Annotated in this window: 206 protein-coding genes, 14 pseudogenes and 2 CRISPR repeat arrays (1 of these 222 cut by a window edge); of the genes and pseudogenes, 121 read left to right on the top strand and 99 right to left on the bottom strand. The window is 68.1% G+C overall.

The window, feature by feature from the left end:
* The first annotated feature begins 272 nt into the window (after positions 1 to 272).
* The 3 genes from ACY5J6_RS13610 to cas1 are packed head-to-tail and all read left to right on the top strand — an operon-like array spanning position 273 to position 2,587.
* Entirely contained in the window at positions 273 to 404 is a 132-nt protein-coding gene (locus ACY5J6_RS13610; protein ID WP_462846664.1) for a hypothetical protein, read from the top strand.
* Between the two features lie 26 nt (positions 405 to 430).
* Positions 431 to 1,636: a TIGR02710 family CRISPR-associated CARF protein gene (locus ACY5J6_RS13605; protein WP_462846663.1), complete on the top strand. Its 1,206-nt coding sequence runs from the start codon at positions 431 to 433 to the stop codon at positions 1,634 to 1,636.
* A 3-nt stretch (positions 1,637 to 1,639) separates the two neighbouring features.
* Positions 1,640 to 2,587: a CRISPR-associated endonuclease Cas1 gene (cas1, locus tag ACY5J6_RS13600; protein WP_462846662.1), complete on the top strand. Its 948-nt coding sequence runs from the start codon at positions 1,640 to 1,642 to the stop codon at positions 2,585 to 2,587.
* 412 nt (positions 2,588 to 2,999) lie between these two features.
* Here cas1 and ACY5J6_RS13595 read toward each other — a convergent pair.
* Positions 3,000 to 3,107 (bottom strand): annotated as a pseudogene (locus tag ACY5J6_RS13595) (IS110 family transposase); the annotation flags it as partial.
* A 61-nt stretch (positions 3,108 to 3,168) separates the two neighbouring features.
* Between ACY5J6_RS13595 and ACY5J6_RS13590 the strand changes: the two are divergent.
* Both ACY5J6_RS13590 and ACY5J6_RS13585 read left to right on the top strand, forming a co-directional pair.
* On the top strand, positions 3,169 to 3,573 hold the full coding sequence (locus ACY5J6_RS13590; protein ID WP_462846661.1) for a hypothetical protein: 405 nt from the start codon (positions 3,169 to 3,171) through the stop codon (positions 3,571 to 3,573).
* A 71-nt stretch (positions 3,574 to 3,644) separates the two neighbouring features.
* Entirely contained in the window at positions 3,645 to 5,078 is a 1,434-nt protein-coding gene (locus tag ACY5J6_RS13585; protein ID WP_462846660.1) for a PDDEXK family nuclease, read from the top strand.
* Here the strand turns inward: ACY5J6_RS13585 and ACY5J6_RS13580 are convergent.
* From ACY5J6_RS13580 to ACY5J6_RS13565, 4 genes are read right to left on the bottom strand one after another with little or no spacing between them, the layout of a single operon-like run.
* Positions 5,049 to 5,570: a hypothetical protein gene (locus ACY5J6_RS13580; protein WP_462846659.1), complete on the bottom strand. Its 522-nt coding sequence runs from the start codon at positions 5,568 to 5,570 to the stop codon at positions 5,049 to 5,051. The genes ACY5J6_RS13585 and ACY5J6_RS13580 overlap by 30 nt on opposite strands.
* A 4-nt stretch (positions 5,571 to 5,574) precedes the next feature.
* Positions 5,575 to 6,294, bottom strand: coding sequence for a hypothetical protein (locus ACY5J6_RS13575; RefSeq protein ID WP_462846658.1), 720 nt, complete (start codon positions 6,292 to 6,294; stop codon positions 5,575 to 5,577).
* Positions 6,263 to 7,228 (bottom strand): hypothetical protein, encoded by a 966-nt coding sequence (locus ACY5J6_RS13570; protein WP_462846657.1) that lies wholly within the window; start codon positions 7,226 to 7,228, stop codon positions 6,263 to 6,265. Before ACY5J6_RS13570 ends, ACY5J6_RS13575 begins: the two co-directional genes overlap by 32 nt.
* On the bottom strand, positions 7,221 to 7,628 hold the full coding sequence (locus ACY5J6_RS13565) for a hypothetical protein (RefSeq protein ID WP_462846656.1): 408 nt from the start codon (positions 7,626 to 7,628) through the stop codon (positions 7,221 to 7,223). The genes ACY5J6_RS13570 and ACY5J6_RS13565 overlap by 8 nt, the downstream gene beginning before the upstream one ends.
* A 158-nt stretch (positions 7,629 to 7,786) precedes the next feature.
* On the opposite strand from ACY5J6_RS13565, the gene ACY5J6_RS13560 reads away from it, so the two are divergent.
* The 12 genes from ACY5J6_RS13560 (at position 7,787) to ACY5J6_RS13505 (ending at position 18,496) form a co-directional block, all read left to right on the top strand.
* Positions 7,787 to 8,971, top strand: coding sequence for a YncE family protein (locus ACY5J6_RS13560; RefSeq protein WP_462846655.1), 1,185 nt, complete (start codon positions 7,787 to 7,789; stop codon positions 8,969 to 8,971).
* Entirely contained in the window at positions 8,968 to 9,381 is a 414-nt protein-coding gene (locus ACY5J6_RS13555; RefSeq protein ID WP_462846654.1) for a hypothetical protein, read from the top strand. Before ACY5J6_RS13560 ends, ACY5J6_RS13555 begins: the two co-directional genes overlap by 4 nt.
* Positions 9,378 to 10,250, top strand: a complete 873-nt coding sequence (locus tag ACY5J6_RS13550; protein WP_462846653.1) for a metal ABC transporter substrate-binding protein — start codon at positions 9,378 to 9,380, stop codon at positions 10,248 to 10,250. The genes ACY5J6_RS13555 and ACY5J6_RS13550 overlap by 4 nt, the downstream gene beginning before the upstream one ends.
* Before the next feature lie 6 nt (positions 10,251 to 10,256).
* Positions 10,257 to 11,414, top strand: a complete 1,158-nt coding sequence (locus ACY5J6_RS13545) for a YncE family protein (protein ID WP_462846652.1) — start codon at positions 10,257 to 10,259, stop codon at positions 11,412 to 11,414.
* Between the two features lie 98 nt (positions 11,415 to 11,512).
* Positions 11,513 to 11,914, top strand: coding sequence for a SaoD/DsrE family protein (locus ACY5J6_RS13540; RefSeq protein ID WP_462846651.1), 402 nt, complete (start codon positions 11,513 to 11,515; stop codon positions 11,912 to 11,914).
* Between the two features lie 303 nt (positions 11,915 to 12,217).
* Positions 12,218 to 12,970, top strand: a complete 753-nt coding sequence (locus ACY5J6_RS13535; protein ID WP_462846650.1) for a sugar phosphate isomerase/epimerase family protein — start codon at positions 12,218 to 12,220, stop codon at positions 12,968 to 12,970.
* A 76-nt stretch (positions 12,971 to 13,046) separates the two neighbouring features.
* Positions 13,047 to 13,697, top strand: coding sequence for a hypothetical protein (locus tag ACY5J6_RS13530; protein ID WP_462846649.1), 651 nt, complete (start codon positions 13,047 to 13,049; stop codon positions 13,695 to 13,697).
* A gap of 167 nt (positions 13,698 to 13,864) precedes the next feature.
* Complete coding sequence (locus ACY5J6_RS13525) at positions 13,865 to 14,764, top strand: carbohydrate ABC transporter permease (RefSeq protein ID WP_462846648.1); 900 nt, start codon at positions 13,865 to 13,867, stop codon at positions 14,762 to 14,764.
* Positions 14,757 to 15,572, top strand: coding sequence for a carbohydrate ABC transporter permease (locus ACY5J6_RS13520; RefSeq protein ID WP_462846647.1), 816 nt, complete (start codon positions 14,757 to 14,759; stop codon positions 15,570 to 15,572). Before ACY5J6_RS13525 ends, ACY5J6_RS13520 begins: the two co-directional genes overlap by 8 nt.
* 9 nt (positions 15,573 to 15,581) lie before the next feature.
* On the top strand, positions 15,582 to 16,892 hold the full coding sequence (locus tag ACY5J6_RS13515) for an ABC transporter substrate-binding protein (RefSeq protein WP_462846646.1): 1,311 nt from the start codon (positions 15,582 to 15,584) through the stop codon (positions 16,890 to 16,892).
* A gap of 154 nt (positions 16,893 to 17,046) precedes the next feature.
* Entirely contained in the window at positions 17,047 to 17,781 is a 735-nt protein-coding gene (surE, locus tag ACY5J6_RS13510) for a 5'/3'-nucleotidase SurE (protein ID WP_462846645.1), read from the top strand.
* Positions 17,774 to 18,496 (top strand): glycosyltransferase family 2 protein, encoded by a 723-nt coding sequence (locus ACY5J6_RS13505; RefSeq protein ID WP_462846644.1) that lies wholly within the window; start codon positions 17,774 to 17,776, stop codon positions 18,494 to 18,496. The genes surE and ACY5J6_RS13505 overlap by 8 nt, the downstream gene beginning before the upstream one ends.
* 168 nt (positions 18,497 to 18,664) lie before the next feature.
* On the opposite strand, the gene ACY5J6_RS13500 is transcribed toward ACY5J6_RS13505, so the two are convergent.
* From ACY5J6_RS13500 to ACY5J6_RS13485, 4 genes are read right to left on the bottom strand one after another with little or no spacing between them, the layout of a single operon-like run.
* Positions 18,665 to 19,909 (bottom strand): esterase-like activity of phytase family protein, encoded by a 1,245-nt coding sequence (locus tag ACY5J6_RS13500; RefSeq protein ID WP_462846643.1) that lies wholly within the window; start codon positions 19,907 to 19,909, stop codon positions 18,665 to 18,667.
* A gap of 10 nt (positions 19,910 to 19,919) precedes the next feature.
* Positions 19,920 to 20,621, bottom strand: coding sequence for a CHAD domain-containing protein (locus ACY5J6_RS13495; protein ID WP_462846642.1), 702 nt, complete (start codon positions 20,619 to 20,621; stop codon positions 19,920 to 19,922).
* A complete protein-coding gene (locus ACY5J6_RS13490; RefSeq protein ID WP_462846641.1) occupies positions 20,618 to 21,115 on the bottom strand; it encodes a SixA phosphatase family protein in 498 nt (165 codons plus the stop codon). The genes ACY5J6_RS13495 and ACY5J6_RS13490 overlap by 4 nt, the downstream gene beginning before the upstream one ends.
* A 10-nt stretch (positions 21,116 to 21,125) precedes the next feature.
* A complete protein-coding gene (locus ACY5J6_RS13485) occupies positions 21,126 to 22,655 on the bottom strand; it encodes a Ppx/GppA phosphatase family protein (RefSeq protein WP_462846640.1) in 1,530 nt (509 codons plus the stop codon).
* Between ACY5J6_RS13485 and ACY5J6_RS13480 the strand changes: the two genes are divergently transcribed.
* The 13 genes from ACY5J6_RS13480 (at position 22,656) to ACY5J6_RS13420 (ending at position 35,972) form a co-directional block, all read left to right on the top strand.
* Positions 22,656 to 24,485 carry a polyphosphate kinase gene (locus ACY5J6_RS13480; RefSeq protein ID WP_462846639.1) on the top strand — a complete coding sequence of 610 codons (1,830 nt, stop codon included), beginning with the start codon at positions 22,656 to 22,658 and terminating at the stop codon, positions 24,483 to 24,485.
* A gap of 34 nt (positions 24,486 to 24,519) precedes the next feature.
* The gene (locus tag ACY5J6_RS13475) at positions 24,520 to 25,320 is read left to right on the top strand and encodes a carbohydrate ABC transporter permease (protein ID WP_462846638.1); all 801 of its coding nucleotides are present in this window, start codon (positions 24,520 to 24,522) and stop codon (positions 25,318 to 25,320) included.
* A complete protein-coding gene (locus ACY5J6_RS13470; protein WP_462846637.1) occupies positions 25,310 to 26,173 on the top strand; it encodes a carbohydrate ABC transporter permease in 864 nt (287 codons plus the stop codon). The genes ACY5J6_RS13475 and ACY5J6_RS13470 overlap by 11 nt, the downstream gene beginning before the upstream one ends.
* Positions 26,174 to 26,186: 13 nt before the next feature.
* Positions 26,187 to 27,479 (top strand): ABC transporter substrate-binding protein, encoded by a 1,293-nt coding sequence (locus tag ACY5J6_RS13465; RefSeq protein WP_462846636.1) that lies wholly within the window; start codon positions 26,187 to 26,189, stop codon positions 27,477 to 27,479.
* Positions 27,480 to 27,555: 76 nt separating this feature from the next.
* Positions 27,556 to 28,497, top strand: coding sequence for an ABC transporter substrate-binding protein (locus tag ACY5J6_RS13460; RefSeq protein WP_462846635.1), 942 nt, complete (start codon positions 27,556 to 27,558; stop codon positions 28,495 to 28,497).
* A gap of 988 nt (positions 28,498 to 29,485) precedes the next feature.
* Positions 29,486 to 29,992 (top strand): hypothetical protein, encoded by a 507-nt coding sequence (locus tag ACY5J6_RS13455; RefSeq protein ID WP_462846633.1) that lies wholly within the window; start codon positions 29,486 to 29,488, stop codon positions 29,990 to 29,992.
* Complete coding sequence (locus ACY5J6_RS13450) at positions 29,986 to 30,921, top strand: ABC transporter ATP-binding protein (RefSeq protein ID WP_462846632.1); 936 nt, start codon at positions 29,986 to 29,988, stop codon at positions 30,919 to 30,921. Before ACY5J6_RS13455 ends, ACY5J6_RS13450 begins: the two co-directional genes overlap by 7 nt.
* 107 nt (positions 30,922 to 31,028) lie before the next feature.
* Positions 31,029 to 32,200, top strand: a protein-coding gene (locus ACY5J6_RS13445) for an IS3 family transposase (protein ID WP_462844539.1) whose coding sequence is annotated in 2 segments (ribosomal slippage) — positions 31,029 to 31,284 and positions 31,284 to 32,200 — 1,173 coding nt in all. Because the reading frame shifts where the segments join, the coding sequence is not laid out codon by codon here.
* Between the two features lie 637 nt (positions 32,201 to 32,837).
* Positions 32,838 to 33,323 carry a SixA phosphatase family protein gene (locus ACY5J6_RS13440; protein ID WP_462846631.1) on the top strand — a complete coding sequence of 162 codons (486 nt, stop codon included), beginning with the start codon at positions 32,838 to 32,840 and terminating at the stop codon, positions 33,321 to 33,323.
* 70 nt (positions 33,324 to 33,393) lie between these two features.
* Positions 33,394 to 33,966: a hypothetical protein gene (locus tag ACY5J6_RS13435; protein ID WP_462846630.1), complete on the top strand. Its 573-nt coding sequence runs from the start codon at positions 33,394 to 33,396 to the stop codon at positions 33,964 to 33,966.
* Positions 33,963 to 34,313, top strand: coding sequence for a winged helix-turn-helix domain-containing protein (locus ACY5J6_RS13430; RefSeq protein ID WP_462846629.1), 351 nt, complete (start codon positions 33,963 to 33,965; stop codon positions 34,311 to 34,313). The genes ACY5J6_RS13435 and ACY5J6_RS13430 overlap by 4 nt, the downstream gene beginning before the upstream one ends.
* Positions 34,291 to 35,226 (top strand): ABC transporter ATP-binding protein, encoded by a 936-nt coding sequence (locus ACY5J6_RS13425; protein WP_462846628.1) that lies wholly within the window; start codon positions 34,291 to 34,293, stop codon positions 35,224 to 35,226. Before ACY5J6_RS13430 ends, ACY5J6_RS13425 begins: the two co-directional genes overlap by 23 nt.
* Before the next feature lie 2 nt (positions 35,227 to 35,228).
* Positions 35,229 to 35,972 (top strand): ABC transporter permease, encoded by a 744-nt coding sequence (locus ACY5J6_RS13420; RefSeq protein ID WP_462846627.1) that lies wholly within the window; start codon positions 35,229 to 35,231, stop codon positions 35,970 to 35,972.
* 209 nt (positions 35,973 to 36,181) lie between these two features.
* Here the strand turns inward: ACY5J6_RS13420 and ACY5J6_RS13415 are convergent, their stop codons facing one another.
* From ACY5J6_RS13415 to ACY5J6_RS13380, 8 genes and pseudogenes are all read right to left on the bottom strand, one after another.
* Positions 36,182 to 36,667: a hypothetical protein gene (locus tag ACY5J6_RS13415; RefSeq protein WP_462846626.1), complete on the bottom strand. Its 486-nt coding sequence runs from the start codon at positions 36,665 to 36,667 to the stop codon at positions 36,182 to 36,184.
* A gap of 56 nt (positions 36,668 to 36,723) precedes the next feature.
* Positions 36,724 to 37,308 (bottom strand): annotated as a pseudogene (locus ACY5J6_RS13410) (transposase); the annotation flags it as partial.
* A 307-nt stretch (positions 37,309 to 37,615) separates the two neighbouring features.
* Positions 37,616 to 37,768: a hypothetical protein gene (locus ACY5J6_RS13405; protein WP_462846625.1), complete on the bottom strand. Its 153-nt coding sequence runs from the start codon at positions 37,766 to 37,768 to the stop codon at positions 37,616 to 37,618.
* 378 nt (positions 37,769 to 38,146) lie between these two features.
* Positions 38,147 to 39,394 carry a Gfo/Idh/MocA family protein gene (locus ACY5J6_RS13400; RefSeq protein ID WP_462846624.1) on the bottom strand — a complete coding sequence of 416 codons (1,248 nt, stop codon included), beginning with the start codon at positions 39,392 to 39,394 and terminating at the stop codon, positions 38,147 to 38,149.
* A gap of 12 nt (positions 39,395 to 39,406) precedes the next feature.
* The gene (locus ACY5J6_RS13395; RefSeq protein ID WP_462846623.1) at positions 39,407 to 40,366 is read right to left on the bottom strand and encodes an ABC transporter permease; all 960 of its coding nucleotides are present in this window, start codon (positions 40,364 to 40,366) and stop codon (positions 39,407 to 39,409) included.
* Complete coding sequence (locus ACY5J6_RS13390; RefSeq protein WP_462846622.1) at positions 40,354 to 41,265, bottom strand: ABC transporter permease; 912 nt, start codon at positions 41,263 to 41,265, stop codon at positions 40,354 to 40,356. The genes ACY5J6_RS13395 and ACY5J6_RS13390 overlap by 13 nt, the downstream gene beginning before the upstream one ends.
* Positions 41,258 to 42,736: a sugar ABC transporter ATP-binding protein gene (locus ACY5J6_RS13385; protein WP_462846621.1), complete on the bottom strand. Its 1,479-nt coding sequence runs from the start codon at positions 42,734 to 42,736 to the stop codon at positions 41,258 to 41,260. The genes ACY5J6_RS13390 and ACY5J6_RS13385 overlap by 8 nt, the downstream gene beginning before the upstream one ends.
* A complete protein-coding gene (locus ACY5J6_RS13380; protein ID WP_462846620.1) occupies positions 42,736 to 43,788 on the bottom strand; it encodes a substrate-binding domain-containing protein in 1,053 nt (350 codons plus the stop codon). The genes ACY5J6_RS13385 and ACY5J6_RS13380 overlap by 1 nt, the downstream gene beginning before the upstream one ends.
* A 135-nt stretch (positions 43,789 to 43,923) precedes the next feature.
* Between ACY5J6_RS13380 and ACY5J6_RS13375 the strand changes: the two genes are divergently transcribed.
* Positions 43,924 to 45,144, top strand: a complete 1,221-nt coding sequence (locus ACY5J6_RS13375) for an ROK family transcriptional regulator (RefSeq protein WP_462846619.1) — start codon at positions 43,924 to 43,926, stop codon at positions 45,142 to 45,144.
* 86 nt (positions 45,145 to 45,230) lie between these two features.
* Here ACY5J6_RS13375 and ACY5J6_RS13370 read toward each other — a convergent pair whose 3' ends face one another.
* The 6 genes from ACY5J6_RS13370 to ACY5J6_RS13345 all read right to left on the bottom strand — a co-directional run bounded on the left by ACY5J6_RS13370 (position 45,231) and on the right by ACY5J6_RS13345 (position 52,518).
* A complete protein-coding gene (locus ACY5J6_RS13370; RefSeq protein ID WP_462846618.1) occupies positions 45,231 to 46,388 on the bottom strand; it encodes an MFS transporter in 1,158 nt (385 codons plus the stop codon).
* 49 nt (positions 46,389 to 46,437) lie between these two features.
* A complete protein-coding gene (locus ACY5J6_RS13365; protein WP_462846617.1) occupies positions 46,438 to 47,970 on the bottom strand; it encodes a glycerol-3-phosphate dehydrogenase/oxidase in 1,533 nt (510 codons plus the stop codon).
* Entirely contained in the window at positions 47,970 to 49,460 is a 1,491-nt protein-coding gene (glpK, locus tag ACY5J6_RS13360) for a glycerol kinase GlpK (protein ID WP_462846616.1), read from the bottom strand. Before glpK ends, ACY5J6_RS13365 begins: the two co-directional genes overlap by 1 nt.
* A gap of 8 nt (positions 49,461 to 49,468) precedes the next feature.
* Positions 49,469 to 50,674, bottom strand: coding sequence for an ABC transporter substrate-binding protein (locus ACY5J6_RS13355; RefSeq protein ID WP_462846614.1), 1,206 nt, complete (start codon positions 50,672 to 50,674; stop codon positions 49,469 to 49,471).
* Between the two features lie 117 nt (positions 50,675 to 50,791).
* The gene (locus tag ACY5J6_RS13350; protein ID WP_462846613.1) at positions 50,792 to 51,607 is read right to left on the bottom strand and encodes a carbohydrate ABC transporter permease; all 816 of its coding nucleotides are present in this window, start codon (positions 51,605 to 51,607) and stop codon (positions 50,792 to 50,794) included.
* On the bottom strand, positions 51,604 to 52,518 hold the full coding sequence (locus ACY5J6_RS13345) for a carbohydrate ABC transporter permease (RefSeq protein WP_462846612.1): 915 nt from the start codon (positions 52,516 to 52,518) through the stop codon (positions 51,604 to 51,606). The genes ACY5J6_RS13350 and ACY5J6_RS13345 overlap by 4 nt, the downstream gene beginning before the upstream one ends.
* 112 nt (positions 52,519 to 52,630) lie before the next feature.
* On the opposite strand from ACY5J6_RS13345, the gene ACY5J6_RS13340 reads away from it, so the two are divergent.
* The 4 genes from ACY5J6_RS13340 to ACY5J6_RS13325 are packed head-to-tail and all read left to right on the top strand — an operon-like array spanning position 52,631 to position 56,414.
* The gene (locus ACY5J6_RS13340; RefSeq protein WP_462846611.1) at positions 52,631 to 53,416 is read left to right on the top strand and encodes an HAD-IIA family hydrolase; all 786 of its coding nucleotides are present in this window, start codon (positions 52,631 to 52,633) and stop codon (positions 53,414 to 53,416) included.
* On the top strand, positions 53,407 to 54,261 hold the full coding sequence (locus ACY5J6_RS13335) for a MurR/RpiR family transcriptional regulator (protein WP_462846610.1): 855 nt from the start codon (positions 53,407 to 53,409) through the stop codon (positions 54,259 to 54,261). The genes ACY5J6_RS13340 and ACY5J6_RS13335 overlap by 10 nt, the downstream gene beginning before the upstream one ends.
* A complete protein-coding gene (locus tag ACY5J6_RS13330; protein WP_462846609.1) occupies positions 54,258 to 54,917 on the top strand; it encodes a glycerophosphodiester phosphodiesterase in 660 nt (219 codons plus the stop codon). Before ACY5J6_RS13335 ends, ACY5J6_RS13330 begins: the two co-directional genes overlap by 4 nt.
* Positions 54,918 to 54,920: 3 nt before the next feature.
* Positions 54,921 to 56,414 (top strand): Na/Pi cotransporter family protein, encoded by a 1,494-nt coding sequence (locus tag ACY5J6_RS13325; protein WP_462846608.1) that lies wholly within the window; start codon positions 54,921 to 54,923, stop codon positions 56,412 to 56,414.
* On the opposite strand, the gene ACY5J6_RS13320 is transcribed toward ACY5J6_RS13325, so the two are convergent.
* The 17 genes from ACY5J6_RS13320 to ACY5J6_RS13240 all read right to left on the bottom strand — a co-directional run bounded on the left by ACY5J6_RS13320 (position 56,350) and on the right by ACY5J6_RS13240 (position 73,027).
* Positions 56,350 to 57,279 (bottom strand): glycerophosphodiester phosphodiesterase, encoded by a 930-nt coding sequence (locus ACY5J6_RS13320; RefSeq protein ID WP_462846607.1) that lies wholly within the window; start codon positions 57,277 to 57,279, stop codon positions 56,350 to 56,352. The two genes, ACY5J6_RS13325 and ACY5J6_RS13320, sit on opposite strands and share 65 nt — an antisense overlap.
* The gene (locus ACY5J6_RS13315) at positions 57,251 to 58,345 is read right to left on the bottom strand and encodes an ABC transporter ATP-binding protein (RefSeq protein WP_462846606.1); all 1,095 of its coding nucleotides are present in this window, start codon (positions 58,343 to 58,345) and stop codon (positions 57,251 to 57,253) included. Before ACY5J6_RS13315 ends, ACY5J6_RS13320 begins: the two co-directional genes overlap by 29 nt.
* The gene (locus tag ACY5J6_RS13310) at positions 58,342 to 59,166 is read right to left on the bottom strand and encodes a carbohydrate ABC transporter permease (protein WP_462846605.1); all 825 of its coding nucleotides are present in this window, start codon (positions 59,164 to 59,166) and stop codon (positions 58,342 to 58,344) included. Before ACY5J6_RS13310 ends, ACY5J6_RS13315 begins: the two co-directional genes overlap by 4 nt.
* Positions 59,166 to 60,059 (bottom strand): carbohydrate ABC transporter permease, encoded by an 894-nt coding sequence (locus tag ACY5J6_RS13305; protein WP_462846604.1) that lies wholly within the window; start codon positions 60,057 to 60,059, stop codon positions 59,166 to 59,168. Before ACY5J6_RS13305 ends, ACY5J6_RS13310 begins: the two co-directional genes overlap by 1 nt.
* A gap of 10 nt (positions 60,060 to 60,069) precedes the next feature.
* A complete protein-coding gene (locus ACY5J6_RS13300; RefSeq protein WP_462846603.1) occupies positions 60,070 to 61,413 on the bottom strand; it encodes an ABC transporter substrate-binding protein in 1,344 nt (447 codons plus the stop codon).
* A complete protein-coding gene (locus ACY5J6_RS13295) occupies positions 61,410 to 62,237 on the bottom strand; it encodes a DeoR/GlpR family DNA-binding transcription regulator (protein ID WP_462846602.1) in 828 nt (275 codons plus the stop codon). Before ACY5J6_RS13295 ends, ACY5J6_RS13300 begins: the two co-directional genes overlap by 4 nt.
* Positions 62,234 to 63,052, bottom strand: coding sequence for a 5-deoxy-glucuronate isomerase (locus ACY5J6_RS13290; protein ID WP_462846601.1), 819 nt, complete (start codon positions 63,050 to 63,052; stop codon positions 62,234 to 62,236). Before ACY5J6_RS13290 ends, ACY5J6_RS13295 begins: the two co-directional genes overlap by 4 nt.
* Positions 63,049 to 64,056: an inositol 2-dehydrogenase gene (gene iolG, locus ACY5J6_RS13285; RefSeq protein WP_462846600.1), complete on the bottom strand. Its 1,008-nt coding sequence runs from the start codon at positions 64,054 to 64,056 to the stop codon at positions 63,049 to 63,051. The genes ACY5J6_RS13290 and iolG overlap by 4 nt, the downstream gene beginning before the upstream one ends.
* The gene (locus tag ACY5J6_RS13280) at positions 64,053 to 64,844 is read right to left on the bottom strand and encodes a class II fructose-bisphosphate aldolase (protein WP_462846599.1); all 792 of its coding nucleotides are present in this window, start codon (positions 64,842 to 64,844) and stop codon (positions 64,053 to 64,055) included. The genes iolG and ACY5J6_RS13280 overlap by 4 nt, the downstream gene beginning before the upstream one ends.
* Entirely contained in the window at positions 64,834 to 65,835 is a 1,002-nt protein-coding gene (gene iolC, locus ACY5J6_RS13275; protein ID WP_462846598.1) for a 5-dehydro-2-deoxygluconokinase, read from the bottom strand. The genes ACY5J6_RS13280 and iolC overlap by 11 nt, the downstream gene beginning before the upstream one ends.
* Complete coding sequence (locus tag ACY5J6_RS13270) at positions 65,829 to 66,758, bottom strand: TIM barrel protein (RefSeq protein WP_462846597.1); 930 nt, start codon at positions 66,756 to 66,758, stop codon at positions 65,829 to 65,831. Before ACY5J6_RS13270 ends, iolC begins: the two co-directional genes overlap by 7 nt.
* A gap of 8 nt (positions 66,759 to 66,766) precedes the next feature.
* On the bottom strand, positions 66,767 to 68,593 hold the full coding sequence (gene iolD, locus ACY5J6_RS13265) for a 3D-(3,5/4)-trihydroxycyclohexane-1,2-dione acylhydrolase (decyclizing) (RefSeq protein WP_462846596.1): 1,827 nt from the start codon (positions 68,591 to 68,593) through the stop codon (positions 66,767 to 66,769).
* Positions 68,590 to 69,342 (bottom strand): ATP-binding cassette domain-containing protein, encoded by a 753-nt coding sequence (locus ACY5J6_RS13260; protein ID WP_462846595.1) that lies wholly within the window; start codon positions 69,340 to 69,342, stop codon positions 68,590 to 68,592. Before ACY5J6_RS13260 ends, iolD begins: the two co-directional genes overlap by 4 nt.
* Complete coding sequence (locus ACY5J6_RS13255) at positions 69,339 to 70,247, bottom strand: ABC transporter permease (protein ID WP_462846594.1); 909 nt, start codon at positions 70,245 to 70,247, stop codon at positions 69,339 to 69,341. The genes ACY5J6_RS13260 and ACY5J6_RS13255 overlap by 4 nt, the downstream gene beginning before the upstream one ends.
* An 89-nt stretch (positions 70,248 to 70,336) precedes the next feature.
* Positions 70,337 to 71,761, bottom strand: a complete 1,425-nt coding sequence (locus tag ACY5J6_RS13250) for a CoA-acylating methylmalonate-semialdehyde dehydrogenase (RefSeq protein WP_462846593.1) — start codon at positions 71,759 to 71,761, stop codon at positions 70,337 to 70,339.
* 15 nt (positions 71,762 to 71,776) lie between these two features.
* A complete protein-coding gene (locus ACY5J6_RS13245) occupies positions 71,777 to 72,709 on the bottom strand; it encodes a sugar ABC transporter substrate-binding protein (protein WP_462846592.1) in 933 nt (310 codons plus the stop codon).
* Positions 72,710 to 72,814: 105 nt separating this feature from the next.
* The gene (locus ACY5J6_RS13240; protein WP_462846591.1) at positions 72,815 to 73,027 is read right to left on the bottom strand and encodes an integrase core domain-containing protein; all 213 of its coding nucleotides are present in this window, start codon (positions 73,025 to 73,027) and stop codon (positions 72,815 to 72,817) included.
* A gap of 102 nt (positions 73,028 to 73,129) precedes the next feature.
* On the opposite strand from ACY5J6_RS13240, the pseudogene ACY5J6_RS13235 reads away from it, so the two are divergent.
* From ACY5J6_RS13235 to ACY5J6_RS13155, 17 genes and pseudogenes are all read left to right on the top strand, one after another.
* Positions 73,130 to 73,444 (top strand): annotated as a pseudogene (locus tag ACY5J6_RS13235) (IS4-like element ISTth2 family transposase); the annotation flags it as partial.
* Between the two features lie 66 nt (positions 73,445 to 73,510).
* Complete coding sequence (locus ACY5J6_RS13230; RefSeq protein WP_462846590.1) at positions 73,511 to 74,692, top strand: hypothetical protein; 1,182 nt, start codon at positions 73,511 to 73,513, stop codon at positions 74,690 to 74,692.
* Positions 74,682 to 75,713 (top strand): hypothetical protein, encoded by a 1,032-nt coding sequence (locus tag ACY5J6_RS13225; RefSeq protein ID WP_462846589.1) that lies wholly within the window; start codon positions 74,682 to 74,684, stop codon positions 75,711 to 75,713. The genes ACY5J6_RS13230 and ACY5J6_RS13225 overlap by 11 nt, the downstream gene beginning before the upstream one ends.
* Positions 75,688 to 76,035, top strand: a complete 348-nt coding sequence (locus ACY5J6_RS13220; RefSeq protein ID WP_462846098.1) for a hypothetical protein — start codon at positions 75,688 to 75,690, stop codon at positions 76,033 to 76,035. The genes ACY5J6_RS13225 and ACY5J6_RS13220 overlap by 26 nt, the downstream gene beginning before the upstream one ends.
* A 238-nt stretch (positions 76,036 to 76,273) precedes the next feature.
* Positions 76,274 to 76,438, top strand: a complete 165-nt coding sequence (locus ACY5J6_RS13215) for a hypothetical protein (RefSeq protein ID WP_462846097.1) — start codon at positions 76,274 to 76,276, stop codon at positions 76,436 to 76,438.
* A gap of 4 nt (positions 76,439 to 76,442) precedes the next feature.
* Positions 76,443 to 76,841: a hypothetical protein gene (locus ACY5J6_RS13210; protein ID WP_462846096.1), complete on the top strand. Its 399-nt coding sequence runs from the start codon at positions 76,443 to 76,445 to the stop codon at positions 76,839 to 76,841.
* Entirely contained in the window at positions 76,841 to 77,794 is a 954-nt protein-coding gene (locus tag ACY5J6_RS13205) for a hypothetical protein (protein ID WP_462846095.1), read from the top strand. Before ACY5J6_RS13210 ends, ACY5J6_RS13205 begins: the two co-directional genes overlap by 1 nt.
* A gap of 12 nt (positions 77,795 to 77,806) precedes the next feature.
* Positions 77,807 to 78,517, top strand: a complete 711-nt coding sequence (locus tag ACY5J6_RS13200; protein ID WP_462846094.1) for a P-loop NTPase family protein — start codon at positions 77,807 to 77,809, stop codon at positions 78,515 to 78,517.
* Entirely contained in the window at positions 78,487 to 79,032 is a 546-nt protein-coding gene (locus ACY5J6_RS13195; protein ID WP_462846093.1) for a hypothetical protein, read from the top strand. The genes ACY5J6_RS13200 and ACY5J6_RS13195 overlap by 31 nt, the downstream gene beginning before the upstream one ends.
* A 14-nt stretch (positions 79,033 to 79,046) precedes the next feature.
* Entirely contained in the window at positions 79,047 to 79,817 is a 771-nt protein-coding gene (locus ACY5J6_RS13190) for a hypothetical protein (RefSeq protein WP_462846091.1), read from the top strand.
* Positions 79,818 to 79,826: 9 nt separating this feature from the next.
* Positions 79,827 to 80,375: a hypothetical protein gene (locus ACY5J6_RS13185; protein ID WP_462846090.1), complete on the top strand. Its 549-nt coding sequence runs from the start codon at positions 79,827 to 79,829 to the stop codon at positions 80,373 to 80,375.
* A 9-nt stretch (positions 80,376 to 80,384) separates the two neighbouring features.
* Positions 80,385 to 81,188, top strand: a complete 804-nt coding sequence (locus tag ACY5J6_RS13180; protein ID WP_462846089.1) for a hypothetical protein — start codon at positions 80,385 to 80,387, stop codon at positions 81,186 to 81,188.
* Positions 81,189 to 81,197: 9 nt separating this feature from the next.
* The gene (locus tag ACY5J6_RS13175; protein ID WP_462846088.1) at positions 81,198 to 81,476 is read left to right on the top strand and encodes a hypothetical protein; all 279 of its coding nucleotides are present in this window, start codon (positions 81,198 to 81,200) and stop codon (positions 81,474 to 81,476) included.
* A 398-nt stretch (positions 81,477 to 81,874) separates the two neighbouring features.
* Complete coding sequence (locus tag ACY5J6_RS13170; RefSeq protein WP_462846087.1) at positions 81,875 to 82,054, top strand: hypothetical protein; 180 nt, start codon at positions 81,875 to 81,877, stop codon at positions 82,052 to 82,054.
* Positions 82,051 to 82,362 carry a hypothetical protein gene (locus ACY5J6_RS13165; RefSeq protein WP_462846086.1) on the top strand — a complete coding sequence of 104 codons (312 nt, stop codon included), beginning with the start codon at positions 82,051 to 82,053 and terminating at the stop codon, positions 82,360 to 82,362. Before ACY5J6_RS13170 ends, ACY5J6_RS13165 begins: the two co-directional genes overlap by 4 nt.
* A 13-nt stretch (positions 82,363 to 82,375) precedes the next feature.
* On the top strand, positions 82,376 to 82,804 hold the full coding sequence (locus tag ACY5J6_RS13160) for a hypothetical protein (RefSeq protein ID WP_462846588.1): 429 nt from the start codon (positions 82,376 to 82,378) through the stop codon (positions 82,802 to 82,804).
* A 23-nt stretch (positions 82,805 to 82,827) separates the two neighbouring features.
* Positions 82,828 to 83,544: a glucosaminidase domain-containing protein gene (locus ACY5J6_RS13155; protein ID WP_462846587.1), complete on the top strand. Its 717-nt coding sequence runs from the start codon at positions 82,828 to 82,830 to the stop codon at positions 83,542 to 83,544.
* 735 nt (positions 83,545 to 84,279) lie between these two features.
* Here the strand turns inward: ACY5J6_RS13155 and ACY5J6_RS13150 are convergent.
* The gene (locus ACY5J6_RS13150) at positions 84,280 to 85,197 is read right to left on the bottom strand and encodes an integrase core domain-containing protein (RefSeq protein WP_462846083.1); all 918 of its coding nucleotides are present in this window, start codon (positions 85,195 to 85,197) and stop codon (positions 84,280 to 84,282) included.
* A gap of 478 nt (positions 85,198 to 85,675) precedes the next feature.
* A pseudogene (locus ACY5J6_RS13145) lies at positions 85,676 to 86,449 on the bottom strand (IS200/IS605 family accessory protein TnpB-related protein); the annotation flags it as partial.
* A gap of 62 nt (positions 86,450 to 86,511) precedes the next feature.
* On the opposite strand from ACY5J6_RS13145, the gene ACY5J6_RS13140 reads away from it, so the two are divergent.
* Together ACY5J6_RS13140 and ACY5J6_RS13135 are read left to right on the top strand one after the other, a co-directional pair.
* Positions 86,512 to 87,683 (top strand): IS3 family transposase gene (locus tag ACY5J6_RS13140; protein ID WP_462844539.1). Its coding sequence is split into 2 segments (ribosomal slippage): positions 86,512 to 86,767 and positions 86,767 to 87,683, totalling 1,173 coding nucleotides; the frame shifts between segments, so codons are not numbered across the junction.
* A gap of 317 nt (positions 87,684 to 88,000) precedes the next feature.
* Complete coding sequence (locus ACY5J6_RS13135; RefSeq protein WP_462846586.1) at positions 88,001 to 88,348, top strand: hypothetical protein; 348 nt, start codon at positions 88,001 to 88,003, stop codon at positions 88,346 to 88,348.
* Between the two features lie 10 nt (positions 88,349 to 88,358).
* Here ACY5J6_RS13135 and ACY5J6_RS13130 read toward each other — a convergent pair whose 3' ends face one another.
* The 4 genes from ACY5J6_RS13130 to ACY5J6_RS13115 form a co-directional block, all read right to left on the bottom strand.
* A complete protein-coding gene (locus tag ACY5J6_RS13130; protein WP_462846585.1) occupies positions 88,359 to 88,805 on the bottom strand; it encodes a type II toxin-antitoxin system VapC family toxin in 447 nt (148 codons plus the stop codon).
* Positions 88,806 to 89,309: 504 nt separating this feature from the next.
* Complete coding sequence (locus ACY5J6_RS13125) at positions 89,310 to 90,275, bottom strand: recombinase XerD (RefSeq protein WP_462846778.1); 966 nt, start codon at positions 90,273 to 90,275, stop codon at positions 89,310 to 89,312.
* 200 nt (positions 90,276 to 90,475) lie between these two features.
* On the bottom strand, positions 90,476 to 90,691 hold the full coding sequence (locus ACY5J6_RS13120; RefSeq protein WP_462846584.1) for a hypothetical protein: 216 nt from the start codon (positions 90,689 to 90,691) through the stop codon (positions 90,476 to 90,478).
* 386 nt (positions 90,692 to 91,077) lie between these two features.
* Positions 91,078 to 91,281, bottom strand: coding sequence for a hypothetical protein (locus ACY5J6_RS13115; RefSeq protein WP_462846583.1), 204 nt, complete (start codon positions 91,279 to 91,281; stop codon positions 91,078 to 91,080).
* 305 nt (positions 91,282 to 91,586) lie between these two features.
* On the opposite strand from ACY5J6_RS13115, the gene ACY5J6_RS13110 reads away from it, so the two are divergent.
* Genes ACY5J6_RS13110 through ACY5J6_RS13095 form a run of 4 tightly spaced genes read left to right on the top strand, consistent with a single transcriptional unit; the run spans position 91,587 to position 94,514 of the window.
* A complete protein-coding gene (locus ACY5J6_RS13110; protein WP_462846582.1) occupies positions 91,587 to 91,883 on the top strand; it encodes a hypothetical protein in 297 nt (98 codons plus the stop codon).
* 10 nt (positions 91,884 to 91,893) lie between these two features.
* Positions 91,894 to 92,871 carry a tetratricopeptide repeat protein gene (locus ACY5J6_RS13105; protein ID WP_462846580.1) on the top strand — a complete coding sequence of 326 codons (978 nt, stop codon included), beginning with the start codon at positions 91,894 to 91,896 and terminating at the stop codon, positions 92,869 to 92,871.
* Entirely contained in the window at positions 92,843 to 93,187 is a 345-nt protein-coding gene (locus tag ACY5J6_RS13100; protein WP_462846579.1) for a hypothetical protein, read from the top strand. Before ACY5J6_RS13105 ends, ACY5J6_RS13100 begins: the two co-directional genes overlap by 29 nt.
* Before the next feature lies 1 nt (position 93,188).
* A complete protein-coding gene (locus ACY5J6_RS13095; RefSeq protein WP_462846578.1) occupies positions 93,189 to 94,514 on the top strand; it encodes a nitrilase-related carbon-nitrogen hydrolase in 1,326 nt (441 codons plus the stop codon).
* On the opposite strand, the gene ACY5J6_RS13090 is transcribed toward ACY5J6_RS13095, so the two are convergent.
* On the bottom strand, positions 94,432 to 95,841 hold the full coding sequence (locus ACY5J6_RS13090; RefSeq protein WP_462846577.1) for a CAP domain-containing protein: 1,410 nt from the start codon (positions 95,839 to 95,841) through the stop codon (positions 94,432 to 94,434). The two genes, ACY5J6_RS13095 and ACY5J6_RS13090, sit on opposite strands and share 83 nt — an antisense overlap.
* 269 nt (positions 95,842 to 96,110) lie before the next feature.
* On the opposite strand from ACY5J6_RS13090, the gene ACY5J6_RS13085 reads away from it, so the two are divergent.
* From ACY5J6_RS13085 to ACY5J6_RS13060, 6 genes are all read left to right on the top strand, one after another.
* Positions 96,111 to 96,416: a DUF433 domain-containing protein gene (locus tag ACY5J6_RS13085; RefSeq protein ID WP_462846576.1), complete on the top strand. Its 306-nt coding sequence runs from the start codon at positions 96,111 to 96,113 to the stop codon at positions 96,414 to 96,416.
* Positions 96,413 to 96,760 carry a DUF5615 family PIN-like protein gene (locus tag ACY5J6_RS13080; RefSeq protein ID WP_462846575.1) on the top strand — a complete coding sequence of 116 codons (348 nt, stop codon included), beginning with the start codon at positions 96,413 to 96,415 and terminating at the stop codon, positions 96,758 to 96,760. The genes ACY5J6_RS13085 and ACY5J6_RS13080 overlap by 4 nt, the downstream gene beginning before the upstream one ends.
* A gap of 322 nt (positions 96,761 to 97,082) precedes the next feature.
* Positions 97,083 to 97,523, top strand: a complete 441-nt coding sequence (locus tag ACY5J6_RS13075) for a hypothetical protein (RefSeq protein WP_462846574.1) — start codon at positions 97,083 to 97,085, stop codon at positions 97,521 to 97,523.
* Between the two features lie 36 nt (positions 97,524 to 97,559).
* Positions 97,560 to 98,612: a tetratricopeptide repeat protein gene (locus ACY5J6_RS13070; protein ID WP_462846573.1), complete on the top strand. Its 1,053-nt coding sequence runs from the start codon at positions 97,560 to 97,562 to the stop codon at positions 98,610 to 98,612.
* A gap of 4 nt (positions 98,613 to 98,616) precedes the next feature.
* Positions 98,617 to 100,419, top strand: coding sequence for a DCC1-like thiol-disulfide oxidoreductase family protein (locus tag ACY5J6_RS13065; RefSeq protein ID WP_462846572.1), 1,803 nt, complete (start codon positions 98,617 to 98,619; stop codon positions 100,417 to 100,419).
* Entirely contained in the window at positions 100,416 to 101,138 is a 723-nt protein-coding gene (locus ACY5J6_RS13060; protein ID WP_462846571.1) for a hypothetical protein, read from the top strand. Before ACY5J6_RS13065 ends, ACY5J6_RS13060 begins: the two co-directional genes overlap by 4 nt.
* 49 nt (positions 101,139 to 101,187) lie before the next feature.
* Here ACY5J6_RS13060 and ACY5J6_RS13055 read toward each other — a convergent pair whose 3' ends face one another.
* The 6 genes from ACY5J6_RS13055 to ACY5J6_RS13030 all read right to left on the bottom strand — a co-directional run bounded on the left by ACY5J6_RS13055 (position 101,188) and on the right by ACY5J6_RS13030 (position 105,201).
* Positions 101,188 to 102,627, bottom strand: a complete 1,440-nt coding sequence (locus ACY5J6_RS13055) for a CAP domain-containing protein (protein WP_462846570.1) — start codon at positions 102,625 to 102,627, stop codon at positions 101,188 to 101,190.
* Between the two features lie 12 nt (positions 102,628 to 102,639).
* Complete coding sequence (locus ACY5J6_RS13050; protein ID WP_462846569.1) at positions 102,640 to 103,056, bottom strand: PIN domain-containing protein; 417 nt, start codon at positions 103,054 to 103,056, stop codon at positions 102,640 to 102,642.
* Positions 103,053 to 103,304 (bottom strand): AbrB/MazE/SpoVT family DNA-binding domain-containing protein, encoded by a 252-nt coding sequence (locus ACY5J6_RS13045; protein ID WP_462841911.1) that lies wholly within the window; start codon positions 103,302 to 103,304, stop codon positions 103,053 to 103,055. Before ACY5J6_RS13045 ends, ACY5J6_RS13050 begins: the two co-directional genes overlap by 4 nt.
* Positions 103,305 to 103,428: 124 nt before the next feature.
* A complete protein-coding gene (locus tag ACY5J6_RS13040; RefSeq protein ID WP_462846568.1) occupies positions 103,429 to 104,049 on the bottom strand; it encodes a hypothetical protein in 621 nt (206 codons plus the stop codon).
* Complete coding sequence (locus ACY5J6_RS13035; RefSeq protein ID WP_462846567.1) at positions 104,046 to 104,639, bottom strand: PD-(D/E)XK nuclease family protein; 594 nt, start codon at positions 104,637 to 104,639, stop codon at positions 104,046 to 104,048. Before ACY5J6_RS13035 ends, ACY5J6_RS13040 begins: the two co-directional genes overlap by 4 nt.
* A 7-nt stretch (positions 104,640 to 104,646) precedes the next feature.
* Positions 104,647 to 105,201 (bottom strand): DUF4143 domain-containing protein, encoded by a 555-nt coding sequence (locus ACY5J6_RS13030; protein WP_462846566.1) that lies wholly within the window; start codon positions 105,199 to 105,201, stop codon positions 104,647 to 104,649.
* 127 nt (positions 105,202 to 105,328) lie between these two features.
* Here ACY5J6_RS13030 and ACY5J6_RS13025 point away from each other — a divergent pair, with 127 nt between their 5' ends.
* The 12 genes from ACY5J6_RS13025 to ACY5J6_RS12970 all read left to right on the top strand — a co-directional run bounded on the left by ACY5J6_RS13025 (position 105,329) and on the right by ACY5J6_RS12970 (position 119,015).
* Positions 105,329 to 105,664 carry a hypothetical protein gene (locus ACY5J6_RS13025; RefSeq protein WP_462846565.1) on the top strand — a complete coding sequence of 112 codons (336 nt, stop codon included), beginning with the start codon at positions 105,329 to 105,331 and terminating at the stop codon, positions 105,662 to 105,664.
* 189 nt (positions 105,665 to 105,853) lie between these two features.
* Entirely contained in the window at positions 105,854 to 106,114 is a 261-nt protein-coding gene (locus ACY5J6_RS13020; protein ID WP_462846564.1) for a BrnT family toxin, read from the top strand.
* Between the two features lie 484 nt (positions 106,115 to 106,598).
* The gene (locus ACY5J6_RS13015) at positions 106,599 to 106,841 is read left to right on the top strand and encodes an AbrB/MazE/SpoVT family DNA-binding domain-containing protein (protein WP_462846563.1); all 243 of its coding nucleotides are present in this window, start codon (positions 106,599 to 106,601) and stop codon (positions 106,839 to 106,841) included.
* Positions 106,822 to 107,277 carry a PIN domain-containing protein gene (locus ACY5J6_RS13010; RefSeq protein WP_462846562.1) on the top strand — a complete coding sequence of 152 codons (456 nt, stop codon included), beginning with the start codon at positions 106,822 to 106,824 and terminating at the stop codon, positions 107,275 to 107,277. The genes ACY5J6_RS13015 and ACY5J6_RS13010 overlap by 20 nt, the downstream gene beginning before the upstream one ends.
* A gap of 251 nt (positions 107,278 to 107,528) precedes the next feature.
* Positions 107,529 to 107,756 carry a ribbon-helix-helix protein, CopG family gene (locus ACY5J6_RS13005; RefSeq protein WP_462846561.1) on the top strand — a complete coding sequence of 76 codons (228 nt, stop codon included), beginning with the start codon at positions 107,529 to 107,531 and terminating at the stop codon, positions 107,754 to 107,756.
* Positions 107,743 to 108,132 carry a type II toxin-antitoxin system VapC family toxin gene (locus tag ACY5J6_RS13000; RefSeq protein ID WP_462846560.1) on the top strand — a complete coding sequence of 130 codons (390 nt, stop codon included), beginning with the start codon at positions 107,743 to 107,745 and terminating at the stop codon, positions 108,130 to 108,132. The genes ACY5J6_RS13005 and ACY5J6_RS13000 overlap by 14 nt, the downstream gene beginning before the upstream one ends.
* A gap of 172 nt (positions 108,133 to 108,304) precedes the next feature.
* Positions 108,305 to 111,343 carry a choice-of-anchor U domain-containing protein gene (locus tag ACY5J6_RS12995; RefSeq protein ID WP_462846559.1) on the top strand — a complete coding sequence of 1,013 codons (3,039 nt, stop codon included), beginning with the start codon at positions 108,305 to 108,307 and terminating at the stop codon, positions 111,341 to 111,343.
* A gap of 172 nt (positions 111,344 to 111,515) precedes the next feature.
* Positions 111,516 to 114,314 (top strand): choice-of-anchor U domain-containing protein, encoded by a 2,799-nt coding sequence (locus tag ACY5J6_RS12990; RefSeq protein ID WP_462846558.1) that lies wholly within the window; start codon positions 111,516 to 111,518, stop codon positions 114,312 to 114,314.
* 552 nt (positions 114,315 to 114,866) lie between these two features.
* Complete coding sequence (locus tag ACY5J6_RS12985) at positions 114,867 to 115,082, top strand: ribbon-helix-helix protein, CopG family (protein ID WP_462845484.1); 216 nt, start codon at positions 114,867 to 114,869, stop codon at positions 115,080 to 115,082.
* Positions 115,079 to 115,492 (top strand): type II toxin-antitoxin system VapC family toxin, encoded by a 414-nt coding sequence (locus ACY5J6_RS12980; RefSeq protein WP_462845485.1) that lies wholly within the window; start codon positions 115,079 to 115,081, stop codon positions 115,490 to 115,492. The genes ACY5J6_RS12985 and ACY5J6_RS12980 overlap by 4 nt, the downstream gene beginning before the upstream one ends.
* Positions 115,493 to 115,905: 413 nt before the next feature.
* On the top strand, positions 115,906 to 116,031 hold the full coding sequence (locus ACY5J6_RS12975; protein ID WP_462846557.1) for a hypothetical protein: 126 nt from the start codon (positions 115,906 to 115,908) through the stop codon (positions 116,029 to 116,031).
* Between the two features lie 68 nt (positions 116,032 to 116,099).
* Entirely contained in the window at positions 116,100 to 119,015 is a 2,916-nt protein-coding gene (locus ACY5J6_RS12970) for a hypothetical protein (protein ID WP_462846556.1), read from the top strand.
* Between the two features lie 505 nt (positions 119,016 to 119,520).
* Here ACY5J6_RS12970 and ACY5J6_RS12965 read toward each other — a convergent pair.
* The 24 genes and pseudogenes from ACY5J6_RS12965 to ACY5J6_RS12850 all read right to left on the bottom strand — a co-directional run bounded on the left by ACY5J6_RS12965 (position 119,521) and on the right by ACY5J6_RS12850 (position 141,022).
* Positions 119,521 to 120,637 (bottom strand): annotated as a pseudogene (locus tag ACY5J6_RS12965) (ISAs1 family transposase).
* A 259-nt stretch (positions 120,638 to 120,896) separates the two neighbouring features.
* Positions 120,897 to 121,076 carry a PIN domain-containing protein gene (locus tag ACY5J6_RS12960; protein ID WP_462846555.1) on the bottom strand — a complete coding sequence of 60 codons (180 nt, stop codon included), beginning with the start codon at positions 121,074 to 121,076 and terminating at the stop codon, positions 120,897 to 120,899.
* Positions 121,060 to 121,269: a hypothetical protein gene (locus ACY5J6_RS12955; protein WP_462846554.1), complete on the bottom strand. Its 210-nt coding sequence runs from the start codon at positions 121,267 to 121,269 to the stop codon at positions 121,060 to 121,062. The genes ACY5J6_RS12960 and ACY5J6_RS12955 overlap by 17 nt, the downstream gene beginning before the upstream one ends.
* Before the next feature lie 9 nt (positions 121,270 to 121,278).
* Positions 121,279 to 121,467 carry a hypothetical protein gene (locus tag ACY5J6_RS12950; RefSeq protein ID WP_462846777.1) on the bottom strand — a complete coding sequence of 63 codons (189 nt, stop codon included), beginning with the start codon at positions 121,465 to 121,467 and terminating at the stop codon, positions 121,279 to 121,281.
* Between the two features lie 37 nt (positions 121,468 to 121,504).
* A CRISPR array of direct repeats spans positions 121,505 to 121,839; the repeat unit is 29 nt; unit sequence CGGTCCATCCCCACGTGCGTGGGGACTAC.
* 60 nt (positions 121,840 to 121,899) lie between these two features.
* A complete protein-coding gene (cas2e, locus tag ACY5J6_RS12945; protein ID WP_462846553.1) occupies positions 121,900 to 122,277 on the bottom strand; it encodes a type I-E CRISPR-associated endoribonuclease Cas2e in 378 nt (125 codons plus the stop codon).
* Positions 122,237 to 123,208, bottom strand: a complete 972-nt coding sequence (gene cas1e, locus ACY5J6_RS12940) for a type I-E CRISPR-associated endonuclease Cas1e (protein WP_462846552.1) — start codon at positions 123,206 to 123,208, stop codon at positions 122,237 to 122,239. The genes cas2e and cas1e overlap by 41 nt, the downstream gene beginning before the upstream one ends.
* A gap of 9 nt (positions 123,209 to 123,217) precedes the next feature.
* Positions 123,218 to 123,853 carry a type I-E CRISPR-associated protein Cas6/Cse3/CasE gene (cas6e, locus tag ACY5J6_RS12935; RefSeq protein WP_462846551.1) on the bottom strand — a complete coding sequence of 212 codons (636 nt, stop codon included), beginning with the start codon at positions 123,851 to 123,853 and terminating at the stop codon, positions 123,218 to 123,220.
* Positions 123,843 to 124,586 carry a type I-E CRISPR-associated protein Cas5/CasD gene (cas5e, locus tag ACY5J6_RS12930; protein WP_462846550.1) on the bottom strand — a complete coding sequence of 248 codons (744 nt, stop codon included), beginning with the start codon at positions 124,584 to 124,586 and terminating at the stop codon, positions 123,843 to 123,845. The genes cas6e and cas5e overlap by 11 nt, the downstream gene beginning before the upstream one ends.
* Position 124,587: 1 nt before the next feature.
* Positions 124,588 to 125,727: a type I-E CRISPR-associated protein Cas7/Cse4/CasC gene (gene cas7e, locus ACY5J6_RS12925; protein ID WP_462846549.1), complete on the bottom strand. Its 1,140-nt coding sequence runs from the start codon at positions 125,725 to 125,727 to the stop codon at positions 124,588 to 124,590.
* On the bottom strand, positions 125,724 to 126,221 hold the full coding sequence (gene casB, locus ACY5J6_RS12920) for a type I-E CRISPR-associated protein Cse2/CasB (protein ID WP_462846548.1): 498 nt from the start codon (positions 126,219 to 126,221) through the stop codon (positions 125,724 to 125,726). Before casB ends, cas7e begins: the two co-directional genes overlap by 4 nt.
* Positions 126,218 to 127,705 (bottom strand): type I-E CRISPR-associated protein Cse1/CasA, encoded by a 1,488-nt coding sequence (gene casA, locus ACY5J6_RS12915; RefSeq protein ID WP_462846547.1) that lies wholly within the window; start codon positions 127,703 to 127,705, stop codon positions 126,218 to 126,220. Before casA ends, casB begins: the two co-directional genes overlap by 4 nt.
* Positions 127,706 to 127,751: 46 nt before the next feature.
* Positions 127,752 to 130,538 carry a CRISPR-associated helicase Cas3' gene (cas3, locus tag ACY5J6_RS12910; RefSeq protein ID WP_462846771.1) on the bottom strand — a complete coding sequence of 929 codons (2,787 nt, stop codon included), beginning with the start codon at positions 130,536 to 130,538 and terminating at the stop codon, positions 127,752 to 127,754.
* Complete coding sequence (locus ACY5J6_RS12905; RefSeq protein WP_462846770.1) at positions 130,535 to 131,524, bottom strand: helix-turn-helix transcriptional regulator; 990 nt, start codon at positions 131,522 to 131,524, stop codon at positions 130,535 to 130,537. Before ACY5J6_RS12905 ends, cas3 begins: the two co-directional genes overlap by 4 nt.
* 191 nt (positions 131,525 to 131,715) lie before the next feature.
* Positions 131,716 to 132,357: direct repeats of the CRISPR family, unit length 29 nt; unit sequence GTAGTCCCCACGTGCGTGGGGATGGACCG.
* A gap of 3 nt (positions 132,358 to 132,360) precedes the next feature.
* Positions 132,361 to 133,464: an MFS transporter gene (locus ACY5J6_RS12900; protein WP_462846769.1), complete on the bottom strand. Its 1,104-nt coding sequence runs from the start codon at positions 133,462 to 133,464 to the stop codon at positions 132,361 to 132,363.
* Between the two features lie 9 nt (positions 133,465 to 133,473).
* The gene (locus ACY5J6_RS12895; protein ID WP_462846767.1) at positions 133,474 to 134,730 is read right to left on the bottom strand and encodes a TRAP transporter large permease; all 1,257 of its coding nucleotides are present in this window, start codon (positions 134,728 to 134,730) and stop codon (positions 133,474 to 133,476) included.
* Complete coding sequence (locus ACY5J6_RS12890) at positions 134,727 to 135,194, bottom strand: TRAP transporter small permease (protein WP_462846776.1); 468 nt, start codon at positions 135,192 to 135,194, stop codon at positions 134,727 to 134,729. The genes ACY5J6_RS12895 and ACY5J6_RS12890 overlap by 4 nt, the downstream gene beginning before the upstream one ends.
* Positions 135,194 to 136,240: a DctP family TRAP transporter solute-binding subunit gene (locus ACY5J6_RS12885; RefSeq protein ID WP_462846766.1), complete on the bottom strand. Its 1,047-nt coding sequence runs from the start codon at positions 136,238 to 136,240 to the stop codon at positions 135,194 to 135,196. Before ACY5J6_RS12885 ends, ACY5J6_RS12890 begins: the two co-directional genes overlap by 1 nt.
* Positions 136,237 to 136,485: a lipoyl domain-containing protein gene (locus ACY5J6_RS12880; protein ID WP_462846765.1), complete on the bottom strand. Its 249-nt coding sequence runs from the start codon at positions 136,483 to 136,485 to the stop codon at positions 136,237 to 136,239. Before ACY5J6_RS12880 ends, ACY5J6_RS12885 begins: the two co-directional genes overlap by 4 nt.
* The gene (locus tag ACY5J6_RS12875) at positions 136,476 to 137,456 is read right to left on the bottom strand and encodes an alpha-ketoacid dehydrogenase subunit beta (RefSeq protein WP_462846764.1); all 981 of its coding nucleotides are present in this window, start codon (positions 137,454 to 137,456) and stop codon (positions 136,476 to 136,478) included. Before ACY5J6_RS12875 ends, ACY5J6_RS12880 begins: the two co-directional genes overlap by 10 nt.
* Positions 137,453 to 138,424, bottom strand: a complete 972-nt coding sequence (locus tag ACY5J6_RS12870) for a thiamine pyrophosphate-dependent dehydrogenase E1 component subunit alpha (protein ID WP_462846763.1) — start codon at positions 138,422 to 138,424, stop codon at positions 137,453 to 137,455. The genes ACY5J6_RS12875 and ACY5J6_RS12870 overlap by 4 nt, the downstream gene beginning before the upstream one ends.
* The gene (locus ACY5J6_RS12865; protein WP_462846762.1) at positions 138,375 to 139,247 is read right to left on the bottom strand and encodes a TrmB family transcriptional regulator; all 873 of its coding nucleotides are present in this window, start codon (positions 139,245 to 139,247) and stop codon (positions 138,375 to 138,377) included. Before ACY5J6_RS12865 ends, ACY5J6_RS12870 begins: the two co-directional genes overlap by 50 nt.
* Positions 139,248 to 139,328: 81 nt before the next feature.
* Positions 139,329 to 140,133, bottom strand: a pseudogene (locus ACY5J6_RS12860) (transposase).
* Between the two features lie 252 nt (positions 140,134 to 140,385).
* On the bottom strand, positions 140,386 to 140,760 hold the full coding sequence (locus ACY5J6_RS12855; RefSeq protein ID WP_462846761.1) for a type II toxin-antitoxin system VapC family toxin: 375 nt from the start codon (positions 140,758 to 140,760) through the stop codon (positions 140,386 to 140,388).
* Positions 140,741 to 141,022 (bottom strand): type II toxin-antitoxin system Phd/YefM family antitoxin, encoded by a 282-nt coding sequence (locus ACY5J6_RS12850; RefSeq protein WP_462846760.1) that lies wholly within the window; start codon positions 141,020 to 141,022, stop codon positions 140,741 to 140,743. The genes ACY5J6_RS12855 and ACY5J6_RS12850 overlap by 20 nt, the downstream gene beginning before the upstream one ends.
* Positions 141,023 to 141,585: 563 nt before the next feature.
* Here ACY5J6_RS12850 and ACY5J6_RS12845 point away from each other — a divergent pair.
* The 14 genes and pseudogenes from ACY5J6_RS12845 (at position 141,586) to ACY5J6_RS12780 (ending at position 154,049) form a co-directional block, all read left to right on the top strand.
* Positions 141,586 to 142,578, top strand: coding sequence for a LacI family DNA-binding transcriptional regulator (locus tag ACY5J6_RS12845; protein ID WP_462846759.1), 993 nt, complete (start codon positions 141,586 to 141,588; stop codon positions 142,576 to 142,578).
* A 74-nt stretch (positions 142,579 to 142,652) separates the two neighbouring features.
* The gene (locus tag ACY5J6_RS12840; protein WP_462846758.1) at positions 142,653 to 143,957 is read left to right on the top strand and encodes a sugar ABC transporter substrate-binding protein; all 1,305 of its coding nucleotides are present in this window, start codon (positions 142,653 to 142,655) and stop codon (positions 143,955 to 143,957) included.
* Positions 143,958 to 143,995: 38 nt separating this feature from the next.
* Entirely contained in the window at positions 143,996 to 144,916 is a 921-nt protein-coding gene (locus ACY5J6_RS12835; protein ID WP_462846756.1) for a carbohydrate ABC transporter permease, read from the top strand.
* A gap of 105 nt (positions 144,917 to 145,021) precedes the next feature.
* Positions 145,022 to 145,777, top strand: coding sequence for a carbohydrate ABC transporter permease (locus ACY5J6_RS12830; protein ID WP_462846775.1), 756 nt, complete (start codon positions 145,022 to 145,024; stop codon positions 145,775 to 145,777).
* Between the two features lie 24 nt (positions 145,778 to 145,801).
* Positions 145,802 to 147,094 (top strand): GH1 family beta-glucosidase, encoded by a 1,293-nt coding sequence (locus ACY5J6_RS12825; protein WP_462846754.1) that lies wholly within the window; start codon positions 145,802 to 145,804, stop codon positions 147,092 to 147,094.
* A 131-nt stretch (positions 147,095 to 147,225) separates the two neighbouring features.
* A pseudogene (locus ACY5J6_RS12820) lies at positions 147,226 to 147,729 on the top strand (carbohydrate ABC transporter permease); the annotation flags it as partial.
* A complete protein-coding gene (locus ACY5J6_RS12815) occupies positions 147,726 to 148,547 on the top strand; it encodes a carbohydrate ABC transporter permease (protein ID WP_462846753.1) in 822 nt (273 codons plus the stop codon). The pseudogene ACY5J6_RS12820 and the gene ACY5J6_RS12815, both read left to right, overlap by 4 nt.
* A gap of 135 nt (positions 148,548 to 148,682) precedes the next feature.
* Positions 148,683 to 149,819: a DUF5666 domain-containing protein gene (locus ACY5J6_RS12810; protein WP_462846751.1), complete on the top strand. Its 1,137-nt coding sequence runs from the start codon at positions 148,683 to 148,685 to the stop codon at positions 149,817 to 149,819.
* Between the two features lie 93 nt (positions 149,820 to 149,912).
* Entirely contained in the window at positions 149,913 to 150,425 is a 513-nt protein-coding gene (locus tag ACY5J6_RS12805) for a YceI family protein (protein WP_462846750.1), read from the top strand.
* Positions 150,422 to 151,210 carry a cytochrome c3 family protein gene (locus ACY5J6_RS12800; protein WP_462846749.1) on the top strand — a complete coding sequence of 263 codons (789 nt, stop codon included), beginning with the start codon at positions 150,422 to 150,424 and terminating at the stop codon, positions 151,208 to 151,210. The genes ACY5J6_RS12805 and ACY5J6_RS12800 overlap by 4 nt, the downstream gene beginning before the upstream one ends.
* Entirely contained in the window at positions 151,207 to 151,626 is a 420-nt protein-coding gene (locus ACY5J6_RS12795) for a hypothetical protein (protein WP_462846748.1), read from the top strand. Before ACY5J6_RS12800 ends, ACY5J6_RS12795 begins: the two co-directional genes overlap by 4 nt.
* On the top strand, positions 151,623 to 152,279 hold the full coding sequence (locus ACY5J6_RS12790; protein ID WP_462846747.1) for a response regulator transcription factor: 657 nt from the start codon (positions 151,623 to 151,625) through the stop codon (positions 152,277 to 152,279). Before ACY5J6_RS12795 ends, ACY5J6_RS12790 begins: the two co-directional genes overlap by 4 nt.
* A complete protein-coding gene (locus ACY5J6_RS12785) occupies positions 152,276 to 153,490 on the top strand; it encodes a sensor histidine kinase (protein ID WP_462846746.1) in 1,215 nt (404 codons plus the stop codon). The genes ACY5J6_RS12790 and ACY5J6_RS12785 overlap by 4 nt, the downstream gene beginning before the upstream one ends.
* Positions 153,474 to 154,049, top strand: a complete 576-nt coding sequence (locus ACY5J6_RS12780) for a hypothetical protein (protein ID WP_462846745.1) — start codon at positions 153,474 to 153,476, stop codon at positions 154,047 to 154,049. Before ACY5J6_RS12785 ends, ACY5J6_RS12780 begins: the two co-directional genes overlap by 17 nt.
* Positions 154,050 to 154,072: 23 nt before the next feature.
* Here the strand turns inward: ACY5J6_RS12780 and ACY5J6_RS12775 are convergent, their stop codons facing one another.
* Positions 154,073 to 154,912 carry a metal ABC transporter substrate-binding protein gene (locus ACY5J6_RS12775; RefSeq protein ID WP_462846744.1) on the bottom strand — a complete coding sequence of 280 codons (840 nt, stop codon included), beginning with the start codon at positions 154,910 to 154,912 and terminating at the stop codon, positions 154,073 to 154,075.
* A 342-nt stretch (positions 154,913 to 155,254) separates the two neighbouring features.
* On the opposite strand from ACY5J6_RS12775, the gene ACY5J6_RS12770 reads away from it, so the two are divergent.
* The 13 genes and pseudogenes from ACY5J6_RS12770 to ACY5J6_RS12710 all read left to right on the top strand — a co-directional run bounded on the left by ACY5J6_RS12770 (position 155,255) and on the right by ACY5J6_RS12710 (position 168,111).
* Positions 155,255 to 155,437 (top strand): hypothetical protein, encoded by a 183-nt coding sequence (locus ACY5J6_RS12770; protein ID WP_462846743.1) that lies wholly within the window; start codon positions 155,255 to 155,257, stop codon positions 155,435 to 155,437.
* 26 nt (positions 155,438 to 155,463) lie between these two features.
* Positions 155,464 to 155,682, top strand: coding sequence for a DUF433 domain-containing protein (locus tag ACY5J6_RS12765; protein WP_462846742.1), 219 nt, complete (start codon positions 155,464 to 155,466; stop codon positions 155,680 to 155,682).
* Positions 155,683 to 155,690: 8 nt separating this feature from the next.
* A complete protein-coding gene (locus tag ACY5J6_RS12760) occupies positions 155,691 to 156,044 on the top strand; it encodes a DUF5615 family PIN-like protein (protein ID WP_462846741.1) in 354 nt (117 codons plus the stop codon).
* A 510-nt stretch (positions 156,045 to 156,554) separates the two neighbouring features.
* Positions 156,555 to 156,824: a sensor histidine kinase gene (locus tag ACY5J6_RS12755; protein ID WP_462846740.1), complete on the top strand. Its 270-nt coding sequence runs from the start codon at positions 156,555 to 156,557 to the stop codon at positions 156,822 to 156,824.
* Positions 156,825 to 156,968: 144 nt separating this feature from the next.
* Positions 156,969 to 157,559, top strand: a pseudogene (locus tag ACY5J6_RS12750) (TolC family protein); the annotation flags it as partial.
* 69 nt (positions 157,560 to 157,628) lie between these two features.
* A complete protein-coding gene (locus ACY5J6_RS12745; protein ID WP_462846774.1) occupies positions 157,629 to 158,291 on the top strand; it encodes a TolC family protein in 663 nt (220 codons plus the stop codon).
* Complete coding sequence (locus tag ACY5J6_RS12740) at positions 158,288 to 159,331, top strand: TolC family protein (RefSeq protein ID WP_462846739.1); 1,044 nt, start codon at positions 158,288 to 158,290, stop codon at positions 159,329 to 159,331. Before ACY5J6_RS12745 ends, ACY5J6_RS12740 begins: the two co-directional genes overlap by 4 nt.
* 375 nt (positions 159,332 to 159,706) lie before the next feature.
* On the top strand, positions 159,707 to 160,711 hold the full coding sequence (locus tag ACY5J6_RS12735; RefSeq protein WP_462846773.1) for an efflux RND transporter periplasmic adaptor subunit: 1,005 nt from the start codon (positions 159,707 to 159,709) through the stop codon (positions 160,709 to 160,711).
* A gap of 6 nt (positions 160,712 to 160,717) precedes the next feature.
* Positions 160,718 to 164,020, top strand: a complete 3,303-nt coding sequence (locus tag ACY5J6_RS12730; protein WP_462846738.1) for an efflux RND transporter permease subunit — start codon at positions 160,718 to 160,720, stop codon at positions 164,018 to 164,020.
* A 130-nt stretch (positions 164,021 to 164,150) separates the two neighbouring features.
* Positions 164,151 to 164,537 (top strand): annotated as a pseudogene (locus tag ACY5J6_RS12725) (IS701 family transposase); the annotation flags it as partial.
* Between the two features lie 64 nt (positions 164,538 to 164,601).
* Positions 164,602 to 165,718 (top strand): annotated as a pseudogene (locus ACY5J6_RS12720) (ISAs1 family transposase).
* A 68-nt stretch (positions 165,719 to 165,786) separates the two neighbouring features.
* Positions 165,787 to 166,813: pseudogene (locus ACY5J6_RS12715) on the top strand (IS256 family transposase); the annotation flags it as partial.
* Between the two features lie 126 nt (positions 166,814 to 166,939).
* A protein-coding gene (locus tag ACY5J6_RS12710; RefSeq protein ID WP_462845468.1) for an IS3 family transposase occupies positions 166,940 to 168,111 on the top strand; the annotation gives its coding sequence in 2 pieces (ribosomal slippage) (positions 166,940 to 167,195 and positions 167,195 to 168,111; 1,173 coding nt in all).
* Here the strand turns inward: ACY5J6_RS12710 and ACY5J6_RS12705 are convergent.
* The 7 genes and pseudogenes from ACY5J6_RS12705 to ACY5J6_RS12675 form a co-directional block, all read right to left on the bottom strand.
* The gene (locus ACY5J6_RS12705) at positions 168,103 to 168,603 is read right to left on the bottom strand and encodes a hypothetical protein (protein WP_462846737.1); all 501 of its coding nucleotides are present in this window, start codon (positions 168,601 to 168,603) and stop codon (positions 168,103 to 168,105) included. The genes ACY5J6_RS12710 and ACY5J6_RS12705 overlap by 9 nt on opposite strands.
* Positions 168,600 to 169,853 (bottom strand): hypothetical protein, encoded by a 1,254-nt coding sequence (locus ACY5J6_RS12700; RefSeq protein ID WP_462846736.1) that lies wholly within the window; start codon positions 169,851 to 169,853, stop codon positions 168,600 to 168,602. The genes ACY5J6_RS12705 and ACY5J6_RS12700 overlap by 4 nt, the downstream gene beginning before the upstream one ends.
* Before the next feature lie 3 nt (positions 169,854 to 169,856).
* Positions 169,857 to 172,625: a helicase-related protein gene (locus ACY5J6_RS12695; RefSeq protein ID WP_462846735.1), complete on the bottom strand. Its 2,769-nt coding sequence runs from the start codon at positions 172,623 to 172,625 to the stop codon at positions 169,857 to 169,859.
* 3 nt (positions 172,626 to 172,628) lie between these two features.
* Complete coding sequence (locus ACY5J6_RS12690) at positions 172,629 to 173,504, bottom strand: ParB/RepB/Spo0J family partition protein (protein ID WP_462846734.1); 876 nt, start codon at positions 173,502 to 173,504, stop codon at positions 172,629 to 172,631.
* Positions 173,501 to 174,466 (bottom strand): ParA family protein, encoded by a 966-nt coding sequence (locus tag ACY5J6_RS12685; protein WP_462846733.1) that lies wholly within the window; start codon positions 174,464 to 174,466, stop codon positions 173,501 to 173,503. The genes ACY5J6_RS12690 and ACY5J6_RS12685 overlap by 4 nt, the downstream gene beginning before the upstream one ends.
* 67 nt (positions 174,467 to 174,533) lie before the next feature.
* The gene (locus ACY5J6_RS12680; RefSeq protein WP_462846732.1) at positions 174,534 to 175,133 is read right to left on the bottom strand and encodes a hypothetical protein; all 600 of its coding nucleotides are present in this window, start codon (positions 175,131 to 175,133) and stop codon (positions 174,534 to 174,536) included.
* A gap of 131 nt (positions 175,134 to 175,264) precedes the next feature.
* A pseudogene (locus ACY5J6_RS12675) lies at positions 175,265 to 175,849 on the bottom strand (transposase); the annotation flags it as partial.
* Positions 175,850 to 176,338: 489 nt separating this feature from the next.
* On the opposite strand from ACY5J6_RS12675, the gene ACY5J6_RS12670 reads away from it, so the two are divergent.
* A complete protein-coding gene (locus ACY5J6_RS12670) occupies positions 176,339 to 176,923 on the top strand; it encodes a 3'-5' exonuclease (protein ID WP_462846731.1) in 585 nt (194 codons plus the stop codon).
* Positions 176,924 to 177,321: 398 nt separating this feature from the next.
* On the opposite strand, the gene ACY5J6_RS12665 is transcribed toward ACY5J6_RS12670, so the two are convergent.
* Complete coding sequence (locus ACY5J6_RS12665; RefSeq protein ID WP_462846730.1) at positions 177,322 to 177,939, bottom strand: hypothetical protein; 618 nt, start codon at positions 177,937 to 177,939, stop codon at positions 177,322 to 177,324.
* A 560-nt stretch (positions 177,940 to 178,499) separates the two neighbouring features.
* Here ACY5J6_RS12665 and ACY5J6_RS12660 point away from each other — a divergent pair.
* The 3 genes from ACY5J6_RS12660 to ACY5J6_RS12650 all read left to right on the top strand — a co-directional run bounded on the left by ACY5J6_RS12660 (position 178,500) and on the right by ACY5J6_RS12650 (position 180,021).
* A complete protein-coding gene (locus ACY5J6_RS12660; RefSeq protein ID WP_126247978.1) occupies positions 178,500 to 178,772 on the top strand; it encodes an AbrB/MazE/SpoVT family DNA-binding domain-containing protein in 273 nt (90 codons plus the stop codon).
* Entirely contained in the window at positions 178,769 to 179,170 is a 402-nt protein-coding gene (locus tag ACY5J6_RS12655) for a type II toxin-antitoxin system VapC family toxin (RefSeq protein WP_462846729.1), read from the top strand. Before ACY5J6_RS12660 ends, ACY5J6_RS12655 begins: the two co-directional genes overlap by 4 nt.
* A gap of 113 nt (positions 179,171 to 179,283) precedes the next feature.
* Positions 179,284 to 180,021 (top strand): PD-(D/E)XK nuclease family protein, encoded by a 738-nt coding sequence (locus ACY5J6_RS12650; RefSeq protein ID WP_462846728.1) that lies wholly within the window; start codon positions 179,284 to 179,286, stop codon positions 180,019 to 180,021.
* Here the strand turns inward: ACY5J6_RS12650 and ACY5J6_RS12645 are convergent.
* Positions 180,008 to 180,970 carry a hypothetical protein gene (locus tag ACY5J6_RS12645; RefSeq protein WP_462846727.1) on the bottom strand — a complete coding sequence of 321 codons (963 nt, stop codon included), beginning with the start codon at positions 180,968 to 180,970 and terminating at the stop codon, positions 180,008 to 180,010. The genes ACY5J6_RS12650 and ACY5J6_RS12645 overlap by 14 nt on opposite strands.
* An 8-nt stretch (positions 180,971 to 180,978) precedes the next feature.
* Positions 180,979 to 181,287 (bottom strand): helix-turn-helix transcriptional regulator, encoded by a 309-nt coding sequence (locus ACY5J6_RS12640; protein ID WP_462846726.1) that lies wholly within the window; start codon positions 181,285 to 181,287, stop codon positions 180,979 to 180,981.
* 303 nt (positions 181,288 to 181,590) lie between these two features.
* On the opposite strand from ACY5J6_RS12640, the gene ACY5J6_RS12635 reads away from it, so the two are divergent.
* Genes ACY5J6_RS12635 through ACY5J6_RS12625 form a run of 3 tightly spaced genes read left to right on the top strand, consistent with a single transcriptional unit; the run spans position 181,591 to position 183,159 of the window.
* On the top strand, positions 181,591 to 181,767 hold the full coding sequence (locus ACY5J6_RS12635) for a hypothetical protein (protein WP_022799483.1): 177 nt from the start codon (positions 181,591 to 181,593) through the stop codon (positions 181,765 to 181,767).
* On the top strand, positions 181,739 to 182,221 hold the full coding sequence (locus ACY5J6_RS12630; RefSeq protein WP_462846725.1) for a type II toxin-antitoxin system VapC family toxin: 483 nt from the start codon (positions 181,739 to 181,741) through the stop codon (positions 182,219 to 182,221). Before ACY5J6_RS12635 ends, ACY5J6_RS12630 begins: the two co-directional genes overlap by 29 nt.
* A complete protein-coding gene (locus ACY5J6_RS12625; protein ID WP_462846724.1) occupies positions 182,218 to 183,159 on the top strand; it encodes a tyrosine-type recombinase/integrase in 942 nt (313 codons plus the stop codon). Before ACY5J6_RS12630 ends, ACY5J6_RS12625 begins: the two co-directional genes overlap by 4 nt.
* A 113-nt stretch (positions 183,160 to 183,272) precedes the next feature.
* Here ACY5J6_RS12625 and ACY5J6_RS12620 read toward each other — a convergent pair.
* Positions 183,273 to 184,389, bottom strand: a pseudogene (locus ACY5J6_RS12620) (ISAs1 family transposase).
* A gap of 226 nt (positions 184,390 to 184,615) precedes the next feature.
* On the opposite strand from ACY5J6_RS12620, the gene ACY5J6_RS12615 reads away from it, so the two are divergent.
* From ACY5J6_RS12615 to ACY5J6_RS12600, 4 genes are all read left to right on the top strand, one after another.
* Positions 184,616 to 185,173, top strand: a complete 558-nt coding sequence (locus ACY5J6_RS12615; protein WP_462846723.1) for a LemA family protein — start codon at positions 184,616 to 184,618, stop codon at positions 185,171 to 185,173.
* A 3-nt stretch (positions 185,174 to 185,176) separates the two neighbouring features.
* Positions 185,177 to 186,208, top strand: a complete 1,032-nt coding sequence (locus ACY5J6_RS12610) for a DUF3137 domain-containing protein (RefSeq protein ID WP_462846722.1) — start codon at positions 185,177 to 185,179, stop codon at positions 186,206 to 186,208.
* A gap of 33 nt (positions 186,209 to 186,241) precedes the next feature.
* Positions 186,242 to 186,784 carry a transposase gene (locus tag ACY5J6_RS12605; RefSeq protein WP_462846721.1) on the top strand — a complete coding sequence of 181 codons (543 nt, stop codon included), beginning with the start codon at positions 186,242 to 186,244 and terminating at the stop codon, positions 186,782 to 186,784.
* 272 nt (positions 186,785 to 187,056) lie between these two features.
* A complete protein-coding gene (locus ACY5J6_RS12600; protein WP_462846720.1) occupies positions 187,057 to 187,716 on the top strand; it encodes a hypothetical protein in 660 nt (219 codons plus the stop codon).
* Here ACY5J6_RS12600 and ACY5J6_RS12595 read toward each other — a convergent pair.
* From ACY5J6_RS12595 to ACY5J6_RS12555, 9 genes and pseudogenes are all read right to left on the bottom strand, one after another.
* Positions 187,667 to 188,464: an ABC transporter permease gene (locus ACY5J6_RS12595; RefSeq protein ID WP_462846719.1), complete on the bottom strand. Its 798-nt coding sequence runs from the start codon at positions 188,462 to 188,464 to the stop codon at positions 187,667 to 187,669. The two genes, ACY5J6_RS12600 and ACY5J6_RS12595, sit on opposite strands and share 50 nt — an antisense overlap.
* Positions 188,457 to 189,392, bottom strand: coding sequence for an ABC transporter permease (locus tag ACY5J6_RS12590; protein WP_462846718.1), 936 nt, complete (start codon positions 189,390 to 189,392; stop codon positions 188,457 to 188,459). The genes ACY5J6_RS12595 and ACY5J6_RS12590 overlap by 8 nt, the downstream gene beginning before the upstream one ends.
* Positions 189,393 to 190,871, bottom strand: a complete 1,479-nt coding sequence (locus tag ACY5J6_RS12585) for an ABC transporter substrate-binding protein (protein ID WP_462846717.1) — start codon at positions 190,869 to 190,871, stop codon at positions 189,393 to 189,395.
* 50 nt (positions 190,872 to 190,921) lie between these two features.
* Complete coding sequence (locus tag ACY5J6_RS12580; RefSeq protein ID WP_462846716.1) at positions 190,922 to 192,079, bottom strand: M20 family metallopeptidase; 1,158 nt, start codon at positions 192,077 to 192,079, stop codon at positions 190,922 to 190,924.
* A gap of 9 nt (positions 192,080 to 192,088) precedes the next feature.
* Complete coding sequence (locus ACY5J6_RS12575) at positions 192,089 to 192,883, bottom strand: SDR family NAD(P)-dependent oxidoreductase (RefSeq protein WP_462846715.1); 795 nt, start codon at positions 192,881 to 192,883, stop codon at positions 192,089 to 192,091.
* 364 nt (positions 192,884 to 193,247) lie between these two features.
* A pseudogene (locus ACY5J6_RS12570) lies at positions 193,248 to 193,763 on the bottom strand (AfsR/SARP family transcriptional regulator); the annotation flags it as partial.
* Positions 193,764 to 193,988: 225 nt separating this feature from the next.
* Entirely contained in the window at positions 193,989 to 195,428 is a 1,440-nt protein-coding gene (locus ACY5J6_RS12565; protein ID WP_462846714.1) for an NAD-dependent succinate-semialdehyde dehydrogenase, read from the bottom strand.
* Between the two features lie 84 nt (positions 195,429 to 195,512).
* A complete protein-coding gene (locus ACY5J6_RS12560) occupies positions 195,513 to 196,169 on the bottom strand; it encodes an ABC transporter ATP-binding protein (RefSeq protein WP_462846772.1) in 657 nt (218 codons plus the stop codon).
* Positions 196,067 to 196,870, bottom strand: coding sequence for a phenylacetate--CoA ligase family protein (locus ACY5J6_RS12555; protein ID WP_462846713.1), 804 nt, complete (start codon positions 196,868 to 196,870; stop codon positions 196,067 to 196,069). The genes ACY5J6_RS12560 and ACY5J6_RS12555 overlap by 103 nt, the downstream gene beginning before the upstream one ends.
* A gap of 103 nt (positions 196,871 to 196,973) precedes the next feature.
* Between ACY5J6_RS12555 and ACY5J6_RS12550 the strand changes: the two genes are divergently transcribed.
* Genes ACY5J6_RS12550 through ACY5J6_RS12530 form a run of 5 tightly spaced genes read left to right on the top strand, consistent with a single transcriptional unit; the run spans position 196,974 to position 200,519 of the window.
* Entirely contained in the window at positions 196,974 to 197,438 is a 465-nt protein-coding gene (locus tag ACY5J6_RS12550; RefSeq protein WP_462846712.1) for a MerR family transcriptional regulator, read from the top strand.
* Complete coding sequence (locus ACY5J6_RS12545) at positions 197,401 to 198,561, top strand: acyl-CoA dehydrogenase family protein (protein WP_462846711.1); 1,161 nt, start codon at positions 197,401 to 197,403, stop codon at positions 198,559 to 198,561. Before ACY5J6_RS12550 ends, ACY5J6_RS12545 begins: the two co-directional genes overlap by 38 nt.
* The gene (locus ACY5J6_RS12540) at positions 198,558 to 199,541 is read left to right on the top strand and encodes a phosphotransferase family protein (protein ID WP_462846710.1); all 984 of its coding nucleotides are present in this window, start codon (positions 198,558 to 198,560) and stop codon (positions 199,539 to 199,541) included. Before ACY5J6_RS12545 ends, ACY5J6_RS12540 begins: the two co-directional genes overlap by 4 nt.
* Positions 199,528 to 199,878, top strand: coding sequence for a DUF6285 domain-containing protein (locus ACY5J6_RS12535; protein WP_462846709.1), 351 nt, complete (start codon positions 199,528 to 199,530; stop codon positions 199,876 to 199,878). Before ACY5J6_RS12540 ends, ACY5J6_RS12535 begins: the two co-directional genes overlap by 14 nt.
* Positions 199,875 to 200,519, top strand: a complete 645-nt coding sequence (locus ACY5J6_RS12530) for a histidine phosphatase family protein (protein ID WP_462846708.1) — start codon at positions 199,875 to 199,877, stop codon at positions 200,517 to 200,519. The genes ACY5J6_RS12535 and ACY5J6_RS12530 overlap by 4 nt, the downstream gene beginning before the upstream one ends.
* Before the next feature lie 151 nt (positions 200,520 to 200,670).
* Here the strand turns inward: ACY5J6_RS12530 and ACY5J6_RS12525 are convergent, their stop codons facing one another.
* Positions 200,671 to 201,609, bottom strand: coding sequence for a PQQ-dependent sugar dehydrogenase (locus ACY5J6_RS12525; protein ID WP_462846707.1), 939 nt, complete (start codon positions 201,607 to 201,609; stop codon positions 200,671 to 200,673).
* A 262-nt stretch (positions 201,610 to 201,871) separates the two neighbouring features.
* Here ACY5J6_RS12525 and ACY5J6_RS12520 point away from each other — a divergent pair, with 262 nt between their 5' ends.
* Together ACY5J6_RS12520 and ACY5J6_RS12515 are read left to right on the top strand one after the other, a co-directional pair.
* A complete protein-coding gene (locus ACY5J6_RS12520) occupies positions 201,872 to 202,948 on the top strand; it encodes an ABC transporter substrate-binding protein (protein ID WP_462846706.1) in 1,077 nt (358 codons plus the stop codon).
* A 9-nt stretch (positions 202,949 to 202,957) separates the two neighbouring features.
* Positions 202,958 to 203,401, top strand: the 5' portion of a protein-coding gene (locus tag ACY5J6_RS12515) for an ABC transporter permease (RefSeq protein ID WP_462846705.1). The gene runs 1,254 nt beyond the window's last position; 444 of the gene's 1,698 nt are visible here — the first part of the coding sequence; its start codon is at positions 202,958 to 202,960; its stop codon lies beyond the right edge, outside the window.

Here is a 203,401-nt window from a genome sequence, read left to right as displayed (position 1 = left end):
GTCGGAAGACTTGGGGAAAAGCCGGGAGGGGGTGGTGGGGCTCCTCCACCGGATGCGGGACGAAGCCCGGGGCAAGGTTCCCCATAACGTTATGGGGAGCCCGGAGGCACAGAAGGTGGAAGAAGTTTTCCGGGCCCTCGGCCGCATGACCTGGGAGTCCTTCGTGCAAAACCGCCTCCCCCTCCTCTCCCTCCCCGAGGACCTGAGGGCGGCCCTGGAGGAGGGGGCGATTCCCTACACCGCCGCCCTGGAGTTCAAGAAGGCGAAAGCTCTTGGAGGAGGCCAGGGCGGGGCTTTCCTTGCGGGAGCTCGAGGCCAGGGTGCGGGAGGCGCTACGGAGGGAAAGGGCCCCCAGGCCCCGGCACCGGGAGGTGGGGGAGAGGCTCTTGCGGCTGGACCCCTAGGCCCTCCCCCCGGGGATAATGGGGCCATGAAGGTGCTCATCCTCACCGTGGGCGGCACCCAGGAGCCCCTGGAGGTGGCCCTGGCCGAGCACGCCCCCCAGGGAGTGGTCTTTCTGGCCAGCCAGCAGAGCCACCCGGTGGTGGCGGAGCTTCTAAGGGACTACGGGGAGGGCTTTCGCCACCATACCCTGCTTTTGGAAGACGCGGAGAGCCTCCTCGAGGCCTACCAGAAGGCCCTCCTCGCCCTGAGAAAGGCCCTGGAGTGGGAGGCCAGGGCCATCGTGGCCGACCTCACGGGGGGCACCAAGCCCATGGCGGCGGGGCTCGTTTTGGCCCTCACGGGGCGGGGGGTGGTCTTCAGCTACGTGGGCGGGGAGAAGCGGGACCCAGAAACGGGTCGGGTCCTCTCCGGGCACGAGAGGCTCCGCCTTCTGGAAGACCCCACGGCCCGCTTCGGCCTCCGGGAGTGGGAGGGTTTCACCCGGGCCTGGAACGCCCTGAACCTGGGCATGGCCTTGGCCGAGCTGGAAGGTCTCCTGCGGCGCCCCCTCTCTCCCTCCGAGGCCCGCTTCTACGGGGCGATGAAGGGGGTGGTGCAAGGCCTCATGGAGTGGGACCGCTTCCGGCACCGGGAGGCCTGGGAAAGGCTTTCCGTCCACCTGCCCGTGGCCCTGGCGGTGGCCGAGGCCTGGGGGCACGGGGGCAAGGTCAGGGTCTTGCAGGGCCTGGAAGGCCTCCTGCCCCACCTTCAGGCCATCGTGGAGGCGGGCGAGAAGCCCACCTTCGCCCTCCTCCAGGACCTCCTGGCCAACGCCGAGCGCCGGGCGGAGCTGGGCCGCTTTGACGACGCCCTGGCCAGGCTCTACCGGGCGCTGGAGCTGGCGGTGGAGGCGGACGTGCAGGAGCGGCTGGGCTTCGCCTTGAAGGACCCCAAGACCTGGCCCGAGGGCTTCCCCCCTTCCCTGCGGGAGCGCATCCTGAAGCCCCGGGGCCTCATGGACCTGCTGGACGCGGCCTTTGACCTGGACCTGGCCTTCGGCCAGCAGGGCACCCTGGCCCAGCGCCTCTACGGGGAGAAGAACCGCCTCCAGGCCCTCCTGCAGAAGCGCCACGGGAGCATCCTGGCCCACGGCACCAGGCCCGTGGACCGGGAGGACTACGAGCGCCTGCGGGAGTTTCTCGCGGGCCTGGACGACCGCCTGAGGCCCCTTCCTCCCTGGCCCAAGTTTTAGGCGATGGACCTCCACCTTACCCGTCAAGGGGCCGTGCTCCGCCTGCGGCGGGGGAGGCTCCTTTTGGAGGAGGAGGGGTTAGAGGTGGCGAGTTTTCCGGCGCGGCAGGTCCGCTGCGTGGCCGTGTGGGGCAACGTGCGCCTCTCCACGCCGGCCTTGGTCTTTCTTCTCCGGCAGGGGGTGCCGGTGTTCTTCTTCTCCCTGGAGGGTTTCCTCCACGGGGTGGCGGGGGCCTTCCCCGACCCCCACCCGAACCACCTTCGGGCCCAGTTCGGCGCCGAGGCCCTTCCCCTGGCCCGGGCTTTCGTGGTGGGGAAGCTCCGCTCCGCCGTGGCCCTTTTGGAGCGCCACGGCCTCCCCGAGGCCGAGGGGGTGGCCCAGGCCCTGGCCCGGGCCGAGGAGGTCCAAAGGCTGGAGAGCCTCCGGGGGGCGGAGGGGGAGGGGAGCCGGGCCTACTTCCAGGGGCTCGGCCGCCTCCTCGCCGCCCATGGGTTTTCGGGCCGCGCCCGCAGGCCCCCTAAGGACCCCGTGAACGCCGCCCTTTCTTACGGCTACGCCCTCCTTCTGGGGAGGGTTATGGTGGCGGTGCGGCTTGCCGGGCTCCACCCCGAGGTGGGCTTCCTCCACGCCGAGGGGCGGCGGAGCCCCGCCTTGGCCCTGGACCTCATGGAGGAGTTCCGGGTGCCCGTGGTGGACCAGGTGGTTCTCTCTGCCTTTCGGAGGGGCCAGCTCACCCCGGTCCACGCCGAGGGGCGGGAGGGGGGCGTGTACCTGAACGAGGAGGGCCGGAGGCGGCTCATAGAGCTCGTGGAGGCCCGCTTTCTGGAAGCGGTAGCCCACCCTCTGGGCTTCCGCAAGCCTCTGGGGGAGGTGATAGAGCTCCAGGCCCAGCGGCTGAAGGCCGCCCTTTTGGGACGGGGGCGCTACACCCCCTTTTACCTCTGGCGATAGGGCGGGCCTTTGCTATACTTGTCAGCAAGATTACGATGCAACTGGCTTTCTTTGAACTTTGAAAAGCGAAGTTCAGTCCAGGAGCCCTTTCTTCGCCGAAATTTTGACCTGGCCCAACGTTGCGGTGTGTGCTATACTCCCCCTAACCCGGACCTCCGGGTGAGGACCTTGAAAGCCAGTTCTTCCCTTGGGGATGGGCAATATGCGTTTTCCTCTTCTCATCGCCCCTTTCTCCTGTGGCTTTTCATGGGCGCAAACTCCCGAAAACCCCCGTTATTCGCCTTGCGCATATTCCAAGCTTCATCTTTCTCACAAACCCCCCCCTCTGGCGGCCTCGTCCAGAACGGGATTCTTAGGGGGGTACAGTTGCAAACCACTTAGCCCCGTAAGGGGATTGATACTGTCTTGAGCGTCAAGCCACCCCCTGGGCTAACCGAGTGGCGTAGTACTCCCTGAGCCGCCCCATCATCCGCCCGAGGAGCTTGTGGGCCACGGCCACCAAGGCCTGCTTCTTCGCTCGTGATGGCTTCGCTGGCCTCGCCCCGGAAGAAGGGGCGGTATACTGGGCCTTCAAAGCGGCCATGGCGCGAGACCCGGTTTACCTTTCCCTTCTGGGCAACGACCCGGCCCCTGCCTATTTGGGGCTGAAGATGGCGGCGCGAAGGGCGGGGGGCGTGGTGAAGGCCATCTTCTACGCCCTCCCGGCCTGGAACGAGGGCTACGAGGCTAAGCGCCGCGCCCTCTTCGCCCTCCTGGAGGAAGAGGGCATCCCCTACGAGACCCGGTTCCTCTCCGAGGTGCCCGCCCTGGAGGAGGGCGAGGGCGAGGCCTGGGTCAACCTCACGGGCGGCCCGAAGCTCTGGGCGGTGCGCCTTCTTGGGCGCTGGCGGCGTCCTGGGGCCCGGGTCTTCCCCTGGAGGCCCACCGCCCCCTCGAGGCCCCCCGCGCCCTCTTCCTCTGGCCCGAGAAGGAGGCCCTTCCCCTAGAGGCGGAGGCCCTGACCCTGGAGGAGTACGCCCGGCTCTACCTGGAGCCCCTGGGCGAGGCCTGGGCGGAGGTGGCCCCGCCCCCGACCTTCCCCCCGGGGGCCCGCGCGGCCCGGCTTTCCCGAAGGGAGGGCGGGTTCTTCGTGGTCTACCGGGGCCGGCCCTACTGGGCTAGGCCCTTTCTGGAAGACGAGAAAGGGGACATGCCCCGGGAGGCCTTCGCCCGCTTCGCCCAGGAAGCGAGGGAGCTTGGGGGCCAGCTTTGCCTCCCGGTGGTGCCCCACCACGCCGCCAACCTTCGAAGCTGCCACCCTCACAATCGGAAGAACGTGCTCGCCCGCTGGCGGGTCTGGGCCGAGGAGTACGGGGTCTTCCTGGTGGACCCCGGGGCTCCCTTGGAGGAGGCGGTGGCCTCCTTCCTCAAGGGTAAGTTTCCTAAAAAGGCCCTGCCCCTGCCCCAGGAGGGGCCCGTCCTCCTGGCCCTGGTCTCCGAGCAGGCCGCGCCCCTTTACGGGGCCTACCTCCACGCCCGCCCCAAGGAGGCCTACCTCCTCACCACGCCCGAGATGGAAGACCGCCTGCGCTGGGCGGAGGCCTTCTTCCGGGCCAAGGGGGTCCGGGTGCGCAAGGGCCTCCTCCCCGGCCCTTGGGCCCTTTGGGAGGTGCGGGACCTCCTTTCCCCGGTGGTGGAGGAGGCCCTTCGGCGGGGCCACCCCGTGCACGCCAACCTGAACGGCGGGACCCACGCCATGGCCCTGGGGCTCTACCTGGCCCTAAGGGAAGGGGCCCGGGCCCACTACCTGGAAGGGGACCGCCTCCTCCTCCTGGACGGGGGAGAAGCCCCGGTGCCCTGGGAGGAGGGGAGGCCCGAAGACCTCCTCGCCCTCCGGGGCTACCGCCTGAAGGAGAGGTGTCCTACTCTTCGCCCCGACCCGGAGGTCCTGGCCGCAGCCAAGGGGATTCTGAGGCGCTGGGCCGAGGTCCAGGACTCCTGGCAAACCTCCCCGGTGGTGGACCAGTTTCTCCGCCTCTTCGCCCGGCGCTTCGGATGCGCCTTTCCTCCGAAGGAGCGGGAGAGCCTCAGGGGCCTTGCCTTGGAGTATTTCGTCTACTTCCACCTTCACGAGCACCTGGCCTCGAGGGGCGGGGTGGCCGCCATGGGCGGGCACCTGGTGCCCCTTGGGGAGTACGAGGCCCTGGCCTCCCAGCTCACCGAGGTGGACGGGGTCTTCTTCTACCGGGGCACCCTCTGGTTCGTGGAGTGCAAGCCCACGGACAAGGACCTGAGGGAGCGCGCCCCCCTCATGGCGGAGCTGGTGCGCTCCGTGGGCGGGAGGGAGGCCAGGGGGCTCATGGTGGCCCGCGCCTGGAAGGGGGGCCCTCCGCCCCGGGGACCCAACCTGGTCTACATGGCCCTGGAGGGCGGGGAAGGCCAGGGGGTCCACCGCTTCCCCCAGGCCTTGGAGGAGGCCCTTTCAGGGAACTCGGCGCCGAGGCAGGGGTAGGACCCTCCTCCCTAGGGGCCTTTGGGGGAGGGGAAGGGTTTTCCAGGCCCCCGGGGGGCGCTCCTTGGCCTCCGGGGCCCGGGCCTTTTCCGGGGGGATGACCTCGGGGAAGGCCTGGGGGGTGGGCGGAGCGGGAGCCTCCAGGAAGGCCATCCTGGCCGCCCACTCCTCCCGGCTGTAGAACCTCTGGCGCTCCAGGGCGGCGAGGAGCCGGGCCACAAGGGCCCTTCCTTCCGGGAAGGCCCAGGGGGGCACCTCGGCCCTCTCGTGCAAGACGGCGTTCCTCAGCTCCACGAGCCGCCAAAGCCTCTCCCGGAGGATGGGGCCGTCGGGGTAGCTCTGGAAGAAGGCCTCCACCGCCCCGGAGCGGAGCTTGGCCCCCAGGGTGTCCTCCTTGGGGGCCCCGAGGCGCTCCAAGAGTTCCTCCAAGAGGAGGACGAGCCGGATGAAGTCGCCCAAGGGGTCGCCGGTGCGCTGCCAGAGGGCTTCCATGGCTCTAGAGGAAGGGGCAGACCCGGGGGGTGGTGCCGTACCCCACCAGCCTGCCCCCCGAGGCCTGGATGAGCTCTTCCCAAAAGGCCTTGATGGAGGTGGTCAGCCGGGCGTTGGCGTTGTTGTCGTTTCCGGCGGTGATCCCGGCGATGCAGACCTCCTGGCCCTTGAGCCTGGGAAGGCCCAGGCGGCCCTTTACCCGTTGGAGGAGGTCTCGCCGCACCTCCCCCTTCTCCAGCTTGAGGCGGTAGTCGTAGAGGTTCATGAGCTCCGACTGCTCAAACCCGTGGGCCAGGACCAGGATGCGGCCGGGCCCACGGGCCCGCTCCCCCGCCGCCTTGAGCGCCCCGATGATCTCCGTCCCCCGCCTGCACTCGGCGGCGGCCCGCTTGCGGAGCTCGTCGAAGGTCCTAAGCGCCTCCTTCTGGAAGCTCTTCTTGAACTCTTCCAGCTGGAAGCGGCCCGCGTAAAGGGGGTTGGGGCTCTCCAGGACCCGGGCGGGGGCGGTGTAGCTCCTCCCGGTGATGGGGGCCAGGGTGAGGCGGATCTGGGTGTCGGTCACCCTGGCCAGAAGGCGGGGGAGGACCTCGTGGGCCAGCATCTCCCGGTAGCCGTTTTGCACGTGCCGGGGAGCGCTGCACCCCAGGGCCACCAGGACCTGGTACTCCTGGGGCCCTCCCACGAAGGGGAGGTTAAGGGCGAGGCTCAGGAGCCATGCGGTCATGAGGGCTTTCCTGGGTGAGGGGGTCGGTGGGGGCCTCGAGGTCCAGGGGCGGGAGGGCGGGCCGGTTCAGGGGCGGGATGTGGCCCACGAACTCGGGGGCCGGGTCCCACTGGGGCCAAGAGCGGGCGAAGCCCCGCCAGTAGGCGGCCACGTTCTCCCGGTAGTGGGCGAGGAGGTGGTCTAGGGCGCGCTCGGCGCCCCGCTGTAGGGTCCGGAGGCGCTCCCAAAGCCGCCTTTCCTTCTGGGCCGTGAGGAAGAGCCTGCGGAGGAGCACCTCCCGTTCGTGGGGGCTGCGGTAGCCCAGGTAGAAGGTGAGGCCCACCAGCAACAGACCCACGGCCATCAGGGCCAGCAGGCCGTAGGAGGAGGGGGCGGGGCTCCCGTGGATGGCCGCCATGCGCTGGGTCCAGGAGAAGCGCAGGGCGGCGAAGAGGATCACCACCAACAGGGGCGGCAGGCCTAGGAGGAGGCCGAGGGGCCAGTTGCCCTTGCGGTACTCGTTCCCGGCGGCGTGCCCCATCCAGAACATGGCGATGGTGGCCACGGCGCCGATGAAGAAGGCCTCCAGCTGGCTCATCTCCAGGGTGTCCATGGCCATCTTGTTGTAGTAGGCCTCCCCCAGGAAAACCGCTCCCAGGAGGCCGTGGCGGAAGGCGTACCCCCCGAACACCTCGGGGGTGGGCGCGTCCTGCCCCACCACCTTCTCCAGGGCCTTGCGCTGGTGGCGGAAGAGGGCCAGCTTTTCCTCCAGCCGGGCCCGCCTGGCCAGGTAGCGGCGCGCCAGGCCCTCCATCCAGCGGTGGAACCACTCCTTGAGCTGCTCGGGGTAGGGGTTCGGGGTGAGGTAGGCGAGGCCGGCGTGCTTCCGGGAGAGGGCTTTCCCATCCCGGCGGCCCACCCAGTAGGAACGCAGCACCCTAAGGCCGTTAAGCATGGGCGTCCTCCTTTTGGGGCAGGGGGAAGAAGCGGTCCAAGGCTTCCTCCATCTGGGCCAAGGCGGCGAGCCGGGCGGCCTGGAGGCGGGCCTTGGTGGTGATCTGGGCCACCGCTTGCCGGTGGGCCGCCTCGAGACGGGCGAGCTCCTGTTCCGCGTAGCGGATGCGGAGCTCCTCCCGGGCCAGGGCGGGGCGGAGGACGGCCTCGGGGTAGCGCCCTTCCGCCTCCAGGCGCCGGAGGTGCTCCATCACCCCCCGGTACTCCTCTAGGGCCTTCTCCAGGGGGGCCTTGCGCTTGGCGAGGCGGGCCTCGAGGCCCGCCACCTGGCGCCGCACCTCTTCCCTCAAGGCGAGAAGGTGTGCCCGGGCTTCCTCGGGACCCATGCGCCGCCAAAACATAGCGGAGGACAATTTTCGCTTTGCCGTGGCCCTGGCTTTGTGAGATCCGCACAGGCCCCTGTATACCGTTTTCCCCCTGGACCCGGGCCGCCTCTGCGCCCCGGCCGTCTTGACTTAATGAAAATGAAGTGTCAATATCTTTGCTGGGAGGTGAGGCTGTGCGACCCAACCCCATCGCCTTGGTCCTACTCCTTCTGGCCCTCCTTCCGGCCCGGGCCCACGCCCCCGTGCCCGAGCGGGAGGAAGCCTTTCCGGCGGAGGCCCGGCTCTTTGTCCTGGACAACGGGCCTGCGGGAAGCCGTCTGCTGGCCTTGGACCTGCCCCAGGGGAAGGTGGTGGCCGAGCTCTCCCTGCCCCCCGAGGGGATGAGCCTGGTGGCCACCCCCTCGGGCCGCTACCTTCTGGTCTCCCGCGGCCGGGACACGGACCGGCAGTGGCTTACCGTGGTCTGGACCGGGAAGGAAGAGGGCCGTTGGAGCCGCCCCGTGGTGGCCAAAAGCCTCCTCCTGGGCAGGGGCTGGAACATCGGCCACGGGAGCGAGCCTTATACCCACCGAGACCGTCTCTTGGCCTTTTCCGAGCGCACCGGGGAAGCCCTTCTCTTCGACGAGGAGGCCCTTCGCCCTGAGGCGCCCTTCCTCCACCAGCGGGTCCGCCTTCCGAACCCCGATCACTACCACGTGGTGGAGGCCCCGGAGGGCACCTACCTGACCCTCCTCGCCCGGGGGCAGGTGGTCCTCTACCCCAAGGGGCTGGGCGGGGAGGAAGGGGGCCGGTTCTCCTGCCCCGTGGAGCACGGGGAGGCCTTCCACCAGGAGACGGGGCGTAGCTTCTTCGCCTGCGCCCGCGACGTGCTGGTTCTGCAAGAGGGAAGGGAGCTCACCCGGCTTCCCTACCCGGTGCAGGGGGAGCGCATAGGCGCCTTCTTGGAAGGCGAGGGGGTCTTCTTCGGCTACAGCGATGGGGTGAGGCACCTTTACCGTCTGGACCCCTCGAGCCCAGCCCTTGCCCCCCTTCCCTTGGGCGGCGTCTTCCTCCGGGGGGCCGCCCACGGGGAACGCCTGTATGTTCTCCTCACGGACAGCACCCTTCAGGTGCGGGAGGCGAGGGAGGGCAGGCTTCTACGGCAGGTTCGGGTTTCGGCCAAGCCCTTCCCCGAGCTGGACGAGGACACGGGCGGGGCCATCTACCCCGACATCGCCCTCTGGCCCGACCGAGGCCTGGCCTACGTGAGCCTGCCCCACCTGGGCCTGGTGGCGGAGGTGGATGCCGAGCGCGGGCGGGTGGTGCGCTACCTGCGCACCGGAGGGAGCCCCGCCCGCATGGTCCTGGTGCGGCCATGAACCCCATGCCCGTGGAGATGTACCTCATGGGCCTCGATGCGGCCCACGGCCTCCTGGAAGACCTGGGCTTCGCCAAGAGGCCCCATCCCCAAGGGACGGGCTCCAGCCTCTACCTGCTGGGGGAGGAGGCGGTGCTCCACTCCACGGGGATCTGGTACCGGGGGGTCCTCTACCACCGGCCCAAGGAGCGCTTCTACCGGGCCTCCCTTCCCCCTTACCCGCCGGAGGTCCACCCCGGGGCCGAGCCCCTCCCTTTCCCGCAGGGCCTCGCCCACCTGCTCCCCTTCCTCCGCGAGTACGAGGCCCGGGTGGCGGCCCTGCGCGGGGAGGGGCGGGGACGATTCCTGAGGCGGCTACCCTCTGCGGCCCGCAGGCATCTGAGGGACTGGAAGGAGGTTTTTGAGGCATGAGGGGAGCGGTTTGGCTCGGCGTCCTTCTCGGGGCCTGGGCCCTGGCCCAGGGCCCCGTGGTGGCCACCACCCCCATCCTGGCCAGCCTGGCCCAGGAGGTGGCGGGAAGCCGCCTCCGGGTGGAAAGCGTTGTCCCGCCGGGGGCCGATCCCCACGCCTTTGACCTACGGCCCTCCACCGCCTTGCAGCTCTCCCGGGCCAGGCTCCTCCTGGCCAACGGGCTCGGCCTGGAGCCCTATCTTCCCAAGCTCCGGGCCCTCCTGCCCCCGGGGGCCCGGGTGGTGGAGCTGGCCCCGGGGATGCCCGATCCCGTCTGCGGCCTCCTCGGGCTTAGGGAAAAGGGGGTTCACCTCCACGGGGACTGCGACCCCCACCTGTGGCTGGACCCCACCTACGGGGTGCGCTACGCCGAGCGCATAGCCGAGGAGCTCTCCCGGCTCTTCTCCGGGGAAAGGGAGACCTTCCGAGGGAACCTCCCCCGGTTTCGGGAGCGGGCCCTGGCGGAGGACCAGGCCCTCCAGGCCTGCCTCGCGGGGAGGAGGCTCCGGGTGGTGGTGGCCCACCTCTCCCTCTCCTACCTGGCCCGGCGCTACGGCCTGGAGGTGGTGGGGGTTTTGCGGGACACCCTGGGCCAGGACACGGGGGTGCGCGGCCGGATCGCCCTCGTGCGGGAAGCGGAGCTAAGGGGGGTGGACCTGGTGGTGGCCGAGCCCCAGTACGACCCTAGCCCCCTAAGGCGCATCGCCGAGGAGCTGGGGACGCGGCTGGTGGTCCTTTACACCGATACCCTGGACCGGAGGGTGCCCACCTACCTGGACCTCCTCCGGTGGAACCGGGAAAAGCTTTGCGAAGCAGTGGAAAGGCGGTGAGCGAGGATGAAGAGGAAAGGGTTGGTTCCGGCTCTGGTTGCGGCGGCCCTGGCTCTGGCCAGCGGCCACGGGACCCACGAGGGGGAGAAGGTCTTCACCCGGGTGGCGGTGGCCGACGGGGAGAGGCCCTTGGTCCTGGTCCTGGACCAGGAGGGGCGGGAGCTCGGGCGCTTCACCGTGCCCTCTCCCGCCTCCCTCTACTCCCTTCCCGGGGGGCAGTACGTCCTCATGGTGCATAGGGAGGGAAACGCCTTGGGCTTCCTCTACGGAGGCTTCGCCCTGGAGGACCACGGGGAGCACCAGGACGTGAAGGAGGAGAACCCCTACGTGGCGGCCACCCTGCGCACCGGGCCCAGGCCCACCCACCCCTTCGCGGGGTGGCCCTGGCTTGCGGTCTTCCACGATGGGGACGGGAGCGTGGCCCTCTTTGACCTCCGCCGCCTCGAGGTGGACTTCACCCCTAGGCTCGTTCCCACCGGGGGGGCGGACCACGGGGCCGTGGCTCTCCTGGGAGAGACCCTGCTGGTGGGGGGGCTGGAGCGGGGCCGGGTGGAGGCCTACACCCTGGGCGGGACCCGGGTCCTCGCCCTTCCCCAGGTTTGCCCGAGGCTCCACGGGGAGGCGGTGCTGGGGGACGTGGCCGCCTTCGGCTGCGCCGACGGGGTCCTCCTGGTGGAAAAGCGGGGGCGGGGCCTTTCGGGCCGGAAGCTCCCCTACCCCCAGGGGACCCCGGAGGGGGTGCGGGTAGGGACCCTGGCCTCCCACCCTCAGTGGCCCTTCCTGGTGGGTAGCTTCGGCCAGGGGCTTCTCCTGGTTCACCCCGGGGAGGGCCGCCTCCAGCCCCTTCCCCTCCCGGCAAGGCCCCTCAGGTTCGCCTTCGGTCCCGAGGGGGAAGCCCTCTACGTCCTCACGGAGGACGGGCGCTTCCACCGGCTGGACAAGACGGGAAAGGTGGCGGGGAGCCTCGAGGCCGTGAGCCCCCTGGCCCAAGGGGCCCCCACCCCGGGCCTCGCCGTGGGCCACGGGCTGGCCTTCCTCGCGGACCCCGCTCGGGGAGAGGTGGTGCGGGTGGACCTGGAGGAATTCCAGGTCACCGGGCGGTTCCCCGTGGGGGGTAAGCCCACGAGGGTGGCCCTCTTCCAGGTGGAAGGGGTGAAGCACTAAGTACCCCACTCGCAGGCCACGGGGCGGTGTCCACCGCCCCACTTTATTGACAAAAACATGAGAACCTGTTATCGTTAAGTTTGCAAAGGAGGTGCATCGTGCGCGTGGCCTACATACTGGCAAGCCCGCGGGCCGCAAGCCACAAGCTGGGGCAGATGATCCTGCCCCAACTGGAGGCCGGGGTCCACGGGGTGGAGGTGGCGGGGATCTTCTTCTTTGACGACAACACCATGATCCTGCAGAAGGGCAACCCCCTCGGGGAGAGGCTCGCCAAGGTGGCCAAGGAGAAGGGGATGCTCCTTATGATGTGCGATCTTTGCGCCCTGGAGCGGGGCCTCGCCCAGGGGGAGCCCCGCTGGTGCACCCCAGAAGGGGAGGGGCGCACCACCCCCGGGGACTGCCGGACGGCGGCCCACGTGGTGGAGGGGGTGGAGGTGGGGTGCTTCCCCGACCTGTACCGTGCCCTCGAGGGCAAGGTGGACCAGGTGATCACCCTCTGAGCCCCCCGGAGCGCACCGATGCGCGCTTTACTTGACCGAGCGAAGGTGTGCGCCCTCGAGGCGCACGAGGGCCTGCTCTTGTAGCCGGAGGGAGGGCTTTTGGACTCCAGAGTCCCCGTGACCCTTATAACCGGTTTCCGTGTACTTGGCGACGGCGCAGGTGTGCCCTAGGCCACGAACCCCGGTGCCCTCTGCCGCCCACCGCCGGAGAGGCAGGTCATCGGGTGCGATGAAGCAGAGGCTGCAAAGCCCGTGCGCGCGCCGGCTGACCGGGTTCTGACACTTCCCGGCCAAGCTAGGGGCGTGGACGTGCGGCTTGCCGTGCCCCTGTCGCAGGTGGGGGGGTTACTCTCCCGCCTGGATGCCTTGGGTCTAGGGGCCGAGGTCTATATGGAGCCCGCCCTCCTGGAGGAGGACGCCCTCTTCGCGGACCTGGCGGGGCGGCTTTCCCTTTCCTTATCGGCCCACCTCCCCTTCTGGAATCTGGACCTCCTCTCCCCGGACCCGGAGGTGCGGGGCCTTACCCTGAGGCGCCTCCTTTTCGGCCTGGACCGGGCGGCGGAGCTCGGGGCCGACCGGGCCGTGCTCCACTCCGGCATCCCCCACGGGCGCACCCCGGAAGAAGCCCTCTCCCGCGCCCTACCCCTGGCCGAGGCCCTGGGGCCCGTGGTGCGGCGGGCCCGCGCCCTGGGGATACGCCTTTTCCTGGAGAACACCCACGAACCCCACCCTGAGGCCCTCCGGGCCGTGCTGCAGGCCTACCCCGGGGAGCTCGGCTTCTGCTTTGACGCCGCCCACGCCCGGGTCTTCAGCCAGACTCCCGACCCCGGGCCTTGGCTTGCCCTCGGCCCCGAGCACCTTCACCTGAACGACACGGACGGGGTCTACGACCGCCACTGGGACGTGGGCCAGGGGGTGCTCCGCCACGAGGCTTGGCTCGGCCCCTACCTGGACCGGCCCCTGGTCCTGGAGGTGAGGGGAGGGCCGGAGGCCTCCCTCCGGGCCCTAGAGGAGATAGCGGGGAGGGGGGGCGTTCCTGAGAGGAGGGAAGGGTGATTCGGGGCACATTTACCCTACGGGGGTAGGGTATAACCAAAAAGGGACAAAAGTCCCCACGTTAAAGGAGGAATCCATGAAGCGCATTATAGGACTACCCCTAGGATTGCTCCTCTTGGCCTTAGGCAGTGCCCAGGCCCAGGGCCTCTCCCTGGGCGAGCACCTGGTCCTGCGGGGCTACACCGGGCAAGCCTTTGGCAAGGCCATGGCCGAGGTCTTGGGCCTGAAGAGCGTCCACGTGCTCACCAACAACACCTCCATCTGTTCCGCCCTGGTGGGGGCCATGGGGGCGGGTTACCTGGACCCGGAGAACAAGCGGCGCATGGCGGTGACCGTCCTTTCCGCCCCCGCAGAGGTACCCCCCCTCTCCCCCAAGGAGGAGGCCGTGGCCCTTATCTACGGCGGTCAGGCCACCCCAGAGACCAACTACGGCCTCACCCTGGAGTCCCTGCGGGCCCTGGCCCAGGCGGACTACCCCGGGGCCATCTTCTTCCACCTCCGGGTCTGGGCCCCGGGCTTCGTAGCCAAGGCCGCCCAGGAGGACCCCAAGGTGGCCCAGTACCTGGCGGGCAAGGGCAACCTTTTCGCCGTGACCGTCGACCTCGGCGCCAAGGTGGTGCGCCTGTGGCAGGTGGCGGTGAAGGACGGCAAGCAGAGCGCCGTGAAGGAGCTGGGCGCCATCCCCCTAAACCCCGCCTGGGAAGACCTACTTCGCCGCTCCCTCTGAAGGAGACCCGCTCCACCCCCCGGGGGCCCTCCCCCGGGGTTTGGGTTTTGGTACCGGGCGCTTCGGCCGGGGTCAGGCGCGGAGGCTCTTTCGGGCTTGCGCGGGATCGGGCTGGCGCCGGGCGGTATGACGCTTCCCTGACAGAGGTTCCATAGAGTATGGGCCGTATGGCTTTGGCCCTAAGCAGAAGCCGCCGAGGAGGAGGCACTTCCTTCGAAGTCCTCCCCTTCCTCCTCCCCGCCTACGGCCTCTTCCTCCTCTTCATGGTCTTCCCGGTGCTGGAGGCCCTTTGGCTTTCCCTGCACCGGGAGAACCTCTTCGGGCGGGGCCGGGAGTGGGCGGGGCTGGGGAACTACCTCGAGGCCCTCTCCCGCCCAGAGTTCTGGAAGAGCGCCCTCCTCACCCTGAAGTTCACCCTCATGGTGGCCCCCTTGGAGCTCCTCCTCGGCCTGCTGGCGGCCCTTCTGGTATGGCGCCCCTACCCCGGGGTAGCCCTCTTCCGCACCCTCTTCTTCCTCACCACCGCCGTGCCCACCGCCGTGGCGGCCGTGGCCTGGGGCTGGTTCCTCCACCCCGTGGGCGGCTGGGCCAACCAGGTCCTGAAGGCTCTGGGGCTTCCCCCCCAGCCCTGGCTCACCTCCCCCGAGCTCGCCCTTCCCACCCTGGCGGTGGTCACCGCCTGGGCGGGGGTGGGCTTCACCGCCATCCTCCTCACCGCCGGGCTCCAGGCCATCCCCGAGGAGGTCTTGGAGGCCGCCACCGTGGACGGGGCCGGGCCCCTCACCCGCTTCTTCCGCATCACCCTCCCCCTTCTTTCACCCACCCTCTTTCTGGTGGGCCTCCTCCTGGTCCTGAAAAGCCTCACCGCCTTCGGCCAGATCCACCTCCTCACCCGGGGCGGCCCGGCGGAAAGCTCCATGGTCCTCATCTACCGGGTTTACCAGGATGCCTTCTTCAACTTCCGGGTGCCCCTGGCGGCCGCCGAAGCCCTCCTCCTCTTCCTGGCCCTCCTCCTCCTCGCCGCCCTGCAGTTCTGGCTCCTCGGCCGGAGGGTGCACTATGCGTAGCCTGAAGCGGCTCCTCCCCACCTACCTCCTGGCGGGCGCCTACGCCTTCTTGCTGGTCCTCCCCCTCCTCACCCTCCTCTCCGCCAGCCTGCGGAGCGAGGCCGAGCTGTACGCCCCGGGCCTCCTTCCCTCGAACCCCACCCTTGAACCCTACCGGGAGGCCCTGACCAAGTACCCCCTTTCCCGCTTCCTCCTAAACAGCCTCCTGGTTTCCACGGCGGTGACCTTAGGGGTCCTGGCCACCAGCCTCCTCGCCGCCTACGCCCTCACCCGGATGCGTTTCCCCGGCCGGGAAGCCCTCTTCGGCCTGGCGGTGGCCCTGCTCCTGGTGCCGGGGGAAGCCACCTTTCTTCCCCTCTACCTCCTGGTGGACCGGCTGGGGTGGCTGGACACCTACCTGGCCCTCGCCGTACCCTTCCTGGCGAGCCCCCTCGGGGTCTTCCTCCTGAGGCAGTTTCTCAGGACCATTCCCGAGGACTACTTTGACGCCGCCCGCATCGACGGGGCGGGCCACTGGCAGATGCTCCGCCACCTGGCCCTGCCCCTCACCGCCCCGGCCCTGGGGGCCTTGGCCGCCCTCACCTTCATCGGCACCTGGAACATGTACCTCTGGCCCCTGGTGGTCACCAAAAGCCGGGAGATGCAGACCGCCCAGATCGCGGTGAACTTCATCCTCAACGAGGAGGTGGCCCGCTGGAACGTGGTGGCCGCGGGGGCCATCCTGGTCCTCCTACCCACCCTTTTGGCCTTCCTGCTCGCCCAGAAGGCCTTCGTTCGGGGCATCGCTCTGGGCGGGCTGAAGGGATAGGAGGTCGGTATGGCGAAACCCTGGCTCAAAGTAGGTCTGCTCTCGGCCCTCTTTCTAGGCGCGGCCCAGGCCCAGAAGGTCACCGTGGAGTTCTGGCACTCCATGGGCGGGGTCCTGGGGGAGGCCACGGAAGCCCTGGTGAAGGACTTCAACGCCAGCCAGAACCGGGTGCAGGTCAAGGCCCAATACGTGGGGAGCTACGACGACGGCATCAACAAGCTCTTGGCGGCCCTCCGGGCGGGCCGGGGCTACCCCCACGTGATCCAGGTCTACGACATCGGGGCCCGGATCATGGCGGATTCCGGGGCCGTGGTGCCCCTGGAGGACCTGGCCCGCAAAGACGGGTTCGACCTGGACCGCTTCCTGCCCCAGCCCCGCAACTACTATACCCTGGAGGGCAAGCTCTACGGCCTTCCCTTCAACTCCTCCAACCCCATCCTCTACTTCAACATGTCCGCCTTCCAGGAAGCGGGCATCCCATTCAAGCCCACCTGGACCCTGAAGGACCTGGAGGAGGCCGCCCGCAAGCTCACCAAGAAGGACGCCCAGGGGCGCACGGTGCGCTACGGGCTCTCCATCCCCGTTGACTCTTGGTTCGTGGAACAGATCTCCTACAACTCCGGGGAGTACTTCTGCAACAACGAAAACGGACGCAAGGCCCGGGCCACGGCGGTGGTCTTTGACAACCCCGCCGCCACCGCATTCCTGGACATGTACGCCCGGCTGGTGCGGGAGGGGGTGGCGGCCAACACCGGGCGCAACTGGGCGGACTCCCAGAGCCTCTTCGCCCAGGGGCAGGCGGCCATCGCCGCCTACTCCACGGCGAGCCTCACCGGGGTTCTGCGCCAGATCGGGAACCGGTTCCCGCTGCGCACCGCCTACTACCCTTACCTGAAGCAGCGCAACGGCGTGGCCATCGGCGGTGCGGCCCTCTACGTCCTGAAGGGTTTCCCCGAGGCGGAGATCCAGGCCGCATGGAGCTTCGTCCGCTTCCTCCTGGAGCCCAATACCCAGGCCAAGTGGCACCTGGCCACCGGGTACTTCCCCGTGGTGAAGGGGGTGGCGGAGCTCCCCGAGATACGCCAGGCCCACGTGCGCCAGCCCAACTACACCACGGCCATCCAGCAGCTGGCCACCAGCAAGGTGAACGCCGCCAGTGCGGGCTGCGTCATGGGTTCCTTCCCCGAGATCCGGCAGTACGTACAGGCAGCCTGGGAAGAGGTCCTCAAGGGGAAGCCCGCCGCGGAAGCCCTCAAGGAGGCTAAGGCCAAGGCGGACGCCGCCCTGGAGCGCTACAACCGGAGCGTGGCCGCCCGCTAGGGACCCCTGTGGGCCCCAGGGGCCCCCTTTGGATGCCCCCCATGCCGGCCTAGGTCAGCATGGGGGGTCTCGGTGCAAACGACCCACAAAGCCCCCATGCCTGGGCTTGGGCCGCTATGACCTCCTCCTGACGAAAGTCCCTTAGGGTGGGGGTATGCGGATCCTGGTGACCAACGACGACGGCATCTATAGCCCGGGCCTCTGGGCCCTGGCCGAGGCGGCGAGCCGGTTCGGGGAGGTCTTCGTGGCCGCCCCCGACACGGAGCAGAGCGCCACGGGCCACGCCATCACCATCGCCCACCCGGTGCGGGCCTACCCCCACCCCTCGCCCATCCAGGGCCCCCACTTCCCCGCCTACCGGGTGCGGGGTACCCCCGCCGACTGCGTGGCCCTGGGCCTCCACCTCTTCGGCCCCTTGGACCTGGTCCTTTCCGGGGTGAACCTGGGGAGCAACCTGGGCCACGAGATCTGGCACTCGGGCACCGTGGCCGCCGCCAAGCAGGGGTATCTCTTCGGCCTCCCGGCGGCGGCCTTCAGCGTGCGGCTCAACGGGGAGGTCCCAGACTTCCAGGCCCTGCGCCCTTGGCTCCTCCGCACCCTGGAAACCCTCCTCCGGCTGGAGCGCCCCTTCCTGGTGAACGTCAACTTTCCCCTCAGGCCCAAGGGTTTCCTCTGGACCCGGCAGTCGGTGCGGGCCTACGAGGGGGTGGTGGTGCCGGGGGAGGACCCCATGGGCCGCCCGTTTTACTGGTTCGCCGCCAAGCCGGTGAGGGAGGCGGAGGAGGGCACGGACCGCTGGGCGGTGGACCAGGGCTTCATCGCCGCTACCCCCCTGCGGCTAGACCTCACGGACGAAAGCAGGCTCCAGCCTGCCCTGGCCCATGATTAGCGTCCTCGTCCCCACCCGGGGGAGGCCCGGCCTCCTCCGGGAAGCCCTCCGCTCCCTGAAGCGCCAGACCTTTCCCCTTTTTGAGGCGGTGGTGGTGGACGACGGGGAGGGGGAGGGCCTCGAGGTCGTGGCCTCCTCGGGAGACCCCCGCTTCCGGGCCTTCCCCAACCCCGGGCGGGGCCAGGTGGAGGCGCGGCAAAAGGCCCTGGAAGTGGCCCGGGGGGAAGCGGTCCTTTTCCTGGACGACGACGACCTCCTCCTGGACCCCGCCTACCTTTACCGGGTCTGGCGGGTCCTCTCCCGGGAGGAGGCGGTGGTCTACGGGGAGGGGGTGCTCCTCCTCCCCGAGGGCGAGGTGCCCTTCCGCCCTGGTCCCATGGGGGAGGAACTCCTGCGGGACAACCGCCTCCTCGCCTCGGGCACCGCTCTCCGGAAGAAAACCCTTTTGGACCTGGGAGGCCTGGACCCGGGGATGGGGGACTACTGGGACTGGGACCTCTGGCTCAGGGCCTACCGGGCGGGGCTTCCCTTCCGCTACCTCCGGGGGCGGAACCTGGGGGTGAGGGTCCACGGGGCCAACCAGAGCTACGGGGCCCGGCGGGAGGAGCGGGCCTTTTACCTGGAGAGGCTACGGGCCAAGCACGGCCTCGGCCCCCTGGCCCTCAAGGACCACCTTTCCCTGGCCCTGGCGGACCTCGGCGCCGGGGGTGGTTGAAAAAGGCTCGGGCCCCCGGAGCTACCTCCAGGCGGTACGCCCCGAGAGGGGCCAAGGGCTTAGGGCAGGCTCGGTCATCTCCAACGGGCCAGGGGGGTGCCCCTCCAGCAGTCTTCGGACCCTCATGCGCCCACCCTAGCTCCCTGGAGACCTCGTAGCCTTTAACCTTCAGCGAAGCCTTTCCCCAAGCCGCACCAGCCAAAGCCGGTTGGGGCCTTCCTTGCCGGTGATGGCGAAGTCGTTGTCGTCCATGAGGGCCAGGGTCTGGCCGTCCTCCAGAAGGGTCAGGCCCTCCAGCTTGTCCGTGTCCACCCCGGGAAGCCGCCAGGTCTCCAGGAGGAGCCGCCTCTCGGGAAGGGCGATGCCCTTGGCGGCGTAGTCCACTCCGGCCTTGTCCAGCTCGGGGCTTTCCCCCTCGGGGTGGTCCAGGAGGTTGGTGGCCCGGGAGAAGTCCACCAAGAAGACCCGGGCCCCGCCCTCGGCCCGCTCTAGGAGGAGGACCTCTTCGTCTTTGAGCCAGACGGCGGCGCTGTACTTCAGGTCCCGTGGGCGGTTGGGCTTGGGGTAGGCCCCGGGGTCGGAGAAGGGGACCAGGTACATTCCCGTTACCCGTGCCCGGAAGGGATCGGAGACGTCCAGCCGCACCGCCCGGGCCACCAGGCTCTGGTCAAAACCGGAGTCGGAGGTGGGGCCGATGGGGCTTTGTAGGACGATCCAGGCGGTCCTGCCGTCCCCCGAGAGGGCCAGGTTCTCCAGGCCCCGGTTGTTGCGCCTGAGGGCCAGGATGGCGGGGAGAAGGTCGCGGGTGGGGTAGCTGGTGTTCAGGCGCACCCCCTTCGGGGTGTAGCGCATGAGGATGCGGCCCTGGGAGTCGGCGTAGACCAGGGAGGGGGAGTTCTCCTCCACCAGCCAGAAGTCCCCAGAAGGGGTGACGGCCACGTCCTCCGTGTCCAGACCGTCGGGGTCCAGGGGAAGCCTTTCCCGGCAGGCCTTGTCGGCGAAGGGGATGTCCTCCCCGGGACGGTTGGGGAGGCCGGTGATGGGCTTGCCCCCCAGGTTCCTGAGGGGGAGGGCCTTTTCCAGGCGGAGGGCCTCCCCCTCGAGGCGGAAGAAGGCCAGGGTGGGGGCGAAGCGGGGCAGGGGGAAGAACTTGCCCCCGGGGCAGTCCCCGTTGGGGCCGCGGTCGGTGAGGCCCACGAAGCGGCCGTTTCCCAGGTAAAAGAGCCCCGACCCTAGAGAGGGCCTTTCGGCGGTGGGCCAGCCCGCCTTCAGGGCCCCCTCCACCTCCTGGGGGGAGAGGAAGGGGTTTAGGGCCTGGATGGGGGTGGGGGGCAGGGTGTAGACCCCCACCAGGCGGGGTTCCTGGGCCTGGGCCAACCCAAGAGCTATAAAAGCCAAGGCGATCCTCTTCATACGGGGAAGCTTAGGGGAGCTCCGTCAGCCCAAGGTCAAGGGCGCGCAGGGCCCGGCGCCAGGCCTTCTCCCGCTCCTTTTCCACCTCCCGGAGGAAGGCCTGGGCCTCGAGGTCCCGCCCCCCGGCCAGGTAGGCCAGGAGGAAGTTGCGCAAGACCTCGAGGTCCCCGAAGGCCCCCAAGACCTCTTGCAAGCGCTTCTCCCCCTTAGCGGGAAACCCCAGGAGCTCCTTGGCGTAGCGCACCCGCCTCAGGGCCCGCCGGTAGGCGTGGAGGGCCTCGGGGGTGGGGCTACGGGCGAGCTCCCGGAAGCGCCGCGCGAGCCTCTCCTCCAGGCGCCCCAGGCGCGCCCGGGCCCGGGCCTCCTCCAGGGGGGGCAGGACCCCTAGGGCCCGCACCAGGGCGGGGAGCCAGGCCGACCGGAGAAGGGCCTCGAGCTCCTCCCGGGCCAGGCGGAGCTCCTCCCGAAGGTGGGCCCCAAACCCCTCGGGGAGGGGGCGGGAAAGGGCCACCTCCAGGTCCCTGACCCGGCCCGCCCCCCGCACCAGGAGGCGGAGGTCGTCCCGGAGCACCCGGAAGCCCAGGAGGTAGAGGTAGACCCCCAGGCGCCGCCCTACCACCCGCACCCCGTGCACCCCCTCCGGGTCCTCCCCGGAGAGGGCCAGGGGGAGGTGGCGGAGGAGTTGGTCCAGGAGAGGGGCCGGCCCCTTCACAACCGGAAGACCTTGGGGGGGAGGAGGGCCCTCAGGGCCATGCCCCCCGGCCTCGGGGTCCCCTCCAGCCAGGCCACACCCCCCTTCTTGAGGAGGAAGCGCCCCTCCGCCCCCAGGAGGGCCGACTCCCCCAGGAAGTCCCCGAAGAGGAGCCAAGCCAGGAGGGCGGAGAGGTAGGGCTCGTGCCCCACCAGGGCCACCCGCCCTTCTTTGGGGATCTCCTCCAGGAGGGCCTCGGAAGGAGGGGCGGCCAGGTGGGGGGTTACCCGGCTTTCCCCCTCCAGGAGGTCGGCCAAGAGCTCCGCCGTCTCCAGGGCCCGCCGCTTGGGGCTGGTGAGGAGGAAGGTGAACTCCACCCCCAGGGCCTCCAGGCCCCGCACCACCTTGCGGAAGCGGCGTACCCCCTTGGGGGCGAGGGGCCTGCGGTCGTCCGCCTCCTCCCCTTCTCCTTCCGGGGGCAGGGCCAGGGCGTGGCGCACCAAGAAGAGCTCCATGGGATTCATTCTATCCCGGCCAGACCACCTCCAGGGGAAGGCCGAAGGCTTCCTGGAAGAGCCCCCCCTGCTTTTCCGCCTCGAGGCGTTCCGCCCAGGGCTCCACCTCCGCCTCCAAGAGAAGCCTGGCCCTTTCCCCCACCTCCACCCGTACCCCCTTGACCCGGCCTGAGCGGGTGCGCTCCAGCATTTCCGCCAGGCGCAGGAGGGCGGCCAGGCGCTTGAGGCGCTTCCCGTCCCCCCTTTCCAGCAAGCCCCGGAAGGGGCCGGCCTCGGGGGTTCCCCGGCGGTGGTAGCGCACCAGGAGGGCCAGGAGGGCCTGCTCCCGGTGGGAAAACCCGAAGAGGGCCTCGGAAAGCACCAGGTAAGCCCCGTGCTTGTGGTGGTCGTGGTAGCCGATGTGCATGCCGATGTCGTGCAGGTGGGCGGCCTCCAGGAGGAGCCTCTCTTCCTCCTCCCCGTAACCGTGGAGGGGCTTAAGGCCCCGGAAGAGGACCTGGGCCAGGGCCTTCACCCGGTCCCGGTGGGCCTCGGGAAAGGGGTAGCGCAGGAAGAGGTTCTCCACGGCGAAGGCCCGGGGGTCCGGGAGGAGGTGGGGCTCGGGAAGGAGGCGGGTGAAGAGCGCCCCCTCGCGGATCCCCACCCCGCTCACCCATAGCCCCAGGGCGCGGAGGCGGCGGAGGAGGACCCGGAGGAAGGCCAGGGTGGCGGGCAGGGTGTGGGCCCGGTCCGGCTGGAGGCCGGGAAGCTCCCGGCGCGCCCTCAGGGGCAGGGCGAGGAGGTCCTCGGCCAGAGCCTCCACCGCTTCCTTTGGGAGGTAGTAGCCATGGATCAGGTCCAAGGGGTACCCCCGGCGCTTCTGGTGGAGGCGGGCCACGGCCCTGAGGTTCCCCCCGAGGCCCACCAGGGGCAGGCCCCCCTCCAGGGGGAGGGCCTTCAGCTGCCCCTCCACCGCCCGCTCCAGGGCCCGGACCTCCTCCTTCTTGGGAGGCTCCGAGGGGAGGAAGGCCTCGGTGAGCCGGAGGGCCCCCAGGGGGAGGGCCCGGCCCCAGCGGAAGCGGCGCCCCTCCATGAGGGAGACCTGGGCGCTCCCCCCTCCCTGGTCCACCACCAGGGCCTCCTCCAGGGGAAGGGCATTGGCCACCGCCAGAACCCCGAGCCGGGCCTCCTCCTCCCCGGTGAGGACCCTGGGGGCGAGGCCCAGGCGGAAGGCCTCCTCCACCACGGCCTGCCCGTTTTCGGCGTCCCGCACGGCGCTGGTGGCCAGGACCAAGGTCTCCTCCGGGGCCAGGGCCTGGAGGAAGTCGGCGAAGGCCCTCAGGGCTTTCTTTCCCCTTTCCAGCGCCCCCTCGGCGATCCTTCCCCGGGAAAGCCCCTCCCCCAGGGCCACCGCCTCCCGGAGCTCGTCCAGAAGCTGGAAGGACCGCCCGGGCCCGTAGCCGAAGAGCACCAGGCGGAAGGTGCCCGAGCCCAGGTCCAGCACCGCAAGCCTCCGGGCCCTGACCGCCTCCTGACTTTCTCCTGAGATAACCTGGAGCAAATGCACCTCCTGCCCGAGCAGAGCTGGCTCCAGTTTAACCGCAGGGTGCTCCTCCAGACGGAGCGCCCCGACTTCCCCCTCCTGGAGAGGATGCGCTTTCTCGCCATATGGAACCGCAACCTGGACGAGTTCTTCGCCGCCCGCATCGCCAAACCCTTCCTGCAGGCCCGGGGAAGCCTCGAGCACCTGGCCCTCCTGGAAGAGGCCAAGGCCCAGGCCCGCCTGGCCCAGGAGCGCTACCGGGGCCTTCTGGAGGAAGCCTCCCCCCGTCTTCGGGTGCTGAATCCCGGGGAGCTGGACGAGCTGGACTGGCTCTACTTCCGGGTCTACCTGGCGGAGGTGGTGGCCCCCAAGACGGACCTTATCCCCTGGGAGGCGGCCTACGACCTCAGCCACGGGGCCCTCTACCTCGCCTCGGAGGAACACCTGGTACGCCTCCCCCAGGATCTCCCCCGCCTCCTGCCCGTCCCGGGGCGGGAGGGCACCTACGTGCGCCTGGGGGCCCTCATGCGGGCCAGGAGCGACCTCTTCCTGCCGGAGGCGGCTCCCCTTTACGAGCTCCGGGTCCTGAGGCTTTTGGAAAGCGAGCGGGCCCGGGCGGACTGGGACGAGCTTGCGGAGAGCCTCGAGGCCCGCCAGGAGGGCACCCCCACCTTTTTGCTTTTGGAGGAGGGCTTCCCGGCCGCGTGGCTCTCCCGGCTCCGGGAGGCCCTGGGCCTCCTGGAAGCCGAGGTCCTCACCCTCCCTCCGCCTCTGAACCTGGCCCTGGTGGACCGCCTGGTGGCCGAGGGGCCCCCCGAGTGGCGCTTCTCCCCCTTGCGCCCCGCGAGGCCCAGGGCCTTCTTCAAAAACCCCCTGGGCCGCCTCGGGAAGGGGGACCTCCTCCTCTACCACCCCTGCGAGGACTACGCCGCCGTGGAGCGCTTCGCCGAGGCCGCCCTGGCCCCTGAGGTGGAGGAGGTCTGGGCCACCCTCTACCGCACCGGGGAGGAAAACCCCTTGGCCGAGGCCCTGATCCGGGCGGCCCGGGTGGGCAAGCGGGTCCACGTCCTTCTGGAGGGCCGGGCCCGGTTCGACGAGCTCCTGAACCTTTCCTGGTACCTGCGCTTCCTGCGGGCGGGGGTGCGGGTCCTGCCGCTTCCCGAGCGGAAGGTCCACGCCAAGGCCCTCCTCCTCCTCACCCGCGAGGGGGGGTACGCCCACCTGGGCACGGGCAACTACAACCCGCAAAACGGCCGCCAGTACACGGACTTTTCCCTGTTCACCGCCCGGGATGAGGTGGTGGAGGAGGTGCGGCGCTTCTTCTCGGCCATGGCCCAGGGGGAGGCGCCGGAGCTACGCCTCCTGGCCACGGGAGAAGCCATCCGAAAGCGCCTCCTGGAGGGCATCCAGGGGGAAGCGCACCCCGAGGGGCGGATCCTCTTCAAGTTCAACCACCTCACCGATCCCCAGGTGCTGCGAGCCCTGGCCGAGGCGGCGGAAAAGGGGGCCCGGGTGGACCTCCTGGTGCGGAGCACCCTCACCCTCCTCCATCCCCGCTTCCGTGCCCGAAGCCTGGTGGGTCGCTTCCTGGAGCACGCCCGGGTGGCGGCTTTCCGGAGCGGGGGGAAGTGGCGGGTCTACCTCACCAGCGCCGACGCCATGCCCCGAAACTTCCAGAACCGTTTTGAGCTCCTCTTTCCCGTGCTGGACAAGGAGGCAAAGGGCAAGGTCCTGCGGGCTCTGAGGCGGCAGCTCAAGGACGGGCGGAACGCCTTCCTCCTCACCCCGGAGGGAATGGAGCCCCTGTGGGGTGGGAAAAGGGACGGGCAGGGGTGCCGGCGGGGATGACTTTCTCCTGACAGGCAGGGCGTACACCGTAAGCGTGCGAGCCTGGGCTCTTCTCCTTCCCACGGCCCTTTTCCTCCTGGCCTTCACTTACCTCCCCGCCCTCCGGGTAGCCGTGGAGGGCCTTTCGGCCCTTTCCAGCCTTCTCGCCCCGGAGAACCTGAACGCCCTCCGGGTGGCCCTTCTCTACACCTTCCTCACCGTGCCCCTTTCCATACTCCTGGGCCTCTTGGCCGCCTTGGCCCTAGGGGGGAGAGGCTTCCTGCGGCAAGCCTTGCGGGCCCTGGTCTTCCACCCGGTGCTCTTGCCCACGGTGGCCTTCGCTGCCGTCTTCCTCTACCTCTTAAACCCCCTAGGGCCCTTAAGGGGACTCCTCCAGGCCGTAGGCCTGCAGAATCCCTTGGGGGACCCCCTGGGAGCCTTCCTCGCCGTGGTACTGGTGGGGGTTCTAAAGGATGCGGGGCTTTACATGCTCTACTACCTGGCCGGCCTCCAGAACCTGCCCAAAGAGCTCCTGGACGCTGCCCAGGTGGATGGGGCGGACCGGGTGGCCACCTTCCTAAAGGTCACCTGGCCTCTTCTCAGCCCCACCACCTTCTTCGTGGGGGTGATGGCGGCCCTAGGGGCCTTGCGCAACGTAGACCACATCTTCGTACTCACCAAGGGAGGCCCCGTGGGGGCCACGGACCACCTCCTCTACCGGGTCTACACACTGGGCTTCGAGTACTTTGACTTCCCCGCGGCCTCGGCCTTGAGCCTCGCCCTACTCGCCTTCCTCACCCTCCTCGCCCTCCTGGCCCTGCCCCGCCTGGAAGGGAGGGTGCACTATGACGCTTAGGGGGATGAGCCGCCTGGCGGGGCGCTTGAGAGGAGGGCGCCTTGGAGTAGCGGGGCACGTCCTCCGCGACCTTCCTGCCCTCCTGGTGGCCCTTCCTTTCCTTGCCTTGGCGGGCTTCACCCTCCTTGCAGCCTTCACCCCCACGGAAAGCCTCAACCGGGGGGAGATCGGCCCACCTACCTTGGAAAACCTCATGCTGGCGTGGGCCTCCGCCGACTTTCCGAGGCTTTATCTGAACACTGCCCTCTTCGCCCTTGGGCTCCTTGGGGTACAGTTTTTCACCGTCACCACCGCGGGCTTCGCCCTGGCCCAGCTGGGGGCGCGGGGGAACAACCTGGCCTTTTACCTGGTCCTCCTGCAGCTCTTCTTGCCCCCTTCGGCCCTTATCCTGCCCAACTTCCTCACCCTGAAGGTCCTGGGGCTCACAGACTCCCTGGTGGGTCTGGCCCTTCCCTACGTGGCCTCGGCCACGGGAGCCTTTCTACTGCGGCAAGGGTTCCGGCAGATCCCTAGGGAGCTGGTGGAGGCGGCCGTGGTGGATGGAGCCAGCCCCTGGCAGGTCCTCACCCGGGTCCTCCTCCCCTTGGTCCGGCCCCATCTCGCCGCTTTCGGCCTGGTAAGCCTGGTCTACCACTGGAACGAGTTTCTTTGGCCCCTTGTGGTCCTGCAGAGTCCGGAGAAGCGGGTCCTTTCCTTGGGCTTCGCGAGCTTTGCCCGCTCCGCCGAAAGCGGCATGGAGTGGGGGCTGATCGCGGCGGGAGCCCTTTTGGTGGGCCTTCCCGTCCTTCTCGCTTTTTCCCTCTTCCAGAGGGCCTTCTTGGAGTCCTTCGCCCGGAGCGGGCTGAAGGGATGAAGGAGGTGTAGGTATGCGGAACCTGTGGAGAACGTGGATTTGGGTAGGCCTGCTAAGCCTTGGTTGGGCCCTGGGCCAGAAGACCACCATCACCTTTTACTACCCGGTAGGGGTCGCGGGGCCCCTCGCCCGCTTCATCGAGGGCTACGTGGCGGAGTTTGAGAGGCAGAACCCCGACATAGAGGTGAAGACGGTCTTCGGCGGGAGCTACGAGGAGAACCAGGCCAAAGTGGTGGCGGCCATCAAGGCGGGCACCCCTCCCGACACGGCCATCCTCCTCTCCCAGCAACTCTTCACCCTGCTCTCCATGGGCGCCATTGAGCCCTTTGATCCCTACATCGCCAAGGACCCCGAGCTCAAGCGGGCGGTGGCCGACTTCTTCCCCGCCTTCATGATGAACTCAACCCTGGACGGGAAGGTCTACAGCCTGCCTTTTCAGCGCTCCACCCCCATCCTCTACTACAACAAGGAGGCCTTCAAAGAAGCCGGTCTAGACCCCGAAAAGCCCCCCGCCACCTGGGACGAGCTAGTGGAGTACGCCAGGAAGCTCACCAAGCGCGACCCGCAGGGGAGGGTAGTGCGGTACGGCCTGGCCATCCCCACAGAAGACCGCTCCACCTGGCTCCTGGAGGGGCTGGCGATCCAGGCGGGAGGCCTGCTCTACGACCCCCAAGGGAGGGGATGCAAGGTCTTGGTGAACACGGAGCCCGTGCGGCAGGCCATGCAGTTCAAGCGGGACCTGGCCGCGGTGCATAAGGTGAGCCCTGAGGGGGTCATCGCCTGGGGTACCACCCCCGGGGACTTCGCCGCAGGGAAGGTGGCCATGATCTACCACTCCACGGGCTCCCTGGGATTCATCCGCAACAACGCCCGCTTCCCCTTCGGCACCGCCTTCCAGCCCAAAAAGGTGCGCTTTGGGGTGCCCACGGGCGGGGCCAACTTCTACCTCTTCAAGGGCTCGGATCCGAGCAGACGGGAGGCCACCCTCCGGTTTATAAAGTTCATGGTGAGCCCTGAACTCCAGGCCCGCTGGAGCGTGGACTCGGGCTACGTGGCGGCCAGGAGGAGCAGCTGGAACCTGCCCATCATGAAGGAGTACGTGGCCAAGTGGCCCCAGGCCCTCACCGCTCGGGAGCAGCTGGCCTACGCCAAAGCGGAGCTCCCCGTCTACAACCTCCAGCAGGTGAAAGACATCATTGCCGAGGCAGAACAGGCCGTGGTCTTGGGACGGAAGAACGTGCGCGAGGCCACGAGGGAGGCCCAGGCCCGGGTGGACCAGGCCCTGGCCCCCTTCTGCGGGCGGTAGGGGAGGAAGGGAGCGCCCCGGGGATCTGGGGTGCCTCTGACGGTTTCTTGACAGGAAAAGGGTAGCCTGCCGGTGTATGCGTAGCAAGGCGTTCTCTTTGTTCCTCCTTTCCGGGCTGGGCCTGGCCCAGGGAAGCCTTACCCTCTACACCTCGGAGGTTTTGGCGGACGTCAATGCCCTGGTGCAGGCCTTCCAGCGGCAAAACCCAGGGGTGGAGATCAGGGTCTTTCGCTCGGGAACCGGGGAGGTGGTCGCTAAGATCCGGGCCGAGCTGGAGGCCGGGAATCCCCAGCCGGACCTCCTCTGGTTGGCCAACGAGGACTTTCTTAAGGAGTTGGGGGCCAAGGGTCAGCTTCGGCGGGTACCCCTCACCACCCCGGGCTATCCCGCCCAGTACGCCCCAGGCGGGGGGCTTTACTACGAGGTGCGCCTGCTCTACAACGTCTTTGGAGTCAATCGCCAAGTGGTGCGCCAACCGCCGAAGAGGTGGCAGGACTTGCTCCGCCCCGAGTATCGGGGGATGGTGGCCATGCCCGACCCCAATTTTTCCGGAGCCGCGCTGGCCACTGTGGGTACCCTGGCCTCCCGCCTGGGCTTTGACTATTTTGTCCGGCTGAGGGAAAACGGCCTCAAGATCGAGCAGTCCAATCCGGTGTTACAGCAGAAACTAGCCCGGGGCGAGTATGGAGTGAGCATCACCACCGACTTTGGCCTGCGGCAGGAGGCCGCCAAGGGGGCGCCCTTAGAGGTGGTCTATCCCAAAGACGGGGCTATCCTCGTGCCCACACCCATTGCCGTGGCTTCCTGGAGCAAGAACCCAGAGCTTGCGGGGCGCTTTCTTCGCTTCCTCCTCTCCCCCGAGGCCCAACGCATCTTCGCTGAGCGGGGCTATTACCCGGTGATGCCGGATGCGCCCAAGCCCAAGGGTGCGCCGGAGAAGGTGGTGGGTCTCCGGGCTCGCTTCGCCGACCCGGCTACCCTGGACCGCTTCAACCAGCTCATGGGCCTCCGGAGGTGACCATACGCGCGCTTTGGCCTTTGCCGATGACGGAAGCCCGCCCGCCCCGCTGTTTTGGATACTCGCTCCCCTCAGCCTGCTCCTGTCCCTGCCAATCGTGGTCCTGGCGGTGCACGGGGCTAGGCACTTGGTACAGGCCTTCGCGGCCTGGGATGTAGCCCTGGCAAGTCTTCTGCTAGCACTAGGGGGGACCCTACTGGTGCTAGGCTTGGCCTGGGTCCTGGCCTATCTGGCTCTCCTGGGCGGGGTAGGGCGTGGCCTCGAGGCCCTGCTCATGCTCTCGTTCTACATCCCACCCTTCGTTACCGGGATGGGCCTGCTCTTCACATTCCAGTCGCTGGGAAAACCGATCTACGGGGTACCTGGGATTCTCCTGGCTTGGGCGCTGCACTATACTCCCCTGGCCTACGCCCTACTTCGTCCCTCGCTGGAGTCCGTACTTCCCCTCCTCCGGGCAGCCCGAGCCCACGGGGTGGTGGGGATACGGCGGCTGCGGGTCCTGCTCCCGCCTCTTTTTCCGAGCTTTCTGTCCGTCGGGGGTGTGCTCTATCTAGCCCTACTGGGTAACTTCGGCGTTCCTGCAGTGCTTGGCTTGCCCGCGCGGATCTACACGCTCCCTACCCTAGCCTATGCCCGGTTGAATAGCCCCTTGAGCCAGGACCCGTTGGGAGAGGCTGCGGCCCTGGGCCTGGCGCTGGGGATTCTCGCTCTGCCCGCTCTCCTTCTACGGCCAAGGCCGCTGCTGGAGGCCGTTCCCAGGGAGGCTCTGGTCTCGAAACCCCTTTTCCGGCTAACTTTCGCCCTGTACGCGCTCCTGGCGTTGCTACTCAGCACCTGGGGCCTACTCCGGGAGGCCCTTCTGAATCCCTATAACGGAGGCTTCGAGCCTGCTTTTTGGGCCGCTTTGAACCTACCTCTGGTACAAAAAGGTCTGGGCAATTCCCTCCTGCTAGCGTTAGGGGCAGCCGCAGGGGTCACCCTGCTGGCCATGGCCCTACGCCCTTTTCCCCGCGCGCTACGCCAACTGCGGGCCACTTTGGACCTCCACTACACCCTTCCGGGTACCCTGCTGGGCCTGGGGCTGATCCTTCTCCTGGCCTCCACCCCCCTCTACGCCACCGTCTGGCTACTCCTTCTGGCCTATCTTCTCCACTTCGCAAGCCTCGCTTTGCGCTCTTTAGAGGCCGGGATTCGGGTGGAAGCCAAGGTGGTGGTGGCTCGAGTGCACGGCCTGTCCTTGGGGCGGGCCTGGTTCCGGGTGGGCTATCCGCTCCTCTTGCCCCAAGCTCGAGCCGCCTTCTTCTTAGTCTTTCCCTTGGCTTTTTCAGAGATCACCCTCTCCGCGTTGCTCTACGCCCCTGGAGCCGAGACCGTGGGCGTGGCGGTCCTGGGGGCCCTGAACGGGGGGTTGTACCGGGAGGCCGCGGCGGTGGGCCTTCTCCTCACCCTTCTCTCCACCCTGGCCCTCTTTACCCTAGGGGGCAGGAGATGGTAAGGCTGGAAGACCTCACCAAGGCCTTCGCTCCCGAGATGGGGGTCTTCGGGGTGAACCTGGAGGTGGCGCTGGGAGAGGTCTTGGTCCTCCTCGGGGCTTCGGGAAGCGGCAAGAGCACCCTCCTCAACTTGGTGGCGGGCCTCCTCATCCCCGACCGGGGCCGGGTCCTCATCGGCGGCCGGGAAGTAACCCGGCTTGACCCGGAAAGGAGAGGGGTAGCCTACGTCTTTCAGGATCTAGGCCTCTGGCCCCACCTCACCGCCTTAGAACACCTCCTTCTGGTGATGCCGAGGCCCGACCGTAGGGAGGCCCTGGCCCTTCTGGAGCGGGTAGGCCTCCTAGAACAAGCCGGGAAGAAGCCTGGGGCGCTTTCTGGCGGCCAGAGGCAACGGGTGGCCCTAGCCCGGGCCTTAGCCAGGAGACCCCAGGTGATCCTCATGGACGAGCCGTACAGCGCCCTGGACCCGGTGCTTCGGGAGAGGTTGCGCCTCGAGGTGCGGGCTCTTCTCAAGGCGGAAGGGGTCACCGTCCTCCACGTGACCCACGACCCCGAGGAGGCCATGCTTCTCGGGGACCGGGTGGGGGTGATGGCAGGGGGAAGGCTTCTGGAGGTGGGTTCCCCCAGGGAGCTTTACCAGAACCCCCGTTTCCTTACTACCTTTCTGGCCTTTGGCCGGGCAAACCTTCTTCCCGAGGGAGAAACCTTCCTCGCCTTCCGCTACGAGGAGGTAGACCCGCGAGGCTCCCTCCGCGCCCGGGTGCTGGAAAGGCGTGAGGTGCGGGGGGAGGTCCTCTGCCGCGTCTCCCTCCCCCAAGGGGAGGCCTGGGTGCGCCTCGAGGCCCACCCCGGTCAGGAGTTAGAGTTGGGCCTTCTCAAGCCCCGCCGTTTTCCTAGGGGCCTTGACAGCGGCCTGACAGGGGAGGGGTAGGGTTGGGTCCGGGAGGTGGTGAGCGTGAGAAGGGGCTTGAAGTGCTGCCCCAAATTTGGACCACCCCAAGAGAGAGGCTAAGGGGTGTAGTCTGAAGGGGTAGCGAGATGCGCAGGTGGTCAGCGAAGGAAAAGGTAAAAATTGTGTTGGAGGTCTTGTCGGGTCAAAGGACCGTGGCCGAAGCCTGCCGGGCTTATGGGGTGGCGGAGTCCCTCCTTTACCGCTGGCAACGAGAAGACAAGATAGCTTCGCTGACCATGGAGAACGCCCACGCCGCCTTCACCTCCGGCTGCGCGGAGCAGGAGGCCCGTATCCGCGAGCTGGAGCGCCTGGCGGGCCAGCTGGCCCTGGAGGTGGAGGTCCTAAAAAAAGCCTCGGGGCTCTACCGGCAAAGGAAAGGCGGGAGCTGGTGAAGGCCCTCAAGGTACGGGCTACGCCCGTGACCAAGGGAGCCTACCCCCTCCGCCTGCTTTCCCGGGTCCTCGGGGTGCCCCGGAGCACCCTCTACTACCGGCCCCAGGACCCCCCTCCCGAGGAGAGGGCCCTCCGGGAACGCCTGCGGGCCCTGGCGGAGGCCTGGCCCCGGTACGGCTACCGGCGCCTCACCGCCCTCCTGCGGGGGGAAGGTTTCCAGGTGGGAAAGAAGCGGGTGTGCTCCCTGATGCGGGAGGAGGGTCTGCTTCTTGCTCGGAAGCCTCCCCCTCCCAGGACCACCTCCCCAGGGGGCCTTCTCCCGGAAGGGGTGAAGAACCTCCTGCCGGGACTCGCGGTGACCCGCCCGCACCAGGTGTGGGTGGCGGACCTGAGCTACGTGGTCCTGGGGGAGGGGGTGGCCTACCTGGCGGTGGTGATGGACCTCCACACCCGGAAGGTGCTGGGGGTGGCCCTGGGGCCCAGGCTTTCCCAGGGGCTGACCCTGGGAGCGCTGGAGATGGCCTTGAGGGAGGGGTGTCCGGAGGTGCACCATTCGGACCGGGGGGTGCAGTACACCTCCAGGGCGTATGTGGAGCGGCTTTTGGGGCTAGGGGTGCGGCTCAGTTACGCGGGGACGGGGAGGCCTTGGGAGAACGGGCACGCGGAGCGGTTGATCCGGACGATCAAAGAGGAGTGGGTGGCGTTACGGGAGTATAGGACCTTGCAAGAGGCACGGACCTCGGTGGAGCGGTTTGTCTTCCAGGTGTACAACCGTAAGCGTCCTCACTCGGCCTTGGATTACATGACGCCCGAGGCCTTTTCGGAGAGCCTGTTGAAAGGGGGTGGGAGTCCTGACTTAAACTGACGGGTAAGGTGGTCCAAATTTAGGGCCGCAGTACACTCCAGGGCACTGAGGACGATGGGCAGGGGAGCTAAACCCTGGGCCGTCAGCCGAAGGCTAGGTTCCGGGTCATCCGCTTCACCTCCCCTGCCCGAGGGTCACGCGAAGCGTAGGTTCGGCTTTTTTAAGAGGGCGATCTCCCCTTCCTTACTTGCCGATGAGCTGCCCAAGCTACGCTGGCGCGTGACCCAGGTCGCGGATCTTTTTCTCCAGCTCCTTCCCAAGCTAGCCCTGACGGGCTGACCCTGGGTCTCGTTGGAGAAGAGGGTGGCTCCCTTTGCAAGCTACGCCCTGCGGGCGTGACCCATGAGCTCCGCCTTCCACTTCGTCACGGGCGGAGCCCGTAGCTTGCCGATGGTGTTGGGGTGGCTGCTTTGGCCGGAGGCCAAACACGTTCCCGTTGTAGATGCGGGCGAGCTCCACCAGGCTCTTTTCCCCCTTAACGGCCTCCAGAGCGGCTTGAGTCACGCCGAAGGCGTAGGTTCGCCCTTAACCTGTGGGGGTACCGCTTTGGGCTTCTTCATCCTGACCTCCCAGATGGGGTCATCCTGCATCAAAATCGGCGTCTAGTCTAGGGGGTCCACATCCGGAGCTCTTTCTGGTGCGCCACGCCCTAGCCGCGCCTCTCCCGGAAGGGGCCGGGGAGGAAGCGGATGCCACCAGGCCCCTGACGGCGAAGGGCATCCGGCGCTTCCGCAAGGTGGTGTGGGGCCTAAAGGCCTTGGGGGTGAGCCTGGACCTGGTCCTGACGAGCCCCAAGCGCCGGGCCCTGGAGACGGCGGAGCTTTTGGCCGAGCTCGCCAAGGGGGAGACCCGGGTCACGCCCCTCCTGGCCCAGCCCCCGGGGGAAGCGCTCCTGGCGGAGATCCCGAAGGAGGGCCGCGTGGCCCTGGTAGGGCACGAGCCCTACCTCACGGCCCTTCTGGCCCGGCTCCTCCTGGGCGACCTCCTGGGGGCCTCGGTGCAGGACTTCCTGGAGGGGCGCTTCCCCCTGAAGAAGGGCGGGGTCGCCTGGCTTGAGGGGAGGCCGGGGCCCGGGAGGATGGTCCTCAGGGCGCTCCTTCCGCCCGGGTTCTTCCGCCTCTAGGGGAAGGCCGCTCCGGGCCCGGGGTTGACGCCCTGGGGGGATGGGAGTACTCTATACCATAGAGGACTCTATGAACAGGGAAGCGCCCCCGCAGCTGGAGGATCCCCGCCAGGCCCTGGACCTCGCCCACCGCACCCGGGAGAGGGTACGGCGGGCCCTCCTTCGGGATGCCTTCGCCCCCTTCGCCATGGTCTGGGGGGCGGTCTGGGCTCTGGGCTTTACCGCAAGCGCCCTCTACCCCTCCTTGGCGGGTCCCCTTTGGGGGGTTTTGGACCTCCTCGCCCTGCTCGCCTGCGTCGCCCTGGGCCGGAAGCACTTCCGCCGCGTCTCCCATCCGGACGGCCTCAGGCTCCTCGGGTCCTGGGTGGCCTTCGCCGCCTACCTGGCCCTCCTCCTCTTCCTCGCCCACCCTGCAAACCCCGTCCAGGGTAGCATGTTCCTGGTGGTGGGGCTCATGGGGGGGTACGTGGTCCAAGGGCTCTGGCTCTGGCGGGGCCAGGTCTTCCTGGGCCTCTTCCTCACGGCCCTGGCCCTCCTCGGGGGGTGGCTTGCCCCCGCCTACTACGACTGGCTCATGGCCGCCCTTGGGGGCGGCGCCCTGTTCGGCACGGGGCTCTACCTCTGGATCGCCTTCCGGCCATGAGCGCCCTCAACGAGCTCATCCACCAACCCACCCGGTTGCGCATCATGGCTGCCTTAAGCGCCCTGCGTCCCGGCGCCGAGGTGGAGTTCGCCTACCTGCGGGAGCTTTTGGGCCTCACGGACGGCAACCTGGGCGCCCACCTCCTCAAGCTGGAGGAGGCCGGCTACGTCCGCTCCCGCAAGGCCTTCGTGGGCCGCAAGCCCCGTACCTACCTCGCCCTCACCCCCTTGGGGCAGCACGCCTTCGCCGAGCACCTGGCCGCCCTTCGGGCCATCCTGGCCCCAGGCCTGAACGGGCCTGAGGGGCGGGGAGAGGAGGTGGAGGATGGAGCCGGCCATCCAGGCTGAGGGGCTCCGCAAGGCCTACGGGGCCAAGGTGGCCTTGGACGGCCTCTCCTTCGCGGTGGGGCCCGGGGAGGTGTTCGGGCTTTTGGGCCCCAACGGGGCCGGAAAGACCACCGCCCTGGAGTGCCTGGTCGGCCTGCGCCGCCCCGATGGGGGGCGGGTTTCGGTGCTCGGGCGGGACCCCTGGCGCGAGCGCTTGGCCTTGGCCCGGGAGGTTGGGGTGCAGCTCCAGGAATCCGCCCTGCCCGACGGGCTCAGGGTAGGGGAGGCCGTGGCCCTCTTCGCCTCCTTTTACCCCAGGACCCGGGAGGTGGGGCCCCTCCTGGAGGTCCTGGGCCTCGCCCAGGAGGTCCGTACCCCCTTCGCCCGGCTCTCCGGGGGGCAGAAGCAGCGCCTCTTTCTGGCCTTGGCCCTGCTCCACGACCCCAAGGCCTTGTTCCTGGACGAGCTGACCACCGGCCTGGACCCCCAGGGCCGACGCGCGGTCTTTGCCCTCATCCGGGAGCTCCGCGGGGAGGGCAAGGCCGTCCTCCTCACCACGCACCAGATGGGGGAGGCCGAGGCCCTCTGCGACCGGGTGGCCATCCTCCTCGAGGGCCGGCTGGTGGCCCAAGGAACCCCGGCGGAGCTGGTGCGCCGCTTCGCTGGTCCGGTGCGCCTGCGCCTCGAGGCCCGGCCCGAGGAGGACTGGGCGTGGCTCTGCGGCCTGCCCGGGGTGCTGGAGGTGGTCCCGGCCGAAGGGCAGGTGGCCGTGGTCCTGGCGGACGAGGCGGCCCTGGGCGGGGTGCTCCAGGCCTTGGCCGCCCGGGGGATCCCCCCCGGGGGGCTCACCCTGGAGCGCCCCACCCTGGAGGAGGTGTTCCTGGCCCTGACCAGCCGACCCCTCCGGGGCCAGGGCGAGAGGGAGGAGAGATAGGGATGCGCGGCATCGGCATGCTTTTCTGGGTGGAGTTCAAGCTTTATCTCCGCAACCCCTGGGCGGCCTTCTTCGTCCTGGCCTACCCCCTCATGCTGGTCCTCTTCTTCGGCAACCTCTACGGCAACCGGCCCGACCCCCGCACGGGCCTGGGGGTCCTGGACCTCGCGGTCCCCGGCTATCTGGTCCTGGTCGCGGCCACCGTGGGCATGATCTCCCTGCCCATCCACCTGGCCGTCTACCGGGAGCGCCGCATCCTGCACCGCCTGGCGGTGACCCCGGTTGCCCCCCTCGCCCTCCTCCTGGCCGAGGGCCTCGCCCTCTTCGCCTTCACCGCAAGCGGCGCGGTCCTCATGGTCCTCTCCGCCTCGCACCTCTACGGCCTCCACCTTAGGGGAAGTCCCCTGGCCGTGGCTCTGGCCTTTGCCTTGGTCGCCCTCGCCCTCTTCGCCTTCGGTTTTCTCCTCGCGGGCCTCTCCACCTCCGCCCGCATGGCCCAGGGGGTGAGCTTCCTCCTCTTCTTCCCCACCCTGTTCCTCTCCGGGGCAGGCTTCCCCCAAGAGCTCCTGACGGAAAGCCTGCGGCGGCTTGCCGCCCCCCTTCCCACGACCCAGGCGGTGACCCTCCTGCGCGGCCTCTGGCGGGGGGAGTCCCTGACCGGCCACCTAAAGGAGGTCCTCGTACTCCTGGCCGTCTTCGCCCTCTCAGCCCTTCTTTCCGGCCCCCTCTTCCGCCGGGAAGGCTGAGGCCGCCCTCCAGGGCCGTAGAGAGGGAGGATGCGGCCAGGGGCCGCTTGAGCCCGGCGCTCCGAGGCCGTGCCGTCCGGCCTGGACGGGAGGCTCAGGCCGCTGGCCCGAAGAGCCGGACGCGTGAGCTCCGGGTGGGGGGCCGAGGAAGGCGAGATTAAAGCCCCCGGGGCGGGGGCGCTCCCCCGCCCCGGAAAGGGTGGCCTGACCTACTTGCCCTTGCCCTTAGCCCCGGGCTGGGAGGCTTCCTTGCCCGTCCCGGAAGACCCCTCCGAGGCCTTCTTGCCCTGGTCCGCGCCTTCCTCCGACCCCTTCAGCCGGACCAGCTTCCCCCCTTCCAGGGCGAAGCCCTTGGCGTGCAGAAGCTCCGGCAGGGGTACCGTCTTGCCCCCCACGGTGAGCTGGACCTCGCCCAGGCCCTGCCCCTTGCCCACCACCTTGACCGCCACCAGGTAGCTCGTGCCGGTGGGCAAGGTGATCCTAAGGGCCACGGCCTTGGCCAGGGCGGCCTGGGTGGGCTCCGAGCCGGGCTGCCAAACCACCTGGCCCTTGGCGTCCACCAGGGCGAACTGGGTGCCCTGGGGCCAGCTCTTCATCTCCTCCAAGGGCTTGGGCAGGGCCGGAAGGATGGTGATGGCGGCCAGGACCACTCCAACCGCACCCAGGACTCCGAAAAGCCTCTTCGTGATCGCCATAGCGCACCTCCCAGGAGAAAGCCTAGGGGCCAAGCTGAAGGGCAGACTGGGCTTGCCTAGTAAATTGCCTTGTACCCCGGAGGGGGCGGGAGAAGGGAGAGAAGAACCCTAAGGCCGTAGGCGATGAGCTCCAAAAGCGCCCGCGCCATGGCCGTCCAAGGCTTCCGCTCCATGAGGTATCCCCCACCCAGCCGCGTCTTCATCCCCCCAAACACCCCCTCCACTACCCCGCGAAACCGGTACACCTCGGGGTCCCACCCCTCCCGCGCCCGCACCCGCGCCTCCTCCCTGGCCTCGCCCCCGCCCCGAAGCCGGATCACCGGCCGCACCCCAGCCTCCCCCAAAGCCCCCCAAACCTCCTTCCCGTCAAACCCCGCGTCCGCCAAAAGCCACCCCCCAGTAAGGGCAAACCGCCCCAGGGCCTTCCCCCCAAGCCGGGGGTCCGGGGCGTAGCCCTCCCCGGCCACCCCACCCCAGGGCCACAAGAGCCGCCTCCCCCTATCCCAACGCATCAGGGCCAGAAGCCGCGCGTGCCCCCGCACCCGCCGCACCTCCTTCCCCCGACGAAAGCGGAGAAGCCGGTCCTTGCTGCGGTAGGCCAGCCCCGTGGTGTCCATGAGGTAGAGGGGGGGAAAGCGCCCCGGGAGGGGCTCCCGGGGAAGAGGCCTGGGGGCGCCCTGGCTCCCGACCCTCCTCTTCAGGGGAAGGCAAGGAGGCCAGGTGGGCCTCCAGTTCCCGGGAAAGCCTCTCCAGGAGGGCCTCAAGGAGTTCGGGGTCCAGGTGATGCACGGCGTAGCGGGCCAGGGACTGGTGGGTTGCTTTCCCGTCAGGGAAACACCTTGGAGGGAAGGGCCTTTCCATGAGGTCCTGGAGTGAGGCCTCCGTCTTGCGGTAGGTGAGGCGGAAGAAGGCGCGGTAAAGGAGGAGGGCCAGGTAGCTGCTTCCCCGTCAGGGGAACACCTTGCGGGCGTGGCTGTAGCGCCAGGGGCGGCTCCGCTTGCCTTTGGGGGTGGGTGGGGCTACCTCCTGGGCCAGGCGCAGGGAGTGTTCCAGGACCTCCTTGGGGCTTGCCTCCCTGCGAACAAAGCCGTGCTTGCCCATCAGGAGGATGATATACACCCGACGGGCTTGCCTTTGCAAGGCAAGCCCACCCTGAGAGCGCCCGCCCCGGCTTGGCTCCAACTTCGCACTCCGGACGCAGATCCCCTTCCCTAATGGACAAGCAAGGCTCCGGTCGGCGGGAAGCGAGCCCTGAGTAGCCCTTAAGCTTTGCCCCGACCTAGCGAAAAGCAACAAGGCGGTCTCCAGCTCCCGGTGCTGCGCCCACGTCCTCTACCTGGGCCTTTCCAAGGGCTCCTTTTGCGGGAAGGCAACCCCTTCCCTGCCCCTTCTCCTTTCCCTCTGCCCCCCTCCTTTTCCGGTCATTCAGCCGTACCCTCTTGCGCTGCCCATTAAACCGGCTTTTGTAGTGGATTCTAACTAAGGTCGCCAAGCGCCCCGTTGCACGGCGGGAACAAAATCCGGCAGATTGGCTTCGGGCAAGGGAACCAGCGCCCCGGTTTCCGCAGAAAGATACGCCGCCATCAGGAGTTCCGTCACCCGAAGACCCTCTTCCAGCGTGGTGTAGGGCCGCCTCCCCTCTAGGAAGCTCTGCACCATGTGTTGGTTCTCGGCCACGTATCCGTAGGTAAAGGCCTCCTCCGCCAAGAAAGGCATCAGGCCTTGTTCGGCGTTCTGTTTCTCCACCAGATCTTCGCCCGCTTCGCCCTGTACCCGGCGGCTAAAGAACACCTTCGCCTCCCCCTCGAGGGTGTTCACCAAGAGGCTGTACTCTGGGCCGAGGAGCTCGAACGTCAGCCTAAGGCCCGGCCCGACAAAGCTCCAGGAGGTGCTGGCCTCCACCAGCACCTTCTTCCCTTCCGGGGTCCGGAGGACCACCCGGGCCGCTGCATAGTCCTCGGCCGGAGCGGAGCGGTAATCCACCTCACCCCCTGTTTCCTGGAAGAGGGCCTCGGCGTAAGGGGAGTGCGCCCACTTGAGCCCGGCCACTTGGGCCGTAACCGCTTCGGGCAAAAGCTGGGACATCGGCATCCCGGGCGGGGTAAGGAGGAACCAGCCCGCCGCCACGCTGTGACACATCATGTCCGAAAGGACGCCGCCCCCTTGGAGGTCTCCCCGCCAAAACCAGGGCTGGTGGGGGCCGCTGTGTTCCTCCGCGGCCCGAGCCAGATACGGCCGCCCGGCCAGCGGCGCACCTCGCCGCCAGACTAGCTCCTTTCCCCGGGTCAGGGAGGGAGCGTAGATCTGGTTTTCCAAGTAGCCGTGGGGGATTCCGGCGTCCTCGAGGGCCTGAAGAATGGCCTGAGCCTCCTTCAGGGTGCGGGCCATGGGTTTTTCCCAGGCCAGACCCCGTAGGGCGGAGCGCCCCGAGCGCACCTCGTCGGCGATGGTCTCCGCCACCTCGAGGCGCACGTGGTTCGGCACCCCTACCCAGACCGCCTCCACCTCCGGGTCCTGCAGAAACGCCCTCAGGTCGGTGTACACCCGGGGGCGCCCGACCCCAAGAGACCGCGCAAGCTCCGCCAAGCGCTCCGCAGAGCCGTGCGTCCGGCTGCAGATGGCCGTGATCTCCGCCCCGCGCACATAGCGGAAGGCCTTGAGGTGGAACTCATTGATGAAGCCCGCGCCCAACAGCCCGATCCCCAGCACCTCCATCTCCCTACGCATGTCGTCACCTCCTCACTGCCTCAAAGGCCGCCCTCGTCCATAGAAGGCAAGAAGGGCCAAGAGGATGAGCCCAAAGGCAACCTGCCGTCCGAATTCCTCTACCCTCAGGGTGAGAAGGACGCTTTGGAGGAGCGTAATGAGGAGCGCCCCCGCCACCGTCCCACCGTACCCTCCCACTCCCCCCGACAGGGACGTCCCCCCCGCCACCACGGCGATGACGGAGGGGAGGGTGTAGGCCTCGCCCAGGGTGAGGTGGATGAGCTGGACGTGACCGAGCAGAATCACTCCGCCTAGGGCGTTGAACAGGCCCGCCAGCGCGTAGGTCCAGACCACGTAGCTTTCCACCGGGATTCCCGAGAGCCTGGCTGCGGCTCGGTTGGCACCCAGCGCGTAGAGGGCCTTGCCGTAGAGGGTGCGGCGCAGAAGGAAAGAGACGAGGAAGCCCAGGAAGGCCCAGAGAAAGATCACTCCAGGAATCCCCAAAACCCAAGGCTCGGAAACCAGGCGCACCAGGAGGGGAGGCACCTCCCCCCGTTCCCGGCCCCCGACCCAAAGGATGAGGCCTAGGACCACGCTGGAAAGGCCTAGGGTGGCTACCAGAGGGGGTAGGCGCACGTGAACAATCAGGACGCCGTTGAGGGCCCCCAGCCCTAGGCCCACCAGGAGGGCCAGGGCAAGAGCGGGGAGAAAAAGGGCGTCCTGGCCGCGGGTGAAGTTGTAGACCACAATAGCCCCCAGCGTGGCCACGGCCCCTACGGAGAGGTCCACCCCCTCGCCCCCGGAGAGGACGACCAGCGTCTGCCCTACCGAGAGGAGGCCGAGCACCGCAGCGATCTTCAGGAGGTTCAAGGTCTGACCCCAGGTGAGGGGCGTAGGCTGGACTAAGGCCTGAAGGGCAAGGAGGAGAATGGCCAGGAGAAAGGCCAGGCCCACGGGGCCCAACCTCGAGGCGGGGCTCCTCAGCCGCTCCACAGACGCCTCCCAAGAAGCGCATTGGAAGCCGCCAGGGCCAGAAGGACCACTACCCCCTCGGCGAGGAGCTGGAGGTTGGAGGGAACCCCCAGGAAAAAGACCAGGTTGCGGAAGAGGGCGAGGAGGAGGGCCCCGAGAAGCGAACCCTCCACGCTCCCCGCCCCTCCGGAAAGACGGGTGCCCCCTAAGGCCACGGCAGCGATGGCCGGGAGCGTGAGGGGCTGGCCTACCAGGGGGTCCCCCGTTCCCGTTTCGGCCAAGAGGAGAAGCCCGCCCGTGCCGGAGAGCAGGCCGCCCATCAGGTAGGCCTGGAGGAGGACTCGGGGCACCGGGACCCCGTTGGCGTAGGCAGCCTGAGGACTGCCTCCGGCGGCATAGAGGCAGCGCCCGAAGGGGCTTCCCGCCACGAGGCGGCCGAGGAGGGCGAGAAGGAGGAAGCAGGTCGGAGGGACCCAGGTGGGAGCGAAGAGGTCCTGGAACCCCGGGGGCACCGAGCCGCCGGGCCGAGGCAGAACCCAGAGGGCCAAGCCACCGAAGAGGAACCCCGTGGCGAAGGTGGCCACCAAGGGCTGAAGCCTAAGGTAGGCCACGGCGAGGCCGTTGACGAGGCCTCCCGCAGCCGCAACGAGAAGGGCGACGAGGGGAGCGAGGAGAGGGCGCTCCCCAAAGAGGGCGGCCGCGACCACGAGGCTTAGGGTGAGGAGAGCCCCCGAGGAAAGATCGATTCCCCCGCCCAAGATCACCAGGGTCTGACCCGCGGCGAGGAGGGCCAGGGGCAGGGCGCTGAAGAGGAAGCGGGCCAGGTTAGTGGGGTCAAGGAGGGCCGGCGCCAGGACGGCGTTGCCCAAAAAGAGCAGCAGCGCGAGAAGAAGGGCAGGCAGGTAGGGCACTCTAGCCATGACCCCCTCCGGCCCGCAGACCGGCGGCGATGAGGCCCTCCCGGGTGAGCTCGGGCCCTCGGAGCTCCGCCACCAGCCGACCCCCCGCCAGGACCAAAACGCGATGGGCGTTCTGGAGAAGCTCCTCCTCATCGCTGGCATAGAGCAGGACCCCCAACCCCTCCCGCGCCAGGGCCCGCACCCGGCGGTAGAAGGCGGTCCGGGTCGGCGGGTCCACGCCTACAGCGGGATCGTCCAGGAGGAGGAGGCGCGGCCCAGCTAGAAGGGCGCGGCCCAAGAGGGCTTTCTGCTGGTTACCGCCCGAGAGGCTCGCCATGGGGGCTTCCAAACCGGCGTAGACCAGGTCCAAGCCCTTGGCCACCTCAGCAGCTGACGTATAAGCCCGCCCCAGATCCAGCAAGGGTCCCCGGCGAAAGCGCGCCCAGCTTGCTGCAAGAAGGTTTTCTCCCACGGAGCGCGTGAGGAAGGCCAAGGCCGCGCGGTCTCCCCCCACGTAGGCGATCCCCAGGCGCAGCGCCTCCCCGGGATGGGCGGGGTGGACGGACCGGCCCGCGAGCCGGACCTCCCCTTCCCAGGGCAGGGCCCCGTAGAGGGCGAGGAGAAGTTCCCGTTGCCCCCGGCCCTGGAGGCCCCCCAGGCCGACCACCTCCCCCGGCGCCACCTGCAAGTCCACCCCCCTAAGCCCCGGAGCCACAAGCCCGCGCACCTGGAGGAGGGGCTGGCCCTCAGGGATGGCCCCCTCGGGAGCGCCTTGGCCCTCCTCCTTTTCCTCGGCTCCCGCCATCAGCCGGACCAGCTCCTCCGGGCGGAGGCCCCGGGCCGCAAGGGTGCCCACCACCTCGCCTGCCCTGAGCACCGCCACCCGGTGGGCCAGTTCCAGGACTTCCCCCAGGCGGTGGGTCACGAAGAGGACCGTCCCTCCTGCAGCGACAAAGCGCCTGAGGAGGGCAAAGAGGCGTCCCACACCTTCCCGGTCCAGGGCCGCGGTAGGCTCGTCCAGAATGAGGAGCCTCGGTCCAAGCAGCATGGCCTTGGCCACTTCCAGAAGCTGGCGCTGCCCTTGGGAAAGGCTGCCTGCCCGGGCCTCCAGGGGCAACTCCCCGAGGCTACCCAGAAAGGAGTGGAGCTCGGAGCGGGCCGGCAGGGGCCGACCGAGGGCCAGGAAAGGGAGACGAAGGTTGTCCGCCACGGAAAGGAGGGGGAGGAGGCTCCCCTCCTGGTAGGCCACGGCGATTCCCTGGGCTAGGGCCCCTCGAGGATCCCTGGGCCGGAAGGGGCGCCCCTCCCAGAGCACCTCTCCGGCATCGGGGGTCACCAGGCCGGCGACGATGCGGATCAGGGTGCTCTTCCCGCTGCCGTTGGCCCCTACAAGCCCTAGAACCTCTCCCCTCTCCACCTCGAGGTCCACCCCACGGAGGGCCAGGGTGGGACCGAAACGCTTCCTGAGGCCACGAACCTCCAAGAGGGCCATCACTGGAAGTAGCTATCCACCTGTTGATCCGAGATGATCCCGTCGAGCACGTAGGTGTCCGGCTTGCCCTGAATCTGGCGCAAGGCCTCCTCCAGGGTTGCGTCCGTTACCTGACCGGGGATGGGAACGTAAATGGTGTTGCGGAAGGGGCCCGCGAGGATGCCGGGCTTGAGCTTCTTGCCCTGAAGGAGACGGATCATGACCTTGAGGCCGCTCGCCCCGACCCCGGGAGGGTTGTATACCCCGAAGGACTTGAAGTCGGGGTACTTCTTCTTGGCCTCGGCCCAAAGCCGCAGGTACCCTGCCCTGGCCTCCCCGGCCATAACCGGAAGCTTGGGCAGGTTGGCGGCGAGGAGGGCCCTGAGCGCCCCCTCCGCCATGCCGTCCTGGGACCAGACCCCATCGATCTGGGGATAGGAGGCCAGGAGGCGGGACATCACCTCCTGACCCTTGACCTGATCCCAATCCGCGTTGGCCACGTTGAGCACCTTGATGTTGGGGTACTGAGCCAATACCTCCTTGACCCCTTGGTAACGGGCCTCATTGGCCGGGTGCCCCGCAATGCCGTTGATGATGACGATGTTGCCCTTGCCTCCCAGGGCCTCTGCGAGCCAGCGCATGCTGATCTTCGCCCATTCCTTCTGGTTTATGGTCACGTTCAGGGCCTCCGGGGCCGAGACCTCCTGGTCCACGGCGATGACCCGCACCCCCGAGCGCACGGCATCGCGGATGGCCCCGTTGAGGCCCGACTGGGAGTTCGGGTTAATGAGGATCCCGTTCACCCGCCGGAGAACCAGGTTGCGGATCTGGTTGATCTGGCCCGCCACGTCCACGTTAGCGCTCTGGATGACGAGATCGCGGGTCAGACCCTGCCGCTTATACACCTCGTTGAGGGAGCGCATGTTGTCCAGCATCTGAACCCGCCATTCGCTGCCCACGAAGCCATTGGATACCCCTATGGTGAACGGGGCGCGGGCCCCCTGGGCCAAGACCGCGGCGAGAACAGCCAGGGCCGCAACGACTGCGGCCAAACCAAGAAGCCTCCGAAGCATTCCGCCACCTCCTTTGAGGTTTGAACCTCAGTGTCAAGGCTAGGCAAACAAAGTCGTTCAGTCAAGGTAAAACTTTGTTCATTTTAGGAAGAAGTTATGCCGCACACAGGCAGGCTTTGGGTATAAACTTAGAGGATGGACAAGCCCTCTCCCCTGCCCGCCCTCGGGGACCTCACCCCTGCGGAAGCGCAGATCCTGAACCTCCTCCTCTGGCATCGCACCCTCACGCGCGGGGAATTGTCCCGAGAGATGAACTTTTCCCGCAGCAAGGTCCACGAGCTGGTGGCCGGGCTCCTGGACCGCGGCCTATTGCAGGAGGTGGGCCTTTCCCCGTCCACCGGGGGGAGGCCCCCTGTGGCCCTCGCCTTTCGCGAGGACCTCGGGGTTTTGGGAGCGGTGGACTTAGGGGCTACCAGCCTAGACGTGGCCCTCCTCTCCCCCAGCCTGCGGCTCCTGGCCCACCATGCGGAGGACCTGGATGTCCGACTGGGCCCTGGGCCCGTCATGGCCAGGGTAAGGGGTTTGTTGACCCGGCTTCTCGAAGCCCTTGGCCTCAGCCCGGAGCGCCTCTTGGCCATCGGCATGGGGGTACCCGGGCCGGTAGAGTTCAAGAGCGGCCTCCTGATCAACCCGCCCATCATGCCGGGCTGGGAGGGATTTTCTATCCGGGACTACCTACAAGAAACTTTCCCCTGTCCCGTCTTCGTGGACAACGATGTGAACGTGATGGCCTTGGGCGAACTTTGGTGGGACCGCCGCCGCCACGAAAACTTCGTGGTCATCAAGGTGGGTACCGGGATCGGGGCTGGGATCATCTGCCGGGGGGAGATCTACCGGGGTGCCGACGGTGCGGCGGGCGACGTAGGCCATATCTGCGTGGACCCCCAGGGACCGGTGTGCCACTGCGGCAACATTGGCTGCGTGGAGGCGATGGCGGGCGGGCCAGCCATAGCCCGCATGGCCCTCGAGGCCGCCGAGCGGGGAGAAAGCCCCCTCCTTGCTCGCCTGCTGGAGGAGCGGGGCGCCTTGACGCCGGTGGAGGTGGGCCAGGCAAGCCGAGAGGGGGATCCGGTGGCCAATCGGATTATCCAGCGGGCGGGGCAACTCATCGGCCAAATGCTCGCTTCCTTGGTGAACTTCTTTAACCCCTCGCAGATCCTGGTGGGGGGTGGGGTCACCAGGGTGGGGCCCCTCCTCCTCGCCTCCATCCGTCAAAGCGTCTATCAGCGCTCCCTTCCCCTCTCCACCCGGCACCTCTACATCGGCTACACCCAGCTCGGGGAGCGCTCCGGCGTCGTGGGAGCGGGGGTCTTGGCCCTGGGGGAGGCCATTCGGGGAAGCCGGGCAGGAAGCTAACGCGGCCGAGAAGCCCCCGGGCGCTCGGAAGGTTCGGCTTAGCCGCCGGTGCCCCAAGAAGCCCGGCCTGGACGCCAACCCCGTCTCTAGGGGTCAGGGTATCCCTTCCCCACCCCCCGCCCTAGGAACAGGAGGTTCAGGCCCATGAGGGCGCTCAAGAGAAGGGTAAGGGCGGCGAAGCCTCCCCGCGGGCCCAGGCCGGCCAGGGCCTGAAGCCCTACTCCAGCCAGGAGGCCCCCCAGCCCCTGGCCCAGGACCCGGGCCACGGAAAGGGCCCCCGAGGCCAAGGCCTCCTCGCCCTGGGGCGCCAAGGAGAGGACCTGGGCGTTGTTGGCCGCCTGGAAGAGGGCCCGGCCGACCCCTAGAAGGAGGAGGCCCACAACCGCCCCGGGCACGGGGTAGCGGTAGGCGAGAAAGGCGAGCCCTACCCCGCCCAGCACCAGGAGCCGGGCCCCCAGGAGGGCCACCCGGGCATACCCCTCCCGGTCCGCCCTCCGTCCGGCCCACGCCCCGAGGAGGAGGAGTTCAAGCGGCGCGAGGAGGAGGAGGCCCCCCACCGCCTCGGGGCCGAGGCCCGCCTCGGCCAGGAAGAAGGCCAGCGCCACGGTGATGCCTAGGGTGTGAGCGAAGTAAAGGGCGGTGGCGAGGAGGGCGAGGAGAAGGGGCCGCGTCCGCAAAAGCCGCCCCAGGTCCCCCCCTTGCGGCGGAAGCCCTGGGAGGTGCCCGCTTTGGCCCAGGGCGAGAAGGGCGAAGGGGAGGGGGAGGAGGAAGACAAAGCGCCAGCCCCAGCTTCCCGTGAGGAGGCCTCCTAGGGCGGGCCCGAGGAGGGTGCCCGCGGCCACGGTGCTGGCCACCAGGCCCAGGGCGTAGCCCCTCCGATGGGGGTACCCCGCGGCCGCAAGCCCCGGCACCAGACCCACCACCCCCGCGGCCGCGATGCCCTGGAGGAAGCGTAGGCCGTAGAGGAGGGGCAAGGAGGGGGCCAGGTAGAGGAGGAGGGCGGCCAGGCCGTGGAGGAAGAGGCCCGTCCGGTAGACCCTCCCCGCCCCCACCCGCCCCGCCAGCAGGGTGAGGGGAAGGTAGGCCAGGGCCGAGCCCAGAAGCCCGGCGGTGACCACCCCCTGGGCCAGGGCCGACCCCACCCGGAGGTCCCGGGCCAGGAAGGGCAGGGCGGGGGTCAGAGCGCTCTCGTTGACCGTGGAGACCAGGACGCCGAGGAGGAGGGAGAGGAGGCGCAGGTCCATGGGGAGAGTTTAGGGCCGGTGCACTTGGCATCTGAGGAGGGCCAGATGCTTAGCACAGGGTGTCGAGGTTTCCCTTGGCCTCCTCCAGCTCCGCCCGCTTCCTCTCCCCGCCCCAGCCCAAGAGGGGCGCCATGAGCTCCACCACCCGGGGAAGGGCCTTAAGGGCCTTCTCCCGGTCCAGAAAAGCGAGGCCCATCCTCCGGGCCAGCACGTCCAGGGGCTTCCTGGCAAGCTCCCGCCGCACCGCCCAGACCACCTCCCCCTCCAGGTAGGAAAGCCCGGGGAGGAGGGGCCTCTCCCCCAGGGCCAGGACCTCGGGGACCAGGGTCCCGTAGGTCTCGTAAAGGCGCCGGGCCTGGTCCTCGGGGAGGGGAAGGGGGGGCTGGGGCCCCGCCCCGAGGAGGGGGGTGGCGTGGCTCGCCGAGGGCGGCAAGGCGAGGCCCAGGTCCTTGGCCACGCGCTCCACGAGCTCCAGGGCCATGAGGCGGAAGGTGGTCCACTTCCCCCCCACCAGGGTGTAGAGGCCTTGCCTTTCCTCTATGTGGTGGTCCCGCACCAAAAGCTTCGTCTCCCCCTGGCCCACCAGGGGCCTCAGGCCCGACCAGACCGCCCGCACCCGGCCCGAGAGGTCCCCCAGGTAGGGCCTTATCTCCTCCAGGAGGTAGGCCACCTCCTCCTCCCGGGGGAGGGGGCAGGGCTCGGGCTCGGCGGGGAGGTCGGTGGTGCCCAGGAGGGCCATCCCCCGGTAGGGGAGGAGGAAGAGGACGCGGCCGTCCCGGGTCCTGGGGATGAGGAGGCCCGCCTCCAGGGGGTAGTCCAGCACCAGGTGAACCCCGCTGGAGGCGGTGAGGAGGGGGGGAAGGTCGGGGTCCAGCAAGCGGCGCACCCGGTCGGCCAAAGGCCCCGTGGCGTTCACCACGGCCTTGGCGAAGACCTCCACCTCCTTCCCCGAAAGCCGGTCCCGCACCACCGCCCCCCGCACCCTGCCCCCCTCCAGGATGAGGGCCGTGGCCTCGGCGTGGTTCAGGGCCACCGCCCCCCGCTCCAGGGCCGAGAGCACGAGGGCGAGGTTCAGGCGGAAGTCGGCGAACTGCCCGTCCTGGTAGGCCACGCCCCCTAGGGTCTTGGGAAGATGGGGGAAGAGTTTGTGCACCTCCCAAGGGGAGAGGTAGCGGCTTGGGGCGAGGCGCCTTTTCCCGGCGAGGAGGTCGTAGAGCTGGAGGCCCAGGTAGTAGTAGGGGAGCTCCAGGGGGCGGAAGAGGGGGGTGACCAGGGTGAGGGGCCGGGCCAGGTGGGGGGCGAGGCCCATCACCACCTTGCGCTCGTGGAGGGCGTCCACCACCAGCCTGAACTGGCGGCGGTCCAGCCGCCTCAGGGCGAGTTCCAGGTACCGCACCCCCCCGTGGAGGAGCTTGGTGGAGCGGCTGCTCGTCCCCGAGGCGAAGTCCCTCGCCTCCACCAGAGCGGCCTTGAGGCCCCTAAGCGTGGCCTCCCACAGGACCCCGGCCCCCGTGGCCCCGCCCCCCAGAATGAGGAGGTCAAAGGGTTCCTTTAGCCTTTCAAAGAGGGCCTCCCGGTCCACTACCCCTCCCCCGCAAAGCCCTTGGCCCTTTCCACCGCCTCCCGCCACCCACGGTAGAGGGCCTCCCGCCTTCCTTCGGGCATCGTGGGGAGGAACCGCTCCGCCTCGCGGAAGCGCCCCACCGCCTCCTCCGGGGAAAGAACCCCCGCCCCCACCCCGGCCATGAGGGCCACCCCCAAGGCGGTGGACTCCGTCACCTCCGGCACCGCCACCGGCACCCCCAGGAGGTCCGCCTGGAGCTTCAGGAAGAGGCGGTTTTGCGCCATGCCGCCGTCCGCCTTCAGGACTTTGAGCTTAAGCCCCGCCTCCTCTTCCATGGCCAAAACCACGTCCCGCACCTGGAAGGCCACCCCCTCCAGGGCCGCCCGGGCCAGGTGGGCCCGCGTGGTCCCCCGGCTGAGGCCCAGGATAGCCCCCCGGGCGTAGGGGTCCCAGTGGGGGGCGCCGAGGCCCGCAAAGGCGGGGACGAAAAAGACACCCCCGGCGTCCGCCACGCTCCCCGCCAGGGCCTCCACCTCGCGGCTTTCCCGGATGAAGCCCACCTCCTTGAGCCACCCCACAGCCGCCCCCGCCACGAAGACGCTCCCCTCCAGGGCGTAGGTGGCCCTTCCCCCAAGGCTCCAGGCCACCGTGGTAAGGAGGCCCTTTTGGGAAAGGACGGGCCTTTCCCCCGTGTTCAGGAGGAGGAAGGCCCCGGTCCCGTAGGTGCACTTCCCCTCCCCCTCTCCCAGGGCCCCCTGCCCGAAGAGGGCCGCCTGCTGGTCCCCCAAAACCCCCCGGATGGGGAGGGAAGCCTCGAGGAGCTCAGGGAGGGTTTCCCCGAAATTCCCGTCCGAAGGGCGCACCTCCGGGAGGAGGGAGGCGGGAATCCCGAGGGCCTCCAAAAGCTCCGGGTCCCAGGCCAGGGTGTGGAGGTTGAAGAGGAGGGTCCGGCTCGCGTTGGTGGGGTCGGTGGCGTGGACCCTGCCCCCGGTGAGCCGCCAGATGAGCCAGGCGTCCACGGTGCCGAAGAGGACCTCCCCCCGCTCCGCCTTCTCCCTTAGCCCGGGCACGTTCTCCAGGAGCCAAAGAAGCTTCGTCCCCGAGAAGTAGGGGTCCAGAAGGAGCCCGGTCCGTTCCCGGAAAAGGGGTTCCAGGCCCCGCGCCTTCAGGGCCTCGCAAAGGGGCGCCGTCCTCCGGTCCTGCCACACGATGGCGTTATAGAGGGGCTCCCCGGTTTTCCGGTCCCAGAGAAGGGTGGTCTCCCGCTGGTTGGTGATCCCCAGGGCCAACACCTCCCCCGCCTCCACCCCAGCCCTCCGCAACGCCTCCCGCGCGGCCCACAAGGTGGTCTCCCAGATCTCCAGGGGGTCGTGCTCCACCCAGCCCGGCCTCGGGTAAAGCTGCCGGAACTCCCGTTGCGCCATCGCCACAGGCCTCCCCTCCAGGGTGAAGAGGAGGGCCCGGCTGGAAGTGGTGCCTTGGTCCAGGGCAAGCAGGTAGCCGCCCAAGCCCCCTCCTAGCGGCCCACCGTGCGGTTATAGCGGGCCAGGGCCGCGTCCGCCCTGCCCTTGGCCTCGGCCAGGGCCTCGGGAATGGGCTTCCCCTGGAGGGCCGCCTCCAGAGCCTGCTCGCTCAGCTGCCGGATCTCGGGGAAGCTCCCCATGAGGCAGCCTGCGGTGACGTTCGACACCTTAGAGGTCCTGAGCTGCTGGATGGCCGTGGTGTAATTGGTATTCTCTCGGTGGGCTTTGCGCACCTCGGGCAGCTCGAGGCTCTCCACCCTCAAGGGGAAGTAGCCCGTCCGAAGGTGCCAGGCCGCTTGTTGCTCCGGCTGCACGAGCCACTTGACAAAGCTCCAGGCCGCTTCCGTTTCCGCCTGGGAGAAGCCCTTGAGCAGCCAGAGGCTCGCCCCCCCGATGGAAACTCCCGTGCGGCCGAACTGCTCGAAGTAGGGGAAGTAACCGGTGTAAATGCGGAACTTGCTCCCCACGGTCCGCGTGACACCCTGGAGGACGGCAGTGGAGTCAAAGGTGGCGGCAGCTTTCCCGGTGGCAAAGGCGCTCTGGCTATCGGCGGTGCGCCGGCCCACATAGAGGAGGACGCCCTCCTTATAGAGGTCTAAAAACCACTGGAAGTAGCGCTGGACGGCGGGGTTGTCCAGAAGAACCTCGGTGGCCCGGGCCTTACGCCCGTTCTCGTTGTTGCAGTAGTAAAAGCCGTTGTTGTAGGAGACCTGTTCTAGGAACCAGCCGTAGTCGGCCAGGGCGATGCCGTAACGGACCACTTTGCCATCCTTGTCCCGCTTGGTGAGCTTGCGAGCCACCTGGGCCAGCTCCTCAAAGGTCCACTCCTGCTTGGGCTTGATCCCCGCCTCCTGGAGAGCGTTCAGGTTGAAGTAGACCAGGGGGGTGCTGGAGTTGAAGGGCATGGACTGTAGCTTCCCGTCCACCGTGTAGTAGTTGAGGGGCTGGCGGAGAAAGCGTCCCATGTCCAGCCGATCCCTCTGGATCAGATCCTGCACCGGAAGGGCTGCCTCCGAGTCCACCATAAGCCGCGTACCGATATCGTAAATCTGGACCAAGTGGGGAGGGTTCTTCGACCGAAGCGCGGCGAGAAGCTTGTTGATGCCGTCGTCGTATCCGCCCACGTACTGAGCCTTCACCGTGACCCGATCCTGGGAAGCATTGAACCGATTGACAAGCTCCTGGGTGGCCTCGCCCAAAGACCCTCCCATGGAATGCCAGAACTGGATGGCGATCCGTTGTTCTTGGGCCAGACCAATTGCCAACGAAAAGCTTAGGGCAATCGCCAGCGGTTTCCACATCTTCTTTCACCTCCACTACCCCTTCAGGCCGCCCAGGGCGATGCCGCGGACAAACTGCCGCTGGGCGACCAGGAAGGCTAACAGGGTGGGCAGAAGGGCCAGGACGGCCCCGGCGGCCACCACGTTCCACCGGGCCGCCTCCTCGTTGAGGATCATGTTGACCCCGATTTGCACCGTCTGCATCTGCGTGGAGCGTGTCACCACCAGGGGCCAGAGGTACATGTTCCACGCGGAAAGGAAGGAGAGGGCCCCCAGGGCCCCGAGGGCGGGCCGGGCTAAGGGAAGGGCCACGTGCCAGAGCATCCTCAGGTGGCCAGCTCCGTCGATTCGGGCCGCATCAAAGAGGTCCTGGGGGAGGGTGAGGAAGAATTGGCGGAGGAGGAAGATGCCCAGCGGCGTGGCCAGGAAGGGCACGATGAGGGCGGCGTAGCTGTCCAGCCACCCTAGGCGGCTCACGGTCTCGTATAAGGGGAGGAAAGTCACCTCCCCCGGCACCAGGAGGAGGGCCACCACCCCGCCGAAGAGGAACCGCTTTCCCGGCAGGCGCACCCGGGCCAGGGCGTAGCCTGCCAGGGCCGAGGTGACCACCTGGCCTAGCGCCACGGCCAGGCTTACCAGGAGGCTGTTGAAGAGGAAGCGCCCTAAGGGGAACTTTTCCAGGGCGATGCGGTAGTTTTCCAGCGTGGGGCTTTGAGGGAGGAGTTGCGGCTCAAACACCTCACCTGCGGGCTTGAAGCTGGCGGAGAAAAGAGCAAGAAGCGGGACAAGAACGAGGGCGCTGTAGGCCAGGAGGGCCAGGTAAAGGGGAACCAGGCGAGCTATCCGCCTCATCCGTAAAACACCCGCCTTCCCAAGATGCGGAACTGGACCCCGGTGAGGAGGACGAGGAGGAGGAAGAGGAGGACGGCCTCCGCAGCGGCGTAGGTGAAGCGGAAGTTGAAAAAGGCCTCCTGGTAGACCCGGTAGATCCAAACCATGGTGCTCTCCGAGGGCCCTCCCCGAGTGAGGAGGTGGATCTGGCCGAAGGCGGTAAAGCTACGGACCAGGGCCAGCACCCCTACGAAGAAAAGCACGGGGGACAGAAGGGGAAGGGTGATCCGCCAAAGGATGACAGGACCCGTAGCCCCATCGATGCGGGCGGCCTCGTAGAGCTCCTCGGGAATGTCCTGGAGACCTGCAGTCAGCAGGATGGCGTTGAAGCCGATGGCCTGCCAGGCGGTGGCCACGGCCAGGCTATAGAGGGCCCACTCCGGGGTGGTGAGCCACCCCTGGGGGGGTAGACCCATACCTTCGAGGAGGCGGTTAAGGAGCCCGCCCACTGGGTGGAGGAACCAGCCCCAGGCAATCGCGGCCACGGCGGTGGAGACAGCCGTGGTCATGAAGAAGACGGTGCGGAAAAGGGCGATGCCCGGAACGGGGTACTGGAGGAGGAGGGCTGCCACAAGGCCCAGGGCCACCTCGAGGAAGGCCACCACTAGGGCAAACCTTAGGGTGAGGAGGACGCTCTGCCGGAAGTGGGGATCCTTGAGAAGCTCGGCATAGTTGGCCAGGCCGACGAAGATGCGGCCCCGCCCGAAGGGATCCTCGTCCTGGAAGGAGAGGAGGACGGCCTGGACTGCCGGCCACAGGGTAAAGACCAGGAGGAGAAGGCCTGCGGGAAGGACAAGGCCCAAGCCCTCGAGGCTCTCCCCTAATCTCCAAGACTTAAAACCCCACTGCCTAAGGGCATCTCTATCCGCCACCTCGACCCCCTTCGGACGGCCTTGGAGGGCATCATAACACCCCCCTCGGCTGCTGTCAATAATTTACAGACTTATTGACATGCAAGAGACTAAGATCATAAGATCAGGGCAAATGCCTCCGCCCCGGGCTTGGCTCTTCGATCTGGACGGGACGCTCCTTCGAGGGAGGAGGCCCCTTGCGGGGGCCAGGAGCCTCCTGGAGGCTCTTTCTCGGGAAGGGCGGGCCTGGGGGGTCCTCACCAACAATTCCGCCCTGCCCCGCTCGGACCACGCGCTAAGGCTCAGGCGCCTGGGCCTTCCCGTGGGGGAAGAGGCCGTCTTCACCAGCGGCCGCTTCGCCGCCCTCGAGCTAGCCCGCCTCTACCCCCAGGCCCGATGGTACCTCCTCGGCACCCCGGCCCTGGCGGCAGAGCTCGGGGCACTGGGGCTCAGACTGAGCGAGGAGGAGCCGGACGGGGTGCTGGTGGGCTTCGACACCACCCTGAGCTACGCCCGCCTCGCCCGGGCCTGCCGCCTCCTGGAAGGGGGGGCCCTCTTCTTCGCCACCCACCCCGACCCCGCCTGCCCCGAGGAGGGAGGGCTCCTCCCCGACGCCGGGGCCCTTTTGGCCCTCTTGGAGCGGGCCACGGGGCGCCAGCCCGAGGGGATCTTGGGCAAGCCCAACCCCGCCTTCCTCACCTACGCGCTGGAGGACCTTGGGCTTGAACCAGAGGCCTGCCTCTACGTGGGGGACCGCCTCGAGGTGGACGTGCCCTTCGCCCTGGGGGCGGGGGTGCGGGCGGCCTTGGTCCTGACCGGGGCCACCCGTCCGGAAGACCCAAGAATAAGGGAGGTCCAGGCCCAGGGCGTCCTGGTGGTCCGGGACCTAGGGGAGCTGAAGGAACGCCTATGGCCCTAATCCCGAGGCTCAGAAGCGAGTTTCCCGAGCTGGCCCCCACGGAGCAGGCGGTGGCCCGCCTCCTCCTCTCCGCCCCCGAGGCGGTGGTGAAGGCCAGCATCCGCGAGGTGGCGGACCGGGCCGAGGTGAGCACCGCCGCCGTGACCCGGCTTTCCCGGAGGCTCGGGTTCCGGGACTTCCGGGAGCTCAAGATCGCCCTGGCCATGGAGCTCGGGGGGAGGGCCTCCCTCCCCCCCTCCCTGGACGTGCGCCCCGAGGATCCCCCTGAGGAGGTTCTGCGCAAGGTCCTCCGCTCCGAGGTCCAGGCCTTGGAGGAGGCCCTTTCCGCCTTGGAGGCAGCGCCCTTTGCCCAGGCCGTGGAGCTCCTCCTGAAGGCGCGGCGCGTGGGGGTCTTCGGGGTGGGCTCCAGCGCCCCCGTGGCTCTGGACGCCTACTACCGCTTCCTCAGAATCGGCCTCCCCGTGTTCATGGCCCCCGAGACCCACATGCAGGCGGTGGCGGCGAGCCTCATGGGACCGGAGGAGGTGGGCTTTTTCGTCTCCCACACCGGCCGCAGCCGGGAGCTCCTGGACAGCGTCCGCGAAGCCCACCGGGCGGGAGCGAGGATTCTCGCCCTCACCTCCTTCCGCCAAAGCCCCCTGGCCCGGAAGGCCACCGTGGCCCTCATCGCCCCGGTGCGGGAGGCGGCCTTCCGGGTGGAGGCCATGGCCACCCGGGTGGTCCACCTGGCGGTGGTGGACGCCCTCTACGTGGCCCTGGCCCTGCGGAAACCTGATGCGGGCTGGTATCTGGAACGCTCTCAGGAAGCTATAGACGCCCAGAGGGTTTCCCGGAGGTCCCCGTGAAAAAGCCCCTTCTCCTGGGCCACCGCGGTGCCCCTAGGAAGGCCAGGGAGAACACCCTGGAAAGCGTTCGCTTGGCCCTCGAGGCCGGCCTCTCCGGGGTGGAGCTGGACGTCCAGGCCACCCGGGAGGGGCGCCTGGTGGTCCGCCACGACCTCACCACCCCCCAGGGCCCGGTGCCCGCGCTGAGCCTGGCGGAGCTCAGGGCGATGGAGCCCTGGGTCCCCACGCTGGAGGAGATACTGGAGCTCTTCCAGGACTACCCTGAGGCGGTCTTGAACGCCGAGCTCAAGTCCCTCCCCGGCTTCCCCTCGGCGGCCCGGGCCCTGGGGCGGGCCCTAACACCCCTGGCCTCCCGGGCCCTTGTGTCCAGCTTCGACCCGGTGGCCCTCTACCTCCTCCGGGAGTCCGGCCTCCTGCGGGCCCTCCTCTTCGCGGAGGAGGACCTCGGCCCCGTGGCCCGGGCCCTGGACCTCGAGGGGGTGCACCCCCACAAGGCCCTGGTAAGCGAGGAAAGCCTCGCCCGCTGGAAGGAGGCGGGGTTTTTCGTCATCCCCTGGACGGTGAACGACCCGGGGGAGGCGCGGAGGCTCTTGGGCCTCGGCGTGGACGGCCTCATCGGGGACCTGCCCGAGGTCCTCTTGGCGGCCCGGGGGTAGAGGGTGGAGGCCTTAGGGGTTCTGGCCCTCTTCTATCTCGGCACCCTCCTCCTCACCGAGGGGGCCGGAGGGCTCCTGGGGCCCAGGGGCAGGCGGCTCCTTTCCCGGTTCCGGGGCTTCCCCTTGGGCCTGGTCGGCCTCCTCCTGGGGGCGGCCTCGGGAAGCGGCACGGGGCTGAGCCTCCTCGGGCGGGGCCTCCTCCAGGCCGGGGTCCTCTCCCTCTACGAAGCGGCCCTCCTCGCCCTCGGGGGGACCCTGGGGGCCACAGGGGTGGTGGCGGTGGCCGGCCTGGGCAACCGGGCCCTGGCCTTTGGCGCCCTAAGCCTGGCCCTCCTTTGGGAGGTGGCCACCCGGGGGAGGAGCCCGGGGACGGGTCGTCTCCTCTACGGCATCGGCCTCCTCTTCTTAGGCCTAGAGCTCGCCCACGAGGCGGCCCTGGGCCTGGGGCCCTGGCTCCCGCTCCTTCCCGGCTGGCTCCTCTTCCTCACCGGCTTCCTCCTGGCCTACGGCGTCGGCTCCGCCAACCTGGTGGCGCTGCTGGCCCTCGGCCTTTCCCGGGCAGGGGTGGACCCCGGGCATACCCTGGCCCTGGTGCTGGGCGGCGGGGTAGGGTGCACCGGCCCCCTTCTCTTCCGCCCCACGCCCGAGGGCCTGAGGCTTGGCCTCCTGCTCCTCGTCCACCGCTTGACCTTGGCCCTGCCCCTCCTCTTCCTTCCCAGCCCGGGGCCCTTCTGGGCCCACGTGGGCTACCACGCCCTGGCCTTCCTCACCTTTCCCCTGTCCTTCCCCCTCTTCCGCCGGCTGACCGCGCACCTGCTCCCCCTCCCCAGGGCCCTGGGCCCCAAGTACCTCCGCCTCGAGGCCCTCGGCGACCCCCTCCTGGCCCGGGGCCTCGCCCTGAGGGAGATCGCCCGCATCGGGGACGCCGCCCGGTCGGTGCTCGAGGGGGCCTGGCGGGCCCTGAGCCGGGAGGCGGGCCGGGAGGCGGACCTCGCCCCCCTGGAGGAGAAGGTGGACCGCCTCAGCCGGGAGGTCCTCGTCTACGCGGCCCGGCTCCCGGAGGACGCCCTGGCCCTCCCCCTCCTCAAGGCTGCCAGCGAGCTGGAGCACCTGGCCGACCTCTCCAAAAGGGCGTTGCGTAAGGCGGAGAGGCTTTGGGCCCAGGGCCTGACCTTTAGCCCCGAGGGCAGGCAGGAGCTGGCCCAGCTGGCCCAGGCCACCCTGGAGCGTCTGGAAAGGGCCCTCACCGCCTTGGCCACGGGCGACAGGGCCCTGGCCCAGGAGGTGGAGCGGCAGCACCCGGAGCTCCTGGCCCGGCTGGAAGCCTCCCGCCAGGCCCACCTGCAGCGGCTACGGCACCGGGAGGAGAGCCGGGCCTCGACCCTCACCCACCTGGACCTGCTCCTGCTCGTGGAGGAGCTCAACGAGGGGGTTAACCGGCTGGCCCGCCTGGTGGGGGAACTAAAGCCGCCAGTCGGAGGGGGCGATCGCAGGTGATCTGGTCCACCCCCACCCGGGCCAGGGCCTCGAGGTAGACCTCCAGGCCCCCCTCCTCGGGGTCAAGGGTCCAGACGTCCACCAGGAGGCTGCCCCACAGGCTCCGGGCGAAGGCCACGGGATCAAAGCCGTCCCCAAGGGCCTGGAGCAGGAACTCCTTCCGCAGGTAAAGCTCCTCAAACGGAGGCACTGAGCGCAAGAGCGCCTCGAGGCGGTCCTCCAGGTAGGCCCGCACGGGCATGAGGCGGCGGAAGCCCAGGGGGTGGTCGTCCAGGTAGCCGTAGGCGTTGACCCGGACCGGCAGCCGGAACCAGGTGCCCACCGGCGCGTCCAGGTAATACGCCGGATCCAGCCCTATGGCGAGCGCCGGGTCGAGCCGCTTCAGCAGCCGCAAGTTCCAGTCGGCCAGGGAACCCACCACCACCCGGAGGTTAGGGTTGGCCCGCAGGGGCTCCAGCGCCCGCAGGAAGGCGAGCGCCTCCTCCAGGGCGAGCACCTCCTCCTTGAGGTCCACCTGGACCTTTAGGGCCCGGGGGCTTGCCGCCAGGTAGGCCACCGCCTCCGCCAACGTGGCCGGGGGCTCGCCGCTTCCCCGCAGGCGGAGGGCCTTGTAGGCCGAAAGATCCACCGCCCTGAGGGGCCCAAGGCCCGTCGTCTCCCGGTCCAAGGTGGGGTCGTGATGGAGGACCCAGGTGCCGTCCCCCAGGAGCCGGACGTCGAACTCCAGGGCAAAGGCGCCGCCCTCCACCACCTCCTCCAAGGCCGAAAGGGAGTTCGGCGGAAACTGGCCGGATCCGGAAAGGAGCCGGTGGTACTTGAGCCAGACCTTTCTGCCGCTAAGCTCCACGTGCTGGGGCAACCCCATCCCCCACCCTCCTTCCCTCCGGGTCGAAGAAGTGCAGGGCCTCGAGGGCATACCGCAACCCCACCGCGTCCCCCGGGCGGTAGGGGGCGCCGCCAGGAACCAGCGCCCTCGCCTGCCCACCCCCCTCCAAGGCCAGGGTCAGAAGAACCTCCCTCCCCAGGGCCTCCCGCAGGAGCACGCGGCCCCGAACCCCCTCCGGGGCCTCCCCAGGAACCACCGCCAGGTCCTCGGGGCGGATCCCCAGAAACCCCTCGCCCAAAAGGGGCGGAGGGCTCCCGAAAGGGAGGGGCCACCGCACCTCTCCCACGAACCCTTCCGGGGTGAAGCGGCCCCGGTAGAGGTTCATAGGGGGATCGCCGATGAAGTGGGCCACGAAGGTGTTGGCCGGCCTTCGGTAAAGGGTCTCCGGCGCATCGTACTGCTGCAACCTCCCCTCCGCCAAGACGGCCACGCGGTCGGCCATGGCCAAGGCCTCGGCCTGGTCGTGGGTCACCAGGAGGGTGGTGACGCCGAGCTGGAGCTGGAGCCTCCGGATCTCCGTGCGCGCCTGGAGGCGGATCCGGGCGTCCAGGTTGGAGAGGGGCTCGTCCAAGAGGAGAAGGCCCGGCTCCTTCACCAGGGCCCGGGCCAGGGCCGCCCGCTGCTGCTGGCCTCCCGAGACCTCGGCCGGCCTCCTTTCCAGAAGCTCGGCGATGCCCAGAAGGGTCGCCACCCGCTCCACCCGCTCCCGCACCTCCTTGGCCCCGAGGCGCTTCAGGCGCAGGGGAAAAGCGATGTTCTCCCTGAGGGTCATGTGGGGATAGAGGGCGTAGCTTTGGAAGACCATGCCGATGTCCCGGTCCTTGGGGTGGAGGTGCTCCACCGGCCGGCCGTCGAACAGGATCCTCCCCGCGCTGGGCCGGTAGATCCCGGAGATGAGGAGAAGGGTGGTGGTCTTGCCGCACCCCGAGGGACCCAAAAGGGCCACCAGCTCCCCCGGGCGGATGTCCAGGGAGAGCTCCCGGAGGGCCTCCACCTGGCCGAACCGCTTGGAGAGGTGCTGGAGCTCCACGCCAAAGCCCTTCATCCCTTGATACCCCCACCGTAGATGGCCAGGAGAAAGCGTTGCCCGAGGAGGAAGAGGCCGAGGACCGGAAGGAGGTAGAAGAGGCCCACCGCCGCCACCAGGCCGTAGTCCGCCAAGTCCACCGCCCCGAGGAGGCTCTGCAGGTAAAGGGCCAGGGTCCAGGCCCGGTTGGACACGATGAGGGTGTAGGGCAGGATGAACTCCCCCCAGGCCGCGATCAGGGCGAAGGTGCCCAAGGCGAAAAGCCCGGGCCGTACCAGGGGGAGGGCGATCCTAAGGAAGAAGGTCCAACGGGAAGCCCCGTCCACCAAGGCCGCCCGCTCCAGGTCCCAGGGGATGGCGTCGAAGAAGCCCTTCATCACCCAGACGCCCAGGGGGAGCTGAAGGCTGGCCTGGACGAGGATGACCCCGGTAAGCGTGTCGAAGAGGCCGAGGAGCCGGAGAACGTAGAAGATGGCGATGAGCAGGCTCACCGCGGGGAAGGCGTGGAGCACCAGGACCAGGCCCAGGTAGAAGCCCCGACCGCGGAAGGCCAGGCGCGAGAGGGCATAGGCGGCCATGGAGGAGGCCAAGACCACCAGGAGGGCCACCCCCGAGGCGTAGACCAGGGTGTTGAGCAGGACCCGGCCGATCGGGGGGCGTTGCCCGATGGGCTCAAGGAGGAAGCGCCAGTGCTCCAGGGTGAGCCCGCCCACCGGCTTCAGGCCGTGCACCTGAGGACTAAAGGCGGAGACCAAAAGCCAAAGGTAGCCCACGAGCAGGGGTAGGGAAAGCGCGAGAAGACCGAGGGCCAGAAGGGGCCAGAAGCGGGTCCGGGGCATCAGTCCACCTCGATGCGGGGCACCTCCAGGAGGCGCCTAAAGTCGAAGAGGCGCAGGTAGAGGAGGGAAACCCAGAGGCCGACCAGAACCAGGATGGCGGCCATGGCCGCCCCCAGGCCAAAGCGGGCGTTGCCGTAATAGTTGGAAAAGGCCAGGTGGTAGGCGTGGAGGGCCCAGACCTCCGTGGTGTAAAAGCCGGGACCCCCGTCGGTAAGGAGCAGGATGTACTCGAAGGAGGTCAAGAGGGAAAGCGTCTGGTAGGTGGTGACGAAGAGGATGGGCCAGCGGAGCAGGGGCAGGACCACGTGCCGCACCGTGGCCCCGATCCCCGCCCCATCCACCGCCGCGGCCCTGAAGAGCTCGGGAGGCATCGCCTTGATGGCCGCGCCAAACAGGAGCATCCCGAAGGACGCCCCCACGAAGCCGTTCGCCAGGACGACCGCCGCCCAGGGATGTTGCTGGATCCAGTTCACCGAAACCCCGGTGACCTGGCTGAGGAGGCCGTAAGGAGCGACGGCGGCGATGCCCTGCCAGATGAGGACGTAGACCACGGAGGCGGTGATGCGGGGCAGGAGCCAGAGGGCGCGAAAGGCCTCTCCAAGGCTTTCGGGAAGAAGGCTGGTGGAGAGGGCCAGGAAAAGGCCCATGAGGACGTTGAAGGCCAGGGTTAGGGCCACGTACTTCAGGGTGTTTCTGAGGATAAGGGGAAGGAAGGGGTCCCTGAGGAGCTCCAGGTAGTTGGCGAGGCCCACGAACCGGGGTCGGGAAAAGGTCACCGTGGAGAGGTCGGTGAGGGAGAGGAGGAGGGTGAGGGCCACGGGAAGCAGGAAGAAGAGGAGGACCAGAACCCCGGCCGGTCCCAGGAAGAGGAGGCGCACCCCGAGACCCCTCACCCCTAGCCCCCTAGCGAACCTCCACGCGGTCGCCGAGCTTGGCCCCGAGGTCCTTGGCCACCAGGTCCACGGCCGCCTCCGGGGAGAGCTGCCCGCTTTCCACCGCGGAGATGCCCCGGAAAACCGCGTCCGCGTACACGCCCCAGTCCGGGCTCATGGCCTGATAGGTGGTGTAGTCCAGCATGTAGCGGACCGACTGGAGGAAGCGGTGGCTCCGCACCTCGGGCAGGACGTAGGTGGTCCTGAGGATGGGCAGGTGGGCGCTGCCCAGGGCGTGCTTGGCATCGTACTTGGGCTGGGTGACCAGGTTGAGAAGCCTTACCGCGAGCTCCTTGTTGCGGGACGCGGCGGTGACCAGGTAGGCCTGGGGCTGGGACAGGGTCACCGGCTTGCCCCCAGGCCGGACCGCGGGCTGGAGGGCGAAGCCGAAGGTCTGCCACAGGTAGTCGTACCCCCCGTGGTCCTTGGCGTAGTACTGGGTGGCCCACTGCGCCCAGGTCCAGGTCCCCGCGGAGGCGAAGAGGACCTGGCCGCTGGAGACCGTGCTGTGCCAGTTGTCCCAGGTCATGCCTAGGAGGTTCCGGGTCATGACTCCGGTCTGGACCAGCCGACCCAGGAGCCCGTACATGCAACCCAGGGCGGTGCGGTCGAGGACGAGCTTGCCGGTTTGGGGATTTTGCAAGGTGCCGCCACAGGCGTAGTAGAACTGGTAGAAGTCGGGCCCGTTCACGGGCCGGTGCCAGTAGGCGTATCCCGGCCGCACCACGCCCTTCTGAACGGCCTCCTGGCCCACCCGGATCAGGTCTTCCCAGGTGAACCGGCCCTCGCGGATGGCCTGGGCCAGGCCCGCGATCTGGCCGGAGGACCACCCTAGCTTGGCCAAGAGAGGCTTGTTGAAGTAAAGGGGCCGGGCCTCCGTGTCCTGGGGCACCCCGTAGCGCTTGCCCCGATAGGTCACCGCGCTCCAGAGGGCGGGCGTGACGTCCTGGAAGGTGCGGTACCGCCCCAGGTACTCCTCGAGGGGGACGATGTACCCGCCCTCGGCGTAGGCCCCGATGTCCACGTGGGTGGTCTGGACGATGTCCGGGGCCTGGCCGCTCTGGAAGGCGAGGAGCAGCCGCCGGTGGTAGTTGTCCCAGTTGGTGGTCTCAAAGGTCGTCTCCACCCTCACCCGGTAAGGGGCCTTCTCCGCCTCCAGGATGCGGTTGAGCTCCTCCGCCGCCTCCACCAGGTTGGTGGCCCGGGTCTTGGAGGCGTCCTCGGGTCCGATGGTCCATGCCCGCAAGGTGACGGTCTGCTGGGCCAGGCCCGAGGCCAGCAAGGCACATCCCAACACTCCGATCCATCCTTTCATGCTTCCCCTCCTCTCTTCGCCCTAGAGGCGTTTCCCACCCAAGCATCCCCCGGATCCGTCAACTCCGGGTCAGCCACCCACACCTCGGCCCCCGCCTGCCGCAGGGCGGCAACCGCCTGGGGGTCGGCCTCGGCGTCGGTGATGAGGACGGCCTCCTGCAGGGCGGCGAAGCGGGCCAGGGTGGGCTGGCCCAGCTTGCTGGAGTCGGCGAGGACGTAGGCCTCCCCCGCCGCCTCCAGCATGGCCCGCTTGGTCTCCGCCTCCAGCGGGTTAGGGGTCGAGTACCCCCTCGCGTCCACCCCGGTGGCCCCGAGGAAGGCCTTGTCCGCGCGGTACCAGGAAAGGGTGCGCACGGTGGCCGACCCGATGAGGGCCAGGCTGTGGTGGCGCATGCTGCCCCCCAGGACCAAGACCTCGTGCCCACTCCCCTGGAGCTCCAGGGCCACGGGGACGGAGTTGGTCAGGACGAAGAGCTTGCTGAAGCGGTCCTTGAGCATCCTGGCGAGGGCCAAGGTGGTGCTCCCCGCGTCCAGGAGCACCGCGTCCCCCTCCCGGATCACTTCCAGGGCCTTGCGGGCGATGGCCCGCTTGACCCCCATGCGGTGCCGCTGCTTCTCCTCAAAGGAGGGGTTGAAGAGGACCTTGCGCACCGGCACCGCGCCCCCGTAGACCCGCTGCACCAGGCCGCGGGCCTCGAGGTCGGCCAGGTCCGCCCGGATGGTCACCTGGCTCACCCGGAAGACCCGGGCCAGCTCCTCCACGCTCGCCTCCCCCTTGGCCTCCAGGAGGTCCAGGATCGCCCGGCGCCGCTCGGCAGGGGTCATGCCTCCTCCAAGGGAAGGGGGATGGGGTCGCCCGACCAGTCCCCCTTGACCCAGACCCAAAGGGGGTCGTCCACGGGGGGGCGGCGCCGGGCCTCCCCGATGAGCTCCCCGGCCAGGTAGTTGAGGTAGTAGGCGTTGGCCCCCGGGGGGGCGGCCACGGGGTGGTACCCTCCCCGCACCAGCACCAGGTCCAGGTCCCGGGCCAGGTGAACCTCCTCTGTTCCCCGCTCCGGATCGTAGTTCACGTGGATGGCGAAGGCCCCTTCGGGGCGGACCCGGTAGAGGTAGGTCTCCTCCAGGTAGGGCGAACCCAGCAACCCGTCGTGCCTGTGGGGGGGCCAGCCGGAAAAGTGCCCCGAAGGGGTGTAGACCTCGTACAGGAGGAGCCTCTCCGCCGGGAGGTCGGGGCCCAGGACATGGTTCACCTGCCGCAGGGCAGGCCCTCCCCCACGAAGCTCCCGGCGCATCTCCTCGGGGTGGAAGAGGCGGACGGAGTAGCGGCCTTCCGCCGGGGCCCCCCCCAGGGCCAGAAGGGCCGGGCCCCCCTCCACTTCCAGGCGGAAGGGGACGCCCGGAGGGAGGTAGAGCACCCGGGGAAGGCTCCGGAACACGTCCTTTCGCACCAAGGCGTAGTCCTCGGTCCCCACGCGCACGAGCACCTTTCCTTCTAGGGGCACCAGGGCGAGCTCCACCCCCTCCCCTACCCCCCGGGCCTCCCCCTCCACCCGGGCCAGGGCGAAGTGCAGGAACCGCCAGCCCGCGGTTTCGGGATCCGCGCGCCGCAAAAGGGAAACCCTTCCCCGAAGGCGGATCATGCCACCTCCTCCACCCTCACGGGCCGGCCCTCGCGCAGGCTCCGCGTGGCCGCAAGGGCCAAGCGCAGGGACTCCCGGGCATCCCTCGGGCCCGGGCTCAGGGGCCGCCCCTCCAGCACGTTGCGGGCGAAGGTCTGGAGCTCGAGGCGGTAGGCCTCGCGGAAGCGGTCGGTGAAGTAGCGGTAGTGGTCCAGGCGCACCTCCTCCACCGGACCGTAGCGGTAGAGGGGCGTCTTGGGCAGGGCCTCCACCACCAGCTTGCCCCTCTCGCCGAACACCTCGGTGCGGATGTCGTACCCGTAGACCGCCCGGCGGCTGTTCTCCACCACGCCCAGGGCCCCGCTCTCGAAGCGAAGGAGGAGGCTCACCGTGTCCCAGTCGCCTAAGGCCCCGATCCTGGGGTCCACCCTCGCGGCTCCCCAGGCCTGCACCTCCACCACCTCCCCCACCAGGAAGCGGGCAAGGTCCAGGTCGTGGATGGCCATGTCCACGGCGATACCCCCGGAGGCCTTGAGGTACTCCAAGGAAGGCGGGGCCGGATCGCGGCTCACCGCCCGGAACTGGTCCACCCGACCGATCTCGCCCCCTTCCAGAAGGGCCTTGGCCTGGGCGTAACCGGGGTCGTAGCGGCGCTGGAACCCGATCTGGAAGGGAACCCCATAAGCCTCCACCTCCTTCAGGGCGGCCTCCGTGGAGGCGAGGTCTAAGGCCACGGGCTTCTCGCAGAAGACGGCCTGCCGCCTCCGGGCCGCCTCCCGGATGAGGGCGGCGTGGGTGGGGGTGGGGGTCACGATGACCACCGCCTCCACCCCGGGGTGGTCCAAGGCCTCCAAGGGCTCCAGGTAGGTCTCCTCGGCCCGGGCCAGGAAGGCCGCCCGCTCGGCGTTTTCCCGAAGGGGGTCGGCCACCGCCACCACCCGGACCTCGGGTAGGGCGCCCAAAAGCTCCGCGTGCAGCTGCCCCATGCGTCCCGCGCCCAAAAGGGCCACGCCCAGCCTCCTCATGCCTTTCCCTCCGCTTGGGTCCGGCGGATGTAGACTTCCGCCACCTTCATCAGCTCCTCCTCCACGGCCTTGTAAAAGAGGCGGTGATGCTCCCAGGGCCGGCCCAAGAGGGCCCGCAAGGAGCGGTACAGGGCGGTGCCCACGTTGACCTTGACCACCCCTAGCCGCACCGCCGCCTCCAGGTCCTCCGGGGGGATGCCGCTGCCCCCGTGGAGGGCGAAGGGGCCTCGGGCCTCCTCGCGGATCCGGGCCAGAAGGGGTAGGTCCAGCCGGCTTTCCTCCCCGTGGCGGGATCCCGCGGCCACGGCCACCACGTCCGCCCCCGCCTGAAAAAGGGTGGCCACCTCCTCGGGCCGGCTCCTTTCCTCGCCGGAAAACCCCTCGGCCGCCACCTCAAGGGCCGCCCCCATGCCGCGCACCAGGGGGGCCACCTGCGCCACCCCCTCCGCCACCTTGCCGATCCCCATCCCTTGGGCGTCCCACATGGCTGACCCGTACCCGGCCCGGAGGGCCCGGAAGACCTCCTCAAGGCTTCCCCCGTGGTCCAGGTGGAGGAGGACGGGAACCCGCACCCGCTCCGCCAAAGCCCGCACCATGGCCGCGAAGGCCTCGGGCGCAACCCGCCGCACCTCCTCCCGATAGGTTTGCAGGACCACCGGAGCCCGGAGGGCCTCGGCCGCCCGCAGGCAGGCCTGGATCATCTCCAGGCTGGCCACGTTGAAGGCGGGCAGGGCGTACCCCCGCAGGAACGCGTCCTGGTAGAGCTCCCGCCCGTCCCTAACCCACATGGACCCCTCTCTCCCGCAGAAAGGCCTCGAGCTCTTCCCTCCTCGGGCTGAACTCCCCGCACCCGAGCCGACTCGCCACGATAGCCCCGCAAGCGTTGCCCACCAGGAGGGCCTCTTCCCAGGAGCGGCCCCGGAGCCTGGCCCAAAGGAGCCCCGCGGCAAAGGCGTCCCCGGCCCCAAGCGGGGCCAGCACCTCCACGGGAAAGGCCTCCACCCATAGCCGCTTCCCGTCTGGGAAAAAGGCCCCCGCACCCCGCTCCCCCCCCTTGACCACCAAGGCCTCCAGGCCACGGCCCAGGGCCTCGGCCACCACCCCCTCCAAATCCCCCTCCACCAGGGGCTCCGTGGCCTGGTGGGCCCGGACCCGCACGGAGCGGGGGCGCAGGGCGCGCACCTCCCCCTCGCCCCCGATGGCCACCCGCACCAGGGGAAGGAAGCTCCGCATGACCACCCCGTAAGCTCCGGGGTCGTGCCACTGCCCAGGCCGGAAGTCCAGGTCCAGGTAGACCGGGACTCCTTGGGCCCTAGCCCGCTCTGCAAGAGCAAAGACCGCACTCCGGGAGGGCTCCCGGGCCAGGGCCGTGCCCGAGACGAAGAGGGTCCGGGCTGCCTCCACGGGGACCTGGGCTACGTCCTCTAGGCCCAGGGCCCAGTCCGCTGCGGCCTCCCGGTAAAAGGTCAGGGGGTAGGTGCTCCCCTCGCGGAAGAGGACCACGGCAGGGGTGCGGTGCCCGGCCTTGGGGAAGACGAAGCGGGTGTCCACCCCTTCCCGGGCCAGCCGGGCAAGGACGAACTCGCCTACGGCATCGTCTCCCACGGCGCTGATCAGCGCCGCCGAAAGGCCCAGGCGGACCGCCCCCACGGCCACGTTGAGGGGATTGCCCCCGATGAAAGCACCGAAGGATCGGGTTTCCGCCTTGGGCCCTGCCTCCAGGGCGTAAAGGTCCAGACCCAGCCGGCCCACGGTGAGGACGTCCCAGCGCTTCACCATCCCGTCACCTGCCTCAGGTACGCCCGGTTGCGCAGGGCGCTCTCCTTCGGGGTGCCCATCCCGGGCAGGACATCTTGTTCCACGGTGGCAAAGCCCCGGTAGCCCAGCTCCCTCAGGAGTGCGAACACCCGCTCGAAGTCGATGGCTCCCCGGCCAAGCTCGGTGAAGAGACCGTTGCGAACGGCCTCGAGATAGCTCCACCCTTGCCTGCGCGCTTTCCAGGCCACCTGCGGGTCCACGTCCTTGAGGTGGACGTAGCGCACCCAGGGGGCCAGCCGGCGCAACCCCTCGAGGACCACCTCCCCTTCCACCCTGCCGCTCCCGTAGAGGTAGTGTCCGGTATCGAAGACCAGGGGAATGCCCGTGAGCTCCACCAGGATCTCGATCTCCTCAGGGGTTTCCACAAAGCTCGCCGCATGGAAGTGAAAGACGGTCTCCAAACCCACAGCCTCGCGCACGGAGATGGCGATCCGCTTCACACCCTGGGCCACTACCCGCCACTCCTCGGGGGAAAGCCCCTCTCCCGGGCGGATGCGGCCCGCATGGTGGAAACGGTAGGGATCGCGGCTGTGCTCATCGGAGAGGACGAGGAGTGGCTTCCATTCCGAATCCAGGTCGGCCAGCGCCGCCATGAGCCCGGCCGTCCTCAACGCCCGCGCCTCGCCCGCGGCATGCTCCGATGTATCGCGTAGGTACACCCCCTCGAACGCCCCAAGCAGGACGAGACCTCTCTTCTGAAACTCCTCCCGTAAAAGCACGGGGTCGGTGGGCATGTATCCGTAGTCCCCGAGCTCGCTTCCCTCGTAGCCCGTCTCCTTGAGCTCGTCCAGCATCTGGCGATAGGGTACCCCCTGCCCCACCCCCTCTAGGGTGCCCCAGGAGCAGGGGGCGTTGCCGAACCGGATGGGAGGTGCGCCCTCCATACCCCCTCCTAAAAGCGGAGCCGCCTGGACCGGAGGGCTTCCTCGTAGCGCCGCCTGGCCGCCTCCACCTCGGGAAACTCCGAAACCTCGGCCACGGGGACGTCCCAGAAGCCGTAGGAAGGCACCCGGGCCTCTGGATTCACATGAGCGACGATGACCCGCAGCCCAAACAGGCCTTTGGCCTCCTCCAGCGCACGCCGGAAGGACTCCCGGTCCCAAGCCTCCCAAACCTCGGCCCCTAAGGAGCGGGCGTGGGCGGCAAAATCTACGGCAATGGGGCGGCCTTCCTTGTCCTTGAGCTCGTTGCCGAACTCTGGGGAGCCCAGGCTCCGCTGGAGCCCGTGGATGGACTGGAAGCCCTGGTTTTCCACCAGCACCACCAGGAAGGAGAGGCCGTAGGCCCGGGCGGTGACGAGCTCGGAGTTCATCATGAGGTAGGAGCCGTCACCAATGAACACCACCACCTCCCGGGTGGGGTCTGCCAGCCGAACCCCGATCCCAGCGGGGATCTCGTAGCCCATGGTAGAGTACCCGTACTCCACGTGGTACCCCCGGGGATCCCGGGTCCGCCAGAGCTTGAGAAGGTCCCCGGGCATGCTTCCTGCGGCGTTGATCACCACTGCATCAAATAAAGACTCGTTTACCAAAGCGATGACCTCCGCCTGGCTGAAGGAAGCCCCGGGCCCCCGAAGGCGGTTCACCTCCCCCTCCCACTCCGCCTTTAGCCGCGCGATTTCGTCCCGGTAGGCCCTGGAGGTGCTCCAGTCTCCCAGGGCCCTGTCCAGGGCGGCAAGGCCCTCCCGGGCGTCGGCCACTAAGGCCAGGGCGCCCAACTTGTGGGCGTCCGCAGGGGTGACGTTGAGACCGAGGAAGCGTACTTCCGGATTCCGGAACAGGGTCTTAGAGGCTGTGGCGAAGTCCCCTAACCGGGTGCCCACCGCCAGCACCAGGTCGGCGTCCTGGGCCAGGCGGTTGGCTGCGAGACCGCCGCTTGCGCCGATCGGTCCCACGTTGAGGGGGTGGTCCCAGGGGAGCGCCCCCTTCCCCGCCTGGGTTTCGGCTACCGGCAGGCCGTGGCCTTCGGCCAGCAGGGAGAGGGCTCGGCTAGCCCCGCTGTAGCGCACCCCACCACCCGCCACAATCAGGGGCCTTCGGGCCCCCCTTATCAGCCTCGCAGCCTCCTCGAGGGCCTCGGGTTCTACCGGGGGACGCCGGACCCGCCACACCTTGGGGGCAAAGAACTCCTCAGGCCAGTCGTAGGCCTCGGTCTGCACGTCCTCCGGCAAGGGGAGGGTAACCGCCCCCGTCTCCGCGGGGTCGGTGAGGACCCGCATGGCCTGGGGCAGAGCGGAAAGGAGCTGTTCTGGCCGGGTGATGCGTGCGAAAAAGCGGGAAACGGGGCGGAAGGCGTCATTGACGCTAGCGTCGAAGTCCAAAGGGTGCTCCAGCTGTTGCAGCACGGGATCAGGAAGGCGGTTGGCGAAGTAGTCGGCGGGAAGCAGGAGAACGGGGAGCCGATTGATGGTGGCCGCAGCGGCCCCGGTGACCATATTGGTGGCCCCAGGACCAATGGAGGAGGTGCAGGCGAAGGTGGAAAGCCGATCCGTGTGCTTGGCGTAGGCCATGGCGGCGTGAACCATGGCCTGCTCGTTCTGAAAGCGGTAAAAGGGCAGGCCGAGCTCCCCTCCCCGGAGGAGGGCCTCGCCGAGACCGGGAAGGTTGCCATGCCCGAAGATCCCAAACACCCCCTGGATGAGCCTGCGCCTCTCCCCGTCCCGCTCCGCATACTGGACTGCGAGGTACCGCACCAGGGCCTGGGCTACCGTTAGCCTCATCCCTCCACCTCCAGCTCCAGGGCCTTTCCCCCTGCCATGAGCCGGGTCAGCTCCCGCTCGTCCACCTCTCCCCGGGAAAACGTGCCCAGGCTCTCCCCCTGGAAGAGCACGGTGAACCGGTCCCCTACCGCCAGGGCGTGCAGGGGGTTGTGGGTGATGAAGACCACGCCCACCCCCACCTCCTTCATCCTCCGGATCACCTGGAGGACCTGGGCCGCTTGGCGCACCCCCAGGGCGCTCGTGGGCTCGTCCAGGATCAAAAGCTTGGCCCCGAAGTGGACCGCCCGGGCGATGGCCACCGCCTGCCGCTGGCCCCCGGAGAGCATCCCCACCGGCCGGTGGAGGTCATCCAGGGCAATTCCCAGGCGCTCCAGGCTCGTCCGGACCTGGCGCTCCGCTTCCCGCAGGTCCAAGACCCCCAAGCGGCCCACGGGTTCTCGACCCAGGATGAAGTTCCTCAGGACGCTCATCAGGGGAAGGAGGGCCAAGTCCTGGAACACGGTAGCGATCCCGAGGTCCAAGGCCTCCCGTGGAGAACGCAGGCGAACGGTACGGCCCTCAAAGCGGTATTCGCCCCGGTCCGGGGGAAAGACCCCCGCCAGGATCTTGATCAGGGTGGACTTGCCCGCGCCGTTGTCCCCTAGGAGGCAGTGCACCTCGCCCCGGTGGACGGCGAAGGAGACCCCCCTCAAGGCGGGCGCCCGGCCGTACCGCTTCTCCACCTGGAGTAGTTCCGCTAGGGGGGTCATCGCCACGCCTCCCAAGCCTTTCGCCGCAGGGCCTGGTTGAGGAGAACCGAGCCGAGCACCATAGCCCCTAGGAAGGTCAGGTACCAATCGGTGTTGATGCCAGTGAAGAAGATCCCTTGCTGGACCATACCCAGGGTGAGAGCCCCCAGGCTCGCCCCGAGGACGGACCCGTAGCCTCCGGTGAGGAAGCATCCCCCAATCACGGCGGCGGCGATGGCTTCCAGCTCCTTAGTCTGACCGCGCAGGACGTCGGCCGAACCCGTGTTCAGGACCTGGATGAGGGAGAGGAGGGCCGCTAAGAGGGCGGTGAGCATGAAAAGGTAGGTCTTGACGCGGTACACGGGAACCCCAGAGTTCCGGGCCGCTACTGGGTCCCCTCCCGTCGCGAAGATCCAGTTGCCCCACCGGGTACGGAGGAGAACCAGGGAGAAGACCAGGGTGAGGAAGACCCACCACCACACGGAAACGGGTAGGCCCAAGGGCGCCCCCAACAAGAGCTGGGCCAAGGGATCCTTGAGTGCGGGCTCGGCTAGACCGGAGAAACGGGTCACATTGGTCACCTCGCGGGTGATGGCAATGGTCGCACCCCGGAGGATGTAAAGGGTGGACAGGGTAACGATGAAAGAGGGGAGGCCGGTCTTGAGGACCAGGTAGCCGTTGGCCCACCCCACCCCCGCCGCAAGGGCCAAAGCCAGGAGGATAGAGGCCCAAACGGGCAAGCCGAAGACCTGTACCCCCAGGGCGAAGACCATCCCGGTCGCCCCGATCACCGAGCCCACGCTCAGGTCGAACTCCCCGGCGATCATGAGCAGGGCCACGCCGGTGGCCAGGATGCCGAGCTGGGCGGCCACCTCGAGGTAGTTGACGGTGCCCTGCAGGGTCAGAAAGCCCTGATTCCCCGCCATCAGGGCAAAAAAGGTGAAGGTTGCCGCTAGACCGATGAGCGCCCCTGACTCCGGCGCCAGGAAGAACCGGCGTGCGATAGGGGCAGGCCTCACCACCGCTCCACCACCACCTTCCTTTGGGTGTAGAAGAGGAAGGCGTCGGGCCCGTGGGGGTGGAGGTCGCCGAAGAAGGAGTGCCGCCAGCCGGAGAAGGGGTAGAAGGCGAAGGGCTGGGCCACCCCCACGTTCACCCCCACCATCCCCGCCTGGACCCTTTCCCTAAACTCCCGGGCCGCCCGGCCGCTTTGGGTGAAGATGCAGGCCATGTTCCCGTAGGCCACGGCGTTGGCCTGGCGGATGGCCTCCTCCAGGGTCTGGGCGTAGGACACGGAAAGCACCGGCCCGAAGATCTCCTCCCGGCCCACGGCCATCCTGGGGGAGACGTGGTCTAGGACCGTGGGCCCGAGGAAGAAGCCCGGCCCCTCCGCCCCACGCCCGTCCAGGGCCAGCCCCGCCCCCTCCTCTAGGCCCCGCTCTATGTAGGCCACCACCTTCCGCCGGTGCTCCTCCCGGATCAGGGGCCCCACCTGCACCCCCTCCTCCCACCCCGGGCCCACCTTGAGCCTCCTCGCCGCCTCCACCACCCGCGCGAGAAGCTCCGGGCCCACTCCCCCCACCCCCACGGCCACGCTCCCCGCCAGGCACCTCTCCCCGGCGTTCCCGAAGGCGGAGTTCAGGATGGCGGGGATAGCCTGGTCCAGGTCGGCATCGGGCATCACCACCAGGTGGTTCTTGGCCCCGCCCGCCGCCGAGACCCGCTTGCCGCTTTGCGCCGCCAGGGCGTAGATCCGCCGGGCCACGGGCTCGCTCCCCACGAACTGCACCGCTCGCACCTCGGGGTGGGCCACCAGGGCATCCGCCGCCTCCTTCCCCCCGTGCACCAGGTTCAGCACCCCCTCGGGAAAGCCCGCCTCCAGAAAGAGCTCCGCCAGGCGCACCGCCCCTAAAGGGGTCCTCTCCGAGGGCTTGAGGACGAAGGTGTTCCCCGCCACCACGGCGATGGGAAACATCCAGAGGGGGATCATCACCGGGAAGTTGAAGGGGGGGAGGCCCGCCACGACCCCTAAGGGGAAGTGGAAGAGGTTCTGGTCCACGCCCCCCGTGACCTCGCGGAGGGTGCGTCCCTGGAGGAGGGTGGGGGCGGAGAGGGCGAAGTCCACCACCTCTATCCCCCTCCGCACCTCCCCCCGGGCCTCCTCCAGGGTCTTGCCGTGGTGCAGGGTGACGAGGCGGGCGAGCTCCTCAAAGTGCCGCTCCAGAAGCTCCTTGAAGCGGAACATGAGGCGGACCCGCCCCAGGAGGGGGGTGGCGCTCCAGCTGGGAAAGGCCCGGACGGCCGCCTCCACCGCCTGGTCCACCTCTTCCTTCCCCGAGAGGGGCACCTCCTCCAGAACCTCCCCCGTGGCCGGGTTGTACACCGGCAGGGCCGGACGGGACACCGCCTTCCACTCGCCCCCAATTAGGTTCTTGAGCATATCCCCCTCGAACCCCTAGCGGATACCTTTCTTGGTCAGGTCGATGACTTGGCGGGCATTCTCAGGCGTGACAAAACCAGGTCCGGTGAGGATGATGTCGTTGGCAGGAAGAAGCCCGTAGCGCTTGTACAAGGTCAGGACGACGATGGGCAGGTACCCTTGCAGGTACTGCTGCTGGTCCACGGCAAAGTCCATCTGCTTGTTGGCCAGGGCCTCGAGCACTGCGGTGGAGAGGTCAAAGGTAGCGAAGCGAACCTTACCCAGCCGCCCCGTCTGCTGCAACGCCTGAAGGGCAGGTTCGGCGCCCACGGGCCCCAGGGTCAGCACTCCTTCCACCTGGGGGTTGCGCTGCAAAAAGTTGGCGATGGCATTTCGCGCCTCGGTGAAATCGGCCTTCACCGCCAGGATCTCCACCTTTCCCCCCAAGCCGTCGGCGAACCCCTTGCAGCGCTGGTCCAGCCCTACATTGCCCACCTCGTGGTTCACGCAAACGGCGGTCTTCACCCCCAAGGCCCTCATCCTCTCCCCGGCCCCCTTTCCTGCGATGTACTCCTCCTGACCCACGTGCATGAGGACCCCGAGGCGCTTGAAGACGTCGGCACCCGAGTTGATGGAGATCACGGGAATCCCTGCGCGGACGGCTGCTTGAATGGACCGCCCTAGGGCGTTAGCGTCGGGGATGGACACCACTAGACCATCCGGCTTCGCCGCCACGGCCGCATCGATGAGCTGGGCCATGCGCACCATATCGAAGGTTTGCGGAGCGCGGTACTCCACGCGCACCCCAAGCTCCTTGGCCGACTGGTCCACGCCGTTCTTTACCACGGACCAGAAGGGGTCCGATGCTTGGCCGTGGGTGACCACGATAATGCGAACCTGCTGTCCCAGGCCCAGCCCGGATACCCCCAACGCCAAAAGCCCTAACATCACCTTCAGCCACCGAGCCATAGCTTACCCCCTTTGGTTCTTTCGTATCGTAAGGTTGAAGCTTACGGTTTGTCAATACCTGGGGGGCTTGCCTCTCTGATCCAGCCCCCCTGAACTTAGACACTTTCACCCTGCCTCCCGTGTGACGTCCTGCCTGCTTTTCCCTAGTGCCTCCTCCATCACCTCCTTTGGGGTCCGGTAGCCCAGACCGGAGTGCAACCGGCTCTCGTGGTAGTAGCGTAGGCGCTCCTTCACCACCTCCTTTAGCTCCCCAAGGCTTCTGGCCTCCAAAAACTGGTCCTGACCCTCCCCCTTGAACCGGGCAAAAAAGCTCTCCACCACCGGGGAAAACGTACGCTTCGCGTGACACCTTTAGCCCCCATCAGGCTGTAGGAAAGCCTCTGCCCGTCCCTCAGCAGCAGCGTCCCCACCCAATCGTGTGGGTGGAGGGTCTGGATTGAAGAGGGGTTTAGGGACCTGAAGGGGCAGAGGTTTGGGCTGGACCGCCACCGGCTGCGGACGGGAGCGAGCCTCAGGGGGTGGTTATGGCTTCTGGCCTTGAGGTTGGCGCTCTTGGTGCTTCTGGGGGTGCGCTTGCGGGGCAGGGAATGGCTTCCCCGGCTCCTGGCCCATCCCGAGCGGCAGAGTCTCTTCCGCCTGGGCCGGATCGCCCTGGCCCAGGGGCCCCCGCCTTGGAGGGAAGCCGTGCTGGCAGAGTTGGCCAGGTTGCTTCAGGAGCTGGGGGGAGGAAAGTGATGAGAGCTCAGGGCTCCCACTGTGCTTTCCGCCTAGTCCGCGAACGGCTACCCGAAAGGGGATGCCATGGACGGGTTGGAAGGCCTCACGCCCTTTCAAAGGGCCCTGGTAGAGAAGGCGATCCGGTCAGGCAACCTGGCATGGGCTGAACGCCTCATGGGGCTGTTCAGTGCCCCCCAAGAGGGAGAGGGGGTCTCGGAGGCCCCCTCCTCCCTTTCCGCTCCGGCGGAGCCTCCTTCTGCCACTCCCCCCGAGGCCGCCCTCGAGGTGCCCTCCCCCGAGGCCGCCCCTTCTCCCGGCGCCATCCTCCAAGCCTGGAAAGAGGCCGGCATTAGAAAGGCCATGGAGGGGTCTAAGCCCGAGGGGGCGGCCTGGGACAGCGCCAAGCGGAAGGCGTTGGCTCTTTACCGGCGGGCCGGGGGGGAGGCCCCCTTGTGGAGCGAGACTCCCCGCTACGGGCGGCGGGCCGGCCCTGGGGCGCTGGTGGTTCTCTTGCTGGCTCTGGTCCTGTATCACCGGCGGTCGCCCAAGGAGCGGTCCATGGTGGTCTTTGCGCCCATCTGGGTCCTGGCCCGGATCCTCGGGGTCTCCCGGGACTCGGTGGAGCGGTGGCTTCGCCTACCCGAGGTGCGGCGCTGGGTCCAGTACCGGATGTACCGGGTGAGGGTAGGGGAGACCTGGCGGATCGCGGGCATCCTCCTCCGGGTGTACCTGGCCCCGCAAGGGGAGGCCAAGGGCCCGGACCGGGAGGCGTTCAGCCTACCCCTTCGTGACCTTCCGGCGGACATCCGCCTGGGCCTGACCGAGGCCCAAACCGCAGAGCGGCAATATAGAGAAGAGGCTCCCTTAATGCAAGAGAGGGTGTGGTCCCTGGTGATCCCCCTGGGAAGGTCCACGTTATCCCGCCTCAAAAACCCCCTCGTTACCTATATTGCCGCTCTGACCCTCCCCGCCCGGTCCGAGCGGCCTCTCTGGGTGGAAAAACTGGCCCGGGCCTTGGCCTCGCGGCTTCGGGACGGGCGGAACCTGGACTGGTGGCGGAAGGTGGCCTGGACGGTCCTGAAGGGGCTCCTCCTTGGGACCCGGACCCCCTTGGCCATCCTGGAGCGGGGCCTCCTCGTCCTTGAGGAAGCCTCGGGGGTGCGGAACCCCGCGGCCTGGCTCACGGCCTTCCTCAAGCGGGAGGGCTTCCTGGACCTCATGGCCTTTACCCAGGGCTTCCGCGCGGGGGTGGGGCATGCGGCTTGACCGGGTGAACCTGGCCCCCCTGGAGGGGGTCCTGCGGGCCATGGTGGAAGAGGCCCTGAACCAGCCTGGCAGGGTGGTACGGGAGGCCATCCCCACCTCCCCCAAGGACCGGGTGCAGGTGTTCGTGAAGGGCCAGGGCGGGCGGGTGATCCTGGCCATCCGGCGGCCTAAGGGGGAGGAGGACCCGCGGGAACTGGAGGCCCTGGCCCGGCGCATGGGCCTCTCCATCGTGGCCGGCCCCGAGAGGCGGTACGGGAAGACGCCTAGGCCCCAGGGGCCACGGGCCTACCTGGTGGCGGTGTGCCAGCCGGCTGAACCCTCCCCGGGATTCGCTGCCCAGGGCGCCGGCCCCGAGACCGACGAGAACCCTGGGCAGGAGGGCTTTGCCTGCCCAGCCCCTTCGGATTCCCCCACGGATACCCCCCTTCTGGAGGAGATACGGGCCCGGTTAAAGGCCCTGGGCTATCGGGCTTACGACCGGTCTAGGTCGGAAGGCGTGGATAGCTACGCTTTCGCCCTGGAAACGGACACCATTCACCTCGCCCCGTACCTGCCCGTGGAGCGGATTCACCGGGGCCTGTCGGAGCTGGAACGGACCTACGTGACCGGCCAGTACCTGGCCAGCGTGCGGGTGGAGAACGGGGCGGTGACGTGGATCGGCCACACCTTCTACTACACCATTCGGGCGGAAACGGCTCTGGCCCTGGCGGAAGTGAGGCTGTCCGGTCGCATGGACGCTCCCTTCCCCCAAGGCCGGCCCACCGAGCATACCGTTTCGGCCCGGCTCTTCGTGGGGCCTATCCCTATGGGCAAGGGCCAAAAAGCGCGGGCCAAGCAAGCGGTGGAGCACGCCCTGGCTTCTCTGCCCACCTTCGTGGAGACCTTCCCCGAGGCCAAGGTGATCGCGGTGCTGGAAACGCGGGGAGGCCGGGGTGGCTGGAAGGCGAAACTGGCGTGGCACGACATGGGCCATGCGGCGGAATGGGGGAGGAAGCATGATCAACCCACGGCGGTGGATTGAGCGGGCTACGCGCCGGCGGAACCCGGAGATTGAGGCTTCCGAGGAGGCCCTTCTCGGGGTCCTGCTCACGGCGCCGGGAGAGGCCGGGGACGGACGGGAGGCGGCGCGGGAGGTGCTCACCCTGTGCGGGGGGGACCTGGCCCGCATCCCCGAGCTGGACGTGGAGGAGCTGATGGCCATCCCCGGGATCGGCCCGGGCCGGGCCGCGCGGGTGGTGGCCCTGGGCATCATCCTGGAAAAGCTTGGGGTACGGCGTTTTCCACGTTACGTGGTTGACATTCCAGAAAAGGTGGGGCAGGGTGAGTCTAATGCGGATCGCTGACCTACTGGACCTGGAAAAGGAGGTGACAGATGCCCAGGCACCGGCACCATCGGCGGCGGCGCCGGCTTCCGCCCCGGGACTCCAAGGGCCGGTTTCGGAAGCGGCGGTAGATCCCATCGCGCGGATCGTGGCCGAGCGGCCCAGGGCCCCTGAGCCCCAACCCGAGCGTGAGCCTCCTACCTCCCTTCCATCGCCCCGGACCCCCCTGCTTCCCCTTTTCCTGCTGGGGGCCGGGGCGGTGGCCCTCGTTTTCCTGGCCCTTCGCCCCAAGGCCAAAGCGCCTACCCCCGCTCCCCAGCCCCGTCCCGAGGTGGCGGGCGAAGTGGGGAACGCGGAGGTGATGGAGTATGGAGAACTCCCCGACCTATACGAACGGCTCACCCAGCCCTTCCTCTGGGCCTGACCTGGTGGACCCCATCGGGGCCCCGGTAGGGGGAGAGGAAAAGGCCATCCCCTTCCTCACCGCGGCCCAGATCCAGGGCTTCGTGGCCGACCTCTTCGCGGCCTTCGCCCCCCCGGACCGGGAGGAGCGCGTCCGGGCGGCGGTGAACCACCCCGTGGTGGGGGCCCTGCTTTCCGCCATCGGCTACGAGGAGGCCCTGGCCCACTACGCCGCCCGCCTCGGGGCCGCCAGCCTCTCCCCGGCCCAGAGCCTCCTCCTGGGCACCGGCTTCTTGGTGGGGTCCGGGGTGCTGGGCCTGGCCCTGGCCCGGCTAGGGGAGGGGAAGGAGGCCAAGGAAGAGGAGGCGGGGGTGGACCCGGACTTCCGCATGACCCCGGACCGCCCCCTTTGGGGAGGTGAGTGATGCCCAAGCTCATGAAGCGGTTGACCCAGGGGGCCAGCGAGCTGGTGGAGCCCCTGTACGTGGCCGCCATGATCCCCATCATGCTGGCCGCGGGCTGGGTAGCCCTGGCCGCGGCCCCGGTGGCCAGCGCCTGGATCAAACGCCTACAGCCTCCTAAGAACTCGGGAAGCGGGAACGCCGGCGGGGGTGGGGGAGGGGGGGACGACGCCCCCAAGGACCCCTACTTCACCGTGGTGCTGAACCCCTCCTTGGCCGGGGGCAACACCAAGGCCAACCAGAAGCTGGCCGGGATGGTGGCCTACTACCTGGCCCAGGGCAACCCCATCCCGGTGGTGGACCTTTCCACCGTGGGGGGCTACTATGCCCGCCTGCAGAAGATCAACGACCTGGCCCAGCAGGGGAAGAAGCCCTTCGTGGTGACCCTCTCGTCCGCGGCCCTCCACGCCCGGCTCCGGGGGGCGGTGGTCACCGGCGTGGCCCAGGACGTCCCGAACGCCACCCCCCGGGCCAAGACCGTGGCCCAGGAAAGCCTCTCCATGGCTCAGTTCCTGGGCAAGGAGGTGCAGGGGGCCTTCAAGGACGGCGGGGACGGGCGGGCCTACGCGGGGGTGGTGGACCTCTGGAAAGAGCCCACCCTCTTCGGCAACCCCAACGGCATCCCCCCCGAGGACATCTACTTCCACAAGACCCTCTCGGACGGGATAGACCACGGGGGCATCCGCTTGGACTTCCTCAGGCCCGACAAGCCCGCCATCCTGGGCCCAAACGGGCGGCCCGTGGCCGTCCACGGCGTTTGGCTCAACTACCTGGACGGGGAGGTGGACGCCAAGACCCTGAGCCAGATGGCCCAGAACCCCCACTTCGCCCTCCCCGAGCGCATCGCGGGCCGGCTAGCCCGGGCCATCCGCATGTCGGCGGGGTACATCCCCGCCATCCCCCCTGCCCCGAGGTGAAGCATGATCGGGATGAACCGTAGGTGGCTCATCGTGGGGGATTCGGGCACGGGAAAGAGCACCACCGCCCGGGAGGTGGCGGCCCTCTACGTGCCCCGGAAGAAGCGGATCCTGGTCCTGTCCATGTTCCCGGACTGGGGGGCGTGGATCCGGAAGTGGAAGGGGGTCTGGATCCGGGCCACGCGGGAGAGCGTGGGCCGGCTGGACTGGGAGAGCGTCCTTTCCTTCCGGCGGGCTTTCGTGGAGTTCGTGGGCTGGGCCCAGGAAGACGTCCGGGAGGCCCTGGACGCCCTGGCCCTCAGGGTGTGGAAGGGGGACGTGGACCATGGGCTGATCGTTTTGGACGAGGCTCACCTCTTCCTACCTCTGCACGGGGCCAGCCGGGAGTTTGAGCGGCTGATCCTGGGGATCCGCCACCGCCACGGGGACATGCTCTTTATCTCCCAGGCCCCTCAGCGCCTATCCATGCCCGCCCGGGAGCAGGCCAACGTCATCGTGGCCCATCGCCTCTCCTCCAAGGTGGCCCAGGAGCACCTTTTCCGGGTGGCCCCGGAACTCATGCCCTACCAGGAGCGCCTACAGCGCCTCGGGGTAGGGGAGCGTTTTTTGGTGGACGTGGAGAAGAAGGAGGTTTGGTTTTTACCCAAACGTGGACGCCCAGAGCCTTTGGGCGTTGGCATAGGAGGTGAAGGATGGAGATCAACAAGTACAGCCCATACGTGACGCGGTACAAGAACGTCCCGGTGGACCCCGGCCAGCCCACCTACCAGGATGTGTATACCCCCATCCTGGTGATCCAGCCGCCCCGGGACATGGTCTTCTTGGTGGACCCCCAGGAGAAGCTGGTCCTGAAGCTTTACGACGTGGACGGCAACGAGTTCCCGGACGACACCAAGCTCCGGATCAGCCTGCAGGGGGCGGGGGCGGAAAGCCTCCCGGTGCCCATCGGCAAGGCGGTCTACGGGCCCTGGAAGCGCCTGCCCTACACCGACCAGATTGACAACCGCAAAAACAGCTCCCTGGTGGTCTACTTCCCCTCCCTGGGCCGGCGGCCCTTCGCCATCCGCGAAGGGGAAAAGCTCCTGGTGGAGGTGAACGCCCGGGTGAGGATTGACTGGGACGCCAGCAACCCCGGCCTGAGCATGTTCGCCATAGACCTGGACATCCTGACCCTGGCCGAGGCCCAGCGCCGGGCGGCGGCCCTGGGCCGGGCCTTGGCCAGGCGGATGCGGCGCTGAGGAGGTGGTCAGTCATGCGCCGAACCCTACTCACCGCCAACGACTTCACCCCGAGCACCGAGCCCGTGGGCCAGGGGGAGTACGTGATCGCCGAGCGCAAGGTGCCCCCCCTCACGGTGGAGGAGTACCGGGCAGGGGTCCGGCTCTTCGCCCGGGTGCGGGCCCAGGCCGATTTCACCGTGAGCAGCGATGGGGACATCATCACGCTTCCGGTGCCCGGGGTGCGGGTGCCTGAGCTGCCGACAGGGGGCATCCTTTTGCTGGACAAAAACACCTTGCAGGAGTACCCCGTCTTCGTGGGGCATCCCGCCACCCCGCCCGCGGGCTACTACGGGGTGGTGGGCTTCACCCAGGACGGCCTGACCCGGAGGGTGGAGATCCACGGCCCCACCTTTCCCTACGACCTCCGCCTTCTCTGGTATCCCGCCCAGGGCCTGGCCAAGCTCCGGGTGACCCGCAGGGAAACCGGGGTGCGGAAGGACATCCTCCAGGTGGACCTCTTCCGCCTAAACGGCATTGACCACGATGACCGGGAGAAGGTGATCCGCCTGGAGCGGGGGGCCGCGGCCTTCCAGGACCGCTACCTCCAGGTGGTGGTCCAGGGCCTGGTGGACGAGGGCCGGGCGCAAAACGCCTCGTTTTCCGTCACGGTGGTGACCCTAGAGCTTCCGGTGCTGTCCTGGGACGTCAACACCTACGTGCGTCAGCTTTCCCGCGACCTCCGGCGGCCCCTCACCACGGACCAGGCCATGGCCCTGGCCGATGCCGCCTTGGCCAGGGTGTAGGAGGTGGAAATGAAGGACCGCGAACTCCTTTACCTTTTCCTGGGGCTGGGCGGGGGCGTGGCCGCCTACCTGGCCTACCAGGCCTGGAAGAAGAACCAGGTGGTGACCATCCCCATCCAGCACGGGGGCGGTGGGGCGGCTTCCCTTCAGTCCCCTCCTCAGCCGGCCCAGCCCACCATCCCCTCCCAGCCCGCCTGGCCCGGCCTGCCCCCGGCTTACCCGGTCCAGCCCGGGCCGGTGATGGGCTGGTACCAGCAGAACCAGCCCCAGATCCAGCAGGGCCTTTCTGGGATAGACCAGATTATCAGCGGCATCAACGCCATCGGCAACCTCTTCGGGCAGATCGGGGGGCTCTTCGGCGGGGGCTCCACCGCCCCGGCCCCGGACGCCTCCCTGGGGACCACGGACTACTACTGGGACCCCCTTTCTCAGAGCTACACCACCACGCCGTCCGACTTTTCCGAAGGGGGGTCCTGGTTGGGGACGGATAGCCCCTCCTCCTGGGACTTCGGCTATGACTACACCGCCCCGGTGGGAAGCTACGCCGGGTGGCTTTAGGAGGTGCCCGTGAGGCCTTGGATCTACGCCGCCCTGGGTTTAGCCGGCGGGGCCGTCCTGTACCTGGGGTATGAGCGCTACCGCCAGGAGCGGTACGGCCCCCGGGTGGCCGCGGCCTGGGGTGGGGGCCTCACCTCCCGGAGCGCGGTGGCCCTCGCCGCTTCCACCGGGCCCGCCCCGGCCCCGAGCAACCAGACCACCGCCCCGGCCCCGCAACCCCAGCCCGTGCGGCCCCAGCCCGTCATAGCCCAACCCCCATCCCCTTCCCCTTCGCCCCAACCCCTTCCGGGCATACCGAACATCGCGGTGCCCCGGGAGCCCCGCCCCGACCCCATCTTGGAGCCGGACGTCCCCGCCACCACGGACGAGATCACCTCGGACCTGAACCCCGAGCCCGTCTACGTCTCCCCGGACGACCTCCGGCGGGGGGCCCAGATCGTGGGAGCCCTGGCCCCCATCGTGGGCTTCCTGAACCCCGTGGTGGGGGCACTGACGGGGGCGGTGGCCCGGGGTATCGCCACGGTGGCGGATCTGGTGCCCCCACCCCAGCCCCAGCCCGTCCTGGGACAGGACAACCAAAGCCTGCCCGGCTATACGGACTGGCTGGCCTCGGAGAAGGGCTACAATGACCCGCTCTATGAACCCCAGCCCGTGGTGGACTACGGGCCTTCCATTGAACCCGTTCCCGCCCCGGACTTCTCCATCGGCAACGCCTTGGACCAGACGTGGGGCGGGGACTCGGACCTCTTCGCGTGGGGCGGGGACAGCACGGACTTCTCCATCGGCAACGCCATAGGCGACCTTTGGCTTTAGGAGGTGCGCATGAGCGAGACCACCAAGGAGTACCTGAAGTGGGGGGCCCTCGGGGCGGTGGCCGTCCTGGGAGGGGCCTACCTTCTGCACCGCGTGAACCCGGACCTTTCGGACCGGGTAGGGGCAACCTGGCTTCTCCAGAAGTTCCGGCTGGCCCCCACGGTCTACGCGCCGGACCAGGGGACGCCGATTTACCCCGTGGCCACGCCCCCGGCGCCCCTTCCGCCCGTGACCCAAGTGGGCCAGGACGTCACCGGGGTCTCGGACCTGGTGACCGCGTGGGTGTGATATGGCGAAGAAGCAGGCCAATCCCTGGGTCTACGCCCTCGGGGGGGCGGTGGTGGGGGGGCTCCTCCTCTACTGGTGGCGGCACCGCTACCCCATGGCCCCGGTCAGCTTCCATCCCCAGCTCGCGGTGTACCGGGCGGGTTATGGCGGGAGCGAGACCGCCATCACCCCGTTAGGCCTTTCTGAACCCTTGCCCTTGGAAGGCCCCACCACGCCCACTACGCCGGCTCCCGTCCCCCCGTCCCCGTGCGGGTGTAAGGGAGGTGGCCAAACCCAGCCTAAGGTGGTGGTGGATGCTTGGCCGGTTAGCCCGCCACCCCCACCGCCCTCTGGGGGATCCACATGAGCTGGCAGATCCGGTGTGGCCTGGTGACGGGCGTGATCACGAGGGGGTAGACATGGATCCCGCCATGATCACCGCGGTGAAGGAGCTGGGCTCCTTCGCGGTCATCATCTGGCTCCTGCTGGTGGAGATTCCCCAGTACCGATCGGCCATCAACAAGAACACCGAGACCCTGAACCGCATGTCGGAGATCCTGATGCAGATCAGCACCAAGCTGGAAGGGAGGGACACATGAACACGTTTTTGCTCAAAATGGCGCTGAACCTCCTCTTTGGCGCCTACGCCAAGGAGTTCGTGGACCTGGCCCAACGGCTCATCCTGGCCGCGGAACAAAGCGGCGGCACCGGGGAGGACAAGGCCCGGGCCGTCCTGGAAGCCCTCTCCAAGTGGGCCCAGGAAAAGGGGGTCTTGCTCAGCTTCCCGCCGGCCCTCAGGGAAGCCATCTTTCGCCTGACCATAGAGGTGTTCGTCTTCATCCTCAGCCGTCAGGGCCTCATCAACGCCCACAAGCAGGCCTACTACCAGCAAGAGACTTTCGCTTGAGTAGGGGGTAGGGATGGCAGTAACCACCGCGGACCCCACCATCTACGCCACCGGCCTGGCCTACTCCACGACCTGTAGCGCCAAGCCGGTGGCCATCAACCTGTTCACCAAGGTGCGGCGGGCCCCTCACCCCAACGGCATCACCGACCCTATGGGGATTCTGAGCGGGAGCAACACGGCCATCTACGCCGTCCTATCCGATGGGGACGTCCTGGTCCTGGCCGAGCAGCCCCAGTTCAACGCCCTGTTGTGGAACTCCTTCCCGGATGGTCCTACGGAACTCATTATGATCTTGCGTGATTCCATCAGCAAGGAGGAGCTGCGCTTCATGATCTATTCCGATCAAGATAATCAGCAGAAATCCCTCTCCTTCGTCAACCCCATCGTGGTGGCCCCCTTCTGCTTTAACGAGATAGAGATACGGTGGACCAGGTCCGTGTAATAGCGACCGCCTTGGGCGGCCTGGTGACGGTGGCCGTGGCCGCCCTTCTCCCCTATCCCAGGAGGAAGGACATGGGAACGAACCAAAAACCCTTTGACCCCAACGCGAACCAGGGACCCTTTGACCCCAACGTTCTGCCCGATAACCCTGCCCTGCCCAAGGATCCCAGCCGGAGGGCCTTTATCCTCAAGATCGCTCCTCTGGCCAGGCAGGTGCAGGTGCTGACGGGGATACCCGCAAGCGTGGGGATCGCCCAGGCCATTCATGAAACAGGGTGGGGCACATCGGGCATGTACCGGGATTTGAACAACCTATTTGGGTTTAAAGCGGGATGTGATTCTAGTGGAAAACCCAGGCCTCAGGCTAGTTCGCAAGAGTGGCTTGAAGTGGACTGGGTAGCAGTTTTTAGGCCCGTCAATGAGCCTTGTCCATACTTCCGCAAGTATTCCTCGGCTTACGACAGCATTTTAGATTGGGCTTTGCGGTTTTATCGCCTCGTCTTTAAGTTTAAGGCCGATGATGGGTCTATTGCCAAGGCCCTAACTAACCGAAAGAACTGGGATGCTTTTCTTGCATCCGAAGCCTTGTGGAACTATAACTCGTTGCCCAAGGATCCTAGATCTCGGAAATACACCTCTAAGATTCGCAACCTGATTCTTATGCACCAGCTTTACCGCTACGATGTCCCAGTAAACTTTTGGCGGCTTAGACCAGATATAGCCGCCTTGGTGCCCACCTAAAACCATTCATCTGCCGCCTCGGTAGGCCGGGAAGTAAGCCTCACCCGAAATGCGTAATAACCAGTTCGCCCATCATAGTCGGCAACAACACGGATAGTAAGAATGGTGCCTGGTTCAGAGGTTAGAACATCGTTCTTTAGGCTCTTGCACGCTTGCTCTTGAGGGACGTTTCCGATGGCAACCGCATAGAGGAGCCAAGATCCCGGCCCACCTAACGGAAAGTCATAGACATGTTCAGGCCGAACGTGAGCGCTTGCAAAATCAAAAGGGCCGTTCGGCCATAAGCCCGTGATATAGCCGTTCTCACACCTCACCCCGAGGAACGGCACCGCCCTCGAGGTGCCCTCCCCCGAGGCCGCCCTCGAGGTGCCCTCGGGGGCGCTCGCAGGAGCAGGGGGGGTATCCTGGGAGGCCCAGAGGGGGGCGTTGGAAGAGTTTTCGTCCTGAACGGGATTAGCCACCTCTTGCTGGGCCGCGGGGATCCCCGGGGATCCCGCGGATACCTGAGGCGGGTTCTCCAAGGGCAACGCCTGCACCACCGGCGTCTCCCCCTTCGGCACCGAAGTTTCGTAGGCCTTGCCCAGCGCCTCCACCGCCCTTTGGCTCCGGTCGTGGGCCACCAGCAAAAAGGCCGCGGTCAGCCCAATGCCTATGCCCACCAAGAGGGATAGGCCAGCCTGCCTCATACCTCCATCATACCCACGTAACGTGGGAAAGCTTTTACCCAGGCTTAACCTAGGGGTCGGGCCCGGCCAAGGAGTAGTCCAGCACCACGGGCCGGCCCAACAGCTCTTCCGCCCTAGCCTTCGGAGTCTTCCAGCCCAGGGCCATGTGCTCCCGGCGTTCGTTGTAGACCTTGAGCCAGGATACGAAAAGCCCCGGCGCCTCGTCATGGGCCCAAGAGTAAAACTCCTCCCGCGCCGTGCGGTGGGCCCTTTCCACCCTGCCGTTGTACCGGGGGGTGCCGATGGGGATTAGGACCTGCTGAATCCCCCTTTCCCGCAAGAATCGCTCTACCGGGTGCTCCCGGTAAACGTGACTCAGGGCGGCGTAGGTCCATTCCGGCCCGTGGTCGGTGGCCCACACCTTCACCGGGAGGGGGAAGAAGGCCAGAGCCCGGTCAATGAAGTCTACGGCGGCCTGGGGTGTGACCTCGGGGTAAATCCGCGCGAACAGCAAGCGGGTGGCCGCCTCCACCGCGGTGAACTGGTAGGGGCCCTCGGCGTGGACATACAAGACATCCGCCTGAACCCAACCCATGGGCAGGGTTATATCCTTCCGCTTTCGCGGTCCCTGGGCCCGAGGGGTGTGGAGCCCTAGCCGCTCTAAGGCGTGGTAAATGGCCGTGTGGGAGGCTTTCAGTCCCTCCTTTTCCAGGGCCCGCTTGAGCCTCGCCCCGCGAAGGCCCTTCTCCCACAGCTCCTTCACCTTGGCGTCCAAGTCCGTACGGGCGCGGCCACGTTTTGGAGCGTTGGGGCGGTTGTATAGGGCTTCAAACGAGCGCTCCTCCTCATACCGCTTGATCCACTTCCACGCGGTGCTGACGCTGACCCCATGCTTCGCGGCTACCTCACGAAAACTTCGCCCTTCCTGGCGGGCCAGGACCATCTTCAACCGGTGCCTGGCAAGCTGGACGTGGGCCAAACGATTCATAGGGGCCCTCGGGCGGTGCCCATGCGAGGGGCAACTCCCACGTTTCATATCACGGGGGGCTTGCATACCCGTTAGTCCATGCTAAAGTGAAGTTAGGGTACCGTTCGCGAACTCAACGGAAAACACAAGCTCAGGGCTCCCACCCCATTGACAGGGTCTTCCCTCTCGGCTACCCTACTAATTAGGGACTGGGCCCGGGGTTTCCCCGGGCTTAGTACGTTAGGGAAAGATCCAAAGCTGCTCCCACGAAGCTGGATCCCTCAAAAAGGCGAACACTTCGGAGGTCACGCCCCGGGCAGAAAGGCGACCTTCCACAAGCTCCGTGAACCACGCCCGTATCACCTGGTGAGGGGGCTCCAACCCTTTTTCCGCCTTGAGGTGGCGGCCATAAACATAAGCCGGAAAGTCAGCCACAGCAGCCATCCGATGCTGCTTCCCTATCGGGCCTGGGACGCCGAGAACCCTCAGCTTCCCCTGGTTAGCCAAAGCGCACATTTCTGTACGCCGACCCCCCACCAGGATGGGGGCCTAGGCTTCCCTTCCCTCTCTCCCACGGTCCTGTAAGGACGGGCTTGAGGGGGGAAAGATCCCTCGGCACCTCGCGCCCAAGAAGAGGAAGGAAAAGAGCCTCCCTCAGGACCCGCCAGGGATGGGCGCCAAAGAGGTTCCTTCCTTCGGTTGACCCCTTCTGGCTCCCTGGAGAGCCCTGAAAGGCAGAGAGAAGGGAAAGCGCTCGGCGGGCCTTCCCCATCTCCCGGGAAAGCCTCCGCCTGAGGTAGGGGTTCCCCTCGGCCTCCCTGAGCTTTTGGAGTTCCTGGAGGCGGTCCTGGTGGAACCCCTCGGCGTGGGCGAGGAAGGATGGGTCGCGGAGAAGGGCTTCGTACCCTTTGGGAAGCCTCTCGGCAAAGCCCAAGGCCCGCCTCCCGATGACGAAGGCGGCGGCCACGTCCTTGGAGAGGTGGAGCTGGGGGGCGTACTTGAGCATCCCGATGGTGGAGGTGTCCTGAGGCTCCACCTCCACCACCTCCACGCCCCGCTTGCGGGCCAGGGAGTGAATCTTCTCCAGAAGGGAGCGGTAGGCGAAGCGGTGCTGCTTGCGGCGAAAGTGCCGTCCGGTGCCGTCTCCCTTACGGGACTTCCTGAGGTACTTCAGCCTCTCGGTGGCGAGGGCTACCCCGTGCTCCTCCGCCAGGGCGACCACCTGGTGGGCGATTTTCCAGAGCGCCAGTTCTTTAGCCCCCTTGTGAAGTGCTGCCCCAAATTTGGACCACCCCAAGAGAGAGGCTAAGGGGTGTAGTCTGAAGGGGTAGCGAGATGCGCAGGTGGTCAGCGAAGGAAAAGGTAAAAATTGTGTTGGAGGTCTTGTCGGGTCAAAGGACCGTGGCCGAAGCCTGCCGGGCTTATGGGGTGGCGGAGTCCCTCCTTTACCGCTGGCAACGAGAAGACAAGATAGCTTCGCTGACCATGGAGAACGCCCACGCCGCCTTCACCTCCGGCTGCGCGGAGCAGGAGGCCCGTATCCGCGAGCTGGAGCGCCTGGCGGGCCAGCTGGCCCTGGAGGTGGAGGTCCTAAAAAAAGCCTCGGGGCTCTACCGGCAAAGGAAAGGCGGGAGCTGGTGAAGGCCCTCAAGGTACGGGCTACGCCCGTGACCAAGGGAGCCTACCCCCTCCGCCTGCTTTCCCGGGTCCTCGGGGTGCCCCGGAGCACCCTCTACTACCGGCCCCAGGACCCCCCTCCCGAGGAGAGGGCCCTCCGGGAACGCCTGCGGGCCCTGGCGGAGGCCTGGCCCCGGTACGGCTACCGGCGCCTCACCGCCCTCCTGCGGGGGGAAGGTTTCCAGGTGGGAAAGAAGCGGGTGTGCTCCCTGATGCGGGAGGAGGGTCTGCTTCTTGCTCGGAAGCCTCCCCCTCCCAGGACCACCTCCCCAGGGGGCCTTCTCCCGGAAGGGGTGAAGAACCTCCTGCCGGGACTCGCGGTGACCCGCCCGCACCAGGTGTGGGTGGCGGACCTGAGCTACGTGGTCCTGGGGGAGGGGGTGGCCTACCTGGCGGTGGTGATGGACCTCCACACCCGGAAGGTGCTGGGGGTGGCCCTGGGGCCCAGGCTTTCCCAGGGGCTGACCCTGGGAGCGCTGGAGATGGCCTTGAGGGAGGGGTGTCCGGAGGTGCACCATTCGGACCGGGGGGTGCAGTACACCTCCAGGGCGTATGTGGAGCGGCTTTTGGGGCTAGGGGTGCGGCTCAGTTACGCGGGGACGGGGAGGCCTTGGGAGAACGGGCACGCGGAGCGGTTGATCCGGACGATCAAAGAGGAGTGGGTGGCGTTACGGGAGTATAGGACCTTGCAAGAGGCACGGACCTCGGTGGAGCGGTTTGTCTTCCAGGTGTACAACCGTAAGCGTCCTCACTCGGCCTTGGATTACATGACGCCCGAGGCCTTTTCGGAGAGCCTGTTGAAAGGGGGTGGGAGTCCTGACTTAAACTGACGGGTAAGGTGGTCCAAATTTAGGGCCGCAGTACACCTTGCTCCGCCATACCGAGGAGGCGGAGAGGGAGCGCGCCCGCCTCCTCCTCACCCGGACGCCCTCCCTGCCGCCCCATAAGCCTGGCAGGCTTCGGCCACCGTCCTGTGGCCGGACGGGGCCTTCAGGGTCAGCCCTGACGCTCTTCGCCCTTCCCGTTGCCGATGACTCACACGTCTTGTTACCCCTTTGGACTCCGCTCCTCAGCCCCTCTCTTAGGGTGGTCCAGATTTGGGGTAGCCCTTCAGTCGCCCTTTTGTATGCTGAGGAGAGGGGCTAAGGTGGACGGTCAAAAGGCCTTCGGGGTGGTCCTTCTGGGACTCGTTGCCCTTTACTTCGCCCTTCAGGGACGTGATGGGCCCCCGGCTCCTCCTTCCTCCTCTCCCCAAGGAGAGGCCTCCCCCACCTGCCAGGCCCGGGTGTGGGCCGCCACCTTGGGCTACCAGGAGGTGCGGCTCCAGCTTGAAGGGCAGGCCTCCCTCATCCGCCTGGCGTGGCCCCGAGGGGGCCTCGAGGTGGAAACCCCCAAGGTGTGCTCGGCGGGGGAGTGCCGGGTGCCCATTCCCCCAGGAGTGAGGCCCGTGGAGGTGAGGGTGGACGCGTGCCCCCCTATCCGCCTGGGGGAGTGAGGGCCTGGGGTCAGTCCCTCCCTTCCAGGGAAGGCACCCTTACCACGGTCAGGCCCTCCTTCTTGGCCGCCCGGTAGAGGGTTCGGTCAAAGGTGAGAAGGGCGGTGTCCGGGTAGAGCCCATGGAGGAAGAGGGCCCCTTCCCGATGGACGGCATCCGCCCCCTTGAGGGGGTGCCTTTCGCATAGGCGGGCCGCCCTCATGTGCCCTTCCAGGGTGGGGGTGAGGACTTCCAGGTACTCCCAAAGCTCGTAGAGTTCCCGGAGGGCCTTGCGGTAAAGGGGGCGGGTGAGCCTGCCGTCCCTCTGCATGGCGTGGAGGATCCCTACCCCTTCCGGGAGGGCGAAGGCGCTTGCCGCGTGGGCTTGAGCCTGGGAGAAGGCTTCTCGGGCCAGGTCAGAAAGGTCCTCCCGGAGGAGGACCTTGAGGAGGCCGCTGGTTTCTAGGAAGAGCCTCAACGCCTTTGCTCCTGGAGGCAGGCGAGGCTGGACTTGCCAGGCTTGGGCGCCACGGGCTCAGGGAGGGGAGGCTTCCCCTTCTTACGGGGAGGGGTAATGAGGAAGGGGGCCTCCTCCTGGGTTTTGGGGCGCGCCTTCCTAGGCGTGTCCTTAGTCTACCTGGGCAACAGGCCCGAGCAGAGCGCCGGATCAGGGTGTTTCCTTCTGGTACGCAGGAAGCGCCCGTCCCGGAGCGGCCTCGCCCGGCACATGGGGGGTCAAGCCTCCGGTGGCCACGCTCATCTTTGACCCCCTTTGCTTCGGCTACAGCCTGCAGGGCCTCTGGCTCCTCCGCGCCCCCCACCACACACCCTAGCCCCGGGGGGCCTTACGGGCTGTCGGCGGGGACCTGCGCACCAGTGGGCGCTTGGGTTGACCAGTTTTGCCCCCGGATCATTCCCCTGGAATCTTCGTCCGGCTCCACTTCGGTGGAGGCGCGCGGTCGTCCCCGGAGGGCGGGGCGTCTTACCCTTCCTCCCCCCACCCCGGCACCGCCAGGCTCTTCATCCCCGTCCAGTAGGCCACCTTCTCCCTGGGGTGGCCCTCTTTGAGGAAGCGGCGGATGGCCCGCCACCTGAGGGTGAGGACCAGGTCCGCCCGCTGCTTGCCCTGGGGCTTGAGCCCGGCGAAACGGGCGAACTCCTTGAGGACCCACTTGGCCTCCAGGAGGCCTAGAGGCTTCCCGCGGTACTTTCCTGGGGCGGGCTTGAGGAGGAGGTGGGGGTAGGGGAGGGGCTGGTGGGAGGCGAGGAAGTCCCGCTGGGGAAGCCAGTCCCCGAGGACCTCCCGGGCGAAGGGGGAGAGGGGGACCTCCCGGAGCCTGGTCCCCCGCACCAGGAGGCTCTTCTCCCGCACGTCCTCCTTCCAGAGCTCCACCGCCTCCTTCACCGTGAGGCCCACCTCCCCCAGGAGGACCAGGAGGACCCGAAGGAGGGGCCGCCAGTAGGCCAGGGGATAGGCCTCGGCCTTCTCCAGAAGCTCCCGGTACCGCTCCTCGGGCAGGGCCCGGGAGGGGGCCACCACGGGGAGCTCCTGCCGCGAGGGGAAGACCACGTGGGGGGGCATGGGGTGCCCCGCCCAGTCCAGGAAGGGGAAGAGATGCCTCAGCCCCGCCCGGGCCCGCTCCACGGTGCCCCAGGCGAGGGGCCCCCTTTCCCCCCCGGGGAAGCCCTTCTCCTTGACCTCCAGGAGGAAGGCCTTGAGGTCGGAGGCCTCCAGATGGGGCCAGCGCCTTCCCTTCAAGGCGAGCCAGCGCACCCAGTAGCCCAGGTACAAGGGCCCTCCCCGGTCGGGCTTCTTGCGGTGGCGGACCAGGTAGGCCCAGTAGGCCTCCTTCAGGACCCCCTCGTCCCAGCGCTCCAGGGCCTCGCCCACCGCCCGCTTGCGCTCCTCCGGGTGGTCCCAGACCTCCAGCCCAAGCCCCTCACCCATCCTCCCCACCATCTTAGCCACAAACCCCCTCCACCCGCCACCGCCTTGTAGCTAAGACTTCCTCCCCCGCCCTTCCCGCTAACCTTTTTCCCGTCTCCAGCGCCATTCCCGCCCGGGCCCTTTCTCCTCTAGGGTCTAGGTAGGCGGGGTGGGGAGGGGGGAGGGGAAACCAAGGGGAGCGGGGTTGAAGGAGAGCAAGGTCAGGGCACCACCACCCTGATCCCCGCTTGAGGAGGCCTGGCCTCCGCCTCCCCCCGGGGCTCCTCCGGGTCCAAAAGCCCGTCCCCGTCCCGGTCCAGGAAGGCGAGGAGGCGGTAAGTCCCGGGGAAAAGGCCCTCCAAGCGGAAAGGACCCCCCTCCGCCGGGAGGGTGAGGGTCCGGCAGGCCCCCGAGGCGGGGCAGGCCTCCAGGACCACCGGGCGGCCACCTCCCCCACCCGGACCTGGACCTCCGCCTGGGCCTCCCCTGCCGTGAAAAGGATCCGGTAGGCGCCAGGAGGCGTGCCCGAAGGCGCCCGCGCCCGGAGGTAGGCCAGGCCCCGGGCGGGGTTCGGGGCGAGGTGGGCGGCGAGCCCCCCTCCCGGGCCTCAAGGACAAGGACCCCTCCACCCGGAGGGCCATGCGGTCTCCCCGGAGGGGTCCAGGAGGTAGACCCTCTCCTCATCCCCCAGGTAGGGGACGTCTTCAGCGCCCGCGGCGGGGCACGCCATCCCAGAGAAGGGGCCAGGCGCAGGATCTCCCCCTAGGCCTCCTGCCATCCGTCCGCCAGGGTCAATGTGGAAGGCCAGCCTTACACCCCCATCCTACCCGCCCTCCCTGAGAAGCTTGACCAGGGCGAGAAAGGCCTTCTGCGCCCTGGCCTCCTCCAGGGGCCCGGGCTCCGCCACGAAGAGCCTCTCCAGGAGTAGCCCGGGGGCCCGCAAGGGGGAGGACCGGAGGAGGTTGAAGTGCAGGACCATGGCCAAGGGGACCACCAGGGGAAGGAGGAGGGGAGAGAGGAGGCCCAAGGGGAGGAAGTAGAGCCCTCCAGGCCCTCTCCCCCGCCCAGGCCACGGTCCGCTCCTACGGCAACGCCTCGGTGACCGCGACCTACACCGGGCCTCTCTCCGGGACCCTGTGCTACGACACGGACTGCCGGCAGGCGGCCCCGGGCTACTACACCGCCCCGGGGGAGAGCGTGGAGCGGACCTGGACCGAGACCTACTCCGAGTCCTGCCCCCCGGGCTACACGGGGAGCGTCACGGTGACCGAGCAGTGGCGGACGGTGAAGTACTGGACGCCGAGGGAGGGGGGGTTGTCCTCGAGGGGGACCGTGGTCTTCACCAGCGCCACCCGGGACGAGATGGTGGGGACGCAAATGGGAAATAACTGCGAACCAAACAGGGTCACGGATAAAGATAAAAACGCGACCGCTTGGTACTACGTCGACTCAGACGGCAACCCCGTCATCCAGTTCCGTTCCTTCGAGGAAGCCAAGGAGAAGCTGGGCGAGGCGGCCCAATGGCTTCTGGAAAACGGCTTTCTGAAGACAGGCGAGCCGGGGGCCGCGCCCACCTACGACGAGTTGGCGGCGGCGGCGCAGAGCAACGACAATGACGGTAGCAAGTAGACTCCTCTTCTTGGCCCTCCTCCTCGCGGCTCCGACCTTCGCCGAAACCCTCCAGGACCTGGCGGGGCGAGCCGCGAGGGGGGAAGCCGCAGCCCTGGCCCGGCTCACGGAGGCTGCCCGGACCGACCCCAAGGCCCAGGCAGTCCTGGGCACCCTCTACCTGCTCGGGCGGGGAGTCACTCAGAGCTACGCCACCGCTTACCAGCTCTACCAGCGGGCGGCCAACGCCGGGGAGCGGGAAGGCCTCCTGGGGCTGATCCCCCTCCTTTACTACGGCATCCCCCCCGCCCCCTACGACCCCAAGCGGGCCGCCGTCCTCCTCGCCGACCTGGCCGGGACGGGCCTCCCGGAAGCCCAGGCGGTGGAAGCCTACTACGCCTCCCAGAGGGGAACGGGCACCCGGCTCTCCCCTGAGGAGGCCGTGTCCTTGTGGCAAAGGCTCCTACCCGCCTCGGTCTGCGCCCGCTTCTACCTTGGCCAGGCCTTCCTCCTGGGAAAGGGGGTGGAAGCGGACCCCGCGAGGGGCCAGGCCCTTCTGGCGGAAGCGGCGGAAGGGCTTTCCCCCTGCGCCGCCATGGCGGCGGGGGTCCTCGCCACCGGGTACTGGCGGGGCTGGTGGGGCCTTCCCAAGGACCCTGAGAAGGCCATGGCTTGGGCCCTTAGGGACGCCTGGAGCCCGTACGGGGCCGGGGTGCGGGGAGAGCGCTACCTGGAAGAGGGTCGGCTCAAGGACGCCGAGGCCCAGGTGGCCTTCTGGGCCTACCGCGGCTTCCCCGGCCTGGCCTCCACGGCGATGGGGCGCCTCCTCATGGACCGGGACCCCGTGCAGGCGGCGGCCCACCTCATGGTGGCCTACCTCGGCGACCCCGAAGCCCGGGGCTACCTCGAGGCCCTGCGCCGCTCGGGTCGGCTCCCCCCAGAAGCGGAGCGGCGGGCACAGGCTCTGGCGGAGGCCCTCTATGCGGGCGCGGGCCTACCTGCTCGTTAGCCTTGCGGTCCTCCTCCTCGCCTTCGGCCTCCTCTGGCGGAAGGGGCCCGACCCCGTGTCGGCCTGCGCCGCCCTCCCCGGGACGAAGGAGCGGTGGGCCTGCTACGCCAAGGCCTTGCCCTTTCCCGGCCCCACGGAGGCCGAGGCGAAGCGGGCGGCGCGGCGCTGCCGAGGCGCTCCCTACGAGTGCGCCGAGGTCCTGGGGCGGAAGCTCGCCCTCCTCCGGGATCCCAGAACCGCCCGCGAGGCCTGCGGGGTCCTGCCCCGCCTGGCCCGGGCCTACTGCCTGAGGCCCTTGGGGAGCGGAGAAAACTGAGATGGTCCGGGCGGTCCTCCTGGGTCTGTGCGCCGCCTTCGCCCTGGCTCCTTACCCGCTTTGGCCCCTCCTGCCGGCCTTGCTGGGGGAAGCCTTGAGGTTGGAGAGAAGGCAGGGAGCGGTCTTCTTCCTGGCGCTCTACGGGGCGTGGTCCTGGCCGCTCCTGCGGGTCCTCCTCGGCGAGGCGGGGGGGCTTGGAGGGCTGGACTACCTCCTCGGCCTCCTCCTCTACGCCGCCCCCGCCGCCCTGGCCTTTCTCCTGCCCGAGCCGTGGGCGCGAGCGGGAGCCCTGGGCGTGGCGGAGATCGCCCGGAGCTACCTGGGCGAGCCCCTGGGCCTCCACCTTGCCCTCCTCGGAGAAGGGCTCGTGGAGACCCCCCTCCGGCTCCTCGCCGCCTGGGTGGGCCCCCACGGGCTAAGCCTGGTCGCGCTTCTCCTCTCGGCCTTGTGGGCGGAGGGACGGCGCTGGGCGCTCCTGCCCCTCCCGGCCTCTCTCCTCCTCATCCCCCTTCTTTCCCAGGCCCAAGGAAACCTTCCCGCGGTCTTGGTGGAGGCGGGAACCCCCCTTGAGGTGAAGCTCCAGGGGCTGGACCTGGGTCGGGTGTACCGGGACCTCACGCCCGAGGGCCCGGGGCTCGTGGTCTGGCCGGAGACGGCCACCGCCCTGCCTCCCAGCTACCCCCTCTGGGTGGGGGGCGTGGAGACGGGCGGCAGCAGCCGGGGGGTCCTGGTAGTGGACGGGAAGCCCGCGGCCTGGCGGGACAAGGCTCTGCTCACCCCCTTCGCCGAGGGGCTGCCCTACTTCCGGGAGCTCGGGGGGTTCTACCGGAAGCTCGGCCTGGCCCCGGACCGCCTGCCGGGGGAGGTGCACCCCCTCGGGTCCTACGGGGTCCTCCTCTGCTTCGAGGCCACCTCCCCGCGCCTCGCCCGGAAGGTCGTCCTGGAGGGGGCGCGGGTCCTCCTCGTACTCACCAACGAAGGCTGGTTCGACGGGACCCCCTTCAAGGCCTACCGCCTGGCCCAGGACCGCCTGCGGGCGGTGGAGACCGGGCGCTGGCTCCTCCGGGCGGCGGAAACCGGGCCCACAGGGGCGGTGGACCCCCTGGGGCGGGTCCAAGGCCTTCTGCCGGAGGGGCGGGGCTACGTCCGGGTCTCTTACGAAGAGCGCTCCGGCCTCACCCCCTACACCCGGTGGGGCGAGGCCCCCGCCTTGGCGGGGGCCCTGCTGCTCCTGGGACTCGGGCTCAGAAAAGGGGGTAGAGCAAAGAGTCCGCCACCCGGAAGGACCAGGTCTTCTCCACGGTCTGTCCGCCCACGCGCGCCGTGAAGCTCACCTGGTAGGCCTGCCCCAGGGCCAGGGGGTCGTGGGGCAGGACGAGGACGGCCCCGTAGGCGGAGAGGGTGTTCTTCCCCGCCGGACCGTACTGTCCGTCCGAGGAGTAGTACTGATCGCTGCCGTAGGCGCAGACCGGGACCTCGGTCCCGTCGGAAAGGCGGACCAGGCGGGCCCAGAGGACCCGGGTGGAGGTCCAGGCGTTCCCCGAGGCGTCGCTGGCGTAGGTGATGGGGAAGCCGTAGCGGGGCTGCACCCCGTTCACCCACTCCCAGGTCCAGGAGAGGCCGGACCGGGAGAGGAAGGGGGGGACTGGGGCCTTTTCCGGGGCGCGACAGGTCTCCAGGGGGTCGGGGTTCTCGCCACTAGCGAAGTCCCCCAGGGGGAGGTCCCGGTCGGGCGCGGGCACCAGGACCTCGCGGTTCCAAGGAGAGGAGGAGGGGTTTCCCGCGGCGGTCACGGCTATGTTGGTGATCACGTTGGAGTACTGGCAAAAGGGGAGGACCGCCTGGAAGTTCCCGTAGCCCCCGGTGGAGAGGGAGCCCTCCAAGAGACCGAAGCGGTGGAAGGGGGCGATGAAGAGACTGTACACCGGAGGATTGGGGTCGTAGTCGAAAGAGCTCGCGTCCCCCAGGTCGTTCCCTGCCACCGAGGCGCCCTCGGGGGAGGCGAAGGGGTAGCCGGGGACCTCGCTATGGGCGTAGAGGTTGGGGTTACAAGCCACGTGGCCATTGTAGGCGTAGTAGCGCGCATGCAGCCAGCCCCGGTAGGCGAGCTCGGGGTCTTCCTGCTGCAGGGGCGGGACCCCGGCGTACTGCCGCAGGAAGTTCCAGGTGTCGAAGCCCGAGCGCTGCCCCGGCTTGAGCACCCTGAGGTAGAAGGGCACCACCTCCTCCACCGCCTTCCCCGAGGCGTCCTGCCCCGAGAGGACGAGCTCGTACTTGAAGGGGCCCTGGGAGAGGGCGCCCGGGTCCACCCGGAAGGTCAGGGCGGCGGTGGGGCTCGCGGGGGTCAGGGCGTAGCTCCCCGTGGGGTGGGCCACCCCGGGGTAGCGGCTCGCGTCCCAGCCCGGGCAGTTGGAGGTGCCCTTGGCGCAGGGATCGGCGAGGCGCACGGTGAGGGTCACGGAGGCCACCTCGGGGTCGTTGAAGGTCGCCCGCACCGGGACCTGGACCTCGCCCCCGGGGGCCACGGTCTGGAGGGGGGAGGGGAGGTCCAGGGCCCCCGTGAAGGGCTTGGGCTGAAGGCCGGGAAGGGTCAGGTTGCCGCAGGCCGCGAGGAGGAGGGCGGCCAAGGGGAGGAAAACCTTGGTCTTTCCCATCTCGGGGGGATTTTAACTCGGGCCCGGGGCTTCCGGTGGACCCACTACGATTTCCTCCCCAGGAAAGCGGGCGTCCAGGGTATAGACCCGCTTCACCCCAGAGGCCAAAGCCGCCGCCCAGATCACGGTGCTCTCAGAGGAAATCCCCTTCATCACGAGCGGGGGCCATAGGGTACCAGCTTTCTCGTTTCCTAAAGGGCCGCACATAGCGACGCGACATGAGCGACCAGGCTTATTGGCTAGACTGCCCCGAGTATACTGAGAGGCGCATGGTCCTGACCGAGCGGATCCCCCTGGTGGCGGACGAGGCCGGAGGCCTCCGGGTAGAGGGCACCCGGGTCTACCTAGAAGACCTCCTGGACGCCTACGAGGGGGGCCTCTCCCCCGAGGAGATGGTCCTGGCCTACCCCATCCTGAACCTCGCGGACGTGTACGCCATCCTGGCCTGGGCCCTGCGCCACCCGGAGGAGGTGGCCGCCTACCGGAAGAGGGTAAAGAGGGAGGCCCGAGAGGCGGAGGAGCGGGCCAGGGCCCACCTTCCTAAGGCCCTTCTAGCCCGGCTGGGTAGGGCGTGAGGCTCCTACTGGACGAGAACGTGGAGAAGGCCCTCCTCCTGGGCCTGAGGCGGCGCCACCCTGGGCTAGACGTGGTGCGGGTGGTGGATGTGGGCCTTGGAGGGAGGTCGGACCCCGAAATCCTGGAATGGGCTGCCAGGGAAGGGCGGGTGGTGGTGTCCCGGGACCGGGCTACCCTGAGCGCCGAGGCCGCGCGGCGCATAGAGGGGGGCAAGCCTATGCCGGGACTCATCCTCTTGCGCCGGGGCGTTGGCGTAGGCCGGATCCTAGAGGATCTGGAGCTCCTCTTGGCTACCGCGTGGCCCGGGGAGCTGGAGAACGCCATCCTGTACCTCCCTCTCTGAGTTTGGGGACAACTCTAGGAACGCAAGTGCGGGACCTTATGGGGCTGCCCTCGGAAGTGGCGGCTCTCAGAGCCTCTCCGCCCTGCCCCAGGTCCGCGGGACCTCGGCGAGTGCAGAGGCCTCGGTCTCGAGGTCCCAGGGCTCCGTCTCCTGGACCGAGGTCTACACCCTCCAGTCCGTCTCCCCCGCCCAGGCCACGGTCCGCTCCTACGGCAACGCCTCGGCGACCGCGACCTACGCCGGGCCCCTCCCCGGCACCCTCTGCTACGACGCGGACTGTCAAGGGGCAGACCCAGGCTACTACACCGCCCCGGGGGACAGCGTGGTGCGGACCTGGACCAAGACCTACTCCCAGTCCTGCCCCGCGGGCTACACGGGGAGCGTCACGGTGACCGAGGAGTGGCAGACGGTGAAGTACTGGACGCCGAGGGAGGGGGGGTTGTCCTCGAGGGGGACCGTGGTCTTCACCAGCGCCACCCGGGACGAGATGGTGGACAGGAAAGAGGAGAAGGACTGCGAGCCGAGGGAACCAACGAGAAAGGATACGAAGCCCGATGACCCACCGGACACCCAGACCGACTCAACGGAGACCGACCAAGACCAGTCCGAAGAGGATCCCGTCGATTGGTCGAACGTCAACCTGGACATAGGAGTTCCAAGCGGTCGAAATACGCAGGTATCGGCCCGTGGAAAGTATCCGGACCCTCCTCCCAAAAAGACCGCCCTTTCCCTTTTCCTGCTCCCCAGGCAGGGGCTTTGGTGAGAAGGGGGCGGGTAAAATCTACCTGGGAGGTTAGAGATGAACCAAGTCGCACGCACGCAGGCTTCCCTCCTGATCCGGTTCGTCGTCCTCGGTGCCCTTCTCGGGGCCAAGGCCCTCGCCCTCTCCGTCCAGGAAGGCTGGCAGCTGGTAGTCCGGGCGGAGTCGGGGGACCGGGCCGCCCTGCAGGCCCTGGTCCAGGCCTACCAGGCCCAGGACCCGGAGGCCGCCGCCGCCCTCGGGGTGCTCTACCTAAACGGCGTCGCCTACCCGCGGGACCTGGCCCGGGCGAAGGAGTACTTTGACTGGGCCTTCTCCCGGGGAAGCGCCTGGGCGGGCTACTGGCTTGGCGTCCTCTACGCCAACGGGATCGGGGTGCCCGAGGACCAGGAGGCCGCGCTCAAGTACGTGGACGCCTCGGCGGAGCGGGGCTACGTCGGAGGCAAGCTGGCGGGGCTCCTCTTCCGCCTCTTCGACGGCAAGCTGAAGTACGAAGACTACGTCTCCCAGGCGGAGGCGGAGGCGGCCAAAGCCCCCGAGGACCCCGTGGCCCTCGGCATCAGGGCACGGCTCGCCTCCGACCGGGCCTACCAGGCCAAGAACCCTGAGGAGCAGGGGAGGTTCCTCGCCGAGGCCCGGGAGCTCGCCCGCAAGGCGGCGGAGGGCGGCCACTTCATCTACCGCGGCTGGTACGCCTACATGCTCTACTTCGGCCTGGGGGGCGAGCCCGACCAGAAGCGGGCCCTGGAGCTCGCCCGACCGCTCACGGGCTTCGAACCTAACGCCACGGGCCTCCTTGTCTGGGACCTCTACTTCGGCAACGTCCAGCCCCAGGGCCGCCCCCAGGCCTGCCGGCTCGCCGGGGAGTACTTCGCCCGGCCCGAGCTCCGCGTGAGCGCAATACTCCGCGCCGTCTACGGCCTCTGCCTCATGGACGGGGGCAAGCGCGTGGAGGGCTTCGCCCACCTCCTGAAGGCCGCGGGCCGGGACCCCCTCTTCCTCCCGGCTCGGGCGTTGGCCAAGGAGCGGGCAAAGGGGCTCTCCAAGGAGGAGCTGGAGCGGGCCAAGGCCCTCCTCAAGGACCTGCCCTAGACCCATGTCCCCCGCTCTCCCCCGCGCCTTCCGCCTCCTGCGACGGGCGGGGGAGCTTCTTTCCCGCCCCTTCGTCCTCTCCCTGACGAGCGTCACCGCCTTCCGCCTCCTCCTCGCCCTCGCGGTCCTCTACGACCTCCTCCGCTGGCGGCTCCCCTGGTTCAGGGTCTGGTACACGGACGGGGGGCTCTTCCAGGGGGACGAGGTGTACCGCCTGGTCCCGCCCGTCCTGCCCTTCTTCTTCGGGCATCCCTTGCTCTCCCACCTCCTCTTCGCCCTCCTCGTCCTCGCTGTCCTGCTCTTCGGCCTGGGCTACCGCCCGCGGACCATGGCCCTCTTGGCGGGGGTCCTCCTCCTGGCCCTGGACGCCCGGAACCCCTGGCTCCTGAACACGGGGCACGCCCTCATGCCCGCCTTCTTGCTCCTCTCCGTCCTCCTTCCCCTGGAGGGCTCCTGGGGCGTCGGAGCGGCCCTCTTCCGCGGGCCCGTCCCCGAGGCGGTCCGCACCCCGGTCCTCCTCCCCTTCCTGCTCCTCGCCTTCACCGCCTACTTCCTGAACGCCGTCGCCAAGGACTTCGAGGCCTACTTCGCCCGGGCGGACGCGGTGGCGAACGCCCTCATCAGCTACGGCACCGTCCCCGGGGTCCTGTTCCTGGAGCGGTTTCCCGGGGTCCTGCCCTGGCTTTCCCGCTACACCTGGCTGGTGGAGGCGGGAGCCCCCTTCCTCCTCCTCTTTCCCCCCTGGCCCCTGAGGCTCCTCGGGGTGGGGCTCCTCATGAGCCTCCACCTGGGCTTCCTCCTCTTCCTGGACATAGGCAGCTTTCCCCTGGTCATGCTCGCCTTCCTGGCCCTCTTCGTCCCCCCGGAGGCCTGGCGCCTCCTCGGGAGGCTTTGGGGGAAGCTCAGGGGAGAGGGGCGGGCGGTGGTCCACTACGACGGGGGGTGCGGCTTCTGCGCCCGGATAAGCGAGGTCCTCGTCCGGCTCCTCCTCGCCCGGGTCGAGGTCCGCCCCGCCGAGGGGGAGGCCCTCGCCTTGCTGGAGGCGAGGCGGAGCTGGGTGGTGGAGCTCGGGGGGCGGTACCACGTGGAAGGACGGGGCTTCCAGGCCCTGCTCCTCGCCTCCCCCTTCCGTCCCCTCGCCCTCCTCTGGCGCCTCCCGGGCTTCGCCTGGCTGGCGGACCGGGCCTACCGCCTGGTGGCCGACCGGAGGCCCTCCCCGGCCTGGACCCGGGCCCACCTCCCCGCCCTGGCCTTCCGCCCCCCGGGGAGGCTCCACGTGGCCCTCGCCCTCCTCTTCTCCCTGGCCTACGGGGCCTACTCCCTCTACGGGCCCTGGGACTACCGGAAGGCCCCGGAAACGCTGGCGGGGAGCCTGGAAGCTTTAGGCCTCGACCTGCGCTGGGGGCACTTCGCCCCCGCCCCCCCGAAGGAGGCCATCTGGGTCGGGGCCGTGGGGGTGACCCTCACCGGGCGGGCGGTGGACCCCTGGCGGGCGCTTCTAGGCTTCTCCCCCGAGTACCGCCCCGAGGAGGTCCCCCGCTTCCCCGTCCTCCTCTCGGGGGGCGAGCACTGGCGGAAGGTCTGGTGGGAGGTGAACCCCCAAAGCCCCTCGGGCAGGCTCCGAGCGGAGGGCCTCGCCCGCTACCTCTGCCGCTTCTGGAACGAGGGGCGCGCCCCCACCAGCTGGATCGCCAGCGTGACCCTCTACCGCTACTGGGCGAAGCCGGGGTGGAAGCGGCCCGGGCGGTCCCTCCTCGCCCACGTGTCCTGCGCGGTGGAGGAGGGCTCCTTGGAGGTGAAACCGTGACCGCGAGAAGGATCCTCGGCGCCTTCGGCCTCCTTATCCTGGTCCTCCTCCTCTTCCTCGGGGGGGCGGCCTGGGCCCTCTACCTGCAGACCAAGGGGGGGAAGCCCGCCTGGCGGCTCGGCGCCGCCCTGGGGCGCCTCCACCTGCCCGTCCCCCTGGCGGAGGGGGCCTGCCGCCTCCTCGCCCGGGAGGACCTCCCCCTCTGCGCCCGGGGGTACATGAGGAAGCGGCTCGCGGGGCCCCTGGTGGGCAACCCCACCGCCCCCTGCCGGGGCCTTCCCCCGGCCATGGCCCGGGCCTGCTCCGAGGTCCAGGGCCTGCGGCTGGTGGAGGAAGGGGTCTCCCGGTCCGCGGTGGTGTGCGAGGCCATGCCCTACCCCGAGGCCTGCGCCCTCTACGTGGGCCGGGCGGCCTTCTCCCGGGGGGGATTCCACCTGGGAGGGGAGCGGAGCGCTGAAAGGATCTGCGCCCAGGGGCGGGGGGAGCTCCTCGCCTACTGCCGCGTGGGGGCGAGCATGGAGGCGGTGGAGCGGACAGGAGAAAAGATCCTGAGGGCGGCGGAGGAGTTCTGCTCCCCCTACGGGGAGGAGCTCTGCTGGCGGGGCCTCGCCTCCGCCCTCCTCGCCACCCGGCCCCGGGAGGAGGCCCTGAAGGCCTGCGCCCTCCTCTCCCCCCTCGGGGCCGCCCGGTGCGTGGCCCTGGTGAAGGGGGCGAGGTAGGGGAAAGGCCAAGGGGGAGGGGCCAGGCCCCTCCCCCTCTTCTAGGCCTCTAGCGCCCCTCCTGGAGCTCGAAGGAGGGCTCCACCCGGAGGGGCCTGAGGTCGCCCTGGGCCGCCACGGAGAAGCGCCAGGTGAACTCCCGCACCTCGCTCCCCAGGCGCACCTTCAGGTAGGCCTCGTACTCCGCCCCGGGGGTGAGGGGGTCGTGAGGGAGGGCGACGACGGCGCCCCGGCCCCGAAGGCCGTTCAGGGCCCTCTGGCGCCAGAAGTCCCGCCCCTCCCAGTACTGCAGGCTGCCGTAGGCGCAGAGGAGGTTCAGCGCCCCGTCGGAGAGGCGGGTGAGCCTGGCGTCCAGGACCTGGGTGTCCACGGGGGAGGAGGGGAAGGTCTGGAGGGTGAGGGGGAGGCCGATGGGGGTGCGCACCACGCCCGTCCCGTCGTCCCAGGTAAGGCCCTCCTGGGTCAGGAAGGGGCGGACCTGGGGCATGGAGGGGTGGGAGCAGGGCGCAGTGGGGTTGGGATTCTCCCGGCCCTGGTAAAGGTTCAAGGGCACGGTTTTATCGGGGGCAGGGAAGAGGACTTGCCCAACGTTAGGTGGGTATTCGTAAAACTTGGGCAAGGTAGCCGAAGAGCGCCCAAAGCCGTCCCCATAACCCGGTATCGGCCCCAGGTCCTTGTAAATCCCGAAGCCTCCGTTTACCGCCCGGGGGTCGATTAGTGGCAGCCGATGGTAAGGAGCAGCAATCCACCAGTTTACGGAAGCTTCCTCAGGAGGCCAGTAGGGCTGACCATTCATCTTGTACAAGTAGATCCACTCGTTCCCCTTAACGCCCGCCTGCTGCCCCCAGGAGCTGGCAAAGGGTTGGGAAAGGTCCTCATTATGGGGGAGCTGGTTGGGATAGTTCATCGCCATGTAGCGGCTGTGCAGCCAGGCCCAGAAGCTCCACTCGGGGTCCTCCTTCACCCGGGGGAGGTCCAGGTAGTCCCGCCAGAAGTTCCAGGCGTCCATCCCCGAGCGCTCCCCGGGGGCGAGGACCTTCAGGTAGAAGGGCACCACCTCCTCCGCCGGTTTCCCCGAGGCGTCCTGTCCCGAGAGGACGAGCTCGTACTTGAAGGGGCCCTGGGGAATAGCGCCCGGGTCCACCCGGAAGGTCAGGGCGGCGGTGGGGCTCGCGGGGGTCAGGGCGTAGCTCCCCGTGGGGTGGGCCACCCCGGGGTAGCGGCTCGCGTCCCAGCCCGGGCAGTTGGAGGTGCCCTTGGCGCAGGGATCGGCGAGGCGCACGGTGAGGGTCACGGAGGCCACCTCGGGGTCGTTGAAGGTCGCCCGCACCGGGACCTGGACCTCGCCCCCGGGGGCCACGGTCTGGAGGGGGGAGGGGAGGTCCAGGGCCCCCGTGAAGGGCTTGGGCTGAAGGCCGGGAAGGGTCAGGTTGCCGCAGGCCGCGAGGAGGAGGGCGGCCAAGGGGAGGAAAACCTTGGTCTTTCCCATCTCGGGGGGATTTTAACTCGGGCCCGGGGCTTCCGGTGGACCCACTACGATTTCCTCCCCAGGAAAGCGGGCGTCCAGGGTATAGACCCGCTTCACCCCAGAGGCCAGGGCCGCCGCCCAGATCAGGGCGTCCCCGAAGGAGACCCTCCTCGAGGGGCGGCAGAGGAGGAGGGCCCGCATCCAGAGTTCCTTGTCCCCGCCCACCGCCTTCAGGTTCTCCTTCTGGAGGAGGGCCAAAAGGGCGTCCACCGCCTCCTTCCGGGGCACGCCGTACACCGACTCCAGCACGTAAGCCGTCTCCACCAGGGCCACCTCCGTGATCCCTAGGGCCTCCTCCCCGTCCAGGACCTGGGCGGCCTTCTCCGCCAGGTGGGGCGGGTCCCCGGTGAGGTAGCGTACGAGAAGGCTCGAGTCCACCAAGGCCTTCACGCTTCCTCCCAGGAGGCCCGCCAGGCCCTCTCCCGCGCCCGTGGCCAGGCCTCCTCGGAAACGGTGCCCCGGATCCGGTCCCGGAGGAGCCCTTTGAGGGAGGCCTTGTGGGGCGGGGGGAGGAAGTAGAGCTCCACGTGGTCCCCCACCAGGCGCTGGACCACCCGCCAGCCGGGGCCGATTCCCAGGCGCTCCCGGATCTCCTTGGCGATGACCACTTGCCCCTTGGGACCTACCGAGTAGGTCATGGTACAACCTCCTCGCTTCAGTATAACCCAAGCCCGTCCCCCTTCCCGGCCCTGGGCACCGCCTTTGGGGTTCCTAGGGGAGAGGGCGGGGAGCCGGTTCCACCCCCGCCCCCTCCGGGGCCCTCTAGACGGCCCGGGCGGGACACCCGTGGCGGAGGGGGCAGCCCCCGCACCCCCGGCCGGCCATCGGGGCGCCTTGGCGTAGGGCTTCCACCGCCCGCCGGAGGCCTTCCCCCGTCCGCAGGTAAGCGGGGCTCCCCACGGGGGCGAGGGCGTGGGGAAGGGCGCGGTGAGGCGCGACCAGGAGGAGGCGGGGGCGGAGGCCGTTCCTCTGGGCGAAGCCCTGGAGGCCAAACCCCAGGGCCTCGAGGGCGTCCCTCCTGGGGTTCGCTGTTCTCGCCCACTTGAGCCCCACCGCCTCGCCCCGGCCCAGGAGGAGCCCGTCCAGCTGGGCCCGAACCACGGCCTGGGGGAAGTGGAGCTCCAGCCGGGCCTTAAAGCGCAGGCGGTAGTCCCCGGGGAACCGGGCGAGGACCGCCTTTAGGGCCTGGGACCGGAGGGAGTCCCCCTTGCCCCGGGAGGGGGTCCGGGAGCGGGGCGCCTTCCTGGCCCGGCGGGCCTCCTCCAGGACCCGGGCGGGGCACGCCCCCCGGAAGACCTCGAGGACTTGAGAGAGGGCGAAGAAGTGGACCGCGAGGGAGGGGCCCCGGGGGGCGCCGAGGCCCAAGGGGTCAAGGGGGCTCACGCCCCACCCCCCAGGTGGGCCAGGCCCTCCGGGCAACTCCCCTCCCGGGCCAGGGGGCAGCCCTTGCACCCCAGGCCCACCTTGGGCCTCGCGGCGAGGAGGGCCTCCAGGGCTTCCCGGGCCCGGGCCAACAGGAGCTCGGGGTCGGGGGCCTTCAGGTAAAGGGGGAAGCCCAGGTCCGGGCGCCAGAGGACGGCGAAGGTTTTCCGCTTAAGGCCCACCCGGCCCTCCAACCGGGCCCAGGCCGCCCAGGCCAGGAGGGCCTGGAAGAGGTGCTCCAGCCGAAGCTCCCCGGTCTTCACCTCCACCACCGCCGCCTTTCCCCCGTCCGCCACCACCAGGTCCAGCTCGGCGGTGAGGAAGAGGGGGCGTTCCAGGAAGGCCACGTTCACCCGGGCCCTGGCCCAGTAGCCCCGCTCGCGGTAGAGGGCGAGGAGGCGGTCCACCTCCCGGTGGTGGGCCTCCCCGCGGTCCTCGCCGGGGCCCGGGCCCTTCGCCCTTTCCGCCTTGCGCGACAGGCCCTGAAGAAGCCGCCTCGGGCAGCGGCCCGCCAAGACCTGGGCCACGTGGATGAGGGTGGGGTTCGGCATCACCCTTTCACCTCCGCTTCCCCAGGCCGGAGGCCGGTCTCTTGGGCGTGGCGGAATTTAGACCGCCATGCGGTTGATTTTCAACCGAAGCCCGGATGGGAATGGGCCGTGTTTCCCCGGCACCTGGCCACGCCCATCCGGAGGGCCCTCGAGGACCGCCCCGTGGCCCTCCTCCTGAGGGGAGGTTCTTGGCGAAGGGCACAGTCTCCCGCCCCAGGTAGGGGACCACGCCCCGGTGGAACCGGGGGCCCAGGGCCTGCGCCAGAGACTTTAGGCCCCGCAGGTCCTCCGGGCGGAGGCTCCCCCGGGCCTTGACCTCCACCCCCACGACCCTCCCCCCCGGTCCCTCCAGCACCAGGTCCACCTCCTCCCCGGAGTGGCTGCGGTAGTAAAAGACCTCCACGCCCTCCCCCTCGAGGCCCTCTGGCGGCTCTGAGAGGGGTAGGAAAATGGCAGACCTCTGCCAGAACCGTCCTGCACGGCGCTCAATCCCCCTGCATCTAGCCCCCCTTCCTGTCACGGCTGGCAGACCTCTGCCAAGTACGTCCAGGACGAGGCCCATGTGGCCTAGCGATGGCTTTCACAAGACCAACGAGGCACCGGAAGGCCCATTGAGGTGGAGTTGGGGGCAGCGTTTATATGGCCTAGTCCTTATTGGCAGAACTCTGCCACCCCACTACACTGGAGCTATGCCACGTGGTAGTCACCTGCAGCGGATCCCCCGGGAGGAGCGCGCCCGGCGGCTGGGCCAGGAGCCCCTGGGGCCAGGGGAGGCCAGCGAACCGGTACAGGTGCGGGCTCCCGAGGGGGTTCTCAAGCGGTTTAAGGAACTGACCGCCAGGGAGCGGGGCCAGGTGGTGGCCCTAGGCCTCATCGTTTACGAACACTATGAAGGGGGGATAGAACCGGAAGAGCTTGAGGACTTCCTTAAGAAACTTGAGGGCTTCCTTGAGTACATGGAGCCCATCATAGAACGCACTCCGAACCCCGTTTGGTGGATCATCGAACGGCTTTGGGGCCGCTGAGGGCCTGCCCGGGCTTCTTCCACGCAGGGGCGGTCACGGGGAAGGGGACCGGGGCCTCACCCGGGCGATGACCTCGAGGCGGGGTGGGTTCCCCCCCACACGCCAAAGAGCTCCACCTGGTGGGTCCCGGTGGCCACGCTCCCCTCCCGTGTATGCCATGGTATACACCCGAAGGAGTAAGCCGCCCCCGTGGAGGTTGACTGGGACGAGGCCAACACCGAGCACATCGCCCGGCAGGTGCGTCCCGAGGAAGCCCTCACCGACCCCCTCCGCCTGGTCCTCAAGAACCGCTCCCAGCGGGGGGAGGAGCGCTGGGCGGCCCTGGGAGCCACGGAAAGGGGCCGGGCCCTCTTCCTGGTCTTTACCTGCAGGCGGGGCAGGGTGCGGGTCATCACCGCCCGGGACGCCTCCCCGGGGGAGAAAAGGCGGTACCGGAAAAGGGGGAAGTAGATGAGGGAAAAGCGCAAGGTGCAAAGCCTGGAGGAGATCCCCGAGTTTGGGAGCGAGGCGGAAGAGGCCCACTTCTGGGCGGAGCACGAGCTGGGCGAGCCCCTCCTGGAGGCCATGGCCCCGCCCCCGGAAGGCCTCCTGCCCCCAGGACGTGGGCCATCTTCCTGCGCCTGGACGAGGACCTCCTGCGGCGGCTCCAGGCCATGGCGAGGAGGAAGGGCAAGGGCTACCAGACCCTCCTCAAGGAGTTCGTGCTGGAGAGGCTCTACGAGGAGGAGAAGCGGGAAGGGGTCCTTTAGGGCCAAGGGCCTCCTCCAGGATCCTCAGGGCCTAGGCCCGGATGCCGCGCCTGCCCGGGGCCGCCATCGCCACCACCTAGTGGCTCCCTCATCCCTTCAGGCCGGTGAGGATGCCACACAACCAGGGCCTTTCCTTCTTGATAAGTGGGAAACAAAGAAACCCAACTTTTTGGTATACTGAAACCGTGGAGCTGGCCAAGCTCAGCCGAAAGGGCCAACTCTCCATCCCCAAGCGCCTCCTCAAGGCCTTGGGCGTGGAGGGGGAGGCCTACTTCCTGGTGGAACTCGCTCCCGAAGGGGGCCTTCTCCTGCGCCCCGCCGGGGTCTACCCCTTAGAGGTCTACACCGAAGAGCGCCTCCAGGAACTCCTGGCCGAGGACACCCTCACCGAGGAGGAGCGCGCCCGCCTTGCCGCCCTCCCCCGTTAGGCTCCACCGCCTCTTCCTGGACGCCAACGTCCTCTTCGCCGCTTGCTGGCAAGAGGGGCGGGCGCGAGCCCTTTTGGAGCTGGCGCCCAGGGCCAAGGTCCTCCTCCTCACTTCCCCCCACGCCCTGGAGGAGGCCCGGCGCAACCTGGAGGCCAAGCGGCCCGAGGCCCTGGACTGCCTCCAGCGGATACGGGAGCGGGTGCAGACGGTCCCCGAGGCCCCGATGGCGTTGGTGCGGAAAGCGCTGGCGGAAGGCCTACCCCTTAAGGATGCCCCCATCCTGGCGGCTGCCTGGAGCGCCGGCGCCGAGGCCCTGGTGACCGGGGACCGCCGCCACTTTGGGCCCCTCAAGGGGAGGAGGGTAAGGGGGCTCTGGGTGGTTTCGCTGGCGGAGGCCCTGGCGGGGGTGATGGACCTCTTGGAGGGCAAGGGTTAGGCTCATAGAGGATTGAAACGCCCCGGGAGTGAAGGCCAGCACCTGGCCCGATAGAGGCTCACCTTTACTGGACCAAGAGGCGCACCCCGTGGCCGGGGGCGTGGCCTCCCACCGCTCCATTCCCTTCAAGGTCCTGGGGAGGCTCAAGGGCCCTCCCGAAACAGCGGCTTCGGGGAAGCTCCTGAAGTGGACGGGGATGCGGTGGGGCTCGACCTGGTTCCTCCGCACGCCTCGTGTTATGCTCTTTCTGTATGCGCATAACCGTTCACATCCCCGAGGACCTGGCCCGCCTCCTCCGCCAGGCGGCGGAGAACGAGGGGAAGTCCATGAGCGCCCTCACCGCCGAGGCCCTGGAGGCCTACCTCAAGGAGCGCCGACGCAAGGCCTTGGGCCTGAGGGTCTTGGAGCGGGCCGGGAAGAGCCGCGTGGCCGGCGAGGCCCACCGCTTCCTGGAGGAGGGGCGGCGTGACCGCCCTTGACACCGGCTTCTTCCTCCGCCTCCTGGAGGGGCACGAGGAGGCCGGGGCCCTGTGGCGGGCCCTGGCGGAAGGGGAGAGGGAGGGGGTGGTGTCGGGCCTCTCTCTGGTGGAACTCCTGCGTCTGGGCCTGAAGGGCGTCCTGGACAAGGAGGACGTGGAGCTTCTCCTCCAAACCATCCCCGCCGTCTGCCGGGTGGTCTGGCCGGACTGGACCCTGGGGGAGCGGGCGGCCCGCCTTTCCCATGGCCTCTACCTGCCCCTGGTGGACGCCTTGGTGCTGGCCACGGCCCTGGAGGCGGGGGCGAAGGAGCTTTGGACCACGGACGCCGACCTGGCCCGGTACGAGGGGAAGCTCCGAGTGGTCCTGCTCAAGTAGCGGTCTTACTGGGCCACCACCACCTCCACCACCCGGCCCGCCACGGGGGAGCCCCTCCGCGCACCCTTAACCCGGACCCGGCCCCCTTGGGGGCACCCCGTTAAGATTTTTGTAAGCCCCCCTGAGGAGGATGGGAGTAGGGACCCCAGGGGTCCCGGAAAGGAGGCGGCGCATGAGCGGCAAGCGGCTTTGGCTTTTGGCAGGCCTCGCTCTCCTCCTCGCGGCCTGCGGCGGGGGGGCGCCCCCCCAGGACCTCGCCCTCGCCGGGGTGACCCCGGACAGCCCCGCTGTGGTCCCGGGAGGGAGCCTTTCCCTCACCCTCACCCTCGCCTCGCAGAACGGCTTCCAGGGGCAGGTGTCCTTGAGCGTCACGGAGAACGGCCAGCCCCCCTCCTGGCTCAGCCTCTCCCCCACCAGCGCCACCCTCAACGTGCCCAAGGGAGGGCAGGCCCAGGTGGGCCTCCAGGTCCAGGTGGCGGGGAACGCCCCCACCGGGGCCCACGCCCTGAAGCTCAAGGTCAGCTACGGGGACAAGGCGGCGGAGCGGGACCTCACCCTGACCGTGGCCCCACCCCCCAGCTTCACCCTGGCCCTGGGCGCCACGAGCCTCGCCCTGGAGCAGGGGGGAAGCAGCGCCACCCCCCTCACCGTGACCCCCCAGAACGGCTTCACGGGGACGGTCTCCCTCGCCCTGGCGGCGGGGCAGGACCAAGTGCCTCAAGGGCTCAGCCTCTCGCCGGGTAGCGTCCAGGTCTCCGGGGCGAACCCCGTGACCCAGACCCTCACCCTCTCCGCCCTCTCCTCCACCCCCACGGGCACCTACCGGCTCAAGGTGCGGGGGACCTCGGGGAACCTCACCAAGGACGTGGACCTCACCGTGACCGTGAGCGCCCCCTCGGGCGGCGGAGGTGGGGGCTCCACCTCGGGCACAGTGACCACCCCTGGGGGCCCGGTGGGGGTGGCCCTCCAGGGGGGCACCTTCGCCCAAGGCCCCACCGCCCAGAGCGTGACCCCGCCCCAGGGCTTCCAGGCCCCCTACGGGGGCATCGCCTTCACCGCCCAGGTGGCCCAGGGAGGTACCCTCACCGTGACCCTCACCTTCCCCCAGGCCATCCCCCAGGGAGCGGTGCTAAAGAAGTACCAGGGCAACGCCTGGCAGGACATCCCCGGGGCCCAGCTCTCGGGGAGCACCGCCACCTACCAGGTGCAAGACGGCGGGGCCCTGGACGCCGACGGGCAGGCCAACGGCCAGGTGGTGGACCCGGTGGCCCTGCTCACCCCGGCGCCCACCTTCACCCTCTCCGACCCGAGCCCCAACCCCCTCTCGGTCTCCCAGGGGAGCACGGCCGCCTTCCAGGTGACCCTGGCCTCCCAGAACGGCTTCCAGGGGCAGGTCACCCTGAGCCTGGCCGACGGGGAGGACCCCCTGCCCCAGGGCCTGGCCATCACCGCCACCGACCCCTCTCCCATCAGCCTCCAGGCCGGGGGGAGCGTGACCGTGACCGCCACCGTGAGCGCCGGGCAGGGGGTGGCCCCGGACACCTACCGCCTCAAGGTGCGGGCGGAAGGGGGGAACGTGGTCCAGGAGAAGCCCCTCAGCGTGACGGTCCAACCTCCCGTGGAGGTCAATCCCTCCCTATTACAAGTGCAGGTGAGCAACTCCGGTTACTACGGCACCCTTTCTGGTTCCGTTACGTTCCAGCTCTTCGTCCGCCCCTCCTCAAATCTGAGCAACACCGTGAGCCTGGAGCTTAGGGGGGCGAACGGAGAGTCCGTTGGCGGGCTTGGGCTGAATCCGCGTTCCGTCGACGTAGACCCCCAGCGCGAGAACCGCTACAGCATTACCCTCTCCGTAACCAGCGGTGGCTCCGGCGAAGATGTCGCCAAGTTCTGGGTTCCGGGGGATAACGCCCTGCACCTGCGGCTTAGCGCGGGCCAGATCGTTCAGGAGGTGCCCATCACCCTCAGGGTGGTGGCCTCTCCTCCGGGGCTCGTCTGGTCCGGGCGGTTCTTGTCGGGGACGATCGTGGTTCCTGATCCTATCGCCGGCGATTCCCAGGGCAATGTGTTCGGGATCATCCGGAGAAACGATGGTTGCTTTTACATTCTGGGTCTCGCCCCCGACGGGAGCCTCCTCACCCCTTCGCCTTACCGCTTGCAGGGGATTCAATGCTTCCGCAACACTGCCCAGGACATCGCCGTGGATGACCAGGGAAACATCTACGTTCTCATTGAGACTTACGAGGGTGCTGTAGGAGTGGACGGGCGCTATGTTCTCACCCTCCGAAAGGTTTCTCCGGCGGGCGCAACCCTCTGGGAGGTGCGGTTTGACCCGGCAGATTCTGCGGCAAACCACAGAAGGTCCCGGGTCACGGTTGGGCCAGGGGGAAGGGTTTACCTGTCCTACAACTTGAGCAACAGCCCTCAGGGAATTCCACCCTACGGCGTAGTGGAGGCCCTAGACGCCGCCACGGGTGCTCTTATCTGGCGCCGGGAGTTTGCCGCTACCCGCACCACCCCGCCCGACTCACAAGGAAACACGACTACTTACAGGGTGGAAACCGACGCCCAGAACGGACTGGTGGTTGGGCCTGACGGCTCCATCTATGTGGCGGGGGAGGCCTTCGGCAGTCTCTTTGACTCGCTCTACGGTCCCTCGCATCCCGGAGACCCGGTTTCGGGCTCGGGCTGGGTGGCCAAACTGAGCCCCACGGACGGGAGCGTTGTCTGGGGGAAGCAGTTCATCGGGCAGCTGCCGCCCCCCTACACCGGAGCCGCTTACCCGGTGGACATCGCCCTCACCCCGGACGGCTCCCAGCTCTACTTGGTCGGGGGCACCACCATGAACTTCCCGCCCTACACCAACCAAGGCCAGGGGGACGGTCTTTTGATGGTATACGACGCCCAGAACGGAACCCTGCTGGACTACAAGCTCTACGGAGGACCGTCTGCTGATGGCCTAGGCGGTCTCGGCTTCACCCCCGATGGTAGATACGTCTACCTCGTCTACACCTCCCGCTTCCCCACCGTCATGAAGGTTGCCACGGACACTTTGGACCTTCAGAACCCGGTCTGGACTTACCCAGCCGGGGAGGCCCAATGGGGAGTGTGGAGGGTGCCCTTTGTGGTGCGGGGTGCAACGGGTGAGTTTGTCTACGCGCCTTTCCACCTCAACTCCTCACTAACGGGCCTTCACAGAATCCTCCCCTAAGGGGTAAAGCTTCTACCCCCGGGCTGGGCCTCCTACGGGAGAAACTGGTCCGGGGGTTGAAGTTGGCCTTTCAGAAAGCCTCCCTTAGCTCAAAAAGGGCATCTAGTCTAGGGGTCCACATCCCAGGGCACCGGCCTGCCCGTTAAGGTTTTTGTAAGCCCCCCTGAGGAGGATGGAGGTAGGGACCCCAGGGGTCCCGGAAAGGAGGCGGCGCATGAGCGGCAAGCGGCTTTGGCTTTTGGCAGGCCTCGCTCTCCTCCTCGCGGCCTGCGGCGGGGGGGCACCCCCCCAGGACCTCGCCCTCGCCGGGGTGACCCCGGACAGCCCCGCTGTGGCCCAGGGAGGGAGCCTTTCCCTCACCCTCACCCTCGCCTCGCAGAACGGCTTCCAGGGGCAGGTGTCCTTGAGCGTCACGGAGAACGGCCAGCCCCCCTCCTGGCTCAGCCTCTCCCCCACCAGCGCCACCCTCAACGTGCCCAAGGGAGGGCAGGCCCAGGTGGGCCTCCAGGTCCAGGTGGCGGGGAACGCCCCCACCGGGGCCCACGCCCTGAAGCTCAAGGTCAGCTACGGGGACAAGGCGGCGGAGCGGGACCTCACCCTGACCGTGGCCCCACCCCCCAGCTTCACCCTGGCCCTGGGCGCCACGAGCCTCGCCCTGGAGCAGGGGGGAAGCAGCGCCACCCCCCTCACCGTGACCCCCCAGAACGGCTTCACGGGGACGGTCTCCCTCGCCCTGGCGGCGGGGCAGGACCAAGTGCCTCAAGGGCTCAGCCTCTCGCCGGGTAGCGTCCAGGTCTCCGGGGCGAACCCCGTGACCCAGACCCTCACCCTCTCCGCCCTCTCCTCCACCCCCACGGGCACCTACCGGCTCAAGGTGCGGGGGACCTCGGGGAACCTCACCAAGGACGTGGACCTCACCGTGACCGTGAGCGCCCCCTCGGGCGGCGGAGGTGGGGGCTCCACCTCGGGCACAGTGACCACCCCTGGGGGCCCGGTGGGGGTGGCCCTCCAGGGGGGCACCTTCGCCCAAGGCCCCACCGCCCAGAGCGTGACCCCGCCCCAGGGCTTCCAGGCCCCCTACGGGGGCATCGCCTTCACCGCCCAGGTGGCCCAGGGAGGTACCCTCACCGTGACCCTCACCTTCCCCCAGGCCATCCCCCAGGGAGCGGTGCTAAAGAAGTACCAGGGCAACGCCTGGCAGGACATCCCCGGGGCCCAGCTCTCGGGGAGCACCGCCACCTACCAGGTGCAAGACGGCGGGGCCCTGGACGCCGACGGGCAGGCCAACGGCCAGGTGGTGGACCCGGTGGCCCTGCTCACCCCGGCGCCCACCTTCACCCTCTCCGACCCGAGCCCCAACCCCCTCTCGGTCTCCCAGGGGAGCACGGCCGCCTTCCAGGTGACCCTGGCCTCCCAGAACGGCTTCCAGGGGCAGGTCACCCTGAGCCTGGCCGACGGGGAGGACCCCCTGCCCCAGGGCCTGGCCATCACCGCCACCGACCCCTCTCCCATCAGCCTCCAGGCCGGGGGGAGCGTGACCGTGACCGCCACCGTGAGCGCCGGGCAGGGGGTGGCCCCGGACACCTACCGCCTCAAGGTGCGGGCGGAAGGGGGGAACGTGGTCCAGGAGAAGCCCCTCAGCGTCCAGGTGGTCCAGCCCCCGAGCTTTGACCTCAGCCCCGTGAGCCCGAGCGCCGTCACCACCGCCCGCAACCCCTCGCTGCGGTCCTACAACACCGTGAGCTTCACCCTCACCCCCCAGAACGGCTTCCGGGGGCAGGTGAACCTCTCCCTGGTGGACGAAGGGGGCAACCCGGTGCTGGGGCTGAGCCTATACCCGGCCAGCGTGAACGTGACGGGGACCCAGAACTTCACCGTCTACGTCCTGGCGGACAACAACATCCCCCTCTCCGGCGCGGGCAAGGGGTACGCGGTGCGGCTCAGGGCGAGCTCGGGGAGCATCGTGCGGGAGCAGCCCCTCACCGTGGACGTGTGGACCGGGGTCGGGGTGGCCGACCTCAACTTCCAGCGGGTGGCCTACGGCAACGGGATCTTCGTGGTGGCCGGGGCGAACGGCTACACCAGCTATTCCCGCGTTTATGTCTACAACCCGCAGGACGGCAGCTTCACCCGAACTTTTGAGGACAATACCCTTTGTGGCTGGCCCAGGGACGTAGCTTACGACCCCGTCCACCAAACTTGGGTAGTGGTGGGGTACCTTTCGGGCCTGGTCATGGTCTCCGCCGACAACGCCCAGACCTGGCAAGTCATCTACGGGGCCAGGGATCCCAACTTCCCCTCCTGCTCCGCTCAGTATGGCGACGGCATGCCCCTCGAGAGGGTGCGCTACGTCAACGACCGCCTCTGGGCCTGGGGCAACGCCTGGAACTTTAGGTACCTCTACTTCTCCCAGGACGGAGGCCTCACCTGGAACTCCGTTCCCCTTCCCGTCCCGCAAGGGTACACAGAGTTCCGGATCAAGGGCCTCACCTTCGGCCAGGGCAAGTACGTGGCCGTGGGAGTGCTGTTTGACAGCAGCTCTCGCGCCTACGGGATGGTGGCCATTTCCAGCGATGGCAACACCTGGAACGTGACCCCCGTCAGCACCCCCCAAACCCCCTGGGGCGCGGGCACCCCTGAGGATGTCCTCTACGTCCCCGACTGGGACAAGTTCGTGACGGTGGGCACCCTTGGCCTCTTGGGCACCTCCTCCGACGGGGTGAACTGGAGCTTCCAGAACTTCTACAATCCCTACGACTACAACCAAGACGTGGGCCTCCTCGCGGGCCTGGCCTACGGCAACGGGGCGGTGGTGGCGGGAAGCTGGAGCGGCCCTAAGGTGCTCGTCTCTACCGATGGGCAGAACTGGCGCATCGTGCCGACCAGCTGCGGAGCTAGCGCCATGTCCGTGGCCTTCGGCAGCGGCATCTTCGCCCATACCTCGGCGGGGGCGCTCTGCACGTCCCCTTGAACCCACGGCCATGAAGCGGGGGCGGGGAGTACCGCCCCCGCTTTTTGCCAGGAAGAAAAAGGCCCTAGATGGGGGAAGAGTGCCTCAGAGTCTATATGGGGGCACTCAAGTGCCCATTAAACTATCTACATGCCTGCCCCCCTTCATATCCACCTGACCCCAGAGGGTCAGCGAAGCTAACTTGCGGAGGCCCAGCTCCGGGAGCTGGAGACCAACCCCGTGGTCCCCTTCAAGGTCCACCGCCGGGCCCAGGTCATCCGCCTGGCTGCCCAGGGGTGGGCGGCCCCCCGGCTTCTGGAGGTTTTGGAGGGGCGCTTCTTCGTCACCTTCCACCCGGGGACAGCGCGGCGGAAGCCTCTGGAGATGGGCTACCGGTGGGTCAGCGAAGTTACCTTGAAGCGGCAACACCACCCCGGGCACAGAAAGGCGCGACCCTGTCTATCCCACCGCGCGCGTTCCCCCCGCCGTCCTCCGATTTGGGCCGCAAGGGGGTGGCCTAGCCCTCACCGCCCCCCTCTCCCCCTTGGGCAGGGTAGTATGATGATGTATGACATGCGGGTGACCCTCTACCTTCCCGACCATCTGGCCCAGGAAATAGAGGCCTACCGCAAGGCCCGCCCCGGCCTAAGCCTCTCCGCCCTGGTGCGGGAGCTCTTGGAGCGCGAGCTCCTCAAGCGCCCAGAGGCCCTTCTGGAAGTGGCGGGGCTGGTAGGGAAGGCCGAGCGCTCCGCCCGGGAGCACGACGCCCTCATCCGAAAGGAGCGGTGATCCCCCCAAGGCTGGTCCTGGACGCGGGGCCCCTCATCACCCTCCTCCACCGCTCCGACCCCGACCACGAGGAAGCGGTGAGGGGCTTCCGCCGCCTCGCCAAAGGGGGTACGCGTCTCTTCGTGCCCATGCCCATCCTCTTTGAGGTGTTCAAGTGGCTCCTCTACGAGGCGGGGCCGCAGGTGGCGCGGAAAGGTTTGGCGAAGGTGGTGGAGGGTGCGGTGGTGGTTCCCTTCGCCCTGGAAGACCTGGAGGAGGCCAGGCTCCTCCTCACCCACCTTCCCGGCTGGGAAGGCACCCTGGAGGACGCCAGCGTGGCCCTCCTCGCCCTGCGGCTTGGGGTGCCCGTCTGGACCCTGAACTACCGGGACCTGGGCGCTTTCCCGGCCCTTCGCTTCTGGACCCCTTGATGTGGGCAGACCCCCGGCAGCGGATTCGGGGGAAGGACACGGGTCCAGGGCTTAGCCCAACGAGCCGTTTACGGCCCTCCGGGTTGAGGCGGGAAGCACCCCTACGCCCTAGGGGGAAAGTCTTGCCCCGGGCTCACGGCCCGTCCACGGGCTTCCCAGTGCCGAGGGTTTTCCAGAAAAGAGAGAAGGCACCCCCCTTGGCCGGGAGGGAATTCCTTCGCGAAATATTACTTTCGCGCACTACAGGTGGGGTTCGAGGCCCTTCTTTTTCGGGGGTCGGCCGGAGTTCGTCCCGGGCCTCGCCTTGGACCTCGGGCTGGAGGACCGCGAGGTCCCTTTCGCCGTGAGGTTGGGGGGCGGTACTGGGGGTCCTCCTGGAGGTCCCCCTCCCGGCGGAGGAGGTAGGGCTCCGGGTGGCAGTCTACCGGAGGCTCCTCCTGGAAGGCCTCCTCGCCCTCGTTGCGGAGGCCAGGGCCAGGCAGGAGGGAAGGGAGGTGTGCCTCGAGGTGGGACTCTTGGTCCCAGGACCTGCCCGTTAAGATTTTTGTAAGCCCCCCTGAGGAGGATGGAGGCAAGGACCCCAGGGGTCCCGGAAAGGAGGCAGCGCATGAGCGGCAAGCGGCTTTGGCTTTTGGCGGGCCTCGCCCTCCTCCTCGCGGCCTGCGGCGGGGGGGCGCCCCCCCAGGACCTCACCCTCTCCGGGGTGACCCCGGACAGCCCCGCCGTGGCCCAGGGAGGGAGCCTTTCCCTCACCCTCACCCTCGCCTCGCAGAACGGCTTCCAGGGGCAGGTGTCCTTGAGCGTCACGGAGAACGGCCAGCCCCCCTCCTGGCTCAGCCTCTCCCCCACCAGCGCCACCCTCAACGTGCCCAAGGGAGGGCAGGCCCAGGTGGGCCTCCAGGTCCAGGTGGCGGGGAACGCCCCCACCGGGGCCCACGCCCTGAAGCTCAAGGTCAGCTACGGGGACAAGGCGGCGGAGCGGGACCTCACCCTGACCGTGGCCCCACCCCCCAGCTTCACCCTGGCCCTGGGCGCCACGAGCCTCGCCCTGGAGCAGGGGGGAAGCAGCGCCACCCCCCTCACCGTGACCCCCCAGAACGGCTTCACGGGGACGGTCTCCCTCGCCCTGGCGGCGGGGCAGGACCAAGTGCCTCAAGGGCTCAGCCTCTCGCCGGGTAGCGTCCAGGTCTCCGGGGCGAACCCCGTGACCCAGACCCTCACCCTCTCCGCCCTCTCCTCCACCCCCACGGGCACCTACCGGCTCAAGGTGCGGGGGACCTCGGGGAGCCTCACCAAGGACGTGGACCTCACCGTGACCGTGAGCGCCCCCTCGGGCGGCGGGGGCGGCGGGGGTGGGCCCACCCCGAGCTACGACCTGGCCCTGAACCCCACTACCCTCACGCTTCAGCAGGGGTCTAGCGGCCAGGTGAGCGTGAGCCTCACCCGGCAGAACTTCACGGGGGGCGTGACCCTCTCCCTGGAGGGAAACGCTCCTCTCGCCACGAGCCCCGCTCCGGACAAGATCGCCTGGAGCTTCAACCCCAACCCCGCCACGGGGAACAGCGCCACCCTTACCCTGCAGGTGGGGCAGAACGTGCCCGCCGGGAACTACGCCCTCACCGTGCGCGGGCAGGCTCAGGGGCTGCAGGACCGCACCGCCTCCCTCACCCTCACCGTCCAAGCGGCCCCGGTCCAGGGCTCGGGACCCTCCCTCACCTGGACCCCCGTCTTCCCCGCCTACGAGGTGGCCTACGGGAACGGGGTTTTCGTGGCCGTAGGCGAGGCGGTGCTCGTTTCTTCCGACGGGCAGAGCTGGGAGGCGGTGCGGCTGCCCCAGCAACCCGGTTGCCGGCTGTCGCAGCTAAGCTTTGTCAACGGGCGCTTTGTGGCCGTTGATGAGGGAGGTGGTCCGTTTGGGTGTGTGTTCAACAACCAGGTATGGGAGTCCACGGACGGGCGTACCTGGACCCCGCACCCCTTCAGCGCCACACCTTCTTCACCTAAGCCGTCTTTCCTCACCCGCATCGTCTACAAGGACGGAAGCTACTACGCCATGGGGTGGGTACAAGGCTATATCCTTAACCAAGGCTACACCCGCGCTGGGTGGCTCTACGCCTCCCAGGACCTTACCTACTGGACCAAGGTGGGGGAAACCGGCTCCTTGAGCGACCCCTCCTCCCAGTTCGTCCCCTACGACCTGGCCTTGGGCGGGGACTACTTCGTGGCGGTGGGGCAGAATCTTGGTAACCAGGTCGGAGTCGCCCTAGCTTCCCAAGACGGCCAGACCTGGAGCCAGGTGGCCGCAGAGGGCTCCGAGCTACAAAGGGTCGCTTACGGGAACGGGCAGTTCGTGGCCATAGGGTTCCGGTACGGTGGGGGCGGAGCGGCCACCGCCTCGCCTCCCAACAACCCCACGGGGTCCTGGACTTCCCTGACGCCGCCCGACATACCTTCATACCGATACCTTGGGCTTGGCTTTGACGGCACCCGGTTCCTCGCCGCTACCGAGGGAAAGATCTGGGCCTACGATGGCACCACGGCCAACCCCAACTACGCCTCCCTCCCTCGCTACATCCGCAATGCCAGCGGCATCGCCTTCGCTGGAGGCACGTACGTCTTCATGGGGGGAGATGGGTTCGCCGTCTCCCTCAACCTGACCGACTGGACCACGGGCTTCGACACCAACTACCCTGGCCCCGTGGCCTACGGGAACGGAAAGTTCGTGCTGGCCGTGGTGGATTACCCGAGCACGGTCTTCGCCACCGCGGCCGAGGGGCCCTTCCCGGCCTGGCGGGTGAGTGACCCCACGCCCAGGGCCGGCGTCGACCGCCTCGCCTTCCTGAACGGGGGGTTCATCGGGGTGGGCCAGTACGGTCGGGTCTACCTCTCGTCCGACGGAAGCTCCTGGAGCCAGGTGAGCACCCCCACGAGCCAGAGCCTTGAAGGCGTGGCCTACGGGAACGGGACCTACGTGGCGGTGGGGCTGAACGGGGCCATCGTCTACTCCCAGTCCCCCGACGCCACGAGCTGGAACCTGGCCTCGGGCACCAACGGGGAAGACTTCGAAGGCGTGGCCTACGGGAACGGCAAGTTCGTGGCGGTGGGGGGCAACGCGGTCTACACCTCCCCCGACGGCGCAAACTGGACCCTTCAGAGCGGGCCCCAGGACTACCTCCGGGACGTGGCCTTTGGGAACGGCAAGTTCGTGGCGGTGAGCAGTAGTGAGATCTATTACTCCACGGACGGAGCGTCCTGGCAGTCGCTAACCCCACCTCCCTCGCCCTTGCTGCCGAATGGCACAGTTGAGCTTGACCGCATCGTCTGGACGGGAAGCTTCCTCATGGCGGTGGGGAGGGTGACCAACTTCACCAGCGATTACGCCTACATCATCACCTCCACCGACGGCCAGAGCTGGACGGTCCAGGACACGCCCTTCCAAGCGCACCCCCATGACGTGGCCGTGGGGAACCAGTATGCGCTGGTGGTTTACCGCTACGGAGCCCTAGTCGGGCGGTTGCCTTAAGGAGGCGTTAAGGGAGAAGGGGAGGCGGGATCTGCCTCCCCTTCTCCCTTCGTCCTGGGCTTGGCGTGCCCCCTATCCGGTTTTTTCTTTCTTCCCAAGGGAGCCCCTATCCCTCGCCTGCGCGGCCCTGGGGATAGCCCGTTTGTCCCGGTTTGCGAGCTTCGGGGCAATAAGGCCTCCGGCCCGAAGCCCTTCTCCCCGCCCCTTCGGGGAGCGCCTGGCGCTTTGGCCCCGGGAGGGCGGGTGCCCGCGCCCTCCCCGAGACACCAAATGCCGGCCCGTAGTCCCTCTACCCGGGCCAAAAGCCTTCCCCCCAGCGACGGTAGCGCAGGAGGGACGTCTGGATAGCGGCTCGGTATCTGGACGGCGAGAGGAATCGCATTAGAGGGGCGAGAAGGAAAACCCAGGCGGCCCGAAGGCCGCCTAGGTTCTTCCCCCCTCAAGGGGCGGTGTAGCCTCCCTCTCCAGAGCGCAAGTAGATCCCCGGGGTGGCCAGACTTGACCGCTATACCGCATAGAGCCCCAGGAACCTGAGGGCGGAGAGGGGATGGAAGGAGAAGGCCTCCATGGCCGCCTTCTTCTCCCTGACCCCTCGGCGGTGGAAGAGGGAGACCAGAAAGGCCCGGAGGACCGCCAAGACCCGCGCCCCCACCCCCCGCACCTGGCAGGCGTCTTCACGGAAGAGAACGTCCCGCACCCAAAAGGACCGGTTCTCCACCTCCCACCGGGAAAGGAGAAGCTCCCCAAGCCGCCTCGCCTCCGCCACCTCCGGCCCCAGGCTGGTGAGGGCGTAGCTCACCGCGCGCCGCACCTCCCCCGTCCCCTTGTGCACCACCTCCCGCTCCAGCCGCACCACCTGCCGGCACGCGGGAAAGGCGCGTATCTCTTCCGGCAAGTGGGGGGAGGCCCAGACCCGGTAGGTCCACACCTCCCCGTCCCGCGCCAGATTCCACACCGCCTCGGTCTCCCCGGGAAGCCGCCTCTCCTCCATCCCCTTGAACACCTCCAGAGCCCACTCCAGCAGTTCCCCCTGGTTGGCCTTCAAAAGGAAAAGGTAGGCCCCCCTTTTTGCACCACCTTCCCCGCCACCTCCGGGTACAGGTACCCCGCGTCCCCCACCACCACCTTCCCCTTGAGCCCCTCCGCCCCAAGGCGGTCCAGGAGCTCCAAGAGGGCTTGATCCTCCCTCCCCTCCGCCTGGGCCTGGGCCAGGGTGGTCCGCAGACCCAGGGCCAGGACCTCCACCAGCCTGACCTGGGGGCTTTTCCCCTTGCCGCTTCCCCGAAGGTGCTTCCCGTCCACCACCAGGACCTCCCCCAGCTCCACTTCGGGAAAGACCTTGAGCAGGGCTTCCTGGAGCTTATGGGGGTCCAGGCGGTGCAGGAGAAGGGTGAGGATGGTGTGGCCCGGGGGCTTGCGCAGGCCGAGGTGGGGCAAGAGGTGAGGGTTGGCGCGGGCGAAGCGTTCCACGCCCCTCAGGGAGTCCACGCGGAACTGCTTTCCCGTCAGGGAAACACCTTGTGGAAAGCCACCAGGATGAGGGCCAGGAGGCCCCACAGGGGGTACCGCCGGTTGCGGGCCCGGGGGTCGGGGATCTGGGACAGGGCTTCGCGTAGGGTCATGCCTCTTCTTTACCCCAGGGGCCGTATATAGGTCAAGTCTGCTTTCTCCCCTCGTCCCTTGACCGCCCACGGAAAGCGGTGCATCCCCACGTGCGTGGGGACTACTGCGGCAACCTCGGTAGCCTCCTGGGCCACCACTGGTCCATCCCCACGTGCGTGGGGACTACAACAATCCTCGTCTTCCCTACTTTCTGGAGAGAAAGAAGGTGGTTCTTGTCCCCGGTAACGAGAAAATCTGCCCCGCCAGCCAAGGCGATGCCTAGGATGATGTTGTGCCCGGAAACTTTTCCCTGAGGACCCGCTTCAGCTCGGCAAGTTGCTCCGTGGCGCTCAGGATGTCAAAGCGATCGTGTTTAAGGCCGTACTGAAGGAGGCGGTAGGCTTTCCCCTTCTTAAGAAGGGAAGCCACAAGCACGTTGGTGTCAAGAACGACCTTCAAGCCTTCGGAAGATCTCCTCTTCGCTCATCTTGGCACGGCCACTCACCTTTGCGAGAAAGGCGGCAAGCTTTTTCTTGGCCCTCTTGCGCCTGACCTCTTCCTCCATGAGGCGCATCAACCTCTTTTCCCAACCCGGGCCGTAGGCCTTTTTGAAGCGCTCTAGGGCTCTTTCCATCTCCTCGGGTAGGGCCATGCTTTCATCTTACCCGTAGTAGGCCCGCCACAGCTCCCACCCCGCCCAAGCGGCCAGGGCGAAGGCCACCACGGCCTGGGCCGTCTCGCACTTGGGGCACCCCTGGCCCTCCCGCAGGTTTTTAAGCCGCCCCAGGCCGAGGTACAGCCCGCCGGCGAGGACCGCTATGGGGAAAGCGTTGCTCTTGACGAACTCCATCATTCCTCCTTTCCTAGCTCCCTGAGGCGGAGGGCCAGCGGTCCATCCCCACGTGCGTGGGGACTACTTAGTCCGCTTGGCCCATAGGCGAGCTATAGACGGTCCATCCCCACGTGCGTGGGGACTACGCCCCCCAAGTGGGGGGCCGCATGGCTTAAGGTCGGTCCATCCCCACGTGCGTGGGGACTACGTAGAGCTTGACGTTGCCAGACGGCAGCACGTCGGTCCATCCCCACGTGCGTGGGGACTACGCGCCCTCTCTAAGCCCTAAAAGCCGCGTGATCGGTCCATCCCCACGTGCGTGGGGACTACTCCTGGAGCGGGCCCAGGCCCGGGCCCTCGCCGGTCCATCCCCACGTGCGTGGGGACTACACTTGACCAGGACGGCAAAAACACCCGCTTACCCCCGTTTATGTGTCTATTCGGGAGCAGTTACGGGTTTTGGTTTTCAAGATCCTCTTCGGAACCGTTGGCGAGGCGCTTCTGGTGCCTCTCAACTTGCCTAGCCAGTTTCTCTGCCTTCCGCACCGCCTCGGCGTTCCGAACGCTCACCAGCACTATACCATCAAAGTCCCGCAGGAAGCGATCCGGGTAGCCGTGAAGCCTAAGGGCAAAGCCCTGCTCGTTGTTCGTCCGGTAGGCCAGGGCCACCCTGCCGCCCTCGGCCTTCTCCACGGCCCGCTCCCAAAGGAGCTCCCGCACCGCGGCGCTGATCCGGCCCACGAAGACCCCGGTGTCCACCTCTACCAGGAAACGGGTGAGGTCCCCCCTAAGGCTCCTCGGAACCTTCTCCAGGATCATCACCACCATAGGCCACCCCGCCCTCCACCTCCCCCTCGAGGTCCCAAAGCCCCCCGGGGCGGGTGGGGTCTTCTTCCACCGGGTCCTCGCCTTCGGGGAGGCCAAGGCCCCGGAAGAGGCCCAAGAGGTCCTCGGCCATGCGTTCCAGGAGCCTCCCCTCATGGATAGCCTCCCGCAGGGCCCGGCGCACCCTCCGCTCCACGGCCTCCTCCGACTCGGCCACGGTGCGGAAGGCGGCGGGCACCAGGTAGTCCGCCTTGTAGAGGTCGGCGATGTCGTAGACGAAGGAGAGGAGCTTCCCCGTGTGGATGAATCCCAAGGCGGGGCTAAAGCCCAGGGAGACGATGGCGGCGTGGGCCAGGCCGTAGAGGTAGCTGGCCCCAGCGGAGAGGGCCCGGTTCACGGGGTCCGCCGCCCGCCAGTTTCCCCGGTCGTAGCTCCGGCCGTACCAGGGCACGCCCGTCTCCCGGCTCCAGCGGGCGTAGGTCTCCCGCACCCGCACCCCCTCGAGGCCCCGCACCTGCTCCAGGGTGAGCCCCTCGGGCAGGGGCTCGGGAAAGCGCATGCGGTAAAGCCGCATCACCACCTGTAGGTGCAGGACCGGGTCGGCCCAGGCCCGGGCCTGGCGGTAGAGCCGGGCGGCGCTTCGGGTGTCGCCCAGGCCCTGGGCGTAGAAGCGGGCCATCCCCTCCCCCACCCAGGCCACGGTGCACCCGTTCTCGGCGAGGAGGCGGACGGCGGCGTGGGTGATGCGGGTGCCGGGGCCCAGGAAGAGGACCCCAAGCCCCGCCACCGGGGCCAGGGTGAGGCCTTCCTGGTCGTAGATGCCGATGCCCCCCGCCTCCCGTTCCACCACGGCGTGCTCCACGTAGAGGTAGGAGAGGCCGTCCCGGAGCTTGGGAAGCTCCTTGAGGTTCCTGGCGCTGGGCACGGGGGGCACGCCGCCTCCTCAGGGGGCCACGGAAAGGAGGCCGAGGCCTAAGGCCTTCCCCGGGCCCACGCCCCGCTCCAGGGTGGCGAGGGCCCTCTCGGGGTCCACCACCTCGAGGCGCCCCTCAAAGAGCACCGCTTGCACCTGGACAAGCCTTCCTGCCTCTTCCCCACCCTTCTTCCGCCGGACCTCCAGGAAGGTGTCCTGGAGGATCCGCACCCAGGGGCCGCTCTCTCCCTCTAGGAGGCGGAAGCCCCCTTCCTCCAGCCGCCTTTCCAGCCAGGCGATCTTCTCCGCCCAGGTCTTCAAGGCCACCCGCTTCCCCGTGGCGGCGAGGCGCTTGGCGGGGTTCGCCCGGAGGCGGAAGCGGAGGCGTTGCCCGGGCCTCAGGGCGGGGTGGAAGGGCTTGGGCGGGAAGACCTGGGCGTATCCCTCGTCCAGCACGCTCCAGTCGGGCTCGGTGAGGGTCTGCACCAGGACCACGGGGGGCTCCAGGCCCCGGGTGGGCTCGAGGCGCCAGAGAAGCCGCTCCCGCCCTTCCTTAAGGGCCTGGGACACCGCCTTGGAGAGGGTGCGGTGCATCTCGTAGGGATTCGCCAGGTCCCGGCGGGCGGCCCGGGAAGCGGGGTTTAGCAGGAGCTTGCTAACCCACATGGGCTACCTCCCACTTAGGGGGGCCTTCCGGCACCGCTTCTTTGGGAAGCACCTCCTCCCGCACGTAGCGGGCGGCGAAGCGGCGCTCGCTGAAGGTCCCCGCGGGCTGGTCGTAGACCAGGCGGCCCTCCTCGGCCTCCAGCGCCAGGAGGAGGTCTTCCGGAGGGCGCTTGCCCAAAAGGTAGGGGTAGCCTCTGAGAGCCTCCTCCAAGGTGACCTCCACGAGGCCGTCAGGCAGGTAGGGCGGGGGGCTTGGCACGTAGCTCTTGCGGCCCAGGTAGAGGGGGAAGCGGGGGTTCTTCAGGGCCCGGTGGAGGGCCTCCAGGAGGGTCCTTTCCCCCTCGAGGCCCACCAAGAAGGCCGCGTCGGAGAGGAAATACCGCTTACTAGTCACGGTCGCATTGCGTTCGTCTACCCGTATGGGAGTTTTTGTAAAACGGCTTAGCCATTCCCTCTCTTTCGGGATGCTAACGGCAACGTACCCCTCCGTCCGGTAAACAAACTGAGCCGTCTGGTAGTCCACCTTGAGCACCCCTTTCCGGTCCACCCGCACCCCCATGCGGAGGGCGGCCAGGTCGGAGACGTCCTCCTTGCGGTCCCGGCCCAAGGCGGCGGCCAGGAGGCCCACCACCCCGCTCTTGGTGGGGTAGGGCCAGGTGTCCCGGTGGTCAAAGCGGCTCCGCGTGCCCCAGGACTGGAGGGGGCCTTGGAGCCTGAGGAGAAGAGTGGACACGCTACACCTCCAGGAGCGCCCTCACGGCCTCCGCCACCTTCTCCTTGAGGGCCTTCAGGTCCTCTAGCCTAGGAACCCCGTCCCCTTCCGCTTCCGTGAGGTCCAAGGCGCCCTTCCACTCCGGCTCCAGGGGCCCATATACCCGGTCAAACTTCGCCCATTCCTTGAGGAGGGCCTCGGCGGAGAGGCGGGAAAGGGGCTGGTCCTCCTTAGGCCGCACGGGCCGCTCAAAGGCCGTGGCCAGGTTCCGGGGCATCCCCTCCCCGGCCCGGAAGGCCACGAAGAGGGGCGGGTTGTGGGCGGCGAAGCTGTTCTGCTTGCCCGAGGGCAGGGTGAGGGCGAAGGCCTCGAGGAAGGCCAGGGCCCCCTTGAGGGCGAGCTCCTTGTCCCCCTGGAGGTTTTCCACGAGCTTGTCCAGGTCCACCACGGCGTAGCGGTAGAGGGTGGCGGAGTAGAACTCCACGTCCCCCATCATCCCGGCCCCCGTGTCTTCTTTGGGGTTGAGGTCGTCCACGGCGGTGTAGAAGTCAAACTCCCGGTCCACCTTGTGGGTGCTTAGGGCGTGGGCCACCTGGGCCGCGGCGTCCACCCCGAGCTCGGGCCGGTCGGCGAGCATTCTTCCGAAGAGGGCCAGGTCCACGGCCTTGCCGCCGTCCAGAAGCTTTGTTAGCTCGTCACGCAGCTTTTCCTGAGCATTTTTACTGAGCTTGCCTGACAAGTGAGAGGAGTTTTTGACAATGAAGTCAACAAGAGCCTTTATTTCCTGATGCGCAACAAAAAGGAGGTACGTCGTCTCTTGTGGTTTTTCCTTCTTGAAGAAGGCACCTTCTCCTTTCTTGAGGAGTTGCAACGCATTTAGGCTTATTTGTTCAGCATCTTCCTTCCGGAGCCCCTGCTTCATGAGCTCGGGAACCAACCGCTCGTTCACCAGCTTTTGCGTGCGGACAGCCAGCTCAGCATCCCAGAACTCCCCGAAAAGTTTCTCCCTAAAGGCCACCCGCACCGCCCGCTTCTGGGCCTGGCTGGAGATCCTGGCCCGCCTAAAGCCCCCGAAGAGGGCGTCCTTGGGGCTTCCCGTGTCGTCCCGGTTCAGGTTGCTCGGGGCCACCGTCTGCAGGATGTGCACTTCCAGAAGCTTCACGCCTCCACCTCCTTCTTTTCCTCTTCCGAAACCTCGGCGCCGTAGTACTCCCTCGCCCAGCGGGCCTGGACGTGCTTTTCGGGAGAAAACCAGCGCAATAGGTCGTCCAGAAGCCGGGCGAAGTCCAGCCCCCCTTCCACCAGGGCCACCGCCTGGCGCAGGCGGAAGGCGATCTGGTCGCGGTCCGCCTCCAAAAGGGCCAAGAAGCGCTTCTCCACGCTGGCCGAGCCCTGGGCCTTCTCCCGAAGGGCCAGGGCCAGGGTCCGCCCCTCCTGGTGGTCCCCGTCCTTCAGGGCGTAGAGGGCCGCCACCAGGTAGTGGGCCTCCCGCTTCCAGCCCTCTCCCTCCACGAAGGGCTCCACGTAGGGCATGGCCTTGGGGTAGGCCCCGGGGGGAAAGGCCAGGCTCCGCCTGAGGGCGGCCCGGGCCGCGGTCCAGGCCTTCTGGCCTTGAAGGCGCTTAAGCCAGTCCAGAAACCCCTCTCCTTGGCTCACGTCCGCACCTCCTTACCAAGCTCCCCAAGCAGGCGCCCAACCTGCCTCTCCCCCTCCGCCAGGGCCTTCAGGTGCCTCGCTCCCGTGCCCAGGAAGAGGCGGGTGGACTCCCACGCCCCCCGGGCCGCCCTTTTGAGCTCTTCCCGCCACTGCTCCAGGGAATCCCCCTCCCCTACCCGGGCAAGAAAGCCGGGAAAAGCCCCGTCCAGGGCGTGCCAGTAGAGGCGCTCCAGGGGGAGGGAGCGGGCGAAGTTTCCAAGCTCCTCGCGGTCCCGCTCCCCAAGCACCGCCCGGGCCACCTTAAAGGCGAGGCCCCGCAGGCCCTGCCCCAGCTCCTCGGCAGCCTTCAGGGCCTTCTCCAGGTTTTCCTCTCCCTTCGGGGAAAGGAGTCCGGGAGGCAAGGGGTAGACCTCCCGGCGCAGGTCCAGGACCTTGGCCTGGTCCGAGACCTGGCCCAGCACGCGCAAGGTGATCCGCCCCTCCAAGCCCTCGTCCTCCAGCTCTCCCTGGAGGTTGTCCGCGTGCTCCACGGTGGCGGCCACCTTGCCGCCCTGCCTTGGGAGCATGGCGGAGAAGTCGCGCCAGAAGCTCCGCTCCTCGGAAAGGCGGAGGACGAGGAGGTTGCCTTTGGCGTCCAGGCGCATGGCCACCATGGGGTCGCGGTAGGGCGCCTCCAGGGGCTCCACCCCGGGGCCGTACCCCATGAAGCGCACGCCGTCCCCCTCGTCCAGAAGGCGCACCCCCCGGGCAAGCCAGGTGTAGACCCGGGTCCGGCCCGAGAGGGGCCACGAGGTCTTGCCGCCCTCGAGGTGGGCGAGCTTCAAAGGCGACACCTCCCAGATGGGGGCGTCCTCCTCCGGGGTATAAGGCACGAGGTTGAGGAGAAGGGTTTCCAGAAGGTTCCGCCCCGTAGGCAGAAAGAGGGCGGGCCGGGCCACAGGGGCGTCCTTGGCCGAGCCCACCCCAAAGCGGCGGAGGAGCCCCCCTAGGGCGAAGGTCTGGTGCACGAGGAGGGCCCGGGCGGCCTGGGCGTGGGTGGCCTTGGGGAGGTTCTCTTCGGTGGTGTGGTCAAAGAGGGTGGGGTTGTTGCCGCTCGCGAGCTCGGGGAGGAGCTTGCTCCAGGGGAGAGGGTTCTCCTCCGGAAGGTCGGCCACCTGGAGGAAGGGGGCCTCGGGGTGGAAGAGGAAGAAGCGGTCCCGGTAGCGGTTGAGATAGTCCTCTATGGGCTTTTGGGGAAAGCGCCCGGCCCGCCACCAGTCCAGGACGTCCTCCAGGCGGCGGGGGCCCCTGAGGGCCCGGTGGAGCGCCGCCAGGAGGAGGCGGTGGAGGGCGGCCTCCTCCTGGGGGGAAGGGGTTTCTATGCGGCTGAACGCGTGGGCCCGCAAGAGGGCCTCCCCGATCCCCACCTCCACCACCCGCCCGTCCCATAGGACAGGGATCCAGGGCTCCTCCACTAGGTTGAACTTCGCTTCCAAGCTTCCCACCTCCTTACCCCAGGCTAAGCCCGGTTCCCGACATCCGCTGACGGATTCAAACGGGCCGGTAGACCACCCCGAGCTCCGGGTCCAGCTCCACCCGGAAGGCCCCCGCGCCGGACCCGAAGACCCGCCCCACCTCCAGAAGGCGGAGGCCCCGCAGGAGGCCGCTTTTGCGCCAGGCGGGTGGGGGTTCCTCCTTCAGGAGCTCCTGGGGAAGGGGAAAGCGGGAAAGGCGCACCGCCCGCCGGAAGAGGGCCTCGGCCTCCTCCCAGGAGATCTCCCCCTCCAGGGGCGCCCTCCGCCGCCCCTCCCGGTCCATATACAGCCCCTCCCCCACCCGGAAGAGGGGCACGGCGGCCACGCTGGGGTCCCCCAGGCGGGTGAGGAGGCGCTGGGTCTCCGCCTTCTCCTCGTCGTCCTCGAGGCGCTCCTGGGCCACCAAGGCGCCTTCGTCCCAGTAGGCGAGGAGGCGGTCCAGGCTGCTCAGGGAGAACTTTTGCGCGGTTTCCTCTTCCCTCTTGCGCCGGGCCTGGAGGCGCTCCAGGCTCTTCCTCGCCCGCTCCCGCAGGCCCTCGGGAAACCTCCCGGGGTCCTCCGCCTCGTAGACCTCTTCCAGGAGGGCCTCGAGGTCCCCGGGCACACGAAGGCGATCACGTCCCGAAAGCGCCCGCCAGGTGGCGAGCAAAACGTACTCCTCGTAGACCCTGTCCCAGTAGAGGGGCTTCCCGAAGTCCAGGTCCCCGGGTACGCCCAGGAGGAGCCGGGGGCGCGCGTGCCCTTCGGGCCTCGGCCGCTCGTGGCGGTGGAGCCTCCCGGAGCGCTGGAAGAGGAGGTCCACGGGGGCGAGGTCCGTGTAGAGGAGGTCAAAGTCCAGGTCCAGGCTCTGCTCCGCCACCTGGGTGGCCACCAGGATGGCCCTTTTAGGCCTAGGCCCCCCCTTGCCGAAGAGGGCGAGGGCCACGCCTTCCCTAAGGGCCCGCTCCTCGGCGGGAAAGCGGGCGTGGAGGAGGAAAGCCGGGGTGCCGTCCGGTAGGACCTTCCCCACCACCTCGTCTTTCCGCTCCGCAAGCGCCCGGTGCACCTCTTCCCAAGCCTCCCCAGCCGGAGCGCCCTCCAGGCGGCGCGCCAACTCCCCCAGGGTGAGCCGTTCCCCCTCCCCCAGGGCCCGGTAGAGGGCCTGGGCCCGGTCCACGGTGTTCACGATGGCCCCCACCGCCCCGGGAAGCTCCTCCCGAAGCCTCTGGGCGAGGGGCGCCACCCCTACCTCCCGCAGGACCTCGAGGGCCACCTCCACCTCCCGGGCCGGGGGCAGGGAGCGGGCCTTCACCCCCTCCCCCACCAGGACCACCCGGGGGTAGGGGCCGAGGTCCTGTCCCTCCACCCCCTCCCCCGCCCAGGCCTCGAGGAGGGCCCTCCGGCGGGAAGGGGGGAGGGTCGCGGTCATGACGATGGCGCTGGAGCCCAGGGCCTTGAGCCACTTGAGGAGGGCTTGGAGGAGCCCCGAGGTGTAGACGTCATAGGCGTGGACCTCGTCCAGCACCACCACCCGGTTCATGAGCCCCCAGAGGCGGATGAAGTGGTGCTTGACCCTAAGCACGCCGAGGAGGGCCTGGTCCAGCGTCCCTACCCCATAGGGGGCGAGCATGGCCCGCTTGCGGGCGGAAAACCAGGCCGAGGCCACGGCAGCCCCTTCTTTTTCTTTCCCCTCGTCCCACACCTGGGCGGGGCTAGCCCGCTCCAGGAGCTCGGCGTAATGGGGGTTGAGGAGAGCAGTGCCGTGCTGAAGCTGAAGCTCCAAGCGGCCACCCTCCTCCAGGCGCTCCAGAAAGCCCTTCACCCGGGGGAAGAGACCGTTGGCCGTGGCCTGGGTGGGCAGGGCCACGTAAAGCCCCCGGTGGCCGAGCCCCGCCTGGAGGAGGTGATGGGCGTAGAGGGCGGCCTCCGTCTTGCCCATGCCCATGGGGGCCTCCACCAGAAGGAGGACTGGGCTCTCTGCCCCTTCCAGCAGGGATGGGACGCCCTCCTGCAGGGTGTTGGGCTTTGGGATGTAGGGAAAAAGCTCCCGGAACCCCCTCCTCAAGGTAGCTTCGCTGACCTGGGCCGGGGAGAAGGCGGGCCAGCCCAGGCGGTCTAGGGCCTTTTTCGCCAGCTCTAGGGCCTCTTCGTAGTAGCCCGGGGCAAGCGGATCTCGGCCGTAGGGGAAGAGACTCGGGTCCGAAGCCACCCAGTCGGCGAAGGAGGCCAGGGCCATGACCCGGAGCACGGCCTCGGGCCTCGCCTCCCCGCCTTCCAGCTCGGGAAGCCGGGCCCTGAGCCTTTGGAACAGCTCCTCCAGAAGCCACCCTCGGACCTTCCACCAAAGGGGGCCTTCCTGTTTGAGCTGGCAGCGGGCGGCTTTTTTCTCCTCGGGGCTTGCCAAGAAGCCGTGGTGGGCCCCGAGGGCGGCGGCGAGGTCGTTGGCCGCCCGTTCGGGAAGCCCCTTCTCTTTGAGAAGCTTCTTCAGGAAAAGCTCGGTGAAGACCCCGTGGGCCACCCGGTCTAGGCCCTCCTCCAGGGGGAGGCCCGCCGCCTGCACCCGCCTCGCCCCCTCCTCCCAGGCCGCCTGGAAGACAGGGCTCGCCTTGCCCAGGTCGTGGAGGCCCACGAGGAGGGCTACCCAAGCCACGGCCTCCTCCGGGGAGAGACCCCAGTCCCGGGCGTAAAGATCCCGGGTCCGCGTGGGCTCGCGGAAGAGCACCGCCTGGGCCACCGCCGCCGCGTCCAGCATGTGGGCGAGGAGGGGGTGGAAGGGGTTCCCGCTTTTGGCCCAGAGGGCGAGCGCGGCTTCCTTAACGTTCATGTGCTTACCCTAGAAGCGGCTCCCGACACCTCTTGTCGGGTTCCGTAGAGGGTTAGAACCCGCTCCGCCTCCTCCAGCCAGAGACGCCTTAGCTCCGGGGGGCTCAGCACCTCCACCCGGGGGCCGAAGCTTTGCACCCAGGCCAGGACCTCCCAGGGCACCCCGTCCTTGAAGGGGGCGGCCTCGAGGCGGGCGAGGAGACTCCCATCGGGAAGCTCGCCCTCGAGGTGGAGGCCGGGGTAGTCCCCTTCCAAAACCCGCCAAGCGGCCTCCGGGGCGAAGCGGAGGCGGACCTCCACCCCCCTATCCCGCACCCCTACCACGCCCCAGGCCCGGCGCAGGTAGGCGTTGGGGTCAAAGTCCGGGGGGATCTCGTAGGTTTCCTCCAAAAGGCGGGCATGGCGCATGCGGGAAAGCTTGAAGGTGAGCACGGCCCGGTGGTAGGTGCGCTCGTAGCCGATGGCGTAGAGGCCCAGGTTGGTCCGGTTGGCCTCGAGGAAGTAGACCAAGAGCTCCTTGGGCCGCCAGTTTTTGGAGCCCCCGGAGCGGTATTCAAAGGCCAGCACCCGCCTATCCAGAAGGGCCCGGGCCACCATCTCCAGGGTGCGGCTTTCCCCCCGGCGTTCCTCCAAACCCTGGGCGCTCCGTAGAAGAAGGCCGCGCAAGGGCTCGGGAAGCATGAGGGCCAGTTTGTCCAGGGCCATGCGGTACTGGCGCGTGGGGGCCTGGTGGTAGAGGAGCCTCCCCGCGGCGAAGAGGGCCAGGGCCTCCACCGGGTGGAGGGAAGGGGGGCGGTCGGCGATGCGGTATAGCCCCCGGGCCACCCGCTCCAAGGAAAAGCCAAGCCCAAGAAGGGCTTCCAAGTCCCGCTCCACCGTGCGCTCGCTCACGCCGAAGCGGCGGGCGAGCTCCCCTACCCGCATGGGCCTGAGCTTCAAGGCCTCGGCCATCTCCAGAAGGCGGGCGCTTTTGACCTCTTGTCCCATACGCTCAGTCTAGGCAAGCCCCCCTTGTCAGGGCCTGGCTTTGGACCATGCTATACTGGGACCAGCGCCCACCTTGGTCTTTTCACTCTCCGTAGCCGGGCGCTGGGGAGCTTGACAGGAAAAACCCGCAACCCTTCCTAAGTAGACGCATAAAGGGGGGTCAGGGGTTGTTTTTGCCGTCCTGGTCATGTGTAGTCCCCACGTGCGTGGGGATGGACCGGAGCCCCCGCTCCGGCCCGGCCTGGACTGCCGTAGTCCCCACGTGCGTGGGGATGGACCGTACGCCCTCGCCATCGTTGACGAGGCGGCCATGTAGTCCCCACGTGCGTGGGGATGGACCGGAAGTCTCTGACGGCCACAGCCAGGGCAACGAGTAGTCCCCACGTGCGTGGGGATGGACCGGAGGACCCGAGGGAGGTGGAGGCCCTGGCCCGGCGTAGTCCCCACGTGCGTGGGGATGGACCGTAGAACGGCTGGGGCCCCCGTACGTGCCGGGGAGTAGTCCCCACGTGCGTGGGGATGGACCGAACCCGGCGTCTACCCGGGCCCGGGCGGGGTCGTAGTCCCCACGTGCGTGGGGATGGACCGGCGGAGGTGGACCCCGCCCTCCTCCGGCTCTAGTAGTCCCCACGTGCGTGGGGATGGACCGGTCTCTCCGGAAGCGAAAAGGAAGGACCTTTGGTAGTCCCCACGTGCGTGGGGATGGACCGGACTACGGGCATCCCGAGCAGATAGGGCGAGAGGTAGTCCCCACGTGCGTGGGGATGGACCGTCCACCACGTCCCCATGGACCACCAGGTACTCGTAGTCCCCACGTGCGTGGGGATGGACCGCTTCTACCCTTGCGCCCTGAGGGTCCCCCAGAGGAAGGCCAGCGCCAGCCCCTGGAGGAGGAAGAGGCCGCCGAAGGCCACCTCGTAGCCCAGACTATTAATCACTGGACCTATCCCAGCCTGGACCAGAAAGATGCCCAGGACCCCGGCCAGGTTGACCCAGGCCATGACCCGGCTCGAGGTCCCCGGGAACCGGGAAGCCGTCAGGGCGAGGACCAAGCCGTTGAACCCGCCTCCGAAGCCTAGCAAGGCATAGGACAACCCCAGGCTTCCTCCCAAGGCCAAAAGGACAAGCCCCCCTGCGAAGACCCCTATCCCCAGGCCAAGGGACCTTCCCGTCCCCAGGGCCGCCGCCAAGCCCCCGCTGGCGAAGGCCCCGAGGACGGAAGCGAAGTTGAGCAAGGCCAAGACCCGCCCCACCTCGTCGGCGGCAAGCCCTCGCTCGTAAGCGTAGGCCCCCACCCAGAAGCTTTGCAGGGCGAAGAAACCCCCAATGTACGCCCACGCCACCAGGGCTAGGGGAAGAAGTTTCCCCGGGGCCGGAGCGCCGCCTTCTCTGTGCCTCGGACCGCTCCCCGTGGGCACCGCCCGCACCCAAAGAGCGAGGCCCAGGCCCAAGGCCCCAAGAACCCCATAAACCCCCCGCCAGCCCCAGACCTCGGCAAGCCTGACCACAGGCCAGGTGGAAAGGAGTCCCCCAAGCCCGCCTAGGGCCACGGTCAGGCCGCTTAAAAGCCCAAGCCGCCCTGGGGCCAGGAGCTGATAGGCCCGCAAGGCCCCTACCAGGGCGATGGCCACCCCCACCCCCATGGCCAGCCGCCCCAGGGCCAGCAGGCCGAGTCCCGGAGCTAGGGCTACCAGGGAGCACCCCAAGGCGGCCACCCCAAGCAAGGCCGAGAGGGCGCGGGAAGGCCCGCACCGCTCCAACAGGTACCCCAGGGGCACTTGGGCCAGGGCGAAGGCCAGGAAAAAGAGGGCGTTGAGCGTCCCCAGGGCGGCCGGGGAGAGGCCGAGGTCCTGAATCGTGAGTCCGGACAAGGAGGCCCCCACCGAGCGGAGAAGGTAGGAGTAGAGGTAACCTAAGGCAAAGGGAAGGAGTTTAAGCATTTACCGGCCCTATTTCCCGGTCAGGTAGGGCCAGTAGGCCAGCAGGAGGAGACCTATCACGGAGGCCACCACGAAGGGCCAGATCTCCCGCCAGATCTTTTCTATGGGGAGGCCGCTCACCCGGGCGCTGACGAAAAGGTTGACGGCCACCGGGGGCGTGATCTGACCTATGGCCATGTTCACCGTCATGACGATGCCCATCCAGACAGGGTCCCACCCCAGGTGGGCCATGACGGGTAAAAGGATGGGGAGGGTGAGGTAGTAGATGCTCACGGCATCCAGAAGCATTCCCAAGAGCAGCCAGAGAAGATTGAGGAGGGCCAGGAGAAGAAGAGGGTTGCCCTCCAGGCCCAGGAGCAGCCAGGTGGCCTGCCCCACCAGGCCCACCGTGTCCGCCGCCCAGGCGAAGAGGCCCGCCCAGGCCACGATGGCCATCACCACCGCGCTGGACACCCCCGCATCCACCAGCACCCCAGGGAGGTCCTTGAGGCGCAGGCTCCGGTAAAAGACCATCCCCACGAAAACTCCCCAGAAAACCCCCACGGCGGCGGCTTCCGTGGGGGTGAAAACACCTCCGTAAATGCCGCCCAGGATGATGATCGGGGTGAGAAGGCCAGGGAAGGCTTCGGCGAAAACTCGTCCCAGGGGCAGGAGGACCACCTCTTTTTGGCCCCACCCCCTGGCCCGCACCACCAGCACCGCCGCCAAAGCCAGAAATCCCCCCATCAGGATCCCGGGGAGGATACCCGCCCAGAACTGCCGGGCCACCGAGGTCCCGGCCAAGGTGGCGTAGACGATGAGGGCAATGGAAGGGGGGATGATGATGGAAAGCTCTGCCGAAGCGGCCATGAGGCCGGCGGCGAAGCCGGGAGTGTACCCTTGGCGAACCATCATGGGGATCAGGATCCCGCCCAAAGCGGCCACCGTGGCCGGCCCGGAACCGGAGATGGCTCCCCAGAGCATCCCCGCTAGCACCGTAGCTAAGGCCGCCCCCGGCCGCCAGCCCCCCACCAGGCCGAGAAGGAGCCGCACGATTCTCTCGGCGATTCCCGCCCGGTCCATGACGGCCCCTGCCAGGATGAAGAAGGGGATGGCCAGGAGGGGGAACTTGGCGATCCCCGCCTGGAAGTTAAAGGAGACCACCTGAAGCCCAAGCCCTCCCAGGGCGATAACAGCCACCGCCGAGGCGCCTAAGGCCGCCGCCACCGGTACCCGCAGGAAGAGAAGGGCCAAGAAGAGGCCGAGAAGGAGCGCCCCGAGGCTCACCGTTCCCCTCCCATGAGGCTCCGCATCGCCCTCTCCAGGGCCCGAGCCGCCACCCAGAGGTCCAGAAAAGGGGTGGGCAGGGTGTAGACGGCATTAGGGATTCCAAGGGAGGGGGAGATGGCCCTAAGAGCGAGGTCGTCCGCAGCCTGACGCCACGCTAGGTAGGCCAGGATCAGAAAGAGAAAGGCGAAGACCAGAAACCCTAGGCCCACGAAGGCCCGCCGCCAGGGAGAAGGAAGGGGCTCGGTAAGGGCCACGAAGCGGATATGGGCCCCTTCTGGGCCTTCCCTAAGGCCGATGGCAATGCCCAGGAGGGTAACCCAGACGAAGGCGTTGACCAGGAGCTCCTCGGTGAAGGCTAGGGGATAGCGGAAGAGGTAGCGGGTGAGGACGTTGAGAAAAGCCAGGGCCACCATCCCCCCCAGGAGGACGGCCAGGAGGAACTCCTCCAGGCGCCGTAGCATCACCGGGCCCGCTTCTTGTCCGCCTCTGCCTGGACCACCAGGGTGGAACCGATCTCGCCCATCCAGCGCCGCACTACCCCCGCGACCCGGTCGCGGAAGCGGCCGATCTCCAGGGGTGAGAGGACCGTCACCTGAACGCCCTGGCCTTTAAGGTAGGCGATGGGATCGGTGATCTCCACCTTCACTCCCATGGAGGCCAGGTACTTGAGGGCGCTCCCGTCGTCCATGCCCGCCCGGGCCAAGGCCTTCTGGTAGCGGGCGGCCTCGAGGGCGGCTTCCTGGATGGCCTTCTGTACCTCGGGCGGGAAGGTCCGCCAGGTTTGAGCACTGGCGGCAAAAACGAGGGGATCGATGACGTAGTTCCACACCGTCAAGTAGCGCTGGCCCAGCTCCCAGAGCTTGTAAGGGATGATGACCCCCACGATGGGGTTCTCCTGCCCCTCAATGACCCCCTGCTGCAGGGCGGTCAGGGTCTCCGAGAAGTTCATGGAGGTGGGGTTGGCCCCCAAGGCCCGGAAGGTGTCGATGAAGATAGGGGCCCCCACCACCCGGATCTTGAGACCCGCCAGGTCCTCCGGGGTCCGGACGGGTCGCTTGGAGTTGGTGAGCTGTCGGTAGCCGTTCTCTCCCCAGGCCAAGGGCTCCGCCCCGAGCTGCCTCAGGCGCTGGAAGATGGCTTTGCCGGCCTGGCCTTCCTCCACTGCGTCCAGCTCCCTGTAGCTGGGGAAGAAGAAGGGCAGGTTGAAGAGGTTGAGCTCCTTCACCTGGGGCGACCAGTTAATGGTGGATCCGATGGCAAAGTCCGCCACCCCGGTGCGGAGGAGCTGGAACTCGTTGGTCTGCTGCCCGGCGAAGAGCTGGCCCGAGTAGTAGACCTTGATGTTCACCCGCCCCCCCGTCTTCTCCGCCACCAGCTCGGCGAAGCGCTGGGCCCCCATACCCCAGGCGGTGTTGGGGGCCACCACCACGGAGAGCTTGTACTCGCTCTTGAACTGCGCCGATGCAAGCCCTAAAAGCACCAGAACCCCTACCAGCCACCGCTTCATCCTGCCACCTCCTCGTAGTACCCCAGCACCGTGCCCACGGGGTAGGTCTTCCCCACCTCCGCCAACACCTCCTTCAGGACCCCGTCCGCCTCGGCCTCCACCTCCACCAGAGCCTTGTCGCTCTCTACCCGGAAGAGGGGCTCGCCCTTGTGAAAACCTTCTCCCATGGCCTTCAGGAACCCCTGGAACGTCCCCTCCTCCATGGTGAGGCCGAGCTGGGGCATAAGAATCGGTTTCAGCGCCACGACAACACCTCCTTCACCGCCTCGAGGATGTCCTCCACCTGCGGGATGACCCGCCTTTCCAAGGGCGGGCTGAAGGGGATGGGCACGTGGGCCGCCCCCACCCGGACGACGGGCGCTCTAAGCCGGCCGAAGAGCCTTTCCTGAAGGGTGGCGGCGATCTCCGCACCCACCCCCAGGAAGCGCCAGGCCTCGTGGGCCACCACCACCCGCCCCGTCTTCTCCGCCGAGGCCAGGAGAGTGTCCCAGTCCAAGGGGTAGAGGGTCTTCAGGTCCACCACCTCCGCCCAAACCCCCTCTGCCGCCAGGCGGTCTGCCGCCTCCAGGGCCTTATACAGGGTAAGGCTGTAGCTCACCAGGGTGAGGTCCTTTCCTTCCCGCACCACCTCCGCCCGGCCCAGGGGGGTGAGGACCTCCCCTTCGGGGACAGGGCCCTTTCTGCCGTAGAGGGCCTTGTGCTCCAGGTAGAGCACGGGGTCCTCCGAGCGGATGGCGTTTTTCAGAAGGCCCTTAGCGTCCTTGGGCGTAGCGGGGGCCACCACCTTGAACCCCGGGAGGTGGAGGAAGAGGGCCTCGAGGCTCTTGGAGTGGTGGGCCCCGGCAGAACGGATGGCCCCGTCGGGAGCGCGGATGACTAAGGGAACCTTCAGCCTCCCCCCGGACATGTAACGGAGGCTGGCCGCCTGGTTGGCGAGCTCGTCCATGGCGAGCAGAAGGAAGTCGGCGAAATGGATGTCCAACACGGGCCTCGCCCCCACCAAAGCCGCCCCCAGGGCCGCGCCCACCAGGGTGGGCTCGCTGATGGGGGTGTCCCGCACCCGTTCCAGGCCAAACCGCTCCGGAAGGCCCTTAAACTGGCCGAAGATGCCCCCCTGCTTGGCGATGTCCTCCCCCATGAGAAAGACCTGGGGGTCCCGGGCCATCTCCTCCTCCATGGCCTCGCGGGTGGCCTCCGCGAAGGTGATCTCCCTCATTCTCCCTCCCACGGGTAGTCCCGGACCGGCTCAGCGAAAAGGTCCTGCAACGCCTCCTCGGGATCGGGCCAGGGGCTCCTCTCCGCCTGGGCCACCGCCTCTTGCAAAAGCCGCTCCTCCTCTTCCTCCAAGGCCCGAAGCCTCTCCTCGGGAACCCCGTGGGCGAGGAGGCGCTCCCGGTGGCGGGCCAAGGGGTCTTCCCTTCGGGCCCGCTCCACCTCCTCCCGGCTTCGGTACCGCTCCGGGTCCCCCACGTAGTGGCCCTTGAAGCGGTAGGTGAGGACCTCTAGGAAGGCGGGTCCCTTCCCTTCTCGCACCTCCTTCACGGCCTCCCCCGCCACAGCGTAGACCTCCTCCACCTCACAGCCGTCGGCGAGGCGGTAAGGGATGCCATAGGCCTCCACCAGGGCCTTCACGCGAAAGGCATGGCTCTCCTCAAAAGAGGTGGTGGAGGCGTAGCGGTTGTTCTCCAAGACAAAGAGCACGGGAAGCCGCCACAGGGCAGCCAGGTTCAGGCCTTCGTGTAGCACCCCCCGGCCCAAGGCCCCATCGCCGAAGAAGCAGAAGACCATCCCCTCTGCACCCCGAAGCCTTAGCCCCAGCCCCGCCCCCACGGCGATGGGGATACCCCCGGCCACGATGCCATTGGCCCCTAGCATCCCCCTGTCCGGGTCAAAGAGGTGCATGCTTCCCCCTTTGCCCCGACACACCCCCGTGGCCCGGCCGAAGAGCTCGGCCATCATGGCCCCGGGGTCCACGCCCACCGCCAGGGCATGGCCGTGGCCCCGGTGGGTGCTGGTCAGGTAGTCCCCGTCCCGGTAGTGGTCCAGCACCCCGGCGGCCACCGCCTCCTGGCCGATGTAGAGGTGGACGAAGCCCGGGATCTTCCCGGCCCGGAAGAGGGCCTCCACCCACTCCTCAAAACGCCGGATCCGATACATCGTCCGGTAGAGCCGCAGGGGTTCCATGGGCCTCCTCCCCCGTCACCATGCGCCTGAGGTCCTCCCGGGCGGTCCACAGGGCGGTGAGCTTGTCCACCCCGTAGGCCAGAGTCATCTCCGCAAGCACTACGTCGTGGCGCACGTACTCCTCCGCCACCAGGACCAGGGCCGGATCCCGGGTGCGCACGGCCCAAGCCCTTCCCCGCTCCGCCAAGTTCCCCACCACTACCTCCTCGTGGTCCCGCACCACCACGAATAGCTTGGCCCTTAAACGCCCCTCCACGATCCGAGGGTCCACGAAATGGTGGAAATACACTTTGCCCAAGTCAGGGTGGGCCCGGTCCCCGAAAAGGACCAGGCGCAGGGACACCCCCCTTTCCCGGGCTCCCCGGAGGGCCTCCTGGAGGGTATCCAGCTGGTTCTGCCAAAGGGAGAGGGTGAGGGCCCTTCGGGCCTGGTCCACCAGGGCCCGCGCCTCGGCCAGGGTGCGGGCCGCCCCCCGCACCCGCCAGATGGCCTCCACGGGGCGCTCCGGGGCGAGGCGGGAGAGGCTTTCCCGGGCGCGGGCGAAGCGCTCGCGGGCCTCCACCTCGAGGCGGGATAGGAGCTCTTCCGGGGAAACGGCCCCGTAGTAGACGCCCTCCCCCTCCTCCACCCGGTAGGCCGCGCCCCGGGCCACGAGCTTTTCCAGCGCCTGGTAGACCATGGACCGGGGGACCCCGCTCCGCTTGGCAGCCTCGTAGCCCTTGAGCCTTCCCCCCTGGAGGAGGGCGAGGTAGACCCGGGCCTCATATGGGCTGAATCCCAGCCCTTGAAGATCCCTTAGGGCCACCTCTCCCCCCTCGGCCATGGTGGTTAGCCCCCTGACGCCTTATGGGATAAGCTAATCCTCACCAGGGCAGCCGTCAAGCCCCTTGACTTCTGACTGGACTTACGCGGCCTCCACCTGCACCGGTAACAGAGGGCTCAAATCCAGGCTCAGCTTACCCGCGATGAGTCTCCGCCGGCATCGGTAGAAACTCAACTTCAGCCGCTCTCGCCGACACCCGAAGAGCCCCCCGCGCTTGAGCGCCCCCACGGCAAAGGTCAGGCCCCTAAGCCTCCCCGTCTTCACCCAACGGGTACCCCCATGCCTCCTGAGCTGGACACCGTCCAGCACACGGTTAGACCTGAGCCTCGTGACGAAGTCACGCCGTAGGCGTAGCTTGTGGCCAGCCGTGGGCATGGAGCCACTCCAGGACCTGCTTCGCCGCGTACCAGGCGTCAAACAGTACTCCTTCCGGCTGAAAACCCTGCTCCTCCGCCCACTCCAGCAGGGCCAGGGCCAGGTCCAGCTTGCTCTCCTCTTCCCCGAAGTGGGGCAGGAAGGCCAGGGGAATCCGCCGCTTCCCGTCCGTCCAGGCCAGGACCACCAGGGAAAGCCCAAACACCCAAGCCCCCGTGGAGGTGTCCCGGGCCTTCTTGGTCAGCGAAGCTATCTTGAGGCCCAGCTTGCCTGAGCGGTAGCGCCGGATGAGGACGTCATCAAGGATGAGGTAGCCCCGGTCCAGGCCACCCATGGCCTTGCAGAGCTCCAGGGAGAGCTCAAAAAACAGGGCCAAGGGCTGACCCAGGGCCCGGTAGAGGGTGTCGTGGGCGAAGTCTTGGCCCTCGGCCATGGCCAAGGCGGAGGTATTGATGGGGCTTTGGGCTAAAGCTCCAAGATACGGGCTTCGCCCGTGACCTAGAGCGCGCAAGAGGGGCTGTGCAAGATGTTCCCCTAGCGGGGAAGCGGCTTCATCGGGCCTCCCTAGTTACCGGCTGCTTTCCCGTAGGGAAACATCTTGAGGCCCATTTTATCGGGACTCTTCAGCACCGCGTAAGTCCAGTCAAGTAGAAAAAGTTCTTGGGAAGGCAACGGCCCGATCCTTCCCCCCGGGCGGACTCCCTCTCCGAAAGTCGGCCTCCAGAAGAGAACGCACCGGAAGCCGAGGGATCCCCCAGCCCCCTCACACCACCCACACGTGCTTCCCGTAACGGGCCAGCAGGGGCTCGGCGGTGAGCAAACGCAAGTCCTCCACCGCGGCTTGGGCGACCAGGAGGCGGTCAAAGGGGTCCCGGTGGTGCCAGGGAAGCGCCCGCACGGCCATGGCGTGGACCGGCGTTACGGGAAGGTGCGTGAACCCTTCTTCCTCCACGGTTTCCACGAAGCCTTCCGGCATCTCCAGCTTCCCGAGGGAGGCCTTGAGGGCAAGCTCCCAGGTGGTGGCCGCGCTCACGTAGACCATATCCGCCCGCACGATAAACCTTCGGGCTTTCCGGGAGAGCCTGGGATCGTCTGCCAGCCACCAGAGGAGAATGTGGCTATCCAGAAGAAGGTTCAACCGGCCCCTCCTCCATGAGCTTTGCGACCTCCACGTTTACCCGGTCAAAATCCGGGGCCATCCGGACTTTACCCTTCCAGACCCCGGGGGTCCGCTTCGGGCGGGACGGGGCCTCGGCGGGAACCAGCTTGGCCACGACCCGGCCGTAGCGCTTGATGAGGATGACCTCCCCCTCCTCCACCCTCCGGATCAGCTGGGAGAGCCGGGCCTTGGCCTCGGCCAGGTTGAAGGCCTTTGCGGCGGCTTCGGGTGCCTTGGGCATGGGAGCCTCCCAGTTCAAGGATAATCGTTTGGACCTGAGTTGGTCAACTTTTTATTGGGCTTGCCCCGCAGGCCTCACGTCCCGGGCTAGGGGAAGCGGGTGAGCTGCTCCCTCTTGGGGGGCCTCCCCAAACGGCGCCCCCTTACCCTCGCCAAAAGCCGTCGTGAAAGCTCCCCACGGCCAACTACGCGGCCCTGGCCAGCCGCTTCAGGTCAGGATCTGGCGATGCCCTTGCGGGCTGACCCTCCCCTTGACCTGCAAGGTAGGGGCTTCGCCCGTGGCCACAGACTGGCTGGCAAGGTAGCCCTTACGGGCTGACCCATCACCTGCTCTACGGAGAGCCACCCTCCGGGCATACCACCCTTTACAACAGCCTCTTGTGGTGCGGTCCTTCTGGAGATGTCAGGCCGGGTTGCTCCTACCGGGGAGGAAAGCTGGCGGAGGCCGCCTCTGGGTCTTCCCGTTCCTCCCCAGGGTTGGGTGGGGGTTGGCCCGCGCTGGTTCATGGGTAAAGCACCCCCACTTGCAAGCGCTTTCATCCCGTGCTACACTGCCAGCCAAAGATGTCCGAAGGACGTCCCACCATCAGCGAAGTGGCCCGTCGCGCGGGCGTTTCCCCAGCCACGGTCTCCCGTGTCCTCAACGGAACCGCCCGAGTCTCCCAAGAGAAGGTGCGGGCGGTGCTCCAGGCGGTGGAGGAGCTGGGCTACGCCCCGAGCCCCCTGGCCCAGGGCCTGGCCACGGGGCGTTCCTACGCCGTGGGCATCCTGATCTCCGACTTCGCAAGCCCCTTCTTCGGCCCCATCCTCGAGGCCCTCACCCTGGAGCTAGAGGCCACTCCCTACCGCCCCATCGCTGTGCCCGGCCACTGGAGCCTGGTGAGGGAGCTTGAAGCCCTGGAGTTTCTGAAGGCCCACCGGGTGGAAGCCCTGGTCCTCCTCGGCACCGCTTTGGACGGGGAGGCCTTGGGGAACCTGGGCATCCCCATCCTCGCCTTCGGCCAGCGGATTGAGGGGCCGAAGACCTGGTCGCTATGCTTGGACAACCAGAAGGCGGCCTACCAGGCTACCCGCTACCTCATTGACCGGGGGCACACCCGCATCGTCCACATCTCCAGCCACCGCGGGGGGATGGATGTGCGGGACAGGCTTCTCGGCTACCGCAAGGCCATGCGGGAGGCCGGCCTCGAGGCCCGGGTGGTCTACGGCGACCTGGAGGAGGAGGGCGGCTACCGCGCGGCGGCGGAGGCCGTCCACCGCTACCCCGACACCACCGCCTTCTTCGCCGCCAACGACCAGACGGCCTTCGGCGCCCGGCTTTACCTGTACGAGCAAGGGCTTCGCGTGCCGGAGGACGTCTCCCTCGTGGGGTTTGACGACGTCACCCCGAGCGCCTACCAGATCCCTCCCCTCACCACCGTGCGCCAGCCCATCCAAGCCATCGGCATCGCCCTGGGCCGCGCGCTCCGGGCGGTCCTCGAGGGGGAAGTCCCCACCCTGCCCCACCTGGAGCTGACGTTGGTGGAAAGGGCCTCGGTAAGGGAGGTGGGAGCCTGAAGGAGACGGCGGCCCTTAGGCCTTAGGTCCCTGGCCCACCCCGAAAGGAGGTGGGGGTTGAAAGGAGGTAGCTAATGCTTAAGAAAGCGCTTTCAACACTTTTCGTCCTCGCTTCCCTCGCCTTTGCCCAGAGGACCCTCGAGGTTTGGATCATGCCCAACAGCGCCCAGCCCGCCGAGGACTTCAAGGCCCTGGTGGCCCCCTTTGAGAAGGCCCACGGCGTGGAGGTGAAGGTCACCGTCCTGGACTGGGGCGTGGCCTGGACCAAGATCACCACCGCCGCCACGAGCGGCGTGGGGCCGGACCTCACCCAGCTCGGCACCACCTGGGTGGGGGCGATCAGCGCCATGGGCGTCCTGGAGCCGGTGGACGACGTGCTGGAAGCCCTGGGCGGGGAGAAGGCCTACCTTCCCGCCGTCTGGCGTACCACCCGCCTGGAGGGCGCCCGCCAGGCCACCGCTGTGCCCTGGTTCTCGGAGCTTCGGGCCTTCTACTACCGCACCGACGCCCTCAGGGCCGCAGGGGTCAACCCGGCGGAGATGTTCGCCAGCTGGCAGGGCTTTGAGGGCGGTCTGGCCAAGCTCAAGGCCTCGAGCTTCCGCGACCCCGAGACCAAGGTTCCCCTCGCCCCCCTCTGCACCCCCGGTAAGAACACCTGGGACGTGCTCCACAACGCCGCTCCCTGGGTCTGGGGCGCGGGCGGGGAAATCGTCCGCCAGGCGGGCGGGCGCTGGCAAAGCGCCCTCAACAGCCCGGAGAGCCTGGAAGGGCTTTACTTCTTCCTCTCCCTGGCCCAGAAGGGCTACGTCCCGGCGGAGAGCCTGGAGAAGAACACCGCCCAGATTGAGGCCGACTTCCAGGCCGGGAAGTGCGCCGTCTTCGCCAGCGGCCCCTGGATGATCCAGCGAGCCCAGGTCCCCGAGAGCAAGGGCGGCTTCGCCGAGCGCCCCGCCGCCAAGAACCTGGGGGTGGCGCCGTACCCCGCCGGGCCCAAGGGGCGGTACACCTTCTTCGGGGGCTCCAACCTCGCCCTCTTCAACTTCTCAAAAAACAAGCCCCTGGCCAAGGAGCTCCTCAAGTACCTGGGAAGCCCCGAGGCCCAGGTCCGCTACGCCCAGATGACGGGGATGCTCCCCGGCCTGCGCTCCGCCTGGAGCAATCCCAGCTTCCAGCAGAACCCTCTGCTCCGCACCTTCATCCAGGCCGCCCAGTTCGGCCGCACCTATCCCTCCCTGGCGGGCTGGGGCGGGGTGGAGAACCTGGCGGTGCAGTACATCGGCATGGCCTGGGACCTGGTGGCCCAGGGTAGGCTCAGCCGTGAGGCCCTGAAGGACCTCATGAACAAGGCCTCCGTGGCCATCAACCAGGCCCTGAGGTAAGGCGGAAAGGGGGGCCTCCTCGCCCCCCTCTTTTCCCCATGAGAACCTTTTGGCGCAGATACGGCCTCGCCTACCTCTTCATCGCCCCTGCGCTTTTCGGAATGCTCCTCGTCCACTACGGCCCCATGGTCCAGGGCATCTATATGAGCTTCCTGGACCTCAGGCTCCAGACCCTCAGGCTCTACCTCCAGGCCCCTTTCGTGGGCTTGGAGAACTACCGGGAGATCCTTCTAAACCCCGAGTCCACCTTCCGCGCCGGGTTTCTCTACGCGGTGCGCACCACCCTGCTCTACGCCCTGGCGGTGAACGTCCTAAGCCTTTCGCTGGGCCTCTTGGTAGCTCACCTCCTGAACCGGCCCCTCTTCCTCCGGGGGCTTTGGCGGAGCCTTTTCCTCCTCCCTTGGGTGGTGCCGAGCTACGTGGTGGGGCTCCTTTGGGGGTTCATGTGGCTCAAGGAAGGCGTCGTCAACCACCTGCTCGTAGATGTCCTCGGCCTCCTTTCGGAGAAACCCCACTGGCTCATCGGCCCCCTCACCTTCGTGGCCATCGTGGTGCCCACGGTGTGGCGGAGCTGGCCCTTCGTCATGGTCACCTACCTCGCCGCCTTGCAGACCGTCCCCCAGGAGCTCTACGAGGCGGCCAAGGTGGATGGGGCCACGCCCTGGCAGCGCTTCCGCTTCGTGACCTGGCCCATGCTCCGCCCGGTGACGGCGGTGCTCCTGCTTTACGGGCTTCTGGGCACCCTTTACAGCTTCAACATCGTCTACATGATGTTCGGCCACGGGGCGGGCTACCCCGGGGAGTGGGGGGACCTTCTCATGACCAACCTCTTCCGCAACACCTTCGGCATGTGGAACTTCGGCCTGGGAGCGGCGGCGAGCACCCTTTACATGCTCCTTTCCCTAGGACTCATCCTCTTCTGGTACCGGGTCTTCCGGGAGGACTTGCGCGCGAGGTGAGCCGTGTACGAGGAACGCTGGCTTAGGTGGGGCGCGGGCTTACTCCTGTTTCTCATCCTCGTGTTCCACCTTTTCCCCATCTTCTGGATGGTGAACACCTCCCTCATGACCCAGCTGGAGGCGGCCACGGGAAGCCTCTTCCCCAAGACGCCCCAGTGGGGCAACTACCTGGACATCTGGCGCGTCCTGCCCTTCTTCCACTACTTGAAGAACTCCTTTCTGGTCTGCCTCCTCACCACGGCCCTGGCCTTGATGGTGGCTACCTTCGCCGGATACGCCCTCGCCCGGTTCCGCTTCCCCGGAGCGGAGCTTTTCGGGGGAAGCGTCTTGGTGACCCAGGTGATCCCCGGGATCCTCTTCCTGATCCCCATCTACATCATGTACATCTACGTGCAGAACTGGGTCCGCTCCGCCTTGGGCCTCGAGGTGCGCCTCGTGGGCAGCTACGGGGGGCTCGTCTTCACCTACACCGCCTTCTTCGTCCCCCTGAGCATCTGGATCCTCAGGGGCTTCTTCGCCTCCATTCCCAAGGAGCTGGAGGAGGCGGCCATGGTGGACGGGGCCACGCCCTTCCAGGCGTTTTACCGGGTGATCCTGCCCCTGGCCCTTCCGGGCCTCGCGGCCACGGCCGTCTACATCTTTCTCACCGCCTGGGACGAGCTCCTCTTCGCCCAGGTGCTCACCAACGAGGCCACGGCCACCATTCCCGTGGGCATCCGCAACTTCGTGGGCAACTACCAGAACCGCTACGACCTGGTCATGGCCGCCGCCACGGTGGCCACGCTGCCCGTCCTCGTCCTCTTCTTCTTCGTGCAGCGCCAGCTCATCCAGGGCCTCACCGCCGGGGCGGTGAAGGGCTAGGTGTTGGGAGGAGGAGGAACGCACATGGCCGAAAACGCCGAAAAGTTTCTGTGGGGGGTGGCCACCAGCGCCTACCAGATTGAGGGGGCCACCCAGGAGGACGGCCGGGGGCCCTCCATCTGGGACGCCTTCGCTCGCCGCCCTGGGGCCATCCGGGACGGCAGTTCCGGGGAGCCCGCCTGCGACCACTACCGCCGCTACGAAGAGGACATCGCCCTGATGAAGACGCTCGGGGTGCGGGCCTACCGCTTCTCCGTGGCCTGGCCCCGGATCCTCCCCGAGGGCCGGGGGCGGATCAACCCCAAGGGCCTCGCCTTCTACGACCGCCTGGTGGACCGGCTCCTGGAGGAAGGGATCACGCCCTTTCTCACCCTATACCACTGGGACCTGCCTTTGGCCCTGGAGGACCGGGGAGGCTGGCGGAGCCGGGAGACCGCCTTCGCCCTCGCCGAGTACGCCGAGGCGGTGGCCCGGGCCCTCGCCGACCGGGTGCCCTTCTTCGCCACCCTGAACGAGCCCTGGTGTTCCGCCTTCCTGGGGCACTGGACGGGCGAGCACGCCCCCGGCCTAAGAAACCTGGAAGCGGCCCTCCGCGCCGCCCACCACCTCCTCCTGGGCCACGGCCTCGCCGTGGAGGCCTTGAGGGCCGCGGGGGCGAGGCGGGTGGGGATCGTCCTCAACTTCGCCCCGGCCTACGGCGAGGACCCCGAGGCGGTGGATGTGGCCGACCGCTACCACAACCGCTTCTTCCTGGACCCCATCCTGGGCAAGGGGTATCCCGAAAGCCCCTTCCAGGAAGCCCCTCCCATCCCCGTCCTCTCCCGTGACCTGGAGCTCATCACGAGGCCCCTGGACTTCCTGGGGGTGAACTACTACGCCCCGGTCCGCGTGGCCCGGGGGACGGGGCCCCTGCCCGTGCGGTACCTCCCCCCGGAGGGGCCGGTCACGGCCATGGGGTGGGAGGTGTACCCTGAAGGGCTCTATGAGCTCCTAAAACGCCTTAGCCAGGAGGTGCCCTGGCCCCTTTACGTCACGGAAAACGGAGCGGCTTACCCCGACCTGTGGACGGGAGAGGCCATGGTGGAGGACCCCGAGCGGGTGGCCTACCTCGAGGCCCACGTGGAGGCCGCCCTCCGGGCCCGGGAAGAAGGGGTGGACCTCAGGGGCTACTTCGTCTGGAGCCTCATGGACAACTTTGAGTGGGCCTTCGGCTACACCCGGCGCTTCGGCCTCTACTACGTGGACTTCCCCAGCCAAAGGCGCATCCCGAAGCGGAGCGCTCTCTGGTACCGGGAAAAGGTTCGGGCTTTTCCCTGAGGATGCCTCCGATGGGTGGTGCGGTTCCGCTTGGGCTGTTTTAGACCGGGGGCTTGTCCTGTTGGGTGACCGCATGGTGGGGACCCCCTCTTTAGGCAGGGGTTCTCAGGGCAGGCACCGCTGGCTGTTCTTCCCCCCACTTCGGCCTGGTGAACGAGCTCCTGGGCCTTCTGGGGATCCCGCCCCAGCCCTTTCTCCAAAGCCCGAGGCAAGCCCTCCCCACGGTGACCTGGGTGGTGGTCTGGCAGAACCTGGGCTTCCAGGTGGTCCTCTTCCTGGCGGGGCTGGAGAGCATCCCCCGGCAGTACTACGAGGCGGCCCGAATAGACGGAGCCGAGGGCTGGCGGCTCTTCCGGCACATCACCTGGCCCCTCCTCAACCCCGTCCTGGTGTTTTCCGCGGTCATCGCCACCATCGGCTACCTCCAGCTTTTCACCCAGGTGGTCAACCTCAACTTCACCGACCAGGGGGGGCCCTTGAACAGCACCTTGACCCTGGCCCTCTACATCGACCAGCTGGCCTTTCTCCGCTTCCAGCTGGGGTACGCGGCGGCGGTCACCGTGGTGCTTTTCGCCCTCATTCTCCTCATTACCCTCCTTCAGCTGCGGATCCTCACGCGGAGGGTAGAGGTATGAGAGGAAAGAGGCGCCTCGGCGACCTCCTGGTCCTGGTCCTGCTGGCCCTGGGAAGCGGGGTCATGGTCCTCCCCTTCCTCTGGATGGTCCTCACCTCCCTCAAACCCTTCCCCGAACTCTTCTCCCTCCGCTTCCTTCCCCAGGAACCCACCTTGGAAAACTATCGGCAGGTTCTCTGGGGAACGGGCTTCCCCCGCTGGTTCCTGAACAGCCTTTTGGTGGCCACGGTGACCACGGTCTCCGTGCTCTTCTTCGACAGCCTCGCCGGCTACACCCTGGCCAGGCTCCGCTTCTTTGGCAAAAACCTGGTTTTTGTACTCATCCTCTCCACCCTCATGGTGCCCACGGAGATGCTGGTTATCCCCTGGTACGTGATGAGTGCGGAGCGGGGCTGGACCGACACCTACTGGGGCCTCCTCTTCCCCGGCCTCATGAGCGCCTTCGGGGTCTTCCTCCTGCGCCAGTTCTTCGAGACCCTACCCCAGGACCTCTTCGACGCCGCCCAGATAGACGGGCTCTCCGAGCTCGGCGTCTTCTGGCGGGTGGGCCTCCCCTTGGTGCGCCCCGCCCTGGGCGCCCTGGGCATCTTCACCTTCCTGGGCAACTGGAACGCCTTCCTCTGGCCCCTCATCGTGGTGCAAACCCCGGAGATGCGCACCCTACCCGTGGGGATCGCCCTCTTCTCCGGTGAGGCGGGCACGGCCTGGAACCTGATCATGGCCGCCTCGAGCCTGGCGGTCCTCCCTGTCCTCCTGGTCTTTTTCTTCTTCCAACGCCAGATCGTGGAGGGCGTGGTCCTCACCGGGCTGAAGGGGTGAAGGGAAGTGGCCCTGGCCCGGCCATTCGGCAGGAAGCTGGGATGGAGGGCATTTACCTTTTGTTTACGCCCGAGGCCTATCCTCGGTTCCGGAGGTGAGGCCGTGGTAAGAAGGCTTTGGGTTCTCTGGGGATTGGTGGGCGCTTTGGTGGCCTGCCAGCAAGGGGGTGGGCCTCAGGCGGGTCCGACCCAGGTTTTCGTGGGGGTCCTGGGAGGTAGCCCCGGAAGGCCGACGCTGGCGGGCCTCCCCCTGGACGTGAGCACCGCCTCGGTCACCAAGGAGGGAGAGCCCTACGGGGATGAGCTGCTGCCCGGGCAGGTGGTCCAGGTGGCGGGGAGGGTGGAGGGCTCCCGCCTCAAGGCCGAGTCCGTGGACCTCAAGGCGGAGTTGAAGGGCCCCATAGAAAGCCTTGACCCACAGGCCGGCACCCTGGTGGTCCTGGGCCAGCAGGTGGCCACCGACGCCAACACCTACATCTACCAAAAGGGCCCCGGGGGGCGCCAGACCCTCCTCCTTTCGGACCTGAGGGTGGGCGACTGGGTGGAAGTCCACGGCACGCCCACGCCCACGGGGGTTCTGGCCACCTACATAGAGCGCTACCCCGCCCCCACGGAGCAACCGTCGGTGGAGCTTAAGGGCCGGGCACAAAACCTGGACCCCCGAGGCAATACCTTCCTGCTCAACGGCTACACCGTGGACTACAGCCAGGCCAGGGTCCAGGGCACCCCGGCGGAGGGCGCCTGGGTGGAGGTGAAGGGTTATCTGGAAGGGAGCCTGATCCGTGCCTCCAAGGTGGAGTTTTCCTCCGGAGCCTACGGCGGCTCGGGGAGGATGGAACTCGAGGGGCCGCTGTCCAGCCTGGACCCCACCGCCCGGACCTTCGCCCTCTTGGGCTTCACGGTGGACTACTCCGGCGCGGAGGTCAAGGGGACGCTCACGGAAGGGGCCTTTGTGGAGGTCAAGGGCTGGGCGGACGCCAACGACCCCACCCTCTTCCACGCCGAGAAGGTGAAGGTGAAGTACCCCAAGACCGGCGTTCCCTCGGGAGAGGTGAAGGGTCGGATCGCCGCCCTAGACCCCCAGGGGCGCGCCTTCACCGTGGGCTCTTGGGGCTTCTACGTGGACGGGTCCACGGTGCTCAAGCGGGACGACCCGGACGGCCCCCTAGCCTTTGAGGAGCTCCGGGTGGGCGACCGGGTGGAGGTCAAGTACGAGGCGGTCCAGGACGCAAACGGCAACTACCACGCCCTCAAGGTGGAAGTGAAAGACTAGCCGGGAGGCTTCGTTCCGGAGGGGAGTCTTCCCCTCCGGAGCGTTTACGGCGGGTTTACGCCGGGAAGCTAGCCTCGAGGGCAGGAGGTGCGCATGCGAGCGCTTGCGGCGTGGTTCTTTCTCCTCGGCGCGGCCTGGGCCGCGGGCTACGCGGTGAGCGGGGAGGTGGCCTACCAGGCCCGGGCCCCTTTGGGCGCCTTCGGCGGGGTGAACCGCACCTTGAAGGGGCAGGTGGAGTTTGACCCCGGCTCGAGGCGCCTCCAGGGGCGGGTCTGCGTGGACCTTTCCACCTGGGACTCCAAGGAGCCCCTGCGGGACCGGCACACCCGGGAGATGTTGGAGGTGGAGCGCTTCCCCGAGGCCTGCCTCCTCCTGAAGGGCTACGACGAGACCACGGGGCAGGTCCTGGGGGTCTTGGACCTTCACGGGGTGCGCCGCGAGGTGGCGGTGCCGGTGCGGTACCGCCTCGAGGGGGGGAGGCTGGTCTTTTCCGCGGAGTTCGCCCTTTCCCTCTCGGACTACGGCCTCAGGGCTCCGAGCTTCATGGGCATGCGGGTCCAGGACCGGGTGGTGGTGAAGGTGGAGGGCCAGGGGGTGGTCCGGTGAGGGGGGCGGTCTTCCTCTGCCTCTTGGCCGTGGCCCTGGCCTCCGGGGGGGAGCGCTACCTCTTCGTCCGCTACGACCCGGAAAAGGGCCAGGCCTCCCTCTCCGACGGGACCCCCCTGCCCCCGGGCTTAAACGTGGTCCCGGGGCAGTACGTGGAGGTGAAAGGAGGTCGCCTTAAGCCCAAAAAGCAGTGGCAGCCTCCCCAGGACCTGGTAAAGACCTTCCTGCCCCAGGGGGCCTCTCGGGTGGTCTTCAGCCACGAGCGCCACTTCGCCGCCTTGGGGGCCAAGGGGACCACCTGCCAGACCTGCCACGAGAGCCTGGACCGGGGGCAGACCTGGCGTAGCCTGGCCCCAAGCCCGGCCCTGGAGCCCCACGGCGCCAAGTCCCTTGGCCGCTTCTGCGCCACCTGCCACGACGGGCGGACCCGGGCCTCCGCCATCCCCGGGGCCACCCCCCCCGTGGAGGCCGTGCTCTTCCCCGCCTTCGGCCGGAAGGGGGACCCGGCCTGCGCCCAGTGCCACGCCCCCAAGGACCACGGCCAGGACTTCACCTCCTTCCACGGGGAGGCGGCGGAGCACGGGGGAGGCCAGCGCTGCGCCGCCTGCCACCGGGGGGCGGACCGCATGGCCCCCGCGGAGATCGCCCTGGCGCGCGCCTTCCAGCAGGCCCAGCTGGCCCTTATCCGCAATCCCGAGGACGAAAAGGCCTTCAACCAGGTCCTGCCCAACAACTTCTGCGCCTACTGCCACGGCCTGGACCTGAAGGCCTGGGAGGAAAGATGAGGGCGTGGGTGCGCAAAGGCCTACCCGAGCTGGTGGCCCTCTTTAGCGCCGGGGGGCTTTTCCTCACGGGGGTGGAGCTTCTCCTCATGGGTCACACGGAGGGCGTCCAGCTCCTCGCGCCCCTCACGGCCTTGGTCGGGACCCTCCTGGGGTTTCTCGGCCTGGTCCTGAGGGGGTGGGGCCTAGCCCTCGCCCTGGCCCTTTTGGCCCCGGCGGGGGTTTTCGGGTTGCTCCAGCACGTGGAGGAGGGCCTCGAGGCCCGGCCCCCCGCGGTCTACCGCTGGGCGGACGCGGAAGAGGAGTGGGGGAAGTGGGGGGAAGGGGAAGCGGAAAAAGCCCCGCCTCCCCTGGCCCCCCTCTCCCTCTCCGGTCTCACCCTCCTGGGGGCCCTGGGCCTCTACGCTAGGGAAGGATGAGGGTCTTGGTCGTGGAGGACGAGCCCGGGCTTCTGGAGCCCATCCTGGCCTACCTGCGCCGGGAGCGGTTCGAGGCCCTGGGGGCCAGGAGCCTGGCGGAGGCCTACCGCCTCCTGGAAGAGGCCGAGCCGGCGGTCATGGTGGTGGACGTGCGGCTCCCCGAGGGAGAGGACGCGGGCTTCCGCTTCGCCGAGGAGGTGCGCGGGGCGGGGTACGAGGGCGGGATCCTCTTCCTCACCGCCCGGGACGCCCTGGAGGACCGGATCGCCGGCCTGGATCTCGGTGGGGACGACTACCTGGTGAAGCCCTTTCACCTGGAAGAGCTCCTCGCCCGGGTGCGGGCCCTGGCCCGCCGGGGGGCCTCCTTCAAGGGAAAGGTTCTGGAGCGGGGTCCTTTGCGGGTGGACTTCTCCCGCCGCCGGGTCCATTGGGGGGACCGGGAGGTGGCCCTTTCCCCCAAGGAGTTCGCCCTACTGGAGGTCCTTTCCCTCCACCCCGACAAGGCCTTTGCCAAGGAAGAGCTTCTGGAGCGGGTCTTCCCCGGGGCGGAAACCGAGGCCATCCTCCGGGTCTACGTGCAGCGCCTGCGGCAGAAGGTCGCCCCCTGGGTGGTGGAGCGGGTCCCCGGGGGGTACCGGCTGGGGAGCCCATGAGCCTGCGGCGGCGCCTGGCCCTGGCCTTCCTCCTGCTGGCGGCTTCCTTGGGCAGCCTCGAGGCCGTCTTGGGGTACTGGTCCTTCCGCAACCTGGTGGAGCGGGACATCCAGGGGGACCTGGTGGAGGTGACGGAAAGGGCGAAGCGCTCCTTGGCGCTCACGCCTTCGGGCCCGCGCCTGGCCCAGGGGGAGATCTTCGGGGTCCACTACGTCTTCGGCTTCCGCCTCCTGGAGGGCGGGGAGGCGGTGCTGGAGGGCGGGTTCCAGCCCCGGGAAGGGGAGGCGTGGCGCACGGTCACCACCCCGTGGCAGGGGTACACCCTGGAGGTCAGCCTGCGGGTGGAGGAGTACCGGAGGGCCCTCGCCGCCTACCTGCAGGCCGCCCTCCTCCCCCTCGCGCCCCTGGTGGGGCTCGCGGGCCTTCTGGGGCTTTACCTGGCCGCCCGGCTCACCCGTCCTCTCGCCCTCCTGGGCCAAGCCCTGGACCACCTCTCCCGCCTCCGCTTCCCTAAGCCCCTTCCCGAGCCCCCGGAGCCGGAACTCGCCCGGCCGGTGCGGGCCTTCAACCGGGTGGTGCGCGCGGTGCAGATGGCCCTGGAGCGGGAGCGGGCCTTCACCCGCCACGCCTCCCACGAGCTCCGCACCCCCCTCTCCGTCCTCCAGGCCCAGGTGGAGGCCTTGAAGGGCGGGTACCTCCCGCCGGAAAAGGCCTTGCCCGAGATGGAGCGGGCCCTTTCCCGGGTGCGGGCGACCTTGGCAGGGCTCCTGGACCTGGCCCGGCTGCAGGAGGACCTCAACCCCCTGGAGCTCGGCGACTTCCTGCGGGCCCGGCTTCCCCAGGGGGTGGTGGCGAAGCTGCCCCGGGAACGGGTCTGGGTCCTAGCTCACGAGGGCCTGCTGGAGCGGGCGCTGGAAAACCTTTTGGAAAACGCCCGGGTTCACGGGGGGCCCCCGGTGGAGGTGGGCCTCGAGGCCGGGGAAAAGGAGGTGCGGCTTTGGGTCCGGGACCACGGGCCCGGGGTGCCCGACCCTCTCCTTTCCCGGCTTGGGGAGCCCTTTCTCCCCCAGGCCAAGGGGACGGGCCTCGGGCTGGCCTTGGTCCGCCTGGTGGCCGCTTGGCTTGGGGGGAGAGTGGCTTGGGAGAACGCTGCACCGGGCCTGAGGGCGGTCCTGACCCTGCCGAGGTGGCGCGATGTGGACGCGGCGTAGGCTCCTCGCCCTAATCCTGCTTTCCTCCCTGGCGAAGGGAGGCGAAGACGAGGCAAAGCGCGGGAAGAAAAAGGAGGAGGAAAAGGAAGAGAAAAAGGGCAAGAAAAAAGAAGACGAGGAGAAAGAGGGGCGGTTCCCTCCCCTTTACGGACCCGTGGAGGGCGTGATGGAGGAAGGCCTCTGGGTGGCCGGTCAGTGGGTTCGCCCCGAAGGAGAGCTGTGGGCCTTCATGGCCCCGGGGATGGTGGTGGCGGTGGCAGGGAGGCGCGTCCAGGTGGTGGAGCCCCGCACCTGGGCGTACTTCCAGGGACCCGGCCCCTGGGTGGGGGCGTCTTCGGACTGGGTCCGGGTGTGGTGGGCGGAAGGCCGGCTTTGGAAGAGGCTCAAGGGGGTGCCGGGAGAGGCCCTGCTGGTGGCCCGTTTCTTTGGGGGACGCTGGGAGAGCGTGCCCAGCCTCTTCAGGCTTCCCCCGGCGCCCCGGGAAGGGTGGTGGCGCCTGCGCCATGAGGGAGAGGGGTGGAAGCTTATGGCCCCCCTTTCCCCGACCGGAGAGGCATGAAGAGGTGGCCCACGGCCCCTCCCTCAGCGGAGGCTCTGGGCGAAGGCCTCCGCCACCCCGCGAAGGAGGGTGGGGTAGTCCTTGGCGCCTTCCCCCAGGACATCCACCAGCACGGGCTCCAACCCCAGGTTCCGGGCCACGGCCACGCCCTGCTCCTTGGCGGCCAGGGGGATCAGGAGGTGCCGTACCCCCGCTTCCTTGGCCACCTTCTGGGCCTCGGCCACGGCCTTGGCGCTTATGTCCGGCGAGTCCGGGTTGGGGACGATGTTGTAGAGAACCTTCACCCCGTACCGGGCGGCGAAGTAGCGCAGGGGGTTGCGGAAGGTGATGACCCCTGGCCCCTTCCGGGCCTGAAGCAACCCGGCCACCTCTCGGTCCAGCCGCACGAGCTCCGCCTCGAGGCGGGCGGCCCTAGCGCGGTAGACCGCTCCCCCCGCAGGGTCAACCCGGGACAAGGCCTCCACCAAGGAGGGAAGAGCCTTGGCCATGAGGAGAGGGTCCAGCCATAAATGGGGGTCCGGCCCAGTGGGGGTCTTTATGAGGCCGTCTCCCAGGGCCTCGGCCAGCACCACCACCGGGGTCTTCAGGCTGTTGGGCCGGACCACCTTCTCCAGGATCCAGTCGTCCAGCTTGGCCCCGTTGTCCACCACCAGGCGGGCCCTGGCCACGGCCTGCACCTGGGAGGGGGAGGGGTCAAAGACGTGGGGATTGGTGGAAGGGGGCACCAGAAGGCCCACCTCCATCCTGTCCCCCACCAGGGAGCGCAGGAAGAGGGCGTGGGGCTGGATGGTGGCCACCGCTGTGGGCTTTTGCCCCAAGGCAAGTCCCAAAGCCAATAGAAGCGCGGGAAGTCTTCTCCACATGTTTCACCTCCGCCCTTTACCCCGTGGGGGTATAGGGCGGTCCCATGGTAGGGCATATGAAAATAGAATGTCAATATCACAAGACTTGAGCTCTCATTGGCGGGGTGCACGAAGACCTTCAAAAGACGGCCCCCCGTGTCCGTCAGGATCTGCCGAGGCAAATTAGCCCTTGCGGTCTGACCCATCACTAGAGCGCTGGGTGAACCATACCTCCCTTCTCGCTCCCGGTCCTGCCGGGCCAGGGCTTGGACAGCTCTCTCCCAAAGGCCTTCCTTCTGCCACTTGCGGAAGCAGCGGTAGACGGTGGACCAGGGGGGCAGGTCAGGAACCTAAGCCTGCGGCGTGACGAGGCATGGCCCTCCACTTGACGCCATTCTCCAGGACGTAACGTGCTTCCCCGTCCTGGCCCTGCGGGATGGGGTGAAGGTGGCCGAGGTCCCCCTGGAGGAGATGGGGGAGGCCTTCCTGGGGCTCCTGGCCGTCCACCGCTTCCTGGAAGGTTTGGGGCCAACCTCAGAACCCTGAAGCTTTGTTTCGGCTAGAATGGTCCTGTGGGCTGGCGCGAGCGCATCACCTTTGACCCCCAGGTCATGGGGGGGAGGCCTTGCATCCGGGGGATGCGGATCACGGTGGGGACGATCCTCACCCTGCTCCGCCACCAGACCCCGGAGGAGATCCTCCTCGATTATCCCTACCTGGAACGGGAGGACATTGACGCGGCCCTGGAGTACGCGGCCCGCCTCGCCGACGAGCGGGAGGTGGCCGTCTGAAGCTTCTGGTGGACGTGAACCTCACGCCCAGGTGGGTGGCCTTCCTCCGCGAGGGAAGTTTGGAGGCAGTTCACTGGTCCGCCCTCGGCCCCCTCACAGCCCCGGATGAAGCGCTCCTCAAGGTTGCGGCTGAAGCAGGGTATGTGCTGCTAACCCACGACCAGGACATGGGCACCCTCTTGGCTCTGGGCCGAGAAGACCGTCCCAGCGTGGTCCTCCTGCGCACGGGGGACCTTCGCCCCGAAGCGGTGGGGCCCCGCCTTCTGAGGGTCCTGCAAAGCTTGGCGGAGGACCTCGAGGCCGGGGCCTTGGTGGTGGTGGAGGACCATCGGGTGCGGGTGCGGCGGTTACCCCTGGAGTAGGGCCGTGGGGCCATGGCGCCCTTGTCCCGCATGCCCTACGCCTCAGGACAACGCCCTGTCTTTCCGGCAGTCCCCTTCTGGACGAGATCCTTGTAGACCCACATTCCGCACCCCTCCTCCCCCGGCGTTTGGCGCAGGAAGCCTTTCCCCCCAGGACCAGGGCGGCCAGGAGGCCAAGGAGGATGGAGAGGGACACGGTGAGAAGGGTGTAGAGGAGGGTTACCCGGAGGGCGTTCAGGTTCTCCGGGGCGAGAAGGCTGGAAAGGGCCGAAAGGCCCTCCACGGCTACCCGGAGGGCGGGGAGGTAAGTGAAGGCCAGGAGGAAAAGGGCCGTGGGAAGGAGAAAGGGCCAGGCTCGCACGCTTACGGTGTACTATCCTTTTATGCTAATTCCTTGATCCTTATGCTAATTCCTTGATCCAGCTCCCGGAGCTGGGCTTCCGCAAGATAGCTTCGCTGACGCTCGGGGGTCAGGTGGATGCGAAGGGGGGCGGGCATGTAGATAGCTTAATGCTTGGACACTTAAGGCTTAGGTCTGAGGGAGAGGGGGTGGTGCTGGAGGTGAAGGACGAGGGGCCCGGGATGCCAGAGGCGGTCCTGAGGGAGGCGGGGAGGCCCTTTTTTAGGGCCTCGGCAAAGCCCGGGGAGGGGCTTGGCCTCTCCGTGGCCCAGAGGGTGGCCGAGGCCCACGACGGAAGGCTGGAGCTCTTTTCGGGAAAACCCCAGGGGCTTGTGGCCTGCCTCCGCTTGTCTAACCCCCGCTTAACCGAGGAGGACTAACTTGAGGGCCAGGAGGTGAAAGCTTCTTGCGCGTCCTTAGAGGTCGACTTCAACATGGAAGAGCAAGGGAAGCACCGAACAAAACGGAGATCTGGGTCAACTCCTGGAAGGCTGGGCTGACATGCGGAGGATAAACCGAACCCTATGCGGTTGCTAGCCCTTCTCCCTTCTTTCGTCACCTTAGCTTGGGCTCAGGGCCTGGCTCTGAGGGATGCGCTTAGCCTTCTCCCCCAGAGCCCGGGATGGCATAGCCTCGATGCGCAGTACGCTCAGGCCCAGGCTAGCGCTCAGTCCACCCTTGCTGCTCTGGGAGTGAGGGTCGCCGTGAGCGGGAGCCTAAGCTATCTGGCTTTAGCTCAGCAGGCAACCTCCCAGGAAAGCTTCACGGCCAGCATTAACTTGGGCACCCTTCCCTACGGGCCCCTAAGGGAAGCGGCCCGTCAAGCCACCATGGCTCTGGAGCGGGCTGCGCTCACCCGGATCGCTGGGGAGATAGATCTAGTGTTTAACTTCTTGAACCAATACTGGAATGCCTACTTGGCAGCGCAGAGCCTGGCATTAGCCCAAAAGGGCTTGTTCTTGGCGCAGGAAGAGTATAGGGTGGCCAAAGCCAAGCAGGCTCAGAGGGCCCTTTCTGAAGAAGGGCTACGCCAGGCGGAGGCAAGCTTAAAGCAAGCCGAGGCCGCCCTGGCCCAAGCCCAGGCCCAGGAGGTCGCCGCACGGTCTGCGTTGTACGCTACTTTGGGGCAGCCCCCAGGACCACCTCCCATTACCCCTGCCCCCGATCCGCCGTCTCCTCCCAGCTTGGACGAGACCCTCAAAGCGCTGAACGCCCGTCCCGATGTGCAGCGAGCCCAAAATGCGCTTGAAGACGCTAAGGCAGCTCTTGCCTATGCGGAGGAAGCCCGGCTACTGCCCCAGGGAAGTCTAGGGGTGAGCTACGGGCAGGTCAGCACTAGCCAGCCCGGTTCCAGCGTGGCCCTCAGCCTAAACCTAGGCACAGGCCAGATCGGAGCCTCCCTGGCCTACGTCCCCAACGCCACCGGGCCCGAGGGCTGGAGAGCGAGTCTAAGCGTTACCGTACCCCTTCTTGCCCCCGACCTTGATGCCCAGATAGCCTCGGCCCGGGCTAGTCTTCGTGCTCAGCAGGCTGCTCTCGAGTCGACTCTAGCCTCGGCCCAAGCAGACCTGCGCGCTCGCCACGCGGCGTACCTTGCCGCCCTCGAGCAGCTCGCTGCAGCTCGAAGTGGGTTGGCTGCTGCCGAGCAGGTGTTGGGCGATACCAGGAAGCGACTCGCGGTAGGGCTCGCTACTGCCCTAGACCTGGCCCAAGCGGAGCAAACGAGGCAACAAGCGGCTTATTTCCTGGAAAGTGCACGCACGAATGCCTACTTAGCCTACTTGGCCCTTAAACGCACCATGGGGAGCCTCACCCTAGAGGCTTATGTCAAGGAGGTGGCCCAGTGAAGAACAACTGGACAACCCTTCGGTGGTTTTTCTGGCTCGTCGTCCCCCAGGTTGTCTTTGCCCAACAGGGCCTTACCCTACAGCAAGCTCTGGATACCGCCCTGCAACAGGGCCCGACCCTTCAAGAAGCACGGGTCAGCCTTCAAAATGCGGAACTCCAGCTCAGGGCCAAAGAAGAGGATCCGAACACCCTGATCTTGGACCTAACCCGGGCCCGACAGGGGTACGCCCTGGCCCAGGTCAACCTAACCTACGCTCGGCTCCAGGTTCTCCAAGGAGTGCTGAACGCTTACCTCGCCCTGTTTGAGAATCAACAAAACGTGGAGGTTCTTCAAGCACAGGTGGTCCTGGCAGAACGCAACCTCCAGGTGTCCAAGGCTCGGCAGGCGGTAGGCAACGCCACTTCCTTAGACGTAGCCCGGGCCCAGGCCAGCTTGGACAGTGCCCGCCAGAACCTGGCCACCGCCCGAGGGCAAACGCCGGTGCTGGCCGCCCAGCTCGCCACCCAGCTGGGCCTCTCCGATCTGGGCCCTGCTCCTTTGTCGCCTCCTCCGGAACCGCCCCCCGTTGCGGTCGCCTTGGAAGACTTGGAGAAAGAACTCTATGACCGACTCCCCCAAGTACTCCAGCTGACCCAAGCGGTGACCTACGACGAGCTTCTCGTCAAGCTTTCCGACAACGATTACACGCCCGCTTTAACGCTCAAGACAGCGCAGCTCTCCTTAGAGAATGACCGCAAAGCTCTGGATCTTGCGCAAAAGAACGCCCTCACCAGCTTACTTAATGCCTATCACGCGGCCCGAGCAGCTTTTGGAGCCATCTCCTTGGCCCAGGAAGGGATGGAGAACGCTAAAAAGATCCTAGTGCAGGACCAAGCAGCCTTCAAGGCCGGCACTGTATCTGCCCTGCAGGTGGAAACGGACCGAGTATCGGTTCTAACCGCTACTTACGCCCTCTGGCAGGCAAAGGACACCTATTGGCGTGCTCTGGCAGCTCTTTCTCTAGCGGCTGGTCGGGACCTCACTGGCCTCCTGAGGTGAGCCATGGCCCGACGCATTTCCCTAGCCCTTCTTATGCTGATCAGCCTCGTCCTGGGATTCTGGGCTGGACGAAGCAGCGGTTCAGAGGCTGGGCTTGGTAACCAAGGAGCCGGTCCCGAGTCATCCGGGCCAAGCACCTCTCCCCGCACCACACCCAGGCCCAGCGGGACAGGGGGACGCCCGAGCTTTTTGGGGGTGAGAATCCAGGTTCAGGTAGCCACGGTCAAGGAAGGGTCCCTGCAGGCCACCCGCGAGGTCGGGGGAACGGTCGTTCCTTACCTTCAGGTGAACGTGCCTGCTCTCGTGGGAGGGGTGGTAGCCCGTGTCCTAAAGAACCCGGGGGCTCGGGTAGGCCAGGGGGAAGCTGTGGTGGAGATGGATACGGCGAACTTGCAGCTGGCCGTAGCCAACGCGAGGGCTGCCGTGGAGAACGCCCAGATCAACCTGGCCACTCAGACCCGGGCGGTCCAGGAAGCCCGGAGCCGCCTCGAGGCTCAGCTCCGTCAGGCCCAAGCCGCCTATGAAGCGGCTCGGAGGGCCTACACCGCCGCCCAACGCGTCCATGAGCTCGGGGGCCTTTCCGATGTGGAGTTGGCCCAAGCTCAGGCCAACTTGGCTCAAGCCCAGGCCAACCTGGAGGCGGCGAAGATCGCCCTTGCGCAGAACGAGCGGGCCAATGAAGAAACCCTGGCAGCCCTTAGGGTCGCCGTAACCCAGGCCCAGAACCAGCTCACCCAAGCGCTACTCAACCTGAGAAACGCCACGATCCGCGCCCCCTTCCCCGGGGAAATCCTGGAGGTAGCTGCCGCCCCCGGCGGATACCTGGGGGCGGGGGCCACAGTCTTTACCTTGGTCCAAGGTCGGCGCGTCCAGTTTAGCGTGCCCCCCGAGGAGGCAGCTCGCCTGCCGCTGGGCAGCCCGGTGGAGCTGCTAGTTGGAGGGCTAAGCCTCAACGCCCGGGTAGACCAGAACCCGGGCGGACCGGTCGGGGGCAGCCAGGTCACCCTCACCGCCCGCCTGTCCCAAAACGCTCCTCTGGCATTGGGGGCAGTAGGAACCGTACGGTACACGGTGACCCTGGCCAAGGGAGCGCTGGTTCCGGTGACCGCCCTAGCCTCGGATGGAGCTGTGGTCTACGTCTACGCTGTGGAACAAGGTTTGGCTCGCAAGAAGGCCGTGCAGGTGCTCGCCCAGGCAGGAGACGAGGTGGCGGTGACCGGTCTCGCCCCGGGGATGCAGGTGGTGCTCAACCCACCGCCTGGACTTCTGGACGGAAACCCGGTGGTGACCGGAGGCCCTCGGCAAGGAAGGGAAGCGGGTCCCATACCAGGCACGGTTCCCAGGCGTCCCTCCGGCCCAGGTAGGGGCCCGGGGAGGTGAGGCATCGTGCGTGTGAACCCTCTAGTACGCTTCTCCGTTGCCCGCTACATACTTTCCATCGGGATTTTTGGGGCCGTGGTGGTCTTTGGCTTCATGGCTACCCGCACCCTTGGGGTAGACCTCCTGCCCAGCATCAACCTGCCCGTGGTAGCGGTCAGTGTTCAGTACCCCGGGGCTTCCCCCGCCACTGTGGACCAGCAAGTTACCCAGGTCCTGGAGAACGCCATCAGCCGACTTGCTGGGGTGAGCCAAATTAGCTCCACGAGTAGCCAGGGATCCAGCCAGGTGGTGGTTACCTTCGGGCCAGATATCGATCGGGTAAGCGCCATCAACCAGGTGGCAGCCCAGGTCTCGGCAGCGGCCCGGCTCCTCCCCTCTGGAGCCAGCCCACCCTCGGTGCAAAGCTTCGACCCCAACGCACAGCCGGTGCTAGAGTTCGGCCTCTCCGCCCCGGGAAGGGACTTATCGCAGGTCTATGACTATGCCCAGAACGTTCTGGTTCCCATATTGCAGCAGGTCCCAGGTGTGGCTAACGTGTCCCTCACCGGAGGACCTCAGCGTGGGGTCTGGGTTTACCTGGACCCAGCACGGCTTGCCTACTATCGCCTCACCCCTAATCAGGTAGCCCAGGCCCTGGCGGCGGAAGTGGTGCAGAGCCCCATTGGTGCCATCACCCGCACAGGTACCACCCTGAGCCTCACCACGGAGAGTCTGCCCCATAGCCCTGAAGAGGTGGGTCAGCTCCTGGTGGACCCCGCCCGAGGTATACGTGCGAGGGACCTTGGCCGTGTCCAAGTGGGAACGGAAGCCCAGGTCTACGCCCGGGTCAACGGTTATCCTGTGGTTTTGGTGTCCGTGCAACAGGCCTCCGGCAGCAACGCCGTAGCGGTGGTAGACGGCGTTAAGGCTGCCCTCCGGCGGGCTCAGCTTCCTGAGGGTTACCAGATCCTTTTCGCCAACGACACTACCCTTCCCATACGCGCTTCGGTGGAGCGAACCTACCGGGAACTCTTCCTTACGGCTGCCGTGGTTGCGGTGGTGGTTCTACTTTTCCTTGGGCGGCTGAACACCGCACTCACCGTGATCCTAGCGATTCCTATCTCCCTTTCGGCAGCTCCCATCCTCTATAAGCTCTTGGGCTTCAGCTTCAACCTGGTCTCCCTCTTGGCCCTGATCGTGGCCATAGGTATTGTGGTGGATGACTCCATCGTGGTGGCGGAGAACGTGGAGCGGCACCGCGCCCAGGGGTTAGACCGGGTACGGGCGGTCCTGGTGGGGGCCAGCGAGGTTTTTTCCGCAGTGGCAGCAGCGAGCCTCTCGCTGCTTTCCGTGCTCATCCCGGTCAGCTTCGTGGGCGGGTTCGCCGGTCGCTATGTGGAGCAGTTCGCCCTGGGGCTGGCGGCGGCGGTAGCCATGTCCTGGCTTGAAGCTCTCCTATTCCTCACCGTCCGCATGGCCTACACCCCGGATGCTGAACCCCTTACCTGGACAGGAGCCTGGCGTCGGCTCCTGGCCTTTCGTGAGGACCTCCGCTACGGCCTCAAGGCCTGGCGGCAAGGTGGGTGGCTTTTGCTGCTCCTCGGTCTCCTGATCGTCGTGCTTCACACTCGGCCTGCCCTCCTTCCCCTGCTCCTTTTCTATCCCTTCGCTATAGGTCTAGGCCGCTACCTGGTGGGGAGCCTACTGGGGATCCTCGAGGCCCTGACCACTACCCTCTACATATCCGCAGAGGCCCTTTTGGATCGAATCCGTGAAGCCTACGCCCACTCCCTAAAAGGGGTCTTATCTAAATCATCCTGGGTCGCAGGGGGAAGCCTTATCGCCTTTGTGGGTATTGTATTCTTTGTGGTTCCCCGGATCTCCTTCAGCTTTGTTCCCCAGAGCGACTCCGGATACCTAAGGGCCCGGCTTAACCTACCTGCCCAGACTTCCTTAGAACTGGCCAACCAGTTGGCGGAACGTGTGGAAGGGTACTTCCTGCTCCGGCACGAGGTGACCACAGTGGAGACCAGGGTCTCCCAGGGAGGGGCTAGCTTTGTGATCGGCCTCAAGCCTTTCAGGGAGCGCCCTAGCCTCTTTGCGCTCCTGCCCGAGTTCCAGCAGGGCATACGCGCCCTCCTTCAGGACCAGCCCTCCGCTCGCTTCGTTATCTTCGGGGCTGGTAGTGGAGGTGGCGGGAGCTTCCAAGGCACTAATCTGAACCTCAACTTAGCCTCGGCCAGCCAAGCTCTCCTCCGAGATCGCATGGAACGGGCTGTTGCCGTGCTCACCCAGGATCCTGAGGTTCTTGGCGTGGTACCGGAGAGTGCTACAACCGGCTTCCAGCTCACCTTCTACCCTGATTCCGCCAAGCTCCAAGGGAGGGGCCTCACTTCCGCACAGGTCGCACAGGCTCTGCAGATAGCTGCCCAAGGTAGCCAGGCGGGACAGGCGGAGCTTGCGGGACTCACTTACCCCATCAGGGTGCAACTAGATCCCATCTATTTAACCGATACCCAGGCACTCCTTTCCTTACCGTTGCCGACATCCAATGGTCCTGTCACGGTGAGCCAGCTCGGAGCCTTGCGTCCCGTTCAGGCACCTGTAGCCATCCAACGCCAAAATCGCCTCTACGTAGCCCAGCTCACCGTCAGCCCTTCTCCCACTGCACCCCCGGCCGCCGTCCTGGAGGCCCGGTTCGCCCAGGAACTTCGGGAGGCGGGGGTGCTAGACGGGCAAGTGGCCCTCACGGAGGCCTCCACCTTTGGTCCCGCTGCCCTCGCCCGCCAGCTTCAAGACCAAGGGCCCTTTGTCTTCCTCCTAGCTTTCTTTATGGCCTACCTCATCATGGCCGCCCAATTTAACTCTTTCCGCTACCCCCTCTACCTCCTCCTTCCCGTGCCCTTCGCGATTGCTGGGGCATTGCTCTTCGCGCTCCTAACCGGGGGAAGCCTGGACATCTTCGGGGTCCTTGGATTTCTCCTTCTTATCGGCCTTTCCGCCAAGAACGCCATCCTTTACTTGGATTTCGTTATGCAGCGACTCGGAAGTATGCCGTTAGTTGACGCCCTGGTGGAGTCGGCTCAGCTTCGCTTCCGACCCATCGTAATGACTACCCTGACGGTTTTTGTCATCAGCATACCCCTTCTCCTGGGCCGGGGAGCGGGAGCAGAGTTCGGCCAGAACCTGGGCATAGTCATGTTCGGCGGCATCTTCTTGTCCGCACTCCTCACCTTCTACGTTGTACCTACGGCTTTCTATCTTTTCGAACGCAACCGTCCCCTAGCCGCGCCTCCAGCCGCCTTGCGGGAGACTCAGAGGCCGTCATAAAAGGGAGACATCCTTCTGGACTTACGCGGTGCTGAAGATCCCCGATAAAATGGGCCCCAAGATGTTTCCCTACGGGAGAGCAGCCGGTGACTACGGAGGCCCGATGAAGTTGCTTCCCCGCGAGGGAATCCACGACACCCTCTACCGCGCCCTGAACCAACCCCTGGTACTCTTCTTTGAGCTCTCCCTGGAGCTCTGCAAGGCCATGGGTTGACTGAACTGCGGCTACCTCATCCTGGAGGGCGTCCCCATCCAGCGCTACCCCTCGGGGAAGCTGGGCCTCAAGATAGCCTCGCTGACCAAGAAGACCCGGGACACCGCCACGGGAGCCTGGGTCTTCGGGCTTTTCCGGGTGGTCTTGGCCTGCACGGATGGGGAACGGCGCCTCCCCCTGGCCTTCCTGCCCTACTTCGGGGAAGAGGAGAGCAAGCTGGACCTGGCCCTGGCCCCGCTGGAGTGGGCCAAGGAGGCGGGCTTTCGTCCCGAGGGGGTGCTCTTTGACGCCCGGTACGCGGCGCTGCTGGCGCACTGGGCTTTGGGCAGACTTGACCTATATACGGCCCCTGGGGTAAAGAAGACGCATGACCCTACGCGAAGCCCTGTCCCAGATCCCCGACCCCCGGGCCCGCAACCGGCGGTACCCCCTGTGGGGCCTCCTGGCCCTCATCCTGGTGGCTTTCCACAAGGTGTTTCCCTGACGGGAAAGCAGTTCCGCGTGGACTCCCTGAGGGGCGTGGAACGCTTCGCCCGCGCCAACCCTCACCTCTTGCCCCACCTCGGCCTGCGCAAGCCCCCGGGCCACACCATCCTCACCCTTCTCCTGCACCGCCTGGACCCCCATAAGCTCCAGGAAGCCCTGCTCAAGGTCTTTCCCGAAGTGGAGCTGGGGGAGGTCCTGGTGGTGGACGGGAAGCACCTTCGGGGAAGCGGCAAGGGGAAAAGCCCCCAGGTCAGGCTGGTGGAGGTCCTGGCCCTGGGTCTGCGGACCACCCTGGCCCAGGCCCAGGCGGAGGGGAGGGAGGACGGAGCCCTCTTGGAGCTCCTGGACCGCCTTGGGGCGGAGGGGCTCAAGGGGAAGGTGGTGGTGGGGGACGCGGGGTACCTGTACCCGGAGGTGGCGGGGAAGGTGGTGCAAAAAGGGGGGCCTACCTTTTCCTTTTGAAGGCCAACCAGGGGGAACTGCTGGAGTGGGCTCTGGAGGTGTTCAAGGGGATGGAGGAGAGGCGGCTTCCCGGGGAGACCGAGGCGGTGTGGAATCTGGCGCGGGACGGGGAGGTGTGGACCTACCGGGTCTGGGCCTCCCCCCACTTGCCGGAAGAGGTACGCGCCTTTCCCGCGTGCCGGCAGGTGGTGCGGCTGGAGCGGGAGGTGGTGCACAAGGGGACGGGGGAGGTGCGGCGCGCGGTGAGCTACGCCCTCACCAGCCTGGGGCCGGAGGTGGCGGAGGCGAGGCGGCTTGGGGAGCTTCTCCTTTCCCGGTGGGAGGTGGAGAACCGGTCCTTTTGGGTGCGGGACGTTCTCTTCCGTGAAGACGCCTGCCAGGTGCGGGGGGTGGGGGCGCGGGTCTTGGCGGTCCTCCGGGCCTTTCTGGTCTCCCTCTTCCACCGCCGAGGGGTCAGGGAGAAGAAGGCGGCCATGGAGGCCTTCTCCTTCCATCCCCTCTCCGCCCTCAAGTTCCTGGGGCTCTATGCAGTATAGCGGTCAAGTCTGGGCTTTGGGGCTGGTGGCCTACGGGCGGTCGTGTAAGGATTTATGTGTAAGAGTCCGTGTTTAATAGGGGGGCACACCTTGGAACGAGGAGGTGCCCCGTGGACCAGGATACCTTGCGAATCGTGCTGAGGGAAGCGGTGCGGGAGACGGTGGCCGAGGTTTTGCAGACGGTTCTGGAGCTGGACCGGACGGCCTTCTTGCAGGTGCACGGAGGCCGCAGGAACGGCTACTACCCCCGCAAGCTGGAGACCGCCTTCGGCCAGGTGGACCTGAAGGTCCCTAGGGATCGGGAATCTCGGTATTACCCGGCTTTCCTTAAGCCCTACGCCCGCCGCCTGGTGGACGTGGGGGGTCAGCCGAAGGCTACGTTCCAGTGGCCGTGGCCCTCAAGGTAGCCCCTTCGGGGCTGACTTACGCCGCCGGGGTCAGCCAGCGCAAGGCGGCCGGTCAGCCGAAGGCTACGTTCGTCTATTGAGCCTGCTCTTAGGCCACCGCTACTCCCACGAGACCTTAAGCGCTCTGACCGACCAAGTCCTGGAGGCGGCAGGAGCCTTCCGCACCCGGCTTTTGCCCGAGGAGATGGCCTTCGTCTACCTGGACGGGCTTTCCCTAAAGGTCTTCAGGGAAGGAGAAGGGATCGTGCGGGGTCACGCGCAAGCGTATCTTGAATGCGTGTATGTGGCCCTGGGGATCACCCCTGATGGGCAGAGGCGGGTCCTGGGGTTCTGGCTGTTGCCCACGGAGAGCGCCCTGGGATGGGAGGGGGTACTGGGGGAGCTTTGGCAACGGGGTCTGCGGCGGGTGTTGCTCCTCATCACCGACGGGTTGCCCGGGCTTCCCGCTGCTTCGCCGTCAGGCGAACACCGAAAGGCTATCCGCAAGGTCTACCCTCAGGCGGAGTGGCAGCGGTGCGTGGTGCACGGGGTGCGGTGGAGCCTGTCCCAGGTGCGGGCGCGGGACCGGGGCCTGCTGGCGGAGGACCTGAGGCGGGTGTACGGGGCGGAGGGCCGGGAAGAAGCTCTTGGGGCCTTGGAGGAGGTGAAGGCCGCCTGGGGTTCGCGGTACCCGGGGGTGGTGGGGCTGTAGGTACAGGATTCGGGGGCCTTCCTGCGGTTCTACGGGTACCCCAAGGTGCTTTGTGAAGTGCTGCCCCAAATTTGGACCACCCCAAGAGAGAGGCTAAGGGGTGTAGTCTGAAGGGGTAGCAAGATGCGCAAGTGGTCGGCAAAGGAAAAGGCAAAGATCGTCTTGGAAATCCTGTCCGGTCAAAGGACCGTGGCCGAAGCCTGCCGGGCTTATGGGGTGGCGGAGTCCCTCCTTTACCGCTGGCAACGAGAAGACAAGATAGCTTCGCTGACCATGGAGAACGCCCACGCCGCCTTCACCTCCGGCTGCGCGGAGCAGGAGGCCCGTATCCGCGAGCTGGAGCGCCTGGCGGGCCAGCTGGCCCTGGAGGTGGAGGTCCTAAAAAAAGCCTCGGGGCTCTACCGGCAAAGGAAAGGCGGGAGCTGGTGAAGGCCCTCAAGGTACGGGCTACGCCCGTGACCAAGGGAGCCTACCCCCTCCGCCTGCTTTCCCGGGTCCTCGGGGTGCCCCGGAGCACCCTCTACTACCGGCCCCAGGACCCCCCTCCCGAGGAGAGGGCCCTCCGGGAACGCCTGCGGGCCCTGGCGGAGGCCTGGCCCCGGTACGGCTACCGGCGCCTCACCGCCCTCCTGCGGGGGGAAGGTTTCCAGGTGGGAAAGAAGCGGGTGTGCTCCCTGATGCGGGAGGAGGGTCTGCTTCTTGCTCGGAAGCCTCCCCCTCCCAGGACCACCTCCCCAGGGGGCCTTCTCCCGGAAGGGGTGAAGAACCTCCTGCCGGGACTCGCGGTGACCCGCCCGCACCAGGTGTGGGTGGCGGACCTGAGCTACGTGGTCCTGGGGGAGGGGGTGGCCTACCTGGCGGTGGTGATGGACCTCCACACCCGGAAGGTGCTGGGGGTGGCCCTGGGGCCCAGGCTTTCCCAGGGGCTGACCCTGGGAGCGCTGGAGATGGCCTTGAGGGAGGGGTGTCCGGAGGTGCACCATTCGGACCGGGGGGTGCAGTACACCTCCAGGGCGTATGTGGAGCGGCTTTTGGGGCTAGGGGTGCGGCTCAGTTACGCGGGGACGGGGAGGCCTTGGGAGAACGGGCACGCGGAGCGGTTGATCCGGACGATCAAAGAGGAGTGGGTGGCGTTACGGGAGTATAGGACCTTGCAAGAGGCACGGACCTCGGTGGAGCGGTTTGTCTTCCAGGTGTACAACCGTAAGCGTCCTCACTCGGCCTTGGATTACATGACGCCCGAGGCCTTTTCGGAGAGCCTGTTGAAAGGGGGTGGGAGTCCTGACTTAAACTGACGGGTAAGGTGGTCCAAATTTAGGGCCGCAGTACAAGCGGCCCCTCCGGGTGGCCCGGGAGAGGTCCTGGCTCCAGGGCACCACGTGGACCGGGGGGGCCTCCTTTTCCTCGTCCGCCCGGTAGAGGATCTCGTACTTCCTGCCCCCCGCCTCGGCGTGTCCCCGGTAGTCCAGGTGGTAGCCCAAGAGAGAGAGGAAGGGCTTCACCCACCGCTCCCGGGTCACCTCCCCCTCGGCCTCGGTGCCCAGGGCCCGCTCCAGCCTCGCCCGGAAGAGGGCGTAGAGGGCCTTGGCCTCGCGGTAGGCCTCGGCGATCTCCTCCAGAAGGGAGCGCCCCTTGGGAAGACCGAAGTCCCCCGGGGTCTGGAAGGGCACGGCCCCCTTCTCCAGAAGGGCCAGGAACTCGGGGCCGAAGAGGCCGCCCTCGAGGCGGAGGGCGTTTTCCCTCTCTCTTGTCCTCGAAGCCTTTGGTTCGGCGACCATTTCGATCACGGCTCCTTCTCCAGCTTCCAAAACCACCAAAACAGTCTCAAGTACAGGCTACTTTCCATTTCCTCCTTCATCCCCAGGATTTCCGGGATTTTCTCGGGACGGCTGTTCAATAACTCCTGAATGCGTGCGAGGTATTTTCTCCTGAGCTTCTTTCTGTACCGCTCCCGCCGCTTTTCTAGCTCTTCCTCGATCTCCACGAAGGCGGGATCTTCGCGAAGGGCTTTGACCGCCTCTTCGGGCTTGAGGTCCGGGTGCTTCTGACGGAAGGCCTCGATGAGATCCCATCGGCGGCTCAGCAAGTCCTGAGCCTTTTGATCCTCTTCCAGGAAGCCGTAGAGAATCTTTTTCTTGTCTGCGAAGGGAATGACGTAAAGGGTCATAGCGAGTTCGGCCTCCGCCAGCGATGTGCCCAGATGAGCGGCGAAGAGGTCTACCTGCTTGGTCCAAGACTCGGTGAGCTCTTCTTCATCGAGGATCTCGTACAGGTATTCAAGGCGCCAAAACATCCACATCAAGGCATGGGACCAAATCAGTCCCTCCAGGGGCTGGTAGTCCACCATGCGCTCTACGAGCTCCGAGGCAACTACATGGGCTTCTTCCTCGTCTGGCTCCGCTTTTTGAAGGAGGGAGATTATGCCCCCTTCTCTCAAAGAGCGGTACAACCAGTCTAGAATCGACAGGACCCACGAGGGTTGGCGGATTCCGGGAGTGACGGGCCAAGAGGGAAAACCCTGGCCGTCTCCCGGATAGCCGAGCCTGGCCTCGAGGGCCTTCCTGAAAACCTCAAGGGCTTGGGCCGGGCTTGGCTTCTCCGCCAGGCCCGCCTCGCCTTCGACCGGGGGAGGGCTTGAAAACCGCGCCAAGACCCGCTTCTCCAGCTCCAAGAGGGTCCCCGCTTCTTCTTTTCTGTTTAGCAGGCCCATGAGCTGAGCGGCGCTGAGAAGGACCTGGCGCGCCCACTCCTCCCGGTCCCGCCAGGGGTCGTGGTGGGCCCAGGCGTTCCTCGCGTCCTTGAGGGTGAAGAGGAGAGTCCTCACGCGCCTGAGGGTAGGCTCGTCCAAGCCGTGCTTTTTCGCCAAGGCCGGGGCGAACTTTTCCTCCCAGTTGCTGAGGGCCCACTTGAAGAGGTAGTAGGGGTCCTTTAGGTTCAGGTTCGGCGGCGGAGACCCCGAAGCCTCCAGCACCAGCTCCCGAACGGGTCGCGCCACCAACCGAAGGGCCTCGTCGACGTACCTGCCGTAGTCCCGCATCCCTCACCTCGCGGGAACCAGGACCAAGACCCCGAGCAGGTCGGGGGGCGGGACGGGCTCCACCTCGAGGTCCCCCACCCGCTCCCTCGCCGCCCGCCTCAGGGCCCGGTGGGCCTCCCGGATCTCCCGGGCCCGCGCCTTCAGGCGCGCCTCCACCTCCCCCCTGCCCTCCTCGTACCGCTTGAGGGCGAGGGCGAGGAACTCCCCCGCCTCCTCGGGGGAGACGTTCCCCCTGGCCTCCAGGGAGAGGAGGGCCCTCGCCCGCTCCCCCTCGAGGAGCCCCTCGGGGCCCAGGGCGAGGAGGAGGACCTCCTCCCCCACCACCTCCCCTTCCCGGCTCTTCAGGAGGAACCGGGGGCGGAGGAGGTAGAGGTAGTGGGCCCGGGCTATCCCCTCCACGCGCCGCGCCGCGTACCGCCCCCTCTCCCCCCGGAGGGCCCCCTCCAGGAAGTGGCGGGCGAGGGCCACCACCAGGGGATGGGTGCGCCCGGCGAAGACCGCCCCCTCGGGAGGGGGGTCCTGGAAGGCGAGGAGGAGGGGGCGTTCCTTCCCCCCGGCATCCCGGAAGGGGGCGAGCAGGGGCTCGGGCAGGGCGGGGGAGGGGCGGAACTCGTAGGCCCCGCCCCGCTCCCTGACCTCGAGGCCCACCACCTTGGCCGAAAGCAGGACGAAGTCCCGCACCTCCTCGGGGCTTCCGAGGACGGCGTCGGCGTCCTCGAGGGCCTTTAGGGCCTCCTCGGGGCGGAGGGCCCGCTGGGCGAAGCGGGAACGGCTCTCCCTCTCCCGCTCCACGTCCCGGCCCCAGCGCTCCTCCAGGAGGTCGCTCTCGGCGAAGAGGAGTGGCCGCTCCCCCTCGTAGAAGAGGCTCCGCACCATGCGGTCCACCACGTAGCGCTCCTCCTCGGGGACGGGGACGTGGACCCCGAGGGCCTTGCGGATCTCCTCCGCCTTCCTGAGGAGGACCTCCACCACCTTCTCGTCCACGGGGTTGTCCTTCCCCCGGTAGCGCACGGCCACCACCCGCCTGGCCCTCTGGCCGTAGCGGTCCACCCGCCCCTCCCGCTGCTCCAGGCGGTTCGGGTTCCAGGGCAGGTCGTAGTGGACCACGGCGGTGAAGCCCCGTTGCAGGTTGACCCCCTCGGACACGCAGTCGGTGGCCACCAGGATCCTGGGGCTCTCCTCCATCAGGGCCTCCACCGCCTCCCGGCGGGCCTCCCCGTCCATCCGCCCGGTGACCACGGCCACGTGGGCCTCGGGGAAAGCCCTCCGCACCGCCTCCCCCACGTACTCCGCCGTGTCCACGAAGTGGCACCAGACCACGGGGTGGTGCCCCTCGCGGAGGAGGTCCGAAAGGAGGGAGAGGAGGCCCTGAAGCTTGGTGTCCTTCTCCGGGGTGAGGGCCTCCACCAGGCGCTTGAGGCCGGAGAGGCGCTTCCTTCCCGCCTCCTCCACCACCCCCGCGGCCTCCCGCTCGGCGAGGTCCACCAGCGCCTCCGGCACCTCGTCCGTGGGAGCGGCTTCCGAGCCCTCGTAGACCTGGGGGGCGAGGTCCAGGAGGGCCTCCTCGTCCTCTAGGGGAATCCCCCTCCGCTCCAGAGCGGCCCTGGCGCTTTGGGGGCTGGACATGACCGTGCGGAGCAGGGTCAGGGCCGCCCACCACCGCATCCGCCTCCGCCCCTCGGCGAGGCCCTCGCTCCGGCGGACCACCTCGCGGGCGTAGCGGTAGGTGGCTTCGTAGAGGGCGCGGTACTCGGGGGAGAGGGCGTAGGTCTCGTAGCGGATCTCCCGCTCGGGGAAGAGGGAGGCCCCCTCCCAGAGGGCGGCGATGTCTTTGCGGGTGCGCTGGACGAAGTACCGGGCCAGGCGGGCCCGCTTGTCCTCGTCCAGGCGGGCGAGGTCCCAGGCGGCGAACTCGGGGGAGAGGAGGCCCAGGAGGCGGCTGAAGGCCTCGGGCAGGCCGCTGTGGGGGGTGGCGGTGAGGAGGAGGAGGTGGCGGTCCGGGTCTTCCGCCAGGGCCCGCACCAGCTCGTAGCGTTTCTGCAACCCCTCGCTGGGGCCGCCCACCGCCCCGTGGGCCTCGTCCACGACGACGAGCTCGGGAGCCCCCTCCAGGAAGAGGGGCCTGTGCCGCTCGTGCTTCACGAAGTCGACGCTCGCCACCACCACCGGGAAGTGGCGGTAGAGGTTGGTTCCGGACGGAAGGCTCCGCTCCAGGCGGGCGAGGCTTCCCGCCGAGACCACCACGGCCTCGAGGGCGAACTTCTCCCGTAGCTCCTCGGCCCACTGGTCCAGGAGGTGGGGCGGTGCGAGGACGGCGAGCCTCCGGGCGAGCTTCCGGTCCAGGAGCTCCCGGGCCACGAGCCCCGCTTCCACGGTCTTCCCCACCCCCACGTCGTCGGCGATGAGGAGGCGCACGGGGTGGAGCCTCAGGGCCATGAGGAGAGGGACGAGCTGGTAGGCCCTGGGGCGCACCCCCACCCGGCCCAGGCTCCTCAGGGGGGCGGTGCCGTCCCGGAGGAGAAGCCTCGCCCCCTGTAGGAAGAGGCGGAACTCCTGGGGCGAGGCCAGAGGGGTCGCCTTGGGCGGGGGAAAGGAGGCGGGGGAGAGGTCCTCGTGGGGGAGGACCTCGCGGAGGGCCGCCACGAGGTCCAGGCGCACGGGGAGGAGGTCTTCGCCCCCCAGGGGGCGGAGGTAGAGGAGGTCCCCCTCCCGGTCGGCGAGGATCCAGGGGCGCCCGCGGTAGGCGACGAGGGAGCCGAGGCGGTGGTCCACGGTTCACGCTCCTTCCAGGACCTTCCTAAGCTCGGCGAGGAGCCCCTCCACCCGCGCCCGCCTCTCCGGGGGCAGGGCCTCGAGGTCCACCCTGGCGAGCTTCTCCGCCACCTCCCGGTGCCAGGGCTTGGGAGCCTTCTCCTTTTTGAGGGCCTCCCGCACCCTGGCCTTGAGTTCCCGCAAGGAGAGCCCCGCCCTGGCCTCCTCCAGGAGGGCCCGCCTCAGGGCCTCGTCCCTCACCTTCTTGAGCTCCAGGGCGGCGGTGTAGGGAATCGCCCCTTCCTCCAGGGCCCTCTTCAGGTCCTCGGGGAGGGAGAGGAGGGGGAGGCGGTTTTGCACGAAGGACTCCCAGGTCATGCGGCCGAGGGCCCGGAAAACTTCTTCCACCTTCTGTGCCTCCGGGCTCCCCATAACGTTATGGGGAACCTTGCCCCGGGCTTCGTCCCGCATCCGGTGGAGGAGCCCCACCACCCCCTCCCGGCTTTTCCCCAAGTCTTCCGACAGGAGGTCCAGCACCCCGAGGGTCTCCTCGTAGGGGTTCAGGTCTTCCCGCTGCAGGTTCTCCACCAGGGCGAGGAGGCGGGCCTCCTTCTCCGAAAGCTCCAGGACCCTTACCGGGACCTCGGAAAGCCCCGCCATTTGGGCCGCCCGGTAGCGCCGCTCCCCGGCCACGATGGCGTACCTCCCGTCCCCGAGGGGGCGCACCAGGAGGGGCTGGAGGACCCCCTTCTCCCGGACGCTCTCGGCGAGGGCCTCAAGGCCCTCGAAGCGCCTGCGGGGCTGGGGGGAGGGGACGAGGAGGTCCAGGGACAAGGAGGAGGTGGCCGGGCTTTTGGCCTCTTCTACGAGCCCCTTCAGGTACGCACGGATAGCGCTCAAGCCGCCACCTCCTCAAACCGGAAAACCCTTTGCAGCAAAAAGTCTGTGAGACGGGCTATTTCCTCCGCGGCGTCCCGGTCCCCGACCAACTGAATAGGCACCTGCCCCTCGGTGGCCTTCCTATGGGGGCCTGGACGGTAGGCTACCGGGGGAGCTACGGGGGCGACCTCCTCTAGCTCACTCAGGCTTTGGAGAACCCGGTTGTCACCCGCAGTCCGGGCGTCAAACTTGGTGGGCAAAAAAGCCGCTATGATATGGTTCCTTCCCGATACACGCTCCGGGCTCACCTTCCGGACGGCCTCCCGGTACTCCTTGGCCACCTGGATTACCGCCTTGAGGGCTTGTATCCCTTTGGCTCCGGTCTCAACCGGTACGAGGAGACCATCGCCAGCAAGGGCGGCCATCACCGCAAGAGAGCCTAGGGACGGCAGGGAGTCCACGAAAACCAAGTCGTACTTCCCGTCGACCCTTTCTAGGGCGGTGCGCAGGGCCAGAGCGCCGAGGGGCTTGCGGTCCAGCTCTAACTCGCCTAGGGCCAAGTTCACCGAAGCAGGGATCAGGTAAAGGTTGCGCCCCACTTCTCTCGGAGAAGGCAGTAGGTCCTGGCGGATGACTCCAAGAAGAGTTTCCTCGTCCGCCACCGCGCCTGGGTTCACACCAATCCAGGCAGTAAGGTTGGCCTGGGGATCTGCGTCCACCAGGAGGACGCGGTAGCCCCTCGAGGCCAGCTCAAACCCTAAATCTCGGGCAAGAGAGGTCTTCCCAGCCCCCCCAGCGTGGGTAAAGAGGGTATAGGTCTGGGTTCCCCGCTCCGGGCCATCCACTACCTCCGGGACATACCAGTAGTGCCCGAGGCGAACCGCCTGCAAACGGCCCTCCTTGATCCACTTCCGGGCCAGGCTCTCTGATATTCCTTCCCGACGCGCCCACTCGAGAAGGGGCACGAGGCGTTCCCTTTGCATGGCAAAAGCTTACCAAGAAGGTGCGCCTAAGCGCAACCCTTCCGTGTGGCTAGCCGCAAACTTGGGCTCAAGAGACATCGTCCCACAGGCGGACCGGCTCCACCCACCGCACCACCAGGCGCCGAGTCGCGAGGCGCACCTCCCCCTCCACGTAGACCCCGCTCCCCACGCTGAGGCCCTCCAGGAGGCTGAGAGAAGCCCAGAGGGTGAGGGTGAAGGGCTCCTTGAGGCGCCCTCCGGGGTTGGGCCGCACCAGGAGGCCGAACCTCCCCTCCTCCCGGTCCACGAAGGCCACCCGGCCCTGGGCCCAGAAGAGGGGCTTCTCCAGGACCTCTTCCCCGGCGGGCCTGAGCTTCCCCAAAAGAGGCTTCTTCTCCAGGAGGCCTCTGGCGTCCGTGCGGGGCCAGTAGTGGACCAGAAGGCGCTCCCCGATAAGCTCGGAAAGAGGGCGCCCCCGGTGGACCCGCGGGAGGGGGAAGGAAGCCCCGTCCGGCAGGCGGAGGCGGTGGAAGGTGTAGATCTGACCGTTCTCCGCCCGCACCTCCCTCACCGCCACCTGGCCCACGGCCAGCACCACGGCGGAGTAGTGGTGCGGGCGCTTAGAACCCCCGCCCGCGAGATGCGCCGGCGCGTGCCCTTGGTGCTCCATGGGCTCGGCCCTGACCATCCCCTTCACCCTACCACACGGGCCGCGAGGACGAGCTCCCGCTCCACCAGGTAGGCCACCCCGTCCACCTCCACGAAGGCCTTGGCCCCGCCCCCGGTCCACCCGGCGAAGTACCCCCGCCTTGGGCTTGCCTAGTAAATTGCCTTGTACCCCGGAGGGGGCGGGAGAAGGGAGAGAAGAACCCTAAGGCCGTAGGCGATGAGCTCCAAAAGCGCCCGCGCCATGGCCGTCCAAGGCTTCCGCTCCATGAGGTATCCCCCACCCAGCCGCGTCTTCATCCCCCCAAACACCCCCTCCACTACCCCGCGAAACCGGTACACCTCGGGGTCCCACCCCTCCCGCGCCCGCACCCGCGCCTCCTCCCTGGCCTCGCCCCCGCCCCGAAGCCGGATCACCGGCCGCACCCCAGCCTCCCCCAAAGCCCCCCAAACCTCCTTCCCGTCAAACCCCGCGTCCGCCAAAAGCCACCCCCCAGTAAGGGCAAACCGCCCCAGGGCCTTCCCCCCAAGCCGGGGGTCCGGGGCGTAGCCCTCCCCGGCCACCCCACCCCAGGGCCACAAGAGCCGCCTCCCCCTATCCCAACGCATCAGGGCCAGAAGCCGCGCGTGCCCCCGCACCCGCCGTACCTCCTTCCCCCGACGAAAGCGGAGAAGCCGGTCCTTGCTGCGGTAGGCCAGCCCCGTGGTGTCCATGAGGTAGAGGGGGGGAAAGCGCCCCGGGAGGGGCTCCCGGGGAAGAGGCCTGGGGGCGCCCTGGCTCCTGACCCTCCTCTTCAGGAGAAGGCAAGGAGGCCAGGTGGGCCTCCAGTTCCCGGGAAAGCCTCTCCAGGAGGGCCTCAAGGAGTTCGGGGTCCAGGTGATGCACGGCGTAGCGGGCCAGGGACTGGTGGGTTGCTTTCCCGTCAGGGAAACACCTTGGAGGGAAGGGCCTTTCCATGAGGTCCTGGAGTGAGGCCTCCGTCTTGCGGTAGGTGAGGCGGAAGAAGGCGCGGTAAAGGAGGAGGGCCAGGTAAAGGGCGTGGCTGTAGCGCCAGGGGCGGCCCCGCTTGCCCTTGGGGGTGGGTGGAGCCACCTCCTGGGCCAGGCGCAGGCAGTGTTCCAGGACCTCCTTGGGGCTTGCCTCCCTGCGGACAAAGCCGTGCTTGCCCATCAGGAGGTAGATATACACCCGACGGGCTTGCCTTTGCAAGGCAAGCCCACCTGGCCATGGTGGAGGCCTGGGAGGAGCTGGAGGCCCTGGCGGAGGCGGGCTACGCCCCGGCCTACGGGGTGCTGCGCCTGGCAGAGGAGCACCCCGACCTGGAGGCCCTAGCGGCCTACCTAGAGAGGGTCTGGACCCCAGTGGAGGTGGCCGCGGGAGTGGTGGTGTCCACCGCCCACAAGGCCAAGGGAAGGGAGTGGGACCGGGTGGTCCTCTGGGACGACTTCTTCCCCTGGTGGGAGGAGGAGACGGCGGCCCGGGTGAACTGGGGCTCGGACCCGGCCCACCTGGAGGAGGAGAACCTGCTCTACGTGGCGGCCACCCGGGCGAGGAAGCACCTCTCCCTCGGGCGGGTGGGGGCCCTCCTGGAGGCGGTGGAGCGGATGGGGGTGTACCGGGTGGCGGAGGAGGCCACCCGGGCCTACCTCCTCCTCTCGGCGGAGGTGCTGCGGGGGGTGGCCACGGACCCCCGGGTGCCGGCGGAGCACCGGGTGCGGGCCCTCAAGGCCCTGGGCTACCTGGAGCGGGGAGAGGAGGCTCTTGGCTCGGTGGGGCAGCGTGGGGCCTGGGGCCGAGGCTTCTCGTCTTAGGTACAAGGCCTTTTCCTGGCCCTCCCCTTGTACCTAAGACGGTCCCCCATTCCCCGCGCGGGGAACCCGTGCTTCGCCCCCCGGGGCGGCCCGGGCGTCTGCTTTTCTCGCCAAGGTGAGCGGCCGGGCCAAGACGGACGAAGGGAAGAACCCTCCTGCGCTCGTGTGGAGCGTGATCCAGGCGGGCTCTTGGAACTCCAGGCGTTGGGATCCGCTTCTTAGTTACACCTTTGCCCCGTGGCGCCGGTCCATGTACCTAAGACGCCGGGGCGCCCGGGTACAGGCCCCGACCGGGCCACCGAGGCGGGCAGGGCCTCCCCGGCCCGGGGAAAGGGTCAAGCAGGGCCCCTGGGCGGGGGCGCTTCCTCGGGTGCCGAGCCGCCCCTCCTCGCCAAGCCCTAGCCGTCCAGGTACCACGGCACCTTCTTCTTGGGCTGGGCCACCTTGGCCTCCCCCACCTTCTTGCCCAGCTTCTCCAGCTCCCGCTCCCCCCTGGGGGTGCCCCGGAGGAGGAGGGGCACCTTGAGGCGCTCCAGGACGTCGGCGTCCTGCTCCGCCACCTCCTGGATGGAGCCGAAGACCACCAGGCGGGTCTGGGCCACCTCCTCCTTCACCTCCTCCAGCTCCCGGCTCAGGTGCTTGGCCAGGGCCAGGACGGGGTCCAGGGCCTCGGAGCGGCGCAGGAGCACCTCCAGGACCCCCTCCACCCGGCGCAGGGCCTCCTCCAGGGCGGCGAGGCGGCCCTCCAGCCCCTCCAGCCGGGCCACGGGCACCAGCTCCGCCTCCCCCTTCACCGCCTCCAGGGCCACCCGGTAGGAGGGGGCCTGCCCCGACCGGACCAGGGAGCGGGCCTTCAGCAGGCGGGAGGCCTCGGCCATGGTGATCACCCGGCGCCCCTCCCGGCGGGGCAGGGGGCCGAAGACCTCCTCGTAGGTCTTGAGGAGCTCCGCCACCGCCCGGCGGGACACCCCGAGCATGCCCGCCAACTCCGACCACGTGAGGGGTTTGGGTCCCATAGGAGTAGTGTAGCCCCGGTGAAGGGCGGAGGGAAGGCCGGGACGGGAGCCCGGTTTCTCATCGGTTCACCTTCACCGAGAGGAACGCTTTACGGGAAGGGTGAGATGGCCTGCACTACCCCTTGCACGTGCAGGGTGAACCGCCTCCCTTCACCGGCCTAATGACCTACTGGAGGGATATCTGGCTGGTGAGGGGGTGCACTTCATTTATGACCTCGTTACGGGGAGAGACCCCTCTTCCCCGGCTCCTTCGGTCCCCCGGTCCCGGTGTACCGGGCGGCGCACCTCCCCCTTCCCAGGAGGGGGCGGGGGCCACCCCCGCGTCTTAGGTACACGCCCGCCTCGAGGCCGCGCCCTTGTACCTAAGACCACCCTCGAGGCCGCCCCCTCGCGCCCGAGAGCTCCCGGTAGGCGAGGTGGGGGGCGGGCGCCCCCCAGACTCCCCCCGGCCTTCGCCTCTCCCCGGGTGGAGCCCCCCTGGCCAGGCCGCGGGGCCGGCCCCAAAGGCGTGGATGAAGTCCGGTGGGTGACACGCACGTATAACGTGATACCCTAATGCTATGGGACACCTCACCTTCCAGGCCCAATACCTCACCCACCTCGGAGCCAAGGGCCGGGTGGTCCTGCCCGCGGAGGTGCGCAAGGCCCTGGGGCTCAAGGAGGGGGACCGGCTCCTCCTCCGGGTGCGGGAGGACGGCACCCTGGAGCTCCTTAGCGCCCGCGAGGTGGCCCGCCGGGCCCTGGGCCTGTTCGCCCACGTGGCCCCGGGGCGGAGCCTGGTGGAGGAGCTCCTCGCCGAGCGGCGGGAGGAGGCCAGGCGGGAGGAAGGGTGACCGCGGTCCTGGACGCCTCCGCCCTCTTGGCCCTCCTCAAGGGGGAACCCGGGGCCGAACGGGTGGCGGAGGCCCTGGAGCGGGGGGCTTACCTGAGCGCGGTGAACCTGGCCGAGGTCCTCTCCAAGCTGGCCGACTGGGGGGAAGACCCCGCCGAGGCCCAGGCCCGGATGGCGCAGGTTGGGCTCTTGGGGGCCGCGGTGGAGGTGGTCCCCTTTACCGGGGAGGACGCGCTGGAGGTGGCCAGGCTCAGGGCCCTGACCCGGACCCGCGGCCTTTCCTTCGGCGACCGGGCCTGCCTGGCCCTGGCCCGGCGCCTGGGCCTCCCCGCCCTCACCGCAGAGCGGGCCTGGGCCGAGCTGGACCTGGGGATCCCCGTGGAGGTCCTCCGCCCGTGAGCGCCTGAGGGCTCCCGGAGGCGGCGCCCTCTTCCGCCAGACCCCCGGCTGGCGGGTGGCCTAGCCCCGGGCCGGGGTAACCTGTAGAAAGCCCAGGGCTTCGGGGGTGGCTCGTGTATGAAGACTGGCTCTTCAAGGACTGCCCCGGGGGCTGGCGCCTCCGCTACCGCAGGAACGGGGGCGGCTACGAGGCCTCCCGGGACGGGGAAAGGTGGGAGAGGGTCCCCTCGGTCACGGAGGTCACGGGACGCCTGAACAAGAACCTCCAGGACTGGGCCGTGCGCCAGGTGGTGGAGTACCTGAGGAAAGAGCTGGCCCCGGGCCTGGTCCTCACGCCGGAGGAGGTGGACCGCCTCCTGGAGGGGGCCGCCAAGGCCCACCACGGGGCCGCCCGGAGCGCCGCGGGCCGGGGCGCCGACCTCCACGCCTGGGCGGAGGCCTACCTCAAGGGGAAAAAGCCTCCCCTTCCTGAGGCGGAGCCCCTCCGGGGGATGGCCCTCGCCCTGGCGGGGTGGTGGGAGGGGAACGGGGGCGGGCTCCTGCTTTCGGAGGAGGCCGTCTTCCACCCGGGGCACCGCTACGCCGGGCGGGTGGACCTGGTGGCCCGCTTTGGGGGCAGGCTGGTGGTGGTGGACCTGAAGACCTCGGCCCGGGTCTACCCGGAGCACCTCCTCCAGGTGGGGGCCTACGCCCTGGCCCTGCGGGCGGAGGGGGTGGAGGTGGAGGGGGGCTTCGTGGTGGCCCTGCGGGACGGGGTGACGGTGGCCGAGGTGCCCCTGGAGGAGGCGGGGGAGGCCTTCCTGGGGCTCCTCGCCGTCCACCGCTTCCTGGAGGGGCTCAAGGGCTCCTGAGCACCCGCTTGTACCAGACCTTGAGGGCCTCGAGGTCCCACGCCACCACCGCCCGGCTCCCGTCGGGGTAGAGGCGCACCTCGTGGCGCCTCGGGAACTCGGGGAGGAGGCGCTCCACCTTGGGCCACCACGCCCCCAGGGCCTCCGGCCTCAGCACCAGGAAGTAGGGCCCCTCCCCCACCAGGCCCATCACCTGCCCCTTGGGGAGGGGCGGAGGCAGGCCCAGGTCCTTCGGAGCCTCCTCCTCTTCCGGGGCCCGCCGCACCCGCGCCGGGTCCCTCCTCGGCCCCTTCCCGGGCGGGGGCGCCTCCCTCTTCCGGGGCTCCGGGGGGCTTTCAGGCTCGGGCGGGGCGGGCCTTCGGGCCTCCTCCTGGGACTCCTTTGGCTTCCGCCTCCCCTCCAGGTAGGGGTTCCGGTCCCCCTCTATGGGCTCGGGGAGGGGCCTCCCTCCCTTCCGGGCCAGGGCCCACTTCCCCAGGGGGAAGGCCCGCTCGGCGAGGAGCCTCCCCCCCCGCAGGGCTCCCTCAAAGCGGTAGGCCTTCTTGGGCTCCAGGAAGGCGGTGAAGCCCCGGGCCCGGACCAGGGTGAGCCGGAAGGCCTCCCCGCTCTTGGGCTGGACGAGGACCACGAGCCTTCTCCGGTCGGCGTGGAGGAGGAGGCCGTGGACCACGAGCTCCGGCCCCTCCAGGGGGCGCTTGAGCTTGGTGGCCGCCTGGGCCAGGACGAGCCTCCCCTCCCCGTCCGTCCTGGGCCAGAGGGCGAAGACCCCCTCCCCCCGGTGCTCCTCGGGCTGGGTGAGGGCGTACCCCGCCACCTCCACCCGGCACCCCCGGGGAAGGCGGGGGCTGGAGAAGCCCTCCTCCCCCAGGCTCCCCTCCAGGAAGAGGGTGGCCTGGTGGGGGATGTGGGGCCCGCGCCTCTCCCTGGTGGCCTCTTGCGCCTCCTCCACCTTTCCTCCTAGAGGCCGAAGCGCCTGAGCACCTCCCGGGCCCGGTCCACCACGCTCTTCCCCGCCCCCTCGGGCCTCTCCTCCTCCTCCAGGGAGCGGAGGAAGGCCAGGAGGCTCTCCCTGGTGATCCGGGCCGAGCGGGGGGTGGGGTGGACCCGCCGGAGCTTGCCCTCCGCCACCAGCTTGAAGACCGTGCGGCGGGAGAGGCCGAGGGCCCTCGCCACCTCCTGGTAGGTCAGGAGGAGCTTCCCCTCCAGGGGGTCCCGGACCTCCGCCCTGGCCTCCTCGCCCTCCGGTTTCAGGGCGTCCCTGGGCATGCCCACATGTTAACCTGGGTACCCCGAGGTGCACTTCCAGACATCCGAACTTCGGAAGTCTGTGAGTCTGGAAGTCCGCAAGTTTGTCGCAAACCCCCGTCTTTTGTCGCAACCTTCTTCCGGGCTCGGCTCCTCACCCGCGCCCCTTTTTCCGGGGGTTTCGCCCTTCGGGACGGCGTTCCCCGGCGGTCGGGGCCTACCTCGGGCACTTCGCCAAAGTAATCTTTTGCGAATGCTATACTCCGGGAAAGCGGGGGTGGGGGGCCTCGAGGGCACCCCTCCCCGGGAAGGTAGGATGGAGCCATGCCCAAGGCCAAGGAGCCCCTGCTGAAAGCCCTCCTCAAGGCCCCCGAGTGGCGCCGCCTGGCGGAGGAGGTGGTCCTGGAGCCTCCCGAAAGGCCGAAGCCCCGCTTCAAGCCCTGGCGGACCCAAGGGAAGGGAGTCCCCCTGGATGCCGTCCTCCACGACCTCCGCCGGTGAGCTTCTCTTCCTGGACACCAGCGTCCTGGTGCGCCTCTACTACCTTGAGCGGGACGACCCCTTTGCCTGGGCGGTGGACCTGGCCCAGAGCCCGGGCGCCCTCCTCGCCGCCTCTCACCTGGCCTATGTGGAGACCTTGGCCGCCTTCCACGCCCTGCGCCGGGGCAGGGCCATCACCTCACGGCGCCAGGCTTCCCTGAGCGCCGCTTTCCGGGCCGACTGGCCCTCCTTCCTCCGGGTGCCCCTGAGCCCCCCCGTGGTCCAGCTCGCCGGCGCCTTGGCCGAGGAGCATCCCCTGAGAGGGGCGGACGCCCTCCAGCTCGCCTCCTTCGCCTGGCTCTGGGAGAGGGAGGGGAAGGGGCGCTTCTTCACCCTGGACCGCAGGCTCCACCAGGTGGCCCGTGGGCTGGTGCCCACCGTGCCCGTCCCCGCTTTTGAGGAGGACCGAGCATGAGAACCGCGCAGGACCCCCACGCCGAGCTCTTCGCCCGCTTCCGCCGCTACCTGGAGATGGAGGAGGGCCGCTCCCCCCGCACCGCCCGGGAGTACCTCATGGACTGCGCCCTCTTCTCCCGCTGGTTCCGGGAGCGCCACGGCAGGCCCCCCCGCTGGGAGGAGGTGGGGAGCCAGCACATCCGCGCCTTCCTGGCCTCCCGCGAGGTGAGCCCCCAGCGGGTGGGGAGGGTCCTGGCCTCCCTGAGGAAGCTCTTCCGCTACCTGGCCGAGGTGGAGGGCCTCCCCATCCTCAAGGACCCCACGGAGGGCGTGAAGCGGCCCAAGCTCCCCCGCAGGCTCCCCGTCTACCTCACCCCGCCCGAGGTGGCCCGCCTCCTCCAGGCGGCCTACCAGAACCGCTCCCCCAAGGCGGCCCTCAGGGACTGGGCCCTCCTCGCCTTCCTTTACGGCACGGGCCTCCGCCTCTCCGAGGCCCTGGCCCTCACCTACGCCGACCTCACCTACCAGGACGGGATCCCCCACGCCCTCCGGGTGAAGGGGAAGGGGGACAAGGAGCGGGTGGTGGTCCTCTCCCCCACGGCCCAGCGGGCCCTGCACCAGTGGCTCAAGCACCGGAACCTCGAGGGCCACCCCACGAGCCCCTACATCTGGAGCCACACCTCGGGGCCCAACCGGGGGAAGCCCTTCTCCGCCCGGGCGGTGGAGGCCATGGTGAAGCGGGTGGCGAGGCGGGCCGGGCTCAAGGACTGGCACCGCATCACCCCCCACAAGCTCCGGCACTCCTACGCCAGCGCCCTGGTGGAGGCGGGGCGGGGCATTGACGAGGTGAAGGAGCTCCTGGGCCACAGCTCCATCAGCACCACCCAGGTCTACGTGCACGTCTCCCGCAAGCGCCTGGAGGAGGCCGCGAGGGCGCTTCCGGATGTGGTCGGGTGAGGTCGGTCTAATCGGCCTAAAATTTGCTTTTGTACCTGACAGCTCTTTAGTAGAGAGGAACCTGCGCTGGGTGGGTAATGGAAGTTTCTTTTCCGACTATGCAGACTTGACCGCTATACTGCATAGAGCCCCAGGAACTTGAGGGCGGAGAGGGGATGGAAGGAGAAGGCCTCCATGGCCGCCTTCTTCTCCCTGACCCCTCGGCGGTGGAAGAGGGAGACCAGAAAGGCCCGGAGGACCGCCAAGACCCGCGCCCCCACCCCCCGCACCTGGCAGGCGTCTTCACGGAAGAGAACGTCCCGCACCCAAAAGGACCGGTTCTCCACCTCCCACCGGGAAAGGAGAAGCTCCCCAAGCCGCCTCGCCTCCGCCACCTCCGGCCCCAGGCTGGTGAGGGCGTAGCTCACCCTTCGCCGCACCTCCCCCGTCCCCTTGTGCACCACCTCCCGCTCCAGCCGCACCACCTGCCGGCACCCGGGAAAGGCGCGTATCTCTTCCGGCAAGTGGGGGGAGGCCCAGACCCGGTAGGTCCACACCTCCCCGTCCCGCGCCAGATTCCACACCGCCTCGGTCTCCCCGGGAAGCCGCCTCTCCTCCATCCCCTTGAACACCTCCAGAGCCCACTCCAGCAGTTCCCCCTGGTTGGCCTTCAAAAGGAAAAGGTAGGCCCCCCTTTTTGCACCACCTTCCCCGCCACCTCCGGGTACAGGTACCCCGCGTCCCCCACCACCACCTTCCCCTTGAGCCCCTCCGCCCCAAGGCGGTCCAGGAGCTCCAAGAGGGCTCCGTCCTCCCTCCCCTCCGCCTGGGCCTGGGCCAGGGTGGTCCGCAGACCCAGGGCCAGGACCTCCACCAGCCTGACCTGGGGGCTTTTCCCCTTGCCGCTTCCCCGAAGGTGCTTCCCGTCCACCACCAGGACCTCCCCCAGCTCCACTTCGGGAAAGACCTTGAGCAGGGCTTCCTGGAGCTTATGGGGGTCCAGGCGGTGCAGGAGAAGGGTGAGGATGGTGTGGCCCGGGGGCTTGCGCAGGCCGAGGTGGGGCAAGAGGTGAGGGTTGGCGCGGGCGAAGCGTTCCACGCCCCTCAGGGAGTCCACGCGGAACTGCTTTCCCGTCAGGGAAACACCTTGTGGAAAGCCACCAGGATGAGGGCCAGGAGGCCCCACAGGGGGTACCGCCGGTTGCGGGCCCGGGGGTCGGGGATCTGGGACAGGGCTTCGCGTAGGGTCATGCGTCTTCTTTACCCCAGGGGCCGTATATAGGTCAAGTCTGGGGGGGCCTTGGGAAGCCTGCCCATTTTGGCCATCGCCTTTAGGATGGCGCCCCTCGCCCGGGAGAAGTGAACCCCTTTCGCCCCTGCCCTTTAGGCTCTTCCGCGGGCCCCGTTGCGCAAGGCCTTGTTTCCGCGCAGGGTTCCTCACACAACCCGGCGCTTCCCCCGTGTAACATGGGCGCAAATGGGCACGATCCTTTGGGTGCTGGTCCTTCTCCTCGTCCTCCTGACCGTCTGGGCCTACAACACCGTGGTGGCCCGCAAAAACCAAGTGGAGAACGCCTTCGGGGCGGTGGAGGCTCAGCTCAAGAAACGCCGGGACCTCATCCCCAACCTGGTGGAGGCGGTGAAGCAGTACATGGCTTACGAAAAGGACCTCCTGGAGAAACTCACCCGCCTCAGGGAGGGCCTGGAGGGGACGAAAGACGCCGAGGAGGCCCTCCGCCTCGAGGGCGAGCTCTCCCGGGCCCTCGCCGCCCTTCGCCTCCGGGCCGAGGCCTACCCCGACCTCAAGGCGAGCCAGAACTTCCTTCAGCTCCAGGCGGCCCTCACCGAGGCCGAGGACTCCATCGCGGCGGCGAGGCGCTTCTACAACCAGGCGGTGACGGAGTACAACAACGTCCTGGAGCAGATCCCCTTCGCCTTCTTCGCCCGCGCCCTGGGCCTTTCCCGCAAGCCCGTCTTCACCCTCCCCGAGGAGGAGCGTGAGGTCCCCGACCTCGGAGGGCTCTTCGGGAGGTGAGCCGTGGCTCTGGAGGTCCTGGAGGCGGAGAGGCGGCGGACCCTCCTCCTTGCGGGAGGCTTCCTCCTCCTCGCCGTAGCCGTGTTCGTGGGGGGCGTGCGGTTGGGCCTAGACCCTGGGCTCGCCCTCTTCCTGGCTGGCCTCCTCTACCTGCCGGCCCACCTCCTGGTGCGCAGGCTCAAGGCGAGGTTCAAGCGCGCCCTGGTGGGCCCTGTGGCCGAGGCCCTGGGCTTCCGTTACTCGCCGGAGGGGGGCTTCTCCAGGGAGGAGGCCCTGGCCTCCGGCCTCTTCCCCTCCCCCGACCGCTATGAGGCGGAGGATCTGGTGGAGGGGGAGGTGGGGGGTATCCCCTTCGCCTCCTCGGACGTCGCCTTCTACCGCAAGGTGCGGACGAAAAACGGCTCCCACTACCAGAGGTTCTTCGGGGGCACCCTCTACCGCTTCCGCCTCCCCTTCCCCGTGGAGGGGGAGGTGCGCCTCGGTCCCAAGGGCAAGGGGAAGAGGGTGGGGTGGCTTGCGGGGTGGAGGCTTCTCCTCCTGTACGGCTTCATCGCCTTCTTCGCCCTCTTCGCCGCCCTGGTGCCCGCCGAGAACCGGGACGGCCCCTGGTGGGCCATCTACGTCCTGCTCGCCTTCTTTGCCCTGGTGCCCCTCTTTCTCTGGCTCCGCTCGCGGGAGGAGGGGCTCACGCGGGTGGCCCTGGAAAGCCCGGAGTTCGAGCGCCTCTTTGACGCCTACGGGGGGGACCAGGTGGGGGCGAGGAAGCTCCTCACCCCGGCAGTCCAGGAGGCCCTGGTCCGGTTCAGGAAAGGGGTGGGGAAGCCCGTCTGGGCGGCGGTGAAGGGGGATGCCCTGTGGCTCGCCGTGGAAGGGAAGGACCGCTTTGAACCCTCGCTCTTCCGGTCCCTTACCCCTGGCTTGGTGGCGGCCCTGGCCCACCGGGCCAGGCGGGAGCTTTTGGAGGCCGGGAGGGTGGTGGAAGCCTTCCGCCTGGAGGAGGCCAAACGGAAACGGGGCCTGGGTATTGGGGATTAAGAGGCTGTCGTAAAAGCGAGTTATACTCGCAGGGTGGCTCTTCGTAGAGCATACCCCAGCGACCTCAGCGATGCGGAGTGGGCCCTCCTAGAGCCCTTGATCCCTGCCCCCAAGCCCGGCGGCCACCCCGCCAAGGTGCCGAGGAGGGAAATCGTGAATGCCATTCTTTACGTCCTGGAGAACGGCATCAAATGGCGGGCTATGCCTCATGACTTGCCCCACTGGTCCACCGTCTACCACTACTTCCGCAAGTGGCAGAAGGAAGGCATTTGGGAGAAGGCCGTCCAGGCCCTGGCCCGCCAGGACCGGGAGCGAGAAGGGAGATATGGTTCACCCAGCGCTCTGGTGATGGGTCAGCCCGCAAGGGCTACCTTGCTAGCCAGTCTGTGGTCACGAGCGGAGCTCGTACCTTGCAGACCACAGAAAAAGGGGGCCCCGAGGGAACGACGGGGCGAAAAAGGTGAAGGGGAGGGTCAGCCCGCAAGGGCTAAGCTTGCATCCCCAGACCCTGACGGACACGGGGGAACGCTTGCTGAAGGCCTTCGTCCACCCCGCCAACGAGCACGACGTCGCTGACGCTGGTCCACAACCTGAGCAAGGTAGCCTGACGGCTGACCCGTGGCCGGGTACTTCTCAGGATGGCCGGGGTGGAGCTACTGAGGTAGCATACGAAGGTACCTGTGGAGGTGGGGGATGGAGCGCGCCGAACCGCCTGCCGCAGCCGGACGCCACCTTGGGCTAAAGCTCCGCCTCCTCTGGCAGGAGGGGCTGGGAGCGGCCCTCCTCTTGGTCCTTTTCCCCTTATTGTTCTTCCTCTTCGCCTGGGTGGACAAGAACCTCGCCCTTGCGTGGGCCGTCAGCCTCCTCTTCGCCCAGGCGGTCCGCTCCCCCTCCTCCCCACGCCCCCCTTTCTGGCGGAAAGGCTCGCCCTCGCCCTCCGTCTCCTCCCCGCCTGGGGCGTGGTCCTGGGGAGGCCCAAGGGGGGCCTCCGCCCCGCCCTGGTCTACGACCTTGAAGGAAGGAGGCTCGCCCTTTGGAGGGTGCCCGAGGAGGCAGGGGAGGACCTCCCCGCCCTCCTTTGGGCCGCCCTCCGGGAAGCGAGGCCCGAAAGGCCCCCCGAAGCCCCGCTTTGCCCCGGGGCCTGGGCCGTCCCCTGGGGGGTGGCCACCCTGTACCTCTGCCCGCTCTGCCCGCCGGGGTCCGGGAGGCCTCCCGGGGCCATAGGGCTTTGGTGGGCGGAGCCCCGCCTCCTCCGGGTGGGGTCTTGGGAGCTCTGGGTGGAGGCGCCCTTTCCCCTGGGCCTCCTCCCCCAGGCGCTTGGGGATGCCGAGGGGCTTAGGCGCCTCTTCCGCCCGCCCCTCCCTCCAGGGGTGGCCCGGAGGCTCCTGGAGGCTCCCGTGAGCGAGGAGATGGCGTCCCTCCTCGGCCTTTTCCTGGAGAGAAGCCCCCGGGGCCCACTCAGCGCCTGGGGTCCAGCAGGTCCCGGAGGCCGTCCCCCAGGAGGTTGAAGCCGAGGACCGCCAGGGAGAGGGCCAGGCCCGGCACCAGGGCGGGGTAGGGGGAGAGGGGGAGGAAGCTTTGCGCCTCGCGGAGCATCCGGCCAAGGCTCGGGCTTGGCGGCTGGACCCCCAGGCCCAGGTAGGAGAGGGCCGCCTCGGCGAGGAGGGCGGCGGCGAAGGCCAGGCTGGCTTGGACCAAAAGGGGCCCCAAAAGGTTGGGGAGGAGGTGGCGGAGCAGGACCCGCCCCCTCGAGGCCCCTAGGGCCAGGGCCGCCTCCACGAAGGGGGCCACTTTGAGGCTCAGGGCCCCCGCCCGGGCCACCCGGTAGAAGGCGGGCACCATGGAGAGCCCCACGGCCAGCATGCTGCTCCCCGCTCCCGGGCCCAGGAGGGCGGCGAAGAGGAGGGCCAGGAGGAGGGCGGGGAGGGCGTAGAGGGTTTCCATGAGGAGGCTCAAGGCCCCGTCCCAAAGCCCCCCCAGGTACCCGGCGAGGAGGCCCAGGGCCACCCCCAGGAAAAACCCCACCCCCACGGCGAGGCTTCCCACCAGGAGGGCGTTTTTCGCCCCGTGGAGCACCCGGGCGAGGAGGTCCCGGCCCAAGGGGTCGGTCCCCAGGGGGTGGGCAGGGGAGGGGGGGCTTAGGCGGTGGAGAAAGTCCGGGGCGTTGGGGTCCACGGGGTAGAGAAAGGAGGCGAGGGCCATGAGGAGGAAGAGGCCCACGAGGAAGGCGCCCAGGAAAAGGCTTGGTCTACGCATACTCCACCCTGGGGTCCAGGAGGCCATAGAGGAGGTCCACCACCAGGTTGAAGAACACGATGAGGGCGGCCATGACCAAGACGAGCCCCTGTAGGAGGGGGTAGTCCCGGGCCTCCAGGGCGGTGAGGGCCAGGCTGCCGAGCCCGGGCAAGGCGAAGACCGCCTCCACCACCACCGCCCCGGTGAGGAGAAACCCCCCCTCGAGGCCCAAGACGGTGACCAGGGGAAGGCTTGCGGGCCTCAGGGCGTGCTTGAGGAGGACCCACCCCTCCGGCACCCCCTTGGCCCGGGCGGTGCGGATGTAGTCCTGGCCCATGACCTCCAGGAGGCTTCCCCGGGCCATGCGGAAGAGGATCGCCGCCCGGGCCAGGGCCAGGGTGCAGGCGGGGAGGAGGAGGTGCCGGAGGGCCTCCCAGGGGTCCTGCCAGCCCGGGAAGCCGCTTGCGGGGAGGAGGGGGAGGTGGACGGCGAAGGCGTAGAGGAGGACCACCCCCAGGAAGAAGGTGGGGAGGGACTGCAGGAAACCCATGAGGCCGCCGAGGGCCAGGTCCAGAGGCCCGTGGCGCACGGCCAGGAGGGCCAGGGGCAGGGCGAGGGAAAGCGCCCCCCCAAGCCCGAGGAAGACCAGGGCCAGGGTGAGGGGAAGCCTCTCCCCCACGAGCTCCGCCACCGGCTTCCCGTAGCGGATGGACTCCCCGAGGTCAAGCCGCATAAGGCCAGAAAGCCAGTGGAGGTAGCGCGCCCAAGGGGGTTGGTCCAGGCCCAGCGCCCTTTCCAGGGCGGCGCGGGCCTCGGGGGAGGCTTCGAGGCCCAGGATGGCCTGCACGGGGTCCCCCGGGAGAAAAAGGAGGAAGGCGAAGACCAGGCTGCTCGCCAGCCAGAGGGTGACCAGGGCCAGGAGGAGGCGCCTTGCGAGGAAACCCCCCATCTACCGCGCCAGGTACACCCGGGTCACGTTGAGGCTCGGGGTGGGCTGGTTCGGCCACCAGCCCATGACCTCCTTGCGCATGGCGGCCAGGTAGGGGGCGTTCATCACCCAGAGGTTCACCGCGTCCTGGGCGAGGAGCCTTTGCATCTCCTTCATCAGGTCGCAGGCCTTCTTCGCGTCCGGAGTGCGGAGGTACTGGGTGTAGAGCTCCCGGAACCTCGGGGAGTCGTAGCGGAAGTAGTAGTTCGGGTTGGCGTAGATGCCGATGTCGTTGGGCTCCGAGTGGCCGATGATGGTCATCTGGTAGTCCGCCCCCCTAAAGACCCGGGAAAGCCAGGTGGCCCACTCCACCACCTCCAGCCGGGCCTGGACCCCGATCTGGGCGAGCTGGGCGGCGATGGCCTCCCCGAGCCGCCTCTCGTAGGGGTAGGGGGCGGCCAGGGTGAAGGTGAAGCGCAAGGGGTTGCCGGGCCCGTACCCCGCCTCTTGCAAAAGGGCCCGGGCCTTGGCGGGGTCGTAGGGGTAAAACCCCGAGAGGTCCACGTAGCAGCTCTCCCCAGGGGAACGGTGGCTGCCGATGGGGGTGCCAAAGCCCATCATCACCCCCTCCACCAGGGCCTTCTTGTCCACGGCGTGCTGGATGGCCCGGCGCACCCTGGGGTCGTTGAAGGGGGGGCGGCCGTTGTTCATCCCCGCGGTGATCTCCGTGGTGGTGAAGCCCGTGACCACTTTAAAATTCGGGTCCCGCTGAAGCACCAGGGCGGTTTCCGGGCTCACCCCGAGGCCGATCACGTGGATGTCCCCGGCCCTCAGGGCGGCGAGCTGGGCGTTCTGGTCGGGGAGGAAGCGGAAGAAGACCCGGTCCAGGTAGGGGAAGCCGGGCTCGTAGTAGCCGTCAAAACGCTCCAGCCTCACCCCCACGCCCCGCTCCCAGGCGGCGAAGCGGAAGGGCCCGGTGCCGATGGGCTGGGTCTTCTGCTCCTCCACCCTCCCCTTGGGCCCGATCACCGAGTCGGGCCGGGCCAGGTTGAAGAGGAAGTCCTGGTTGGGCTGGCGGAGGCGGAAGACCACGGTGTAGGGGTCCTTGGCCTCCACGCTCCCGATATCCTGGTAGTACTCCGGGTGGGTGTGGCCGGACTTGGGGTCCCTGGCCCGGTTGAACTTGAAGAGGACGTCCTCCGCGGTGAAGGGGCTCCCGTTGTGGAAGCGCACGCCCTTCCTGAGGTGGAAGGTCCAGGTGAGCCCCGAGGGGCTTCCCTCCCAGCGTTCCGCCAGGGCGGGGACGATCTCCCCCTTCTCGTTGAACTTCACCAGGCCCTGGAGGACGTTGTCGTAGAGCATCCGGGGGATCTCCTGGCTGGTGGAGGCCGTGGGGTCCAGCACCGGGGGCTCGGCCAAGACGGCCACCCTAAGCTCCCCGCCCCGGGTCTGGGCCACGGCCAGGCTCAAAAGCCAGAGAAGGACGATCCAGCTTCGCATCCCTGCCTCCTTTCCGCAAGCCTACCACGCCGTGGAAGCGTGGAAAAGCCCTAGCCTAAGTAGAGGACCGCTAAGGCGGCGTAGACCCGGGCGGCCTGGACCACCTCCTCCAGGTCCACCCACTCGTCCACCTGGTGGGGGAGGGTCTTCTGCCCGGGCCCCATGACCACCACGGGAAGCCCCGCCCAGGCCCGGAGGAAGGTGCCGTCCGTGGCCCCCGGAACCCCCCCGTGCCGCACGGGAAGGCCGAGGAGCCTCAGGGCCTCCTCCGCCGCCTGGACCAGGGAGTCCTCCTTGGGGGTCTCCACGGGGGGGCGGTCCTCCAGGACCTCCACCCCTACCCCGGCAAGGGCGGCGAGCTCCGCCACGAGGCCAACGTGGTCCACCCCCGGGGTGGTGCGCACGTCCAGGGCCACCTCGGCTTCGGCGGGGATGACGTTGAGCTGCCCCTCCCCTGCCGTGGCCAGGAAGCGGGTGGGGGTGAGGTAGGGGGGCCCCAGGTAGGGGTGGGGAAAGCGCTCCTGCAGGCGCCTTTCCACTTCCTTTAGCTCCAGGACGAAGCGGGCCGCCTTGGGAATGGGGTTCTCCCCGGCGTAGGGCATGGCCCCGTGGGCCATCCTGCCCGGGAAGCGGAGGCGGAGGCGCAGGGCCCCCTTCTGGACGAGGCAGACCTCCATCTCCTCGGGCTCGGCCACCAAGGCCCCCCGGAAGCCCCGGGCGAGGCCCGCCTTCACGAAGGCCTTCACCCCGAGCATCATCCCCTCCTCGTCCGCTAAGGCGGCGAGGCGCAAGGGGCGGGGTGGCCTCCCGAGGGCCCGCTTCACCGCCAGCATGGCCCCCACCAAGGCGGCGAGGCCTCCCTTCATGTCGCAGGCGCCCCGGCCGTAAAGCCTTCCTCCCTCCACCACGCCCCCGTAAGGAGGGTAGCGCCAGAGGGCCTCGTCCCCGGGGGTGACCACGTCCGTGTGCCCCTCGAGGAGGAGCCCCCCCTCCCCTTCCCCCAGGTCCGCCACCAGGTTGGGCCGCCCGGGGGCCGCCTCCTGGCGGAAGGGCTTGAGGCCCCGCTCCCGGAGGAAGGCCTCGAGGAAGGCCACCACCCCCTCCTCCCCGGGCCCCGGGTAGTGGCTGGGGACCCGCACCAGGGCCTGGAGGAGGTCCACCACCTCCTTCTCCTCCACCGCCTCCGCCGCCAAAAGGGCCCGCTCCACGCTTCCCCCCTAAAGGGGCGGGGTGAAGCGGCCGTCCACCGCCGTCCAGCCGCCGTCCACCAGGAAGAGGGTCCCGGTGATGTAGCTGGCGGCGGGGGAGGCCAGGAAGACCACCGCCATGGCCACCTCCTCGGGCCTACCCCAGCGCAGGAGGGCGGTCTTCTCCGCGTAGGCCCGGTACCACTCGGGCCTTGCCTTGATGGGGGCGGTGAGGGGGGTCTCGATGGGCCCGGGGGCCACGGCGTTCGCCCGCACGCCATGGGGCCCAAGCTCCGCGGCCAGGGTGCGGACGATCTGCAGGATCCCCGCCTTGGTGGCGGCGTAGACCCCCTGGCCGGGCTCCACCACCAGGGCGCGGATGGAGGCCAGGGCGATGAGGCTCCCCCCGCCCCCCTCCCGCATGGCCCGCCCCCCGGCCCGGAGGAGGCGGAGGGTGGCCTTGAGGTTCAGGTCCACCACCCGGTCCACCTCCTCGTCGGTGTACTCCAAGAGGGGCTTGCGGACGTTGATGGCCGGGGTGGAGACCAGGACGTCCAGCCGGCCGAAGCGTCCCCGGGTGGCCTCCACCGCCCACTCCCCTGCCCCCGGCTCCGTCACGTCCAGGACCATGGCCTCCGCTTCCCCTCCGGCCTCGCGGATGGCCTTGAGGGCGGCCTCGAGGCCCCCCTCGTCCCGGTCCGCCAGCAGCACCTTGGCGCCGAAGGCCGCAAGCGCCTCCGCCGAGGCCCGGCCGATGCCCGAGGCCGCCCCCACCACCAGCGCCCCCTGGCCCGTGAGGTCCAGCATTGCCCGGTAGCGTTTCATTTGCCTCTACCTTACCCCAAAACCTCCTCACGGAGAAAGGGCCAAGGGGCTGAACCCTCATCACTTTGAGGGCTGGGGCTTCACCCACGGCCCAGGGACCCCCATCCCCGAGGGAGACGGTGGCGGAGCTGGTCAGGAGCTGGGAGGGGAAAAGTGATGAGAGCCCAAGCAGAAGCCGGGTTTTACCCATCCCAGGCTCGCCGGTAAGAAAGACGACCTTGCCGGCCTGCCAGGCTTCTTCCAGCAAGGCCCACTCCCGTTCCCGACCGGCCAGCACCGGCGGCTGCAAGAGCGCAGGGGGGATCTCCCGGCGGGGTCGCGGCCTGGGCCCAGGGAGGACAGCCCCGCGCTCAATCATGCGCATCAGGGCCTGGGTCTCGGGCAAGGGGTCTACCCCCAACTCCCGCCGCAGCCGTTCCTGGCTGCGATGGTAGGCCGAAAGGGCCGCCCCGCGGTCGCCCAGTAGGTAGTAAAGGCGCATCACCCGGCGGAGGTGCTCCTCGGAAAAAGCGTCCGACTCCTGAAGGCGCAGGGCCTGGGCCAACGCACCCCGCAGATCGCCTCCCTGCTCCAGCCGCACGGCCTCGGCCTCCAAAGCCCCACGCCATAACCTCGCCAAGCGCTCCCGCTGAACCAGAAGCCAGTCGGCGAAGTCGGGGCAGCCGTCGTAGTCGCAACTCTCCAGGAGCTCGCCCTCCAACCCCAACGCCTCAGCGTAGCGGCCCCGAGAGGCGAAAAAAAACAGCTGGGACGCATCGGACTCCAGGCCCTCCGCAAGCCGCAGCCCCTCGCCCCCGCTGGCCGCCTCGTACCCCCCCGCCCTCTGGCGCAGTCGGTGCAGGGCCTGGGCCAGGTTGTTGCGGGCCGTGTGCTTGGGCACCTCGGGCCATAAGAGCCCAGCGAGTTTGGAGCGGGGAGTGGGGCCCTCCAGGACCAGGTAGGCCAACACGCCGGCAGCCCTACGCTTTAGGCGCACAGGGGCTTGCCCTTCCCCCTCTAGGGTGGCGTTCCCCAAAAGCTTCAGACGGTACCCGGCCACTGGGTTCTCCTCGGCGCCTTATGGGGAGGACCGGCGCCCCCGGATGGAAAGGGGGGCACAGGAGGCCTAAAGGCCCAGGGAGACGTATTTGACCTCCAAGTACTCCTCTAGGCCCCACTTCCCCCCTTCCCGCCCTAGGCCCGACCGCTTCCTCCCACCAAAGGGGGCCTGGGGCGTGGAGGGCACCCCGTCGTTCACCCCCACGATCCCGTACTCCAGGGCTTCGGCCACCCGGAAGGCCCGGGAAAGGTCCCGGGTGAAGACGTAGGCGGCAAGCCCCACGGGGAAGCCGTTGGCCCACCGCACTGCCTCCTCCTCCTCTCGGAAGACCGTAAGCGGGGCCACCGGGCCAAAGGTCTCCTCCCGGAAGAGGAGGCTCTCCGGCCTCACGTTCAAAAGCACCGTGGGGGCGAAGAAGAGCCCCTTGGCCTCCCCCCCCGCCACGAGCCTCGCCCCCTTGGCGAGGGCGTCCTCCACGTGGGTCTGGACCTTCCTAAGGGCGGCCTCGTTCACCAGGGGGCCGATGTCCGTCTCCTCCGAAAGGGGGTCCCCCACCTTCAGGGCCTGGACCCTTCGGGCGTAGGCCTCGGCGAAGGCCTCGGCCACCTCCGCCTGGACGAAGATCCGGTTCGCCGCCACGCAGCTCTCCCCGGCGTTCCGGAACTTGGCCCTTAGGGTTTCCTCCACCGCCCTTTCCAGGTCGGCGTCGGCGAAGACCAGGACAGGCGCCCCGCCCCCAAGCTCCAAGGAAACCCGCTTTAAGGTCCTCGCCGCCTCCTCGTAGAGCCTCACCCCCACCTCGGTGCTCCCCGTGAAGGTGAGCTTGCGGACCCTTTCGTCCTCCAGGAAGGGGCGAGAGACCTCGGCGGGCCTGGAGGTGGGGAGGACCTGGAAGACCCCAGGGGGCCCCCCCGCCTCCAGGAAGAGCTTGGCCAGGTAGAGGGCGGTGAGGGGGCTCTCCTCCGCGGGCTTCAGCACGAAGGTGCACCCCGCCGCCAGGGCCGGGGCCACCTTGCGGGTCACCATGGCCGCGGGGAAGTTCCAGGGGGTGATGCCGTAGACCGGCCCCACTGGCTCGTAGCGCACCAGGATCCGCTTGTGGGGAAACTGGGAAGGAACGGTTTCCCCGTAGATCCGCTTGGCCTCCTCGGCGTACCACTCCACGAACCCCGCGGCGTAGGCCACCTCGGCCCTCCCCTCCTTGAGGGGCTTCCCCATCTCCAGGGCCATGAGCCGGGCCAGGGGCTCCTGGTGCTCCAGGATGCGCTCGTACCAGCGCCTGAGGACCCGGGCCCGCTCATAGGCCGTGGCGCGGCTCCAGGCGCGGAAGACCGAGACCGCCTCCTCCAAGGCCTCCCGCGCCTCCTCCTCGCCGCAGTCTGCCACCTCGGCCACCACCTCCCCCGTGGCCGGAGAGACCACGGGGAAACGCTGGTAAAGCCTCCTCCACCCCCCGGAGATGAAGGCTTCCTCGGGTATAGGAAGCGCCAGCTTATCCGTCCCCACTTTCCCTCCGTACCTTAGGGTACCCCTTCAGAAGATGAGGGCACGGGGGCCACCTCACGATTGTGGCCCCCCAGACCCCCTCCCTCACAAGGAGAGAAGGGCCACCACCTCCTCCCTGTGGAGAAGTTCCTCCATCCTGCCCTCGAGGCGGACCTCCCCCGTCTCCAGCACGTAGGCCCGGTCCGCCACCCGGCCCGTGAACCGGAGGTTTTGCTCCGCCACGAGGATGGGCAGACCCTCCCGCTTGAGCTCGAGGACCAGGCGGGCGATCTCCTCCACCACCAAGGGGGCGAGCCCTTCGGTGGGCTCGTCCAAAAGGAGGAGTTTGGGATTGGCCATTAGGGTCCTGCCGATGGTCAGCATCTGTTGCTCGCCTCCAGAGAGAAAGCCCCCCTTCCGGCGCTCGATCTCCTTCAGCCTGGGCAACAGCCCGTACACCCGCTCCAGATCCCAAGGGCCCGGACGGTGGGCCACAAGAAGGTTTTCCCGCACCGTCAACTCCGGGAAAATGCGGCGATCGTCTGGGACGTAGCCCAGCCCGGCCTGGGCCCGGCGGAAGGGAGGAAGGTGGGTGAGCTCCATGGCCCGATAGGCCACCCTTCCGGAGAACACCCGCACCATCCCCATGATCGCCTTGATCAAGGTGGTCTTCCCTGCACCGTTCCGGCCCAAGAGGGCCACCGCCTCCCCCTCCCCGACCTCCAGGTCCACCCCGTGGAGGACCGAGATCCCTCCATGCAGTCGTAGGCCCGGATACCTAGGGCCTCCTCCAGGCGGTGCCGGGTGGCAGGGTTCTCGGTCCCGGCCTCTCCCCCAAAAGCCCCAATGGACAAGGGGCTTTCTAGGCCCTTATCCCTGAGGGCCTCGGCCAGGTAGAGGCCAAAGGAAGGGGTGGCCGTGAGAGCCCGGGGTCGGAAGCGTTCCATGAGTTCCAGGTGGCGCTCCGTTTGGCCAGCCCCCGCGGGCAGGACGAAAAGTCCTAGCAGGCGGGCGGCGTGGTGCACCGCCATTCCGGCCACCCAAAGGCCATAGCTAAAGCCGTTAAGGAGCGTATCCCCAGGGCGCAGACCATAGGCGAAGAGGGTCCGGGCGGTCACCTGGGCAATGTTTTCCGCGTCCATTTCGCTCCAGACCGTGCCCACGGGAAACCCTGTGGTGCCGCTGGAAGGGTGGTACTCCCGCCACGCCTCCTTAGGGGCCAGGACGTAGCGCCCTAGGGGCGGGTGGAGGCGTTGCTCCTCCCTAAGCTCCGCCTCGGTGACCACGGGAAAGCGGGCAAGGTCCTCCAGATGGCGGATCTCCCGGTCCACCCCAGCCCACTTTTCCTGAAAAAAGGGGTTTTGCCTGTAGAGCCTCTCTACCTGGACCCGGAGCCGCTCCAGCTGCAGGGCCTCCAGGGCCTTTCGTGGCAGGGTCTCCACCTCATCCCAGTACGCCTTCACCCTTTCCCCCCGAGCTTTGGAGCCACTAAAGGGGAAATGGACATTCAGTGTCAAGAGTAGACATCCATGTCTTCTTTGCTCACATCTGTGCTATCCTGAGGGCATGGCCCTCACCCTGCCTTCCCTCTACACCCTGAGCGATCTCGCCCGGAAAAGCGGGGTTTCCCGAAGGATCCTCCAACACTACGCCAATCTGGGCCTTTTGGAACCCGGGGCCCTCACTCAGGGAGGCCGCAAGCTTTACACGGAGTTCGCCCTCTACCTCATCCAGGACATCCAAGATCTGAACCAGCTGGGCTTCACCCTGGAGGAGATCGGAAAGATCATGGCCTTAAAGAAGTCCATCTTCCACCCCGACGGCACCTATCGGGAGGGTTGGCGCAGAGAGGAGATTCCCCTCTCCGAGGGGGAGCTGGTGGCCATGTGGCGCAAGACGGGGGAGGTGCTGGCCAGCATAGAGCGGCAAGAGCGGATGATCCGCCGCTTCTACCGCTTCCTGACGAAGCACTTCGCCCCTAAGGAGGTAGAGGATGGACTTCGGCCTGGACCGGGAGACGGAGGCGCTTAAGGAGCGGGTGCGGGCCTTCCTGGAGGAAGCGGTCATCCCTAGGGAGGTGGAGGTGGCCCAGGACCTATCCCGCCTGGAGACGGTGACCCGGGAACTCCAGCGGGAGGCCCAAGCCCGGGGGCTTTTCCTACCCCACCTGCCCAAGGAGCTCGGGGGGCTCGGGCTTTCCTGGAGGCAGCTCGCCGTGGTCCTGGAGGAGGCGGGCCGAAGCCTCCTTGGGCCCAGGGCGCTGAACGCCGCCGCCCCGGACGAGGGCAACATGCACCTCCTCCACAGGGTGGCCAGCCCCAAGCAGAAGCGGCGCTACCTGGAACCCCTGGCTACCGGAGAGGTCCGGAGCGGCTTCGCCATGACCGAACCCATGGGGGCTGGGGCCGACCCCACCCTCCTGAAGACCACCGCCAGGCGGAAGGGGAAGGGCTTCGTCCTGGAGGGGCGGAAGTGGTTTACCACGGGGGCCGAGGGGGCGGCCTTCTTCCTGGTCCTGGCCCGGGCGGAGGAAGGACCCACCATCTTCCTGGTGGATCGGGACAACCCGGGGCTTAAGCTGGTGCGCAGCATCCCCACCATGGACCACTGGTCCGTGGGGGGGCACGGGGAGCTGGTCCTCGAGGGGTGCGAGGTGGGGGAGGAGGCGGTTTTGGGCGAGGTGGGGAAGGGGTTTGCGTACGCCGAACTCCGCCTGGACCCGGCCCGCCTCACCCACTGCATGCGCTGGCTAGGGGTGGGCGTCCGGGCTACCGAGCTCGCCCAGGAGTACGCCCTCCGGAGGGACTCTTTCGGACGGAAACTCGCTGAGCACCAGGGGGTCCAGTTTATGATCGCCGACAGCCACATGGAGCTCCACGCCGCTCGGCTCATGGTCTGGCACGCCGCCTGGAAGCTGGACCGGGGAGAGAGGGTCCGCCACGAAGCCTCCATGGCCAAGGTCTTTGTGGCCGAGGCAGTGGGCCGGGCGGTGGACCGGGCGGTGCAGATCACCGGGGGACTGGGGATCAGCGAGGACATCCCCCTGTCCATCTTCTACCGGGAGGTGCGGCCCTTCCGCATCTACGATGGGCCCAGTGAGGTCCACCGGGCAAGCATCGGTAAGCGGGCCCTCTTCAAGGGGCTTCGGCCATGAGGGAGGCCCTGGAAGCCGCCCTAAGAGAGATCCTTGGACCGGGAGAGGTAGCGGCTTTGAAGCGCCTCCCCGGAGGGGCCTCGAAGGAGGCCTGGGCGGTGGACTACCGTACCCGGGAGGGCACCTATCCCCTCTTCCTCCGCCGGGCAGGGGGTGGGGTGATCTACAGCAAGACCCTTTCCTTGGAGCAGGAGTTCCGCCTCCTCCAGGCGGCCCGGGCCCGCAGGGTCAGGGTTCCGGAACCCCTTCACTACTTCCCCGATCTTGAGGGGCGGGAGGCCTTTCTCACGCGCCGTCTCGAGGGAGAAGCCATTGGCGCTCGGGTGGTGCGGCGCCCTGAGCTGGCGAGGGCCCGGGAGACCCTGTCCCAGGATATGGCCGAGGAACTCGCCAAGATCCACGCCATCCCTCCGGAAGAAGTGCCCTTCCTGAAGCCGCCACCCCTTCCCCTCTGGCGGGCGGTCTTGGAGGAAGCCTACCAGGACTTGGACCTCCTAGAGGAGCCCCACCCCGCCCTGGAGTGGGGCCTGCGTTGGCTCCTGGACCACCCGCCCAGGGAGCTTCCTCCCGTGGTGGTCCACGGCGACTTCCGTATCGGCAACCTTTTGGTGGACGAGAAAGGCTTGGTGGCCGTCCTGGACTGGGAGTTCGCCCACCTGGGCGACCCCCGGGAGGACCTGGCCTGGCCCTTGGTGCGGGCCTGGCGCTTCGGGGAGGACGGGAAGCGCCTGGGGGGAATAGGGGAGGTAGCGCCCTTCCTAGAACGCTACAACGCCCTCACCGGGCAGAGTATCGCTGAGGAGGAGCTCTTCTGGTGGGAGGTCCTGGGCAACGTGCGCTGGGGGCTTGGGGCCCTGAAGCAGGCCCGGAGGCACCTTAGAGGGGAGGAGCGGAGCGTGGAGCTCGCCGTGCTGGGCAGGCTGGCTTCGGAGATGGAGTACGAGGTCCTATACCTGCTGGAGACCCATGGACAGGCCTAACCCGGACGAACTGTTGGAGGCTGTGGGGGAGTTCCTGGAAAGGGAAATCCTCCCCGGTCTTGCCGATCCCCGGCTCCGCTTCCGGGCCCTGGTGGCCTTAAACGCCCTGGGTATCGCCCGGAGGGAGCTCCTTTGGGGAGAGGGGTTGGCGGAGGAGGACCGGAGGGAACTGGGAACCCTTTTGGGCCTCGAGGCGCCTCTGGAGGAGCTTTTGCGGACCCTGGCGGCAAAGATCCGTGAGGGCAAGGCCCCTCCAGGGACCCTCTTCTTCCTCAAGGCCCACGTGGCCCGGAAGCTCAAGGTAGCCAGCCCCAAATACTTGGAACGCTACCCATGAGGAAGCGGCTTTTCCTGCTACGTCACGGGGAGGTGGAATACTTCCCCCAAGGGAAGCCCGTGCCCCCAGAGGGGGTCAGGCTCACGGAGCGGGGAAGGGCCCAGGCCCGGGCGGTGGGGGCGCTCCTCCGCAGGGTCCCCCTAGATCTTGCCGTCCACACCGGTCTTCCGCGCACGGAGGAAACCCTGGACTTGGTACTGGAGGCCATGGGCAGGGAGGTACCCGTGGAAGCCTGGGCCGAGTTCCAGGAAATTCGCCCAGGAAGGCTTAGGGACCTCATCGATCCGGAACGGGCCTTCCGGGAAGCCTTTCGCCCCGTAAGCCTCGAGGAACGCTTCCTCGGTGGGGAGTCGTACGGCGCCTTCCTGGAGCGCGTCCTCCCCGCCTACGAGCGCCTCCTGGCCCGAGAGTGGAACACCCTCCTCCTCGTGGCCCACGGCGGCGTCATCCGGGCGCTCCTCTCGTACGCCCTCACAGGCAAGCGAAGCTTCTTGCCCTTGGAAATCCACCCTTGTGGCCTCTCCGTTTTGGACATCGGAGAGGGAAGCCTTCTCCGGGTCCACAACCTCCTCGTCTACGATCCTCTCCCGGATACCCGTCTTACCAGCATGGAGGAGCTGTGGCAGGCGTACCGCAGCTAACCTTCACCCCCCGCCCTCAAATAGGAAGAAGATCTATAGAATAACCCGCTATTTCTCGCCGGAGGAACCTCCTTTGGGTAGCCCAGCGGGCCAACGTGGGAGCCAGGCGGGATCTGCCCACACCGGGCCCCGCCCAGCGTACGGCAAGCCCTCACTTTCCGGTATAAGTGATCCGGTAAATCACGCCAGCGAAGTCATCGGACACCAATAGCGAGCCGTCCGGCAGCTCCTTGATGTCCACGGGCCTGCCCCAGGCCCCGGTGCCCGAAAGCCAGCCCGTAGCGAAAGGTTGTTGCTTAACCGGGTTCCCCTTGTCGTCAAATTGGATAAACAAGATATCGTAGCCCACGGGCGTGCTTCGGTTCCAGGAACCGTGCCGCGCCACAAACGCACCGCTTCTGTAGGGCTCAGGGAACGCCTTCCCACGGTAGAAATGAATCCCCAGAGGAGCGGAGTGGGCCTGGAACTCCATTGCCGCTGGCACGATGGGGGCAGGAGGTTGCTTGTTCTCGTAGCCCGGGCTCCGTACCTTTCCCCCAGCGGTGGCCACATAGGGGAAACCGAAGAAGAGCCCCGGCTTGTCTGCACGAATCAGGGTGTCGGGAGGCACATCGTCTCCCATCCCATCAGCACCGTTATTCGTCGCGTAGAACACCTTGGTTTTGGGGTGCCAGTCCATCCCCACGATGTTTCGCTGCCCTGAGAGGAAGACCTCGGGGTTGGAACCATCCAAGTTCATCCGCAGCACCGTGCCCTCGTATCCCTCGAGGTCACAGATGTTGCAGGGGGCCCCCACCGCCACGTAGAGCTTGTTGTCCGGGCCTATGCGGATGTAACGCCAACCGTGCAAGGGCTTGTCCGGAAGCTTGTCGAAGATCACATCGGGAGGAAACGGCTTGTAGAGATCGAACTCGGCGGCCGCGTAGCGCAGAATACGGTGCTGCTCGGCCACATAGAGGAAACCACCCTTAAAGTCCACCCCGTTGGGCACTTTGAGCCCTGTAGCGAACCGAATAACTTCGTCCGCCACCCCGTTCTTGTCCCGATCCACCACAGCGTACACCGTATCGTACCGGGTGCCCACGAACACAACACCCAGGGGGCTGCTCACCGCCACGGAGCGGGCGTGTGGTTCCCACGCGCGTGGCGACCTGGTCCAAAGCCTTCCACGCACGCCCCGGTAGAAACGGAGGAGGCCTTGCCGCGCCAGCACGCCCACGGCCTTCACCGGATCATTGGCCCGAGGAGAGCCTTGTCCTGCCGGGAACGTGAGGGAGAAAAACGCAACAAACCTTGCTGATGCCCAAGGCGCGCTGCTAAACTTGACCCTGCCCAATAAGGGGGTGGAAACCATGAGGCGAGCGATCCTATGGTTTTTGGTTTTGGTGGCGGCCTCGGTCCTGGCCCAACAGTCCAGGCCCGCCTCAGACCCGCAGGTGGTGGAAGCGGCGAGGAAGGAGGGGCGCCTTATCATCTACTCCTCCACGGACCAATCCAGCGCCCAGGCCCTCCTGGACGATTTCCGCAAGCTTTACCCGTTTATACAGATCGAATACAACGATCTGGGTACCCAGGCCATCTACGACCGCTTCGTAAGTGAAACCGCAGCTGGGGCTTCCAGTGCGGATTTTCTCTGGTCCAGCGCCATGGAGCTCCAGGTTAAGTTGGCAAGCGAAGGCTATGCCCTCCCCTACGACTCCCCCGAAGCCAGGAACTGGCCCGCCAACGCCCACCTGGAGAACCTTGCCTACGGCACCACCCTGGAACCTAGCGTGATCGTCTTTAATAAGCGCTTCCTCAAGCCCGAGGAGGTACCCACCACGCGGGAAGGCCTCGTGCGGCTTCTCCAGGAACCGAGGATGCGGGGACGGATGGCCACCTGGGACCCCGAGCGTAGCGCCGTGGGCTTCACCTTCCTCAAGGCGGAGTACGACCGCTTCCCCGCCTTCCAGGATCTGGCCCGGGCCTTTGGAAAGGCCCAAGCCGCCCTCTATTCCTCCACCGGAGCTGCATTTGAGAAGGTCATCTCGGGCGAGCACTACCTGGCCTACGGCTTCTTCGGCTCCTACGCCCTCCTGAGGCAGCGCACGGTGAAGGATCTGGGGATCGCCTACCTTACGGACGGCACGGTCGCCATCCAACGGGTGGCCTTCATCAACAAGCGCGCAGCCCATCCCAACGCCGCCAAGCTCTTCCTGGACTACCTCCTCTCCCTGCGGGGCCAGAACCTCATGGCCTACACCGCCCTCATCTTTGCCCGCCGCGAATCGGTGGTGGGTGAGGCCACACCTCAGGCCCTCTACAAGGCAGTGGGCGGTAAGGACAAGGTATACGCCATCCCGGTTTCCAAGGAGATTCTCAAGAACCTGGACCCCGCGGAGAGGATGCGCTTCCTTACCTTCTGGCGGCAGGCCGTCCGGGGCCAGTAGGGGCAGGGCATGGTGCAGAGGGTCCCCCGTGCCCCCTCGCTTTCCTGGCCCCTCCTCCTCCTTACCGCAGCGGTAGGGGTCCTGGTTCTTGCCCCGATAGGGATCCTGGTCTACCAGAGCCTCCTCACCGCCCCTTTCTTCGCTCCGGCCAAGCGCCTCGCCCTCGAGGCCTACCGCTACGTCCTCCACGACCCCTACTTCCTCGAGGCCCTCAAGAACTCCTTCCTGATCGGCCTGGGCATGGTCGGAATCGCCGTGCCCCTGGGAAGCCTCTTCGCCTTCCTGGTCACCAAGACCGACCTTCCCTTCGCCCGGCTCTTTGAGCTCTTGCTGCTCGCCCCCATCTTTATCTCCGCCATCATCCTGGGCATCGGCTTCATCGTGGCCTTCGGACCCTCGGGGGTTGTGTCCGGCTGGGTGGAATCCCTTCTGGGCCGGGTTCCCTGGACCATC

This window comes from Thermus sp. H19.2, assembly GCF_054979525.1.
The sequence above is the reverse complement of the archived record's forward strand: the minus strand, read 5'-3'. Positions and strand labels throughout refer to the sequence as shown.

Bases quoted from the DNA above. Each gene is read 5' to 3' on its own strand.
- ACY5J6_RS13605 (WP_462846663.1), top strand. From the start codon at position 431: ATGAAGGTGCTCATCCTCACCGTGGGCGGCACCCAGGAGCCCCTGGAG.
- cas1 (WP_462846662.1), top strand. From the start codon at position 1,640: ATGGACCTCCACCTTACCCGTCAAGGGGCCGTGCTCCGCCTGCGGCGG.
- ACY5J6_RS13590 (WP_462846661.1), top strand. From the start codon at position 3,169: ATGGCGCGAGACCCGGTTTACCTTTCCCTTCTGGGCAACGACCCGGCC.
- ACY5J6_RS13580 (WP_462846659.1), bottom strand. From the start codon at position 5,570: ATGGAAGCCCTCTGGCAGCGCACCGGCGACCCCTTGGGCGACTTCATC.
- ACY5J6_RS13575 (WP_462846658.1), bottom strand. From the start codon at position 6,294: ATGACCGCATGGCTCCTGAGCCTCGCCCTTAACCTCCCCTTCGTGGGA.
- ACY5J6_RS13570 (WP_462846657.1), bottom strand. From the start codon at position 7,228: ATGCTTAACGGCCTTAGGGTGCTGCGTTCCTACTGGGTGGGCCGCCGG.
- ACY5J6_RS13565 (WP_462846656.1), bottom strand. From the start codon at position 7,628: ATGTTTTGGCGGCGCATGGGTCCCGAGGAAGCCCGGGCACACCTTCTC.
- ACY5J6_RS13555 (WP_462846654.1), top strand. From the start codon at position 8,968: ATGAACCCCATGCCCGTGGAGATGTACCTCATGGGCCTCGATGCGGCC.
- ACY5J6_RS13550 (WP_462846653.1), top strand. From the start codon at position 9,378: ATGAGGGGAGCGGTTTGGCTCGGCGTCCTTCTCGGGGCCTGGGCCCTG.
- ACY5J6_RS13545 (WP_462846652.1), top strand. From the start codon at position 10,257: ATGAAGAGGAAAGGGTTGGTTCCGGCTCTGGTTGCGGCGGCCCTGGCT.
- ACY5J6_RS13530 (WP_462846649.1), top strand. From the start codon at position 13,047: ATGAAGCGCATTATAGGACTACCCCTAGGATTGCTCCTCTTGGCCTTA.
- ACY5J6_RS13525 (WP_462846648.1), top strand. From the start codon at position 13,865: ATGGCTTTGGCCCTAAGCAGAAGCCGCCGAGGAGGAGGCACTTCCTTC.
- ACY5J6_RS13520 (WP_462846647.1), top strand. From the start codon at position 14,757: ATGCGTAGCCTGAAGCGGCTCCTCCCCACCTACCTCCTGGCGGGCGCC.
- ACY5J6_RS13515 (WP_462846646.1), top strand. From the start codon at position 15,582: ATGGCGAAACCCTGGCTCAAAGTAGGTCTGCTCTCGGCCCTCTTTCTA.
- surE (WP_462846645.1), top strand. From the start codon at position 17,047: ATGCGGATCCTGGTGACCAACGACGACGGCATCTATAGCCCGGGCCTC.
- ACY5J6_RS13505 (WP_462846644.1), top strand. From the start codon at position 17,774: ATGATTAGCGTCCTCGTCCCCACCCGGGGGAGGCCCGGCCTCCTCCGG.
- ACY5J6_RS13500 (WP_462846643.1), bottom strand. From the start codon at position 19,909: ATGAAGAGGATCGCCTTGGCTTTTATAGCTCTTGGGTTGGCCCAGGCC.
- ACY5J6_RS13490 (WP_462846641.1), bottom strand. From the start codon at position 21,115: ATGGAGCTCTTCTTGGTGCGCCACGCCCTGGCCCTGCCCCCGGAAGGA.
- ACY5J6_RS13480 (WP_462846639.1), top strand. From the start codon at position 22,656: ATGCACCTCCTGCCCGAGCAGAGCTGGCTCCAGTTTAACCGCAGGGTG.
- ACY5J6_RS13470 (WP_462846637.1), top strand. From the start codon at position 25,310: ATGACGCTTAGGGGGATGAGCCGCCTGGCGGGGCGCTTGAGAGGAGGG.
- ACY5J6_RS13465 (WP_462846636.1), top strand. From the start codon at position 26,187: ATGCGGAACCTGTGGAGAACGTGGATTTGGGTAGGCCTGCTAAGCCTT.
- ACY5J6_RS13460 (WP_462846635.1), top strand. From the start codon at position 27,556: ATGCGTAGCAAGGCGTTCTCTTTGTTCCTCCTTTCCGGGCTGGGCCTG.
- ACY5J6_RS13455 (WP_462846633.1), top strand. From the start codon at position 29,486: ATGGCCCTACGCCCTTTTCCCCGCGCGCTACGCCAACTGCGGGCCACT.
- ACY5J6_RS13450 (WP_462846632.1), top strand. From the start codon at position 29,986: ATGGTAAGGCTGGAAGACCTCACCAAGGCCTTCGCTCCCGAGATGGGG.
- ACY5J6_RS13435 (WP_462846630.1), top strand. From the start codon at position 33,394: ATGAACAGGGAAGCGCCCCCGCAGCTGGAGGATCCCCGCCAGGCCCTG.
- ACY5J6_RS13430 (WP_462846629.1), top strand. From the start codon at position 33,963: ATGAGCGCCCTCAACGAGCTCATCCACCAACCCACCCGGTTGCGCATC.
- ACY5J6_RS13425 (WP_462846628.1), top strand. From the start codon at position 34,291: ATGGAGCCGGCCATCCAGGCTGAGGGGCTCCGCAAGGCCTACGGGGCC.
- ACY5J6_RS13420 (WP_462846627.1), top strand. From the start codon at position 35,229: ATGCGCGGCATCGGCATGCTTTTCTGGGTGGAGTTCAAGCTTTATCTC.
- ACY5J6_RS13415 (WP_462846626.1), bottom strand. From the start codon at position 36,667: ATGGCGATCACGAAGAGGCTTTTCGGAGTCCTGGGTGCGGTTGGAGTG.
- ACY5J6_RS13405 (WP_462846625.1), bottom strand. From the start codon at position 37,768: ATGGGCAAGCACGGCTTTGTTCGCAGGGAGGCAAGCCCCAAGGAGGTC.
- ACY5J6_RS13400 (WP_462846624.1), bottom strand. From the start codon at position 39,394: ATGCGTAGGGAGATGGAGGTGCTGGGGATCGGGCTGTTGGGCGCGGGC.
- ACY5J6_RS13390 (WP_462846622.1), bottom strand. From the start codon at position 41,265: ATGGCTAGAGTGCCCTACCTGCCTGCCCTTCTTCTCGCGCTGCTGCTC.
- ACY5J6_RS13385 (WP_462846621.1), bottom strand. From the start codon at position 42,736: ATGGCCCTCTTGGAGGTTCGTGGCCTCAGGAAGCGTTTCGGTCCCACC.
- ACY5J6_RS13380 (WP_462846620.1), bottom strand. From the start codon at position 43,788: ATGCTTCGGAGGCTTCTTGGTTTGGCCGCAGTCGTTGCGGCCCTGGCT.
- ACY5J6_RS13375 (WP_462846619.1), top strand. From the start codon at position 43,924: ATGGACAAGCCCTCTCCCCTGCCCGCCCTCGGGGACCTCACCCCTGCG.
- ACY5J6_RS13370 (WP_462846618.1), bottom strand. From the start codon at position 46,388: ATGGACCTGCGCCTCCTCTCCCTCCTCCTCGGCGTCCTGGTCTCCACG.
- ACY5J6_RS13350 (WP_462846613.1), bottom strand. From the start codon at position 51,607: ATGAGGCGGATAGCTCGCCTGGTTCCCCTTTACCTGGCCCTCCTGGCC.
- ACY5J6_RS13340 (WP_462846611.1), top strand. From the start codon at position 52,631: ATGCCTCCGCCCCGGGCTTGGCTCTTCGATCTGGACGGGACGCTCCTT.
- ACY5J6_RS13335 (WP_462846610.1), top strand. From the start codon at position 53,407: ATGGCCCTAATCCCGAGGCTCAGAAGCGAGTTTCCCGAGCTGGCCCCC.
- ACY5J6_RS13320 (WP_462846607.1), bottom strand. From the start codon at position 57,279: ATGGGGTTGCCCCAGCACGTGGAGCTTAGCGGCAGAAAGGTCTGGCTC.
- ACY5J6_RS13315 (WP_462846606.1), bottom strand. From the start codon at position 58,345: ATGAAGGGCTTTGGCGTGGAGCTCCAGCACCTCTCCAAGCGGTTCGGC.
- ACY5J6_RS13310 (WP_462846605.1), bottom strand. From the start codon at position 59,166: ATGCCCCGGACCCGCTTCTGGCCCCTTCTGGCCCTCGGTCTTCTCGCG.
- ACY5J6_RS13300 (WP_462846603.1), bottom strand. From the start codon at position 61,413: ATGAAAGGATGGATCGGAGTGTTGGGATGTGCCTTGCTGGCCTCGGGC.
- ACY5J6_RS13295 (WP_462846602.1), bottom strand. From the start codon at position 62,237: ATGACCCCTGCCGAGCGGCGCCGGGCGATCCTGGACCTCCTGGAGGCC.
- ACY5J6_RS13290 (WP_462846601.1), bottom strand. From the start codon at position 63,052: ATGATCCGCCTTCGGGGAAGGGTTTCCCTTTTGCGGCGCGCGGATCCC.
- iolG (WP_462846600.1), bottom strand. From the start codon at position 64,056: ATGAGGAGGCTGGGCGTGGCCCTTTTGGGCGCGGGACGCATGGGGCAG.
- ACY5J6_RS13280 (WP_462846599.1), bottom strand. From the start codon at position 64,844: ATGTGGGTTAGGGACGGGCGGGAGCTCTACCAGGACGCGTTCCTGCGG.
- iolC (WP_462846598.1), bottom strand. From the start codon at position 65,835: ATGGTGAAGCGCTGGGACGTCCTCACCGTGGGCCGGCTGGGTCTGGAC.
- ACY5J6_RS13270 (WP_462846597.1), bottom strand. From the start codon at position 66,758: ATGGAGGGCGCACCTCCCATCCGGTTCGGCAACGCCCCCTGCTCCTGG.
- iolD (WP_462846596.1), bottom strand. From the start codon at position 68,593: ATGAGGCTAACGGTAGCCCAGGCCCTGGTGCGGTACCTCGCAGTCCAG.
- ACY5J6_RS13260 (WP_462846595.1), bottom strand. From the start codon at position 69,342: ATGACCCCCCTAGCGGAACTACTCCAGGTGGAGAAGCGGTACGGCCGG.
- ACY5J6_RS13255 (WP_462846594.1), bottom strand. From the start codon at position 70,247: ATGGCGGGGAATCAGGGCTTTCTGACCCTGCAGGGCACCGTCAACTAC.
- ACY5J6_RS13250 (WP_462846593.1), bottom strand. From the start codon at position 71,761: ATGCTCAAGAACCTAATTGGGGGCGAGTGGAAGGCGGTGTCCCGTCCG.
- ACY5J6_RS13245 (WP_462846592.1), bottom strand. From the start codon at position 72,709: ATGGCTCGGTGGCTGAAGGTGATGTTAGGGCTTTTGGCGTTGGGGGTA.
- ACY5J6_RS13230 (WP_462846590.1), top strand. From the start codon at position 73,511: ATGGACGGGTTGGAAGGCCTCACGCCCTTTCAAAGGGCCCTGGTAGAG.
- ACY5J6_RS13225 (WP_462846589.1), top strand. From the start codon at position 74,682: ATGCGGCTTGACCGGGTGAACCTGGCCCCCCTGGAGGGGGTCCTGCGG.
- ACY5J6_RS13220 (WP_462846098.1), top strand. From the start codon at position 75,688: ATGATCAACCCACGGCGGTGGATTGAGCGGGCTACGCGCCGGCGGAAC.
- ACY5J6_RS13205 (WP_462846095.1), top strand. From the start codon at position 76,841: ATGCCCAAGCTCATGAAGCGGTTGACCCAGGGGGCCAGCGAGCTGGTG.
- ACY5J6_RS13200 (WP_462846094.1), top strand. From the start codon at position 77,807: ATGAACCGTAGGTGGCTCATCGTGGGGGATTCGGGCACGGGAAAGAGC.
- ACY5J6_RS13195 (WP_462846093.1), top strand. From the start codon at position 78,487: ATGGAGATCAACAAGTACAGCCCATACGTGACGCGGTACAAGAACGTC.
- ACY5J6_RS13190 (WP_462846091.1), top strand. From the start codon at position 79,047: ATGCGCCGAACCCTACTCACCGCCAACGACTTCACCCCGAGCACCGAG.
- ACY5J6_RS13185 (WP_462846090.1), top strand. From the start codon at position 79,827: ATGAAGGACCGCGAACTCCTTTACCTTTTCCTGGGGCTGGGCGGGGGC.
- ACY5J6_RS13175 (WP_462846088.1), top strand. From the start codon at position 81,198: ATGAGCGAGACCACCAAGGAGTACCTGAAGTGGGGGGCCCTCGGGGCG.
- ACY5J6_RS13170 (WP_462846087.1), top strand. From the start codon at position 81,875: ATGGATCCCGCCATGATCACCGCGGTGAAGGAGCTGGGCTCCTTCGCG.
- ACY5J6_RS13165 (WP_462846086.1), top strand. From the start codon at position 82,051: ATGAACACGTTTTTGCTCAAAATGGCGCTGAACCTCCTCTTTGGCGCC.
- ACY5J6_RS13160 (WP_462846588.1), top strand. From the start codon at position 82,376: ATGGCAGTAACCACCGCGGACCCCACCATCTACGCCACCGGCCTGGCC.
- ACY5J6_RS13150 (WP_462846083.1), bottom strand. From the start codon at position 85,197: ATGAATCGTTTGGCCCACGTCCAGCTTGCCAGGCACCGGTTGAAGATG.
- ACY5J6_RS13125 (WP_462846778.1), bottom strand. From the start codon at position 90,275: ATGGGTGAGGGGCTTGGGCTGGAGGTCTGGGACCACCCGGAGGAGCGC.
- ACY5J6_RS13100 (WP_462846579.1), top strand. From the start codon at position 92,843: ATGCGGGCGCGGGCCTACCTGCTCGTTAGCCTTGCGGTCCTCCTCCTC.
- ACY5J6_RS13095 (WP_462846578.1), top strand. From the start codon at position 93,189: ATGGTCCGGGCGGTCCTCCTGGGTCTGTGCGCCGCCTTCGCCCTGGCT.
- ACY5J6_RS13090 (WP_462846577.1), bottom strand. From the start codon at position 95,841: ATGGGAAAGACCAAGGTTTTCCTCCCCTTGGCCGCCCTCCTCCTCGCG.
- ACY5J6_RS13085 (WP_462846576.1), top strand. From the start codon at position 96,111: ATGGTCCTGACCGAGCGGATCCCCCTGGTGGCGGACGAGGCCGGAGGC.
- ACY5J6_RS13070 (WP_462846573.1), top strand. From the start codon at position 97,560: ATGAACCAAGTCGCACGCACGCAGGCTTCCCTCCTGATCCGGTTCGTC.
- ACY5J6_RS13065 (WP_462846572.1), top strand. From the start codon at position 98,617: ATGTCCCCCGCTCTCCCCCGCGCCTTCCGCCTCCTGCGACGGGCGGGG.
- ACY5J6_RS13055 (WP_462846570.1), bottom strand. From the start codon at position 102,627: ATGGGAAAGACCAAGGTTTTCCTCCCCTTGGCCGCCCTCCTCCTCGCG.
- ACY5J6_RS13045 (WP_462841911.1), bottom strand. From the start codon at position 103,304: ATGACCTACTCGGTAGGTCCCAAGGGGCAAGTGGTCATCGCCAAGGAG.
- ACY5J6_RS13035 (WP_462846567.1), bottom strand. From the start codon at position 104,639: ATGCCGAACCCCACCCTCATCCACGTGGCCCAGGTCTTGGCGGGCCGC.
- ACY5J6_RS13030 (WP_462846566.1), bottom strand. From the start codon at position 105,201: ATGGGCCTCGTCCTGGACGTACTTGGCAGAGGTCTGCCAGCCGTGACA.
- ACY5J6_RS13025 (WP_462846565.1), top strand. From the start codon at position 105,329: ATGCCACGTGGTAGTCACCTGCAGCGGATCCCCCGGGAGGAGCGCGCC.
- ACY5J6_RS13005 (WP_462846561.1), top strand. From the start codon at position 107,529: ATGCGCATAACCGTTCACATCCCCGAGGACCTGGCCCGCCTCCTCCGC.
- ACY5J6_RS12995 (WP_462846559.1), top strand. From the start codon at position 108,305: ATGAGCGGCAAGCGGCTTTGGCTTTTGGCAGGCCTCGCTCTCCTCCTC.
- ACY5J6_RS12990 (WP_462846558.1), top strand. From the start codon at position 111,516: ATGGAGGTAGGGACCCCAGGGGTCCCGGAAAGGAGGCGGCGCATGAGC.
- ACY5J6_RS12985 (WP_462845484.1), top strand. From the start codon at position 114,867: ATGCGGGTGACCCTCTACCTTCCCGACCATCTGGCCCAGGAAATAGAG.
- ACY5J6_RS12970 (WP_462846556.1), top strand. From the start codon at position 116,100: ATGAGCGGCAAGCGGCTTTGGCTTTTGGCGGGCCTCGCCCTCCTCCTC.
- ACY5J6_RS12955 (WP_462846554.1), bottom strand. From the start codon at position 121,269: ATGGCCCTACCCGAGGAGATGGAAAGAGCCCTAGAGCGCTTCAAAAAG.
- ACY5J6_RS12950 (WP_462846777.1), bottom strand. From the start codon at position 121,467: ATGGAGTTCGTCAAGAGCAACGCTTTCCCCATAGCGGTCCTCGCCGGC.
- cas2e (WP_462846553.1), bottom strand. From the start codon at position 122,277: ATGGTGGTGATGATCCTGGAGAAGGTTCCGAGGAGCCTTAGGGGGGAC.
- cas6e (WP_462846551.1), bottom strand. From the start codon at position 123,853: ATGTGGGTTAGCAAGCTCCTGCTAAACCCCGCTTCCCGGGCCGCCCGC.
- cas3 (WP_462846771.1), bottom strand. From the start codon at position 130,538: ATGAACGTTAAGGAAGCCGCGCTCGCCCTCTGGGCCAAAAGCGGGAAC.
- ACY5J6_RS12905 (WP_462846770.1), bottom strand. From the start codon at position 131,524: ATGGGACAAGAGGTCAAAAGCGCCCGCCTTCTGGAGATGGCCGAGGCC.
- ACY5J6_RS12900 (WP_462846769.1), bottom strand. From the start codon at position 133,464: ATGCTTAAACTCCTTCCCTTTGCCTTAGGTTACCTCTACTCCTACCTT.
- ACY5J6_RS12890 (WP_462846776.1), bottom strand. From the start codon at position 135,194: ATGCTACGGCGCCTGGAGGAGTTCCTCCTGGCCGTCCTCCTGGGGGGG.
- ACY5J6_RS12885 (WP_462846766.1), bottom strand. From the start codon at position 136,240: ATGAAGCGGTGGCTGGTAGGGGTTCTGGTGCTTTTAGGGCTTGCATCG.
- ACY5J6_RS12875 (WP_462846764.1), bottom strand. From the start codon at position 137,456: ATGAGGGAGATCACCTTCGCGGAGGCCACCCGCGAGGCCATGGAGGAG.
- ACY5J6_RS12870 (WP_462846763.1), bottom strand. From the start codon at position 138,424: ATGGAACCCCTGCGGCTCTACCGGACGATGTATCGGATCCGGCGTTTT.
- ACY5J6_RS12865 (WP_462846762.1), bottom strand. From the start codon at position 139,247: ATGGCCGAGGGGGGAGAGGTGGCCCTAAGGGATCTTCAAGGGCTGGGA.
- ACY5J6_RS12850 (WP_462846760.1), bottom strand. From the start codon at position 141,022: ATGCCCAAGGCACCCGAAGCCGCCGCAAAGGCCTTCAACCTGGCCGAG.
- ACY5J6_RS12845 (WP_462846759.1), top strand. From the start codon at position 141,586: ATGTCCGAAGGACGTCCCACCATCAGCGAAGTGGCCCGTCGCGCGGGC.
- ACY5J6_RS12840 (WP_462846758.1), top strand. From the start codon at position 142,653: ATGCTTAAGAAAGCGCTTTCAACACTTTTCGTCCTCGCTTCCCTCGCC.
- ACY5J6_RS12835 (WP_462846756.1), top strand. From the start codon at position 143,996: ATGAGAACCTTTTGGCGCAGATACGGCCTCGCCTACCTCTTCATCGCC.
- ACY5J6_RS12830 (WP_462846775.1), top strand. From the start codon at position 145,022: ATGACCCAGCTGGAGGCGGCCACGGGAAGCCTCTTCCCCAAGACGCCC.
- ACY5J6_RS12825 (WP_462846754.1), top strand. From the start codon at position 145,802: ATGGCCGAAAACGCCGAAAAGTTTCTGTGGGGGGTGGCCACCAGCGCC.
- ACY5J6_RS12815 (WP_462846753.1), top strand. From the start codon at position 147,726: ATGAGAGGAAAGAGGCGCCTCGGCGACCTCCTGGTCCTGGTCCTGCTG.
- ACY5J6_RS12805 (WP_462846750.1), top strand. From the start codon at position 149,913: ATGCGAGCGCTTGCGGCGTGGTTCTTTCTCCTCGGCGCGGCCTGGGCC.
- ACY5J6_RS12795 (WP_462846748.1), top strand. From the start codon at position 151,207: ATGAGGGCGTGGGTGCGCAAAGGCCTACCCGAGCTGGTGGCCCTCTTT.
- ACY5J6_RS12790 (WP_462846747.1), top strand. From the start codon at position 151,623: ATGAGGGTCTTGGTCGTGGAGGACGAGCCCGGGCTTCTGGAGCCCATC.
- ACY5J6_RS12785 (WP_462846746.1), top strand. From the start codon at position 152,276: ATGAGCCTGCGGCGGCGCCTGGCCCTGGCCTTCCTCCTGCTGGCGGCT.
- ACY5J6_RS12780 (WP_462846745.1), top strand. From the start codon at position 153,474: ATGTGGACGCGGCGTAGGCTCCTCGCCCTAATCCTGCTTTCCTCCCTG.
- ACY5J6_RS12775 (WP_462846744.1), bottom strand. From the start codon at position 154,912: ATGTGGAGAAGACTTCCCGCGCTTCTATTGGCTTTGGGACTTGCCTTG.
- ACY5J6_RS12755 (WP_462846740.1), top strand. From the start codon at position 156,555: ATGCTTGGACACTTAAGGCTTAGGTCTGAGGGAGAGGGGGTGGTGCTG.
- ACY5J6_RS12735 (WP_462846773.1), top strand. From the start codon at position 159,707: ATGGATACGGCGAACTTGCAGCTGGCCGTAGCCAACGCGAGGGCTGCC.
- ACY5J6_RS12700 (WP_462846736.1), bottom strand. From the start codon at position 169,853: ATGCGGGACTACGGCAGGTACGTCGACGAGGCCCTTCGGTTGGTGGCG.
- ACY5J6_RS12685 (WP_462846733.1), bottom strand. From the start codon at position 174,466: ATGCAAAGGGAACGCCTCGTGCCCCTTCTCGAGTGGGCGCGTCGGGAA.
- ACY5J6_RS12680 (WP_462846732.1), bottom strand. From the start codon at position 175,133: ATGGTCAGGGCCGAGCCCATGGAGCACCAAGGGCACGCGCCGGCGCAT.
- ACY5J6_RS12670 (WP_462846731.1), top strand. From the start codon at position 176,339: ATGGTGGAGGCCTGGGAGGAGCTGGAGGCCCTGGCGGAGGCGGGCTAC.
- ACY5J6_RS12665 (WP_462846730.1), bottom strand. From the start codon at position 177,939: ATGGGACCCAAACCCCTCACGTGGTCGGAGTTGGCGGGCATGCTCGGG.
- ACY5J6_RS12660 (WP_126247978.1), top strand. From the start codon at position 178,500: ATGGGACACCTCACCTTCCAGGCCCAATACCTCACCCACCTCGGAGCC.
- ACY5J6_RS12640 (WP_462846726.1), bottom strand. From the start codon at position 181,287: ATGCCCAGGGACGCCCTGAAACCGGAGGGCGAGGAGGCCAGGGCGGAG.
- ACY5J6_RS12635 (WP_022799483.1), top strand. From the start codon at position 181,591: ATGCCCAAGGCCAAGGAGCCCCTGCTGAAAGCCCTCCTCAAGGCCCCC.
- ACY5J6_RS12630 (WP_462846725.1), top strand. From the start codon at position 181,739: ATGCCGTCCTCCACGACCTCCGCCGGTGAGCTTCTCTTCCTGGACACC.
- ACY5J6_RS12625 (WP_462846724.1), top strand. From the start codon at position 182,218: ATGAGAACCGCGCAGGACCCCCACGCCGAGCTCTTCGCCCGCTTCCGC.
- ACY5J6_RS12615 (WP_462846723.1), top strand. From the start codon at position 184,616: ATGGGCACGATCCTTTGGGTGCTGGTCCTTCTCCTCGTCCTCCTGACC.
- ACY5J6_RS12595 (WP_462846719.1), bottom strand. From the start codon at position 188,464: ATGCGTAGACCAAGCCTTTTCCTGGGCGCCTTCCTCGTGGGCCTCTTC.
- ACY5J6_RS12590 (WP_462846718.1), bottom strand. From the start codon at position 189,392: ATGGGGGGTTTCCTCGCAAGGCGCCTCCTCCTGGCCCTGGTCACCCTC.
- ACY5J6_RS12585 (WP_462846717.1), bottom strand. From the start codon at position 190,871: ATGCGAAGCTGGATCGTCCTTCTCTGGCTTTTGAGCCTGGCCGTGGCC.
- ACY5J6_RS12575 (WP_462846715.1), bottom strand. From the start codon at position 192,883: ATGAAACGCTACCGGGCAATGCTGGACCTCACGGGCCAGGGGGCGCTG.
- ACY5J6_RS12550 (WP_462846712.1), top strand. From the start codon at position 196,974: ATGGCCCTCACCCTGCCTTCCCTCTACACCCTGAGCGATCTCGCCCGG.
- ACY5J6_RS12545 (WP_462846711.1), top strand. From the start codon at position 197,401: ATGGACTTCGGCCTGGACCGGGAGACGGAGGCGCTTAAGGAGCGGGTG.
- ACY5J6_RS12540 (WP_462846710.1), top strand. From the start codon at position 198,558: ATGAGGGAGGCCCTGGAAGCCGCCCTAAGAGAGATCCTTGGACCGGGA.
- ACY5J6_RS12535 (WP_462846709.1), top strand. From the start codon at position 199,528: ATGGACAGGCCTAACCCGGACGAACTGTTGGAGGCTGTGGGGGAGTTC.
- ACY5J6_RS12530 (WP_462846708.1), top strand. From the start codon at position 199,875: ATGAGGAAGCGGCTTTTCCTGCTACGTCACGGGGAGGTGGAATACTTC.
- ACY5J6_RS12520 (WP_462846706.1), top strand. From the start codon at position 201,872: ATGAGGCGAGCGATCCTATGGTTTTTGGTTTTGGTGGCGGCCTCGGTC.